A 213,446-nucleotide genomic window follows, 5' to 3' on the forward strand; every position below is an offset into this window, starting at 1 on the left:
CGTCGAGGTCGTCCTGCTCGGCTGAGCCACCCACGCGTACCCGTCCGCCGGGCGGTCCTGCCCGCTGGTGCGGGCCGTCTTGGCGGTACCGTGTCGCGCACAGCAGGCCCGACCGCCGCACCGCGACGGGCCAGGACCGGGAGCGCCACACAGCATGACTGAGCCCTTCCGGGGGGACACCCCCGGCCCCTCTGTGCCAGACCGACTGACGCACCTCGACGACGCGGGCGCCGCCCGCATGGTCGACGTGTCCGGCAAGGACGTGACCGCGCGCACCGCCCGCGCCAGCGGACGGGTCCTCGTCTCGCCCCGCGTGGTCGAGTTGCTGCGCGGCGAGGGCGTTCCGAAGGGCGACGCCCTCGCCACCGCGCGCATCGCCGGGATCATGGGGGCCAAACGCACCCCGGACCTGATCCCGCTGTGTCACCCCTTGGCCCTCTCCGGTGTGAAACTGGACCTGGCGGTCGCGGACGACGCGGTGGAGATCCTGGCCACGGTGCGGACGACGGACCGCACGGGTGTCGAGATGGAGGCGCTCACGGCGGTCTCCGTCGCGGCGCTCACCGTGATCGACATGGTCAAGGCGGTCGACAAGGGAGCGGTCATCACGGACGTACGCGTGGAGGAGAAGACGGGCGGAAAGTCGGGCGACTGGAGCCGGGCGTGAACGCCGGGCCGTCCGCCGAGGGTGCGCCGCGCGCGCCGTATCGCGCGCTGGTCGTGACCGCCTCCAACCGGGCCGCAGCGGGTGTCTACGAGGACAAGGGCGGACCGCTGCTCGCGGCGGGCCTGGCGGGCCTCGGGTTCGGCGTGGACGGGCCGCGGGTGGTGCCCGACGGGGAACCCGTGGCCGCCGCGCTGCGCGCGGGGGTCGAGGCGGGGTACGACGTCGTCGTCACCACCGGCGGCACCGGCATCTCGCCCACCGACCGCACGCCGGAGGCGACCCGCGCGGTGCTCGACTACGAGGTGCCGGGCATCGCCGAGGCCGTCAGGGCGTTCGGGCGCGAGAAGGTGCCCACCGCCGCGCTCTCCCGGGGCCTGGCCGGGGTGGCGGGCCGGACACTGATCGTCAACCTTCCCGGGTCCACCGGCGGGGTGCGGGACGGCCTCGCCGTCCTGGAACCCCTGCTGGCGCACGCCGTCGACCAGATCCGCGGCGGGGACCACCCGGCACCCAGCAGTGGGGGTGCGAGCTGAACACCCCATCCTGGCCCGTCGTGCTGGTGGACGGCGATGTCGTCCTCCGGCCCATAAGGGTGCGTGACCAGCGGGCCTGGCGCGAGGTCAACCGGCGCAACCGGGACTGGCTGCGCCCCTGGGAGGCCACCATCCCGCCGCCCACGCCCAGCGGGCCGATAGTGCACCGGCCGACCTACCGGCAGATGGTCCGGCACCTGCGGTCCGAGGCGAACGCGGGGCGCATGCTGCCGTTCGTCATCGAGTACCAGGGGCGCCTGGTCGGGCAGTTGACCGTCGCCGGGATCACCTGGGGGTCGATGTGCTCGGGGCACGTCGGCTACTGGGTGGACCAGTCGGTGGCCGGCCGCGGGGTGATGCCGACGGCCGTCGCGCTCGTGGTGGACCACTGTTTCCGCACCGTTGGTCTGCACCGCATCGAGGTCTGCATTCGCCCCGAGAACCGGCCCAGCCGCCGGGTCGTGGAGAAACTCGGATTCCGTGAGGAGGGGCTGCGGCCGCGTTATCTCCACATCGACGGCGCCTGGCGCGACCACCTCGTCTTCGCCCTCACCGCGGAGGAGGTGCCCGAGGGGTTGCTCGGCCGCTGGCAGCGGGCACGCTCCCAGGGCGCGTCCGCGAAGGCACCGGGCCCGACGGGCACGGGCACTTCTCCGCACGTGCCCCGCAATCCGCAGAACACTCCAGGGAATCCCGGCTAGTCGAACAAATTGAATGCGTGTTCGAAATTGATCGGTTCTTGACCATCTCGGGGCGTTGAATTCGCGGCTCCGACGGCCTACTGATCGCATCGGTCACAAAAAAAGCTCGAAATATCAGCCGGATCGTGCGACACACCGACGCAATTGGCAGATGGCCCCACGCAAACCCCTCTACCGTGTGAGGCGTGAGCAGCAGCGGCCTCATCTACGCAGTCATTGTCGGGGCCTGGGCCGCCTACTTGGTGCCGATGTGGCTCCGTAGGCAGGACGAGCTGAACGAGGCCCGTCCGACGGAACGCTTCAGCACCGCCATCCGGCTGCTGTCCGGACGGGCGGGGATGGAGCGTCGGTACGCCAGGGACCTGCGGGCGCGCTCCGCCTCGGAGGGGGAGCAGGACGCCGGTGAACCGGACGCCGCCACCGACTCGGTGGACGTCCGGGCCTTCGCCATGCCTCCGACCCGCCGTCAGGTCCGGGCGGAGGTGGGGCCGGAGACGGCCGGACGCCAGGAACCGGCGCGCGACCAGGCCGCCGCGCCGGCGGCCAAGTCCGGGTCCGCGCCGCCCCGCCAGGCGGGCACCGCATCCGTACCGGCCCCGGCTTCCGCCTCCACGTCCGCGCCCAAGTCGGGCTCCACGCCCGCCCGCAGGCAGATTCCGGCCCCCCGGCGCGCACCCTCCGCACAGGCGGCCGCGGAACGCGCCCGGCGCTCGAAGGCGCTCGCCCGCCGTCGGCGCACCACCGTCATGCTCTTCGTCGCCTTCACGCTGGGCGCGATCGTCGCGGCCGTCGGGGGGCTCGCGTTCCTGTGGGCGCCGGGCGTGCCCGCCGTCATGCTCAGCGCCTACATCGCCTACCTGCGCGCACAGGAACGCAGGCGCTTCGCCTACCAGATGGACCGGCGTCAGGCCGAGGCCGCCGCACAGCGGTTGCGGGAGCGCCAGCCGCGCCGGCGCGCGCCCCTCGACCCGGCGGGCGTCGGCGCGGACGAACCGGAGGAGGGACCAGAGCCCGGGACCGATCCCGGCCTGTCCGCGCTCGCCGCCGACCGGCGCGCCCTCGTCGAGCAGACCGACCACGCCGAGTGGGTCGACCAGCAGCGCGAGCGGCAGCGGCGGCCCGGACACGGCGACAGCTGGGACCCGGTGCCGGTGCCCCTGCCGACGTACGTGACCGCACCGGTCGCGCCGCGCGCCACCTCCGACGTGGACCTGGGGGCGCCGGACGCGTGGAGCTCGGCGCGGTCCAGCGCCGTCGTGCCGGAGCAGGAGACCAGGCCGGCGGCGCCCGAGGCCGAGGCGGAGGAGGCGGAGCCCGCCGCCGACGACAGGGCTGCGCCGGACGACGGCCGGACCGACGCCCTCCCCCACGCTCGACGGCGCTCGCGTGGGGGGCCCCCCATCGCGGCCTCCGCCCGCAGGGCACGCGAACGCGGCCGCACGCCCCTCTTCGACCAGTACGAGGAAGGCGACCGCCCCCGCGCGGCCAACGAATGACCTGACGGCGAGGGTGCGGGGCGCGTCGGCACCCCGCGCCTGACCAGTCAGGGAACGGATTTCCAAGCACCCCGACGGGGATGCTAGAGTTTCACTCGTTGCAAGGGCCTGTGGCGCAGTCCGGTAGCGCACCTCGTTCGCATCGAGGGGGCCAGGGGTTCAAATCCCCTCAGGTCCACTGCACAACTGTTCTCGAGTTCGCTCGGGGGCGGTTGACGAGATCCCGCCGATCTTCATGATCGGTCGGGATCTTCGTCGTTTCCGGGGCCTGTTCGAGCCCGGCCGGTCCGGGATCCGGTCGGCAACACGTCCGGCGAGGTGGTCGGGATGTGTGCCGCGGCCGTCCCCGACGGCCGGACCCTGCTCGTCACCGCCACCTCCCGAGGCGCGGTCCGGTCGTGGGATCCGGCCACCGGGGAGGCCGTCGGGCGCCTCAACCCCTACGGCAGCCCGATCCGGTCGATCACCGCCGTCCCGATCTCCGCCGCCCATACGCTGGTCGTCGCCGCGGACACCGGGGGCGGCGTGCACGTGTGGGATCCGGCCGTCGACGATCCCTGGGAGCGGGGCGCGGCCGTGCAGTTGAGCAGCTGCGCCCACGCCGGTGCCGCGCACCGGGTGGCGGCCGTGGCGGCCGTGCCCGCCCCGGGCCGTACGCTGCTGGCCACCGGAGACGACCAGGGCGTGGTCAGGCTGTGGGACCCGGCGACCGGAGACCCGGCCGGAGACGCCCTGCCCGCCGGGACAGGCACCGCCGGCCTCCCGGTCATGGCCGCCGCCACGCTGCCCGACGGGCGCCGCGTCCTGGCCACCGGCAGCGCACTCGGACGCCTACGGGTATGGGAACCGGAGACCGGCACAGTGCAGCACATCGCCCTGGACCTGGCGCCCACCTGCCTGGCCGCCGCGGGCCCGGACCTGATCGTCGGACACGACCGCGGAGCCGTCGCACTCCCGCTCACCGGGCGGTGAACGAGGGCGGTGAACGAGGGCGGTGAACGGGGACGGCCGGGGGGCGGCCGGGGGGCGGCCACCATGCGTCCCGCCCAGTCCCGCGGGGCAGCCAACAACCAGTGCGGCCAGGCCATTTCGCGTTGGCCACGGGCGAGGCCCGGTGGAAGGTCAGGACCACCGAGCTCGTGCACTCCACGCCCCTGGTGGGCGAGGGCACGGTGTACATCGACAGCCTCGACGAGCACCTCTACGCCGTGCGGGCCCATCGGCCGGGCGAAACACCCGCCGAGGACCGGCGCGCCGGCTCCACCCGCCCCGAGCGCACGAGTCCCCGCGAGGGGAGCCCACGCACGGGATCCGCTCCGGCAGGCCCCGGCCCGGTCGGCGGCACCGTGCGCTGGACGCGGCCACCGGCGAGGAGCGCCGGCGGCTGGAGACCGGCGGCGAGGTGTGCTCGACGCCGGTGGTCGCCGACGGGACCGTGTACGTGGGCAGCGAGGACGACTTCCTGTACGCGGTGCACACCTGACGCCCGTCCGTCCCTTCACCCGAGCCGCCGCGCGCGGGGGCGGCCCGGGGTGCCCCGGCCTACAGATCCCCGTGCAGGGCCTTCGCGTAGCAGCGGCTCGACTCGTGGTGGCGGTAGTAGCCGAACTTGGTGCACGGGGCGTAGCCGCTGGAGGTGTACAGGGCGATGGCCTCCGGCTGCTTGGTGCCGGTCTCCAGCACCATGCGCAGCCGGCCGGCCGCGCGGGCGTCGTCCTCCAGGGCCGTCAGGATCCGGCGGGCCAGACCCCGGCCGCGCAGCCCCTCGATGACGAACATGCGCTTGAGCTCGGCGTCGCCGTCCTCGTTGCCCTCGCCGTTCGCGTCCTGGCTGCGCCAGCCGCCGGTGGCGACCGGGCGGTCGGACTCGTCGTACGCGATCAGGTAGACCCCGTTCGGCGGTTCGAAGTCGGACGCGTCGAGGACCGTGGCGTCGCCGCCGTCGCCGTAGCGGACGTGGTACTCGGCCTGGACCTCGTCGTTCAGCTTGACGGCGTCGGGGTGGTCGAAGGCAACGCGACGTATATTCATGTGAGGCATCGTATATTCGTACGGGTGGCCGCTCGGGCGGCGCGGTGGGCGATCCGGACTCCGTCCAGTGTGCCGGTATCGTTCCCGCGTGCTGACTGTGACCTCGGTGAATGTGAACGGGCTGCGGGCCGCCGCGAAGAAGGGCTTCGTGGAGTGGCTCGCGGAGACCTCCGCGGACGTGCTCTGCCTCCAGGAGGTGCGTGCCGAGCCACAACAGCTCCCGGAGGAGGTGCGCGCGCCCGGCGGCTGGCATGTCGTGCACGCCCCCGCGGCCGCCAAGGGGCGTGCGGGCGTCTCCCTGTACACCCGGCGTGAGCCGGACCGGGTGCGCGTCGGCTTCGGCTCGGACGAGTTCGACGCGAGCGGGCGCTACGTCGAGGCCGACCTGCCCGGTGTCACCGTCGCCTCCCTCTATCTCCCCTCCGGGGAGGTGGGCACCGAGCGGCAGGACGAGAAGTACCGCTTCATGGGCGAGTTCCTCGCCCACCTGAAGGACCTGCGCGAGCGGGCCGCCGCCGACGGCCGCGAGGTCGTCGTCTGCGGCGACTGGAACATCGCCCACCAGCAGGCCGACCTGAAGAACTGGCGCGGCAACACCAAGAACTCGGGCTTCCTCCCGGAGGAACGGGAGTGGCTCGGCAGCGTCCTGGACCCGGCCGACGGCGGGTACGTCGACGTCGTGCGCGCGCTGCATCCGGGCGTGGAAGGGCCGTATACGTGGTGGTCGTATCGCGGCCGGGCGTTCGAGAACGACTCGGGTTGGAGGATCGACCTCGCCGTCGCAACCCGCGGGCTCGCCCGGCGTGCGGTCAAGGCGCATGTGGAGCGGGCTGCCCGTCACGAGGAGCGCTGGTCAGACCATGCTCCAGTGACGGTCGTTTTCGATCTGTGACGAGGAGGGGGCGGGGCGCACCGCTTCGCTGCGCCCCGTCCGTTTCAGGGCTGTCGCTGACGGGGCGGGCCTCCGATGCTGAATGTCAGCCGTGACGTGTCCGGTCCGCCGCCGGACCGTCCCTTGGCGGCCGTGACGCGAGCTCCGTGCCTGAGGAGTTGTTCCCGAGTCACCTCGCCGTCCGTGGCGAATGCCCCCCGATACCGGCTGACGGTGTAGTCGTCCAGCCAGCCGGCACGGATGGCGGCGGGAGCGGGGACGTTGTGCCGCGGGCGGAGGCGGGGCAGGCGTGGTCGCCGTACGAATACGCCTTCCACGTGGCGAAGTAGTACAGCGCGGTCGACATGTGACCACACGATGGCGTCATGGAGAGCGTCGGCCATACCCCGGGGCTGGTGGCACAGTCGCCGGGGCTTTTCGATCTCACTCTCGGACATCGAACCGAATTCCGTCCGTTCTTGACGGGAATGTGCCCCGATGGAGTGAACGATCAGGGAGTTCCTGGTCACGCTTGCGCAGCCGCCGGTCCAGCGCCAGTGACACCTCCGCCTCCACCACGCTGCGGGCCAGCGGGCGCAGGCGTTCCATGTCCTCCTCGGGGCCGTGGCGCAGGACGAGGTCGGCGAAGAGTTCGGCGAGGGCGTCGGCGTGTTCGCGGACGCTGCGGCCGGCCGCCAGGACCTCGGCGAGCGGGAAGCCCTCGCGGACCAGGGCCTCGGAGGCGTCCAGCAGGCGGCGGCTGATGTGGACGATGTCGTCGCCGTCGGTGCCGAGGTAGCCGAGGTCCATGGCGGCGGCGAGGTTCTCCGGGGTGACCTCGCCCTCGAAGCGGGCGGCGAGTTCCTCGGGGGTCAGGCGGACCGGCTCCTCCTCGGTGGGGGTGTCGACGCCGAGCAGTTCGGCGACGTCCTTGCCGTGGTCGAGGGCCTCCGCCAGCTCGGCGATGCCGTTCAGGGTGTGGCCGCGTTCCAGGAGCGCCGAGATCGTGCGCAGCCGGGCCAGGTGATGGTCGTCGTACCAGGCGATACGGCCCTCGCGGCGGGGCGGCCGGATCAGCTTGCGCTCGCGGTAGAAGCGCAGGGTGCGCACGGTGATGCCGGCCAGTGCGGCCAGTTCCTCCATGCGGTACTCGCGCCCGCCGCCCGGGGCGGAGGCCGTGGAGGTTGTTCGTCCGCCGTCGTCCGTCACGTGCGCAGCCTATGTTGTACCACCGGTAACTTTCCTCCGTCCGGGGCCTACCCATCAGTACGGAGCTGCTCTACAGTCCAACCGTGCCAGTGTTCACTGGCGTAATCGCGGGCGAGGTGTGGAGGCTTCGGGATGGCCCAGCACGAGCATGTACGGGTGGCGGTGATCGGGTCCGGGTTCGGCGGGCTGGGCGCGGCCGTGCGGTTGCGCAGGGAGGGGATCACCGACTTCGTCGTCCTGGAACGGGCCGGCAGCGTCGGCGGTACCTGGCGGGACAACAGCTATCCGGGGTGCGCCTGCGACGTGCCCTCCCACCTGTACTCCTTCTCCTTCGCACCCAACCCCGACTGGCCGCGCACCTTCTCCGGGCAGGAGCACATCCGCGCCTATCTGGAGCACGTCACCGACGTGTTCGGGCTCCGGCCCCACCTCCGCTTCGACGCCGAGGTCAAGCGGATGGCCTGGGACGCGGAGGCGCTGCGCTGGGAGATCGAGACCGCCGCCGGCGCCTTCTCCGCCGACGTCGTCGTCTCCGCCACCGGGCCGCTGTCCGACCCGAAGATCCCCGAGATCCCGGGGCTGGAGTCGTTCCCCGGCAAGGTCTTCCACTCGGCCCGCTGGGACCACGACTACGACCTGCGCGGCAAGCGGGTCGCCATGGTCGGCACCGGCGCCTCCGCGATCCAGATCGTGCCCGCCGTCCAGCCCGAGGTCGCCCACCTCACCCTCTTCCAGCGCACCCCGCCGTGGGTGATGCCCCGCGTCGACCGGGCCATCAGCGCCGCCGAGCGCCGGCTGCACCGCGCGCTGCCCTTCACCACCCAGGCCAGACGCGGCCTCCTGTGGGGCATCCGGGAACTCCAGGTCCAGGCGTTCACCAAGCACCCCGACGAACTCGGCCTGGTGGAGAGCCTCGCCAAGCGCAACATGGCCCGCGCGATCAAGGACCCGGCGCTGCGCGCCAAGCTCACCCCGGACTACCGCATCGGCTGCAAGCGGATCCTGCTCTCCAGCACCTACTATCCGGCGCTGGCCCGGCGGAACGTGGACGTGGTGGCGAGCGGGCTCAGCGAGATCCGCGGGTCGACGGTCGTCGCCGCCGACGGCAGCAGCGCCGAGGTCGACGCGATCGTCTTCGGCACCGGCTTCCACGTCACCGACATGCCCATCGCCGAACGGGTCGTCGGCGCCGACGGACGGACCCTCGCGGAGACCTGGAAGGGCGGCATGGAGGCGCTGCGCGGTGCCTCGGCCGCCGGGTTCCCCAACTGGATGACGATCATCGGGCCCAACACCGGCCTCGGGAACTCCTCCATGATCCTCATGATCGAGTCCCAGCTGAACTACATGGCCGACTACCTGCGCCAGCTCCGCGTCCTCGGCGGACGTGCGGCCCTGGACGCGCGCCCCGGTGCCGTGGCCGCGTGGAACCACAAGGTCCAGGAGCGCATGAAGCGCACCGTCTGGAACACCGGCGGCTGCACCAGCTGGTACCTGGACCCGAGCGGCCGCAACACCACCATCTGGCCCGGTACGACCACGGAGTTCCGGCGTGCGACCCAGCGGGTGGACCTCGCGGAGTACGACGTGATCCGCCCGCCCCTGCCGAGCGGCACGAGCGGCATCGGCGGCGAACGGGCCGCGGACGCGGAGGTGGGCGCGTGAGCCGGCTCACCCATGTGACCTCCGGGCCGTACGCGCCGCCCGCCCCTGCCCGCGAACTCACCGTCGTCTCCGCCGACGGCGCCCGCCTGCACGTCGAGGTGCACGGTCCCGAGGACGCGCCCCCCGTCGTCCTCGCCCACGGCTGGACCTGCTCAACCGCCTTCTGGGCGGCGCAGACGCGCGAACTGGCCGTCGACCACCGGGTCATCGCGTACGACCAGAGGGGGCACGGGCGCAGTCCCGCGAGCCCCGCGTGCACCACCGAGGCGCTGGCGGACGACCTCGAAGCGGTGCTCGCGCAGACCCTCGCCCGCGGGGAACGTGCCGTGGTCGTCGGCCATTCCATGGGCGGCATGACCGTCATGGCGGCCGCCGCGCGCCCCCGTTTCCGCGAGCACGCCGCCGCCGTCCTGCTGTGCAGCACCGGCAGTTCGCGGCTGGTCGCGGAGGCGCTCGTCCTGCCGTTGCGCGCCGGCGGCCTGCGCACCTGGCTGACGGCGCGGGTCCTGGCCTCGCGCGCCCCGCTCGGACCCGTCACGCCCCTCGCGCGGCGCATCCTCAAGTACGCGACCATGGGCCCGGGTTCCGCCCCGCACATGGTCGAGGCGTGCGCACGGATCGTGCATGCCTGCCCGCGCGCCGTGCGCCACACCTGGGCGCGTGTCCTCGCGCGGCTCGACCTCGACCACGGTGTACGGGAGTTGAGTGCGCCCACCGCGGTCGTCACCGGCACGGCCGACCGGCTCACGCCCCCGGTGCACGCCCGCGCACTGATCGCCGCGCTGCCGCACCCCCTCGGCCTCACGGAACTGCCGGGCATGGGCCACATGACTCCGGTCGAGGCACCGGAGCTGGTCAACGGAAAGATCCGGGAGCTGGTCACCGCGTACGTGACCGGTGCCCCTGAGGAAGCCGGCGCCGACGGGCCCGAGCGGATCAAGGAGAGCTCATGAGCAGGGTCGGTCTCGAAGGACAGGTCGCCGTCGTCACCGGAGCGGCGCGCGGTGTCGGGGAGTTGCTCGCCCGCAAGCTCTCCGCGCGCGGGGCGACGGTCGCGCTGGTCGGGCTGGAGGAGGAGGCCCTCAAGGAGGTCTCCGGCAGGCTGCACGGCGACAGCGCGTACTGGTACGCCGACGTCACCGACCACGAGGCGATGAGCCGGGTCGCGCGGGAGGTCAAGGAGCGGTTCGGGAAGGTCGACATCGTGGTGGCCAACGCCGGGGTGGCGAACGGCGGTCCGTTCGCCGACTCGGATCCGGTGGCCTGGCGGCGGGTGATCGAGGTCAACCTGATCGGCTCGGCGGTGACGGCGCGCGCGTTCCTGCCGGTGCTCACGGAGAGCCGCGGCTATCTGCTGCAGATCGCGTCGCTGGCCGCGATCACGCCGGCGCCGATGATGACGGCGTACTGCGCGTCCAAGGCGGGCGTGGAGGCGTACGCGCACAGCCTGCGCGCCGAGGTCGGCCACCAGGGTGTGCGGGTCGGGGTCGGGTACCTGTCCTGGACGGACACCGACATGGTGCGCGGCGCCGACCAGGACGAGGTCATGCGGGAGTTGCGGCAGCGGCTGCCGTGGCCGGCGAACAAGACCTACCCGCTGGGTCCGGCCGTGGACCGGATCGTGGCCGGCATCGAGCGGCGCTCGGCGCACGTGTACGGGCAGCGGTGGCTGCGGGGGATGCAGGGCGTGCGCGGGTACCTGCCGGCGTTGATCGGCGCGGTCGGGCAGCGGGAGATGAAGCGGTTCGCGCCCCGGTTGCAGGGCATGCGTACGGGGCTCGTCGGTGCAGGTGGGGCGGCCGACGAGGAGGCGCGTGCTACGCACCGTAACTGATCGAAGTGCGCGCGTAGTCGGCCCGTGTGAATCTGGTCGAGGCCCCACTGAGGGCCGATCCCCTCACCCTCCACGGGAGTGAACCCACATGGGTATGAAGGACAAGGCCGGCAAGACGCAGGGACAGGCCAAGCAGAAGATGCAGGAAGGCCAGCAGCAGGCGCAGCAGCGCGGCCAGCAGGCCCAGCAGCGCGGCCAGCAGGGCGCCCAGCACACCCAGCAGCGGGGCCAGCAGGCGCAGGAGCGAGGCAGGCAGGCGACTGAGCGCGGTCGTCAGAACCTGGACGACACCGAGCAGGAGATGCAGGACCGGTTCGACCAGGACTACGACGCCTAGTCGTTGCACTCGGCTTGGCCGAATTGCGTGGGGCGCCCTTCTTCGTGGAGGGTGCCCTGCGTTTTGTGCGCCCAAGGGGGAGTGGGGTGCGGTGGGGTGGCGGGTGCGGGTGCGTGGGGGCTGGTCGCGCAGTTCCCCGCGCCCCTACGGGGCGCTCGTCGGCCTTGGGGGAAGCTTCGGGCGGGCCCTGTTCGGGGCTTCGCTGTAGTCGGGGGGGACGGCTGCCGGGTGGTCGGTCAGGAGGTCGAGGGCGAGTTGGATGGCGTCGTCCATCTCGACGTGGCGGCCCTCGGCCCAGTCCAGGGGGGTGCGCAGGACCTCCAGGTCGGGGGCGACGCCGTGGTTCTCGACGGACCAGCCGTAGTCCTCGAACCAGGCCGCGTTCATCGGCACCGTGATCACCGTGCCGTCGCCCAGGCGGTGGCGGCCGGTCATGCCGACCACTCCGCCCCAGGTGCGCTGTCCGACGACCGGGCCGAGCTTCAGCAGTTTGATCGCGGCCGTGATCATGTCGCCGTCGGAGGAGGTGGCCTCGTCGGCGAGCGCGACGATCGGGCCGCGCGGGGCGTTGGAGGCGTACGACACCGGCTGGGCGTTCCTCGTCAGGTCCCAGCCGAGGATGGTCCGGGTGAGTTGCTCCACGACGAGTTCGCTGATGTGGCCGCCCGCGTTGCCGCGCACGTCGACGATGAGCGCCGGCCGGGAGACCTCCATCCGCAGGTCGCGGTTGAACTGGGCCCAGCCCGAGCCGCCCATGTCCGGGATGTGCAGGTAGCCGCACTTGCCGCCGCTCATCTCCCGCACCACCTCGCGGCGTTTGGCCACCCAGTCCTGGTAGCGCAGCGGCCGTTCGTCGATCAGCGGGAGGACGGCGACCCGGCGCGGCGGCCCCGACTCGCCCTCGCCCGGGACGAACGTCAGCTCCACCGTGGTGGCCCCCGCGCCCGCGAGCAGCGGGAACGGCCCGGTCACTGGGTCCACCGGTCTGCCGTCGATGTGGGTGAGGACCGCGCCCTCCCGGATGCCGGTGCCGGCGAGCGGGGAACGCGCCTTGGAGTCGGAGGAGTCGCCGGGCAGGATCCGCTTGACCGTCCAGCCGCCGTCCCGGCGTACGAGGTTGGCGCCGAGCAGGCCCTGGAAGCGCTGGTAGTGCGGCGGGCCCTCGTTGCGGCGGGCCGGGGTGACGTAGGCGTGCGAGGTGCCCAGCTCGCCGAGGACCTCGCGGAGGAGGTCCGCGAAGTCGTCGGGGGAGGCGACCCGTTCGAGCAGCGGGCGGTACTGGTCGAGCACCCCGTCCCAGTCGATGCCGCACATCCCGGGGTCCCAGAAGTAGTCCCGGATGAGGCGGCCGGCCTCGGCGTACGACTGGCGCCACTCGGCGGGCGGGTCGACCTCGTGGAGGATGCGGCGCAGGTCGAGCCAGACGGTGGTGTCGCCGTCGCCGGACTCTGTCGACGGCACGGCCCGCAGCTCGCCCTCGTCGACCACGACCAGCCGACTGCCGTCGCCGCTGACCGTGAACCAGTCCAGGTGGTCCACGAGTTCGGACTTTTTCGCCTTGCTGATGTTGAAGTACTCCAGGGTCGGCCGCCCGCTGGTGTCGGCCGGGTTGACGAAGGTCTCGCCCAGCGCGCCCGAGATCGGCCAGCGCAGCCAGACCAGTCCGCCGCCCGCGACCGGGTACATCGCCGAGTACTTGGAGGCGGTGACCGGGAACGGGGTCACGCGGCTCTCCAGCCCTTCCACCTCGACCGTCACCGCGCCGCCCTCACCGGGCTCCTCGTCCTCGACGGGGTCCAGGCCCCCGGCGGCCGGCCGGCCGTCCGGGTTGAGCGCGAACGGGGAGGGGGTCGCCGAGGAGAGCGGGACCAGGTAGGGGCGGCAGCCGAGCGGGAAGGACAGGTCGCCGGTGTGCACGTCGTACACCGGGTCGAAGCCGCGCCAGGACAGGAACGCGAGGTAGCGGCCGTCTCGGGTGAAGACCGGGTTCTCGTCCTCGAAGCGGCCGTTGGTGACGTCGATGACGAGCCGGTCGCTGATGCGGGCCATCTTGATCTGCCGCAGCGAACGGCCGATGCCCGGATGTGACCAGGTCAGCCATGACCCGTCCGGTGAGAAGGCCAGATCACGGACCGGTCCGTTGACCGACTGGATCAACTCGGTGACCACGTCACCGGAACCCGCACCGTCAGCAGAGTCAACGTCGGCAGGCTCTTCGCCGTCAACCTGGTCAATGTCGTCAAGAGAATCAACCGGGACGGCAGAATCAACGGAGTCGGCGGAGGTTTCGACGACCTCGACCTCCTCGGCCACGTCGATGAGCAGCAGCCGGCCGTCGTGTGCGGCCACCGCCAGCCGTTCGCCCAGCGGGTCCGAGACCAGTTCGAGCACCCGGCCCAGCTTCCCGCAGGCCAGCCGGCGCGGTGGGCGGGCGCCGGTCGCCCGGGGCAGGTGGGCGATCTCGACGGCGTCCTCGCCGCCGGCGTCGGTGACGTAGGCGATCTGCCCGGTCGAGCCGAGCATCTCCGGGAGCCGTACCCGTACCCCGGGGGTGTCGGCGATGGTGCGGGCCGGGCCGTCGCGGTGGGTGAGCCAGTGCAGGCTGCCGCGTACGACGACGGCGCTGGCCCGGCCCGTCTCGTCGACGGAGACGCCGTCGACGTGCTGGGCGGCCGGCACCTGGTAGGGGCGGCGCCCGGCCCGGGGCCCGGACAGCCGTACGTCGAGCCTGCGCGGTGCCGCGGCCGGGCCGAGGTCGTCGACGAGCCAGAGGTCGCCCGCGCACTGGTAGACCACGCGCGTGCCGTCGCTGGAGGCGTGCCGGGCGTAGAAGGCGTCGTGGTCGGTGTGCCGGCGCAGGTCGGAGCCGTCGTAGGCGCAGGAGTAGAGGTTGCCGACGCCCTCGTGGTCGGAGAGGAAGGCGATCCGGCCGCCGACGAACATGGGTGAGTGCAGATGGCCGCCGATGCCGTCGAGCAGCCGCTGCCCGTGCAGCCACAGTCGGCCCATGGCGCCGCCCCGGTAGCGCTTCCAGCCGGCCGGCTCGTGCGGCGGGGTACCGGTGAGCAGCAGGGTCCTGCGTTCGTCGGCGATGTCGGCGACCTGGATGTCGGCGACCGGCCCCCAGGGCAGCTTGCGGCCCGGGTCGCCGTCGGTGGAGACCTTGTAGGCCCAGGTGAAATAGGAGAAGGGCTGCCCGTGCGAGGCGACCGCCAGGATGTCCCCCTCCGGAGTCCAGCCGCACACCTGGGTGTCGGCGCTGCCCCAGTACGTCAGCTGCCGGCCGGGGCCGCCGTCGACGTCGACCAGGTGGATCTCGGGGACCAGGCTGCGCCAGCTCGTGTACGCGATCCGGCGGCCGTCCGGCGAGAAGCGCGGGTGGCCGGACTTGGTGCGGTCGACGGTGAGCCGCCAGGCGCGGCCCGGGGCGTCGAGCGAGGTCAGCCAGAGGTCGTCCTCGGCCACGAAGCACAACAGGTCGCCGCTGAGATGCGGCAGGCGCAGATAGCTCACCTCCCCATGCTTTTCCGGGCGCGGAGGGCCAGCAACTCGTGGGAACTCACGGATTTCTCAGTCACGTGAGACAGCACACGTACGAAACGGTTTCGTTTCTGTAGATCGCGGGGTATCTTCGAGAGGCAAGCACGAAGGTGACGAGGGAGCAGTGGAGGGTGAGTGGCATGACTGAGGTCGCAACGGCGCGTCGCAGTCGGATCACGCCTGAGCGCGAGGCCGAGCTGTACGAGGCCGTGCTCGACCTGCTCCGCGAGGTCGGTTACGACGCCCTCACCATGGACGCCGTCGCCGCCCGCACCAAGTCCAGCAAGGCCACCCTCTACCGCCAGTGGGGCGGGAAGGCCGAGCTGGTGGCCAGGGCGGTCCGGTACCAGAAGCCGGGGGGCGCACTCGGCGAGATCGACACCGGGTCGCTCCGGGGCGATCTGCACACCCTCACGATGCGTTCGGACGACTGCGAGATGGAGCAGAACTCCGCGCTGATGCGCGGGCTCGCCATGGCGGTCCACGGCAACCCGGACCTCCTGCAGGCGTTCAGGGAGCATCTGATCGAGCCCGAGATGGCCCAGTTCCGCCAGGTGCTGCAACGGGCGATCGACCGGGGCGAGGTCCGTGCGGACAACCCTGCGATCGACTTCGTGATGCACATGATGATCGGTGGATTCGCCGCCCGTTCGCTGATCGACGAGCAGCCGCCCACCCAGGCCTTCCTGCTGTCGTACATCGACGCCGTGGTGCTTCCCGCCCTCGGCGCACCCACCTGCTGACCCTTCCCCGCAGCCAGCCCACCTGACGTCTCCGCTCACGTCGTCGGGCCGATCAGCCCTGCCACCCACCGGGCCGATCACCCCTGCCCCGAAAACCCCACGACCTGACCGGGAGTACGCCTTCGTGGCCACGTTCCTCTACAAACTGGGCCGTCTCGCCTTTCGGCGACGGCACTACGTCGCCCTCCTGTGGGTGGCGCTGCTGACCCTCGCAGGCGTCGCCGCCGCCTCCGCCCCCGCGGCCGGCTCCAGCTCCTTCTCGATCCCCGGCACCGAGGCCCAGAAGGCCTTCGACCTGCTGGACCAGCGCTTCCCCGGCTCCAGCTCCGACGGCGCCACCGCGCGGGTGGTCTTCAAAGCACCGGCCGGCGAGAAGATGACGGACAAGCTCAACAAGGCCACCGTCAAGAAGACCGTGAAGGAGCTGGCCGACGGCTCGGAGGTCACCTCCGTCACCGACCCGTACAAGCAGCACGCCGTCAGCAAGGACGGCACCGTCGCCTACGCCTCGGTGCGCTACGACGTCTCCGGCACGGAGCTCAAGGACTCCTCCCGCGACGCGCTGGAGGCGGCCGGGCACGACGCCCAGAAGGCCGGGCTGACCGTCGAGGTCGGCGGGGACGCGCTCCAGTCCGGGGCCGACGCGGGAGGCGCCGGAGAGGCCATCGGTCTCGCCATCGCCGCCGTCGTCCTCGTCATCACCCTGGGCTCACTGGTCGCGGCCGGACTGCCGCTGCTGACAGCGATCATCGGCGTCGGCATCGGCGTCTCCACCATCACCGCCCTCGCCAAGGCGCTCGACCTCGGTGACACCACGTCCACACTGGCGCTGATGATCGGTCTCGCGGTCGGCATCGACTACGCGCTGTTCATCGTCTCCCGCTACCGCAGCGAGCTGGCCGAGGGCCGCGACCGCGAGGAGGCGGTCGGCCGCGCCGCCGGTACGGCGGGCTCGGCGGTGGTCTTCGCGGGCCTCACGGTCGTGATCGCGCTCGCGGGTCTCTCGGTCGTCGGCGTGCCGATGCTGACGAAGATGGGCCTCGCGGCGGCTGGCACGGTCGTGGTCTCCGTCCTCATCGCGCTGACCATGATCCCGGCGATGCTCGGCTACGCGGGCCGGCGGGTCAGGGCCGCGGGCGAGAAGCGCCGGACACGCGCCCGTGCCGTCCAGCAGGACAAGCCCGGCCTGGGCGCCCGCTGGGCGAGCTTCGTGGTCCGCCGCCCGGCAGCCGTGCTGCTGCTCGGCGTGGCCGCACTGGGCGCGATCGCCCTCCCCGCCACCCAGCTCGAACTGGGCCTGCCCGACGACGGCTCGCAGCCCACGTCCACGACCCAGCGCCGGGCCTACGACCTGCTGTCCGAGGGCTTCGGTCCCGGCTTCAACGGGCCCCTGATGATCGTGGTCGACGCCAAGGACAGTGACACCCCCAAGGCCGCGGCCACCAAGGTGGCCGACGACATCAAGGGCCTCAAGGACGTCGTGACGGTGACCCCGGCGGCGTTCAACAAGGCCGGCGACACCGCGACGATCACGGTGATCCCGGACTCCAAGCCCTCCTCGGTGCAGACCGAGGACCTGGTGCACGCCATCCGCGACCAGGGCGCCGACGTCAAGGCCGACACCGGCGCGCGGGTCCTGGTCACCGGCACCACCGCCATGAACATCGACTTCTCGCAGAAGCTCAACGACGCGCTGGTCCCGTACCTGGCGCTGGTCGTCGGCCTCGCCTTCCTCCTGCTGATCGCGGTCTTCCGCTCCATCCTGGTCCCGCTCAAGGCGGCCCTCGGCTTCCTGCTCAGCGTGCTCGCCGCGCTCGGCGCCGTCGTCGCGGTCTTCCAGTGGGGCTGGCTCGGCGGCCTGCTCGGCGTCGAGCAGACCGGCCCGATCATGTCGATGATGCCGATCTTCATGGTGGGCGTGGTCTTCGGTCTCGCCATGGACTACGAGGTGTTCCTCGTGACCCGGATGCGGGAGGCGTACGTCCACGGCGAGACGCCCGGCCAGGCCGTGGTGACCGGCTTCCGGCACAGCGCGCGGGTCGTGGCCGCCGCCGCGATCATCATGATCTCCGTCTTCAGCGGCTTCATCACCGCCGGCGAGTCCATGATCAAGATGATCGGCTTCGGCCTCGCCATCGCCGTCTTCTTCGACGCGTTCGTGGTCCGCATGGCGATCGTCCCGGCGGTGCTCGCCCTGCTCGGCAAGCGCGCCTGGTGGCTGCCGAAGTGGCTGGACCGGGTGCTGCCCAACGTCGACGTCGAGGGCGAGGGCCTGCGCGCCCTGTCCGACAAGGACGCCGGGACCGGCCAGGACGACGAGGACCGGGAGCTCGTACGCGTCTGACGTACGGCTCGTGACAGACCGCCGGTGAGGGTCCGTGGGGACGGGGCGCCCTCACCGGCTTCCTCGTGTACCCCGCACTTAACCACTCGCCGCGCCTTCCCCCGCCCCGTTAGCGTGCCCCCATGACGACAGCCGCCACTGACGCCGATGCCGGGGGCCTCGGAGCCCATCCTCGTTTCGCCGCCGCCCTGGAGGAGTTGGGGCTGGGGGAGCTGACCTCCCGGGTCCGGCGGTTCCCGGACGCCACCCGTACCGCCGCCGAGGCCGCCGCCGCGGTCGGGTGCGAGCTGAGCGAGATCTGCAAGTCGCTGATCTTCGCGGCCGACGGAGTGCCGGTGCTGGTGCTGATGGACGGCGCCTCCCGTGTCGACGTGGAACTGGTCCGCAAGGAACTCGGCGCCGCGAAGGTGACCCGGGCCAAGGCGGACGTCGTACGCGAGACGACCGGGTACGCCATCGGCGGCGTACCGCCCTTCGGGCACCGCACGCGCACGCGCGTGCTCGCCGACCGGGCGCTGCTGCGCCACGACGTGGTGTGGGCCGCCGCCGGCAACCCCCACGCCGTCTTCCCGATCGCGCCCGCCGCCCTGGTGGCACACGCCGGCGCCACCGTCGTGGACGTGCGCGAGCCCACCACGTGACCCCGGCGGTCACCGCGGCCGTCCTGTTCGCCGCGGTCACGCACGCCAGTTGGAACGCCATCGCCCACCAGATCAGCGACAAACTCGTCGGCTCCTCGCTGATCGCCGCCGGGAGCGTGCTGATCGGGTCGCTGCTGATGCCGTTCGCCGCCCTGCCGGCGGCCGGCGCATGGCCGTACCTGATCGCCTCCGCGGTCGTCCATGTCGCCTACTTCGCGCTGCTGATGCTCTCCTTCCGGCTCGGGGACTTCGGACAGGCGTACCCGATCGCGCGCGGCACCGCGCCTCTCCTCGTCACCCTGTTCGCCGCCGTGTTCGCGCACGAGGTGCCCGACGCCCCCGCGGCCGCGGGCATCGCCGTCTCCTGCGCCGGGCTCACCGGGGTCGCCCTGTGGGGACTGCGCGGCCGCCGCCCCGACTGGACGGCGATCGGCGCCGCCCTCGCCACCGGCCTGACGATCGCCGCGTACACCGTCCTGGACGGCCTCGGGGTGCGCGCCTCGGGATCCTCCGTGGGCTACATCGCCTGGTTGATCGCCCTCCAGGGTCTCGCGATCCCGGCCTACGCCCTGTACCGCAGACGCGGCGAACTGCTCACCGCGGCCCGTCCGTTCGCGGCCCTGGGGCTCTTCGGCGCCCTGCTGTCCGTCTTCGCCTACGGGCTGGTCCTGTGGGCCCAGACCCGCGCCGAACTCGCTCCGGTCGCCGCGCTGCGCGAGTCGTCGATCATCGTCGGTGCCGCCATCGGGGCGGTCTTCTTCAAGGAGCGGTTCGGGGCGCCCAGGATCGCGGCGGCCGGGCTGGTGGTCCTCGGGATCGGGCTGATGCTGCACGCGGGGTAGCCGACGGATCGAAACATGGCGAACGTACGTAAAACGCCCGCCTGTTGTTCGCGTCGGCAGGAAGTCAGGGGCGGGTCAAGCGGACTTGCCGTTGCCTTGACGAACCGTTCCACGGCCGTTCAGCCGAGCGTCTGTGCCCGGGGTGTGTGTTCTCCATAAAGTCCCTGCGGATTGCGGAAGAAGGGACGCATGGGACTCATGGACACACTCCACGCAGTCCGGGCCCGCGGGATCACCAAGTGCTTCGGCGACGTCGTCGCGCTGGACGCCGTGGACCTGGACGTGACGCAAGGTCAGATCCACGGACTGGTCGGGCCGAACGGCGCCGGCAAGACGACCCTGCTCGGCCTCCTCCTGGGGCTCGCCGCGGCCGACGGCGGCCGGCTGGAGATCCTGGGGACGCCGGTCGAGCGGGCGCTCACCGCTCCCGACGGCGTCGCCGGCTTCGTGGACGCGCCCGGTCTCTACCCCTCGCTCACCGCCCGGCAGAACCTCGCCGCGCTGGCCACGCTCCGCGGACTCGACACCGGGACCAGGGGGACGGCGGGTATCGACGACGTGCTCGCCGAGGTCGGGCTCACCGATGTCGCCGACGACAAGACCCGCGGCTTCTCCCTCGGCATGCGCCAGCGGCTCGGGCTCGCCGCCGCCCTGCTCACCCGGCCCCGGCTGCTCGTCCTCGACGAGCCGTCCAACGGCCTCGACCCGGCCGGCAAGAGGCACGTGCACGGCGTCCTCACCCGGCTCGCCGCCGACGGCACCGCGGTGGTGCTCTCCAGCCACCGGATGGACGACCTGGAGGCGCTGTGCTCCGAGGTGACCATCCTCGCCACCGGCCGCGTCGTCTTCTCCGGCCCGCTGGCCAAGCTGGCCGCCGAGAACCGTGAACTCGACTACCGGCTGCGTACCTCCGACGCCGAGGCCGCGCGCCGGCTCGCCGCTGACGTGACCGGTGTCCGGATCGTCGACGACACCGGCCCCGGCCTGCGGAAGGACCCCGACGTGCTCGTCGTACGCGCCCTGGTGCCCGCCCTCGACGAACTCGTCACCGAGGTCGTGCGGTCGGGTGTCGCGGTACGCGAACTCGCCCCCGTCGTCTCGCCCCTCGAAGCCGCGTTCCTCGCCCTCACCGAGCACCAGGAGTCCGGCCGATGACCACGACCAGCGCGACCACCGCGCCCGCCGCGACCGTCGCCGAAGCCGCCGTCGCCCGCCGGGTCCCCGTGTCCCGCGGCTACCGCTTCGAGCTGGTGAAGCTGGTCTCGCAGTGGCGGATCCGGCTGCTGGTGCTCGCCTGCTGGATCGCGCCGGGTCTGTTCGTCGCGGGGGTCGGCCAGCAGAGCACGCTGCCCGCCGACACGCTGTTCGGACGCTGGATGCACGCCACCGGCTGGGCCGGGCCGCTGGTGATGCTCGGCTTCGCGGGCACCTGGGCGCTGCCGCTGCTGACGTCGGTGGTCGCCGGTGACGTGTTCGCCGCCGAGGACCGGCTCGGCACCTGGCGCCACCTGCTGGTGGCGGTCCGCTCGCCCGCGCGGATCTTCGTGGCGAAGTCACTGGCCAGCCTCAGCGTGATCCTGCTGCTGGTGGCCGGACTGGCCGCCTCCAGCACGCTCGGCGGTCTTGCGTCGGTCGGCGACCAGCCGCTGGTCGGCCTCGACGGCCACCTGCTGTCGCCCGGCGACGCGGCCGGCCGGGTCCTGCTCGCCTGGCTCGCGGCCCTCGCCCCGACCCTCTCCCTCGCCGCGATCGGCCTGCTCGGTTCGGTCGCCCTCGGCCGCTCCCCGATGGGCCTGCTGCTGCCCCCGGTCGTCGCGCTCGCGATGTCGGTCGCCCAGATGCTGCCGCTGCCCGTCGCCGTGCGCCTCGCCCTGCCCGGCTACGCCTTCGTCTCCTGGAACGGCCTGTTCACCAGCCCCGCGCAGCTCGCCCCGCTCCTCATCGCCGTCGCGGTGAGCCTGGCGTGGGCGGTGCTCGCCACGGTCCTCGCCTATGCGCTGTTCGTACGGCGGGACTTCACCAACCCGGCCTACGACGGCTCCGGGCGCCGCGCGCTCACCCTCGGCGTGCTGCCGCTGGCCGCGCTGACCGCCTTCACCGTCGGCGCGGTCGCCGTGGCCACCCCGTCGACCGGCTCCGGGATCAAGCAGGACAAGGTGCAGAAGTCCCTCGCCACGGTCTTCGGCCACCTCTACCGGCTGCAGACCGAGCAGCTGCACCGCCCCGCCGTCACCGAGGCCCAGCTGAAGGCCGTGGCGGCATGCACCAAGAGCGACGGCCGGTCCGCCCAGGAGGGCGCGGGCAACGACTGGCGTTGCGTCGTCAGCTGGCACCTCCCCGGCGTCACGGCGGTCACAGGGACGGCGGTCTACCAGCTCGACATCACCTCGGACGGGCGGTTCGTGGCCGACGGCGACGGTCCCAAGGAAGTCAACGGCTACTTCCTGGTACGGACCTCGACCGGCGACGCCCCGAATCCGCTGTGGCAGTTCGACGGCAACGTCGACCTGCTCGACACACACTGAAGGGAACAGTTCCGTGCAGGTAACCCGCCAGCGCCGGATCAACGAGAAGAAGCAGTTCCACCTCTTCGGCAGACACGTCGGCCGCCAGACCCTGCTGGTGACGGCGGGTATCGCCGTCGCCCTCGGCGTCACGGGCACCGCGGTCGCCTCGACCTACCAGTTCGGCACCCAGCAGGTCGGCCAGACCACCGCCAACGGCCAGGTCGTCTCCGCCGACCAGTACATCAACCCCTACGGCACCCGCAGCGTCATCAACGACGGCAAGATCATGTCGTCGGTCGTCAGCCCGGACGGCACCCATCTCGCCGCCTCCGTCGCGGACGGCGACGCCTCCCTGGTCGTCGTCGACCTGGCGACCGGTCAGGTCAAGCAGAAGATCGGCACCAACGCCGCCGACGACCTGCGCATCAGCAGCGGCGCGGTGGGCCAGGAGGGCCCGACCTACTCGCCCGACGGCAAGCAGCTGTGGCTGGGCCAGGCGAACGGCTACACCAAGTTCACCGTCAACGCCGACGGCACCCTCGCCAACCCCACGGCCGTCACCATCGCGGCCGACGGCTCCAAGCAGGCGCTGGTGGGCGCGGCCGTGTTCTCCGCCGACGGCTCCACCGTGTACTCCGCGGTCAACGGCCAGAACAAGGTGGTCGCCATAGACGCGGCGACCGGAACGATCAAGCAGACCTGGGCGGTCGGCAACGCCCCGCGCGGTCTCGCCCTGGTCGGCGGCAAGCTCTACGTCAGCAACGAGGGCGGGCGCCCGGCCAAGGCCGGCGACACCACCATCAACTCCTACGGCACCAATGTCGTGGCGAACCCGAAGACCGGTGCCAGCACCACCGGCACGGTCAGCGTCATCGACACCGCGGACCCGTCCGCCGCCGTCGGCACCGTCGACGTCGGCCTGCACCCGACCGCCGTGTACGCGAGCAAGGGCGCGGTGTTCGTCACCAACACCGCCGACAACAGCGTCTCGGTCATCGACAGCGGCAAGGACAAGGTCGTCCAGACGATCTCCACCCAGCCGTGGCCCGAGGCCTCCGTCGGCTACGAGCCGAACGCGGTCACCCTCACCGACGACGGCCGCCTCCTGGTGACCCTCGGCCGCGCCAACGCCGTCGCCGTCTACCGGTACAGCTCCCCGCAGCAGCCGGCCCGCTACGTCGGCCTGCTGCCCACCGACTACTACCCGTCCGGGGTCACCGCCCTCGGCAAGAAGATCGTCGTCGCCAACACCCGCGGCATCGACGCGCTCCGTCCCGACGCCGCCGGGCACAACACGCACGACACCACGTCGAGTCTCACCCAGTTCACGATGCCGAGCGACCAGGTCGTCAGGTCCGAGACGAACAAGGTGTTCAAGCAGAACGGCTGGACGTCCAACTCGGTCAGGACCGCCAAGGCCAACAGCCACAAGAAGGCCGTCCCGGTCCCGAAGCGGATCGGCGACCCGTCGACGATCAAGCACGTCTTCCTGCTCGTCAAGGAGAACCGCACCTACGACCAGGTCTTCGGCGACCTCCCGCAGGGCAACGGAAACTCCTCGCTCACCCAGTTCGGCGAGAACGTCACGCCGAACCAGCACGCGCTGGCCGAGCAGTTCGGCCTGTACGACAACTTCTACGACATCGGCACCAACTCCGCCGAGGGCCACAACTGGCTGATGCAGTCGGACAACCCGGAGTACACCGAGTCGTCGGCCGGCGAGTACACCCGCAGCTACGACACCGAGGACGACGTCCTCGGCCACCAGAAGACCGGGTTCATCTGGACCGGCGCGCAGGCGGCCGGGCAGACCGTCAAGGACTTCGGTGAGTTCCAGTCGTACGAGAGCAAGCCGGCCGGCGCGACCTGGCAGAACCTGTACTGCGACAGCAAGAACATGGCCGCGACCGGCGCGCAGACCGCCTACCCCATCAAGACGGGCTCGGCGATCCCCTCGCTCAACGACGTGTCGGTGCAGGGCTTCCCGCTGTTCGACCTCAACGTCCCGGACATCTACAAAGAGCAGATCTGGAAGCAGGACTTCGAGAAGAACGGTCCGGCGAACCTGAACATGTTCTGGTTCTCCAACGACCACACCGGCGGCCCCGCCAACGCGGCCGCCGAGGTCGCCGACAACGACCTCGCGGTCGGCCGCATGGTCGACGAGATCACCCACAGCAAGTACTGGAAGGACTCGGCGATCTTCGTCGTCGAGGACGACTCCCAGGCCGGCCTCGACCACGTCGACGGCCACCGCGCCCCGGTCCAGGTCATCAGCCCGTACGCGCAGCACGGCAAGGTCGACGACCACTACTACTCGCAGATCACCATGGTCCGCACCATCGAGCAGATCCTCGGCGTGCACCCGATGAACCAGCTCGACAGCGCAGCCACCCCGATGTACGGGGCGTTCACGAGCAAGGCGGACGACACGCCGTTCACGGCGGTCCCGAACCGGACCTCGCTGACCCTCGGCGTGAGCCCGCAGCCGAGCTGTGGCTCGGACACCCCGGCGGCCCAGGACGCCAAGGCGGCGGCCGCGCCGACGTCGGTGTCCGTCCCGGCGGCCGAGGCCAAGGTCGCGGCGCAGTGGCAGACGTGGGCCTCGCACCAGCGGCTGACCGGCAAGAACGCGGTGCCGGACTACGCGAACCCCACCCAGATGAACCGTTACACCTGGTACCAGACCCACAACTGGACCAAGCCCTACCCCGGCGACAAGAAGATCTACTCGCCGAACGACGTGCCCGGCGCCTACCTCCCGTCGGCGGAGAACGACGGCTGAGTCCGGCCCGCTCACGCGCAGGGACCCCGGCCGCGAGGGCCGGGGTCCCCGGCGTTTTCCGGCGCGCCGCCGGGATACCTGGATGCCGCGCGCCGGCCGGCCCGCGGTACGTCAAGCTGGCTGCGCACCGTACGGAGACAGGGAGACGTCATGACCGACAAGCCGACCGTGGGCATGCTGGGCACCGGCATCATGGGCGCCGCGATGGCCCGCAACCTCCTGAAGGCCGGGCACACCGTCCGGGTGTGGAACCGCACCCGCGCCAAGGCGGAGCCCCTCGCGGCCGACGGCGCCCAGGTCACCGGCACACCGGCCGAGGCCGTCGAGGGCGCCGACGTCGTCCTGACCATGCTGTACGACGGCGCGACCGCTCTGGAGACCCTGCGGGAGGCGGCCGGGTCGCTGCGGCCCGGAGCCGTCTGGGTCCAGTCGACCACCGCGGGCCTCGACCAGATCCCCGCACTGGCCGCGTTCGCCGCCGAGCACGGCCTGGTCTTCTACGACGCCCCGGTCCTCGGCACCCGCCAGCCCGCCGAGGCCGGACAGCTCACCGTCCTGGCCGCGGGGCCGGAGCAGGACCGGGAGAAGGTCACGCCCGTCTTCGACGCGATCGGCGCCCGCACGGTGTGGACCGGCGACGACGGGTCGACGGCCGCCGCGACCCGGCTGAAGCTGGTCGCCAACAGCTGGGTCCTCGCGGCCACCGCGGCGACCGGCGAGGTGGTCGCGCTGGCCCAGGGGCTCGGCGTGGACCCGCAGCGCTTCTTCGACCTGATCGCGGGCGGCCCCCTCGACATGGGCTACCTGCGGGCCAAGGCCGGGCTGATCCTCGACGGCGGGCTGACCCCGCCGTCGTTCGCGGTGGACACGGCCGGGAAGGACGCCCGGCTGATCGTCGACGCCGGCGAGAGCCACGGCGTGCGCCTGGACGTCGCCCGGGCGGCCGCCGAACGCTTCGCCCGCGCCGCCGCCCAGGGGCACGCCGACGAGGACATGGCCGCCGCGTACTTCGCCAGCTTCGAGGACAAGTAGCCCGGGTCCTCGGCAGCAGGCCTCGGGGCCCGGGCCGACGTGACGGGCCGGGCCCCGAGGGAGCACCCTGGAAGCAGTGATTCCGGAGGTGGTCCCGTGATGAACATGATGAAAACCGCTGTGGGATGGCATGTCGAGATGGAGTTCCTGGAGGACGACACGCACACGCGCGCGGTGGCCCTGGTACGCCTGCCCGACGGCACCGAGGTACGGGCGCACGGCCACGCGAGCCGGCACGAGTCCGACAGCAACCAGCCCAGAGTCGGCGAGGAGATCGCCGGCGCCCGCGCCCTGAACGAACTGGCCATGCAGTTGCTGTCCAAGGCGCACGGCGAGATCGACGCACTGTCGGGGCGGCACTCGCACCCGATCAACGTGTGAGCGGCAGGCGGGAGCGCGGGTGCGTGCGGTGGTTACGACAGCGCCGTGCGCACCGCGCGCACCAGCGCCTGCGCCCGCGGGTCCGCCGTCACGCTCTTGCGGAAGCCGTTGGTGACGTAGCCGAAGGCGATGCCCGACTCGGGGTCCGCGAAGGCGAGCGCGCCGCCGCGGCCCGGGTGGCCGAAGGAGCCGGGGGAGAGCAGCGGGGACGCGCTGCCGTGCAGCATGTAGCCGAGCCCGAAGCGGGTGGCGACCACCAGCACCCGGTCGGGACCGGCGGACTGCTCGGCTCGGGCCAGCTCCACGGTCTCCGGCGTGAACAGCCGCCTGCCGCCGTCGACCTCGCCGATCAGGGAGGCGTAGAAGCGGGCCAGGCCGTCGGCGGTGGCGATGCCGTTGGAGGCGGGCAGGGCGGCCGCGCGGTAGGCGGGGTCGTTCTCGTCCGGGAGCGGGCTGATCGCGCCGAACGCCCGGCGGGTCAGCGAGCCGGGGTCGGCGTACGCCTCGGAGACGGCCCGCTTGGGCCGGGTCCGCAGCGCACCCGCGGTCTCCGGCGCCGGTACCGGCCCGACGCGCCCCACGCGCGCCCGTTCCGCATCGGGCAGCCCGAGCCACAGCCCGGCGCCGATCGGCCCGGCGATCTCGTCCGCGATCCACTCGCCGACGGTCCGCCCGGTCACCCGCCGCACCAGCTCGCCGGTCAGCCAGCTGTACGTCTGCGCGTGGTAGCCGTGGTCGGTGCCCGGCTCCCACACCGGCGCCTGCGCCGCCACGGCGGCCGCGCCGAGGTCGGGGTCGGCGGCCTCCGCGGGCGTGAGCGGCCGGTCCAGCACCGGCACGCCCGCGCGGTGCGCGAGCAGCTGCCGCACCAGCGTCCGCTCCTTGCCGGCCGCCTTGTACTCCGGCCAGTGGTCACCCACCGGCGCGTCCAGGTCCAGCTCCCCGCGCTGGTGCAGGAGCAGCAGGACGGCGGCGGCGACGCCCTTGGTCGCCGAGCGCACGACCTGGGCGGTGCCGTGCTCCCAGGGCGCCTTGCCGGCGTCCCCGTCGAAGTCCCGGGCACCGCCCCACAGGTCGACGATCCGGTGCCCGTCCCGGTACACGGCCACCGCCGCGCCCCGGTCCCCGAGCCGCTCGAAGTTGCCCGCGAACGCGTCCCTGACCGGCTCGAAGCCCACCGCCACAGTGCCGTGCACGTCCACGTCCGGATCCCTCCACCCACTCGCCGGTGACAGTGAGTGGAACATGGCCGCGGGGCCCCGGATTCCTCGGTACGACGTGGTCTGCGGCACGTGCCCGGGGTCAGCCGAGCACGATCGTCACCTCGATGTTCCCGCGCGTGGCGTTCGAGTACGGGCAGACCTCGTGGGCGGCGTCCACCAGCTTCGCCGCGATGTCCGCGTCCAGCACCGGGAGCGAGACGCTGAGCGCGACCGCGAGGCCGTAGCCGCGCTGCTTGTTGGGGCCGATGCCCACCTTCGCGGCGACCGTGGAGCCGGTCAGGTCGTAGCCCGCGCGGTTGCCGACGAGGATCAGCGCGTTGTGGAAGCAGGCGCTGTAGCCCGCCGCGAACAGCTGCTCCGGGTTGGTGCCGTTGCCGTCCCCGCCCAGCTCCGGCGGCATCGCGACCTTGAGGTCGATCTGGCCGTCCTGACTGCTCACATACCCGTTCCGGCCGCCGTGCGCGGTCGCCTCGGCGACATACATGATCTTCGTCGGACGAGAGTCGACGGTGGCGCCTTCGATCACGGCGGGACCTCCCCCAGGGCGGAAACGGTGGTGGGCAACACAGAAGTGTGCAAGCACATCGTGCACAAGGTACCGACCGGTAGGAAGCCCTGCGGCCACCAGGGGGGTGGAAACCGTGGGTAACACCCGACGGCTACAACGGCCGCACGGCCGCCCGGCCCGCCCGCTCCGCGAGGTCCCGCAGCTCCTCGCGCAGCCGGGCCACGTCGGCCCCGCCGAGTCCCGTCGTCGTGAGCAGGGCGCCGGGGATGCGCGCCGCGCGCTCCCGTAGTTCCTCCGCGCGCCCGGTGCACGCGACGAGCACCGAGCGCTCGTCCCGCTCCGAGCGCTCCCTGCGTACCAGCCCCGCCCCCTCCAGCCGCTTCAGCAGCGGCGACACCGTGCCGTAGTCGAGCCGGAGCGCCTCCGCCAGTTCCTTCACCGTGGTCTCGCCCCGCTCCCACAGGACGAGCAGTACGAGGTACTGCGGGTAGGTGAGCCCGAGTTCGTCGAGGAGCGGGCGGTAGGCGGCGGTCACGGCGCGCTGCGCGGCGTACAGCGCGAAGCACAGCTGGTCGTCCAGCCGCGGCGGCCCCACAGGGGTCCCGGCGTCCTCTTGATGCGTCACGCCCCCATTGTCACGGACGCGGGACGAACCCGAAGGGCAGTTCAAGGCGGTGGGCGCGCATCAGTTCCTCGTCGGCCAGGAGTTCGGCGGTGGGCCCGTCGGCGGCGATCGTGCCGTCGCTGAGCACCAGGGAGCGCGGGCACAGCTCCAGGGCGTATGGGAGGTCGTGGGTGACCATCAGGACCGTCACGTCCAAGGAGCGCAGGATGTCGGCGAGTTCGCGCCGGGAGGCCGGGTCGAGGTTGGAGGAGGGCTCGTCCAGGACGAGGATCTCCGGTTCCATGGCGAGGACGGTCGCCACCGCCACCCGGCGGCGCTGCCCGAAGGACAGGTGGTGCGGCGGGCGTTCGGCGAAGCCGGCCATGCCGACCCGGTCCAGGGCGGTACGCACGCGTGCCTCCAGCTTCGCGCCCTTCAGCCCGGCCACCGCCGGCCCGAACGCCACGTCCTCGCGGACCGTCGGCATGAACAGCTGGTCGTCCGGGTCCTGGAAGACGATGCCGACCCGGCGCCTGATCTCCGCCATGTGCCGCCTGCCGACGGGCAGTCCGGCCACCGTCACCGTGCCCGTGCCGCCGCCCAGGATGCCGTTGAGGTGCAGCACGAGGGTGGTCTTCCCGGCGCCGTTCGGCCCGAGCAGCGCGACCCGTTCGCCGCGTGCGACGGAGAAGTCCACGCCGAACAGCGCCTGGTGCCCGTCGGGGTAGGCGTAGGCGAGGCCGGAGACCTCCAGGGAGGCGGGAGCGGAGGCGGGAACAGCGGTCACAGGGCCCATCCCAACAGGCAGACGACAAGGGCGGACAGCGGCAGCGCGAGGGCGTACGACCACTCGGCCCGGGACGCGGTCACCTCGTCGACGACCGGCATCGAACCGGAGTACCCCCGGCTCACCATGGCCAGGTGGACGCGCTCCCCGCGTTCGTAGGAGCGGATGAACAGCGCGCCCGCGGACTTCGCGAGCACGCCCCAGTGGCGTACGCCCCGCGCCTCGAAGCCGCGCGACCGACGGGCGATCCGCATCCGGCGCATCTCGTCGGTGATGACGTCGCCGTAGCGGATCATGAAGGAGGCGATCTGGACGAGCAGCGGCGGCAGCTTCAGCCGCTCCAGGCCGAGGAGCAGCTCGCGCAGCTCCGTGGTGGCCGCCAGGAGGACGGAGGCGGCGACGCCCAGCGTCCCTTTCACCAGCACGTTCCAGGCGCCCCACAGACCGTTCACGCTGAGCGAGAGGCCCAGCACGCCGACCTGCCGGCCCTCCGCGACGAACGGCATCAGGACCGCGAAGGCGACGAACGGCACCTCGATCAGCAGCCGCTTCAGCAGGAAGCCGGCGGGCACGCGCGCGTGGCGCGCGACGACCGCGATCAGCACGGCGTACAGCGCGAACGCCCACATCGCCGTGCGCGGGGTCGAGACCACGACGACCACGAAGGCGAGGGCGGCGGCGAGCTTGGTGTGCGGCGGGAGGGCGTGCACGCGCGAGTGGGCGTGCCGGTAGAGCCGGTGCACGTGCCCGGCACCCACGTCAGCGCACCTCCGCAGGGGCGCCGGTACGGCGCCTGCGCACCGCCCAGAACACGGCGCTGCCCGCGACCACGGTCGTACCGACCCCGATGACGCCCGCGAGGCCGCCGGAGAGCCGGGCGTCCGAGACGTCCTCGACGCCGTAGTCGGCGAGCGGGGAGCCGGCCGAGGCGTGCTCCTTCGTCTTCGTGTCGATGCCGTGGTCGTGGGCGACCTTCTCCAGGCCGTCGGGGCTGGCGGACGCGCAGTGGCTGACGAACCCGGCGAGCACCAGGGAGGCCGCCAGACCGCTGATCCACAGCGCGCGGCGGGAGGTGCGCGCCGCAACGGGCGCGGTCGGCTCCGGCACGTCCACCAGGACGCCGTTCACGCGCAGCTTCAGCCCCTGCCGCAGCCCGCGCGCCCCGTACACCAGGTCGGGGCGTACGGCGATGACCGCGCCGACCGTGAGCGCGGTGATCGCGGCCTCGCCGACGCCGATGAGGACGTGCACGCCGATCATGGCGCCGGCCACCTTGCCGATGGCGACGTCGGTGGTGCCGCCGACCGCGTAGAGGAGCGTGAAGGCGACGGCGGCGGCGGGTACGGAGAGCAGGGCGGCGACGAAGGCGGCGCCGGTGACCGAGCGCCGGCTGCGGGGCAGGACCTTCAGCAGGCCGCGGAAGACGGCGTGGGCGACCACCGTCGTGACGATCGCCATGTCGGTGATGTTGACGCCGAGCGCGCTCAGCCCGCCGTCCGCGAACAGGATGCCCTGCATGAGGAGGACCACGGACACGCACAGGACGCCCGTGTAGGGGCCGACGAGTATCGCGGCGAGCGCCCCGCCCAGCAGATGGCCGCTTGTTCCGGCCGCGACGGGGAAGTTGAGCATCTGTACGGCAAAGATGTACGCCGCCACCAGGCCGGCCAGCGGCGCGGTGCGCTCGTCGAGCTCACGGCGGGCCCCGCGCAGGCCGACCGCGAGGGCACCGGCCGCGACCACGGCCGTGACCGCGGAGGTGGGGGCGTCGATGAATCCGTCAGGTACATGCACGGTTCGATTTTAGGGTCCTATTGCGAAGCTTTTGCAAGAGCGAGAAGGTCGTCACATCCGGAATCGCGCGCGAGGTGCGGCGACCCCGTCAAGCGCAAAACGGAAAATGTGCGACATTGGATAAGAAAGCGGATGCACAACTTTCGCGCGGATCACGGAGCGTAAAGGGCAGTCCGATGTCTGTAGTCGAGCAGTATGCGCGAGCCCACATCGTCACGGACGAGGACGCGCGGGACGAGCCGCCCGCGGTCCCCGTCGTCCTGCGCTACGACCCCGACGCCGACCCGCGGTCGGTACAGGTCGGCCTGCCCGGCACGGACGAGTGGACGTTCTCGCGCTCGCTGCTGGAACAAGGCCTCAGGGCGCCCGCGGAGAGCGGAGACGTACGCGTGTGGCCGCTCGGGCGGGTCCAGGCCGTGGTGGAGTTCCACTCCGACCACGGCACGTCGGTGGTGCAGTTCGAGTCGAAGGCGCTGCTGCGGTTCCTCCGGCGGACGTACATGGCCACTCCCGTGGCCGGATGAAGCGACCCTGCGGCGCTGGGCGCTGCGCCGGATGTGCCGCGATAGCCGTCTGCCGACTGCGCGGCCGTCGTGGCTGGTCGCACGGTTCCTCCCCCAGCCTTCGGCCGGGGGTACCCCCAGCGCCCCGAGGGGCGCTGCCGTCGGACCCGCTTAGAGCGACGCTCCGAGCTTCAGCAGTGCCGCCACGATCGGTCCGGCCGTGTCGCCGCCGTGCCCGCCCGCCTGGACCACGCCCGCCGCGGCGAAGTCCCCGCAGTACGCGGTGAACCAGCCGTTCGGCTTCTTCTGGCCGTCGACCTCGGCCGAGCCGGTCTTGGCGCCGCAGCTCGAACTCAGTCCCGACATCGCCTTGGCCGCCGTACCGTACGCCGCCGTGTACTGCATGACCTCCTTCAGCTGCGACTGCGTCTTCGACGACATCGTGCGCGAGGCCTTCGCGATCGTCCGGTTGTCGACGCTCGGGGCGACCAGGTAAGGCTGATGGAAGGAGCCGGTGTCCACCGTGGCCGACACCGACGCCATGTTCAGCGGGTTCATGCGCACCCCGCCCTGCCCGATCAGCGAGGCGCCCATCTGCGCGCCGCTCTGCACCGGGACCGAACCGTCGAAGGTCGGGACGCCGATGGCCCAGTTGTTCATGCCGAGGCCGTAGACCTGCTGGGCCTCGGTGGTCAGGTCGCTGTTGGAGAGCTTGGGCGCGAAGTCGATGAAGGCGTTGTTGCAGGAGGCGCCGAAGCTCAGCTTGAACGTGCCCTTCTTGATCTCGGAGTCGTCGTCGTTGTGGAACGTCCACCCGGCGAGCTTGTACGTCTTCGGGCAGGGGTGCGAGGCGTCCGGGGTGATGAGCCCCTTCTCGAACAGCATGGTCGACGTGACGATCTTCATCGTGGAGCCGGGCGCAAGGGAGCCCTGGAAGGCCACGTTGAAGCCGTGGCTGGAGTTGGCGACGGCGAGGACCTCGCCGGTCGACGGGCGCATCATCACGACCGAGGCGTTCTTCTGCGTCATGACCTGCTTCTCGGCGGCCGCCTGCAGGGTCGGGCTGAGCGTGGTCTTCACGGTGCCCGGCGTGCCCTTGCTGAGCTCCAGGAGCGTCTTGTCGGACAGCTTGGCCTTCTCGGACGCCGCGCCGCGCACCACGCGCAGTTCGACGCCCGCCTTGCCGCCGGCCTTCTTGCCGAACTTCTCCCGCAGCCCGTCGAGGACCGAGCCCAGCGACGGGTACTTGGCGGTGGTGATCTCCCCGCCGTCGCGGTCCAGGGCCTTGATCGGCGGGGTGCCGGACTCGCCGGTGACCAGGGTGTCGCCGTCCGCGAGGTCCGGGTGGACGACCGCGGCGTGCCAGTTCACCACCGGCTTGCCGTCGCTGGTCCGGCGGATCACCTTGAACGCGGAGTCGTACGACAGGGGCTTGCTGACGCCCTTGTACGACACGGTCGCCTTGACGGAGAACGGGACCTTGTCGCCGGTGCGGGTGCCCTCGGTGAGGGTGACGCCCGTGACGTGGGCGTCCTTGGCATAGCCGGTGAGGAGCTTGATGCAGGCCTTGCTGTCGTCCGTGACGGCGGCGGCCTGCGTGACCTTGCCCTGCTGCCAGGACGACAGGAAGGTGCGCGCCGTCGTCCGCACCTCGGTGGCGGACAGCGGGCCGGTCTTGACGGGCTTGTGGTCGGCCGTCTTCGCCGTCGACGCGTCGGCGGCCCCGCCGTCGTAGAGCGCGTAGAGGCCGAAGCCCACGCCGCCGACGACGACGGCGATCACCCCGCCGATGACGGCGGGTCTGTGCTTCCGTCGCTCGGCGACGCGCCTTCTCTTGCCCACTGGTCAGTTCCTCCGCGCATTCCCCAGGGTCCCCGCCGCCCCGTAGCCCTCACGCTCCCCAACGACGACACCAGCCTAGAGTCCCGGCCTGTGGGGGTGACGTCAGCCTCCGATCCGTAGCACGCTTGCGACAATCGGACCGGCCGCGTCGATGCCGTGGCCGCCGTCCTGGGTCATGGCCGCGGCCGCCACGTCGTTGCGGTAGCCGGCGAACCAGCTGTTCGACTTGGTCTGGCCGTCGACCTCCGCCGAACCCGTCTTGGCGCCGATGCTGCCGCTCAGCCCGCGCATCACACCGGCGGCGGTGCCGCTGGTCGCGGTGCGGTTCATCATCGCGCGCAGCTGGCCGACCGTGGCGGGCGACAGACCCTTCGCGGTGGCCAGTTCACGGCCGTCCAGCTTCTGCGAGACGAGCACCGGCTGCCGGAAGGTACCGGTCATCGCGGTCGCCGCCACCGACGCCATGTTCAGCGGGGACATCTGCACCTGGCCCTGGCCGATCAGGTTGGCCGCGGTGTCAGGGCCGCCGGAGGCGGGGACCCGGCCGTCGAAACTCGGGATGCCCACCTTCCAGTTGTTCTTCCCGAGCCCGAACCGGTCCTCGGCCTCCTTGGTCAGCGAGTCGACCTGGACGGAGTCCGCGTACTTCACGAACGCCGTGTTGCAGGAGCGCGCGAAGCTGTCCGAGAGGGTGGCCTTCTCGTCCGGCTGGAGTCCCTTGAGGTTGCTGAAGGTCTGGCTCTGCCAGGTCGCGGTCGGCGGGCAGGGCGCCGGGCCGGTCGCCGTGGTCAGGCCGGTGTCGATGAGGGTGGCCGCGCTGATGATCTTCATGGTGGAGCCGGGCGCCAGCTCGCCGAGGAAGGCCGCGTTGAAGCCGTCCTCGCGGTGGTTGGCGACCGCCAGCACCTCGCCGGTGCTGGGCTTGACGGCCACCACCGAGGACTCGGCGTACTTCGTCACCGCGGTCTCGGCGGCGGCCTGCACGCGCGCGTCGAGCGTCGTCCGCAGCTTGCCCGCCCTGCCCTCCTTGAGGGTCAGCAGGGTGGTGTCGGCGGACTCCTGGGACGCGTGCTGGATGACCAGCTCCACGCCCGGGGTGCCGCCCGCCTTGTCGCCGTACCGGCTGCGCAGCTCGTCCAGGATCGGGCCCAGGGACGGGTACTTGTCCTTCGTGAGGACCGTGCCGTTGCGGTCCACGGCCTCGATGGGCGGGCTGGCCGCCTCGCCGGTGGACAGGGTGTCGCCGCGCTTCAGCTCCGGGTGGACCACCGACGGGTCCCAGTCGACCAGGGCGCGATGCGTGGTCTCGCCGCGCACGATCGTCAGGCGGCTCTTGTAGGCGAGCGGCTTCGACTGCCCGCCGTAGGACACGGTCGCCTTCACGCTGTACGGGACGGTGGCGCCGGTCGCCTTGCCGGGCGTGATGTGCACGTCCTTGATGTGCGCCACGTCGCTGAACGAGGTGAGTACCGGTTCGGCGTCGGCGGAGTCGTTCGTGAGCGACGCCGCGGTCGCCGACTGGCCCTTCTCCCAGGCCGTGAAGAACTTCTGCGACGCGTCCTCGACCTCGTCCTTCGTCGGCGGCCCGGTCCGCACGGCCGGTGTGCCGTCACCGTGCAATGCCGACAGGACGTTGTAGGCGCCGTACCCGCCCCCGCCCAGCACGGCTGCGCAGACGCCGCCGATCAGGGCGCCCTTGACCCCCTTGCGCATGGTGCGAAAGTCCCTCCCCGTGAGCTTTTGCCGCATTTTGTGAACGCGTTCAAAAGCTGATTGTGGGTCGCACTCTAGGTCGTTGTGGGGACCCTGTGACAGGTGTTGACCGATTGTTGGCCGAACTGGTGGCCCAACAGAGATCAGGGATGTGGCTCACACCCAGGTGTCGAGCCACATACGTGAACGCCAGGAGTCGATGGGGATCGCCGTGCCCGTGTACAGCGGCCAGAAGTAGATGAAGTTCCAGGCGATCAGCAACACCAGGACGCCCGCGCTCGACGCGCCGACCAGGCGGCGGGTGTCACTGGAGCCCGGCGGGCCGATGATCGCGCCGATCATCATGGCCACCGCGAGACACAGGAACGGCACGAAGACGACGGCGTAGAAGAGGAAGATCGTGCGCTCCTGGTACATGAACCAGGGCAGGTAACCGGCCGCGATGCCGCACGCGATGGCACCGGCCCGCCAGTCGCGGCGGAACGCCCACCGCCACAGGATGTAGGCGATCGCGAAGCAGGCCGCCCACCACAGCAGCGGGGTGCCGATCGCGAGCACTTCGCGGGCGCACTTCTGGCCGGCGTCCGACGGGCAGCCGTCCACGCCCGGGGACGGCGACTCGTAGTAGTACGACACCGGGCGGCCCAGCACCAGCCAGGACCACGGGTTCGACATGTACGTGTGCGGAGACGACAGGCCGACGTGGAACAGGTACACCTCGTGCTCGTAGTGCCACAGGCTGCGCAGCCAGTCCGGCAGGAACGTCCAGCTTCCGCCCTTGCCGTCGGTGGCCGCCCAGTTGCGGAAGTAGCCGCCGGTGCCGTCGGTGGGGGAGAGGATCCAGCCGATCCAGGAGGTCAGGTAGACGGCGATCGCCACCGGGACCGTCGCCAGGAACGTGATCCCCGTGTCGTGCGCCAGGACCGCCTTGTACGGGTGCCGGGCACCGGCCACCTTGCGGGCGCCGACGTCCCACAACAGCGCCATCAGGCAGAACGCGGCCAGGATGTAGAGGCCGTTCCACTTGGTGCCGATCGCGAGGCCCAGCAGCACGCCCGCGGCCCAGCGCCAGGGCCGCCACCCGAAGCGGAAGCCGTCGGCCACGCGCGCGTCCGGGCGGACCCGGCCGTCCGCGTCCACCGGCAGCGCGGCCGCCAGCTTCGCCCGCGCCCTGTCCCGGTCGATGACCAGGCAGCCGAACGCGGCCAGCACGAAGAACATCAGCACCCCGTCGAGCAGCGAGGTGCGGCTCATCACGAAGTGCAGCCCGTCCACCGCCATCAGCCCGCCCGCCAGGCAGCCCAGGAAGGTGGACCGGAACATCCGGCGCCCGATCCGGCACAGCAGCAGCACGCTGAGCGTGCCGAGCAGCGCCGTCATGAACCGCCAGCCGAACGGGTTGAAGCCGAAGACCAGCTCCCCGAGCCCGATGACGTACTTGCCGACCGGCGGGTGCACGACGTACGCCGCGTCCACCGGGATGCCGACGTGACCGGCCTTCTGCAGGATCAGGTCGTTGGCGTTCTTGTCCCAGTTGACCTCGAAACCGCGGTGGACGAGCGCCCACGCGTCCTTCGCGTAGTACGTCTCGTCGAATATCACCGCCTTGGGACTGCCCAGGTTCCAGAACCGCAGCAGGCCCGCCATCAGCGTCACCAACAGCGGACCGCCCCAGCCCGACCAGCGCGTGATCCGCTCGGCGAGCACCGGGGGCACCCCCAGGGCGAGCCACAGCCGGGAGCCGGGCTCCGCGTACGGCGGCACCAGGCGGTCGACGACATCGGTGGGCGCGCCGGACCCGGCGGCGCCTCTGTCACCGGGGCCGTGCGCCGTGTGCGCCGGGCTCGCCGGGTAGCCGAACCGGCGCAGCCGCTGCTGCCACGTCGGCCGCTCGTCGAGCGCTGCCTGGCCCTGCCGGGTGTCCGTGGAGGACGCGGTACTGGTCACCGCGCCATCGTAGGGAACCGTTCTGTGTGAGTCCCGTGCAATGAGGCTTCGCGGTGGGTTCCTTTGCGTTCACCGCCCCGGGTGTCCGCCGGGGACGGCGCTGTCGGTGGCGGCTGCGAGGATGGAGGCGTGACTGGAACCCTTGTCCTCGCAGGCACCCCCATCGGCGACGTCGCGGACGCGCCGCCCCGGCTCGCCGCGGAGCTGGCCGGCGCCGACGTGATCGCGGCCGAGGACACGCGGCGGCTGCGGTGGCTCACCCAGGCGCTGGGCGTGACGCCCAAGGGGCGCGTGGTGTCCTACTTCGAGGGCAACGAGGCCGCCCGCACACCGGAGCTGGTCGAGGAACTCGTCGGCGGCGCGCGCGTGCTGCTCGTGACCGACGCCGGGATGCCGTCCGTCTCCGACCCCGGCTACCGGCTGGTCGCGGCCGCCGTGGAGAAGGAGATCCGGGTCACGGCCGTGCCGGGGCCGTCCGCCGTGCTCACCGCGCTCGCGCTGTCCGGGCTGCCCGTCGACCGGTTCTGCTTCGAGGGGTTCCTGCCGCGCAAGGCGGGCGAGCGCCGCTCGCGCCTCCAGGAGGTCGCCGAGGAGCGTCGCACCCTCGTGTACTTCGAGGCCCCGCACCGCCTCGACGACACCCTCGCCGCCATGGCCGAGGTCTTCGGCGCCGATCGGCGGGCCGCCGTCTGCCGTGAGCTGACCAAGACGTACGAGGAGGTGCGGCGCGGTCCGCTGGCCGAGCTGGCGGTGTGGGCCGCCGAGGGGGTGCGCGGCGAGATCACCGTCGTCGTCGAGGGCGCGCCCGAGCGGGGGCCGGAGGAACTCGACGCGGAGGAACTGGTGCGGCGCGTGCGGGTGCGGGAGGAGGCGGGGGAGCGCCGCAAGGAGGCGATCGCAGCGGTGGCGGTGGACGCGGGGATTCCCAAGCGAGTTGTTTTCGACGCCGTGGTTGCCGCGAAGCGCTCCGCTGAGTGAGAGCCGGTGTTCTCCGGGAGCGCCGTTGTGGTTGCTCCTGCGCAGCGGTCCGCGGCTCGTGGACGGCTGGTCGCACAGTTCCCCGCACTCCTTACGGGGCGCCTCGGGCCCGGGGTTTCGAAGGGGGCGCTCCTTGATCTCTGAGCGAGCCGCTTCTCGGCTGAGCGTGCGCCCCTGACCTGCGGTGATGTGTCCTCTGAGCGGGGTGCTTCTCCTCTGAGCGCGCGCCCCACGGGACGGTAAAGCAAGGGCGGGAAACGCAAAGCCCAGCCCACTGCGGCGAGGCCCCTTTGGCAAGCCGGATCCAAATCGCCTCCAACACTCGGCAGGCCTGTCGCATTCGCGCCGGTGAAGGCGTCCACTGGTCAGCAGGGACGCACCCGTCCCTCACCCCCATGGGATTCCGGGGGGAATCCCCGCGCCGGGGGTGCGTGCTTGTCCAAGCGGACAAGAGGAGCTGGCATGAGTGAGATCGCAGGGCAGACCGGCCTCCGCGGTGCGGCCACAGCCGTCGTCCACGAGTCGTATTCCTTCGCCTGCATGCGATGCGGGCACGGCTGGGAGCAGTCGTACGAGATACAGCACCACACCGACGCCGACAACCACGAGTTCATCCGGTACGTGGCGAACGGCCGGGTCGTCCCGTCACCGCTGAGCAGGCCCTCGTGCCAGAACTGCGACGGGCAGGTCCTGCGGATCATGCGCGCGGGACAGGTGTCGTCGGTGCGGAACGCGGCGCAGCGGTCGCACCAGCCGTCGGCGCAGGACCGTCCCGCCGGGCCGGCCGGTGCGGAGACCGGGCCGGCCGAGGTGACGGAGGCCTCCGCGGAGGTCAAGGAGCCGCACCACTGGCACCTGTCGGATCTCCTGCATCCCTTCCAGCGCAAGGCGAGCTGATACGGGCCCTGGGCGTGGGTCCGGCGGGCATGCCCCTTTCGTAGGATCGGGGCATGCCTTCGAACGCCCCTGGTACGGCCTCCCGTACGGCCGACAAGAACGCGGCGCCGCCGCTTCCGGAACCCCTCCGGGTGCCTGTCGCCGACTCCCACACGCACCTCGACATGCAGTCCGGCACGGTCGAGGAGGGTCTCGCGAAGGCCGCGTCGGTGGGGGTCGCGACCGTCGTCCAGGTCGGCTGCGACATCAAGGGCTCGCGGTGGGCGGCCGACACCGCCGCCGCGCACGCGAACGTCCATGCGACCGTCGCGCTGCATCCCAACGAGGCCCCGCGGATCGTCCACGGGGATCCCGACGGCTGGTCCCGCCAGGGGGCGCGGGTGCCCGGCGGCGACGCCGCGCTCGACGAGGCGCTCACCGAGATCGACCGGCTGGCCGGGCTGCCCCAGGTGAAGGGCGTCGGCGAGACCGGGCTCGACTACTTCCGCACCGGGCCCGAGGGCAAGGCGGCCCAGGAGCGCTCCTTCCGCGCCCACATCGAGATCGCCAAGCGGCACGGCAAGGCCCTCGTCATCCACGACCGGGACGCCCACGCCGACGTCCTGCGCGTCCTCAAGGAGGAGGGCGCCCCCGAGCGGACGGTGTTCCACTGCTACTCCGGGGACGCGGAGATGGCCGAGGAGTGCGCCCGCGAGGGCTACTTCATGTCCTTCGCCGGCAACGTCACCTTCAAGAACGCCCAGAACCTGCGCGACGCGGTGGCGGTGGCCCCCCTGGAACTGCTGCTCGTGGAGACCGACGCGCCCTTCCTGACCCCGGCGCCGTACCGCGGACGGCCCAACGCCCCGTATCTCATTCCGGTCACGGTGCGCGCGATGGCCGCCGTGCGCGGCATCGACGAGGACGCGCTGGCGACGGCCCTGGGCGCGAACACGGCCCGCGCCTTCGATTACTGAGAGTGCATCGATCATAACTGGCGCATAACGTTCACGAGGGCGCGCCTTCGGTCTGGTCGCGACCGTGGGTAGTCGTGCCGCTTTGGAGAGTGACGACAGCTCCGCTAGGTTCTGGGGGCCCGATCCGGACCCCTCTGGCCCTCTGGAGCGTGTCGGCGTGAGCACATCGCAGTACGAGACGTCTGGGGCGTACGAGCCCTACGGCGCGCCCGGAGTGCACGGCGCGCAGAAGATGTACGGCGTGCACGACGCCGAGACGCTTGCCTACGGCCCGGCGTACGGGGACGACACGTACCAGCCGGCCTACGAGGCCGCGGCGCAGGCGGCGCAGACGGCGCGGTCGTACGTCGGTGAGCAGGTGCCGCCGCGGCAGGACGAGCGCGGGGCGGCGGAGGAGGCGCGGGACGCGGGTGCGCGTGCCGGCGCGGGGCGCCGCGCCGCACGCCGGCGCAAGGCGCGGAACTCCCGGCGCCCCGACTCCGCCGTGCGCCGCCTGCTGCCGCAGGCCCTCGTCGTCGCGTTCCTCGCGGGCGGCACCACCGCGTTCCTCGCCAAGGACAAGGCGATCGAGTTGACCGTCGACGGCAGACCGCGCACCCTGCACACGTTCGCGGACGACGTGACCGGCCTGCTGGCCGAGGAGGGTGTACCGCTCGGGGCGCACGACGTGGTCGCGCCCGCCCCCGGTACGGCCCTGGCCAGCGGCGACGAGGTCGCGGTGCGCTACGGCCGTCCCGTACGGCTCACGCTGGACGGCGAGCGGCGCGAGGTGTGGACGACGGCGCGCACGGTGGACGGGGCGCTCAGGCAACTCGGGGTGCGTGCCGAGGGCGCATACCTGTCGGCCTCGCGCTCCCAGAGCATCGGACGCGCCGGGCTCGCGCTCGACGTACGCACCGAGCGCACGGTCACGATCCTGGCGGACGGCCGGACCCGGACCATCCGCACCAACGCCGCGACCGTCGGCGAGGCCGTCGAGGAGGCCGGGATCACCCTGCACGGCCAGGACACCACCTCCGTGTCCCAGTCCGGCTTCCCGCGCGACGGGCAGACGGTGACGGTGCTGCGCGTCACGGGCAGCAAGGAGGTGCGCGAGGAGACCATCCCGTTCCAGGTGCGGCGGACGGCGGACCCGACGCTGTTCAACGGCACCGAGGTGGTGGAGCAGGCCGGGCGGCCGGGGCTGCGCCGTGTGACCTATTACCTGCGGTCCGTCAACGGAGTCCGGCAGAAGGCGCGCCGCGAGACGTCCGAGGTGGTCCGCCGGCCGCGCACCCAGCTGATCAAGGTGGGGACCAAGCCGCACCCCGACTCCGTGACCGGCGCCGACGGCCTGAACTGGCACGGTCTCGCCGTCTGCGAGTCCGGCGGCCGCGCGCACGCGGTAGACCCCTCCGGGACGTACGGCGGGCTGTACCAGTTCGACACCCACACCTGGCACAGCCTCGGCGGCAACGGCCGCCCGCAGGACGCCTCGGCGGAGGAGCAGACGTTCCGCGCGAAGAAGCTCTACGTGAGCCGCGGCTCCACGCCCTGGCCGCACTGCGGGGCGCGGCTGCACAAGTGACCGGGGGAAGCGGCCGCACGGGTGACCGGCCGGAGGCGTCCCCCGGGGCCCGTACCCTTGTCCCGTGAGCAGCCCCACCCCCGACGCCCTCCTCGGCCCCGCCGACATCCGTGAGCTGGCGGCAGCGCTCGGTGTCCGCCCCACCAAGCAGCGCGGCCAGAACTTCGTGATCGACGCCAACACGGTCCGCCGTATCGTCCGCACCGCCGAGGTCCGCCCGGACGACGTCGTCGTGGAGGTCGGCCCGGGGCTCGGGTCCCTCACGCTCGCGCTCCTGGAGGTCGCCGACCGGGTCACCGCCGTCGAGATCGACGACGTGCTGGCCGGCGCCCTGCCCGCGACGATCACGGCGCGCATGCCGGCGCGCGCGGACCGGTTCGCGCTGGTCCACTCCGACGCGATGCACGTCACCGAGCTGCCAGGACCGCCGCCGACCGCCCTCGTCGCGAACCTTCCCTACAACGTCGCCGTCCCCGTCCTCCTCCACATGCTCGACACCTTCCCGAGCATCGAGCGGACGCTGGTGATGGTGCAGTCCGAGGTCGCCGACCGGCTCGCCGCCGGACCCGGCAACAAGGTGTACGGCGTGCCGTCCGTCAAGGCCAACTGGTACGCCGAGGTGAAGCGCGCCGGTGCCATCGGGCGCAACGTCTTCTGGCCCGCGCCCAACGTCGACAGCGGGCTCGTCTCCCTCGTCCGGCGCGCGGAGCCGCTGAAGACGACGGCCTCGAGGCGCGAGGTCTTCGCGGTCGTCGACGCGGCGTTCGCGCAGCGCCGCAAGACCCTGCGGGCGGCGCTCGCCGGGTGGGCCGGGTCCGCGGCGGCCGCCGAGGCGGCGCTGGTCGCCGCCGGGGTCTCCCCGCAGGCCCGTGGCGAGGCGCTGACCGTGGAAGAGTTCGCGAGGATCGCCGAGCACAAGGAGTCCGGTAAGTGAGCGTCACGGTACGCGTCCCCGCCAAGGTCAACGTCCAGCTCGCGGTGGGCGCCGCGCGCCCCGACGGCTTCCACGACCTGGCCAACGTCTTCCTCGCCGTCGGCCTCTATGACGAGGTCACGGTCACGCCCGCCGACGAGCTGACCGTCACCTGCGAGGGCCCGGACGCCGCCGAGGTCCCCCTCGACCGCACGAACCTCGCGGCGCGCGCCGCGCTCGCGCTCGCCGAGCGCCGGGGCATCGAAGCCGCCGTGCACATCCACATCGCCAAGGACATCCCCGTCGCCGGCGGCATGGCCGGGGGGAGCGCGGACGGGGCGGGCGCGCTGCTCGCCTGCAACGAGCTCTGGCGCGCGGGCGCCTCCCGCGCCGAGCTCCTCGCCATCTGCGCCGAACTGGGCAGCGACGTGCCGTTCAGCCTGGTCGGCGGGGCGGCTCTCGGCATCGGACGGGGCGAGCAGCTGACCGTGCTGGAGACCGGCGGCACCTTCCACTGGGTGTTCGCGATGGCGGAGCGGGGGCTGTCGACGCCGGCGGTCTTCCGCGAGTTCGACCGGCTGGCGCAGGGGCGGGACATCCCGGAGCCGGTGGCTTCGGCGGAGCTGCTCCAGGCGCTGGCGAAGGGGGACGCGGACGCGCTGGCCGCCGCCGTCTCCAACGACCTCCAGCCCGCTGCCCTGTCCCTCTTCCCGGAGCTCGCGGACACCCTCGACGCGGGACGCGGGGCCGGCGCGCTCGCCGCCCTCGTCTCGGGCTCGGGCCCCACGACGGCCTTCCTCGCGCGCGATCCGGAAGCGGCCACGAAGATCGCCGACGCCCTACGAGCCTCCCACACCTGCCGCACGATCCGCACAGCAACGGCCCCCGCACCGGGCGCCACGGTGACCCGCCCCCCCACAGCGCCGTAATAGGGCCGCGCGGTCGGCGAAGGCCCTGTCGGCTGGTCCGTCGAAGCCAGGGCTCGGCAGCGCCCCGAAGGGGCGCGGGGCCGTATCCGATATGCGGCTGCCGCCGCGCGGGCGCGACCAGCCACGACGGCGCAGCAGCCGACACACGGCATGTCGCGGCACTCCCAGCGGAGCACATAGGCTCCGCTTCCGACGTGGGCGGGCGGGGAGGGAGCGCACACATGGGCACGGGGGACGCGGTCGCGGACCGGCTCGTCGCGGCCGTACGGCGCGGGGACGCCGAGCAGGTCCGGGAACTGCTGGACGCCGGCGCCGACCCGGACACCGACGACGGGAGCACGGGTCTGCCGGTGCTGTGCCGGGCGATCTCGGCGGACGACCAGCCGGTCGCCGAGGCCCTGGTGCAGGGCGGAGCCGACCCACTGCGGCGGCTGCCCGACGGCACCACTCCGCTGCTGCGGGCGATGGAAGACGGATCGCCGGGCCTGACCCGCGCCGTCCTCCCCGAGGTGGCCCTCTACCCCGGGCCGCCGCGCGAGGAACTGCTGGGCCACGCCCGCCGTCTGGCGGGCCTCGACCCGGAGGCCGAACTGCGGCGCCGGACCGGCCTGCCGGGCCCCGTCGGGCGGACCCGGCGGCTGGACGACATCGGCTGCCGGTACGAGCGGCTCACCCTCGGCGGGCTGACGCTGGGCGATGGGCACGCGGCCTTCCTCACCGCCCTGGAGGCGAAGCTGCGGCTGCGCACGCCCTTCGCCGAACTGCTCGCGCGCGCCCTGACCCGCCCGGACCGCGACCACGCGGTGTGGACGGCATCGGTGCTGGCGCTGGGCGCGCGGCTGGACGACGAGACCTGGGCCGAGGCCACCCGGCTCGGCCGCGACCCCGATCCGCTGCTCCGGCTCTTCGCCGTGGACGTGATGCTGAGCACGATCATCGAGGACGCCCAGCGCCGCGAGCCCGCCCTTCAGGACCGGGCCCTCGCCTTCCGCCCCTGGGCCGAGCGGGAGCCGGACACGGACGTGCTCGCCGTCCTGCTCAACGGGCTGACGTGGACGAGCGGCCCGGAGACCGAAGCCATCGGCCTGGCGTACCTCACGCACCCCGACCCTCTGATCCGCGGCTGGGTGCCCAGCCTGCTGGACCGCGACGAGGGCGTGCTGCGCCCGGAGGGCCTGGCCGCGGTGCTCGCCCTGGCCCGCGACCCGGACCCCGAGGTACGCGAGGGGACCTGTTTCTGGCTGTGGCACTACCAAGGCCCCGAGCCGGAGATCGGGGACCTGCTGGTGGAGCTCACGCACGACGAGCGGCAGCCCACGCGCGCGTACGCGGTCGCGGCGCTCGCCCTCCGCGACGACCCGCGCTGCGTGGCGGCCGAGCACCGCATCGGACCCCTGGAGCCCGGCATGGCCCCCGACACCCTGCCGCTGACCGCGGTGTGGTGGTACCAGCGGCGTCATGGGGAGCAGAAGGAGGAGCCGAAGGAGGAGCAGAAAAGCGACGGCTGACCTCCGACTACCCTGGATGGGCGATCCATCCCCCGTGCGCAGGAGTGAAATGGCCGTCAACCTGGTCAATGTCGAGAACGTCAGCAAGGTCTACGGCACCCGTGCCCTGCTGGACGGCGTCTCGCTCGGCGTCTCGGAGGGCGACCGCATCGGCGTGGTGGGCCGCAACGGCGACGGCAAGACCACCCTCATCCGGATGCTCGCCAAGCTGGAGGAGGCCGACACCGGCCGCGTCACCCACTCCGGCGGGCTGCGCCTCGGCGTCCTCACCCAGCACGACTCCCTCGACCCGGCCGCCACCGTCCGGCACGAGGTCATCGGCGACATGGCCGACCACGAGTGGGCCGGCAACGCCAAGGTCCGCGATGTCCTGACCGGTCTCTTCGGCGGCCTGGACCTGCCGGGCTTCCCGAAGGGCCTGGACACCGTCATCGGGCCGCTCTCCGGTGGTGAGCGACGCCGTATCGCGCTCGCCAAGCTGCTCATCGAGGAGCAGGATCTCCTCGTCCTCGACGAGCCGACCAACCACCTCGACGTCGAGGGCATCGCCTGGCTCGCCCGGCACCTGCGCGAGCGCCGCTCGGCGCTGGTCTGCGTCACCCACGACCGCTGGTTCCTCGACCAGGTCTGCACCCGCATGTGGGACGTGCAGCGCGGTGCCGTCTACGAGTACGAGGGCGGCTACTCCGACTACGTCTTCGCCCGCGCGGAGCGCGAGCGGATCGCGGCCACCGAGGAGACCAAGCGGCAGAACCTGGTCCGCAAGGAGCTCGCCTGGCTGCGCCGCGGCGCTCCCGCCCGTACCTCCAAGCCGCGCTTCCGGGTCGAGGCGGCCAACGAGCTGATCAAGGACGTGCCGCCGCCGCGCGACACCTCCGAGCTGATGAAGTTCGCCTCGTCGCGGCTGGGCAAGACCGTCTTCGACCTGGAGGACGTGACCGTCCAGGCCGGGCCCAAGGTGCTGCTCAAGCACGTCACCTGGCAGCTCGGTCCCGGCGACCGCATCGGCCTGGTCGGCGTCAACGGCGCCGGCAAGACCTCGCTGCTGCGCGCCATGGCTGAGGCCGCCCGGACGGAGGGCGAGGCACAGCCGGCGGGCGGCCGGGTCGCCGTCGGCAAGACGGTGAAGCTGGCCTACCTCTCCCAGGAGGTCGCCGAACTGAACCCGAACACGCGGGTCCTGGAGGCGGTCCAGCAGGTACGCGAGCGCGTCGACCTCGGCAAGGGGCGCGAGATGACGGCCGGGCAGCTGTGCGAGACGTTCGGCTTCAACAAGGAGAAGCAGTGGACGCCGGTCGGCGACCTGTCCGGCGGTGAGCGCCGCCGGCTGCAGCTGCTGCGCCTGCTCATGGACGAGCCGAACGTCCTCTTCCTCGACGAGCCCACCAACGACCTCGACATCGAGACTCTCACCCAGCTGGAGGACGTCCTCGACGGCTGGCCCGGCTCGATGATCGTGATCTCCCACGACCGGTTCTTCGTCGAGCGCACCACCGACCGCGTCTTCGCCCTCCTCGGCGACGCCACGCTGCGGATGCTGCCGCGGGGCATCGACGAGTACCTGGAGCGCCGACAGCGCATGGAGGAGGCGGTCGCCGCCACCGCCGGCGCCGCGGCCGCCAAGTCCGCCACGACCGAGCGGAGCGCCGCCGACCAGCGGGCGGCCAAGAAGGAACTCCAGAAGATCGAGCGGCAGTTGGACCGTATCTCCGAGAAGGAGGCCAAGCTGCACGACCAGATCGCCGCGAACGCCACGGACTTCGCGAAGGTCGCCGAACTCGACGCGCAGCTCCGCGACCTCGCCGGGGAGCGCGAGGAACTGGAGATGCGCTGGCTGGAGTTGGCCGAGGACGCGTGACGGGTGCACCGACCGGCGTGAATCAGCCCTCTGCGGGCCCGCGCGCAACCCCCTTGCGCGGGCCCGGTGAAGGGGGCATGAAGGCGCGTAACGGTGGCATCACGGGGCGGTTCTCCCTTGGGAACAGCGGCAGATGTGCGCCCGTGGGCTGTCGGTGGCGGGTGGTAGAAAGGTCAGTCTGAGAACTGCCTGAGTGCGACCGCGGGTCCGTCACCAGCCTCGGGCATGGCTCGAAATCAGTGAACGAGGGGGAAGAACGCTGATGACCCAGCCGCCCGGCCAGCCGCCGCAGGGCGCTTTCGGAGCGCCGCAGGACCAGCCGCCGCCGGGCGGCGGATTCGGCGCCCCGCAACAGCCGCCCGTACAGGGAGCTTTCGGCGCGCCCCAGGGCACGCCCCCGCTCCCGCCCCAGCCGCCCCACCAGCCCCAGCCGGGTTACGGCTACCCGCAGCAGCCCGCCCCCGGCCCCTACGGCACACCGGGTCCGTACGGGCCGCAGCCCGGGTACGGGTACCCCCAGCAGCAGCCACAGTACCCCGGCGGACCGGGGATGCCCCCGCCTCCCGGCGGCGGAGGCGGCCGCGGGCCGTTCAGGGGGAAGCCCGCGCTGATCGTCGCGGCGGCGGTGGCCGGGCTGCTGGTCGTCGGCGGCACGGTGTACGCCCTGACCGGCAGCGGGAGCGGCGGCAGGAAGCCGGTCGCCGGGCAGTCCGACGACCCGAAGGCCTCCGGTACCCCGGTCGACCCGGGTGACGGCAGCGGCGGCGGTGCGGACCCGGAGAACCTCAACGCGGGCCGCAAGTCCGGCGAGGCCAAGGTGCTCTGGTACAAGTCGGCACCCGACGCACCCGCCTCCGGCGCCGACGCGCCCGGCATGTGGATCACCGGGAAGACGGCGGTGAAGGCGGCGTACAAGCAGGTCTTCGCCTACAAGGTGGGCAACGGCGACCCGGCCTGGGCCCCGATCACGTTCCCGCAGAAGATCTGCGCGGTCACCTCGCAGAAGTCGGCGGACGACAAGGTCGTCGTGGCCTACATGAACGGCACCAGCGACCGCGCCAAGTGCAACCAGCTGCAGGAGATCGACCTCGACACGGGCCGCAAGGGCTGGACCGCGACCGTCGCCGACGGCGGGCTGTTCGACAGCGCGCTCAGCATCGAGCTGACGATCAGCGGGAAGACGCTGATGGTGGGCCGTTCCGAGTCCGGCACGGCGTACGACCTCGGCAGCGGCGACAAGCTGTACGACAAGGAGAAGTACGGCGCGTCCTGCTTCCCGACGGCGTTCGCGGGCGGCACGGACCGGCTGGTCGAGGTGGCCTCCTGCGGTGCCGGCGGCAGCGCCGAGCACGACGAGATCTCGCAGCTCGACCCCGCCACCGGCAAGGTCGAGTGGACCCAGCCGGTCAAGAAGGGCTGGCAGGTCGAGCGCACCTACTCCGTCGACCCGCTCGTGGTCTACATGACCAACGAGGACAAGAAGGCCTGGAACATCTCGGTCCTGGACGGCAAGGGCGCGTTCCGTTCCGAGGTCAAGGTCGACGAGAAGTTCGCGCCCCAGTGCGGCTGGGCACTCCTTGCCCGTGACCTGCAGGGCTGCCAGGGCGTGGCCGCCGACGCGAACACCCTCTACCTGCCGACGGACGTGAGCGGCAGCGCCAACGAGATCGTCGCGATCAGCCTCACCGACGGCAAGGCGAAGTGGCGTGTGAAGTCCCCGACGGACGAGTCGATGTACCCGGTCAAGGCCGAGGGCGGCAAGCTCGTCGCCTACGTACGGCCGTCGTACGACGCGGGCGGCCAGGTCGTGTCGATCCCGACCACCGGCTCCGCCCACTCCACCACCCGGCTGCTGCAGAACCCGCAGCACACCGCCGACATCGAGGGCGGTTTCTACGACGGCGCGGTCGACTGGGTCGACGGCCGCTTCTACCTCTCCTCCACACGGCTGACCGGCAGCGACGAGGCGAAGGAGAAGCTGATGATGGCCTTCGGCAGCTGAGCGGGGCTCATCCCGAGCCGTCCCGCGCCGCCCCGCACTCCGCGCCGTACCCAGCCGTCTCACGCGCCGTCCCCGAGGTACTTCCGCCATGACCCAGCCGCCCCCGCCCCCGCCCAACCAGCCTCCCAACCCGTACGGCCCGCAACCCGGCTACGGCTACCCGCAACAGCCCCCGCAGCCCGGTCACGGCTACCCCCAGCAACCCCCGGCCCCGAACCCGTACGCCCAGCAGCCCGGCTACGGCTACCCGAACCAGCCGCCCCAGCCCGGCTACGGCCACCCGGGCGGCCAACCGGGCCACCCGGGCGGCCCCGGCCCCGCTCCGGGCCCCGGCCGCAACAACGCCGCGCTGCTCATCGTCGTCGCCGCGGTCGTCGCCATCGCGCTGATCGTCGGCGGCGGCATCTGGTACGCCAAGTCCTCCGGCGGAGACGCCAGGAAGGACGACACGGCGAACTCCAGCGACGGCGCCGGCGGCCAGGACGCGGACGGCGGCAAGAACGGCAAGGGGACCGAGAAGGTGCCCGCGGACACCACCTCCAAGGTCCTCTTCCAGGTCCCGCTGCCCACGGCGAAGGACACCACCGTCACCGCCGGTTCCTGGCTCACCGACAAGGTGTACGCGAAGACCGGCATCGCCCAGATCACCGGTTACGACCCCGACTCGGGCGCCAGGTTGTGGACGGTCCCGCTGCCCGGTCCGGTCTGCCGCGCCACCGGGCACGTCAGCGCCGACGGCCGGACCGCGGTCGTCTTCCAGCCGAAGATGCCGGCGAAGGGCTCCACGGCCGGCTGCACCCAGGTCGCCGCGATCGACCTGAACACCGGCAGGAAGCTGTGGACCCGGACGGTCAAGTCCGGTGATGTCCCGGTCACCTTCGACAACGTGACGGTCGCCCAGCAGACCGTAGCGGTCGGCGGCTCCAGCGGTGGCGCCGCCTTCGACCTCGCTTCCGGCAAGGTCCGCTGGCAGCCGAAGGCGGCCGACAGCTGCCACGACGCCGGCTACGGCGGCGGCGCCAAGCTGGTCGCGGTCCGCAGGTGCGGCAGCGGCGACGCCGGCCAGCTGCGCATCCAGACCCTCGACCCGGTCACCGGCAAGGTGCTCTCGGAGTACAAGATGACCTCGGGCATCGACTACGCGAGCGTCGTGTCGACCGACCCGCTGGTGGTGGCCGCCGACGTCAACGACAGCGCGGGCGACGGCAGCGGCTTCTCGGACGTCTTCTCCATCGACGACAGGACCGGCGCGCTGCGCACCCGTATCTCCACGCCGGGCAGCTCCTACGCGGCCCGCTGCGACGGCATCTACGACCTGGAGAAGTGCACGGGAGTGGTGGTCGGCAACGACAGGCTGTACCTGGCGACCGAACAGCACGACGGTGACGGGGACTACACGAAGACCAACGAGATCGTCGCCTTCGACCTGGGCACCGGCAAGCAGACCGGCCAGCGAGCCGACGCCGGGAACGACTACACGATCACGCCCCTGCGCATGGACGGCCCCGATGTGATTGCCTACAAGAACGCGCCGTACGACAAGGGCGCTCAGGTCGTCAGCATCGACGGCGGTTCGTTCAAGGAGACCAAGCTCCTGGAGAACCCGGTGACCACGGCGGTCAAGGCCGTGGAGACCACCATGTCGCCCGACTACGCCGAAGTCCGCTACTCCCAGGGGCACCTCTACCTGTCCGCCGCGTACGCCCACGCCGCCGCCTCGTCGTCGTCGGCCAAGGAGTACCTGGTGACCGCCTTCGGTGCGGGTGGCTGATACGCGCTCTTCACCCGCGAATACGAGAAAACCCAGAGATTCCTCCGATCCGGGGCACTTCTCATCAGTAGGGGCAGCGCAACGTCGAACAAGCGTGTAGCTTCCGGGGGCATGAAGGACGGGGTGCCGGGGGGCCCTCTGTCCATGCGGACCAGTGGGCATCCATAGTGGGGCATCCATTGGGGGGACTGGGGGGTTGCTCTATGGGAGTGCGGCTCATGGTGGTCGACGACCACCGGTTGCTCGCGGAGGCGCTGGCCTCGGCGCTGAAACTGCGCGGCCACCGGGTGCTCGCGGCGGCGGCACCCGCGGCGGGCGCGGCCGAGCTGGTGATCACACGGGCACCCGAGGTGTGCCTGCTCGGTACGGCGACACCGGCCGAGCCGGGGATCTTCGACCCGGTGGTGAAGATCAAGCGGGAGCGGCCGCAGGTCGCCGTCCTGGTCCTGGGCCCGGTGCCGTCCCCGCGGGGCATCGCGGCGGCCTTCGCGGCCGGCGCCTCCGGGTACGTAAGGCACGACGAGCGGATCGAGGGCGTCGAGCGGGCGATCATGAAGGCCCGGGCCGGGGAGGCCGCCGTGGCACCCGCCCTGCTCCAGGGCGCCTTCGGCGAACTCCTCAACCCGGCCGCCCAGCCCGACGACGAGGGCCAGCGCCTCCTCCAGATGCTCACCCCGAGGGAGGTGGAGGTCCTGGTCCGCGTCGCCGACGGCGAGGACACCCGCCTCATCGCCGCCGGCATGGGCATCGCCCCCAGCACGGCCCGCACCCATGTCCAGCGGGTCCTGATGAAGCTGGGGGTGGGGTCGCGCCTGGAAGCGGCCGCGCTGGCAGCACGGACCGGACTCCTGGACAGGGCTGGACCACTGAACAATTCAGCGGGGCCGGACTTTTAGCCGACGGGACCGCAATTCCCCAGGGGCGCTGGGGGTACCCCCGGCCGAAGGCTGGGGGAGGAACTGCGCGACCAGCCCCCACGCACCCGCAGCCGGAACACAACCGACATCAGTCATCGGCCTCGTCGACCGGAGGTACCGGTGGCGGAGTAGGTCGCAGCCACAGCCACACCAGGAAGAACACCCCCAGCAACAGCATCCCGATCCCGGTCCACAGGTTGATGTTGATTCCCTGTGCCTTGTCGATCTCGGCCTGCGAGTCCGTGATCCCGGTGATCGTGACGATGATCCCGTAGAGCACGAACAGCCCCCCGATGATCCGCCGCAGGTCGAAGATCCGCGCGGCGGTCGCGGACCGCCCCTCCAGCTCGGTGACCTCGCGCTGGACGTCCTGCTCGGAGTAGTGGAACCCGGAGTGCCCGGAGTCGTCGGTCATGGTCTCTCCATCCTCCCGCGACCGGGACTAGAACGAGAACGGGATGTAGCAGGCGGCGGCCAGGATCACCGCGCCCCAGCCCAGCAGCGCCGGCCGCCGGTACCAGGCCTCGTCGCCGGGTGCGGGCGCCTCGGTCATGCCGGGGGAGGTCGTGCCGTAGACGAGCCCGGCCAGCTCCGCCTCCGGCTTGGGCGCGGTGAACAGGGACACGATCACCATCACCACCGCGCCGGCGACGAACCCGGCGATCGCGGAGACGAAGTTGGCGCCCTGGTCGGAGGGGATGCCGATGATGTCCTTCTTGTAGAGGACGAAGTAGTTGACCATCGCGGTCACGGTGCCCGCGAGCAGCCCCCAGAAGCCGGATTTCGCCGAGGCCCGCTTCCAGAACATGCCGACGATGAAGACGACGAACATCGGCACGTTGAAGAAGGAGAACAGCGTCTGGAGGTAGCTCATGATGTTCGAGAACGACGACGCCAGGAACGCCGTACCGATCGACGCGCACACGCCGATCGCCGTGATGAGCCGTCCGAAGCGCACGTAGTAGCCGTCCTCCCGGCCTCTCACCACGTACTTCGCCCAGATGTCGTTGGTGAACACGGTGTTGAAGGACGACACGTTGGCCGCCATACCGGCCATGAAGGCGGCCAGCAGCCCGGTGACCGCGATGCCGAGCACGCCGTTGGGCAGCAGCTGTGACATCAGGTAGGGGATGGCGTCGTTGTACTGGAGGCCGGACTTCGCGGTCCCGATGTCCGGCACGAGCGCGGCGGCCACCAGGCCCGGGATCATCACCAGGAAGACGATGAAGATCTTCGGGTACGCGGCGATCAGCGGGGTGCGCTGGGCGGCGGAGAGGTTCTTCGCCGACAGGGCCCGCTGCACCTCGGCGAAGTTCGTCGTCCAGTAGCCGAAGGAGAGCACGAAGCCGAGGCCGAGGACGATGGTCAGCCAGTTCGCGCCGAGCGGGTTGACGGAGCCGATGCCGGTGCCGCCCCAGGCGGTGGTGAAGTTGCGGCCGTGGGTGGCGGTGAGCTTGTGGACCAGGCCGTCCCAGCCGCCGACCTTCTTCAGGCCGAGCACGGACAGCGGGATGAGGGCGGCCAGGATCACGAAGAACTGCAGCACCTCGTTGTAGATGGCCGAGGAGAGACCGCCGAGGGTGATGTACGCCAGCACGAACGCGCCGGCCACCACGATCGCCACCCACTGCGGCCAGCCCAGCAGCGCCTCCACGACGATCGCCAGGGCGTAGAGGTTCACACCGGCGATCAGAATGGCCGCGAAGGCGAACAGGATCGAACTGAGCAGGTGTGCGGCTCTGTCGAAGCGGAGCAGCAGCATCTCGGGGACCGAGCGGACCTTGCTGCCGTAGTAGAAGGGCATCATCACCAGGCCCAGGAAGACCATGGCCGGAATGGCGCCGATCCAGTACCAGTGCACGGTGTAGGCGCCGTACTGCGCGCTGTTGGCGGCCATGCCGAGGATCTCGGTGGCGGCCAGGTTCGCCGAGATGAAGGCGAGACCGGTGATCCAGGCGGGCAGCGACCGTCCGGAGAGGAAGAAGTCGAGGCTGGTCCTCACCGAGCGGCGGGCCGCGAAGCCGATGCCCAGGACGACGGCGAAGTAGATCGCCAGGATCGTGTAGTCCAGGCCGTTGGTCGGGAGCCGCAGCCCCGCCGCGAGGTCCGTGGTGAGGTCTGTCGCGAGGTATGTGGGGGATACGGGGGCATCTGTGGGGTTCTGCACCCAGTAATTCAACACTTTCGTTGTCTCACCTTGATTGATTGCGATGTTGACTGGGGTGGTGAGTTGTGTTTTGGTGTGTTCGGTTCTGTTTGATGGTTGGCTGGCTCGATCAATGGGAGTCCGCAGTGAAGAAGACCTCGACCCGGCTGGCCGACGGTCGCGAACTCATCTACTACGACCTGCGCGACGACACCGTGCGGGACGCGGTGGACCGCCGCCCGCTGGAGCGGACGCACACCACCTCCGAGGTCCGCCGGGACGCGCTGCTCGGCGACCAGGTGGCGATCGCCTCGCACCGGCAGGGCCGCACCTACCACCCGCCGGCCGACCAGTGCCCGCTGTGCCCGACCAAGGGCGACCGGCTGAGCGAGATCCCGGACTCGTCGTACGACGTCGTGGTCTTCGAGAACCGTTTCCCCTCGCTGGCCGGCGACTCCGGCCGCTGCGAGGTGGTCTGCTTCACCTCGGACCACGACGCCTCCTTCGCGAGCCTCACCGAGGAGCAGGCACGGCTTGTCCTCGACGCGTGGACCGACCGGACCTCGGAACTGTCGCATCTCCCCTCCGTCGAGCAGGTGTTCTGCTTCGAGAACCGCGGCGAGGAGATCGGCGTGACGCTCGGTCACCCGCACGGGCAGATCTACGCCTACCCCTTCACCACCCCGCGCACCGCCCTGATGCTGCGTTCCCTCGCGGCCCACAAGGAGGCCACCGGCGGGGAGAACCTCTTCGACGCCGTGCTCGCGCGTGAACTCGCCGACGAGCGGGTCGTCCTTGAGGGTGAACACTGGGTCGCCTTCGTGCCCTACTCCGCGCACTGGCCCTACGAGGTCCACCTGTACCCGAAGCGCCGCGTCCCCGACCTGCTCGGCCTTGACGAGGCGGCACGCTCAGAGTTCCCCCAGGTTTATCTGGAACTCTTGAGGCGCTTCGACCGTATCTTCGGTGAGGGTGAGCCTCCCACGCCCTACATCGCCGCCTGGCACCAGGCGCCGTTCGGGACGCTGGAGGAGTTCGACGGTGTCACGCGCGACGACTTCGCGCTGCACCTGGAGCTTTTCACCATCCGCCGAACGTCCGGCAAGCTGAAGTTCCTCGCGGGTTCCGAGTCGGGCATGAGCGTGTTCATCAACGACGTGCCGCCGGAGCGCGCGGCCGAGCGACTGCGAGAGGTAGCGAGTTGATGAAGTACCTGGTGACGGGCGGGGCGGGATACGTCGGCAGCGTGGTCGCCCAGCACCTGCTGGAGGCGGGCCACGAGGTCACCGTCCTGGACAACCTGTCCACGGGCTTCCGCGAAGGCGTCCCGGCGGGCGCCGCCTTCGTCGAGGGCGACATCCGCGACGCCGCCAAGTGGCTGGACCCCTCCTACGACGCGGTGCTGCACTTCGCCGCGTTCTCCCAGGTCGGCGAGTCGGTCGTGAAGCCCGAGAAGTACTGGGACAACAACGTCGGCGGCACCATGGCGCTGCTCTCCGCGATGCGCGAGGCCGGCGTCCGCAAGCTCGTCTTCTCCTCCACCGCGGCCACCTACGGCGAGCCCGTCCACACCCCGATCACCGAGACCGACCCGACCGCCCCCACCTCCCCCTACGGCGCCACCAAGCTCGCCGTGGACCACATGATCACCGGCGAGGCGGCCGCCCACGGCCTGGGCGCGGTCTCCCTGCGCTACTTCAACGTGGCCGGGGCGTACGGCGCGCAGGGCGAGCGGCACAACCCCGAGTCGCACCTGATCCCGCTGGTCCTCCAGGTCGCCCAGGGCAGGCGCGAGGCCATCTCGGTCTTCGGTGACGACTACCCGACGCCCGACGGTACCTGCATCCGCGACTACATCCACGTCGCCGACCTCGCCGACGCCCACCTGCTGGCCCTGACGGCCGCGCGGCCCGGCGAGCACCTGATCTGCAACCTCGGCAACGGTGAGGGCTTCTCGGTCCGCCAGGTCATCGAGACCGTCCGTCAGGTCACCGGCCACCCGATCCCCGAGGTCGTGGCCCCGCGCCGGGGCGGCGACCCGGCCGTCCTGGTCGCCTCGGCGGCCACCGCCCGCGAGAAGCTGGGCTGGAACCCGACCCGCGCGGACCTCGCGGGGATCGTCGCGGACGCCTGGGAGTTCGCGCAGCGCACCAGCACACCAAGGGAGCGGTAAGTGGGGGCAGCACAGCAGGTCAGAGACGCCTTCGAGGAGCTGTACGGCTCGGCTCCCGACGGCGTCTGGGCGGCGCCCGGCCGGGTCAACCTGATCGGCGAGCACACCGACTACAACGACGGCTTCGTGATGCCGTTCGCGCTGCCGCACGCGTCGACGGCGGCCGTCGCCCGCCGCACCGACGGCGTGCTGCGGCTGCACTCCGCGGACGTCGAGGGCGGGGTCGTCGAGCTCTCCCTGGACGCCCTGGAACCCGGCACCGACCAGGAGTGGACGGCGTACCCGGCGGGCGTGGTCTGGGCGCTGCGCGAGGCCGGTCACCCGGTCACCGGCGCCGACGTGCACCTCGCCTCCACCGTCCCGACCGGCGCGGGCCTGTCCTCCTCCGCGGCCCTGGAGGTGGTGATCGCCCTCGCGCTCAACGACCTCTACGAACTGGGCCTGCAGCGCTGGCAGCTGGCCCGCCTGTGCCAGCGCGCGGAGAACGTCTACGTCGGGGCGCCGACCGGCATCATGGACCAGACGGCGTCCGCGTGCTGCGAGCAGGGCCACGCCCTGTTCCTGGACACCCGCGACCTATCGCAGCGGCAGATCCCCTTCGACCTCGCGGCCGAGGGCATGCGCCTGCTGGTCGTCGACACCCAGGTCAAGCACGCCCACAGCGGCGGCGAGTACGGCAAGCGCCGGGCCGGCTGCGAGAAGGGCGCGGCCCTGCTGGGCGTGGACGCGCTGCGGGACATCGCCTACGACGACCTCGACGCGTCGCTCGAACGCCTCGGCGACGAGGCGGAGGTACGGCGCCTGGTCCGGCACGTCGTCACCGAGGACCACCGCGTCGAGCGCGTCGTGGCCCTCCTCGAAGCGGGCGACACCCGTGCCATCGGCCCGGTCCTCACCGAGGGCCACGCCTCGCTGCGCGACGACTTCCAGGTCTCCTGCCCCGAGCTGGACCTGGTCGTGGAGGCGGCGAACGCGGCCGGCGCGCTGGGTGCCCGGATGACCGGCGGCGGCTTCGGCGGCTCGGCGATCGTCCTCGCCGAGGCGGCGGACGTCGACACGATCGCCAAGGCGGTCGAGGAGGCCTTCGCGGCGGCCGGCTTCAAGGCCCCGCGGGTCTTCGAGGCGGTGCCGTCGGCGGGCGCCCGCCGGGAGGGCTGAGGCTCAGTCCAGCCGCTTCGTCAGCGTGTACTCCGTGATCCCCGGCGGGTAGTCGGGGATCACGCACACCACGTCGTACCCCTGCTTCCGGTAGAACTCCGGGGCCTGGAAGTCCCAGGTCTCCAGGCGTACGGCGGTGCAGCCGCGGTCCTGGCGGGCGATGCGCTCGGCCTCCGCGAGCAGCCCGCCGCCGAGGCCCGTGCCGCGGTGGCGGGCGTCCACCCAGAGGTAGGTGACGTGCAGCCAGGACGTCCAGGTGTGTCCGACCAGCCCGCCCGCAAGGCCGCCCGAGCGCTCGTCCATCGCCCAGACGTGCAGCGGCACTTGGCGTTCACCGGGAGTACCGCGCAGTGCCGCGAGGACGGGGGACGCCGCGGTGTTGGTGTCCCGCAGCCGCGCGTGGAGCAGTTCGCGTCGTTCCTTGTCGACTTCCGCCTCAATACGAAACATGCGGCACACCATAAACGCGTCGGCCGGGCAGTTCTGCAAATTGCCTTCCGCTCACGGCGACCGGTCGTACTCTGATGAGCAGTGCCGGTGGGGGCCGGCGCTGATCAGGGGGCGAGACAAGTCGGATACGACGCCCGCGGTGGGGGTAGCAGTTCAGGCACGGCGGCGGCCGTGCGGTTCAGCCCTCCCGCGGGTGTCGTGTCCGCACGGTTCGTCGTTCTCCGGACCTTGGGGTATCCCCGGCTCGTGAAGAGCACTGGGGAAGGGGGTTTCGTGGTTCGCATCCGAGTCCTGGTCGTCGACGACCACCGCATCTTCGCCGAGTCGCTGGCCGCCGCACTGGCCGCCGAGCCCGACGTCGACGTCTCCGCGGCCGGCAGCGGTCCGGCCGCGCTGCGCTGCCTGGAGCGCGCGGTCGCCGAGGGCCGCCGCTACGACGTGCTGCTCGTCGACGCCGACCTGGGCGGTCAACTGCCGGGCGGCCGGGCGGCCGTGCCGGTGCAGGAGGCCAACGCGGAGGGGCTGGTCGACGGCATATCGCTGGTCGCCGGTGTCCGCTCGGCCCATCCGGCCGTCCGGGTCGTCGTCCTCGCGGAGAAGGACGACCCGCGGCGCGCGGCCCTGGCCCTGCAGGCCGGCGCCTGCGGCTGGGTCGCCAAGGACTGCTCGCTGTCCCGGCTGCTGAACGTCATCCGGGGCGTGCTGCGCGACGAGACGCATCTGCCGCCCGCCCTGCTCACGGGCGTCCTGCGGGAGCTGACGGCGGCCCGCAAGCACCGCACCGAGAGCGAGCGCCTGGTGGAGTCCCTCACGCCGAGGGAGCGCGAAGTGCTCCGGTGCATGGTGGCGGGCCTGGGGCGCAAGGCCGTCGCCGAGCGCCTCTTCCTGTCCCCGCACACCGTCCGCACCCACATGCAGAACGTCCTCGGCAAGCTGGGCGTCCACTCCACCCTGGCCGCGGTGGCGCTCGCGCGCAGGGCCGGGGTGGGGCCGGTGGACCTAGGGCCCAGCGGACGGATCGTCCCTGAGGAGAGCAGCAGCGCCTGACCGGCGCCAAGCGGGCAGCGCCCCGAAGGGGCGCGGGGCCGTATCCGATATGCGGCTGCCGCCGCGCGGGCGCGACCAGCCACGACGACGCCGCAGGCGACAGACGGCATATTGCGGCACTGTCAGCGGAGCGCCTAGCCGGGGATGTTGTCGAACGGCGCCGTCAACTGGCGTAGCAGCCCGGCGAGTTCGGACCGCTGGGTGGGGGAGAGCTCGCCGAGGATCGCCCGCTCCTGGTCGAGGAGGCCCGCCAGGGCCTGGTCCGCGCGGTCCTGGCCCTCGGTGGTCAGCCGGACCAGCACGCCACGCCGGTCGCTCGGGTCCGGCAGCCGCTCGACCAGGCCCTTCTTGGCCAGCCGGTCGATGCGGTTGGTCATCGTCCCCGAGGTGACCAGGGTCTGGGTCAGCAGCTGCCCGGGGGAGAGCTGGTACGGCGTGCCCGCGCGCCTGAGTGCGGTCAGCACGTCGAACTCCCAGGGCTCCAGGCTGTGCTCGGCGAAGGCCAGCCGACGCGCCCGGTCCAGGTGCCGCGCCAGTCGGCTCACCCGGCTGAGCACCTCGAGCGGTTCCACGTCGAGGTCCGGGCGCTCCCGGCGCCACGCAGCGACCAGCCGATCGACCTCGTCCTCCATGGCGATCAGTGTAGTGGTTCTGTCGACATGAAGTCTCTTGATATCGAGTCTCTTGACATCGAGATATCTCCACGGGGAAGGTGGAGGACATGACGACTCCTGCCTGGGACCCCGCCCAGTACCTCCGTCACTCCGGCCACCGCGCCCGCGCCTTCACCGACCTCCTCGCCCACGTCCCCGCCCTCCCCGGCGACCCCCCGGCCATCGCCGACCTCGGCTGCGGCCCCGGCAACGTCACCGCCGTCCTCGCCGACCGCTGGCCCACCGCGCACATCACCGGGTACGACAACTCGGCCGCGATGCTCGACAGGGCCGAGGTCGACCACGCCGGACCCACCCCCGGCGGCGGCCGCCTCGACTTCGCCCACGCCGACCTGCGCACCTGGACGCCCGAACGGCCGTACGACCTCATCGTGTCCAACGCGGCGCTCCAGTGGGTCCCCGGCCACCTCGGCCGCTTCGCCGACTGGCTCGACGCGCTCGCTCCCGGCGGCACCTTCGCCTTCCAGGTGCCGAACAACATCGACGCACCCCTGCACGCCCTGATGCGCGAGCTCGCCGCCACACCCCGCTGGAAGGTCCGGCTCGCCGACGTGCTGCGCCACGAGGACTCCGTCCACCCGCCGGCCGCCTACCTCGACCGGCTCGCCCGCCTCGGCTGCGCCACCGACGTCTGGGAGACCACCTACCTCCACGTCCTGGCGGGCGAGGACCCCGTCCTGGACTGGGTCAAGGGCACCGGGCTGCGCCCCGCCCTCACCGCCCTCGGCGACGACCCCGAGGCCCGGGACGCCTTCGTCGCCGAGTACCGCGAGCTGCTGCGGGAGGCCTATCCGAGCGCCCCGTACGGCACGGTCCTGCCCTTCCGCCGCCTGTTCGCCGTCGCCCGCAAGGAGGACGCCTGATGCTCACCGCCCTCGACCACGTCCAGCTCGCCGTACCGCCGGGCTCGGAGGACCTGCTGCGCGCCTACTACGTCGATCTCCTCGGCATGACCGAGATCCCCAAGCCGCCCGTGCTCGCGGCGCGCGGCGGCTGCTGGTTCCGGGCCGGGACCGTGCACCTGCACCTGGGAGTGGAGGCGGCCTTCCGCCCCGCTCTGCAGGCCCATCCGGGGCTGCGGGTGACGGACATCGAGGCCTGTGCCGAACGGCTCGAAGCCGGCGGCGCCCCCGTCACCTGGGACGACGACCTCCCCGGACACCGCCGCTTCTACTCCCAGGACCCCGTCGGCAACCGCCTGGAGTTCCTGGAACCGGTGCGCTGAGCCACCGTTTGCCGCGGCCCGCTCCTGGTTACCCGGAGCAATGACCCCACGTACCTATCCGCTTCAGGAGGGATCGACGGTGTCAGGACATCAGAAGGCCAAGGGCAAGAAGGAACAGGTCAAGGGCAAGGTCAAGGAGGTCGGCGGGCGCGCGACGCGTGACGCGCCCATGGAGGCCGAAGGACGCCTGGAGCAGTCGAAGGGCGACGCCCGCCAGGCCAAGGAGAAGATGAAGGACATCTTCAAGCACTGAGTGAACGCTGAGGCCTGAGCACAGGGCTCAGGCCTTGCGGTGCCCTATCAGCCGTGGCTTCTGCTCCAGGCCGTCCAGGCCGTGCCAGGCCAGGTTCACCAGGTGGGCGGCGACCTCCGCCTTCTTCGGGCGGCGCACGTCCAGCCACCACTGGCCGGTCAGCGCGACCATGCCCACCAGCGCCTGCGCGTACAGCGGGGCCAGCTTGGGGTCGAAGCCGCGGCTCTTGAACTCGCGGCCCAGGATGTCCTCCACCTGGGTCGCGATGTCCGAGATGAGAGAGGCGAAGGAACCCGTCGACTGCGGGATGGGGGAGTCCCGGACCAGGATCCGGAACCCGTCCGTGTACTCCTCGATGTAGTCGAGCAGCGCGAACGCGGCCTGCTCGCACAGCTCCCGCGGATGGCCGGCCGTGAGGGACCCGGTCACCATGTCCAGCAGGCGCCGCATCTCCCGGTCGACCACCACCGCGTACAGCCCCTCCTTGCCGCCGAAGTGCTCGTACACCACCGGCTTGGAGACCCCGGCCTTCGCGGCGATCTCCTCCACCGACGTGCCCTCGAAGCCCTTCGCCGCGAAGAGGGTGCGACCGATCTCCAACAGCTGCTGGCGGCGCTCCGCACCGGTCATACGGGTACGACGCGCCCGCCGCTGCTTCTCGGGACTGGGGGTGCTGGAGTCGGTCGCCACGGCGTCAATCATGCCGCCTTCGCGGCCTCCGCCCCCTGCGGAGAGCCGCCTTCTCCGGTGTTACGGCGCGAATCGATACGTGAGCGTGACGGCCAGCGCACGTCGTAGGCCCAGCCCAGCTGCTCGCACCAGCGGATGATCCGCGCGGACGAGTCGATCTGGCCGCGCTCCACCCCGTGCCGCGCGGAGGTCGGGTCGGCGTGGTGCAGGTTGTGCCAGGACTCGCCGCAGGACAGGACCGCCAGCCACCACACGTTGCCCGACCGGTCCCGCGATTTGAACGGCCGCTTGCCCACCGCGTGGCAGATCGAGTTGATCGACCACGTCACATGGTGGAGCAGCGCCACCCGGACGAGTGATCCCCAGAAGAACGCGGTGAACGCGCCCCACCAGGACATCGTCACCAGCCCGCCGATCAGCGGCGGCAGCGCGAGGGAGACCACCGTCCAGTAGATGAACTGGCGGGAGATCGTCCGGATGGCAGGGTCCTTGACCAGATCCGGCGCGTACTTGTCCTGCGGGGTCCGCTCCTCGTCGAACATCCAGGCGATGTGCGCCCACCACAGGCCCTTGATCAGCGCCGGCACGGTCTCGCCGTACCGCCACGGCGAATGCGGGTCGCCCTCCGCGTCGGAGAACTTGTGGTGCTTGCGGTGGTCGGCCACCCAGCGCACCAGCGGCCCCTCCACCGCCATCGACCCCGCGATGGCCAGCGCGATCCTGAGCGGCCGCTTCGCCTTGAAGGAACCGTGGGTGAAGTAACGGTGGTAACCGATCGTCACGCCGTGACAGCCCAGGTAGTAGAAGAACACCATCAGGCCCAGGTCGAGCCAGCTCACGCCCCATCCCCACGCCAGCGGCACCGCCGCCAGCAGCGCGAGGAACGGCACGACGATGAACAGCAGCAGGGTGATCTGCTCCAGCGAGCCCTTCCGCTCACCGCCCAGAGTGGCGGACTGGAGCGCGGTGTCGGCCGCCTTCCGGGGGTCTTCGATCACATCGGAACTAGACGAGGTCATGCGCGTCCCCTGTGGGGTCGAGGGTTGAGAGATGCGCCGATCCGCGGCGACCGAACGGGACGAAAAGGAGCTTCCCTACGGTTCCGTAACCTACGGCGACGTAAGTATGGCAGCGGGGCGTCTCACGGCAAGAGCCCCAGAACCTGCGCGTCCTCATGGACACCTATCCTTGGAGTCGGTCGGACAGCGCGGTCCGTTCTGTTTCCTTCCCTGATGTCCGGCCGCTATGCGGACAGGCCCCGCCTGCTGCCCGGCCGCCTGACGGGTTCCCTCCAGACGAGCTTCAACACTGCAAGGAGCCGCACCTGTGAGCAGTGCCGACGACCAGACCACCACGACCAGCAGTGAGCTGCGCGCCGACATCCGCCGGCTGGGTGACCTCCTCGGCGAGACCCTCGTCCGCCAGGAGGGTCCCGAGCTGCTGGAGCTCGTCGAGAAGGTCCGCCGCCTGACCCGCGAGGACGGCGAGGCCGCCGCCGAACTGCTGCGCGGCACCGAACTGGAGACCGCCGCCAAGCTGGTCCGTGCCTTCTCCACCTACTTCCACCTGGCCAACGTCACCGAGCAGGTGCACCGCGGCCGTGAGCTGCGCGCCCGCCGTGCCGCCGAGGGCGGCCTCCTCGCCCGCACCGCCGACCGGCTCAAGGACGCCGACCCCGAGCACCTGCGCGAGACCGTGCAGAACCTCAACGTCCGCCCGGTGTTCACGGCGCACCCCACCGAGGCGGCGCGCCGTTCGGTCCTCAACAAGCTCCGGCGCATCGCCGCGCTCCTGGACACGCCCGTCATCGAGTCCGACCGCCGCCGCACCGACATCCGCCTCGCCGAGAACATCGACCTCGTCTGGCAGACCGACGAGCTGCGCGTCGTACGCCCGGAGCCCGCCGACGAGGCCCGCAACGCCATCTACTACCTGGACGAGCTGCACGCCGACGCGGTCGGCGACGTCCTGGAGGACCTGACGGCGGAGCTGGAGCGGGTCGGCGTCAAGCTCCCCGACGACACCCGTCCGCTGACCTTCGGCACCTGGATCGGCGGCGACCGCGACGGCAACCCCAACGTCACCCCCCAGGTCACCTGGGACGTCCTCATCCTCCAGCACGAGCACGGCATCAACGACGCCCTGGAGATGATCGACGAACTCCGCGGCTTCCTCTCCAACTCCATCCGCTACACGGGCGCCACCGAGGAACTCCTCGAGTCCCTGCAAGCCGACCTGGAGCTGCTGCCCGAGATCAGCCCCCGCTACAAGCGCCTCAACGCCGAGGAGCCCTACCGCCTCAAGGCGACCTGCATCCGGCAGAAGCTGACCAACACCAAGCAGCGCCTGGCCACCGGCACCCCGCACGAGCCCGGCCGCGACTACCTCGGCACCGCCGAGCTCCTCGGCGACCTCCGGCTGATCCAGACCTCCCTGCGCGAACACCGCGGCGGCCTGTTCGCCGACGGCCGCCTGGCCCGTACGATCCGCACGCTGGCCGCGTTCGGCCTCCAGCTCGCCACCATGGACGTCCGCGAGCACGCCGACGCCCACCACCATGCCCTCGGCCAGCTCTTCGACCGCCTCGGCGAGGAGTCCTGGCGCTACGCCGACATGCCCCGCGAGTACCGCGCCAAGCTCCTCGCCAAGGAGCTCCGCTCGCGTCGGCCGCTCGCCCCCACCCCGGCACCCGTCGACGCGGCCGGCGCCAAGACCCTCGGCGTCTTCGAGACCGTGAAGAAGGCCCTGGAGATCTTCGGCCCCGAGGTCGTCGAGTCGTACATCATCTCCATGTGCCAGGGCGCCGACGACGTCTTCGCAGCCGCCGTCCTCGCCCGTGAGGCCGGCCTGGTGGACCTGCACGCCGGCTGGGCCAAGGTCGGCATCGTGCCGCTGCTGGAGACCACCGACGAGCTCAAGGCCGCCGACACCATCCTGGAGGACATGCTCTCCGACCCGTCGTACCGCCGTCTGGTGGCACTGCGCGGGGACGTCCAGGAGGTCATGCTCGGCTACTCCGACTCCTCCAAGTTCGGCGGCATCACCACCTCCCAGTGGGAGATCCACCGCGCCCAGCGCCGGCTGCGCGACGTCGCCCACCGCTACGGGGTCCGGCTGCGCCTCTTCCACGGCCGCGGCGGCACCGTCGGCCGCGGCGGCGGCCCCTCCCACGACGCGATCCTCGCCCAGCCCTGGGGCACCCTGGAGGGCGAGATCAAGGTGACCGAGCAGGGCGAGGTCATCTCCGACAAGTACCTGATCCCCTCCCTCGCCCGGGAGAACCTGGAACTGACGGTCGCGGCCACCCTCCAGGCCTCCGCCCTGCACACCGCCCCCCGCCAGTCCGTGGAGGCCCTGGCGCGCTGGGACGCCGCCATGGACGTCGTCTCCGACGCCGCCCACGCGGCCTACCGCCGCCTGGTGGAGGACCCGGACCTGCCGACGTACTTCCTCGCGTCGACGCCGGTGGACCAGCTCGCCGACCTGCACCTGGGCTCCCGGCCCTCCCGCCGCCCCGGCTCCGGCGTCTCGCTCGACGGCCTGCGCGCCATCCCCTGGGTGTTCGGCTGGACCCAGTCCCGGCAGATCGTCCCCGGCTGGTTCGGCGTCGGCTCCGGCCTCAAGGCACTGCGCGAGGCGGGCCTGGACACCGTCCTGGACGAGATGCACGAACAGTGGCACTTCTTCCGCAACTTCGTCTCCAACGTCGAGATGACCCTCGCCAAGACGGACCTGCGGATCGCCCAGCACTACGTCGACACCCTCGTCCCGGACGAGCTCAAGCACGTGTTCGACACGATCCGCGAAGAGCACGCCCTGACCGTCGCGGAGGTCCTGAAGGTCACCGGTGAGGCCGAACTCCTCGACGCCACCCCGGTCCTCAAGCAGACCTTCTCCATCCGTGACGCCTACCTGGACCCGATCTCCTACCTCCAGGTCACCCTGCTCAAGCGCCAGCGCGAGGAGGCGGCAGCGGGAGAACCGGCCGACCCGCTCCTCGCCCGCGCACTGCTCCTCACCGTCAACGGCGTGGCGGCGGGCCTGCGCAACACCGGCTGACCGCTGTCAGGCATGACGGTGCCCCGGGGTCGTACACCCCGGGGCACCGGTCGTTTTCGGCACAGCTCACTGCAACGCGGCGAACGCCGCGGTCAGCAGCGCGATCCCCGAACCCCCCAGGACCCACGCCACCCGCCTCAGCCGCAGCCCCCCGGCGACCACCACCGACGCCAGCAGCAACGCACCGCCCAGCGGCACCCAGGCGTACAGGACGCCGGCCGGCCCCGACCGGACCACGTCCCCGGTGCCGGGCCTCACGATCACGTCGTACGTCTGCCCCTTGCGCACCCCGACCGACTTGTCGAGGACGACGGTGGAGCGCGCCGACGCACCCGTCGACACCGGAGTGAACGGCCCCGTGCAGGTGTCCGCACCGCACACCGTCACCTTGACCGTGCCCCGCTCCTTGCCCTTCGTCAGCATCACGTCCTGCGCGGTGCCCCAGGACCCCCACACCCCGGCGACCAGGATCAGCACGGCGACCGCACCCATCGACACGACACGCAGCGCGTCGACCGGAGCCGTACGGGAGGAGGCGGCGGAGGCAGCAGGCATGGCCGGGATCATTGGCCATGTCCCTACGGCCGGTCAACTGCCGTGGGGGACAAGTCAGGAGTTGTACGAGCTTTGCGCCCGCTCCAGCCCCTCGGTGACCAGCGCCTCCACCGCGTCGGCGGCCCGGTCCACGAAGTAGTCCAGTTCCTTGCGCTCGGTCGAGGAGAAGTCCTTCAGCACGAAGTCGGCCACCTGCATACGGCCCGGAGGACGCCCGATCCCGAACCGCACCCGGTGGTAGTCCGCGCCCATCGCCTTCGTCATCGACTTCAGCCCGTTGTGCCCGTTGTCGCCACCGCCCAGCTTGAGGCGGAGCACGCCGTAGTCGATGTCCAGCTCGTCGTGGACCGCGACGATGTTGGCGACCGGCACCTTGTAGAAGTCGCGCAGCGCGTTGACCGGGCCGCCGGAGAGGTTCATGTACGACATCGGCTTGGCCAGGACCACCCGCCGGCTGCCCGGCCCCGGCGCCCCGAGCCGCCCCTCCACGACCTGCGCCTGGGCCTTCCCGGCCCGCTTGAACTTCCCGCCGATCCGCCCGGCGAGCAGGTCCGCGACCATGAACCCGACGTTGTGCCGGTTCATCGCGTACTCGGGCCCGGGGTTCCCGAGCCCGACGATCAGCCAGGGGGCGCCTGCGGGGGTGGTCACGTCCATGTCTCCTTGATACGCGCCAGCCGCCGCTCCCGGGGGAACGGCGGCTGACCGTTGCTCAACCGCTTGCTGCTTGCCGCGTGCGCGGACCGCATGCGGCTTACCGCTGTGGGGCGGGCGCCCACCGGGTGGCTACCGCTGTGGGCAATCGTTCCGCAGGGCGGAACGGGTGGGTACAGCCACCAGCGCCGGGCGCCTGCTCAGCAGACGGCACCCGAACCGACGGCTCAGGCCTCGGCGGCTTCCTCGGCCTCGGTCTCGCCCTCAGCCGACTCCTCCGCCTGCGCGGCCAGCACCTGGAGGACGACCGCGTCCTCGTCGACGGCCAGCGTCACACCGGACGGCAGGGTGATGTCCTTGGCGAGGACGGAGGCGCCGGCCTCCAGGCCCTCGACGGAGACGGTGACGGCCTCGGGGATGTGGGTGGCCTCGGCCTCGACCGGCAGCGCGTTGAGCACGTGCTCCAGCAGGTTGCCGCCCGGGGCCAGCTCGCCCTCGGCGTGCACCGGGATCTCGACCGTGACCTTCTCGCCACGCTTGACCAGCAGCAGGTCGACGTGCTCCAGGAAGCCCTTGATCGGGTCGCGCACCACGGACTTCGGGATCGCCAGCTCGTTCGACTTGCCGTCGATGTCGAGGGAGATCAGGACGTTCGGCGTACGCAGCGCGAGCAGCAGGTCGTGGCCCGGCAGGGTCAGGTGGATCGGGTCCGAACCGTGGCCGTACAGGACACCGGGAACCTTGCTGTCACGACGGATACGGCGCGCGGCACCCTTGCCGAACTCGGTGCGCGTCTCGGCGGTGATCTTCACCTCGGACATGGTGATCACTCCTCGTAGAGGTAGATACGGACGTGGTCACCCGGCCACGAACGGCCTGCTACGAAGAGCGCGTCGATAACGGAGGCGTGGCCTCCCTCGCCGAGCAACTGGAGAAGTCTACTCGGCGCGAGAGGCCACAGAGAAATCGATCAGCGCCCACCGGGCGCAAGTGATCATGCAGAAGCGTTTTTACAGCTCACTGCTCGTCGAACAGGCTCGTCACCGAACCGTCCTCGAACACCTCACGCACCGCACTCGCGATCGTCGGCGCGATCGACAGCACCGTGATCTTGTCCAGATCCCGGCTCAGCTCACCCGGCGTGGGCAGCGTGTTCGTCAGCACGAACTCGCTCACCCGCGAGTTCTTCAGCCGGTCCGCCGCCGGACCCGACAGCACACCGTGCGTGGCCGTCACGATGACGTCCTCCGCACCGTGCGCGAACAGTGCGTCCGCCGCCGCGCAGATCGTGCCACCCGTGTCGATCATGTCGTCGACCAGGACGCACACCCGGCCCTCGACCTCACCCACGACCTCGTGGACGGTCACCTGGTTCGCCACGTCCTTGTCGCGCCGCTTGTGCACGATGGCCAGGGGCGCCCCGAGCCGGTCGCACCACCGGTCCGCCACCCGCACCCGGCCGGCGTCCGGGGACACGATCGTCAGCTTGTCCTTGTCCACCTTCGTGCCCACGTAGTCCGCGAGCAGCGGAAGCGCGAACAGGTGGTCCACCGGACCGTCGAAGAAGCCCTGGATCTGGTCCGTGTGCAGATCCACGGTCAGGATCCGGTCCGCACCCGCCGTCTTCATCAGGTCGGCGATCAGCCGCGCCGAGATCGGTTCACGGCCCCGGTGCTTCTTGTCCTGCCGCGCGTAACCGTAGAACGGCACAATCACCGTGATGGACCGCGCCGACGCACGCTTCAGCGCGTCGATCATGATCAACTGTTCCATGATCCACTGGTTGATCGGAGCCGTGTGGCTCTGGATCACGAAGCAGTCGGCACCACGCGCCGACTCCTGGTAACGCACGTAGATCTCGCCGTTCGCGAAGTCGAAGGCCTTCGTCGGGACGACCCCGACAGCCAGCTGGTGGGCGACCTCCTCGGCAAGCTCGGGGTGGGCGCGGCCGGAGAAGAACATCATCTTCTTCTCGCCGGTCGTCTTGATCCCGGTCACAGCACTGTCTCCTCAGAGGTGTCTCAGCCGTACAGCTGGATCTTCCGCGCCCCGAGTGCCTGGTGCGGAAGGGCGAAACAGCTGGTTAGGTGCGGGTGTGCACTTATCACGGTACGACGTCTTCGGCGCACCTGTTTCCGGTCAGTCCTCGCTCGCGCCCCGCCGGGAAGCCGCCTCGGCAGCCTTCGCCGCCGAGCTCCCCGGACGCTTCCGGGCCACCCAACCCTCGATATTCCGCTGCTGACCGCGGGCCACGGCCAGCGAACCGGGCGGCACATCCTTCGTGATCACGGACCCGGCAGCGGTGTACGCACCGTCCCCGATCGTGACAGGCGCCACAAACATGTTGTCCGAACCCGTCTTGCAGTGCGACCCGACGGTGGTGTGGTGCTTGCTCTCGCCGTCGTAGTTCACGAACACACTCGCCGCGCCGATGTTCGAGTACTCGCCGATCGTCGCGTCACCGACGTACGAGAGATGCGGAACCTTCGTCCCCTCCCCGATCGACGCGTTCTTCGTCTCCACGTAGGTGCCGATCTTGCCCTTCGCCCCGAGCCGGGTCCCCGGCCGCAGATAGGCATACGGTCCCACGCTCGCCTCCGCACCGATATGAGCGGAATCGGACACCGTGTTGCTCACCCGCGCTCCGGCGCCGACCCGGGTGTCCTTCAGCCGGCTGTTCGGCCCGACCTCGGCGCCCCGTGCGAGGTGCGTCGAACCGAGCAGCTGCGTCCCCGGGTGCACGACGGCGTCCTGTTCGAACGTCACGGTCACGTCCACCCACGTCGTCGCCGGGTCCACGACCGTCACGCCGTCCAGCATCGCCCGTTCCAGCAGGCGGTCGTTGAGGATCCGCCGCGCCTCCGCCAGCTGCACGCGGTTGTTGATCCCGGCGATCTCGCGGTGGTCGTCCGCCACCGAGGCCCCCACCCGGTGCCCGGCCTCCCGCAGGATCCCCAGCACATCGGTCAGGTACTCCTCACCCTGGCTGTTGTCCGTCCGCACCTTCCCCAGCGCGTCCGCCAGCAGCCGGCCGTCGAACGCGAACACCCCGGAGTTGATCTCCCGGATGGCCCGCTGCTCGTCGGAGGCGTCCTTGTGCTCCACGATGGCCGTCACGGCCCCCGAGGCGGAGTCGCGCACGATACGGCCGTAACCGGTCGCGTCCGGCACCTCCGCCGTCAGCACGGTCACCGCGTTGCCGTCGCCGTGATGCGTCCCGGCGAGCCGCTTCAGCGTCTCCCCGGTCAGCAGCGGAGTGTCCCCGCACACCACGACCACGGTCCCGTCGACCGCCCCGCCCAGCTCCTCCAGCGCCATCCGCACGGCGTGCCCGGTGCCGTTCTGCTGCTCCTGCACGGCGGTACGGACACCGGCGTCTACCTCGCCGAGGTGCGCGGCGACCTGCTCGCGCGCGTGCCCGACGACGACGACCAGGTTCTCGGGGTCCAACTCGCGGGAGGCGGCGAGCACATGACCCACCAGGGAACGGCCGCAGATGTCGTGCAGGACCTTGGGTGTGGCCGACTTCATACGGGTGCCCTCACCCGCTGCGAGAACGACGACGGCTGCCGGGCGAATGGCGCTCACGGAGTTGCCCTTCGGCTTTTTGGACGGGTGGGGGTGACATCCGCAGGATACCGGGGCGTTTCGAGGGGGACATGAGAGCGGGCCCTGACGGAGCTGTCAGGGCCCGAACCGAGCATGGCTCCCCCGCCAGGACTCGAACCCGGACAGATGGCACCAAAAGCCACAGTGCTGCCAATTACACCACGGGGGAACAATATCGACAGAACCGGACATTTAGTCAGGTCGTCGAGTGGCGCCTCCTACTATGCCGTACCGGGCGCCTTCGACGCGACGGTACAAGTCGGCTCCCTCCCGGACCCCGTGGGGCGGCCGTCGGCCCCGAGGTTCCCCGAAGTCCCGAACCCGCCGGATGGATGTGACATACCGTCCGGGCGGAATGATTGGCGCATTTCGGTGTTGTTCGGTTACGCAGTGTGGTGGGGGCGAGTAGACGAAACTCACCGGAAAAGCCCACCCCCGCGCCCGTAGGCTGGAGGCATGACCACGACGGGGGCAGACCACGCGACGGCCTTGAGAGGGCCGTGGTGGTGGTCACGGTGGCGTAGTGCGGTGCTGGACGTGGGGCTCGCGCTGGTGTCGGCGCTGGAGTGCGCCGCGGAGGGGATTCCGTTCGCGCGGGACGCGGGGATCCCGGTGTCGGCGGGGATCGTGTTCGGTTTGCTGGCCGGTTCCGTGCTGGTGCTGCGCCGGAAGTGGCCGATCGCCGTGGTGCTGGTCGCCATCGCGATCACGCCGGCCCAGATGGGCTTCCTGATGGGCATCGTCGGCCTGTACACGCTGGCCGCGGCGGAGCTGCCGCGGCGGATCATCGCGGCGCTGGCGGGGATGACGTTCCTGGGGACGCTGATCGTGACCTTCGTGCGGGTGCGGCAGAGCATGGCGCGGGGGGATCTGACGCTGGGGGACTGGTTCGTTCCGTTCGCGTCGCTGGCGACCTCGCTGGGGCTGACGGCTCCGCCGGTGCTGCTGGGGCTGTACGTGGGCGCGCGGCGGCGGTTGATGGAGAGCCTGCGGGAGCGGGCGGACAGTCTGGAGCGGGAGCTCCAGCTGCTCGCGGAGCGGGCGGAGGAGCGTGCGGAGTGGGCGCGGGGCGAGGAGCGGACGCGGATCGCGCGCGAGATGCACGACGTGGTGGCGCACCGGGTGTCGTTGATGGTGGTGCACGCGGCGGCGTTGCAGGCGGTGGCGCGGAAGGACCCGGAGAAGGCGGTGAAGAACGCGGCGCTGGTGGGGGACATGGGGCGCCAGGCGTTGACGGAGTTGCGGGAGATGCTCGGGGTGCTGCGTTCCGGGGAGGCGGCTCAGCGGCGTACGACTGCGGCCTCGGCCTCGGTGTCGGTTTCGGTGCCGTTGGCGGCGGTGGGGGTGGCGGCCGCGGCGGCGGCTTCGCGGGTGGCGGCCGAGGACGAGGGGCCGTGGCTGTCGGAGCTGGAGGTGCTGGTCGGGCAGTCGGCGGCGGCGGGGATGGTGGTGGACCTGTCCGTCGAGGGGGACGTGCGGTCGTATGCGGCGGTGATCGAGCAGACGGCGTTCCGGGTGGTGCAGGAGGCGCTGACGAACGTGCACAAGCACGCGGCGGGTGCGAAGACGCACGTGCGGCTGGCGCACCGGGTGGCGGAGATCGCGATGCAGGTCGAGAACGAGCCGCCACCGGAGCCGGCGTCGGCCGCGGCCGCGGGGCTGCCGTCGGGCGGGAACGGCCTGGTGGGGATGCGTGAGCGGGTGCTCGGGCTGGGCGGGGTGTTCGTGTCGGGACCGACGGATGCCGGGGGTTTCCGGGTGTCGGCCGTGATTCCGGCGGCCTGACGGGCAGCCCCTAGGCCTGGGTGGTGAGGCGCTGGGGTTCGACGCCTGCGATGAGGGTGGTCAGGGCCTGGTCGATGTCGGGGCCGACGTACCAGTCGCCGGTGTGGTCGAGGGTGTAGATGCGGCCTTCGGCGTCGATGGCGAGGACGGAGTGGGTGTCGGTCTCCGCGCCGAGGGGGCAGACCTCGGTGCCGAGGGCGCGGCCGAGGTCGCCGAGGGTGCGGGCGAGGTGGAGGCCGTGCAGGGGGTCGAGGTGGAGGGTGGCGGGGGCGATCTGGCGGCCGCTGCCGGTGGGGCTGATGTGCAGGCCGCCGAACTCGGCCCAGGCCTCCACCGCCGCGGGGAAGACGGCGTGCCGGTGTCCGGCGGGTGAGGCGTGGTCGCGCAGGGTGTCGGCCCAGACCTCGGCCTGTTTTATGTCCCAGCGTCCGGGTTGCCAGCCGGCGGCGCGCAGGGCTGCGTCGACGGGCACGGAGAAACGCGTGGAGGAGGTGCGGTCGGCGTGCATCTGCCCTTCGATCGTCCTGGTCGGTGTGCGGGTGCGGGTGTGCGGCGTGTGGGGGTGTGGGGGTGTGTGCGTCAGGCGTCGGCGGTGGTGGGGTCGACGACGCGGACGCCGAAGTGGGCGGTGAGGGCGGCGCAGGCCCGGCAGGGGGCGGCGAAGCTGCCGTGCAGGGGGTCGCCGTCCTCGCGTATGCGGCGGGCGGTGAGTTTGGCCTGCTTGAGGGATTTGCGGGCTTCGCCGTTGGTCATGGGTTTGCGGGCGGCGCGTTTGCTGCGGGCGCTGTCGGCTGTGCTGATGTGCCGGGAGAGGAGGATGGCCTCGGCGCAGCGGCCGGTGAAGCGGTCGCGCTGTCCGCTGGGGAGGGTGTCGAGGAACTCCTGGACCAACGGGTGCAGCGGGGGCGGCTGGTCGCCGCGGGCGGCGGTGCCGGTGAGGGTGGCGCCGCGGACGGAGAGGGCGGCGGCGACGGTGGGCAGGATGCCGTCGCGGCGGTGCTGGAGGGTGGGCACGGGAGGTATTTCGCTGCTGCTCCAGCCGATGCGGGGGTCGCCGTTGGTGGCGCCGTGGACGGCGCCGGACATGGCGGTGTGTGGTCCCGTCTGTGTGGTGTTCATGATCGTCTTCCCCTCCCGGGCATCCCCCCGAAAGTCACAGACTGCCAAATCCTGTGGCGGGTGCGGTAGCTGGGGCGGTGCGACACGCCCGGGTTTGGGCAGGCTGTCACGGCGGGGTGACGGCTGGTCACGGAACCGGAGGGCCGGTGACCGGGGTTCGTGTACCGCATAGGCTGTCGGCAACCGCGATGGGCGCGGTCGACGCGTCTGGGACGTGGGAGAGACAGCCGGATACGGGCCGTGGCGCGCCGCAGGGGTGTGATGCCGGTTCGTACAGAGTGCCGCAGGGGGCAACCGTCATGACGACAGGTCGGCTCGGGCAGCAGGCCGCGCCGCCGAACGCGGCCTATGCCGGGCAGGTCGTGCATTTCCCGGATCCGGTTCGGGCGGCACGTCACCCGAGAGGGGTACGGATCGACGAGCGCGGTTACCCCGACTTCTCGCCCTACGCGCGTGCGGCGGCGGAGATCGCCGATCCGCCGGAGGGGTTCGGTGTCGACGAGTTGCGGCTGACGGACTTCGTGTCCGCGAACGCGGTGCTGGCGGCTTCGGGCCATGAACTGTGGGACACGGTGCCCGCGGTGGCGACGCCGCACGGCTGGACGTGGCATCACGTGGCGGGGTCGCGGCGGCTGGAGCTGGTCCCGGTCGAGGTGAAGGCGTTGCTGCGGCACCACGGCGGGGTGGCGACGGCACGGGTGGACCACGACAAGCGGGGGACGCGGCCGTTGCAGGAGACGCGGCCGGCGCACTTCGGGCTGCCGAAGTCCGGTGTGGCGGTGTCGGAGTCGCAGGTGCAGGGGGTCGAGGAGGACCTCGGGTACCGCTTGCCGGGTGCGTACCGCTCGTTCCTGAAGGCGGCGGGCGGCTGCGCTCCGGTGGGCACGGCCCTCGACGCGGGCCTCGGACTGCTGGTGGACCAGCCCTTCTTCACCGTCCGCGACGAGGCGGCGGTGAACGACCTCGTGTACGTCAACAAGTGCCTGCGCGACCACCTCACCAAGGACTACCTGGGCGTCGCCTTCGTGCAGGGCGGTCTGCTGGCGGTGAAGGTCAAGGGCGACCGGCTGGGTTCGGTGTGGTTCTGCGCGTACGACGACGCGCGTGACGTGGATCCGGGGTGGCCGCCGGCGGAGCGGGTGGAGCGTCTGCTGCTGCCGTGCGGTGAGGACTTCGACGTGTTCCTGTCGCGGCTGGCGGGGTCCCCGCCGGAGTTGGAGACGGTGGCGAACCTGATGGTCGACGGTGGTTTCGCGCGTGCCGTGCCGGTGTCCTCGCCCGGCTCGGGGGAGTGAGGTCCGGCATGGTGACGTTCGCGCAGGCGCAGGAGCGCGCGGAAGAGTGGATCAACGGTGACGTCCCGGCGTACCAGCACCGTGAGGTGCGGGTGCGGGAGTTCGGTCTCGGCTTCGTGGTGTGGGGCGAGGACCGTGCGGAGGGTCCGCGGTCGGACGGGGGCGGGCAGCGGGTGGTCATCGCCCGCGACAGCGGTGAGGCCACGCTGTGGCCCGCGCTGCCGGTGGGCGAGGTGATCCGCCGGTACGAGGAGGAGTACGGCCGTGAGGCGGAGGTCGCCGACGCGGTGCCGGCGCCCGCGGCCCGGGTGGACCTGAACCAGACGTCGTTCCTGTTGAGTCCGCCGGAGTGGCTCCAGGAGGCGGCGGACAAGCTGGGTATTCCGGACCGGCGGTCGGGGAGTGACGGGGCGCCGGCCGGTGCCGGTGCCGGTGGCGCTTCTTGGCCGGCGGCAGGTGCGGGTGCGGGCGCCGGAGCCGGGGCGGGGGCGCAGGGCGCGTCGAGTGCGCCCGGTGCGCCGGGCGTGCCCAACGTGCCCGCCGGCGCGACTCCCTGGGCCGGCACCGACACCAACGCCGATGCCGGTGAGGACCGTTCCGTGCCGTTGCCCGCGACGGTGTTCGCACCGCCGCTGAGCGATGCCGACGACGGTGCCCTGGGAGAGGCCGAGACGGCGCTGATGGCGGGGGGCAGCCAACTGCCCCGCACGGCGGTGTCTCCGGCGCTCGACGAGGCGGGTGCGCCGGGCGGGCCGGGTGCGCGGGGCGGCACGCCGCCGCCGCCTCCGCAGGGCGCCCCGTCGTACGGCTACCCGCAGGGACCGGCGGCTCCCGGCACGCCCCCGCCGGGTGCGCCCGGCCGTCCGCAGGCGCCCGCGACGCCGCCCGCGCCCTCGTACGGCTACCCGCAGGCGCCGGCCGCCCCGGGCTACGGCTATCCGCAGCCGCCGGCCGGTGCTCAGGGCGCGCCCCAGCCCCCGGCGGGCCCGGCCGCTCCGGGGCGGCCCCTCGCGCCGAACGCCAGTGACATAGCGGACGCTGCGACGAGCAGGGCCGCGCCTCCTCCGCGCCGGGCGCGTGGCGGGGCCGGCGCGCCGCCTCCGCCGCCGGGAGTCCCGGGGGCGCCGGGAGCACCGGGCGCCCACCCGGCGGCCGCGCCTCAGCCGCCCGCGGGCGGGTATGCGCCGACGCAGATGGTGTCGGCGCCGGGTCCCAAGGGGCCTCAGGGGCCGGCGCAGGTGCCGGGCGCGCAGACCCCGCCGGGTGCCCCCGAGGCGCCCGGTGCTCCGGGTGCTCCGGGTGGCCCGCCGCCGGGTGATGTGCATCGTGCGGCCACGATGCTGGCCGACCCGGGTGGGACGGGCGGGGGCGCGCAGCAGCCTCCGGGCGCCCCTGGCGCACCTTTCGCCCCCGGCGTATCGCAGCCTCCGGGCGCCCCTGGCACGCCTCCGGCGCCTCCCGCGCAGGGCTCTGCCGGTGGTGCGGGCGGGGCGGCGGCGGTCCATCACGCGGAGACGGTGCTTTCCGCGCCTCCGGTGGGTGCTCCGCCCGCCCCGGGTATGCCGCCGGGCGCCCCGCAGATGCCGCCGCCGATGCCGGCCGCTGCGATGCCGTCGCCCGGTCAGCCCGTTCCCGGTCAGCCCGTGCCGGGGCAGCAGCCCCCGGCGTACGGCTACCCGCAGCAGGGGCAGCCGACGGTGGGCCCCGGCTACCAGGCGGTGCTGCGCTACCGGGCGCAGGACGGTTCGGAGCAGCAGCTGATCCGGCGTTCGGCGCCGGGCACGCCGCACCCGGAGTGGCAGATCTTCCACGAGCTGCGGGCCATGAACGTGCCGCCGGACCAGGTGCTGGAGCTGCACACGGAGCTGGAGTCGTGCGAGCTGCCGGGTGCGTACTGTGCGCGGATGATCCGGGAGCAGTGGCCGCAGGCGCGGCTGGCGAGCATCGCGCCGTACGGGACGGACCACGCGAGCCGGCAGCAGGGGATGCGCCAGTTGCTGGCGCATCAGGGCGAGTTGCACCAGGTGGCGGCGGGTCCCGCGCGGCCCGCGCCGGTGCGGGCGCCGTTGCCGCAGGTGCAGGCGGCGCCGCCGATCCCGCCGGAGGCGATCGCGCAGGAGCTGGCGGCGGCGTTCGGTCCTGGCGTGTTCCGGTTCGAGCAGGCGGCGGTGTCGCGCCAGGGCGTGCCGCCGATCGTGGCGCACACGCTGGTGGCGGCTGGGCTGCCGCTGGACATGGGGCCGTTCTTCTGGGCGCAGGCGCAGCCGGGCCGGCCGGTGCCGACGCTGGCGGAGCTGGCACAGGAGCGCGGCCTGCAGCCGGCGTCGGACGCGGCGTCGTACCTCGTCATGGGGACCGACTTCGGCAAGGCGGTCTGCGTGCAGTACGGCACCGCGAACATCGTCGCCGTGCCCGTGGAGGCGGGGCCGGGCGGGGCGTCCGTGCCGCCGCAGTTCGTGAACACGGGGCTGCCGGAGTTCGCCCGCTGCCTGGCGCTGCTGGGCCGGATGTGGCGGCTCAGGTTCGGCCTGAACCAGGAGCAGGCGGGCCGCTGGACCGTCGACTTCCAGGCCCAGCTGGCCTCCCTGGACCCGGCGGCGCTCGGCTCGCCGGAGAGCTGGTGGTCGGTGCTGCTCGAGCAGATGTGGGACGGACTGCTTTGACATGCTCCTCGTCCTGAAGGGCGAGGATTCTGATCCTCCCGACCGGTTTCTGTGCCGCTACTCAGCACAGAAACCGGTCGGGAATCCGTGGCTTCCTGTTTCTTCGCGCTGTGCCGGGATTAATCCTGGTCTTACCGGCGCTCCGCAGGCCGAAACCGCCAGTCCGGCGGCCGTCTTCACGTTGATGGCGGCGTTGGTGTCCCGGTCGTGGACGGTGCCGCAGGCGGTACAGGTCCATTCCCTGACGTTCAGGGGTTTGGGTCCGTCCTCGACGCCGCAGGTGGAGCAGGTCTGGGAGGTCGGTTCGAACCGGCCGATCTTGACCGGGGTGCGTCCGTACCGTTCTGCCTTGTACTCCAGCATGCTGATGGACGCGGACCATCCCGCGTCGTGCACCGACTTGGCCAGTTTCGTGCGGGCCAGTCCCGCCACCGACAAATCCTCCACGGCGATCCCTTGGTTCTCGGAGATCAGCTTCGTGGAGAGCTGGTGGTGGAACTCTCGGCGTGCGTCAGTAACTCTGGCGTGGGCACGGGCGACTTTGAGACGGGCCCTGGCGCGGTTCTTCGATCCCTTCTGCTTGCGGGACAGCTTCTTCTGGGCCTTCTTCAGTTTTTTCTCCGCGCGGCGCAGAAAACGCGGGGAGCTGATCTTCGTGCCGTCGGAGAGGACCGCGAAGTGGGTGAGGCCGAGATCGATTCCGATCGTGCGGTCGGTCCCGGGCATCCTCGCCTGGTCGGTGCCGGGGTCGGTGGCGATGACGAAGGAGGCGAAGTACCGTCCGGCCGCGTCCTTGACGACGGTGACGGAGGTGGGAGCGGCGGGCGGTGTGCGGGACCGTCTCACCTTTACCGCGCCGATCTTCGGCAGGTTCAGACGGCCGCTGTCGGTGACGGTCCAACGGGCGTTGGCGGTGAACCGGATCGACTGCTTGGCGTCCTTGCGGGACTTCAAGCGGGGCGGACCCGTCCCGGGGCCCTTGCGGACGCATTTGAGCGAGGCGAAGAAGTTCCCATAGGCGGCCTCGGCGTCCCGCAGGGACTGCTGGAGGACGACAGCGGACACCTCGCCCAGCCACGAGCGTGCCGCTATCCGCTTCGCTTCGGTGACCAGCTTCCGGGACAGCTCCCCGGCCGTCGGGAACCGCTGCCCGGTTCGGCGGGCGTCCTCGCGGGCGCGGACCGCGTCGTTGAAGACCCCGGGCGCATCCGAAAGCCCTGGCCGGCGCGGCGCGCTGACCGGCATTCGGGTAGAGCCTGAACGCGTAACGGAGCTGCATGGCGATCACGCTAGAAGCTCGAACACCCGCCGTCTCCGGGAACATGTGCGCGAGATGTCACCGGCGTCTGCACTCCCGGCTCCTGGAAGCGCCACCGCCTCGCTCTGGGCCGCCACCACGAGATTCGCTGCACCTGTCCGTGGAGCGCCGTCAGGTGAGCGCGTTTGTGGTGCGACAGTGCCGGCGCTACCGAAGGGCGCGCGGCTGAGCTTTCACGCCCCCTGACGCGCTTCCCTCTCCCGGTGCGGCGTGCGGTGTTTCCAGCGCAGCATGCGGAGTGTCGCGTTATGAACACTTACGTCCGATCCATCAAGATATCCGCGAAATCATCATTTCGTGCGGGTCCGGCGGAGAGGGGTTCCAGGTGAGCAGCGCATCGATGCCGCCGTACGAGTTCGTGACCGTCCGGGGGCGTGGCTACCGCCCCGACGAGGTCGACACGTTCCTGGTGGCGCTCTGCGAGGACCGGGACGCGGCGTGGGAGCGTGCCGCGCGGCTCACCGTGCTCGCCAAGGAGATGGAGGCGGAGGCCGAGCGGTTGCGTGCCGTGGTCGAGCAGCTCCCTCCGCAGACGTACGAGGCGCTCGGGGACCGCGCGCACCGGGTGTTCCGGCTCGTGGTGGAAGAGGCGAAGACCCTGCGCGAGGGTGCCCGGCGCGAGCTGACGGAGGGGGTCGTGGAGGCCGCGGCCCGCGCCGACAGCGAGTGCGATGCGGTGCGGGAGCAGGCCGACGCGCTGCGAGCGGACACCGAGGAACGCGCCCGCCAGCTGCTCCTCGCCGCGAGCGCCGAGGCGGACGACATCCGCATCGGCGCCCGCCTGGAGGTCAAGGAGCAGCGGGGCGAGGCTCTGTCGGCCCTGCGCGAGGTGCGGCAGCGCACCACCGGGATGCTCGCCGAACAGGCCAAGGAGCACGCCGAACGCTGGGCCGAGGAGGAGCGCGAGGAGGCCGCGCGCGCCGCCGCGGTCGACGCGCACAACGCCGAACGCATCGCGCGCGCCGAGGCCGCCCTGGCGGAGGCGGAGCAGGCCCTGGAAGAGGCCGGAGAGTCGGCGCGCCGCTCCGAGGTGGAGGCGGACGAGCGTGCCCGCGAGATCCTCGCGGAGGCCAAGGTCCACGAGGAGCGCATCGCGCGGGAGACCGAGCGGGTGCTGCGCGAGCACGGCGAGACCTGGGACGACGTGCAGGCGCACATGGACCACATGCGGGACAGTCTCGTGACCCTGACGGGGCGCGCGGCGGCGGAATAGCGCCCCGCACCTCCTCGGACCCGAGGCTTCACGCCGCCTCGACTCCGCGCCGCCTCGCGTCCTCCTGACTCCCTCTCCGTACCGCCCCCGCGAGGATCCACCCCTCCACCGCCTCGTACTGCCTGCGCTGTTCCGCGGCCCTGCGCCGGCCGGAGGCCACGGTCCCCAGCCAGCCCAGGAGGAACCCGGCCGGGATGGAGACGAGGCCGGTGGTGGTGAAGGGGAACCAGTTGAGGTCGGCGTGCGGGAAGGCGGCGCCCGGCGAGCCCGAGACCAGGTTCGTGCCGGGCATCAGGAGCAGCACGGTGAGGGTGCCGCCGAGCAGGGTGCAGAGCAGGCCGGTGCGGGTGTAGCGGCGCCAGAAGAGGCCGTAGACCAGGGCGGGGGCGAGGGCCGAGGCGCCCACGCAGAAGGAGAGGATGATCAGGGGCTGCAGGCTGTGGTGCTGCACCAGGACCGCCAGCAGGATCGTGGGGACCCCTATGGCGAGCGCGGAGACCCGGGCCAGGGCCATCTCGCGGCGGGCCGGCATCTCCTGGCCGCGGGTCGCGAAGACGTCGTGCGCGAGGGAGTTGGCGCAGGCGAGGATCATGCCGGCGACGGAGGCGAGCAGGGTCAGGAAGACCGCCGCGGTGACCGTGGTGAAGAGCAGGGTCTCCGCCGTCGACACGTCGGCCCCGAACGCGGCACGGGAGCCCAGCAGGTAGGCCGTGTTGCCCTGCGGGTCGGCGGCGGCCACGGCGGCGCGGCCGACCAGGGCGGTGGCGCCGAAGCCGACGACGCTGACGATCAGCACGAACAGGGCCACGCACGACACCGCCCAGGACATCGAGCGGCGGACCTGGCGGGCGCTGGAGGCGGTGTACATGCGCATGGTGATGTGCGGCAGGCAGGCGCCGCCCAGGACGACGGTCAGCTCCGAGCTGATCATGTCCAGGCGGGGGGCGGGACCGCCGGTGAACTGGAGGCCGGAGTTCAGGTACGCGGTTCCGGCGCCGCTGCCCCGGGCCGCGGCGGCGAGCAGGGCGCCCGGGTCCCAGTCGAAGCGGTGCAGGACCAGCAGGGCGACCACGGTGCCGGAGGCGAGCAGCATCACGATCTTCAGGATCTGGATGAGGGCGGTGCCCTTCATGCCGCCGATGGCCGCGTAGCTGATCATCAGGGCGCCGAGGCCGATGACGCAGCCGGTCTGCACGGTCTCGTTGGAGAAGCCGAGGACGAAGGCCATCAGCTGGCCGGCGCCGGCGAGCTGGACCAGCATCAGCGGCAGCAGGGCGGCGATGGTCACCGCGCAGGCGGCGATCCGTACACTGCGGCCGGGCATCCGGCGGGCCAGCGCGTCGCCCATGGTGAACCGGCCCGCGTTGCGCAGCGGTTCGGCCAGCAGGAACATCAGCAGCATCAGCGACAGGGCCGTGCTGAGGGCGAGGACGACGCCGTCGTAGCCGCACAGGGCGATCACGCCGGCCGTGGCGAGTACGCCGGCCCCGGAGATGTAGTCGCCCGCGATGGCGAGGCCGTTGCGGAGCGGGGAGAGGGAGCCGTAGCCGGTGTAGAACTCGTCGAGGTCGTCGCGGTCCGGGCCCGTCATCACGCACAGCAGGAGGGTGAGTGTCGCGACGACGGTGAAGGCGACCAGCGACATGGACTGCGCGGAGCCGCTGAAGCCGGTCACCGCACGGCCCCGCGCCTGGCGTCCAGTTCCGCGGTCCGGCGGATGCGGTCGGCGAGCGGGTCGACGTGGCGGCGCGCGGTGTGCTCGTAGAGGGCGATCGCCAGCCAGGTGACCGGGAGTTGCAGGAGTGCGAGGAGCAGTCCCGCGGGTACGCCGTCGGCGACCGTGCTCGTCATCACGCCCGGGGCGAACGCCGACAGCACCAGGAACAGGGTGAAGTAGCCGAGCGCGGTGAGGGTCGCGGCGCGCCGCTGGAGGCGGTAGGCGCCGCGCAGCACCCGCAGGTCGCTGTGGTGGCCGACCGGCTCCCGGTGCGGCACGTGGCGGGGACTCGGCGGCTCGGGCGGCACCGGCTGCCAGGGGTAGGTCAGCCGGGTCGGGTCGGGTGGGCAGGGGTCGTGGGACATCCCGGTGCTCCTTGCGTGGCTCGGGTCCGTGGCGGCGGACCGCAGGGAGAGGAGGGAGCGGGGGACGCACGTTACTCGCAGGTACGCGGGGTGTGCGGCCTTTTCCTTCAACTGGCCGGCCGGTATGCGCTTACTGCGCGGCAGCGCGCCTGACCTCGGGTGTTACCCGCGTTAACCCATATTTTCCTCGCGCCTGGATCCGCGGCGGCCCGGGACGTACGTCCGCCCTTCGCGGGCCGCTACAACTGTTCGGCGGCGACGGGAGTCCTGATGGGCGGGGCACGCCTTGACCCGCCGTTCGCCCGTCCGTCGCCGACGCTTCATGTGGGGGCTCATGTTCCACACCTCTTCCGGACTTCGTGTCCTCGGGCGGACCGTCGGCGCGCTCGGTGCCCTCGCCCTGGTCGCGCTGGGTGCCACGCCCGCCGCGGCCGGCGATCCGGCGGCCGGGGTGGTCCTGGGTGAGATCGCCCCGATCGACGGGGCCGAGCCGGGCGGCACCGTCCGGGTGCCCACCAGCTTCACCGACACGGGTACCAAGGCGCTCGGCAAGGTCTGGCTGACGTACACGCTCAGCCATGGACTGGCCCATCCGGAACCGGCCGGACTCCCGGCCAACTGTGCGTACTCGACGATCGCCGCAGGGGACGGGGAGCCGGACAGGACCGAGGTCATCTGCGAGTTCGGCCAGACGGTGCGGCCCGGTGTCGTCTACGCGCCCGGGAGACAGCTGACCTTCCCCGTGCGCGACAGCGCGTTGTACGAGGTGATCGAGGTGAAGGCCGAGACCGCCGGGTACCCCTACCCGGGGGACAACTTCTCGCGGGAGGTGCGCGGAGCCGCGCCCGCGGTCGAGCTGGTCGAACAGCCCGATGCCGTCGCTGCACCCGCCGGCAGCGCGAGGAACGGCCGCTGGGACGAGGCCGACGTGCCGGTGACCGCCGTGAACACGGCCGACTTCAAGGTCACCGGGGCGCGGTTGCAGGGGGACGTCGGGGACACCGTCCCCCTGACCGTGAGCTTCGCCGACGCCGGACCGGCCTGGGTGCAGCGGCGTGACCGGGCCGATGCCGCCCGGGTCGTGGTCAGGATGCCCGCCGGCACGTCGGTGGCCAGGACCGACCCCTACTGCCGCAGGACGGGATCGGGTGAGTACGTCTGCGGCATCGACTTTCCCTGGGTCGAGGAAGGCTACGAGCGGAGCTACACCTTCCGCCTGAAGATCGACAAGGCGGTGTCGGGGGCCCGGGGATCGATCGGACTGACCGGCGCGTCCCGGCCGTTCGACACCGACGCGGGGAACGACAAGGCCGGCATCCGGCTCGACGTCACCGGCGGTGACGGGGCGTCCGGCGGCGACAGGGAGAACACCGGTGCCGGTGCGGCCCTCCCGTTCGTGGGCGCCGTCGCGGCGGCCGCCGTCGTCGCCGCGGGCGCGGTCCTGGTGGCGCGCCACCGCGCGAACAGGCGCTAGCGGGGCGGGGTTTCGGGCAGCGGCGACGGCTCGTGGGAGAGGGGCCGCCCTCACCGCTCCGTCAGTACCGGAAACCGCCGGGGCGCCAGTACCAGGAGCACCGCGAACGCCAGTGCCGACGCGCACGCCGCCCCGAAGTACACCGCGTGGACCGCGTCCGCGATGGCGTGCCGGGTGGACTCGGGGGCCGTTCCGTCGTCCAGCGCGCGCGTGACGGAGTCGAGGTCGCCCGCGCCGCCCAGCCGGGCGGCCAGCACCCCGTTGGCGACCGCGCCGAACACCGACGCCCCGATCGTCTGGCCGGTCTGCCGGCAGAACAGCACCGACGCGGTCGTCGTGCCCCGCTCCGCCCAGCCCACCGTCGACTGCACGCCCACGATCAGCGGCAGTTGGAACAGGCCCAGCGCGGCGCCGAGCAGGAGCATGAGCAGCGTCGGCTGCCAGGCCGACCCCGGGTAGGGCAGGAACGGGAACGCGAACAGGATCAGCGCGGCCGCGCCGATGCCGAGCAACGCGGTGTCGCGGAAGCCGATCCGCCGGTACACGTGCTGGCTGAGGGCCGCGGAGACCGGCCAGCTCAGCGTCCACACCGACAGCACGAACCCGGCGGCCACCGGCGCGAGCCCGAGCACCGACTGCGCGTACGTCGGCAGGAACACCGTCGGCGCCACCATCAGCAGGCCGAGCGCGCCGAGCGCGAGGTTGACGGCCGCGATCGTACGGCGCCGCCACACCCACCCCGGGATGATCGGCTCGGCCGCCCGGCGCTCGATCCACACCACGAGCCCCGCCAGCGCGAGGCCGGTGGCGAACAGCGCGCACGACGGCGCGGACCACCACGCCCACGCCACTCCGCCCTGCACGAGCGCCGTCAGCAGCACGCCCCCGCACGCGAAGACCGCCAGCGCGCCCGCCCAGTCCACCCGCGGGCGCGTGCGCGGCGCGCGCTCCGGCTCGTGGAGGTGACGCACTATCAACCAGAGCGCCGCCGCGCCGATCGGGAGGTTGACCAGGAAGATCCACCGCCAGTCCGCGTAGGCGGCCAGCACCCCGCCGAGCCCCGGCCCGGCGACCGCCGAGACCGCCCACACCGTGGACAGCTTCGACTGGATCTTCGGGCGCTCCTCGAGCGGGTAGAGGTCGGCCGCGAGGGTCTGCACGGTGCCCTGCAGCGCCCCGCCGCCGAGGCCCTGCACGATCCGGAACGCGATCAGCGCGGCCATGTTCCAGGCGGTCGCGCACAGCAGCGACCCCAGCAGGAACACCGCGGCGCCCGCGACCAGCACCGGCTTGCGGCCGAAGGTGTCGGAGAGCTTGCCGTACACCGGCAGCGTCACGGTGACGGCGAGCAGGTAGCCGGAGAAGAGCCAGGAGAAGACCGAGAAGCCGCCGAGGTCGCCGACGATCTGGGGTACCGCGGTGGAGACGACGGTGGAGTCGAGCGCCGCCAGTGCCATGGCGAGCATCAGGGCGGCCACCACGGCCCCCCGCCGGCCCGTCCCGGCCTCGCGCCCCACCGCGCGTATCGCGGGTCTCGTGTTCTCCACGCCGGATCCCCTCCTCGTGCGGCCGCCATGTATCTATGTCGCGCACAACAGCTTCCCATCCGCCCCGGCGCGGTGGGAGTGTGCGTCCACCTGGTGGGAACGCGCGCGACCGCGCGCCCACTTGACCCTCACGCGACGAAAGGGTGGACGCTGTCTGGGGCGGTGGGTGGAGGCCGACCCCGGGAAGGACTCCACCCGGCGGTGGACGTCCCCTAGGGGGTTCTCCGTACTACGGCTCGGGGAGGGTTCGTACCGCCGGAGGACGAGGCGGCACCCCGTCCGTCCTTAACCTGGCTTTACGCCGCCGGGGGGCGGTTGACCGAACCGGCGGGGGTGGGGTTTTCCCCCGGGCAAGACGGGGCTTCGCACCAGCGCGGAGCAACCCCGCCGACCGCGAGACTCGTCGTCGTACCGACCACCGCACAGCAAGGCACGGCACCACGCCGTGCGTTCGCTGACCGACTTAGGAGACATACCGTGACATCGGCTGTGACCATTCCCAGGCACGGGGGTACTGGAGGGCGTACGGCCGTTGCCGCGCGAGCGCGGCAGGTCGTCAAGGCGTACGGGGCCGGAGAGACCCGGGTCGTCGCTCTCGACCACGTCGACGTGGACATCGCGCGGGGGCAGTTCACCGCGATCATGGGCCCCTCGGGGTCCGGGAAGTCCACCCTGATGCACTGCCTCGCCGGGCTCGACACCGTGACGAGCGGCCAGATCCACCTGGACGAGACCGAGATCACCGGCCTGAAGGACAAGAAGCTCACGAAGCTGCGCCGGGACCGGATCGGGTTCATCTTCCAGGCGTTCAACCTGCTGCCGACGTTGAACGCGCTGGAGAACATCACGCTCCCCATGGACATCGCCGGGCGCAAGCCCGACAAGGAGTGGCTGCGGCGCGTGGTCGACACCGTGGGGCTCGCGGACCGGCTCAAGCACCGCCCCACCCAGCTCTCGGGAGGCCAGCAGCAGCGCGTGGCCGTGGCGCGCGCCCTCGCCGCCCGTCCCGAGATCATCTTCGGCGACGAGCCGACCGGAAACCTCGACTCCCGCGCCGGCGCGGAGGTCCTCGGCTTCCTGCGCAGCTCCGTCGACGACCTGGGCCAGACCATCGTGATGGTCACGCACGACCCGGTCGCCGCCTCCTACGCGGACCGCGTGCTCTACCTCGCCGACGGCCGGATCGTCGACGAGATGTTCAAGCCGACCGCGGACACCGTCCTGGACCGCATGAAGGACTTCGACGCGCGGGGGCGTACGTCATGACCGTCCTGAAGACCTCGATGCGCAACTTCTTCGCGCACAAGGGTCGGATGGCCCTGTCGGCGGTCGCCGTCCTGCTGTCGGTGGCGTTCGTGTGCGGCACGCTGGTGTTCACCGACACCATGAACACGACGTTCGACAAGCTGTTCGCGGCGACCTCGTCCGACGTGACGGTCAGTGCCAAGGGCGCCTCCGACACCGGCCAGACCACCTCCGACAACGGCAGGCCGCCCGTCCTGCCGGCCGCGGTGGTGGCCGAGGTCCGCGCGGCGAACGGCGTCAAGGCGGCGGAGGGGACGGTCTTCTCGACGTCCGTGACCGTCGTCGACGCCAAGAAGGACAGCCTGTCGCCGTCCAGCGGCGCGCCGACCATCGTCGGCAGCTGGAACTCCAACGACGCCCGCACCATGAAGATCACCTCCGGTACGGCTCCGAAGAGCTCCGGCCAGGTCATGGTGGACGCCGACACCGCCGACAAGCACCACCTGAGACTGGGTGACGAGATCGGCGTGATCAGCGCGGTCGGCACGCACACCGCGAAGATCTCCGGCATCGCCGACTTCACCGTCACCAACCCCGGTGCCGCGATCTTCTACCTGGACACGAAGACCGCCCAGCGCACGCTCGTCGGGCAGACCGGCGTCTTCACGAACATCAACGTGACGGCCACGCCGGGCGTGACGGATGCCCAGCTGAAGAAGAACGTCGTCGGCGAACTCGGTACCGCCTACAAGGTGCAGACCGCCAAGGAGACCGCCGACGCCAACCAGAAGGACGTCGAGAGCTTCCTGGACGTCATGAAGTACGCGATGCTCGGCTTCGCCGGCATCGCCTTCCTGGTCGGCATCTTCCTGATCATCAACACCTTCTCGATGCTGGTCGCCCAGCGCACCCGCGAGATCGGCCTGATGCGGGCCATCGGCGCCGGCCGCCGCCAGGTCAACCGGTCCGTGCTCGTCGAGGCCCTGCTGCTCGGCGTGGTCGGCTCGGTCCTGGGAGTGGGCGCGGGCGTCGGCATCGCCGTCGGCCTGATGAAGCTCATGGGCTCCATGGGCATGCAGCTGTCGACCAGTGACCTGACGGTCGCCTGGACGACCCCGGTGCTCGGCCTGATCCTCGGCGTCGTCGTCACCGTCCTCGCCGCCTGCCTCCCGGCGCGCCGCGCCGGCAAGGTCTCCCCGATGGCCGCGCTGCGCGACGCGGGCGCCCCCGCCGACGCCCGGGCGGGCCGCATACGCGCCCTGGTCGGCCTCGTGCTGACCGGCGCCGGCGGCTACAGCCTCTACCTGGCCTCGGCCACCGACCAGGCCAAGCAGGGCTCGGCCTGGCTCGGCCTCGGCATCGTCCTCTCGCTCATCGGGTTCGTCGTCATCGGCCCGCTGCTCGCGGGCGGTGTCGTACGGGTCCTGGGCGCCGTCCTGCTGCGGATGTTCGGCCCGGTCGGGCGCATGGCCGAGCGCAACGCGCTGCGCAACCCGCGCCGCACCGGCGCCACCGGCGCCGCCCTGATGATCGGACTGGCGCTGGTCGCCTGCCTCTCGGTGGTCGGCTCCTCCATGGTCGCCTCCGCGTCCGACCAGCTCGACAAGACCGTCGGCACGGACTTCATCATCCAGTCCGACAGAGGCCAGCGGATCACCCCGCAGGCGGTCAAGGCCGTCAAGGACGTCCCCGGACTCGCCCGCGTCACCGAGTACCGCACCACCACCGCCGACTACACCACGCCCGACGGCAAGACCCTCAAGGACACCGACATCACGGCGGCCGACCCGACGTACGCGACCGACCTGCGCACCAAGACCGTCGCCGGTGACCTCAAGGACGCCTACCTGCCCGACTCGATGTCCGTGCACGACAAGTTCGCCAAGGCGCACGACATCCACCTCGGCTCGAAGATCGCCGTGAAGTTCAAGGACGGCCGCACGGCCCACCTGACGGTCCGGGCGATCACCAGCAGCGACGGCCTCATCGACGCCGGCTCGAAGTACACGAACATCACCACGCTCGCCAAGTACGTGCCGGCCGCCAAGATGCCGCTCGACGACCTGGTCTTCGCCACCGCCAGGGACGGGCAGCAGGACGCCGCGTACAAGTCGCTCAAGTCCGCGCTGCACGAATACCCGCAGTACACCGTGCGCGACCAGACCGACTACAAGAAGGCGCTCAAGGACCAGATCGGCCAGCTGCTGAACCTGATCTACGGCCTGCTCGCCCTCGCGATCATCGTCGCGGTCCTCGGTGTCGTGAACACCCTGGCCCTGTCGGTGGTCGAGCGGACCCGCGAGATCGGCCTCATGCGGGCCATCGGCCTCTCCCGCCGCCAGCTGCGCCGCATGATCCGCATGGAGTCCGTGGTGATCGCCCTCTTCGGCGCCCTGCTGGGCCTCGGCCTGGGCATGGGCTGGGGCGCCACGGCCCAGAAGCTGCTCGCCCTGCAGGGTCTGAAGGTCCTGGAGATCCCCTGGCCGACGATCATCGGCGTCTTCGTCGGCTCGGCCTTCGTGGGCCTGTTCGCCGCCCTGATCCCGGCGTTCCGCGCGGGCCGCATGAACGTCCTGAACGCGATCGCGACGGACTGAGTCAATTCGGAAGACCACCGCATACGGGGGTTGCGGGGGAACGCCCGGCGCCGGGGAGTCTTGGGGGACTCTCCGGCGCCGGGCACATGCACGTCCTCCGATCCCGGCGTCCCGACCGACCGAGCCGGGCGGGGCTTTTCGGCTGACCAAGACGGGCCCGGCTTCCCGGACTCCGCCTGTCGACCGACCGGGCCGAGCGGGGCTTTTCGGCCGACCGAGACGGGCCCGGCTTCCCGGACTCCGCCTGTCGACCGGCCGGGCGGAGCGGGGCTTTTCGGCTGACCGAGACGGGCCCGGCTTCCCGGACTCCGCCTGTCGACCGGCCGGGCCGAGCGTGCCTCTCAACCGGCCGAGCCGAGCCCGCTGCCCGCTCGGTCGTCCGGGTCGAGCGCGCCGCCTGATCGACCGAGTACGGCGGCGGGCCCGTCTTTGCTTTTCGAGCTGTGCCTTTCGATCGACCGAGTCGGGTGGCGGGTGGGCATAGGCTCCGGGGGTCCAGGGGGCGGAGCCCCCTGGGACGGCCACCGCGGCGCAGGGCGCCTCACAGGGCGACGGACGTTATCCACAGCCCCGGCACCCGCGCCCGCGTAGTCGTACGCTGGATACCCCCCCGGTCGCAGCCCGCGCCGGGTACTTCGTGTTGCCCACCCCCCGACGAAAGCCGCCTGAATGAGCCTGCACGGTCTGCTCGACGCCGTCGTCAAGGACCCCGCCCTCGCGGAAGCGATCAAGGCGGCCGCGGACGGCAACCGCATGCACGTCGACCTGGTCGGCCCCCCCGCGGCCCGCCCCCTCGCGGTCGCCGCCCTGGCCCGCGAGGCCGGCCGCCCCGTCCTCGCCGTCACCGCCACCGGCCGCGAGGCCGAGGACCTGGCGTCGGCGCTGCGCACCCTGCTGCCCTCCGAGGGCGTCGCGGAGTACCCCTCCTGGGAGACGCTCCCGCACGAGCGCCTCAGCCCCCGCAGCGACACCGTCGGCCGCCGCCTCGCGGTCCTGCGCCGCCTCGCCCACCCCAGCCCCGACGACCCCGAGACCGGCCCGGTCTCGGTCATCGTCGCGCCCGTACGATCCGTGCTCCAGCCGCAGGTCAAGGGCCTCGGCGACCTGGAGCCGGTGGCCCTGCGCACCGGCCAGAGCGCCGACCTGAACGAGGTCGTGGAAGCCCTCGCCGCGGCCGCCTACGCGCGCGTGGAGCTCGTCGAGAAGCGCGGCGAGTTCGCCGTACGCGGCGGCATCCTGGACGTCTTCCCGCCCACCGAGGAACACCCCCTGCGCATCGAGTTCTGGGGCGACGACGTCGAGGAGATCCGTTACTTCAAGGTCGCCGACCAGCGCTCCCTGGAGGTCGCCGAGCACGGCCTGTGGGCACCGCCCTGCCGCGAGCTGCTGCTCACCGAGGACGTCCGCGCACGCGCGCGTGCCCTCGCCGAGGAGCACCCGGAGCTCGGCGAACTGCTGAACAAGATCGCCGAGGGGATCGCGGTGGAGGGCATGGAGTCCCTCGCCCCGGTCCTGGTCGACGACATGGAACTGCTCCTCGACGTGCTGCCCAAGGGCGCGATGGCCGTCGTCTGCGACCCGGAGCGGGTGCGGACGCGCGCCGCCGACCTGGTGGCCACGAGCCAGGAGTTCCTGCAGGCCTCCTGGGCGGCCACCGCGGGCGGCGGCGAGGCGCCCATCGACGTCGGCGCGGCCTCCCTGTGGTCCATCGCGGACGTCCGCGACCGCGCCCGCGAGCTGGACATGATGTGGTGGTCGGTGTCGCCGTTCGCCGCCGACGAGGAGCTTGCGGCCGACACCCTCAAGCTGGGCATGCACGCCACGGAGACCTACCGCGGCGACACCGCGAAGGCCCTCGCCGACACCAAGGGCTGGCTGGCCGACGGTTGGCGCACGGTCTACGTCACCGAGGGCCACGGCACCGCCTCCCGCACCGTCGAGGTGCTCGGCGGCGAGGGCATCGCCGCCCGCCTCGACGTCGACCTGGGCGAGCTCAGCCCCTCGGTCGTGCACGTGTCGTGCGGCTCGATCGACTACGGCTTCGTCGACCCGGCGCTCAGACTCGCCGTCCTCACCGAGACCGACCTGTCCGGCCAGAAGGCGGCCGGCAAGGACGGCGCCCGGATGCCGGCCCGCCGCCGCAAGACCATCGACCCGCTCACCCTGGAGCCGGGCGACTACATCGTCCACGAGCAGCACGGCGTCGGCCGCTACATCGAGATGGTGCAGCGCACCGTCCAGGGCGCCACCCGCGAGTACCTGGTCGTGGAGTACGCCCCCGCCAAGCGCGGCCAGCCCGGCGACCGGCTGTACATCCCGACCGACCAGCTGGAGCAGATCACCAAGTACGTCGGCGGCGAGGCCCCCACCCTGCACCGCCTCGGCGGCGCGGACTGGACGAAGACCAAGGCGCGCGCCAAGAAGGCCGTCAAGGAGATCGCCGCCGACCTGATCAAGCTCTACAGCGCGCGCATGGCCGCCCCCGGCCACGCCTTCGGCGGGGACACGCCGTGGCAGCGTGAGCTGGAGGACGCGTTCCCGTACGCGGAGACCCCCGACCAGCTGACCACCATCGCCGAGGTCAAGGACGACATGGAGAAGTCGGTCCCGATGGACCGCCTGATCTGCGGCGACGTCGGCTACGGCAAGACCGAGATCGCCGTCCGCGCGGCCTTCAAGGCGGTCCAGGACGGCAAGCAGGTGGCCGTCCTCGTGCCCACCACGCTGCTGGTGCAGCAGCACTTCGGCACGTTCTCCGAGCGGTACTCGCAGTTCCCGGTGAGCGTGAAGGCGCTCTCCCGGTTCCAGACCGACACCGAGGCGAAGGGGACCCTGGAGGGCCTGCGCGAGGGCGCGGTCGACGTCGTCATCGGCACCCACCGGCTGTTCTCCTCGGAGACCAAGTTCAAGGACCTCGGCCTGGTCATCGTCGACGAGGAGCAGCGGTTCGGCGTCGAGCACAAGGAGCAGCTGAAGAAGCTCCGCGCCAACGTCGACGTGCTCACCATGTCGGCCACGCCCATCCCCCGCACCCTGGAGATGGCGGTCACCGGCATCCGCGAGATGTCCACGATCACCACGCCCCCGGAGGAGCGCCACCCGGTGCTCACCTTCGTCGGGCCGTACGAGGAGAAGCAGATCGGCGCCGCCATCCGCCGCGAACTGCTGCGCGAGGGCCAGGTCTTCTACATCCACAACCGGGTCGAGTCGATCGACCGCGCGGCGGCCAGACTCCGCGAGATCGTCCCCGAGGCCCGCATCGCGACCGCCCACGGCCAGATGTCGGAATCGGCCCTCGAACAGGTCGTCGTCGACTTCTGGGAGAAGAAGTTCGACGTCCTCGTCTCGACCACGATCGTCGAGTCCGGCATCGACATCTCCAACGCCAACACGCTCATCGTGGAGCGCGGCGACACCTTCGGCCTGTCCCAGCTGCACCAGCTGCGCGGCCGGGTCGGCCGGGGCCGCGAGCGCGGGTACGCGTACTTCCTGTACCCGCCGGAGAAGCCGCTGACCGAGACCGCCCACGAGCGCCTCGCGACCATCGCCCAGCACACCGAGATGGGCGCCGGCATGTACGTCGCGATGAAGGACCTGGAGATCCGCGGCGCCGGAAACCTGCTGGGCGGCGAGCAGTCCGGGCACATCGCGGGCGTCGGCTTCGACCTGTACGTCCGCATGGTCGGCGAGGCGGTCGCGGACTACCGGCGGCAGCTGGAGACCGGCGAGATCGAGGAGGAGCCGCCGCTGGAGGTCAAGATCGAGCTGCCCGTCGACGCGCACGTCCCGCACGACTACGCGCCCGGCGAGCGGCTGCGCCTCCAGGCGTACCGTTCCATCGCCTCCGCCAACTCGGAGGACGACATCCGGGCGGTCCGCGAGGAACTCACCGACCGCTACGGCAAGTTGCCCGAGCCGGTGGAGAACCTGCTGCTCGTCGCCGGGCTGCGGATGCTCGCCCGCGCGTGCGGGGTCGGCGAGATCGTCCTCCAGGGCACCAACATCCGCTTCGCGCCGGTTGAGTTGCGCGAATCGCAGGAGCTGCGCGTCAAGCGTCTCTACCCCGGAACGGTCATCAAGCCGGCCGTCCACCAGCTGCTGGTGCCCCGCCCCAAGACCGCGAAGGTGGGCGGCAAGCCGCTGGTCGGCCGGGAACTGCTGAGCTGGGTCGGGGAGTTCCTGGCGTCGATCCTGGGGTCGTAGAAGGGCCGGGTACGGCGCCACGGAAGGACCCCGGCACGAAGCGGGGCGCGGCCCTCGCCGGTCTCCCGGCACCGGCCGCGCCCCGCCCCCTTCGTCACAGGCCTGGGAGGCGTGCGCGCACGACAAGGTGTGAGGCGCGCCTTCGGGGGCATTCGTTCGCGGCGGGGAGTGAGCGCGCGCGAAGGCGTACGGTCCGGGCTTCGGCCCGGCCGCCAAACGGCCGCCGACAAATGCGAGTTGCGGTTATATGGGAGTTTTTGCTCCATCTGGGGGGAACCGTGCAGCAGTCACCGTAGGACCAGCGGAAATCAGCCCGTGCGGCGGCGGACAGAGGTAAGGAAGAGGGGGCGTACGTGGCGCGTCTGAGGGGCGGGGCGGTCATGGCGGTCGTCATGGTCTTCGCCGTGGCCGGCTGCAAGGACCTGCAGGACGACGGCGCTTCGGGTGCCCAGGGCACGGCGGGCGGGGGAGCGGCCCTGGCGGCCGCCGACTCGCTGACCGTCAAGGGACGGGCGCCGAAGACCGGTTACTCCCGGGAGAAGTTCGGCTCCGCCTGGGCGGACACCGACTCCAACTCCTGTGACACCCGGGACGACATACTCAAGCGCGACCTGAAGGACGTGAAGTACACCGACGGCGACTGCAAGGTCTCCTACGGCGTGCTGGAGCCGGACCCCTACTCCGGCAAGGAGGTCACCTACCGGCGCGGCCGCAGCCTGGTCGACATAGACCACCTCGTCGCCCTCTCGGACGCCTGGCAGAAGGGCGCCAAGTACTGGGACGCCGGCAAGCGCATAGCCCTGGCCAACGACCCGCTCAACCTCCTGGCCGTCGACGCGAGCGCCAACCGCGGCAAGGGCGACGGCGACACCGCCACCTGGCTGCCGCCCGACAAGTCCTACCGCTGCACCTACGTCGCCGCGCAGGTGGCCGTGAAGAAGAAGTACGGGCTGTGGGTCACCGCCGCCGAGAAGACCGCGATGAAGAAGGTGCTCGCCGCCTGTCCGGGCCAGAAACTCCCCTCAGGTGGCAACCCGACCAAGGCGCCGCCCCGCTTCAAGGCGCGCTGAACCGGTCCGTCCCCGCCGCGGGTGTCATGGCCCCTGGAGGCGGCCGCGCGGCGGAGGGGCCGGGCAGCCTGCCTTCTCCCAGGCCACGAAGGTGTTGGTGCGGGCGAAGACGAACGCCTTGACCGGGTTCGCGGAGTACGACCACGGCGGGCTGCCGACGTATCCGCCGACCGCCCGGAACTGTTCGACGGCCTCCGCGTACCGTTTCGTCTGGAACAGGGTGTCCGCCAGCAGGTGCCGCACCGTCGGCAGCCGGTGGTGCCCGGCCGGTGCCCGGTCCACGGCGTCCAGGGTGGCGTCCACGGCCGCCTGCACGAACGGCTGGTTGTACACGGGCGCCTTCGGCTCCCGGGACGCGTGTTCCATCAGGGCATCCAGGCGCAGCACGGGCAGCAGGCTGCCCTGCGGCGCGGCGGTCGCGGCCTGCTCGGCGAACGCGTACATCAGCTCGTGCGAACCCCGCCACTTGGCGCACCAGTACTGCAACGCTCGCGCGTGCGCTCCGAAGTGGTACGGATCGCGTGCGGTGATCTCGGCCCACAGCGCCCGGAAGTCGTCGTGCGACCAGCCGAGTCCCAGCGCGATGGAGATCTGCGCGATCCAGGGGGAGGGGTCCTCGGGCGCCATCCAGGCGGCCTCCTGGCAGGCGGGCAGCGCCTCGGCGAGCAGCCGGTGGAAGCCCTCGAACTGCTCGGCCGTGGTGTGCTTCGCCAGTTGGGCGCCGCGGACCTTGCCCGCGAGCGCGACCAGCGCGTCGGCGTGCACGAGGGCGGCGGCCGGGTCGCCGGGGTACTCGGTCCGCCACGCCTTGAGCCAGGCGTCGTCCTCGGCGGCGGCGTGGACCAGGATGCCGAGCCGGTACCAGCGCAGGTCCCAGTCGCGGCCCGCTGCGGCCAGGTAGGCGGCGGCCCGCCGCCAGTCACCGGCGAGGGCGGCCGCCGCGACCGCGTCGGCCTCGGGATCGGGGCCCGCGGAACTGCTGTCGAGCTGGGCGGCGGGCACCAGCCCGTACTTGGCGGGGTCGATGTTGACCGGCGCCTTGGCCTTCGCCTCCGCCCGGAGGGCACGCCCCTTGCGGATATTGCGCGGGAGAGTGACGACCGCGTAGACGAGAATGCCGGCACCGGCTATGTCGATCAGGACGTTCATACCGGGTCTTTCGGGTAGGAGCCGCCGAAGGGGGCGGTTGAGGAGGCCGCTGACGAGATGGTCGCGGATGTTGCCGCAGGGGCTGTCGCAGGGATGGTCGCAGGGGTGGTCGGAGCGTGGCCGCCGCCGGACAGCAGCAGAGCCCGCAGCGGAGCCGTGCCGGGCGGCTCGGCGACCACGTGGTCCAGGGCCTGCTCCAGCGCCTCGGCGAACCGCTCGGGGGCCACCACCCGCACCGCGGGCCCCGACCAGCACAGCTCCCACCGGCACAGCCCGGTGTCCAGTGCGGTGAGCAGGGCGAGTCGGCGCAGGGCCGACCGGAAGGCCGTCCTGCCGAACTCGCGTGCCACCCGCCCGCTGCTCCGGCCGGCCTGCTCCGATCTGGGCAGCCGGCCGGCCACGTCGTGCAGCAGGCCGTGGTCGACCAGGTCCAGGAGGCAGCCGAGGTACGTCATTCCGGATGCCCCGGATGCGGCGACGCCTCTCGCGCCGGCCACCTGGGCCATGGCCTCCAGCAGCGGACCCGCGTCGCGCGCCCAGCTCTCGCGCCGGGCCCGCGCGGGAAGTTCGGCCCAGGGCACCCGCCGCCAGGACAGCGCCTCCGGGGGCAGTACGGCTCGTTCCAGGGCGGCGAAGAGGCGGTCCGGCTCGCGGAGCAGCGCGAGGGCGGGAGGCCGGGGGCGCGTGGTGGCGTGTCCGTCGCCGGGGAACTCGGGGAACTCGGAGAGCTCGGGGAGCTCGCGGAGCGCCTCCAGCGCCGCGACGCGGTCGGCCGTGGGCGGGTGGCTGTCGTACGGGGAGCGTTCCTCGGGGGACACTTGCGGGAGCGGTTGGCGGGCCCACGCTTCCAGGTCCGTCCGGCGCGCGGGGTCCGCCAGCAGGAGCGCGAGCCCGCCGTGGAACTGCCCTTCCGGCGGCAGCAGGCCTGCGTCGCGGCCCAGCAGGGCGTACTCGCTCAGATAGAGGTCGTCGGCGGCTTCGAGTACGTGGATGCGGCGCAGCGCGGCGGCCGTGGTGCCCGGTCCGGCGACCCGGGCGGCCACCAGGTCGGCCGCGTACTCCTGCCGGCGGCTGACGGCCTCGGTCAGGCGCAGACACCACCGCGCGTAGGTGGAGAAGACGAGGTGCAGGTAATGGTCGGGGCCCCGCGCAGGCTCCCGCTCCAGCGGTGGCGGCTTGCCGGCCGCCCGGCGCCGGGCGGCCCGTGCGGCGGTCCTCGCCTTCTCCTCGGCCTCCTCGCGTGCGGCCCGCTGCCGCAAGGTGTGCGTGATGTGCAGCAGCCTGCCGTGCAGCGCCCAGAGCAGGCCGCCCAGCCGGGTGTCGTCGGACGCGTAGTGGCCCAGTTCGTGCCCGAGCACGGCGTGGAGTTCGTCCTGCGGCAGGCCGATCAGCAGCGCCGTGCCGAGGAAGAGCCGCCGTTCGCCCGCGACCAGCCCGAGCCACCGGGCATCCTCCCGCACCATGGCGTTGGCCCCCGGGATCACCCGGATCTCCGTGGGCGGCCGGGTGCCCACCCGATCGGCGAGCTCCCGCACGCGCCGCCACAGCTCCGGCTGCTCACGCGGCGTCAGCGGGACACCGGGCAGCTCGTCCCGCCCGTCCCCGGGGCCGCGGGTGAGCAGGACGACCCGCACCACGCACCAGGCGATCGCCAGCGAGCCGAGCCAGCCCTCGACGGCCATGACCGTGAGGCCCGGGCCCCGGGCCAGGAAGACGTCCAGGACCGCGAGCGCGACGAGGACGAGCAGGGCCAGCAGGTAGAACCCGAGGAGCAGGCCGAGAACGAGCACCGCACGCAGCGGCGCTCCGGGCACGCCGCGTTCGCGTACGGCGCGCGCTCGTCCGGCGGCTGCCCCGGCGGCCGCCCGGTCGGCGGGACGGGACCTCAGACGCATCGGCATCCTTCACGGAAACGGAACGGAAGCTGCTGCTTCAGCTACTTCTTCAGCGCCGAAAGGATCGTCGTCGTCACCTTCTTCGCGGACGCGGCACCGTTGTCGCCGCCGGCCGTGGACAGCACGGTGACCACCGAGCCGCCGGAGCGGGCCGCGATCAGCGTGGTGCCGTTCTCCCAGGAGCCGCTCGTCAGCGTCATCGTGTAGGCCTCGTCGCCGAGTCCGGCCGTGGCGCTGCCGGTGAGTTTCACCTTGGCGTGCGCGTCGGTGTCCGTGAACGTGGCGCACTCGGCGGCCACGCTCCGCAGGGCCTTCATCACGGCTGCCGCCGTGGTGCCCTGGAAGGCGTCGATCTCCTGGTCCACTTCCTCGGTCTTGCTCGCGTAGCCGTTCTGCGCGAACGACACCCCGCCCTTGTAGCCGGACACCTGGATCCAGGACGTGCTCTCCAGCCTGGTGCAGTCCGGCTTCCCCGTCTTCCGGCCGGCCGGGGAGAGGAACTGGCCGCCGCTGTCCGCGGAGCCGTCGGATTCAAGGGTGAGCCCGGCCGGGAAGGCCGAGGCGGGCGCCAGTGCCTTCGTCAGCTGGGTCCCCGTGAGCAGGCCGGAGTCGGGGTCCTTCGCTTTGGCCGGCTCGGCGCTCGTGCCGGTACCGGAGTCGGAGCCGGAACCGGTGGATCCGGCGGAGCAGGCGGTCAGGGCCAGCGGGAGGGCCGCGGCGGCTATCAGCATCACGGCGCGGGACGGGAGACGCATCGGGAGTCCTTCGGGAGTCGTTGAAGCGGTGGGTCAATAACAGCAGAGGCTGTGAACCGAGTCAACAGGAACTACGTGGAGCGGTGTGTACACGTCCGTGAAGGGGGGGATCTTGTGTGCGTCGGTATGCTCGGTGCACACATGGGACAAGGGAGCGAGGCCGCGTGCAGGACAACGCCACAGAGGTGACCGCGGCCGGCATCGCACGGCTCGCCGGGGTGGGCCGCGCCGCCGTCAGTAACTGGCGGCGCCGGCACGCCGACTTCCCCAAGCCGGTCGGCGGCACCGAGACCAGCCCGTCCTTCGCACTCGCCGAGGTCGAGTCCTGGCTGCGCAGGCAGGGCAAACTCGCCGAGGTCCCGCTGCGCGAGCGGGTCTGGCAGCAACTCGCCGGGCACCCCGACGGCGCGCTGACGGCGCTCGTGCACACCGGCTGCGCGCTGCTGCTGATCCACGAGCGCCCCACCGTCTGGCTCCAGGTGAGCGCCGGCTCGGACGAGCGCCTGGCCGCGATGCTGCCGGCCGCGCTGGACGAGGTGTTGACCGCGCGCCTCCGCGGCTCGGCGGAGCCCACGGTTCACAGCGGCCGGGCCTCGGATGTTGCCGAAGCTGTGAACAGGTCAGGCGGCGCGGCCGGTGTGAACAAGTCACGCGGCGCGGCCGGTGTGAACAGGTCCGGCGGTACGGAAGGTGTGAACACCGCACCCCCCGCTGCCGCCCTCGCCACTCCCGCCGTCCGTACCCCCACCGGCCCCCAACTCCTCCCCTCCACCCCCCTCCTCCGCGGCGCGGCCGAACTGGCCGCCGAGGCCGGGGCCCGGCAGGCCTTCGAGTTCCTGCTGGGGCGGCACCTGGACGCCAACCCACGCCAGTACACGCTCACACCGTCCGAACTCGCCGGTCTCATGGCCGACCTGGCCGGCCCCGCCCGCACCGTGCTGGACCCGGCCTGCGGAACCGGCGCCCTGCTGCGGGCCGTCGACGTCCGCCCCCACCAGCAGCTGTACGCCCAGGACAGCGCCCCCGAACTCGCCGCGCTGACCGCGCTGCGGCTCGCGCTGCACTCCCGGGCGGGGGTGCACGGCGCCGCCGGCGACACCCTGCGCGCCGACGCCTACCCGGAGCTGCGCGCGGACGCGGTGCTGTGCCACCCGCCGTTCAACGAGCGCAACTGGGGCCATGACGAACTGGCGTACGACGCCCGCTGGGAGTACGGCTTCCCCGCGCGCACCGAGTCCGAACTGGCCTGGGTGCAGCACGCCCTGGCCCGGCTCGCCGACGGCGGCACCGCGGTCCTGCTGATGCCGCCGGCCGTCGCGTCCCGCCGTTCCGGGCGCCGGATCCGCGCCGACCTGCTGCGCCGGGGCGCGCTCAGGGCACTGGTCGCGCTGCCGGCCGGGGCGGCGCCGCCGTACAGCATTCCGCTGCACCTGTGGGTGCTGCGCCGGCCCGACCGGACGCCGGCCACGCCCGAGGTGCTGCTCGTGGACACCGGGAAGTTCGCCGGGGAGGGGCGGGGCGGCCCCGACTGGGCGGCGGTACGGGACGCCGTCCTGGACGCCTGGCGTGCCTTCGAGCGCGACGGGGGACCGGTGGAACGGCCGGGGCTGGCCCGTGCGGTGCCGGTCATCGAACTCCTCGACGACGACGTGGACCTCGCCCCCGCCCGCCATCTGCCCCCGGCCGCCGCGGCCGACGGCGCGGCAGAGCTCACGGCGGTCCGCGAGCGGCTCGGCGCGACCCTGCGCCTGACCGTCGACCTCACCCCGCCGCCGGCCGACCAGGCGCCGGCCGCGCGGTGGCCGCTCACCACCGTCGGTGAACTCGCGCGCGCGGGCGCGCTGGTGTTGCGCACCGGCGGGAACGGCGGCCACGCGCGCGTGCCCGTGCTCACCGACCACGACGTCCTCGCCGCGACGGCTCCCTCGGGCACGCTCCCCGAGAGCGACGAGGAGGCCGTGCTGACCGAGCCGGGCGATGTCGTCGTACCGGTCCTCGGCGGCGGCTCGGTGGCGCGGGTGATCGACGACGCGACGGCGGGCGCGGCCCTGGGGCGCAACCTGGTGCTGCTGCGTCCCGACCGCACCGCCCTCGACCCGTGGTTCCTCGTCGGCTTCCTGCGCGGCACCGCCAACAACCGGCAGGCCAGCAGCTACGCCTCCACGGCGACCCGGCTGGACGTGCGCCGGCTGCAGCTGCCCCGGCTCCCCCTGGACGAACAGCGGCGCTACGGCGCCCGTTTCCGCGCGCTCGACGAGTTCGAGCGGGCGCTGCGCCACGCGAGCCGACTCGGGGAGCACCTCGTGCGCGGGATGTACGACGGCCTCACCGACGGGACCGTCGCGCCCGACTGATCGCCGACCGGGGTCCGCAGGCAGTCGGTCCGACAACGGTTCGGTACAACCCGAACCGGTTGTCCGCGCCTGGCCATATGCTCGATCCGACCATCGCACGACCGGTGCCGTCCGCGGGCGGACAGTGCCGGACGGGCACGTACGCCCTTTTCACGTACGCCCTTCACCAGGCACACAGGAGCGATCATGCAAGGCCAGGGCCATGCGCAGCCGGTGCAGCGGCCGCCGCACGACGCGGTACTGGTCCTGCTGCGTGTGGTGTTCGTGGCGCTCGGGGTGTTCAGTGCCGGCTTCCTGGCGTGGGCGATGCTGCTGCGGCTGGCCGTCGTGACCCGCAGACCGGTCGACATCGGCGTGATGGTGGCGGCCGTGGCGGCCGACGTCCTCAGCATCGTGCTGCTGGGCAGCGAACCCGGCGACGACGTGCACACCCCCGGCGGCTACCTGGGGATCACGCTTCTGTTCGGCACCCTCCTGGGCGCCGTCGTCTACTACCTGGTGGCCGACGTACGCCACTTCCAGCGGCAGCGCGAGGCGTACGCGGCGCAGAGGTACGCCTACGCGCCCCCCGTCTCGCCGTACACCACGGGGACGATGCCCCCGCACACCCCGGCCCCGCCCGCGCACTCCGTTCCCCCGGTGCCCGGGCCGCCGCTCGCGCAGCCACCGATACCCGCACCGCCCCAGCGCCCGGCGCCCGCCCGGATCGAGCAGGTGCGCGCCGAACTCGACGAGCTCAGTGACTACCTGCGCAAGCACGACGGGCACCGCGAGGGCGACCACGAGGGCGGACGGTGACCGTGGCGACGGGACGCGTCGTCGCCGGGCGCTACGAGCTGTCCACGCTCATCGGACAGGGCGGCATGGGCCAGGTGTGGACGGCGTACGACCAACGGCTCGACCGGCGGGTGGCGGTGAAGCTGCTGCGCCCCGACAAAGTGGCGGGCGCGGAGGCGGAGGAGCTGCGCCGCCGGTTCCTGCGGGAGTGCCGGGTCACCGCGCAGGTCGACCACCCGGGCCTGGTCACCGTGCACGACGCGGGCAGTGAGGGCGAGGAGCTCTTCCTCGTCATGCAGTACGTGGACGGCGCCGACCTCTCCGACCACCTGGCGGAGCACGACCCGTACCCGTGGCAGTGGGCGGTGGCGGTGGCCGCGCAGCTGTGCGCGGTCCTCAGCGCCGTGCACGCCGTGCCGATCGTCCACCGCGACCTCAAGCCGCGCAACGTGATGGTGAAGCAGGACGGCACGGTCACCGTCCTCGACCTGGGCGTCGCCTCCGTCATGGACACGGACACCACCCGCCTCACCCACACCGGGTCCCCGATCGGCTCGCCCGCCTACATGGCGCCCGAGCAGGCGATGGGCGGCGCCGTGGGCCCGTACACCGACCTGTACGCGCTCGGCGTGCTGCTGCACGAACTGCTCAGCGGAGAGGTCCCGTTCGCGGGTTCCACGGCGCTCGGGGTGCTGCACCGGCACCTGTACGAGCCGCCGGCTCCGGTACGCCGGACCCGCCCCGAGGTCCCGGAGGCGCTGGAGAGCCTCGTGCTGCGCCTGCTCGCCAAGGACCCGCAGCACCGCCCGGCGTCCGCGCAGGAGGTCTACGAGGACCTGGCCTCGCTTCTGCCCGCGCGCGGGACGCCGTCCGGGGCTCCCCTGGACCCCACGCGCCCCTTCCTGCGCCCCCACGCCCCCTGGCCGGACCGGGCGCGCACGCCCGCACCCCAGCCCGCCGCCCCCGCGGCCGCCGTACCGGACAGACCGGATGTCGCCGCGGCCGTCGACGAGGTCAAGCGGCTGCTCGGGGAGGGACGCATCACCCAGGCCGTCGACATCCTGGGCGCGATCCTGCCCGTCGCCGCCGACCAGCACGGCGAGCGCTCCACGGTCGTACGCACCCTCCGCAAGCAGTACGCGGCCACGCTGATGGACGACGGGCAGTACCGGCGCGCGCTGCCCGAACTGCGCCGCCTCGCCGACGAACGCGCCGTCGAGGCGGGCCAGGCCGACCCGCAGGCCCTGCGTTTCCGCTACGAGACCGCCCAGTGCCTGGAACAGCTCGGCGAACCGGCGGCGGCGCTCGCGGAGTACCGTGCGCTGCTGCCGTACTACGAGAACCAGTACGTGGCCGGCGACCCGCAGCTCGCCCACGAGGTGCGTCGCCGGATCGGCCATCTGCTGCTCGCCCTCGGCGATCGGCCGGCCGCCCACGACACGCTCACCCGGCTGCTGTTCGACGTGGAACGGCTGCACGGGCCCGGCCATCCCCTGGCGGGCGAGGTGCGGCGGACGCTGCACTGGCTGGGGCAGATGCGCGGCTAGTCCCCGTGCGGTGCATACTGCACCTACTTTTCGCACAACTTGCCGCACAGCAAAGACACAACAGGGGTGGGGTTCGGGCATGTCCAGCCATCGGCAGTCGAAGAAGCGCAGATACATCACCTGGGGCGTCGCGGGCGCCGCGGTCGTCGCGGGGGCCGGGATCGCCGCCCAGACCTCCATGGCGGCCACCACCTGGCCCGCCCAGAAGACGTTCACCGGCCGCGCGTTCGACACCTGCGCCGCCCCCTCCGCCACCGTGATGAAGGCCTGGAACACCGGCTTCTACGGTGCCGCCGCCGTCTACATCGGCGGCAAGAACCGCGGCTGCGCCCAGCCCAACCTCACCGCTTCCTGGGTCAAGTCGGTCTCCGCGACGGGCTGGAAGCTCATCCCGCTCTACGTCGGTGCCCAGCCGTCCTGCGGATCCGGCGGCTCGGTGAAGATCAGCGCCTCCACCGCCGCCTCCGTCGGCAAGTCCGAGGCGGACGACGCCGTGTCCAAGGCCGCCGCGCTCGGGATGAAGGCCGGCAGCCCGATCTACCTCGACATGGAGGCGTACGACACGACGAACACGTCGTGCAACAACGCCGTGCTGACGTACGTCCGCGCCTTCGACAAGGAACTACGGGCGAAGACGTACCGCGCCGGCTTCTACGGCTTCACCAGCTCCAGCGCCAAGGCGATCGCGAACGCCACCGACAAGACGGACCTGCCGGGCAACCTCTGGTACGCGCTGTGGGACAAGACCAACACCACGACCACGGACTGGCCGTTCGGCTCGACCCAGTACACCGGGCACAGCCGGGCCCACCAGTACATGGTGAACAGCAAGGAGACGCGCGGCGGTTACACGGTCACCGTGGACCGCGACGCGTGGGACGCCCCGGTGGCGATCACGGGCTGAGCGGGGTCCGCACGGGATCCGTACCGCAAACCCTTGCGGAGGGTGGCGCGGCGGTGCCGGACGCGCGTGTGAATCGTTGGTCGAATGGGTTGGCCAGAGCCTGCCCACTGCCTACCATCGATCACCGCAAGACTTTGTGCACCGTCGCACAATCTCCTCGGGAGGCACCCTTGCACCGCCGCCGTCGCACCGCGCTCCTCCTCACCGCCGCGATCGCCGCGGCCCCCCTCCTGACCGCCTGCGGAAGCGACGCGCACCCGGGCGCGGCGGCCGTCGTGGGCGGCCAGCGGATCACCGTCTCGCAGCTGGAGAACCGCGTGAACGAGGTGCGCCGGGCCCAGCGCGCCGCGGTGCCGGACCAGACGCAGTACCAGCAGGTCCTCGCCTCCACCGGCAGCCTCACCCGGGACACCCTGTACAACATGGTGCTCGACAAGGTGCTGCACCGGGCCGCCCGGACCGCGGGTGTCACCGTCACCCGGGCGGAGGTCGAGCAGATGCGCACCGGCCTCGAACAGCAGGCCGGCGGTTCCGTGGCGCTGCAGACGGCCTGGCTGCAGAAGTACGGCATCGCCCCCCAGCGGCTGGACGACAACCTCCGCTTCCAGGTGGAGGCCAAGAAGCTCGCCGAGGTGCTCGGCACCGACACCTCGCAGCCCGCCTTCTGGAAGGCCCTGGCGAGCGCCTCCAAGGAACTCCACGTCGACCTGAACCCGCGCTACGGCGCCTGGGACGTCCAGAAGAGCAGCCGGGTGGACGCCAAGACGCCGTGGGTACGGGAGGTCACCTCGGCCGGGACGCAGGTGTCCGCGTAGGGCAGGCCGCCGGGGTGGCCATCCCCCTTGCGGTCATACGATCACTTGATCGCCCCCACCCTGTGGACAAACTGCGAGGTGGGCGGCGGCGGTGCGTTACGTTCGGAGCGTGAACACCACCAGGCCCGAACCCACCCCGGACCCCTCCGCCACGCCTGCGGCCGCCGACCCCGGCCGGATCGTCCTGCTCACCACCAGCCACCGGGTCGCCCCCGGCCTGCTGTCCTGGCCCGCCTGGCAGGCGCTGCGCGCGGCGGACCGCGTGCTGTGCGCGGACGGCGCGCATCCGCAGCTGCCGTATCTGCGGGAGGCCGGGACCCCCGTGGACGAGGCCGCCCCCACCGCCGAGGAGCTGGTCGACGCCTGCGCCGGCGGCCGGACCGTGGTGGTCGTGGCGACGGGCGAGGGCGAGCCCGCCCTCACCGACGGCCTGGCCCGGCTGGCCGGCTCCGGCCGCGTCCGGATGCCCGAGCTGGAGCTCCTCCCCGCCTCCTACGACCTGCCCGGCGCCCGCCTTCTCGACCTCGTCCAGGTCATGGACCGGATCCGCGAGGAGTGCCCCTGGTCGTCCCGGCAGACCCACCAGGGCCTCGCGAAGTACGGCATCGAGGAGGCGTACGAACTCGTCGAGGCGATCGAGGAGGGCGACCGCGACGAACTGCGGGAGGAACTGGGCGACGTGCTCCTCCAGGTCGTCTTCCATGCGCGGATCGCGGAGGAGGACCCGGAGGCCCCCTTCTCGATCGACGACGTCGCGGGAGGCATCGTCGCCAAGCTCATCCACCGCCACCCGCACGTCTTCGGCGACGAGACCGCGTCGACGCCGGAGGAGGTCAAGGAGCACTGGCTGCGCACGAAGGCGGTGGAGAAGCGGCGCGCGTCCGTGACGGACGGGATACCCCTCGCCCAGCCGGGTCTCGCCCTGGCGGCGAAGCTGGCCTCCCGGGTGCGGACGGCCGGTCTCGAGGTGCCGCTGCCGCAGGCTCCGGGCATCGGGTACGAGCTGCTCGCCCTGGCGGCCCGTGCGGAGGCCGACGGCACCGACCCGGAGGCGGCCCTGCGGGCGGCGGCCCGGGCCTACCGGGACGCGGTGCGGGCGACGGAGGGAGTGGAGAAGTGACCCCGGTCGCCCCCGACCTCTTCACCTGGGAGTTCGCCGCGGACCCCTACCCCGCCTACGCCTGGCTGCGGGAGCACGAGCCCGTGCGGCGGACCCGGCTGCCCAGCGGGGTGGAGGCCTGGCTGGTCACGCGGTACGGGGACGCCAAGCAGGCCCTCGCCGACCCCCGTCTGTCCAAGAACCCGGCGCATCACGACGAGCCCGCGCACGCCAAGGGGAAGACCGGCATCCCCGGGGAGCGCAAGGCCGAGTTGATGACGCACCTGCTCAACATCGACCCGCCGGACCACACCCGGCTGCGGCGGCTGGTGAGCAAGGCGTTCACCCCGCGCCGGGTGGCCGAGTTCGCGCCGCGGGTCCGGGAGCTGACCGACCGGCTCATCGACGGGTTCGCGGAGCGGGGCGAGGCCGACCTCATCCACGAGTTCGCCTTCCCGCTCCCCATCTACGCCATCTGCGACCTGCTCGGCGTCCCGCCCGAGGACCAGGACGACTTCCGGGACTGGGCGGGGATGATGATCCGGCACGGGGGCGGGCCGCGGGGCGGGGTCGCGCGGTCGGTGAAGAAGATGCGCGGGTACCTGGCCGAGCTGATCCACCGGAAGCGGGAGGCGCTGCCCGCCGAGGCCGGTCCCGGAGAGGACCTCATCTCCGGGCTCATCCGGGCCTCGGACCACGGCGAGCACCTCACCGAGAACGAGGCCGCGGCCATGGCCTTCATCCTGTTGTTCGCGGGTTTCGAGACCACCGTCAACCTGATCGGCAACGGGACGTACGCGCTGCTCACCCACCCCGGGCAGCGGGCACGTCTGCAGGAGTCCCTGGCCGCCGGTGAGCGCGGGCTGCTGGAGACCGGCGTCGAGGAACTGCTGCGCTACGACGGGCCGGTGGAGCTGGCCACCTGGCGGTTCGCCACCGAGCCGGTCGACATCGGCGGGCAGCGCATCGCGCCCGGCGACCCGGTCCTGGTCGTCCTGGCCGCGGCCGACCGGGACCCGGAGCGGTTCGCCGAGCCGGACACCCTCGACCTCGCCCGGCGGGACAACCAGCACCTCGGCTACGGCCACGGCATCCACTACTGCCTCGGGGCCCCGCTCGCCCGCCTGGAGGGGCAGACCGCACTCGCCGGCCTCCTCACCCGCCTCCCCGACCTGCGACTCGCGGTGGACGAGAGCGAGTTGCGGTGGCGCGGCGGGCTCATCATGCGCGGACTGCGCACCCTGCCCGTGGAGTTCACGCCGGCCGGTCGCTGAAGCCCCCAGAAGGCCCTCGCCGAGGCTTGTACCGGCCCGTACGGGTAAAAGGTGACCGACGTTCAAGTCTGTGATCTTCACGTGATCTACGCGGCATTAACTTGTGACAAGTGATCGTCTGCCGATACGTTCACCCATCAGCGCGGCGCCCCTGCGGGAACCGTCGCGCCGGTCACCGCTGTCGCTCGAAAGGTTTCCGCATGCTCTCCGGGAACGGTCGTCACCGTCGCCCCCGCCAGGCTCCGGCACTCCTCGTCGCGGCCGGGGTGACCGGCTCCGCCATCGCCATCCCGCTCCTCGGTGCGGTGAACGCCAGCGCGGCCGACGGGTCGACCTGGGACCAGGTGGCCGAGTGCGAGAGCGGCGGCTCCTGGAGCGCCGACAACGGCACCGGCTACTACGGCGGCCTCCAGATGTCCCTGGACGACTGGAGCAAGTACGGGGGACTGGAGTACGCCGGCACGCCGGACCAGGCGAGCCGTTCGCAGCAGATCGCGGTCGCCGAGAAGATACTCGCCGACCAGGGCACCAAGCCCTGGCGGACCTGCGCCCTGCTCGCCGGCCTCTCGTCCGACGACGCCTCGGTGAACGTCGACACGGGACTCGGCGACTCGGGCGATTCGTCCGGTTCCTCCGACTCGTCGGACTCGTCCTCCGGACTGTCGGACTCGTCCTCCTCTTCCGGCTCCGACTCGTCTTCGGGCGCCACGGACTCCGGGAACGACTCGGCCGCCCCCTCTCCGAGTGAGAGTGCCGACAACGGCTCCAAGGGGGGCAGTTCCAGCAAGTCCAACAAGACGGACAAGTCGGAATCATCCGACTCCGACGCAGGCTCCGGCGCCTCGAAGGCGAGCGAGAGTCCCGTCACCTCCGGGACCGACGACTCGGACAATTCGTGGCAGACCGGCGGCTCTTGGAGCCTGGTCGACACGGGAGCCGTCAGCAGTGGCGGCAAGCACCGCGGCGGCTCGGCGGACGAAAGCGTGACAAACGGTCAGAGTGTCACCTCCTCCGGCCGCCATGCCTCCCGCGATGCCGGCACCTATATCGTCCGCGACGGCGACACCCTCGCCTCCATCGCCGACTCCCTTGACCTCGACGGCGGATGGCGCGCGCTCTACGCCGCGAACAAGGCCGACATCGGCACCGACCCGAACGCCATCACCCCCGGTCAGACCCTGAAACTCGGCAGCGAATCGGACGAAAAGTAGCGGGAGTTGACATCCCGCTTCGAGTTGAATGTCCGTTTTGGTGAAAGTGTGGGATGAGTCTCAGAAGCCCTGATCATCTTTGAAATTCACCTGATGGCCTGTTTACGGTCAAGGCCGCTCGTCACCACGAGCCCCGGCCGTCGCAACGCCGAGTCCTGCCAGCGGCCGCCCGGGAACAGTCGTCGCGTCATGCGCCGTAGGCAGGAGCGGGGGACCCAAGGTAAGCGCCGGGGCCGGTAGTTGAGGCTGCCGATCCGGCTCGGGGTGAAGCCGCGCACCGACACACGGTGTGCGGCCGGGCAACTCAACCGGCCCGAACCCGACAGCTCACCTCGCAGGCGTCGGTGAGGGGATCGATCCATGCTGTTCTCCGGCAAGGGCAAGCACCGTCGTCCGTCCAAGGCCGTCCGCGCCATCGCTGTCGCCGGTGTCACCGGCGTCGCCGTCGCCGCCCCGCTGATGGCGGCCGGCAGCGCCTCCGCCGCCACCGCCTCCGAGTGGGACGCCGTCGCCCAGTGCGAGTCCGGCGGCAACTGGGCCATCAACACCGGCAACGGCTACTACGGCGGTCTGCAGTTCTCCGCCTCCACCTGGGCCGCGTACGGCGGCACGCAGTACGCCGCGCAGGCCAACCAGGCCACCAAGGCGCAGCAGATCCAGATCGCCGAGAAGGTCCTCGCCGCCCAGGGCAAGGGCGCCTGGCCGGTCTGCGGCACGGGCCTGTCCAGCGCCACCTACACCGGCGGCAGCTCCAGCAGCTCCTCCGGCTCCAGCTCGTCGAGCAGCAGCACCCGCTCGACCGACACCCAGGCCGCCTCCCGCTCCGCCGAGCGCCCGGCCGCCAAGAAGACCGTCACCACCCCGACCGGCAAGAAGGTCAAGAAGGGCGACGGCGAGTACAAGGTCGTCAAGGGCGACACCCTCAGCTCGATCGCCGAGAAGCACAAGGTCAAGGGCGGCTGGCAGGCGCTGTTCAAGCTGAACAAGGACATCGTCGACGACGCCGACTTCATCTACCCGGGCCAGCAGCTGCACCTGAAGTAGGGCACCTGACGCAGCGCGCGGCGCGGCCGCCGAAAGTATTGAGCGGCGCCCAGCCGAACCACAGCTCCCACACAGCCGTGGTCCCCATAGTGGAGACCACGTGAGGGTCACCCCCGTCCCCCGCGGGCCCCCGCTCCGGTGCGTTTTCCCCCGTACGCACCGGGGCGGGGTTTCTCTTTGCCGCCCCTTCCCGGCGCGCTTCTTGGCCCGCTCTTCTTCCGTTCTTCATCGGGACCCCCTTTGTTCCGCGCATGAACAATGAGTACCGTCTGTGTGTCCACGGGCCGGTCGGTCGTGCCGGCCGACGGCCCTCGGACGGTTAGGCTCTAGTCGCAAGGCTGAGCAAGGGCCGACGAGGCCCACGTGCGCCCCGCACAACCAGCGTCACATCCCAAGAAGGAGATGCTCGTGCCGTCCATCGACGTCGTCGTAGCCCGGGAAATCCTGGACTCCCGAGGCAACCCCACGGTCGAGGTCGAGGTCGGCCTCGACGACGGCAGCACGGGTCGTGCCGCCGTTCCGTCCGGCGCCTCCACCGGTGCCTTCGAGGCCATCGAGCTCCGTGACGGCGACCCCAACCGCTACCAGGGCAAGGGCGTCGAGAAGGCCGTCCTCGCCGTCATCGAGCAGATCGGCCCGGAGCTCGTCGGCTACGACGCCACCGAGCAGCGCCTGATCGACCAGGCCATGTTCGACCTGGACGCCACCGACAACAAGGGCTCGCTCGGCGCCAACGCCATCCTCGGTGTCTCCCTCGCCGTCGCGCACGCCGCCTCCGAGGCGTCCGACCTGCCACTGTTCCGCTACCTCGGTGGCCCGAACGCGCACCTGCTGCCCGTCCCGATGATGAACATCCTCAACGGCGGCTCGCACGCGGACTCCAACGTCGACATCCAGGAGTTCATGATCGCCCCGATCGGCGCGGAGTCCTTCTCCGAGGCGCTGCGCTGGGGTGCCGAGGTCTACCACACCCTGAAGAAGGTCCTGAAGGGCAAGGGTCTGGCCACCGGCCTCGGCGACGAGGGCGGCTTCGCCCCGAACCTGGAGTCGAACCGCGCCGCGCTCGACCTCATCCTGGAGGCCATCAAGCAGGCCGGTTACGTCCCCGGCGAGCAGATCGCGCTCGCGCTCGACGTCGCCGCGTCCGAGTTCTACAAGGACGGCAAGTACGAGTTCGAGGGCAAGTCCCGCTCGGCCGCCGAGATGACCGAGTACTACGAGGAGCTCGTCGCCTCCTACCCGCTGGTCTCCATCGAGGACCCGCTGTTCGAGGACGACTGGGCGGGCTGGAAGGTCCTCACCGACAAGCTCGGCGACAAGGTGCAGATCGTCGGCGACGACCTGTTCGTCACCAACCCGGAGCGCCTGGCCCGCGGCATCGAGGAGGGCACCGCCAACGCCCTGCTGGTGAAGGTGAACCAGATCGGTTCGCTCACCGAGACCCTGGACGCCGTCGAGCTCGCCCAGCGCAACGGCTTCAAGTGCATGATGTCGCACCGCTCCGGCGAGACCGAGGACGTCACCATCGCCGACCTCGCCGTCGCCACCAACTGCGGCCAGATCAAGACCGGCGCCCCGGCCCGCTCCGAGCGCGTCGCCAAGTACAACCAGCTGCTGCGCATCGAGGAGATCCTCGACGACGCGGCGGTGTACGCGGGCCGCAGCGCGTTCCCCCGCTTCAAGGGCTGAGCCCGCTAGAGGGTAAGGCTTAGCCAGTCGTACGTACGTCCCCGTACCCGGTCCCGTACCGTGTCCGGGGACGTACGCATGTATCAGGGCGACCAGGGAGGCGGGGACATGGCCGTGAAGGACCGGGACCGGTTCTCCACCGCGACCAGGCTCAAGCTGCTCGGCGAGCAGACGGCTGCCCGGGTCTACCGTTCCCAGACCAGGCGCCAGGCCCGGCGCTCCCGGCTCACCGGCCGCGCCGCGCTGCTCGCGATCGTGCTGTGCACGATGGTCGTCGCGCTCGCCTATCCGATGCGGCAGTACGTCTCCCAGCGCGCCGAGATCTCCGACCTCGAACGGCAGCAGGAGCAGGCCCGGCAGCGGGTCGAGCAGCTGCGGGACCTCAAGGCGCGGTGGCAGGACGACGCGTACGCCGAGCAGCAGATCCGCGAGCGGCTGCACTACGTGATGCCGGGGGAGACCGGGTTCGTCGTGATCGACCCCGGTGCCGCCAAGCAGGCGCACGCCTACCTCGGGGCGGCCGACCGGCCCTGGTACGCGAACGTCTGGGACGGCGTCGACAAGTCCGACGCGTCCGACCAGTGAACCGACAGAAAGCCACGCAGAACACAGTCATGCAAACGCCTCCGCCCTCCACCCCGCGCACCGAGCCGACCGACGCGGACGTCGAGGCCTTCAAGCAGCAGCTCGGGCGGCCGCCGCGCGGGCTGCGGGCCATCGCGCACCGGTGCCCGTGCGGGCAGCCGGACGTCGTGGAGACCGCGCCGCGGCTGCCGGACGGGACGCCGTTCCCGACGCTGTACTACCTGACGTGCCCGAAGGCCGCGTCCGCCATCGGGACCCTCGAGGCCAACGGCGTGATGAAGGAGATGACGGCGCGGCTGGAGAGCGATCCGGAGCTGGCGGCGGCGTACCGGGCCGCCCACGAGGACTACATCCGGCGCCGGGACGAGATCGAGGAGCTGACGGGCTTTCCCAGCGCCGGGGGGATGCCGGACCGGGTGAAGTGCCTCCACGTCCTGGTGGCCCACTCGCTGGCCGCCGGGCCCGGCGTGAACCCGCTCGGCGACGAGGCGATCGCCATGCTGCCGGAGTGGTGGGCCAAGGGTGCCTGCGTGGTCACCGGCGAGTGACGTGCCGTCCAGGGGGCTCCGCCCCCTGGACCCCCGAGGCCTTCGCCCACCCACCACCCGACTCGGTCCGCCGAGAAGGTGCCGCCCCGGCTCGGCTCGGTCCGCCGAGACGTCACGAACAGAGAAGGAACCCACTGCCCATGACCCGCGTCGCCGCCATCGATTGCGGAACCAACTCCATCCGGCTGCTCGTCGCCGACGCGAACCCGGAGACGGGGGAGCTCGTCGATCTGGACCGGCGGATGGTGATCGTGCGGCTCGGGCAGGGGGTGGACCGGACCGGGCGGCTGGCGCCGGAGGCACTGCAGCGGACGTTCGCGGCCTGCCGGGAGTACGCGGCGGTCATCAAGGAGTACGGGGCGGAGCGGCTGCGGTTCGTGGCCACCTCCGCCTCCCGTGACGCCGAGAACCGGGACGAGTTCGTGCGCGGCGTGCTCGACATCCTCGGCGTCGAGCCGGAGGTCATCAGCGGCGACCAGGAGGCCGAGTTCTCCTTCACGGGCGCGACGAGGGAGCTGGCGGGGCGCGACGACCTCGCCAAGCCGTTCCTCGTCGTGGACATCGGCGGCGGGTCGACGGAGTTCGTCGTGGGCGACGCACACGTGCGGGCCGCCCGGTCCGTGGACGTCGGGTGCGTGCGGATGACCGAGCGGCACCTCGTGCACGAGGGGCACGTCAGCGACCCGCCCACCGAGGCCGAGACCGCCTCGATGCGGGCCGACATCGAGCGCGCCCTCGACCTCGCCGAGGAGACCGTACCGCTGCGCGAGGCGCGCACCCTGGTCGGTCTCGCCGGCTCGGTCACCACGCTCTCCGCGATCCACCAGGACCTGCCGGAGTACGACTCCGCCGCCATCCACCACTCCCGCATCCCCTACGCCCGGGTCCGGGAGATCACCGAGTGGCTGCTGCGCTCGACCCACGCCGAGCGGGCGGCCGTGCCCTCCATGCACCCCGGCCGTGTCGACGTCATCGGGGCCGGCGCCCTCGTCCTCCAGTCGATCATGGAACGGGTGGGTGCCGAGGAGGTCGTGGTGAGCGAGCACGACATTCTGGACGGCATCGCCTGGTCCGTCGCCTGACCCGCAGATCGGCGTGATCCATCCTCGGATGAGCATGCGAATCGACGGGTGAGCGCCCCGAACGGCCTGTGACACGCCGTGCCACGACACCCCGACGGAAAACTTCGTGAAGTTCTTCACAAGGAATTCGGTGCAGGTGGGGGGTCCGGCGGGGTCTCTTGGTCCGTTCGGGGGCTCAACAGGCCCGAGCGCGTGCTCAGGAGAGCGTTTCGAGGGTGTTCCGGGAGGTACTCGTGAGGGTGACATCGGGTGCCCTCACGGTGCCCCCGGAAGCCTGGAGAGGCAGCTCACGAGGCATTGACAACGGGTCGTATCGGAAGTGGGTTCCCGCGGTCGGCCATGACCTGTGTCACGTGGGCGGCGGAGTGTAGCACGACCTTTGTGGAAGCTTGTGAAGGGGCGCACGAGCGGCCCCCTCGGGGCGGGTGGATACTCGATGCCATGAGCACCACGGAGCGTCCCAGGATCCTCGTAGTAGGCGGTGGGTACGTAGGCCTGTACGCAGCTCGGCGCATTCTCAAGAAGATGCGCTACGGCGAGGCGACCGTCACGGTCGTCGACCCCCGGTCGTACATGACCTACCAGCCCTTCCTCCCCGAAGCCGCCGCCGGCAGCATCTCCCCTCGGCACGTCGTCGTCCCGCTGCGACGCGTGCTGCCGAAGGCGGAGGTCCTCACCGGCCGGGTCACCACCATCGACCAGGACCGCAAGGTCGCCACGATCGCGCCGCTCGTCGGCGAGGCGTACGAGCTGCCTTTCGACTACCTCGTCATCGCGCTCGGCGCGGTCTCCCGCACCTTCCCGATCCCCGGCCTCGCCGAGCAGGGCATCGGCATGAAGGGCATCGAGGAGTCCATCGGCCTGCGCAACCACGTCCTCGAGCAGCTGGACAAGGCCGACTCGACGACCGACGAGGAGATCCGCCGCAAGGCGCTCACCTTCGTCTTCATCGGCGGTGGCTTCGCGGGCGCGGAGACCATCGGCGAGGTTGAGGACATGGCCCGCGACGCCGCCAAGTACTACAAGAACGTGTCCCGTGAGGACATGCGCTTCGTCCTCGTGGACGCCGCCGACAAGATCCTTCCCGAGGTCGGCCCCAAGCTCGGCCTCTACGGCAAGGAGCACCTGGAGAGCCGTGGCGTGGAGATCTACCTCTCCACCTCGATGGACTCCTGCGTCGACGGCCACGTGGTGCTGAAGAACGGCCTCGAGGTCGACTCCAACACGATCGTGTGGACGGCCGGCGTCAAGCCGAACCCGGCGCTGGCCCGCTTCGGCCTGCCGCTCGGTCCCCGCGGTCACGTCGACACCGCGCCGACCCTCCAGGTGCAGGGCACCGACTACATCTGGGCCGCGGGCGACAACGCCCAGGTGCCGGACGTCGCCGCCCGCAAGGCCGGCGTCGAGAACGCCTGGTGCCCGCCGAACGCGCAACACGCGCTGCGGCAGGCCAAGGTCCTCGGCGACAACGTGGTCTCCGGCATGCGGGGCTTCCCGCAGAAGGAGTACAGCCACGCCAACAAGGGCGCGGTCGCCGGTCTGGGTCTGCACAAGGGCGTCGCGATGATCGTCCTGGGCAAGACCAAGATCAAGGTCAAGGGCCGTCTCGCCTGGTACATGCACCGTGGCTACCACGGTCTGGCGATGCCGACCTGGAACCGCAAGATCCGCATCTTCGCCGACTGGACGCTCGGCATGTTCCTCAAGCGCGAGGTCGTGTCCCTGGGCGCCATGGAGAACCCCCGCGAGGAGTTCTACGAGGCCGCCAAGCCCGCTCCGGTCGCCGCCCCGAAGGCCGAGGAGAAGGCCAAGGCCTCCTGACCCCGGTCACCGGTCGCTGAACCGTCCGAAGGGCCTCCCGCCATCCGTGGTGCGGGAGGCCCTTCGGCGTGCCCGGGGGCCGGCGCGATTACATGCTGGCTACATCTGTTTTGCCCAGTCGTAACTCCTTTGCGGGACTGCGCGGCTGCCCTCACGGTGTTTACGTGGTAACCGGCATCCGGGATCGATGTCTTGGAGGTGTGCGCCATGGCCGACGCCGCGTCGCGGCTGAGGAGTGTTGCCGAGCAGGTGCTGGGAGTCCCGCTCCCGGTACGGCTGCGGGCCTGGGACGGATCGGAGGCCGGGCCGCCGGGTGCGCCGACGCTCGTCGTGCGCAACCGCCGCGCCCTGCGCCGCATGTTGTTCAAGCCGGGCGAACTGGGCCTGGCCCGCGCCTGGGTCGCCGGGGACCTGGACATCGAGGGCGACCTCTACGGCGCCCTCGCGGTGATGTCCGGACTGATCTGGGAGCGCGGGGAGGACGACCGCACCCTCGCGCAGGCGCTGCGCGACCCGCGTGTGCGGGCCGCCGTCCGGGAGCTGGTGAGGCTCGCCGGGCCGCCCGTCCCGCCCGCCCCGCCCCGCGAGGAGGTGCGCAGACGGAGCCATCTGCACACCCGCCGCAGCGACAGACAGGCCATCAGCCACCACTACGACGTGGGGAACGACTTCTACGGGATCGTCCTCGGGCCGTCGATGGTGTACTCGTGCGCCTACTGGGAGGACGGCGGTACGTTGGAGACCGCCCAGCGCGACAAGCTCGAACTCGTCAGCGCCAAGCTCGGCCTGAGGCCCGGTCAGCGGCTGCTCGACGTCGGCTGCGGCTGGGGGTCGATGGCGATCCACGCGGCCCGCGAGCACGGCGTGAGCGTCGTCGGGGTCACCCTCTCCCAGGAGCAGGCCGCGTTCGCCCGTAAACGGGCCGCTGACGAGGGTCTGACGGACCGGGTGGAGATCAGGGTCCAGGACTACCGGGACGTCAGGGACGGTCCGTACGACGCGATCTCGTCGATCGGGATGGCGGAGCACGTGGGGGCCGAGCGGTACCTGGAGTACGCGCGGGAACTGCACGGGCTCCTCAAGCCCGGCGGACGGCTGCTCAACCACCAGATCGCGCGGCGCCCGCAGCGCGACGAGTCGGCGTACCACGTCGACGAGTTCATCGACGCCTACGTCTTCCCGGACGGCGAGCTCGCCCCGATCGGCACCACCGTCACCCAGCTGGAGCGGGCCGGGTTCGAGGTGCGGGACGTGGAGTCGATCCGCGAGCACTACGCCCGCACCCTGCGCCGTTGGGTGGCCAACCTGGAGGCCGACTGGCCGCGGGCCATGCGGCTGACCAGCCCCGGCCGGGCCCGTGTCTGGCGGCTCTACATGGCCGCCTCCGCCCTCGCCTTCGAACACAACCGCATCGGCGTCAACCAGGTGCTGGCCGTCCGGACCCCGGACTCCGGTGCCTCCGGGCTGCCCCTGCGCACCCGCGTCTGGCAGAACTGAGCCCACGCACGGACCGGCCCACACCCGGACCGGCCCGCGCACCGACGAAAGGGGCCCCGCGTCACCCGCGTGGGCCCCTTCGCCGTACGTCCGCTGCCTGCTACTCGGCCTTGATCGCCGCCAGCACGTTCAGCTTCGCCGCGCGGCGGGCCGGCCACAGGGCCGCCAGGACGCCGACCGTGCCGGCCAGGAGCAGGAAGACCGCCATCCTCGCCCAGGGCAGCACCAGTTCGTACGTCGGCATCCGGGAGCCGACCAGCTGACCGGCCGCCCAGCCGAAGAACACGCCGAGGCCCAGGCCCAGCACCCCGCCGAAGAGCGAGATGACCAGGGACTCCAGGCGGACCATCCGCTTGACCGCCTTGCGGTCCAGGCCGATCGCGCGGAGCATGCCGATCTCCTGGGAGCGTTCGAACACCGACATGGCCAGGGTGTTGATGACACCCAGGACCGCGACGATCACCGCCATCGCGAGGAGCCCGTAGACCATGTTCAGGATCAGCGTGAACGCCTGTGCGATGGAGTCGGACAGGTCCTGCTTGTCCTGGACCTTGATCGCCGGGTTGGAGCCGAGGGCCTTCTCCAGCCTGTCCTTGGCCGCGCTCGACGCGCCGTCCGCCGTCTTGACCATGACCTGCATGTCGGCGGGGTCGGTCTCGTGCGGGGTGAGGGTGGCGCTGTCGAGCATGATCCCGCGGATCACCTGGTTGCCCTCGTACACCCCGGCGACCGTCAGCCGCTGCGACTTCCCGTCCTCGTAGTGGACGGTGAAGACGGAACCGGCCTTCCAGCCGTGCGACGTGGCGGTGTCGTCGTCCACGGCGACGTCCGAGCCGCCGACCTTGAAGGCGCCGCTGTCCACCGTGAGGTCGGTGAGCTTTCCGATCGCCGAGCCGTCGACGCCGGTCAGGAACTCGGTCTCGCCGTCGATGCGGGAGGCGGCGTTGCTGAGCGGGCTGGAGGCGGTCACGCCGTCGGTGGCCGCGACCTTCTTCGCGACGTCGGGGGAGAGCGCGTTGCCGTTGGCCATCGAGACGATGTAGTCCGCCCGGATCGCCGAGCTCGCCATCTTGTCGATGGACTTCTGCAGGCTGCCCGCCATCACCGTCATGCCGGTGATCAGGGTCAGGCCGATCATCAGCGCGGAGGCGGTGGCGGCGGTACGGCGCGGGTTGCGCACCGAGTTCTGGCGCGCGAGCTTGCCGGCGACGCCGAACCCGCGCAGCAGCGGGGCCGCGGCCGCGATCAGCGGACGGGACAGCAGCGGGGTCAGGACGAAGACGCCGATGATGAGGAGGACCGCGCCGAAGCCCATCGGGGCCTGGCCGTCGCTGCCGCTCATCGTCGTCGCCGCCAGGATCACCGCCACGCCCGCCGCCGAGAACAGGGCGCCGATCGTGTTGCGCAGCACCAGCGACTTGGTGGTCGGGGCGGCGTGCAGGGCGCTCATCGCGGCCACCGGCGGGATCTTCGCGGCGCGGCGGCCGGGCAGCCAGGCGGCCAGCATGGTGATGACGATGCCGACTGCGAGGGCGGCGGCCACCGTGCCGGGGCTGACGACCAGCGGGCCGTCCGGGACGGTCGCGCCGAACGAGCCCAGCAGCGAGCGCAGTCCGGCGCCGATGCCGATACCGGCGACCAGACCGGTCACCCCGGCCACCGCGCCGACCACGAACGCCTCGATCAGCACCGACCGGGTGACCTGGCGGCGGGAGGCGCCCACCGCGCGCAGCAGGGCCAGCTCCTTGGTGCGCTGGGCGACCAGCATGGTGAAGGTGTTGGCGATGATGAACGTGCCGACGAACAGCGCGATGCCGGCGAAGACCAGCAGACCCGAGCGCAGGCCGCTCATGCTGCTGGAGATCTGCTCCGCCTGGTCGTCGGCGAGCTTCTGCCCCGTGGTGGTCTCCACGAGCTTCTTCGGAAGGGCCGCGTCCAGCTGGGACTTGAGGGCGGCCTGGCCGGTGCCGGACTTCGCGGTCACGTCGATCTCGTCGTACGCGCCCTTCTTGCCGAACAGCTGCTGCGCGGTCGCCGTGTCGAACAGGGCGAGGCTGCCGCCGGCCGCGACGTTGCCGTCGTCGGTGGTGAAGATGCCGGCGACGGTGGGGGTGAGGACCGGGCCGTCGACGGAGATGCGCACGGTGTCGCCGACCTTGTAGCCGGCCCGCTCGGCGGTCCTGGAGTCGATCAGGACCTCGTCCTTGCCGCTCGGCGCGTGGCCGCTGACCAGCGGGTAACGGGCGTCCTTGGTGCCCCAGTAGTTGCCGCCCTCCGACTGCCAGCCGCCGCCGATCAGCTTGCCGTCCTTGTCGGCGATCGCGGTGAAGCCGGAGACGACTCCGGTGGCGGAGGCGGCCCCGGGAACCTTCGCTGCCTTGTCGAGCACGGCCTGGGTGAGGTCGGGCGTCTTGCCGACCTTGTCGCCCTTGGAGTCCTGGTACTTGGCGGTGACGGCGACGTCGACGCCCTTGAAGCCCTTGGCCGAGCTGTTCTGGTAGGCGTCCGAGATGGTGTTGGTGAAGACCAGGGTGCCGGAGACGAACGCGACGCCGAGCATGACGGCGAGCACGGTCATGAGCAGCCGGGCCTTGTGCGCGAGGACGTTGCGCAGGGCGGTGCGGAACATCAGCTGGTGCGGCCCTTCGCGTCGAACTGCTTCATGAAGTCCAGGACCGTCTCGGCGGTCGGGCGGTACATCTCGTCGACGATCCGGCCGTCGGCCAGGAAGACCACGCGGTCGGCGTACGCGGCCGCCACCGGGTCGTGGGTGACCATGACGACGGTCTGGCCCAGCTCCCGCACCGAGTTGCGCAGGAAGCCCAGCACCTCGGCGCCGGAGCGGGAGTCGAGGTTTCCGGTCGGCTCGTCACCGAAGATGATCTCCGGCCGGGAGGCGAGGGCACGGGCCACGGCGACGCGCTGCTGCTGGCCGCCGGAGAGCTGCGAGGGACGGTGGCCGAGGCGGTCCCGGAGACCGACCATCCGGATCACGTCGTCCAGCCACTGCTTGTCCGGTTTCCGACCCGCGATGTCCATCGGGAGGGTGATGTTCTCCAGCGCGGTCAGCGTCGGCAGCAGGTTGAACGCCTGGAAGATGAACCCGATCTTGTCCCGGCGCAGCTTGGTCAGCTGCTTGTCCTTCAGGGAGCCCAGCTCGGTGTCGCCGATCCGCACGGAACCGGAGGAGAAGGTGTCGAGGCCGGCCACGCAGTGCATCAGCGTGGACTTGCCGGAGCCGGACGGCCCCATGATCGCGGTGAACTCGGCCTGCCGGAACTCGACGGTGACCCGGTCCAGGGCGACCACCTGGGTCTCGCCCTGGCCGTAGATCTTCGAGAGGTCCGTGGCACGTGCGGCCACGGAAGTGGTCCGCCGGTCGGCGATCGGTGTGGTGGACACGGAAGGGCGCTCCTGTCGGGACGACGGCGTTCATGGGGACCGCACCATCGTCTCGGCCGAACCGGCCCGTGTAGTCAGCCGCAGTTCCGGTTCCGGGGGGCGACCAAGGGGGGACCGGCGGGGCACCGCGTCATACCTGGGGATGACACCGAACCCCGAGACCCGATCCGGAACAGGGCGCTCCCGGTCGTCGAGAACAGGTGGAGCCCCCTTGTTCGGACGGTGAAATTCCGTCATTCCGTGTACGCGTGCACCCACCGCACGTAACGCTATTGGCAAGTGCGGATGGCTCGTTCCGGGTGCTGATGCTCCCTCAGACGTCAATAAAATAAGACAACATCGGGTCGCCCGTCCGCTGTTCGGGGGATGCCTCCCGATAGGGTCGGAGCCTCGTAGCGGAGCCCATGGCCTGCCCGGATGGTGGAATGCAGACACGGCGAGCTTAAACCTCGCTGCCCCTCGCGGGCGTACCGGTTCAAGTCTGGTTCCGGGCACTTCCCGCACCTCTCGTGGGTGGCGCCACTCACCTTCGGCGTCGGCTCACCCTCGGCCCCGACTCACTCCCGGCGTCGGCTCACCCCTCGTAGACGGTCAGCACGGCGCCGTCGACCTGGATGCGGCGGCCCGCGCGCATGCCGTTGCGGCGCAGGGTGCGCAGGCACTCCTCGAAGAGGGCGAGTTCGGCCGGGTCCAGGATGGCGGCGGCCAGGTCCAGCAGCTCGGTGACCGAGGCGTCGGTCAGCACCTCGGGCAGTTCGCCGGACAGCAGGACGACGGACTCGCCGTCGGGTTTGCGGACCACGGCCGTCGCCGGTCCGCCGTGCACGAACAACACATGTCCCCCTGAGAGCCCGTGGTCGTGCGGCTCTCGCGTTCCCGGGCAGTGAGGCAGAGACTAGCGGCGGATCTTGACGCTTTCGTGCGGAGTTGGATTCTTTTTCCGACTTGACGGAAGAGTGTCCGGCTGCGGTCCGGCGGCGCTCACTTCTCCCGGGGTGCGCGGTCCAGCAGCGATTCGACGAGCGCGGTGACGTGCCGGCGGTCGTCGGCCGACAGTTTCTGGACGCTGGCGATGAGCAGCGCGACCTCGGGATCGGCGGTGCCGGCGTCGGCGGCGCCGTGCGGCTCCGCGGCCGGTGAGGTGCCGTACACGTGGATCCCGCAGGCCTCGGCGGCGGCGCGGCGCACCGCCTCCAGGGGGAGCTCCAGCCCCTTGGCCAGGCCCTCCAGGGTGGTCGCCTGGGGCATGCGGACCACGCGGTCGGTGGTGGCCAGGTGGTGCACGGTGGAGCGGGGGATGCCGCCGCGCCGTGCCACGTCGCCGTAGGACCAGCCCTTGCGGTCGAGGTGCTCACGGATCAACTGCTGCAGTGCGTTGGCCACTGACCGTCACTTCCTGCTCGCCGCCTGCGGGGTCCTGCCATGTCGCGGCCGATTCTACGGGCGGGTAGGCGATCGGCCGAGAGGGTGATTTCCCGAAGGGGTTGCGCGGCGGGTTCTCGAGCCCGTAGTGTCCAATCTCGTTGGACAGCACGTCCGACCAGATTGGACAGAGTCCGGGGGGAACCTGACTCGATCCGATCGGAAATGTCTATCCCTGAGGGGGAAAAGATCATGATGGATGCCCATGAGCTCGAGGCCGAGTCCGCGGAGCTGCTGCCGGGCCGTGAGGCCCTGGGCCGGCTGAAGTTCGGCTTCGGCAAGACGGTCAACGTCACCAAGCACATCGCGAACATCGACGCGTCCAACCAGTCCGCCGCGCTGAACGACCACTCGGCGTGGTCGGTGGCCGACTCCGGCGCCGGTCAGACCATCAGCGTCCACCAGTAGTACCGCCCTGGCGCACGGCGCCGGCACCGAGTTCGACCTCAACCTCACCGCACACGAAACGAAGGGACATCCGTCATGGGCATGGACATGAACGAGCTGGAGAACGAGTCCGCCGAGCTGCTCCCGGGCCGCGAGGCCCTCGGGCGCCTGAAGTTCAGCTTCGGCAAGACGGTCAACGTCACCAAGCACATCGCCAACATCGAGGCGTCCAACCAGTCCGCCGCGCTGAACGACCACTCCGCCTGGTCGGCCGCCGAGTCGTCGGCCTCGCAGACGATCAGCGTCACCCAGTAGTCCCCAGGAGCGCCACCGCCGTCGCCCCGGCGGTGGCGCTCCCGGCAGTTCGGGGGGAACACATCGGGGATCCGGGGGGAGACCACACATGACGGTGCTCGGGGACGGGGCTGCCGCACTCTACGACACGGGCCCGGTGCCCGGACCCGGCGGCTGGCCGGTGACCTACGAGCAGGTGGCGACGGGCAACCTGCCGGTGGTCGACCCGCCGTCGCCGGTCCCGAGGCTCAGCGCGGGGCTGCAGCTGCACGGTGAGTACCAGGGGTCGGGATTCACCGAGCCCAAGTACATCGCCCGTCGGGGGGACGGGCAGGTCGTGCAGCTGTCCAGACTGCTGTACCTGGTGGCGTCGTCGGTCGACGGCGTCCGCGATGCCGAGGCCATCGCCCACCGGGTCAGCGCCCGCTTCGGACGCGAGGTCAGCGGGGAGAACATCCGCTACCTCGTCGAGAAGAAGCTGGAACCGCTGGGCGTGACGGTCCCGGAGGGCCAGGAGGGCGACGAGGTCGAGGCCCCGCGCTCCGACCTGCTGCTCGCCCTCAAGGGCCACCGGGTGATCTTCAACGAGCGGCGTACGGCGAAGATCGCGCGTTCGCTGGCGTGGCTGCACCGGCCGGCCGTGGTCGCGCTGGTGCTGGGCTCGGCCGTCGCCATGGACGTCTGGCTGTTCGGGTTCTTCGGGGCGATCGAGCCCGTCCTGGAGGTGCTCGACCAGCCGGTCCTGATCCTCGTCGTCTTCGTGCTCACCGTGGCCTCCCTCGTCTTCCACGAGTTCGGACACGCCTCCGCGTGCAGATACGGAGGAGCCCGTCCCGGCTGCATCGGGTGCGGGCTCTTCCTCATCTGGCCCTCGATGTACACCGACGTCACCGACGTCTACCGGATCGGACGGGGCGGCCGGCTCCGCACCGACCTGGGCGGCGTCTACTTCAACGTCGTCTTCATGCTGGCCATGGCCGGCGCCTACTTCGCCACCGGGGCCCAGTTCTTCCTGGCCGCGGTGTATCTCGGGCACTTCGAGATCATGGAACAGCTGATGCCGGCCGTGCGGCTGGACGGCTACTACATCCTCGGCGACCTGGCCGGGGTCCCGGACCTGTACGGCAAGATCAAGCCGATCCTGCTGGGCCTGGTGCCGGGGCCGAGGGGGGACCGGGCCCGTGAGGAGGTCGCCGGGCTGAAGAAGTCGGCGCGGGCCATCGTCGCCACCTGGGTGCTGACGATGGTCCCGCTGATCATCGGCGAACTCGGGTACGCGCTGTGGAACCTGCCGCGCATCCTCACCACGATGACCCGCTCGCTGACCGAGCAACTCCTCGGCACCGGCGGCGCGTTCGTGCACGGTCAGGTGGTCGAGGGGCTGGTCGGGACGATCGGCTGCGTGATGCTGCTGTGCCCGATGGCCGGTGTCGTCTACCTGTCCGTGAAGATCGGCGGCCGGATCTTCCGGGCCGCGCAGCGCTCCACGGCGGGCCGGCCGAAGCTCCGGCTGGCGATCTGCGCCCTCGCCCTCGCCGGGCTCACCGGGCTCAGCTACGCCTGGATGTCCGGGGTGACCCCGAAGCCGTTGCCCAAGCAGCCGCCGATCGCCCCGATCCTCCAGCCGGGGGTGCCGACCGAGGAACCGCCGCCGGCACGGCAGGCCTCGACCCCGGACCGGCCGGCGGACTCCGGTGCCCCCTCGGACACCGTGCCCGGCGGGCCGTCCGGCTCGGCCGGAGCGAGCGGCGGGCCTTCGGCAGGGGAGACGTCGCGCGGCGCGTCCGCCTCCGCGTCGCCCTCCGCCTCGGTGCCGGGCAGCCCCGGGAAGGGCGGACCCACCAGGTCGCAGGCGCCGGCCAGCGGGGGACCGGTCACCGAACCGGTGTCCTCGCCGCCGGAGAGCGTGCCGGCCTCGCCGACACCCACTCCGTCGGAGAGCGTCCCGGTCTCCCCGACCCCCAGCCCGTCCCCGCCGCCGGCCACCGACTCGGCGACCCCGGCCCCGGCCACGTCCTGACGCCAGGCCACGTCCTGACCTCGGGCCATGTCCTGGCACCGGACCGCGGCTGACACCGGGCCCCGGCCGCGCCCGGCCGCCGGGCTGCCCGGCCACGTCCTGACGAGCGGCCCCAGAACCACCTTCCGCAGCAGTACAGGAGCACAGGAGCACTCCATGAGCAGTCACCGAAAAACCCGTACCACCCCAGGTCCGCTCACCCGGCGGGCCGTCCGGATCGGCCTGTTCGCCGCCGGGGTCGCCGGGGCGGCCACCGCCGTACCCGCGCAGGCGGCCACCGCGGCCCCGCACGCCGCGGTCGTCTCCGACCACGTCTTCAGCCACGCCGACCGCGGGCACCACACCCAGATCAGGGACTCCTTCACGATCCGCCAGTTCGGCACGGTGAACGCCGCCGCCGTCCGCAACCAGGCCAACGCCGTCTCGGCCGGCTGCTCGGCGGACGACCACTGCCGCTCGGTGGCCCTCTCCTTCCAGATCGTCACGATCGGCGGGGAGCACACCCACCTGAACGCCGTGAACCTCAGCGACGCCGCCAACAAGGAGTGCACGGGCTGTCAGACCCTCGCCGGGGCCTACCAGTTCGTGGTCTCCACGCCGACCGCGCTGCGCTTCGACAGGGCCACCCAGGACAGGCTCGCCGACATCCACCGCCGGCTCGACGCGCTGACCCGCTCCACGCTGCCCGCCGACGAACTGCGCTCGAAGGCCGACGGGCTCGCCGCCGAGGTCACCGCCGTCCTGCACGACGCGGTCGCGAACGCCCCGAAGGGCGACCCGCAGAAGGACGTCACGCTCCACCGTCACCTGGACGGCTGGCCGGGTCGCTGACCCGTCCCGCAGTCCCGCACACCGGCCGCCGGGCCCGCGACCGCCTTCCGCGGGCCCGGCGGCCGGCCGCGTTCCGGGACCCGCCTCCCTCCATTGACAGGGGACACCACCGGACGGAGACTCGGGATCGGAAGGTGAAAGAAATTTCACCAGACGAACAATCTACTCTCGGAACCCCGGGCGACGACGCCCGTCCACGGAAGGGAACGACCGATGCGCACCACCGTCGGCATCATCGGAGCCGGACCCGCCGGGCTCCTCCTCGCGCGGCTGCTGCACAACGCGGGCATCGACTCGGTCGTCCTGGAGAGCCGCGACCGCTCCTACGTCGAGCACCGCCAGCGCGCCGGGATCCTGGAGCAGGGCACGGTGGACGTGCTGCGCGCGGCCGGCGCCGGGGAGCGCATGGACCGCGAGGGCCTGCGCCACGACGGCATCGAGCTGCGGTTCGCGAAGCAGCGCCACCGCGTCGACTTCCCCGGCCTCACCGGCGGCCGGTCCGTGATGGTCTACGCCCAGACCGAGGTCTGCAAGGACCTCATCGCCCTCCAGCTCAAGGAGGGCGGCCCGCTGCTCTTCGAGGCGGAGGCGCTGGCGGTGGAGGACGCCGAGAGCGAGCGGCCGCGGATCCGGTTCCGGCACGAGGGCCGCGAGGACGTCCTGGAGTGCGACTACGTCATCGGGTGCGACGGCTTCTGGGGGGTCGCCCGCACCGCGTTCCCCGAGTCCCTCTCCCGGGTCTTCGAACGGACCTACCCCTACGCCTGGCTGGGCATCCTCGCCGACGTCGCCCCCTCCCACGACGAACTGGTCTACGCCCGCCACGACCGGGGCTTCGCCCTCCTCTCCATGCGCTCCCCGTCCGTCTCCCGCCTCTACCTCCAGGTCCCGGCCGGCACCGACGCCGGGGAGTGGACCGACGAGGCGATCTGGGACGAGCTGGAGCGGCGCTTCGAGACCGACGACGACTGGCGCCTGGAGCGCGGCCCGATCACCCAGAAGTCGGTCACGCCCATGCGGTCGTACGTCCATGAGCCCATGCGGCACGGCCGGGTTCTCCTCGCCGGGGACGCCGCCCACATCGTGCCCCCGACCGGCGCCAAGGGGCTGAACCTGGCGGTGGGCGACGTCGTGACCCTCGCCCGCGCCCTGGTCCACGAGCGGGACACGGGCTCGCCCGACCTGCTCGACGCCTACTCGGCGACCTGCCTGCGCCGCGTCTGGCAGGCCGAGCGGTTCTCGTACGACATGACGAGCATGCTCCACCCCGGCCCCGGCGACACCCCCTTCGACGCCCGGCTCCAGCTGGCCCGGCTCGGCCGGATCGCCTCCTCCCGGGCGGCCGAGACCGACCTGGCGGAGGCCTACACCGGCTTCCCGCTGGACGCCTGAGGGATCTCCGGCCGATTCCGGTCGTGTTCCGGCTTCGTCATGGAATGAAGCCCTCCGTGGCCGGGAATCAGGGCTCCGCGTAGCGTGTTGCGCAGCACGGTGAGGGAAAGATCCTCCGCAGGTAGTAGGGTCAGTCTTTTGCCAATCCATTACTCTTGACGCCAAGGCCACGCAGGGTGGCCATGGAGGAGTGAAATGAGGAGCAGCAACCCGGTCTTCTCGCGACGGGGGTTCAGCCGCGACAACGGCTACGCGGGCTTCAACACCGCGCCGCAGGCCGGGTACGCACAGGGCAACCCGTACGCCCAGGGCGGCAACCCGTACGCGCAGAACCCGTACGCGAACAACCCGTACGCCCAGCAGGACCTCCAGCAGGGTGCCCCGCCGCAGGCCCCGGCTACCACCGGCCGGATGACGATGGACGACGTCGTCATGCGCTCGGGCATGACGCTCGGCACGGTCGCCGTCGGCGCGGTCCTCGCCTGGGCGCTGCTGCCGATCTCGGCCACCAGCTACGGCCTGGCCATCGGCTCCGCGATCATCGCGTTCGTCCTGGCCATGATCCAGAGCTTCAAGCGCACCCCGGTGCCCGCGCTGATCCTGGGATACGCCGCCTTCGAGGGCGTCTTCCTCGGCGTCATCAGCGAGATGTACAACAGCCAGTGGAGCGGCGCCCCGTTCCAGGCGGTGCTCGGCACCCTGGCGGTCTCGGCCGCGACACTGCTGGTCTACAAGGCCGGCTGGATCCGCGTCACCGCCCGCTACGCCCGCATCGGCATGGCCATCGCCATCGCCTTCGTGCTGGTCATGGCGGTCAACCTGCTGCTGGTCGCGTTCGGCGTCGCCGACAACGGCGGACTGCGCAGCTTCGGCCCGCTCGGCGCGATCGTCGGCATCATCGCGATCCTGCTCGGCGCGTTCTTCCTGACCCTCGACTTCAAGCAGATCGAGGACGGCATCGCCTACGGCGCCCCGAAGAACGAGGCCTGGCTGGCCGCGTTCGGCCTCACCATGACGCTGGTGTGGATCTACGTCGAGATGCTGCGCCTGGTGGCGATCTTCAGCAGTAACGACTAGCCGCGCGAGACGAGCTGAGAAGGGCCCCGGGGTCGTCACCCCGGGGCCTTTCGCCGTCTGTGTGCGTGCGCGCCTAGAGAAGTTTGCGCGCGGCCCTCCTCAGGTCGTACTCGTGGATCAACGCCTTCGCGTGGCCGTACGCGAGGTTGTGCTCGTGGCGGAGCCAGCTGACCTTTTCCTCGAAGCGGAAGAGGGCCGGGCCTTCGTCGACGGTACGCAGCCAGTCGGACACTTCACGACCGGTGCAGTGGGGGATGCGGGCGAGCATGTTGCGATGGGTCTCCTCGGAGAAGACTTGGGACATCGGCGCCTCCGGTGCGCAAAGGGGGTTGTAGCCGGTCCTTCACGTCACCGTGCCTGAGTGTCGGCGTGTTGGCAACAGTCGTGACAGGACAGCCGGGTCCTGCCGGGAGAGCCGACGGGAGGCGTTACGCTCGCGGCGTGGTTGATACGACGCCTCTTACCCGTGCAGTGGAGCATTTCGCCGACAAGCTGAGGGCGGCACCGCAGAGCCGGTTGCAGAGGGGGGCCGCCGCGGAGGCGCTGGGGCTGGCGCGGGAGTTGGCCCGGTGGGCGCAGGCCGTCGAGGAGCCGGGCGCCGAGAGTCGGGAGATGCCGGACGCCGGGATGTTCGCGGTGGCCGACCAGATCACGGTGGCCGGTAACGACTTGGCGGTGGTACTGAAGAACGAGGCCGAGGTGGGGGACGCGGTGCGGCTGGTGGAGGAGGCGCAGAAGAGGGCCGGGGTCTGAGGCCGCGCGTTGTCGGGTGCGACCAGCCCCCACGCACCCGCACCCGACGACGCGCCTCGAAAAGTCAGAGCGACGCTATGACCCGGTCCGCCAGGATGTACACGTTCTCTTCCCCGCACGCGAACGTCAGCGTGTAGGCGCCGGAGATCCCCGACCCGCCCAGCAGGTACGGCGTCTCACCGGCGCCCAGGGCGGCAGCCAACCGCTCCGCCGTCTCCCGGTGCCCCGGCGTCATGCACAGGGTCGTGCCGTCGGCGAAGACGTAGACGTCCAGCGTGCCCAGCGGGCCCGGGCGGACGTCGGAGAGCTCGACCTGGGACTCGGCCAGCTGCTCCAGCGTCGCGACCGTGCGCTCATGGTCGTTCACCACCGGCGACTGCACCGGTACGAAGTCCGGGTGGGACGGGTGACGGCGGCGGGCCGCCGCCAGTTCCGCGGACTCCCCGGTGAACTCGTCGGCCTCCGCCGTCGGCTCGGCGACCGGCTCCAGCCCCACGAAGTCCGTCTGCCGGGGCAGGAACGGCTCGCCGTCCGCCAGGCCCAGCAGCGACGGCGCGTCGGAGGCGTCACGCGCCTCCTGCGCGGCCCAGAAGGCCCGTGCCTCGGCCAGCTCCCGCTCCCGCTCCTCGGCCAGCGCCTCCGCCACGGCGGCGCGTATCTCCTCGGCGTCGGCATGGCTGCGAGCCGCCGGCATGAGGGCGCGCAGGGTCGCGGCCTGGTTCTGGGCAAGCTGGGTGTGCAGCTCGGCGACCTGACGGCGCAGCTTCAGTACGGTGCGCAGGACAGCGACGCCCACGGCGCCCGTGGCGGCCGTGGTGAGCAGCAAGGCGATCGGCATGGCGCTCACTGACGTACTCCCGGTTCAAAGTCGACCCCCCGACTTCCTACATCAGCTTGAAGGGTGGACTATCAAGCTGTCAGTGCGTAACGTCACGAAACGGACAGGACTTTGACCCTGGGGTTTGCTTCGGCAGCCACGCTGACCTGCGGTGATACCCCCTCCGAGGGAGATACGTCACATCCTGGGGGAGATTGGATCACAAATCGGCCCGGCGTTCGGGGTTTTCTCGAACACCGGGCCGCGGTGTCACGGTGGGTCCCGTGACGGTCACTCAGGGGTGACCGGGGGTCGTGCGGTGGGGCTCAGCTGAGGCGCTCGATGACCATCGCCATGCCCTGGCCGCCGCCGACGCACATCGTCTCCAGGCCGAACTGCTTGTCGTGGAACTGGAGCGAGTTGATGAGCGTGCCGGTGATGCGGGCGCCGGTCATGCCGAAGGGGTGGCCGACGGCGATGGCGCCGCCGTTCACGTTCAGCTTCTCCAGCGGGATGTTCAGGTCGCGGTAGGAGGGGATCACCTGCGCGGCGAACGCCTCGTTGATCTCGACCAGGTCGATGTCGTCGATGGTCAGGCCGGCGCGCTGCAGCGCCTGCTTGCTCGCCTCCACCGGGCCGAGGCCCATGATCTCGGGGGAGAGGCCGGTGACGCCGGTCGACACGATGCGGGCGAGCGGGGTCAGGCCCAGCTCGCGGGCCTTGGTGTCGCTCATGATGACGACCGCGGCGGCGCCGTCGTTGAGCGGGCAGCAGTTGCCGGCGGTGACCAGGCCGTCGGGGCGGAAGACCGGCTTCAGGCCCGCGACGCCCTCCAGGGTGACGCCGGCGCGCGGGCCGTCGTCCTTGCTGACGACCGTGCCGTCGGGGAGGGTGACCGGGGTGATCTCGCGCTCCCAGAAGCCGTTCTTGATGGCTTCCTCGGCGAGGTTCTGGGAGCGGACGCCGAACTCGTCCATGTCCTGGCGGGTGACGCCCTTGATGCGGGCCAGGTTCTCGGCGGTCTGGCCCATCGCGATGTACGGGTCGGGGAGCAGGTCGTCCTCGCGCGGGTCGTGCCAGGTGGAGCCGGTCGACGCGGCGGTGGCGGCGGTACGGGCCTGGGCCTCGTCGAAGATCGGGTTCGTGGTGCCCGGGAGGCCGTCGGAGCTGCCCTTGGCGTAGCGGGAGACCATCTCGACACCGGCCGAGATGAAGACGTCGCCCTCACCGGCCTTGATCGCGTGCAGCGCCATGCGGCTCGTCTGCAGCGACGAGGAACAGTAACGGGTGATCGTGGTGCCGGGCAGGTAGTCCATGCCCATCTGCACGGCGACGATCCGGCCGAGGTTGTAGCCCTGCTCGCCGCCGGGGAGGCCGCAGCCGAGCATCAGGTCGTCGATGTCCCTGGGGTCCAGCTCGGGGACCTTGGCGAGGGCGGCCTGGATGATCGTCGCGGTGAGGTCGTCGGGGCGCAGGTCCTTGAGGGAGCCCTTGACGGCGCGGCCGATCGGGGAACGGGCGGTCGAGACGATGACGGCTTCGGGCATCTCACGGCTCCATGGGCGTACGGGGGTTGACAGGGGTGCTTGGGAAGTTACCCGTACGTATGTCATCGGTCACCGGTGTCGGGGTGTGACACTGGCCGCACTTTCTAAGCGCTTGCTTTTTGGGTGCCGAGGGGAAGTGGGTCCGTGCGGGTGCGTGGGGGTTGCTCGCGCAGTTCCTCCCCCAGCCTTCGGCCGGGGGTACCCCCAGCGCCCCTTACGGGGCGCTGCCCAGCCGCTCCTTTTCAGCGGCACCTTGCAAGCGCCGCTAAGCGCCCCCCGGCCCACCGGCGCCCTGGTCGGTCGTACCCGCCCTGGACCTCGCCTCTTCGGAAGCCTGGTCGGACGGGAGTGGCTCCACCTGCTGGCGCCGGCGGCGTTTGAGCAGGGCCCACGGGCCGCGCGGCCCGGTCGGCATCGCCGCCGTGACCTCCGTGCCGGCCTCGGCCGCCGCCTCCGCCGCGGCCTGGGCGACCGGCAGGAAGCCCTCGCGGCGGGTGACGTCGGGCCGCTCCTCCTCCGACGGCCAGAGGCCGAGGGCCGCGCAGACCGTCGGCAGCACCGCCATCGCCGCCGTGGCGTAGCCCTCCGCCGAGGGGTGGAAGTTGTCGGGGCCGAACAGCTCGCGCGGGTTGGCCGCGAACTCGGGGCCGAGCAGGTCGCCCAGCGACACCGTGCGGCCGCCCTGCTCCACCGTCCCGATCGTCTGGGCCGCCGCCAGCTGCCGGGACGCCCGCCGGGCCAGCCAGCGCAGCGGCTGCCGTACCGGCTCGATCGTGCCCAGGTCGGGGCAGGTGCCGACCACGACCTCGGCCCCCGCCGTGCGCAGCCGGCGGACGGCCGCCGAGAGGTGACGTACCGAGCGGGTCGGCGGCATGCGACGGGTGACGTCGTTGGCGCCGATCATGATCACGCAGACGTCGGGGACGGGCGAGGCCGTGCCCAGCACCAGGGCGACCTGGCGGTCCAGGTCGTCGGACTGGGCCCCGGGCAGCGCCACGTTGCTGAGCTGCACCGGGCGTTCCGCGACCGCGGCGAGGCCGGACGCCAGCAGCGCGCCCGGCGTCTGGGCGGCGCGGTGCACACCCTGCCCGGCCGCCGTGGAGTCGCCCAGCATGGTCAGGCGGATGGGCGGCTCACCGCAGGCGTCGTACCCTCCCCCACCCTCGGCTTCGCTCGGGTGGGGGGACCCCCACCCGTAACGGCCGTCCGCCATCGGCACCCGGCCGCCGCTGTTGCCGTTGTGCACCGCCGTCCTGGCCATCCGCACCTCGGCCAGCACCAGGCCCACCGCGGCCGCGCCGACCAGCCCGACCCCGCCACCGCCGTACGCCGCCCCGGCTGCGATCCGCCGGGCCACCCGCGCCCTCGACATGTTCGTCATGCGTCGCCGCCACCTCCTCGTTGCCGCTCATCCACTCCTTGCCCCGTACAGCCCGTGCGTCAATCTCAACGGGGAGTGAACCTCCGGAGCGGGGCCTTAGGCTGGCCACACCACTAGGACCACACCTTTTGCAAGCAACCGGAGACAACGGTGCGATTCCACGACTCGATGATCAGCCTCGTCGGCAACACCCCGCTGGTGAGACTCAACAGCGTCACCCAGGGCATCCAGGCCACCGTGCTCGCCAAGGTCGAGTACTTCAACCCGGGCGGTTCCGTGAAGGACCGCATCGCGCTGCGGATGATCGAGGCCGCCGAGAAGAGCGGGGAGCTGCAGCCCGGCGGCACCATCGTCGAGCCGACCAGCGGGAACACCGGCGTGGGGCTGGCGATCGTGGCCCAGCAGAAGGGGTACAAGTGCATCTTCGTGTGCCCCGACAAGGTGAGCACCGACAAGATCAACGTGCTGCGGGCGTACGGCGCCGAGGTCGTCGTCTGCCCCACCGCCGTCGACCCGGAGCACCCGGACTCGTACTACAACGTCTCCGACCGGCTGGTCCGCGAGACGCCCGGCGCGTGGAAGCCGGACCAGTACTCCAACCCGAACAACCCCCTTTCGCACTATCACTCGACCGGCCCTGAGCTGTGGGAGCAGACGGAGGGGAAGATCACCCATTTCGTGGCGGGCGTGGGGACCGGCGGCACCATCTCCGGCACCGGGCGCTACCTGAAGGACGTCAGTGACGGCCGCGTGCAGGTCGTCGGCGCCGACCCGGAGGGGTCCGTGTACTCCGGCGGCTCCGGGCGGCCGTACCTCGTCGAGGGTGTCGGCGAGGACTTCTGGCCCACCGCCTACGACCGGACCGTCGCCGACGAGATCGTCGCCGTGTCGGACAAGGACTCCTTCCAGATGACCCGGCGGCTGGCCAAGGAGGAGGGCCTGCTCGTCGGCGGCTCCTGCGGCATGGCCGTCGTGGCCGCGCTCCGGGTGGCCGAGCGGCTCGGCCCGGACGACGTCGTGGTCGTGCTGCTGCCGGACAGCGGCCGCGGCTACCTGAGCAAGATCTTCAACGACGAGTGGATGGCCGACTACGGCTTCCTGGAGGACGAGGGCCCCAGCGCCCGCGTCGGCGACGTGCTCAGCGACAAGGCCGGCGGCTCCATCCCCTCCCTCGTCCACATGCACCCGGACGAAACCGTCGGGCAGGCCATCGAGGTGCTGCGCGAGTACGGCGTCTCGCAGATGCCCGTCGTCAAGCCGGGCGCGGGCCACCCGGACGTGATGGCCGCCGAGGTCGTCGGCTCGGTCGTCGAACGCGAGCTGCTCGACGCGCTGTTCAGCAAGCGCGCCTCCCTGGAGGACCCGCTGGAGAAGCACATGTGCGCCCCGCTGCCCCAGGTCGGCTCCGGCGAGCCGGTCGGGGACCTGATGACGGTGCTGGGCGCGGCCGACGCCGCGATCGTCCTCGTCGAGGGCAAGCCCACCGGTGTGATCAGCCGACAGGACCTGCTGGCCTTTCTCGCCAAGGGCGGCAAGCAGTAGCGAACGTCCGGTGAACGGCCCGTGACCCCGCGGAACTTGCTGTTTCCTGTCCAAGTGGCGGACTTCGCGGAAGTGGTACGAGCGTGTCACGTGCGCGCAGCACCCGCTTAACACGGGTCAGGCAGATTAGTGGGTGTCGGCAGGGCGGGAGCGGCTCCCCGCCTCGGCCGACACCGAACGTCCAAGGACCTCCGGAGCGGCTCCCGGACCTCCATGGACGCCCGGACGTGAGACCCGGCCCTGACCCGGTCCATGTCCCTCGCGGGGACCGCCGTCGTCCCGCCCCCCGTTCACGGGGGTGCGGCGGTCCCCGCGCATTACTTTTCCCGGCTCGCTTCCCGGCTCATGCCGTCGTCGCCCAACTGCCCAGCAGCGCCAGCCGCTCCGCCGTCTCCGAGCCCGGCTCCGGGGTGTACGCCACGATCGTCTGATCCGGGTCGGTCGGGACCGTGAGGGTCTCGTAGGGGAGGGTCAGCAGGCCCGCCACCGGGTGCTGGATGCGTTTCGTGCCGTACGCGCACTCCTTGACCTCGTGGTCCGCCCACAGCCGGCGGAAGTCCGCGCTCTTGACGGAGAGTTCGCCGACCAGCGCGGCCATGCGGGGGTCGTCGGGGTGCCTGCCGGCGTCGATGCGCAGGTTGGCGACGGTCTGGGCGGCGACGGCGGTCCAGTCCGGGTAGAAGCCCGCGGCCGCCGGATCGAGGAAGACCTGGCGCGGGATGTTCCGCTCGGCCGGGGCCAGGGCGCTGAACCCGTTCACCGCGTCGCCGAGCGCGTTCCAGGCCAGCACGTCCATCCTGCGGCCCAGCACGAACGCGGGCGTCCGTTCCATGCCGTCCAGCAGCAGCTGTACGCCGGGGCGGACCCGGGGGCGGTCCGGGCGTGCGGTGCTCTTCTTGTGCGGGCGGGCCACCGTCAGCAGATAGGCGTGCTCGGTCTCGTCCAGGCGCAGGACCCGGGCGATGGCGTCGAGCACCGCGTCGGAGACTCCCCCAGGTCCTCTGCCCTGTTCGAGACGGATGTAGTAGTCGACGCTCACCCCCGCCAGCTGCGCCACCTCCTCGCGGCGCAGGCCCGGTACGCGGCGCCGCCCGTGCGAGGGCAGCCCCACCTCCTCGGGCTGGATGCGGGCGCGGCGCGAGCGCAGGAAGTCTCCGAGTTCCCCGTCCATGGGTTCGATCGTAGGGGAGCGGCGCCCCGCCAACCTGGTTCTGCCAGACCCAGGAAAAGCTCAGCCCTGGGTAGGCCGCCCGGACCCGGCGAGTGTGGAGACACGCCACCGGGGCGGTCCCGGCGGCACTGACCAGGGAGTACCTCATGTCGTACGACAACCTGTCCGGCCGTACCGCCGTCGTCACCGGTGCCGCCAGCGGGATCGGGGCGGCCGTGGCGCTGCGGCTCGCCGAGTCGGGAGCCCGGGTGGCGCTGCTCGCCCGGCGGGCGGACCGGCTGGAGACGGTCGTGGCGAAGATCCGGGCGAACGGCGGGGAGGCCCTCGCCGTCGTCGCCGACGTCACCGACGACGCCTCCGTGCAGGCGGCGGCCGACGCCGTGCACGCGGCCTACGGGAGCGTCGACCTCGTCGTCAACAACGCCGGCGTCATGCTGCCCAACCCCGTCGACGACGGCCGTATCGACGAGTGGCAGCGGATGCTCGACACCAATGTGACCGGGGTCCTGCGGGTGCTGCGGGCCTTCACCGGGGACCTGGTGGCGGCCGCGGCCGAGGGCCGTACCGCCGATCTCGTCAACGTGTCGTCCATCGGCGCGCACGTCGTCTTCCCCACCTTCGCGGTGTACGGCGCCACCAAGGCTGCCGTCACCTTCCTCTCGCAGGCCCTGCGCGCCGAGTTCGGGCCGCGTGACGTGCGGGTCACCAACGTCGAGCCGGGGCTGACGGACACCGAACTCGGCACGCACATCGACGGCGAGGAGCTGCGCGAGCAGGTGGCGGGCATGTTCGACGGGATGGGCGCACTGGCCGCCGAGGACCTCGCCGACCTGGTCGGCTACGTCGTGAGCCGGCCCCGGAACGTCAACCTGCGGCAGGTCGTGGTCCAGCCGACCCGGCAGGTGTGAGGCGGTCCCGCCCCGGTCCTGCCCCGGGTCCTGCCCCGGTCCTGGTCCTGCCCCGGATCCTGCCTTGGATCCGGCCCCGGGTCAGTCCTCGTGGTCGCGGTCGGCCCGGTGGAACATGCCGGGGTTGAGGCGGACGGCCTGGGTCATGTTGACGCCGACGATGCCGATCCAGGTGACGATCACGCCCGTCATGCCGCCGAACGCGCCGCTGATCGCCGAGAGCGGGATCGCCAGCACCAGCGACACGATCCCGAAGCCGAAGCGTTCGCCCCAGGAGTCGGTGCCCTTCGGCCTGCGGGCACCACGGGCCGCCTGCATCTGCTGCTCGGCCAGGCCCCGGCGCAGCCGGCGCTCCACAGCGGAGTCGATCCGCTGGTCGATCTTCTCCAGGAAGGAGTCGACCAGTTCCGACTCGTACTCCGGCCCCAGGTCCCTGCGGGCGTGCAGGGTGGCGGCGAGGTCCTTCTTCAGCTCGGTGTCGTGAACGTCCGTCATGGCGTCCACGCTAGGGGCCGCGAGAGCCTGCCGCACTGGGGAAATCCCCCGCATCCGACGGGGGGACCGCCCTCAGGGCAGCAGCGACACCAGCCCGCTGCCGGCGTCGAACCGGGCCGCGACCACCGACGCCCCCGCGAACCCGGAGTCCGCCCGGATCGCGTCCCGCGCCCACACCGTCTGGGCCCGCATGGTGTGCTCGGCCCAGTCGCCGGGCAGCGCCCTGGTGCGGCGGGCGGCCGGTGCGATCTCGTCGACGAGGAGTTCCAGGTGACCGGGGACGGGCGCGCCGGTGCGCAGCCGGGCGAGGGTGGCGGCGACGGCTCCGCAGCCCTCGTGGCCGAGGACCACGACCAGCGGGACGCGCAGTTCCTGCACGCCGTACTGGAGGGAACCGAGCACCGCCTCGTCCAGGACCTGGCCGGCCGTCCTTATGGTGAGCAGGTCGCCGAGGCCCTGGTCGAAGACCAGTTCCGGGGCGGCCGCGGAGTCCACGCAGCCGAGCACCACCGCGAACGGGTGCGGTGCCGCGGCCCGGCGCCGGCGGGCGCGGCCGGTGGCGTACCGCCGGTTGCCCTGGAGCAGTTCGTCGAGGGCCGCGCTCGCCGAGTCGGGGACGACGGCCGCCGGCGAGAGGGCGACGGCCGGCGCGCCGACGGCGGTGGCCGTCGGAAGGGCCCTGGGGTTCGAGGCCATGACGCTTCCTCAGGTGCTGGCGCTGATGGTTCTCATCACTGTACGCGGCGGAAACGTTACGCTCGGTATTGGTTTAACGGCTCTTGGCCTGATCATCGCCCGCACGATACCGACCCGGTCGCGGGTGTCCGGCTGCGTCCGGCGGTCAGGCCAGCCCGTGCTGCTTCGCGTAGGCGGCCGCCACGTCCTCCGGGTCCTTCTTGTCGTTGTCCACCTGGCTGTTGAGCTGGGTGAGCTGCTCGGTGGTGAGGACGTTGCCCAGCCGGGCGAGGGCCTTGCGGACGGTGTCGTCCGCCTTGCGGTCGGCGATCAGTGGGACGATGTGCTGGCTGGGGATCAGGTTCTTCGGGTCGGCCAGCACCACCCAGCCGTTGGCGGCGATGTCGGTGTCGGTGGTGAACAGGTTGGCCACGTCCACGTCGCCCTTCTTCAGTGCGCCCTTGACGAGCGGCCCGTCCGAGTCCAGCGACTTGAACTCCTTGAACTCGACGCCGTACACCTCCTGCAGCCCGACCGCGCCCACCCGGCGCTTCTTCACCTCGGGCGCGGCCCCGATGACCAGCTTGCCGTTCTGCTTGGCGAGGTCGGCGAGGGAGGTCAGGCCGTACTTCTGGGCGGTGGCCCGGGTGACGACGAAGCAGTCGGAGTCGGCGGCCTGCCCGTACGGCAGTACCTGGAGGCCGGCGGGCAGCGCGAGGGTGAGCGCGTTCTGCATGGTGCCCGGCTCGGCGGAGGCGTCCTTGGGTGCGAGGTAGTTGAGGAGGGCGCCCTGGTACTCGGGCAGCAGGTCGATGTCGCCGGCCTTGAGCGCGGGGATCACGATCTCCCGGGTGCCGAGGTTGGGACGGACCTTCACCTTCACGCCGGCCTTCTGGAGCACGGCCGCGTAGAGGTAGCCGAGCACCTGGTTCTCGGTGAAGTTGGCGGTGCCGATGGTGATGCCGCCCTTGCTGGAGCCGCCGCCGGCGGTCGAGCCGCTGCTCTCGTTCAGGGAGGTGATGCCGCTGGAGCAGGCGGCGAGGGCGGGGACGGAGCCGGCGGCGAGCAGGCCACCGAGGAGAGTACGACGGTTCATGGGCGGGTTCCCTAGGCGGTGCGGTGGCGGAAGAGGAAGCGCTGGAGGGTGCTCAGGAGCAGGTCGAGGACGACGGCGACGAGCGCGACCAGTACCGCGCCGCCGAGCACCTGGACGAGGTCGCGCTGGGCGAGCCCGTCGAAGACGTAGCGGCCCAGGCCGCCGAAGGAGACGTACGCGGCGATGGTGGCCGTGGCGACGACCTGGATGAGCGCGAGGCGCAGGCCCGTCATGATCAGGGGAAGGGCGAGCGGCAACTCGACCTGGAAGAGGACCTGGTGGCCGCGCATGCCCTGGCCTCGGGCCGCGTCGCGGACGTCCGGGTCGACGGCGGTCATGCCGGCGTAGGTGTTGGTGACGATCGCGGGGACCGCGAGGGCGACCAGCGCGACGTACACCGGCAGCATCGACAGGCCGCCCGCGAGGAAGACCAGGACGACCAGGCCGACGGTCGGCAGGGCGCGGCCGAAGGACGCCAGGTTGATGGCGAGGAACGCGCCCTTGCCGGTGTGGCCGATCAGCAGGCCGAGGGGGAGGCCGATCGCGGCCGCGATGAGGGTCGCGAGCAGCGAGTACTGGAGGTGCTCGGCGAGGCGGTGGGCGATGCCGTCCTGCCCGGCCCACTGGGAGCCGCTGGTCAGCCAGGTGCCGAGGTTCTTGAAGAGTTCGAACATGTCAGGCTCGCCTCCGCCGCCACGGGGTCAGTACGTACTGGAGGGCCACCAGCAGGGCGTCCGCGACCACCGCGAGCAGGATCGTGAGGACCACGCCCACGATCACCGGGGTCGGGAAGTCGCGCTGGAAGCCGTCGGTGAAGAGCTGGCCGAGGCCGCCGTCGCCGATGTAGGTGGCGACGCTCACCAGCGAGATGGACATGACCGTGGCGATCCGGACGCCCGCCATGATCACGGGGAGGGCGAGCGGGAGTTCGACGGTGAGGAGGGTGCGCAGCGGGCGGGTGCCCATCGCCTTCGCCGCCTCCTTGGTCTTCGCGGGGACCGAGTCGAGGCCCTCGACCGTGTTCCGCAGCAGCACGACCAGCGTGTAGACGGTCAGGCCGATGACGGTCGTGGTCCGGGTCAGGCCGCTGACCGGGAGCAGCAGCACGAAGATCGCGATCGAGGGGATCGTGAAGAGCACGTTCGAGAGGCCGAGCAGGAAGCCGCGCAGCGGGCGGACCCGGTGGGCGACCACCGCGAGCGGCAGCGAGATCACCAGGCCGAAGAAGACGGCGGTCATGGCGGCCTGGAGGTGGGAGAGGGTGAGGCTGGTGAGGTCGTCGGTGTGGTCGCCGATCCACGACCAGTCGACGGTCATGCCGCCACCACCCGGGCCGCGCTGTGCGCCTGGCCGGCGTGCACGTGGATGTCGTCGCGGGACGAGACGCCGGTGAGGACCCCTTGGGCGTCCACCCGGGCGACGAGTCCGGTCGGGGAGGCGATCGACTCGTCGAGCGCCGCGAGCAGGGAGTCGTCGTCCGTCAGCGGCCGTACGGGGAGTTCGGCGTCCTTCGAGGCCCAGTGCAGGGGCTTGCCCGCCGGGTCGAGGACGAGGGTCCAGGCGCCGCCCTGGGGTGCCGGGCCCTGCGGGACGTCGGCGAGGGTCTGCAGGGAGAGCAGCTTCAGGCCCCGTTCCGCGCCGAGGAAGTCGGCCACGAAGTCGTCCGCGGGCCGGGCCAGCAGCTCGGCGGGCGGGGCGCACTGGACGAGGTGCCCGCCGGTGCGGAAGATCGCGATCCGGTCGCCGAGCCGGACGGCCTCGTCGACGTCGTGGGTGACGAAGACGATGGTCTTGTTCAACTCCTTCTGGAGCCGGAGCAGTTCGTCCTGGAGCTGGGTGCGCACCACCGGGTCGACCGCGCCGAACGGCTCGTCCATCAGCAGGACCGGCGGGTCGGCGGCGAGGGCACGGGCCACGCCGACGCGCTGCTGCTGGCCGCCGGAGAGCTGGTGCGGGTAGCGCTTGCCGGCGTCTGCGGCGAGGCCGACGGTCTCCAGGAGTTCGGCGGCGCGGGCGCGGGCCTTCTTCCGGTTCCAGCCGAGCAGCAACGGGACGGTGGCGACGTTGTCCAGCACCGTGCGGTGCGGGAAAAGGCCGGCCTGCTGGATGACGTACCCGATGGACCGGCGCAGTTCGGCGGCGTCCTGCTCGGTGACGTCCTTGCCGTTCACCTTGATCGTGCCGGAGGTCGGCTCGACCATCCGGTTGATCATCCGCAGGGTGGTGGTCTTGCCGCAACCGGAGGAGCCGACCAGGACGGTGACCCCGCCCTCCGGCATCTCCAGGGAGAGATCGTGGACTGCTGTCGTGCCGTTGGGGAAGCGCTTGTGGACCGCATCGAACTGGATCATGAGATGTCCCTTGCCCGGCTGTATAACGTCATGCAGAGTTCTCGGTAGGTGAATAGGTTGTCAACGGTCTCGCGTTAATCCGAGGTAACGGATGACCGGTGGACAAGATCGGGTGTCCGGATTAAGGGAGGTTTGGGCGTGATGTCGTCTCGTATCTTGGACACTCCTGGAATAGCGCATTCCGGCCTGGTGGTCCTCGACGGCATCGGCATGGGCGTCGAGGACGTCGTACGCCTCGCCGACGGCACCGCCCGCCCGGTCCCGGGCACCGAGGCGATGCGCCGCGCGGAGGAGTCCTGGAACGCCGCCCGGCAGATCGCCGCGACCGGCCGCGTCTACGGCCGTTCCACCGGCGTCGGCGCCAACCGGAACGAGGACGTGCCCACCGAGGCCGCCGCCGGGCACGGACTGCGGCTGCTGCGCAGCCACGCCGGGGCGATCGGCGACGAACTGCCCGCCCGCCAGGTCCGCGCGATGCTCGCGGTGCGCGCCAACCAGCTGCTCGCCGGCGGTGCCGGACTGCGGCCGAGCGTGGTCACCGCCCTGTGCGAGGCGCTGGAGGCCGGCGCCCACCCGGTCGTCAACGAGTTCGGCTCGGTCGGCACCGGGGACATCGCGGCGCTGGCCCAGATGGGCCTCGCGCTGGCGGGGGAGCACCCCTGGCGGGGCACCGGGGCGCCGGCGGCCCAGCCGCTGGACAACAACGACGCCCTCGCCCTGATCAGCAGCAACGCCCTCACGCTCGGCCAGTCGGCGCTCGCCCTGCACGAGCTGCGCGGGCTGATCGAGGCCACCCAGGTGGTGGCGGCCCTGTCGCTGCTGGCCGTCGACGGCTCCCACGAGGCGTTCGCGGCGCCCGTCCACGCGGCCCGCCCGCACCGGGGCAGTGTCGAGGTCGCCCGCCGGATGCGGGAGCTGATCGGCGCCGCCGACCGGCCGACCCCGCCGCTCGGCCGGATCCAGGACCCCTACGGCTTCCGCTGCCTGCCCCAGATCCACGGCCCGGCCCACGACGCCGCCGACGCCCTGGAGCAGGTCCTCGCCGTCGAGATCAACGCGGCCGCCGAGAACCCCCTGATCTCCGCCGAGGACCTGGCCGCCTACCACCACGGCGGCTTCTACCAGGCCCAGCTCGCCCTCGCCCTGGACCACTTCCGGCTCGCCCTCACCCAGGTCGCGCGCCTGTCCACCTCCCGCCTCTCCTCCCTCAACGAGCCCGCCTTCACCCGCCTGCGCCCCTTCCTCGCCGACCAGGAGCCCGCCTCCTCCGGCGTGATGATCCTGGAGTACGCCGCCGGCGCCGCCCTCGGCGACCTGCGCGCCTTCTCCGCGCCCGCCTCCCTCGGGCACGCTGTACTCTCCCGAGGCGTCGAGGAGCAGGCCAGTTTCGCCTCGCTCGCCGCCCGTCAAACGCTGCGCGCCTGCCGTGCGTACCGTCTGGTGGTCGGCTGCGAACTCGTCGCCGCCGTACGGGCGCTGCGCCAGCGCGAGCTGCGTCCCGACCCCGGGCTCGGGGCCGGGCAGGCGCTGGAGCTCGCCGAGGCGGCGCTGGAGGCGGACCCGGCCGACCGGCCGCTCACGGACGACGTCACCGCGGCGGCCGGGCTGCTCGACCGGTTCACGGACATCTGGAGGGGGAGCACGTCATGAACGTGACCGACAGCCCTGCGACTCGCTTGCAGGCGCTCTTCGAAGGGCACCGGCTCACGCCGACCCAGCGGCGCATCGCGCACAGCATGGTGCGGCGCGCCGCCGACGTGCCCTTCCTGTCCAGCGTGGAGCTGGCCGAACTGGCCGGGGTCAGCCAGCCCTCCGTCACCAGGTTCGCGGTCGCCCTCGGCTTCGACGGCTACCCGGCGCTGCGCAAGCACCTGCGCGAGGTGGTCCCCGCCGAACAGGCGGCCGGCAACGGGTCGTACAACGAGTACCAGCAGGCCGTCGAGGCCGAGATCGAGAACCTGAGGCACCTCGCCGAGGTGCTCGCCGACCCGCGCCCGGTGCAGCAGGCCGGCCGGCTGCTCGCCGCCTCCCGGCCGCTGCCGGTGCTCGGACTGCGCGCCGCCGCCTCGCAGGCGTACGGCTTCGCCTACTTCGCCGCCAAGGTGCATCCGGACGTACGGCTGCTCAACGAGGGCGGCACGATGATCCACGACCGCATCGACGCGGCCGTCCTCGCCGGGGCCTCGGCGCTGCTGTGCTTCGCGCTGCCCCGGCATCCGCGCGAGGTCGTCGACACCCTCGGGTACGCGAAGGAGGCCGGGCTGACCGTCGTGACCGTCGCCGACTCCGCCTTCGCGCCCGTCGCCAAGGTCTCCGACCTGCTGCTGCCGGCCGCCGTCGGCACCGGGCTCGCCTTCGACACCGCGTGCGCGCCGATGCTGCTCGGCCGGGTGCTCCTGGAGGCGATGTGCGACGACCTGCCGGACGCGCAGGCCCGCCTGGAGGAGTTCGACACGCGGGCGGCGGCGCGGGGGCTGTTCGTCGAGTGAACCCGCACCGAGAGGTTCTTTAAGACTCGTCTCACGTTCGCTGGTTAGCGTCCCGCCATACGGACTGGACCGACACCGGCGAGGAGGCTGCGGACATGGCGCGTGCGGGACGAGAGGGGCGCGGCGGACAGGGCCTGGCCCGGGTGGCCGTGGTCGTACGGGCCGGGGCCGCGCCGCTGTGGTGGTCCGGGGTGTTCGCCGCGGGCGTCGGGGCGCTGCCGCCGGGGTTCACCGGCCGCCGCATCGGCGTCATGGCCGGGGCCGCGCTGTTCATCATCGGCGCCGCGGTCGTGGCGCTCACCCGCCGCAAGCGGTACACCGCCCTCGCCCACGGGGCCGCCCGGGCCGGCAGGCACGACGTGCTCCAGGACCGGGCGGTGACCGTGCGGAACTGGCGCCGGGGGCACCGCTGGTGGCTGCTGCTGGCCTTCGCCGTCGCCCTCGGCTCGGCCTTCGTGGTGCCCGCGGCGGGCGGCATGCTGCTCGCCGGGACCGGCACCGGGCTGCGCCTGAAGGCGGCCTGGCTGGGCCGCCGGGAGAAGACCGGCGAACAGCTGCTCTGGCTGCGCGTCGACTGGCTCGACAAGCGCGGCGGCCGCCCGGCCGGCAAGGGCGTCAGGGCCTACCGCGGTACCGGCATCGCGGCGGGCGACGCGGCCCCGGGCGGGGCCCGCCGCCGCACCGCGGCACTGGTCTGAAGGTCGCCTAGACCTCCAGGTCCTCTTCGATCCGCTTCAGCTGGTGGCGGGCCATCGCCAGGTTGGCGCGGGACTGGTCGAGCACCAGGTAGAGGAAGAGGCCGTTGCCGCCCCGGCCCTTGAGCAGCCGGATCAGGTGGTACTGGTTGGAGAGCGTGATCAGGATGTCCTCGATCTCGCCCTTGAGGCCGAGGTGCTCCATCGTGCGCATCTTGGCCCGGATCACGTCGGTGTTGCCGGCCGCGGCCACGTTCAGGTCGAAGGACTTGCTGCCGCCCATCGTGCCCAGCGCCATCCCGCTGGTGTAGTCGACGAGCGCCACGCCGGTGGCGCCCTCGATGGAGGTGAGGCACTCTTTCAGCGCGGTTTCGGTGTTGGCCATGACTTTCTGGTTCCTTTCAACTGTCGGTTGCAGTGCGCGCGTCGGTGGTGGTGCTGGTGCGTGGCGTGCGCGTGGTTCTGGTCCGTGTGGCTGTGCTGCGGGCCGGGCGCAGGGCCTTGGCGGCGGCCTCGGCGGCGTCGACCGTCTCGCCGATCCGGGCGGCTGCCCGGCGGCCCTCCAGGTGAAGCCGGCCGACGTTCACCCGGTCCTCGGCGAGCAGGGTGAGCACGGCGCTGCGGCCGGCGGCGTAGGTGGCGACATAGCCGTCCTCGCCGCGTACCAGCAGCTCCCTGAGCTCGCCCTTGCCGGTGGCGTCGGAGACCCGGACGGCGACACCGAGCTCGGCCGCGGTGAGCGCGGCGAGACCCTCCGGATCGACGCCCGGGCAGTCGTGGGCGACGACCAGGCCGTCGACACCGGCCGCGAGGGCGCCGGTGAGCTGGGGCATCCGGGTGCGTAACCGGCGCAGTTCGTCGAGGACGGCCTCTCTGTCGGAGCTGCCGGGTTCTGCCGCCATCAGCTGTCTCCTCTCGGCGGGGCGGTGCCGTTCAAAGGGCCTCCAGCGCATCCCTGAGCCTCTTCAGCAGCGCGATGTCGGGGTCGGTGACCGGGGGAAGCGGGGGCGGGACGGGCGCGGTGTTCCTCGGGGCGAGGAGTCCGGCCGCCGCCAGCCGCCGTACGTCCACCAGCGTGTGGAAGGCCGGTCTGCCCAGCTCCCGGGCGATCTGCGGGGCCGTGCGGACGCCGTCCACCCGGTCCAGGACCGCCCGCTGCCGGGGGGTGACCGGCGGTGGTGCGACCGGGTCGGCGCGGATCAGCGGGGCGCCGTCCGCCGACGGGTCGGGCCAGATGCGGTGCAGCAGCTCGCGGCGGCGCAGCGTCTCGCGCTCCAGGCCGGTGACGGGCACGGCACGCAACGGGCCGGCGACGGCGGTGCCGTACCGGAACCGGCCCGGGGTGCTGCTGGGCGCCAGCGCGAAGTACCCGGCGTCGTACAGGGCGCTGAGCCGGGACAGCTCCAGGGCGCCCCTCGGGAGCAGGCCGGCGGTGAGCAGCCGGTGGGTCGCGGCGGGTATGTCGTCGGTCCAGGGCCAGGCCGCCGCGTCGAGCGTGCCGTGGGCCGTGAGGAGCACGTCGAGGCCGGGGGCGAGCGGGCTCTCGGCGTGCACCACGCGGCCCTCGGCCAGGTGCAGGGTGCCGTGCTCGCGGACCAGGACTCCGGTGGCCCGCTCCTCGGCGAGGCGTATCAGCATCGGGGAGAGCGCGCCGGGCACTCTCTCGTGCAGGGCCGTGCGGTCCCGGACCGGCAGCGGCGGCGGTGTCTCGACCACGGTCATCCCAGCACCAGCCGCTCGGCCATCTCGCCGAGCCGGATCCGGGCGAGGGCGAGATTGCCGTCCTCGCGGGTCAGCCACAGGTGCAGGAACACGGTGGCGTCGAAGGACGTGACCACGAACCGCAGCAGGTGGTAGCTGTCCCGGTTGCTGACGATCAGGTCCTCCACCGGAGGGCTCACCTCGGTGTCGTCCTCCGTGCTGAACGCCCCGTGCTCGGCGGCCAGCCGGGCCAGCTCGGCGGCCTCCGCGGCGGTCGTCTCGTGGTCACCGCCGGGCGCCTCCCCGACCGTGCCCAGGGCCAGCCCGCTGGTCCAGTCGACCAGCGCGGCGCCCCGGGCACCGGGCAGTCGCATGGCTTCCAGTAAGCACTCGTCGATTCCGGGCACCGTGGCTCCCCTCCCGCCGCGTGGCTCTCCGGTTGAGTGACGCAGACACTACGCAACGTGTGCGGGAGGGGTGAGTCGTTTGGCATTTTCCAGTGGAACATGCACCCGGCAGGCTAGTGTTGGTCAACTGGGCTGCTTTTCACACCAGTTGATCGCCGCTGTCCGAGGTGTCTCAACGGCTCTCGGTTGCGCGCAGGGTGGTGAGCGCGTCGGCGTGCGCCCCTCCGGATTCGGCCACCACCTCGGCGACCGTCTGCGGCTCCCGTACGACGGCGAACGCCACGCCCCCGTCGCCGTCCGGTACGAAGCCGTAAACCCCGGGCCGGGCAAGGGAGTTGTAGGAGTAGTGGCTGCCGAAGTAGTACGCCCCGGTGTCCAGCGCCGCCGCGAGGTCCCCTTGCTCCAGCGGCGGCAGCACGCGCCCCTCGGCGAGCAGGTCGCCCGCGAAACAGGCCGGCCCCGCCACGTCCTGCACCACCGGCGCCCCCTCCTTGGGCCGCCCCTTCGCGTCGTACGCGGCGATCCTGAGCGGCCACGCCCCCGGCACGTACACCGTCCGCGGCGCCACCTGCACCCCCGCGTGGGTCACCGCGATCCGCCGCCCGCCGGAGCTCTTCGCGTACTCCACCCGGGCCAGCACCGTGCCGTGCCGGGCCAGCAGCGACCGCCCGAACTCCGTCACCAGCCCGTACCGCCCGTCGAACAGCCCAGGCACCGCCTCCGCCAGCAGCCGCGCGTACTGCGCGTGCGTCGGCTCCGTCGCCTCGGAGGCGAAGTTGACCGAAAGCCCGCCCCCGATGTCGAGGGTGTCGACCTGGTGCCGCCCGACGCGCGCGTTGATCTCCTCGGCCAGCGCGTACGTCTCCGCCACGCCCCGCGCCAGCAGCGACAGCGAGATCCCCTGCGACCCGGTGTGCGCGTGCAGCCGGGTCAGCCACGGCCGCTCCGTGAACGCCCGGACGACCCACTCCCGGGCCCCTTCGTCCCGCAGTCCCACCCCGAACTTCGAGGTCGCGGTCGCGGTGGAGGTGGCCCCGATGGTCCCGGCCCCGATCTGCGGGTTCACCCGGATCCCGAGCGGCGAACGGGTGGGGCCGGCGTGCCGGAACGCGTCGATCCTGGTGAGCTCCTGCGGGTTGTCCGCGTTCACGGCGACGCCCAGCGCCAGCGCCTCGCGCAGCTCCGCCGCCGTCTTCGCGGGCGCGTCGAACACGATCCGCTCCGCCGGCACCCCGGCCGCCCGTGCCAGCGCCAGCTCGCCCGCGCTCGCCACCTCGGCGCCCAGGCCGGCCCCGGCCAGCAGCCGCACCACCGGGACCAGCGGGTTCGCCTTCACCGCGAAGGCGTGCAGGATCGCGGTGCCGGGCGCCGCGACCGCATCGAAAGCCCGGCGCAGCTCCGCGGCCGACGCGCGGATGCCCGCCACGTCCAGCAGGCCTACGATCGGCGCGTCCGGCCCCAGCAGTCCCTGCTCCACCGCCGCCCGCACGGCGTCGTCCCGCCGCCCGACCCGCTCTCCGTCGTCCCCGTGTCCGTCCACGGCATCCCCCGACATGTCGTCGTGCACACCCTTAAGACCCATAAGTCCAGCCAAACATCCGGAACGTGGCAGCGCTGCCGGACCAATGTATTGACTAGTTCTATTCAGCGAGTCAGGATGTGAATAACCGCAGGAACACTTCGCTGGCCGTTGATCCCTGATCCGCTAGGAGGCAGACCATGTCAGGACCCCGCCCCGTACGAGCACCGCGCGGTACGGAACTGAGCGCCCTGGGATGGCAGCAGGAAGCCGCCCTGCGGATGCTGCAGAACAACCTGGACCCCGAGGTCGCCGAGCACCCCGACAAGCTCGTCGTCTACGGCGGCACCGGCAAGGCCGCCCGCGACTGGCGCTCCTTCGACGCGATGGTCCGCACGCTGAGGACCCTCAAGCAGGACGAGACCATGCTGGTCCAGTCCGGTCGCCCGGTCGGCGTCATGCAGACCCACGAATGGGCCCCGCGCGTCCTCATCGCCAACTCCAACCTCGTCGGCGACTGGGCCAACTGGGAGGAGTTCCGCCGCCTGGAGGCCCTCGGCCTGACCATGTACGGCCAGATGACCGCCGGCTCCTGGATCTACATCGGCACCCAGGGCATCCTCCAGGGCACCTACGAGACCTTCGCCGCCGTCGCCGCCAAGAAGTTCAACGGCACTCTCGCCGGGACCATCACCCTCACCGCCGGCCTCGGCGGCATGGGCGGCGCCCAGCCCCTCGCGGTCACCATGAACGACGGCGTCGCGATCTGCATCGACTGCGACCCGCGCGCCATCGAGCGCCGCATCGAGCACCGCTACCTCGACGTGAAGGCCGACAGCCTGGAGCACGCCCTCCAGCTGGCCACCGAGGCCCGCGACGCCCGCCGCCCGCTCTCCATCGGCCTGCTGGGCAACGCGGCCGAGCTGCTGCCGCGGATGCTCGCCGAGGGCGCCCCGATCGACATCGTCACCGACCAGACCTCCGCGCACGACCCGCTGTCCTACCTGCCGGTCGGCGTCGCCTTCGAGGACATGGCCGACGCCGCCGCCAAGGACCCGGCCGGCTTCACCACCCGCGCCCGTGAGTCCATGGCCCGCCACGTCGAGGCCATGGTCGGCTTCATGGACGCCGGCGCCGAGGTCTTCGACTACGGCAACTCCATCCGCGGCGAGGCGCAACTGGCCGGATACGACCGGGCGTTCGCCTTCCCCGGCTTCGTCCCCGCCTACATCCGACCGCTCTTCTGCGAGGGCAAGGGCCCCTTCCGGTGGGCGGCCCTGTCCGGCGACCCCGCCGACATCGCCAAGACCGACCGGGCGATTCTCGACCTCTTCCCGGAGAACGAGTCCCTCGCCCGCTGGATCAGGATGGCCGGCGAGCGGGTCCAGTTCCAGGGGCTGCCCGCGCGGATCTGCTGGCTCGGGTACGGCGAGCGGGACAAGGCCGGCGACCGGTTCAACGACATGGTGGCGAGCGGGGAGCTGGCAGCACCGCTGGCCATCGGGCGTGACCACCTCGACGCCGGATCGGTCGCCTCGCCGTACCGCGAGACCGAGGCCATGCTCGACGGCTCCGACGCGATCGCCGACTGGCCGCTGCTGAACGCGATGGTCAACGTGGCGTCGGGTGCGTCCTGGGTCTCCATCCACCACGGCGGCGGGGTCGGCATGGGCCGGTCCATCCACGCGGGCCAGGTGACGGTCGCCGACGGCACGAAGCTGGGCGGCGAGAAGACCCGCCGGGTCCTGACCAACGACCCCGGCATGGGTGTCATCCGGCACGTGGACGCGGGGTACGACATCGCGGAGTCGGTTGCCGAGGAGCGCGGGGTTCGGGTGCCGATGCGCGAGGGTGACGACGCGTGACGAAGGGCGGGGACTCCTCGATGGGGGCTGAGGTCTCGTCGCCGGCTGCGGGTGCGGCTGTGCCCACCCGTTCCGCCCCGCGGAACGACTGCCCACAGCCTGTACGGCCTGTGCGGGGCGAGGGCGCGCAGCCTGAGCAGCCTGTGCGGGGCGAGGGCGTGCAGCCCGGTGCCACACCGGTCGGCGGTGCGGCCTCCTTCCACGCCATGTGGCGGGAGCTGCTGCCCGTCGGCCGGCACCCCGACTCCCGCGGTTACCGGCGTTTCGCGTGGACCGGGGCCGATGCCGACTGCAGGGCCTGGTTCCGGGAGCAGGCCGAGGGGCGTGGGCTGGCGTACGAGGTCGACCGGAACGGGAACCAGTGGGCCTGGCTCGGGGACCCGGCGGCCGGGGATGCCGTCGTCACCGGGTCGCATCTGGACTCCGTCCCGGACGGCGGGGCCTTCGACGGCCCCCTCGGTGTCGTGTCCTCCTTCGCCGCGCTCGACGAACTCCGGGGGCGAGGGGTGGCGTTCACCCGGCCCCTCGCCATCGTCAACTTCGGTGACGAGGAGGGCGCCCGGTTCGGGCTCGCCTGTGTCGGGTCCCGGCTGACCGCGGGGCACCTGACCGTCGAGCAGGCCCACCGGCTCACCGACGGCGACGGCATCACGCTGCCGCAGGCCATGGAAGCCGCCGGCTACGATCCCGACGCCATCGGGCCCGACCCCGAGCGGCTCGCGCGCATCGGTGCCTTCGTCGAACTGCACGTCGAACAGGGCCGGGCGCTGGACCTGTCCGGCGACCGGGTCGGCATCGCCAGCGCCATCTGGCCGCACGGCCGCTGGCGGTTCGACTTCCGCGGCGAGGCCAACCACGCGGGCACGACGCGGCTGGTGGACCGGCGCGACCCCATGCTGTCGTACGCCGAGACCGTGCTCGCCGCCCGCCGTGAGGCCGAACTCGCCGGTGCCGTCGCCACCTTCGGCAAGATCGCCGTCGAGCCGAACGGCGTCAACGCCATCCCCTCCCTGGTACGCGGCTGGCTCGACTCCCGCGCCGCCGACCAGGCCACCCTCGACACCGTCGTCGGCGGCATCGAGAAGGCCGCCCGGGAGTACGCGGAGGCGCACGGCATCGACCTGGACGTGGTCCGCGAGTCGTTCACGCCGGTCGTCGAGTTCGACCACGCCCTGCGGGACGAGCTGGGGCGCCTTCTCGGCCGGGACACCGGTCTCACCGTGCCCGTCCTGGGTACCGGTGCCGGACACGACGCCGGGATCCTCTCCGGGAGCATCCCGACCGCCATGCTGTTCGTGCGCAACCCCACCGGCGTCTCGCACTCCCCGGCCGAGTTCGCGGCCGAGGACGACTGCGTGGCCGGGGTGAGCGCGCTCGCCGACGTACTGGAAGGGCTGGCCTGCGGGTGACGACACGGACGACGTACTGGTTGGAGCATGCCTGGCTGGACACGCACGTCGAGCCGGGTGTCGCCGTGGAGGTGGCCGACGGCCGGATCACGGCGGTCCGCACCGAGGTGCCCGTGCCGCCGCCGGGTGCCGAGGTGCTGCGCGGCCTCACCCTCCCCGGCCTGGCGAACGCCCACTCGCACGCCTTCCACCGTGCCCTGCGCGGCACCGTCCAGGTCGGCTCCGGGACCTTCTGGACCTGGCGCGAGCTGATGTACGCCTTCGCCGACCAGCTGACCCCGGAGACCTACCACGCGCTCGCCCGCGCGGTGTACGCCGAGATGGTGCTGGCGGGCGTCTCCTGCGTCGGCGAGTTCCACTACGTCCACCACGCCCCCGGCGGCACCCCGTACGCCGACCCCAACGCCATGGGCGAGGCGCTGATCGCGGCGGCCGCCGACGCCGGGATCCGCATCACCCTCCTCGACACCGCCTACTTGTCCTCGGGCTTCGGCGAGCCGCCCAACACCCACCAGCTGCGCTTCTCCGACGGCAGCGCGGAGGCCTGGGCCGAACGCTGTTCAGTTCTCAAGGAACGGGATCACGCACGGATCGGGGCGGCGGTCCACTCCGTACGGGCCGTGCCCGCCGGGCAGTTGGCGACCGTGGCCGGCTGGGCCGAGGAGCGGCGGGCCCCGCTCCATGTGCACCTGTCCGAGCAGACGGCGGAGAACGACGCCTGCCAGGCCGCCCACGGCTGCACACCCACTCGGCTGCTCGCCGACCACGGCGTCCTCGGCCCGCGCACCACGGGCGTCCACAACACCCACCTGACCGACGAGGACATCGCGCTGCTCGGCGGCTCCGGCACCGGCACCTGCATGTGCCCGACCACCGAGCGCGACCTGGCCGACGGCATCGGACCGGCCGTCGCCCTGCAGCGCGCGGGCTCGTCGCTCTCCCTCGGCTCCGACAGCCACGCCGTCATCGACCTGCTCGAAGAGGCCCGCGCGATGGAGCTGAACGAGCGGCTGCGCACCCGCACCCGGGGCCACTGGACGGCCGCGGCCCTGCTGCGCGCCGCCTCTGCCGACGGGCACGCCGCCCTCGGCTGGGACGACGCGGGCGCCATCGAGACCGGCATGCTCGCCGATCTCACCACCATCGCCCTGGACTCGGTCAGAACGGCAGGACCGCTGCCGCGGCTCGGCGCCGAGACGGCCGTATTCGCGGCGACCGCGGCGGACGTACGGCACACGGTCGTCGGAGGCCGTCACGTCGTACGGGACGGCGTGCACACCCTCGTACCCGATGTGCCACAGGCCCTCGCGCGGGCCGTCGAAGCCCTTCGCGCCTGACGACCAGCCCACCCAAGGACTCCGACGAGGACGCCATGAGCAGCAGCACCGCCATCACCAACATCGCCACGCTGGTCACCAACGACCCCTCCCTCGGTGACAACTCCCCTCTCGGTCTGATCCAGGACGCGGCCGTCGTCGTCGAGGACGACCGCGTCGTGTGGACCGGTGAGTCAAGCAAAGCACCCGCCACTGACAACCGGGTCGACGCGGGCGGCCGGGCGGTGCTGCCGGGCTTCGTGGACTCCCACTCCCACCTGGTCTTCGCGGGTGACCGCACCCAGGAGTTCAACGCCCGCATGTCCGGCCGCTCCTACACGGCGGGCGGCATCCGGACGACCGTCGCGGCCACCCGCGCCGCCACCGACGAGGAGCTGGAGCGGAACCTCACGCACTACCTCGCCGAGGCCCTCCGCCAGGGCACCACCACCTTCGAGACGAAGTCCGGCTACGGCCTGACGGTCGCCGACGAGTCCCGCGCCCTGCGCATCGCGGCGCGGCACACCGACGAAGTGACGTACCTGGGCGCCCACATCGTCTCGCCCGACCACGCCGACGACCCGGCCGCCTACGTCGACCTCGTCACCGGCGAGATGCTCGACGCCTGCGCCCCCTACGCCCGCTGGATCGACGTCTTCTGCGAGAAGGGCGCCTTCGACGGCGACCAGGCCCGGACGATCCTCACCGCGGGCAAGGCCAAGGGCCTGACCCCGCGCATCCATGCGAACCAGCTCTCCTACGGCCCCGGCGTCCAGCTCGCCGTGGAACTCGACGCGGCCAGCGCCGACCACTGCACCCACCTCACGGCAGCGGACGTGGACGCCCTCGCCAACAGCCGGACCGTCGCCACCCTCCTGCCCGGTGCCGAGTTCTCCACCCGCGCCGAATGGCCCGACGCCCGCCTCCTCCTCGACGCCGGCGCGACGGTCGCCCTCTCCACCGACTGCAACCCCGGCTCGTCCTTCACCTCCTCCGTCCCCTTCTGCATCGCCCTGGCCGTGCGGGACATGCACATGACCCCCGACGAGGCGGTCTGGTCGGCGACGGCGGGCGGCGCGGCGGCCCTGCGCAGGGACGACATCGGCCGCCTGAGCCCCGGCGCCTACGCCGACCTGCTCCTCCTGGACGCCCCGAGCCATGTCCATCTGGCGTACCGGCCGGGGGTGCCGCTGGTCAGCGGGGTGTGGCGGAAGGGCGTACGGGTCGCCGGCTGAGTCAGCCCGCCCCCGCCCGCCAGCGCTGGCCCGTGCCGTCGTTCACCGGGTCCAGGGAGAGCTGGTCGTCGCCGGACGGGGTGAGCGCCGTCTCGAGGGCTGTTTCCGGGCGGATCTCGCCGTCGGGGGTCACGGTGAAGCGGAGGTTGTCGCCGTGGTCGCCGTCCACCGAGTCGCAGCTCCAGATGCCGACGCCCTTGTCGACCGAACCCCGGCTGTCCAGGCAGAAGTCGGGGTCCGCGGCCGACTGCAGGACGCCCCGGTCCAGGTCGACCCGCCAGCGCTGGGCGGCGGAGCCGGAGCAGGGGGCCGTGATGACGTCGGTGCCGTTGTCGAAGTCGCCGTCGCGGACGTCCAGGCAGCGGGCGGTGGCGAGGTTCACGACCTGGGCGTAGGACGTTCCCGGCGGTTTGGGTTTGGGGCTGGGGGAGGGGGTGGGGCTTGCGGACGGGGTCGGGGTATGTGACATAGCACTGGCACTGGGCGTGGCGGAGACACCGGACGGCGTCGGCGAGACGGTCGCCGTGGCCGTCACCGTCACCTGGGGGCTCGGTGGCGGCGGGGTCGCGGCGGCGGGGTCGGGGGCGTGGCTGTCCCGGTGGGCCAGCAGGACCAGCAGCAGCGGTACCAGGGCCACGCCCAGCGCCGTGGAGGTCAGGAGCAGGCGCCGCGACGGCTGGCGGCGCTGCCGGGGCGAGGCGGGGTCGGCGAGTGGTGCCGGCGGGGCTTCGTGACGTGCGTACGCCGTTCCGGCCCAGGGCAGCAGGCCCTCCGCCAGGGTCTCGCGCGGGGCGTCCCGGAGCGCGGTGAGGTCCTCGAACGCGGCCGTGCAGTGCGGGCAGTGGGCCATGTGCGCGTGCAGGTCCGGGCTGTGGCGGGGGTTCTCCGGGCGGACCGACTCCTCGATCAGGCGGCGGAAGTCCGCGCAGCGCGGGTCGTCGGAGGCGGCCAGGCGGCTGCGGAGGCAGGCCTGGGCCAGGGACTGCAGGGCGGGCGGGGTGTCGTACCGGAGGTCCTCGGGGGTCAGGCCGAGACAGGCGGCGGTCCGCTCGGCGGGCTCCTGGTCCAGCACGCCGTACCAGATCAGGCCCTGGGTGCGGGACGGCAGGGACTGGAACGCCGGGAGCAGCGGCGGGGTCGGGCCGCCGGGGGCACCGGAGGAGTTCAGGACCAGCAGGAGGGTGGGGTCCAGGGCCGCGGAGTGATCGTCGCCGGACCAGCCTGCGGCCAGCCGGGCGGTGAGCAGGAGCAGGTGGTGGCGGAGGGGTACGACCGGCTCGGCGCCGCGCGCGATGTCGCGGGCGGCGGTGGTGAAGGTCTGCGCGGTGAGCCTGCGGGCCGCCGCGTCGCCGGCCGTGCAGAGGCGGGCGTAGGCGAGGACGGCCGGGTGGTGGCGGGCGCGGAGTTCCTGGAGGGCGGGGTAGGCGGTGGGGGTGGGGGTGCGCAGGAGCTCGGTCAGGCGGGTGTCCGAGGGTGGACCGCCCTGGATGTCCTCGACCATCGTGCACCCCTTCTCGCGGGCCGTCCTTCCTGACGTACCGGCCAGTTTGGGGTGTGACTCGCGGTAGCGGGGGAGCTTTGGCCAAAGACGCGGCGGGCCGGGGCGGGAGCCGGGGGTGGGGGATCCCCGTCGCCCCGGCGGCGCAACGGTCCGGCCGGGGTCATTCGTCCAGCGTCAGCGCCCTGCGCAGTTGTACGAGCGTGCGGGACAGCAGCCGGGAGACATGCATCTGGGAGATCCCGAGTTCGTCGCCGATCTCCGACTGGGTCATGCCCGCGACGAAGCGGAGGGAGAGGATGGTGCGGTCCCTGGCCGGGAGCTCGGCGATGAGGGGCTTCAGGGACTCGATGTACTCGATGCCCTCCAGGCCGTGGTCCTCGTAGCCGATGCGGTCCGCCAGGGAGCCCTCGGACTCGTCCTCCTCGGGCTGTGCGTCCAGGGAGGAGGCCGTGTAGGCGTTGGACGCGGCCATGCCCTCGACGACCTCCTCGTTGGAGAGGCCGAGGCGTTCCGCGAGTTCCGCGACGGTGGGGGCGCGGTCCAGTTTCTGGGCCAGTTCGTCGCCCGCCTTGGCGAGGTCGAGGCGGAGTTCCTGGAGGCGGCGCGGGACGCGTACCGACCACGACGTGTCGCGGAAGAAGCGCTTGATCTCGCCGATGATGGTCGGCATCGCGAAGGTGGGGAACTCGACTCCGCGGGAGAGCTCGAAGCGGTCGATCGCCTTGATCAGGCCGATGGTGCCGACCTGGATGATGTCCTCCATCGGCTCGCTGCGGGAGCGGAAGCGGGAGGCGGCGAACTTGACCAGCGCGAGGTTCAGCTCGACGAGGGTGTTGCGGACGTACGAATATTCGTGCGTGCCTTCCTCCAGCGACTCCAGCCGCTCGAAGAGGGTCTTGGACAGGGCTCGCGCGTCGACCGCGTCGACCTCGTCGTACGGGGGGATCTCCGGGAGTCCGAGTTCCGCGAAGAATCCCTCGATGGCATCCAGTGGTTCCGGTGGGGGTGTCGACGTCGCCGTCAGGGTGTGCGAGGCGTCGAGCCGGGGTGACATGGTGTCCTCCATCGTTCTCGGCAATAAGGCTGCCGGAGCCGTGCGTGCACTGCGGTGTGCGGCGCCTCCAAAGCCGGCCGTGTCGGTTACGTGTCCCTACTAGCCCTACCCGCTCCGCCGAGCCACTCGCAAGTCCGTTCTATTAGTGTTTGTCCTGTTCTGCGAGGTTGTTCGGGTGTCGGGTTGCGTGCAGAAGGCGTAATGTTCGAGGGCGCCGACACGGCGTTCGGCGGACATCGGTGGGCATCGTCAGACATCGGTCAGACGGTGGCAAAAGCGGTCACGACCTCGGGAGAGAGACGGCAATGGACCACGGGACGGTCGGCAGCGCACAGTCGGGCCGGCTGCTGGTGGAGGTGCGGGAAGAAGGCTCCAGCGCCGTCGTGATTCCGGCGGGTGAGCTCGATCACCACACCGCCGACCTGTTGCGCGAGCCGCTCGACGATCTCCTCGACAAGGGGTTCTCACGCCTTGTCGTCGACTGCTCGCGCCTTGAGTTCTGCGACTCCACCGGGCTGAACGTGCTGCTCGGCGCCCGGCTGCGGGCCGAGGCCGGCGGGGGTGGGGTGCACCTCGCCGGGATGCTGCCCGTCGTCGCCCGGGTCTTCGAGATCACCGGCGCCGAGGCGGTCTTCACCGTCCACGACTCCGTCGAGGCGGCACTGGCCGACGAGGACGGCAGGGGCGGCGGGACCGGCACGACCGGCGGCGAGGGCTGAGCCCCGGCCGGCCCGGCGTCCGGAACCGGGGGGTGTTCCCGTGGATCGCTCGGGCAGGAGAGATCCTGGATCTGCTGTCGCCCGGCCCGGCCCTGTTCGAGTCGGTCGCGCCGGCAGGCCCGTACGAACTGCAGCAACCCGAAATTTTTCATGTGAACCGGTGAATCGGTGAGGTGAAGCGCTGATGAGCACCACCCGGCCTTACCCGCCGGGCGACCGCGGCCCGGAGCCCAGCGGCGCTTCGGGGATGTCCGAGGGGGCGGCGTCCGACGAGCTGCCGGCCTCGACGGGGGGTCGTCAGGTCCGCAGGCTGCGCCTCCACGGCGAGAGCGGGGTCGTACCGCTCGCCCGCGATTTCACCCGCCAGGCGCTGCACGCGTGGGGGTGGTTGCCGGCCGCGACGGCCGACCGCAGGGCCGCCGCCGAGGACGTGCTGCTCGTCGTCTCCGAGCTCGTCACCAACGCGTGCCTGCATGCGGAGGGGCCGGACGAGCTGTTCCTGGCCTGCGACAAGAAGGTGATCCGGGTGGAGGTGTCCGACCGGGGGGCCGGGCAGCCGGCGCCGCGGACGCCGCACCGGGCGGGGCGGCCGGGGGGGCACGGGATGTTCATCGTGCAACGGCTCTGTCTGGACTGGGGGGTTGTGCGGACGGCCGGGGCGGCCGGGAAGACCGTGTGGGCGGAGTTGGGGGCACCGGCGTAAGAAGGCGCCGCTCCCGGGGTCGTTTTTCGGCTGACGGCCGGTGGGGGCTTGTCGCGCAGTTCCTCGCGCCCCTGTGGGGCGCCGCAGGCGCTTCGGTATCCCCACACTTCCGCCACGCCCTTTCTCTTCCCTCCTTATGAGCCCCGGCGTACCTTGACGGCCGAATCTGATACCTCGTCAGTAACGAATGGGGTGGACCGACCGTGTCGTCGTACCCGAAACGTACCGCCGTGCTCGCGTCCGCCGCCGCCCTGGCCGGATCGGCGGTGCTGCTCGCCGCCCCCGCGGCGCACGCCACCGTCGTCAACGTCAACTACAAGTGCACGACACCGATCGGTCCGAAGAGCGCTGTCTCTCCGATCGACATCAAGGGCGTCAAGAGCGGCAGCGGCTACAAGATCACGATGTCCTGGCAGAAGGGCGTCTCCTCCAGCCCCGTCGAACTCGGCAAGGGTGCCGTGAACCCGAGCGCCGTCATCAAGATCGGCGGCGCCGACAGCGGCACCCTGAACGTCACCGGCGCCGCCAACCAGGCCGCGATCCCCGCCAACACCCCCATCAAGATCAACGACCTGAGCGGCACGTACACCCCGGAGAAGTCCGGCAAGGTGACGTTCACGGCGGGCACGCTGACCATCAAGGCGCTCGGTACGACGACCACCTGCACCCCCACCAACAACCCCGGCCCGTCCCTGACCCTGGACGTGACCGCGGCCGGGGGCGGTTCGAGCAGTTCCGGCAGTTCCGGCAGTTCCGGCTCGTCGTCCGGCGGCACCGGCACCGACTCCGGAGGCACCCTCCCGAAGACCGGTCCCGAGGACTCGTTCGTCGCCCTCGGCACCCTCGGCGGCACCGTGCTGCTCGCGGGCGCGGCGGGCACGCTCTGGCTGACCCGGCGGAATCAGACCGTACGCCGCTGACCTCCGGGTCCGACCGCTGGAGCCGCCCATGCCGTCCGCCCAGTCCGTCGCCCAGCTGCTGGGGCTGTCCCTGCTGACCCTGTTCGCCGCCGCTCCCCGAGCGATGGCGGCCGAGGGCTGGTCCCTCGCGCCCGCGGGCGGCGGCCGCCCGTCCTTCTACGCCGAGGGCACCCCCGGGACGGTCCTCCAGGACACCGTGTCGGTGACCAACTCCGGCGGCCACCCCGTCACGGTACGGCTGACCGGCACCGGCACCGCCGTCCCCGTCACCTTCGCCGAGCAGAGCGTGCGCGTCCCCGCCCGTACCCGCGCCGACGTCCCCTTCACCGTGACCGTCCCGGCGGGCGCGGCCCCCGGCGACCGCACCGGCACGCTCGTGGCGAGGGACACCCACGGCCGCACCGCAACCGCCCGCATCCGTCTGCGCGTCGGCGGACCCGCCCTCTCCGCGCTGACCGTCGAACACCTCGCCGTCCACGGCGACCGCATCACGTACGAGCTGGTCAACAGGGGCACGACCGTGCTCGTACCCAGGCTCGCGGTGCACGCCGACGGAGTCTTCGGCCGGGTCCTCCTGGACCGGTCACCGCGTACCCTCCCCGTCCGTCTCGCCCCGGGCAGCCGTACCCGGCTCAGCGAGCCGTGGCCCGGCCATCCCGCCCTGGACGTGGCCGAGGTCCGCCTGACGGCGGCGGCGGGGGGCGCACAGGACACGGCGAGCGCGCAGGCCCGGTTCGTGCCCTGGGGCGCGGTGGCGGTGGCCGCGGGCGCGCTGACGGCGGGGGCCGCCGTGACGGCCGTACGACTACGCAGGCGGCGTGCCCACCGGGCGGCCGAACCCACCTCCACGGAGGTCGAGTTGACAGGAGCGGCGAGGTGAGGGTGCGGGTGTTCCTGATGCTGACGGCGGTGTTCTCGCTGTTCCTGGCGGCACCCATGGCGGCAGCCGCCGACGGGCCGGCCGTCAAGGTCTCCAAGTCCCAGGCCGGCACCGGTGGTTCGGTCACCGTCAGCGGCACCGGCTGGCGGCCGCACACCCTGCTGATGATGCTGGTCTGCGGTCAGTCCAGCCCGTCCCGGGGCGTGATCGGCGGCACCAACTCCTGTGCCAACGCCGACGGACGGGCCGTCACCACCGACGCGAACGGCTCCTTCGGCAAGCAGCTCCCGGTCGCCGAACCGCCGGTTCCCTGCCCCTGCGTGGTGCACGTGGCCACCGTGACCGGCGCCAGTGCCGACGCGGACGTCTCCTTCCAGGTCGCCGGCCACCCCGTCAAGGCGCTGCCCGCCGAGCCCACCGGCGGCCGCCTGTCGATGCTCACCGACACCCGCCTCGACGGCTCCTCGGGCCTGCTGACCTGGTTCGGCGCACCCCCCTCCCGCACCCTCGTCTTCACCATCGGCAACGCGGGATCGAGCACCCTCAAGGACCCGGTCTTCCAAGTCGGCACCGCGCACGGCGTGTTCGCCCCCGAGTGGGACGAGCAGCAGTGGCACGGCACCCTCGCGCCCGGCAAGAAGGCGCAGGTCAAACTGCCCGTCGAACTCTCCGCCGGGGCACACGGCGACTACACCGTCTCCCTCAGGTACGACGGCAAGGTCCTCGCCGAGGAGCCCTGGGGCGTCGGCCGCCCCTGGGGCGTGACCCTCTTCTGGCTCCTGCTCTGCGTGGTCGTACCGGCGGCGGTCTTCCGCATCGGCATGGCGGTGGTGGACCGGGTACGGCCGCCCCGCGCCGGCGGCATCCGGCACCGGGGAGTGCCCCGCCCGGTCTTCCGCGTGCCGCGCCTGCGCGCCGCGGAGCCCGCGCCCTCGGCGGCCCCCACCACCTCGACCCTGCCGTGGTTCACCCCGGACTCCGGTCCGGGCGCGACGGCCGACCGGCTCTCCGCACCGCACGACGACAGTTCCACGAGTCCCACGACTCCGACGACGAAAGGACCGACGTGATCATGCGAAGGAGAGTGACACCGGTACCGGCCAGAGCGGGCGCGGCGGCGGCCGCCCTGGTCCTCGCCGGGGCGGGCGCCCTGCTCGGCGCGGCCGCGGGGACCGCCCAGGCGGCCGAGGTGTCGTACGCCACCCACTGCGTACCGCCCGCCGGGGTCGCCGACCCGATCGACGGGACCACCAAGGTCGAGATCACCGCGCCCGCCACGGCGAAGGTCGGCGACACCGTCGACATCACCTGGAAGTTCGTGCAGGCCGCGTCCAAGAACCCGGACATCATCGACCTGCCTGCGAACACGGTCCAGCCGTCCGGCACGGTCAAGGCGGCCGGCGCCCAGACCGCCGACATCGCCCTGCAGGGACCGCGCGAGAACCCGGCGATCCCCAAGGGCGGCGACATGGTGCTGTCCGACATGACGGGCTCGCTGAAACTGACCTCGCCCGGCGAGGTGACGCTCACGCCGGACGCGTACACGGTCAACGCGTACGGGACGAACACCGTGTGCACCCCGACGGGCACGGTGGAGAAGGCCGCCACGATCGAGGTGACCGGAAGCGGTTCGAGCGGCTCGGCGAGCCCGTCGGACACCACCTCGGCGTCGACGTCGCCCTCCGGCTCGGCATCCCCCTCCGACTCGGCGTCGGCCTCCGCGTCCGCATCGGCCTCCGACGGCACGGGGAGCGGCCAGACCGACTTCACGGGCAAGGAGGTCGACATCCCCTACGCCTGCAAGACACCCATCGGCGACAAGAGCGCGACCTCGCCGGTGCAGATCAACGCCAAGAAGGACGGCGGCAGCTTCGCCCTCACCGTGCAGTTCAACGGGTCGGTGATGGACAGCCCCGCCGACATCCCGGCGGACTCGGTGAAGCCGTCGATGGAGGTGGTCCTGGGCGGCGCCGACAAGGGCACGGTCCATGTGGAGGGCCCCACCAACTCCTCCGCGATCAAGTCCGGCGACCCGATCGAGATCCCGGACCTCACGGGCACGTACAAGCCGGGGGCGAGCGGCGAGTCGACGCTGTCACCGGGCGTCCTGACGGTCGAGGCCCTCGGCACGACGACCACCTGCACCCCGACGAAGACCGAGGTCTCACTGACCCTGGACACGACGCAGCAGGCGAGCGGGGCATCGGGCAGCACATCTACGTCGGGCGGCTCGTCGAGCAGCGGCAGTAGCGGCGGCCTCGCAGAGACCGGTGACAACAGCAACGGCGCGCTGAAGGCGCTGGGCCTCGTGGCGGGAACGGCCATCCTGCTGGGCGGCGCTGTGTTCACCTTCATGCCTCGAAAGAGGACGCGCTGATTCCCTAGGGGCGCTGGGGGTACCCCCGGCCGAAGGCTGGGGGAGGAACTGCGCGACCAGCCACACACAACGGACAGCCGAAAACGCACGAGGGCCACCGGAATCCAAAATCCCGGTGGCCCTCTGTCGAAGACGTCAGTGAACGTCGCCCATGAGCTCCCGGACCTTCTTCCGGTACAGCCACACAGCCAGACCGGCGACCACGGCGAGGACCGCCTGGAACGCCACGATCCCCGTCTTGTTCAGGTCGACACCCGCGATGGACAGCAGACCCGTCGTCGCGTCACCCGCGGTGACCGCGAGGAACCACACACCCATCATCTGGGACGCGTACTTCGCGGGCGCCATCTTGGTCGTCACGGACAGCCCCACCGGGGACAGCATCAGCTCACCCACGGTCTGCACGAAGTAGATCCCGACCAGCCACATCGCCGCGGCCTTGTGCCCGCCGTCCGCGATCGACAGCGGCGCGAGGAACAGGAAGAACGACGCACCGATCAGCACCAGACCACCGGCGAACTTCACGGCCGTGCTCGGCTCCTTGCCGCGCCGCGCCATCGCCAGCCACGCCCAGGCGAAGACCGGCGCGAACGCCATGATCATGACCGGGTTGACGGACTGGTACCAGGAGACCGGGAAGTTCCAGCCGAAGATCGTGTTCTTGGCGGACGCGTCGGCGAACAGGGACACGGTCGAGCCGCCCTGGTCGTAGATCATCCAGAAGACGGCGGCGGCCACGAAGAACCAGATGTACGCGCTCATCTTGGACTGCTCGGCGCGGTCCAGGTCCTTGTCCCGCTTGATGCGCGCGATGACGACGACCGGGATCAGCAGACCGGCGATCGTGATCGGCACCAGCAGCCAGTTCAGCGTGTAGACGCCGGAGACACCCACGACGACGTAGAAGACCGCGGCGACGGCGGCCCAGAAGCCGGCCTTCGTCAGCGTCGCCTTCTTCTCCGCGGCGGACAGCGGCGTCGGGACGATGTCCGAACGCGAGCTCAGGTGGCGGGTGCCGAGCAGGAACTGGGCGAGACCCAGCGCCATGCCGACTGCGGCCAGCGCGAAGCCCAGGTGCCAGTTGTAGTTCTCGCCGACCGTGCCGATGACCAGCGGCGCGGCGAACGCGCCCAGGTTGATGCCGATGTAGAAGAGCGTGAAGCCACCGTCACGGCGCGGGTCGTCCGGACCCTCGTACAGGTGGCCGACCATCGTGGAGATGTTGGCCTTCAGCAGACCGGAACCTATGGCGACCAGGCCGAGGCCCGCGAAGAAGGTGCCGGCGCTGGGCAGCGCCAGCGTCAGGTGGCCGAGCATGATGATCGTGCCCGCGACGGCGACCGTCTTGCGGGGGCCGAGGACACGGTCGGCGAACCAGCCGCCCGGCAGGGCGAGCAGGTACACGAGCGACAGGTACACGGAGTAGATCGCCGTCGCCGTCGCCGCGTTCATGTGCAGGCCGCCGGGAGCGACCAGGTACAGCGGGAGCAGGGCCTTCATGCCGTAGTAGGAGAAGCGCTCCCACATCTCGGTCATGAAGAGGGTGGCCAGTCCGCGGGGGTGGCCGAAGAAGGTCTTCTCGGAACCGGGGGTGCCCGGTCGGACCGAGTCCTTCGTCAGGCTGGACGCCATGGTCGTTCCTTGCTGGTCGGAGCGCGCGGTGGGGCTCTGCGCGCCCGTGGGGGGAGCGGCCGGCACCGGCAGGGTCCGCCCGTCCACCCCACGCCCACAGGGATTCCGCCCCGGGTCGCGGGGCGGCGGACGGCGACCACCGGGATCCACGCTCCGTGACGCTGTGTCGCGTCCGGAGCCCGGCCAGAGGTCATTCCTTTCGAGGCTGGCAGGCCAGCCCGCACACAAAAGAGACCTTCAGTGTCAAGATGCCCACCAAAGGTCCCCGGGTGTACTACAGGCGTTCACGTCACTGTACGTCAGGACACTGCCGGATATGGAAGGACTTGAGACAGGGATCACAGGTGTCGGCGGAACCTCGCACCCGGTTTCGAAGGTCCCTCCTACGATCGCACCTCGCGCCCACAGGTTCGTACCACTGTGCCCCAAGGTAAGAATCCCTGGTGCCGATCACACTCCAGTACTGCGCGTAATCGGACTACCATCACCCCATGACCCGTGTACTGCTCGCCGAGGACGACGCGTCCATCTCGGAGCCGCTGGCCCGCGCACTGCGCCGGGAAGGTTACGAGGTCGAGGTGCGCGAGGACGGACCCACCGCGCTCGACGCCGGAATGCAGGGCGGCGTCGACCTGGTCGTGCTGGACCTCGGGCTGCCCGGCATGGACGGCCTGGAGGTGGCGCGCAGGCTGCGTGCCGAGGGCCACGCCGTGCCGATCCTCATCCTGACCGCGCGGGCCGACGAGGTGGACACCGTCGTCGGCCTCGACGCCGGTGCCGACGACTACGTCACCAAGCCGTTCCGCCTCGCCGAACTGCTGGCCCGGGTGCGGGCGCTGCTGCGGCGCGGTGCCGCGGAGCCGACGCAGCCGCCGGCCACGCACGGTGTGCGGATCGACGTCGAGTCGCACCGGGCGTGGATGGGCGACGAGGAACTCCAGCTCACGGCGAAGGAGTTCGACCTGCTGCGGGTGCTGGTGCGGGATGCGGGGCGGGTCGTCACGCGGGACCAGCTGATGCGGGAGGTCTGGGACACCACGTGGTGGTCGTCGACCAAGACGCTCGACATGCACATCTCGTGGCTGCGCAAGAAGCTCGGCGACGATGCGGCGAACCCGCGGTACATCGCTACCGTGCGTGGTGTCGGGTTCCGTTTCGAAAAGAGCTAGGTCGGCTACGCGCGTTGCGCCGTGGGTGGCTGATGAGGTGTGCGCGACTGGCCGTCGCCGTGGGCTGGTCGCGCCCCGCGGCGGTAGCCGCATATCGATAGCGCCCCGCGCCCCTGAAGGGGCGCTGAAGTGGCCGTTTCCCGGAGAGTGCCGTGCGTCGTCGTCTGATTCAGTCCACCCTCGCCGTCGTACTCGTCGTCATCGCCGTGTTCGGCGTCTCCCTGGTGATCGTCGAGAGTCGGACCATCAGCAACAGTGCCCAGGAACGCGTCGACTCCGAGGCGCTCCGCCTCGCCAGCATCGTCGACAGCCGGATCCTCGAGGACGAGGACGTCACCGCCGAGATACTGCGGAGCCAGGTCGGCAAGGAGCAGTACGCCGTCATCCGGATCCCGGGCAAGCCTCCGATCGAACTGGGTGTGAAGCCCGAGGGCGATGTCATCCACTACACGGCCGACGGTGAGGAAGGCGAGACGGTCACCGTCCAGGAGCCGCGGTCGACGGTGACCCGGGAGGTCGGCCGTACGCTGCTGATCATCGGGGCCGTCGCGCTGCTCGCCGTGATCGCCGCCGTGCTGCTCGCGATCCGGCAGGCCAACCGGCTGGCCTCCCCGCTCACCGACCTCGCGGAGACCGCCGAGCGGCTGGGGTCCGGCGATCCGCGCCCGCGGCACAAGCGGTACGGCGTACCCGAGCTGGACCGGGTCGCCGACGTGCTGGACTCCTCCGCCGAGCGGATCGGACGGATGCTCACCGCCGAGCGGCGCCTCGCCGCCGACGCCTCCCACCAGCTGCGCACGCCCCTGACCGCGCTGTCCATGCGGCTCGAGGAGATCACCCTCACCGACGACCCGGACATCGTGAAGGAGGAGGCGAACGTGGCGCTCACGCAGGTGGAGCGGTTGACGGACGTGGTGGAGCGGCTGCTGACGAACTCCCGCGACCCGCGCACCGGCTCCGCCGTCTCCTTCGACCTGGACGAGGTCATCCAGCAGCAGCTCGCCGAGTGGCGGCCCGCCTACCGCGGCGTGGGCCGGGCGATCGTCAGCTCCGGCAAACGGCACCTGCGCGCGGTCGGCACGCCGGGCGCGGTGGCGCAGGTGCTGGCCGCGCTGATCGAGAACTCCCTGATGCACGGGGGCGGCACCGTCGCCCTGCGGACCAGGGTGACCGGCAACCAGGCGGTGGTCGAGGTGACCGACGAGGGCGCCGGCGTCCCCGCCGACCTGGGCAACCGCATCTTCGAGCGGACCATCAGCGGCCGCAACTCCACCGGGATCGGGCTGGCCGTCGCCCGTGACCTCGCGGAGGCCGACGGCGGCCGCCTGGAGCTGCTCCAGGCCCAGCCGCCGGTGTTCGGCCTGTTCCTGTCCCGGACCCCGCCGCCGCACAAGCGGGACGACGACCTGCCGATGGTCCGCTAGGACCGACGGTCCGCCAGGACCTGCCCGCGGTGCCCTACCGGACCCGCTGCGCGGGCTGCTCGGCGTCGGCGGCCCGCTCCAGGATGGCCTCCGCGTCGGCGACCGTCTCACGCGCCGGCAGCGCCTTGAACACCCACGTGCGGTACGACCAGAAACGGAACAGCGTCGCCACGCCGATGCCGACGAACTTGAAGACGTTGCTCTGCAGCGGGCTGTCCCAGCCGAAGCCGTAGGTGGCCAGGTACAGCAGACCGTTCTCGATGACCAGGCCGACCGCGCTGAACAGCAGGAACAGGGTGAGTTCCTTGGTGCGGCCGCTCTTCTCGCGGTCCCGGTACGTCCAGTAGCGGAAGCCGAGGTAGTTGAAGATGATCGCGACGACCGTCGCTATGACGCTCGCCCGCACCACGGGCAGGTCGGTGACGTGCCGGACCAGGTTGAAGACGCCGAGATTGACGAGAATGCCGGCCCCGCCGACCGCGCCGAATTTGGCGACCTCGCGTACGAGCCGTTGCAGCCCCGAGGAACCACGTTCCATGGTTGTGCGGGCTCCCGTCCGTAGGTATTGCGACTCAGCCACTCTAACGACCCAGTATCTCCGATGCCTGTGGATGGCGACACAGGTCGGGAAAGGCTTGGGAAGAGCTCCGGAAAGGCACGGGAAAAGCGGGGCAAGAGGCGGCGAAGCGGCGGGTAAGAGCCCTGGTCGCGGGCGCGGAAACCGGCCACCCCGGCGTGGCCGATACCCTAGGGGCGTGACGTTCCCGGTAGTCGGCATGGTCGGCGGGGGTCAGCTCGCGCGTATGACGCACGAGGCAGGCATCCCGCTGGGCATCAGGTTCAAGCTCCTCAGTGACACCCCTCAGGATTCCGCGGCCCAGGTGGTGAGCGATGTCGTCGTCGGCGACTACCGCGACCTGGAGACGCTGCGTGCGTTCGCGCGCGGCTGCGACGTGATCACCTTCGACCACGAGCACGTGCCGACCGAGCACCTGCGGGCCCTGGAGGCGGACGGCATCCCCGTGCGCCCCGGCCCGGACGCGCTGGTGCACGCCCAGGACAAGGGTGTGATGCGGGCGAAGCTCACGGAGATCGGCGTGCCGTGCCCGCGGCACCGGATCGTGGCCGACCAGGAGGACGTGGTCCGGTTCGCGGCCGAGGGCGACGGTTTCCCCGTCGTCCTGAAGACCGTGCGCGGCGGCTACGACGGCAAGGGCGTGTGGGTCGTCGAGACCGCGGAGGAGGCCACCGACCCCTTCCGGGCCGGCGTGCCGGTCCTCGCCGAGGAGAAGGTCGACTACGTCCGCGAGCTCGCCGCCAACGTCGTACGCTCCCCGCACGGCCAGGCCGTCGCCTACCCGGTGGTGGAGTCGCAGCAGGTCAACGGCGTCTGCGACACCGTGATCGCGCCCGCTCCCGACCTGGACGAGACCCTCGCCCTGCAGGCCGAGGAGATGGCCCTGCGGATCGCCAAGGAACTGGGCGTGGTCGGCCACCTGGCCGTCGAGCTGTTCCAGACCCGCGACGGCCGCATCCTCGTCAACGAACTGGCGATGCGCCCGCACAACTCCGGTCACTGGAGCCAGGACGGCGCGATCACCAGCCAGTTCGCCAACCATGTGCGGGCCGTTCTGGACCTGCCCCTGGGCGACCCGCGGCCCCGCGCCAGGTGGACGGTCATGGTCAACGTCCTCGGCGGCGACTACCCGGACATGTACTCCGCGTACCTGCACTGCATGGCCCGCGACCCGAAACTGAAGATCCACATGTACGGCAAGGACGTGAAGCCCGGCCGCAAGGTCGGTCACGTCAACACCTACGGCGACGACCTGGACGACGTTCTCGAGCGCGCACGTCACGCTGCCGGCTACCTGAGAGGCACGATCACCGAATGAGCCCCGTTGTTGGCATCGTCATGGGTTCGGACTCCGACTGGCCCGTGATGGAGGCCGCCGCCAAGGCCCTGGACGAGTTCGAGATCGAGTACGAGGTCGATGTCGTCTCCGCGCACCGGATGCCGCGCGAGATGATCACGTACGGCGAGCAGGCCGCCGAGCGCGGCCTGAAGGTGATCATCGCGGGTGCGGGCGGCGCCGCCCACCTCCCGGGCATGCTCGCCTCCGTCACGCCGCTCCCGGTCATCGGCGTCCCGGTCCCGCTGAAGTACCTGGACGGCATGGACAGCCTGCTCTCCATCGTGCAGATGCCGGCCGGCGTCCCGGTCGCCACCGTCTCCGTCGCCGGCGCCCGCAACGCGGGTCTGCTGGCCGCCCGCATCCTCGCCGCGCACGACGAGGACCTCCTGCACAAGATGCGCGACTTCCAGCAGGACCTCAACGACCAGGCCACCGAGAAGGGCAAGCGGCTGCGTGCCAAGGTCGAGGGGCCGAGCGGCTTCGGCTTCGGCAAGTAGGACTCCGGGAAGCAATACGCAATGACGTCCCTCGATGAAGCCCGGTCCCTGCTGCGCGAGTTCCCGGTCGTCGACGGCCACAACGACCTGCCGTACGCACTGCGCGAGCAGGTCCGCTACGACCTCGACGCCCGTGACATCGCCGCCCACCAGAACGCGCACCTGCACACCGACATCCCGCGCCTGCGCGAGGGCGGGGTGGGCGCGCAGTACTGGTCGGTGTACGTCCGCTCGGACCTGCCGGGCGCGGTCCCGGCGACCCTCGAACAGATCGACTGCGTACGCCAGCTGATCGCCCGTTACCCGGCCGACCTGCGGGCCGCGCTGACCGCCGCCGACATGGAGGCGGCACGCGCCGAGGGCCGTATCGCCTCCCTGATGGGCGCGGAGGGCGGCCACTCCATCGACAACTCGCTGGGCACCCTGCGCGGCCTGTACGAGCTGGGCGTGCGCTACATGACGCTCACCCACAACGACAACAACGACTGGGCGGACTCGGCGACCGACGAGCCGAACGTGGGCGGTCTGTCGGCCTTCGGCCGCGAGGTCGTGCGCGAGATGAACCGCCTGGGCATGCTGGTCGACCTCTCCCACGTGGCGGCCACCACCATGCGCGCCGCCCTGGACACCACCGCCGCCCCGGTGATCTTCTCCCACTCCTCCTCCCGGGCCGTCTGCGACCACCCCCGCAACATCCCGGACGACGTCCTCGAGCGCCTCCCCGGCAACGGCGGCATGGCGATGGTGACGTTCGTACCGAAGTTCGTGCTCCAGGCGGCGGTCGACTGGACGGCGGCGGCCGACGAGAACATGCGCGCCCACGGCTTCCACCACCTCGACACCACCGAGGAGGCGATGAAGGTCCACCGGGCCTTCGAGGAGACCAACCCGCGCCCGATCGCCACCACCGCCACGGTCGCCGACCACCTCGACCACATGCGTGAGGTCGCCGGCATCGACCACCTCGGCATCGGCGGCGACTACGACGGCACGGCCTTCACCCCCGACGGCCTGAACGACGTCTCCGGCTACCCCAACCTCGTCGCCGAGCTGCTGGACCGCGGCTGGTCCAGGCCCGACCTGGCGAAGCTGACCTGGCAGAACGCGGTCCGTGTGCTGGGCGCGGCGGAGGACGTGGCCCGCGGCCTCCAGGAGACGCGGGGGCCGTCCCACGCGACCATCGCCGAGCTGGACGGCTGAGGCCGTCCGCAAGGGCCGGGCGTTCGGGGCGTACCCCCGAACGCCCCGTCCACCAGGAACCCTCCCGGGCAGGCGTGCGACGGTGAGCTACAGCCCCTTCACGACGTAGCTCACGACGACGTACGGAGCCCTTCATGGCCGACCTCCAGCACGACATCCACACCACGACCGAGGTCGGCAGGGAGGACGGCCTCCCGGACGACCCGTTCCGGTTCCCGCTGGAGTCCGGTGCCTCGGTCCTGGAACGGGCCCACGCGCTGCTGGAAGCGCATCCGGTCGCGGACGGCTACTGCGCGCTGCCCCGGGCGCTCGGGCCGTTGCCGTGGTACGACCTGGAGCTGGGCGAGACGGCTGTGGACACGGACGTGCCCCGGCTGCGCGAGGGGCACGTGGGCGCGCTGTTCTGGTCGCTGGACCTGCCGGCGGGGGAACGGGGCGACCGGGCCGTGGGTGCCACCCTGGAGCAGCTGGACCTGGTGCGCCGGGTGGTCGAGACCCACCCGGAGGGGCTCCGGCTGGTGCGCACCGCCGGGCAGGTCATCGACGCCCGCAACTGCGGCCGGGTCGCCGTGGTGCTCGGCCCCGCCTCCGCCGCCGCCCTCGACGACTCCCTCGGCATCCTGCGGGTCCTGCAGTCCCTGGGCCTGCGGGTGCTCTCCCTGGCCGGTGCCGCCTGGGCGGGGGAGGAGGGGCTGACCCGGTTCGGCGAGGAGGTGGTCCGGGAGATGAACCGGCTCGGGGTGCTCGCCGACCTGTCCGGAGCCCCGGAGATCACCCTGGCCCGGGTGCTCGCGCTCTCCAAGACACCGGTCCTGTGCACCCGCTCCGCCGCGGCGGCCGTACGCCCGCACCCCGCCAACCTCTCCGACGAGCTGCTCGGGCAGCTGGGGGAGCACAAGGGCGTGTGCATGGTGCCGCTGGCCGCCGAGCAGACCGGGCCGACCGTCCCGGACGTCGCCGACCACCTCGACCACGTCCGCGTGGTCGCGGGCCCCGAGTGCGTCGCGCTGTCCGGCACCTACGACTCCGGCGCCGCCCACCCCCGCGACCTCGACGACACCTCCCGCTACCCCCACCTGATCGCCGAGCTGCTCCGACGCGGCTGGTCGGAGACCGAGCTGTCCCTGCTGACCTGGGGAAACGTCCAGCGGGCCCTGCGCAGCGCCGACTTCACCGCCCGCGCGACCCAACGCCGCAGGGAACCGAACCCGCCCCGCCCGGCGGACACCGAGGCCTGACCAGCCGTTCCGGCCAGTCGTTTCGGTCAGTCGATCCGGTCAGTCGTTCCGGTCAGTCGATCCGGCACAGACAGAACGGATGCCCGGCCGGGTCGGCGAACACCCGGAAGTCCTCCGCCACGGGGTCCTCCTCGCGCCGCAGCAGCCGCGCCCCCAGCGCCAGCACCTTCTTCTCCGCCGCGTCGACGTCCTCCCACGTCGGGCCCGCGTCGAAGTCGAGATGGAACTGCTGCGAGTCGTGGTCGGCCCGCGGCCACTGCGGCGGGACGTACCCCTCCGCCAGCTGGAAGCCCAGCCGCAGTCCGTCCGGCAGCCGCAGCACGACCCAGTCGTCCTCCTCGGCCACCAGAGTGCCCCCGACGACGGCCGTATAGAAGGCGGCCAGGGCGTGTGGGTCCGGACAGTCGATCACCACGTTGCGCAAGCGCGCGACGGACGCCATGAGCGCTCCTTCTCTCAGCCGGCGCAGAGACAGAACGGGTGCCCGGCCGGGTCGGCGTACACCCGGAAGGTGCGCTCCCGATCCGATGCGTCCAGCGGCTTCGCGCCCAGATCCAGCACCCCCTTCTCGGCCGCGTCCAGGTCGTCCACCACCAGGTCCAGGTGGAACTGCTGCGAGTCGTCGGGCGCGGGCCACTGCGGCGCCACGAATCCGGGCGCCTTCTGGAACGCCAGCGCCTGCCCGCCGGGCACCGTCAGGTCCACCCAGTCCCCGTCCCCCTCGACACTGCCGCCCAGCACCCCGGCGTAGAAACCGGCGAGCGCGGACGGGTCGGGGCAGTCCAGGACGACGACACCGAGCTTGGCGAGAGCCATGACTTCCTCCTCGAAGTCGGAGTTACCTCTAGAGCCGTTCAACCAGTAACTTCGGTTACCGCATGCTCCCGCAGTGGGAGTAACGTCGCAAGCGGATTTCGGAGGTAACTTGCAGGGATGAGTGAGAGATCGCCCGCGCCGGGCGGCCTGGCCCTGGTCGAGGCCCTGGTGAACACCCTGGACCTCGAGTCCGGCGCCGACGCGCTCGGCACGGCGGACGGCAGGGCACGCCTCGGCATCACGGAGGCGGACCTCCCACCGGTGCGCGCCCTGCGCGAATCCCTGCGCGCCACCCTTCTCGCGCACGCCGGGTACCCCCCGCACCAGGAGGTCACCCCACTGGGCGAACTGCTCGCGCAGGCCCCCCTGCACGTCGCCGTCGACCCCGCCGACGGCTCGGCGACCCTCGCCCCCGCCGACCCCGCCCCCCTGCTCTCCCGCATAGCCGCGGCCGTCGCCACGGCCGCGATCGAGGGCACCTGGACCCGCCTCAAGGCCTGCGAGGCCGACACCTGCCACTGGGCGTACTACGACCGCAGCCCGGCCGGCCGCGGCCGCTGGTGTTCGATGCAGGTGTGCGGGGCGCGCGCCAAAATGCGCCGGTACCGGGCCAAGGACCGGTAAGCCACAGCCGGTTCACCGGAAAACCGTGTGCCGGGTGGTGCAGAATGCAACAAGACACCGGTTCGGCCGACTGAGCCTCGGCCGAACCGGTGTCGCCTTTTTTCTCCTTTTTCTCCTTGGCGGACGCCCTGTGATGAAGCGCCCCGCACTGCAGCGCCCCGAAAGGGGCGCTGGGGGCACCCCCGGCCGAAGGCCGGGGGAGGAACTGCGCGACCAGCCCCCACGCACCCGCAGCCTCACGCGGTGGGACGCCCCATGGCGCGATACGTCCACCCGGCCCGCCGCCAGCTCTCAGGATCCAGCGCGTTACGCCCGTCGAGCAGCACGCGAGCCGCGGCCACCTCTCCCAGCACCGCCGGATCCAGCTCCCTGAACTCCCGCCACTCGGTGAGGTGCAGCACCACATCGGCCCCCCGCACACACTCCTCGGCGCTACCGGCGTAGCCAAGCGTCGGGAACAGCTTCCGGGCGTTGTCCATCCCCTTCGGGTCGTACACCGTCACCTGGCCGCCCTGCAGATGGATCTGCCCGGCGACGTTCAGCGCCGGCGAGTCCCGGACGTCGTCCGAGTCCGGCTTGAACGTCGCGCCGAGCACCGCGACCCGCTTCCCGAGGAAGGACCCGCCGCCGAGCGCGTCCCGGGCCATCTCGACCATCTGCCCCCGGCGCCGCATGTTGATGGAGTCGATCTCGCGCAGGAAGGTCAGCGCCTGGTCGGCGCCCAGCTCACCCGCCCGGGCCATGAAGGCGCGGATGTCCTTCGGCAGGCAGCCGCCGCCGAACCCGATCCCGGCGCGCAGGAACTTCTTCCCGATCCGGTCGTCGTGCCCGATCGCCTCCGCCAGCTTGGCCACGTCCCCGCCCGCGGCCTCGCACACCTCCGCCATCGCGTTGATGAAGGAGATCTTCGTGGCCAGGAAGGAGTTCGCCGAGGTCTTCACCAGCTCGGCCGTCGGGAAGTCGGTCACCACGAACGGCGTACCCTCGCCGACCGGCGTCGCGTACACCTCGCGCAGCAGCTTCTCGGCGCGTTCGCTGCGCACGCCGACCACGATCCGGTCTGGGTGCAGCGTGTCGTTCACGGCGAAGCCCTCACGCAGGAACTCCGGGTTCCAGGCCAGCTCGGCATCGGCCCCGGCCGGCGCGTTCTCGGCGAGGTAGGCGGCCAGCCGCTCCGCCGAGCCGACCGGCACCGTCGACTTGCCGACGACGAGGGCGGGCGCGGTCAGATGCGGGGCCAGTGACGCGATCGCGGAGTCGACGTACGACATGTCGCAGGCGTACTCGCCGTGCTTCTGCGGGGTGTTCACGCAGACGAAGTGGACGTCGCCGAAGGCGCCCACCTCGGCCCAGTCGGTGGTGAAGCGCAGCCGCCCGGAGGAGCCCTCGAAGCCCGCCACGTGCCGGCGCAGCAGCTCGTCGAGCCCCGGCTCGTACATCGGGGTCTCGCCGCGCTCCAGCATCGCGATCTTCTCGGGTACGACGTCGAGCCCGAGCACCTCGAAGCCGAGCTCCGCCATGGCCGCGGCATGCGTGGCGCCGAGATAGCCGGTGCCGATCACAGTGATCTTGAGGCTCATGGAATGCTCCAGCTCGGGGACGTTGGTGCTGCTGCGGGGCCGAGCATAACCGGGCGCCCTTGCGGGCAACTTTCCCGCTGTCGCGTACCTCACGTCACCGTTCCGTGGGCTGCGTTCTAAACTTTGAGTTACTTAACAGTAATTAGCGTCGGCACCATCTCGTCTGGAGTGAGAGACCTTGGCCGGATCGGCTGACTTCGACCTGTACCGCCCGTCCGAGGAGCACGACATGCTCCGGGACGTCGTCCGCGCGCTGGTCGAGGCGAAGATCGCCCCGTACGCCGCCGCGGTCGACGAGGAGGCCCGCTTCCCGCAGGAGGCTCTCGACGCCCTGGTCGCCAACGAGCTGCAGGCCGTGCACGTCCCCGAGGAGTACGGCGGGGCCGGTGCCGACGCGCTCGCCACGGTCATCGTGATCGAGGAGGTCGCCCGTGCCTGCGTCTCCTCGTCCCTCATCCCGGCCGTGAACAAGCTCGGCTCGCTCCCGGTGATCCTCTCCGGCTCCGAGGATCTGAAGAAGAAGTACCTCACGCCGCTGGCCAAGGGCGACGCGATGTTCTCGTACTGCCTCTCCGAGCCGGAGGCCGGTTCCGACGCGGCCGGCATGAAGACGAAGGCGGTCCGTGACGGCGACCACTACGTCCTCAACGGCGTGAAGCGCTGGATCACCAACGCGGGCGTCAGCGAGTACTACACGGTGATGGCCGTCACCGACCCCGAGAAGCGCTCCAAGGGCATCTCCGCCTTCGTGGTCGAGAAGTCCGACGAGGGCGTCTCCTTCGGCGCCCCGGAGAAGAAGCTCGGCATCAAGGGCTCGCCCACCCGCGAGGTCTACTTCGACAACGTCCGCATCCCCGCGGACCGCATGATCGGGGCCGAGGGCACCGGCTTCGCCACCGCGATGAAGACCCTGGACCACACCCGCATCACCATCGCCGCCCAGGCCCTCGGCGTCGCCCAGGGCGCCCTCGACTACGCCAAGGGCTACGTCCAGGAGCGCAAGCAGTTCGGCAAGCCGATCGCCGACTTCCAGGGCATCCAGTTCATGCTCGCCGACATGGCCATGAAGATCGCCGCCGCCCGCGCCCTCACCTACCAGGCCGCGGCCGCCTCCGAGCGCGGCGACGCCGACCTCACCTTCCAGGGCGCGGCGGCCAAGTGCTTCGCCTCCGACGTCGCCATGGAGGTCACCACGGACGCCGTCCAGCTCCTCGGCGGCTACGGCTACACCCGTGACTACCCCGTCGAGCGCATGATGCGCGACGCGAAAATCACCCAGATCTATGAGGGCACGAACCAAGTTCAGCGGATCGTCATGGCCCGCAACCTGCCATAGCCACCACGGCATCCGGCGAGAAGGCGCCCCTCGGGGCGCCTTTCTCGTGCGTGTCCTCGAATGGCACTACTGGACGGTCGGGATTAGGACGGGAACCACACGGGGACCGCTCCGGACCCCGCCCCCACCTGGAGGAGCCATGACCCAGACCGGACCCATGACGGCCATGTCCAAGCAGATGCAGGAGTGCGTCAACATGTGCATGGCCACCCACACGATGTGCGAGGAGACCCTGAGCTCCTGCATGTCGATGGAGGGCGGCCAGGCCCACATGCGCATCATGCGCGCGCTCATGGACTGCTCCGAGGCGACCCGCATGTGCGCCGACATGATGATGCGGCGTTCGCCGCTCTCGCCCGAGATGTGTGCGATGTGCGCCAAAGCCTGTGACATGTGTGCCGAGGCGTGTATGTCCATGCCCGACGACCCGCAGCTGAAGCGCTGCGCGGAGGCGTGTCGCCGCTGCGCCGAGATGTGTCGCTCGATGGCGACGATGCCCATGTGACGTCCCGGCCCCCACACGCCGGTCGAGGGCACCCACCGGGTGCCCTCGACCGGGACCGTGGCCGGCCGCCGCCGCTGCGGCGTACGGCCTAGTTGCCGCTGACGGTGACCTTCTCGTCGTTCTTCAGTTCGTCCACCAGGGTCTTGACCTTGGCCTTGTCCCAGACGAGGTTGCCGCCCGTGGAGCCGGAGATCGGCATGTTCATCGAGATGCCGTCGCCGCCGTTGACGTCCTTCATCGCGAAGAACATCGAGCCGAGGTCCCACAGGCTCATGTCCTTGTCGACGGTGAGGGAGTCGAGGCCCGCGCCGAGGGTGGGGTAGAGCTTGAAGGGGTTGAGGATCGTCCCCGGGGTGGCCACCTGGTGGGCCAGGGCGGCCAGGAACTTCTGCTGGTTCTTGGTGCGCTGGAGGTCGGACGTGGCGAAGGCGTGCCGGGTACGGACGAAGGCCAGGGCCTCCTCGCCGTTCAGGGTCTGCTTGCCGGCCTTGAAGTCCGCGCCCGAGTACTTGTCCTTGAAGCCCTTGTCGATGTCGATCGTGACACCGCCGACCGCGTCCACGATGTTCGCGAAGCCGGCGAACCCGATCTCCACGTAGTGGTCGATGTGCAGGCCGGTGTTGTACTCGACCGTGCGGACCAGCAGCGTCGGGCCGTCCTCGGCGTAGGCCGCGTTCAGCTTCGTGTGGCGGCCGGTGCCCTTGTAGACCTTGCCGGACGTCGACCCCTGGTACGACGGGATCTCCACGTCCGAGTCACGGGGCAGCGAGATCAGTGTGTCGCCGTTGTCGCCGACGTGCAGGATCATCATCGAGTCCGTGCGCTTGCCCTCGGCCGAACCCGTGTGCAGTTCCTTCTTCTGCGCGTCGGACAGACCCTGGCGGCTGTCGGAGCCGACGATCAGGTAGTTGGTGCCCTTGCCCGCCGCGGGACGGTCGATGACCTTCGAGAGGTCGACGTCCCGGTGCAGCTTGGAGTCGGCCCAGAAGTAGGTCGCGACGGACGTGACGATCAGCACACTGAGGACGACGATCGCCGTCCACTTGATCCGCTTGCGCCAGTTCGGTGCGCGACGCGGGACGGGCTCGTACACACCGCCGCCCTCGCCACCCCCGGGACCGCCGCCGTAGACCTGGCCCGTGTTGTACCCGCTGTCGTAGCCGTCGTACCCGCCACCGTCGTCGTACCCGCTGTTGTACGACGGCTGCTGCGGGACCCCGGCGTAACCGCCGCCGCCCTGCTGCGGGGCGCCGTACGGCGGAGCCGACGGCTCTCCGCGCCGTACCTGGCGCATCACGCGGGCGCCCTCAGGCTGCGCGCCTGCACTACCGCGTCCGTATCGGTTGCCGCGGTTGCCGTCCGACCATCCCTCGGGCCATTCGCTCATGGGCCCCAGTGTGCAGGCAGCGACTGTGCCTCTTACAAGGGTCGTAGGAAAATCAGGGCACCGCTGTTGCGAAGCCGACACAAATTCCGCGATTGTCGCTTCCGCATAAGGTAGGCGCCATGACAGACCAGGCCCCCGAGGCGGAATCCGATATACCCGGCAAGCCGACGTCCGCGTCCCGGACCACGCTGAGCCACATCATGACCCACGGCGACACCAACCTCCTCGGGACGGTGCACGGCGGTGTGATCATGAAGCTCGTGGACGACGCGGCGGGCGCGGTCGCCGGGCGCCACTCGGGCGGTCCTGCCGTCACCGCGTCCATGGACGAGATGGTGTTCCTGGAGCCGGTCCGCGTCGGCGACCTCGTCCACGTCAAGGCCCAGGTCAACTGGACCGGCCGGACGTCGATGGAGGTGGGGGTGCGGGTCCTCGCCGAGCGCTGGAACGAGTCGACTCCCGCCACCCAGGTCGGTTCGGCCTACCTCGTCTTCGCGGCGGTCGACGCGGACGGCAAGCCGCGCCGGGTACCGCCGGTGCTACCGGAGACGGACCGGGACCGCCGGCGCTACCAGGAGGCCCAGATCAGGCGGACCCATCGCCTGGCCCGCCGCCGGGAGATCAGGGAACTGCGCGAGCGCAGGGTGGCGGAAGGGTACGTGGACTAGGGCGGTGGGTCGTCGGCCGCGGCTCCGTCGTGGCTGGTCGCGCAGTTCCCCGCGCCCCTGAAAGCACGGGGTTGCACGGCGCCCTGCTTTCAGGGGCGCGGGGAACTGCGCGAGCAACCCCCACGCACCCGCACCCGACCGACGGCCCTCAGCACACCTTCTCGTCCCCCCGGATGACAGAAGCCTGCCCCTGCGGCGCCGGCGTATCCACCCGCACCTTCCGCACCGCCCCCTTGAAGTCCGCCCCCACCGTCACCCGCAGCACCGGCCCCAGCCCCGGCACGGCCCTCAGCTCGCTGCCCGGCAGTGCCGCCGCCAGGGACCGGGCCGAGCGGTCCCACCGCGGGTCGAAGGAGACCACCGTCCGCTTCACGTCGCGGTGCGCGGCGGTCACCGGCCGGTGGTTCGTCGCGAAGCCGGTCGCCGCCAGCGCCGCGTCCATCCGCCGCGCCACCCCCGCCGTGGCCGTGCCGTTCTCCACCTGGACCCGGATCGTCGCCGGCGCCACCTCCACCGTCGCCGGCGGCGGCCCCTGCGGCTTCGGCGCGGCCGCGGGCGGATGCGCGGGCGCGGGCGGTGCGAGCGGCTTGTCGTCGCGCAGGGACCGGAACAGCCGGTCCGACCCGGCCCGGTCCCACTTCAGCGTCGAGCCGATGCCCTTCACGGGGTACGCCAGCTGCCCGATGGGGACGGTCGTGAACTCGGACGAGGACGGGGAGAAGTTACGCATCGCCCGGCCGAGGTCCAGCAGTTCGTCCGTGCCGAAGCCCGTGTCGGCCCGTACCGACCCCAGCACCGCCCGCGTCACGTCCCGGAACCGGATCGGGTTGAGCAGGACCCCGCTCGACGTGGCCCGCTCGATCAGCGAGGCCAGGAACCGCTGCTGGCGCTTCATCCGGCCCAGGTCGCTCGCCGCGTCGACGTGCCGGGCGCGGACGTACTGCAGGGCCTGTCCGCCGCCCAGGGTGTGGGTGCCGGGGGAGAGGTTCAGGCCGGTGTAGGAGTCCTTCATCGGCAGGGCGGTGCAGACCTGGACCCCGCCGAGCACGTCGACGGTCCGCATGAACGTGATGAAGTCGACCTCCAGGTAGTGGTCGATCTTCAGATGGGTCATGTCCTCGACCGTGCGGACGGTCAGCTGCGGGCCGCCCTCCGCGTAGGCCGCGTTCAGCTTGATGGGGTGGGCCGGGTACGGGCGGTGCGTCGTCTCGTCCACGTGCGCCGGGACCTCGGCGTACGAGTCGCGCGGCAGGCTGACCACCGTCGCCCGCTCCCGGTCCGCCGAGATGTGCACGATCATGATCGTGTCGGTGCAGTGGCAGGGCGCCCCGCCCAGCCGGTACTTGCGCCGCTCCCGCTCGGTGATCTTGTCGCGGCCGTCGGTGCCGACCAGCAGCACGTTCATGCCGTGGCCGGCGGCGGGACGGTTCTTCATGTCCTTGAAGGGGTCGACCCGGGCGATGTCCGCGTCCAGGCCGGCCATCACCGAGTGCCCGATCCCGGCCGACGCCAGCACCACCACCGAGAGTGTGGTCACCGCCCGCATGGCCCAGCGCGGCCGCCGGGGCCTGCTGGGTCGTACCGGCGGCCGCGGGGCCTGACGGGTGGGCTGCGGTCGGCGCTGCGGCCGGACGGGCCGGGCGGGGGACCGGGGCGGGCTGGCGGACAAAGGACACCTCCGGACGAGGCCGTACGTGGGATCCGTGAGCACGGTAGGCCGATACGACCTTCAGCCCGCGGCACCGTCGATGCGGCGCGCACCGGTGTCCCCCGTTCGCGGTAACGTGAGCGTCCTATGAACGCCAAGCCCGACGTGCGGCACCCCGCAGTTTCTGTGATCATGCCCGTCCTCGACGAGGAGCGGCACCTGCGCGGGGCCGTCCAAGCGATCCTCGCGCAGGAGTACGCCGGCGAGCTGGAGGTCGTCATCGCCCTCGGTCCGTCCAAGGACCGCACGGACGAGATCGCCGCCGAGCTCGTGGCCGAAGACCCCCGCGTGCACACCGTCCCGAACCCGACCGGGCGCACCCCGGCCGCGCTGAACGCCGCGATCAAGGCCTCCCGGCACCCGATCGTGGTCCGCGTCGACGGCCACGGCATGCTCTCCCCGAACTACATTGCGACCGCCGTCCGCCTCCTGGAGGAGACCGGCGCGCAGAACGTCGGCGGCATCATGCACGCCGAGGGCGAGAACGCCTGGGAGCAGGCGGTCGCGGCGGCCATGACCTCGAAGATCGGCGTCGGGAACGCCGCCTTCCACACCGGCGGTGAGGCCGGGCCCGCCGAGACGGTCTACCTCGGTGTCTTCCGGCGCGAGGCGCTGGAGCAACAGGGCGGCTACAACGAGGAGTTCATCCGCGCCCAGGACTGGGAGCTGAACTTCCGGATCCGCGAGGCCGGCGGCCTGATCTGGTTCTCGCCGGAGCTGAAGGTGTCGTACCGGCCGCGGCCGAGCGTGAAGGCGCTCGCCAAGCAGTACAAGGACTACGGCCGTTGGCGGCACGTCGTCGCCCGCTACCACGAGGGCTCCATCAACCTGCGCTACCTCGCCCCGCCGACGGCGCTGTGCGCGATAGCCGCGGGGGTCGTCGTCGGGGCGCTGGTCACCCCGTTCGCCTTCGTGGTCCCGGGCGGCTACCTCGCGGCGATCGTCGCCGGGTCGCTCCCGGCCGGCAAGGGGCTGCCGCTGAAGGCGCGTCTGCAGGTCCCCGTCGCCCTCGCCACCATGCACATGTCGTGGGGGTACGGCTTCCTGACCAGCCCCAGGTCGCTGGCGAAGCGGGTCATCGCGTCCCGTCGCCCCGCGGTGCTCAGCCCGTCCTCGAACTGAGCACCGGCCCCTCGGGCGTCACCAGGTGTAGTCCGGGTCGACGTGCATGCACGCCTTGGTGTCCGAGGCGTTGAGGGCGTTCGCCGACGCCGGGGTGGTGTCGTCGTCGGCGGTGTACTCGGTGCCCGAGCGCCAGTCGGCACCGACGACCAGGGTGACGCCGTCGACGTCGGCGGACTTCTTCACCTGGTCGGTGGGGATGCCCAGGACCTTCGCGACCCGCTGGGCGTCGCCCGCCAGGTCCGCGCTCGGATAGCGCACCAGCGTCTCGTCCTCGCTCAGCAGCGCCGAGGTGTCGGCGGCCGCCTTGGCGAAGCCCTTGCCGACGAGCAGTGCGGTGACGGCGGCGGCCCGGCCGGTGACGGCGGACTCGGTGCTGCTCTTCGTGCCGTTCTGCACCTGTACGGCGATCCTGTCGTCGGCCGCGGCCTTGTCGGTGACCTTCGTCGTGGCCGTCGTCGTCTTCTTATCGTCCTTGCCGTCCAGCGCGACGTCCTCGCGGACCAGCCGCCACAGCTTGGCCGCGTCGGTGGGCCTGGGCAGGACGCGGTTGCCGTCGGAGGAGTACACGAACGGCATCGTCGTCATGGTGATGCGGTTCGTGGGGACCTTCTTCAGCTCCTTGCTCAGGTCGTAGAGCTTGGTGACCGAGCCGAGGCCGGTGTCGACCGTGAGCGCCTTCGTGGCCGTCTCGGCGAGCCCCAGCAGCTTGTCGGGGTTGCTGAGGGTGGCGTTGGAGCGCAGCTGGCGGACCATCGAGTTCATGTACATGTGCTGGGCCTTGGTCCGGGCTATGTCGCTGCCGTCCTCGAAGCCGTAGCGGGTGCGCAGCCACTGCAGGGCCTGCTTGCCCTTGACGGAGGTGGTGCCCTTCTTCAGCTTCAGGCCGGAGCCGTGGCCGGTGGAGGTGTGCGAGTAGATGTTGGCGTCCACGCACACCGGCACCCCGCCGATCGCGTCCGCCATGGACACCACGCCCGAGAAGTCGACCATCATGAAGTGGTCGATGTGGATGTCGGTGAGCTTCTCCCAGGTGGCCACCGTGCAGCCGGGGCCGCCGCGTTCCAGCGAGGCGTTGGTCATCGTGTCGGCGGTGGCCGCGTACACCTTGCCGGTCTTGGCGTCGGTGCACGTGGGGATGGACACCAGTGTGTCGCGGGGCATGGACACCACCGACATGTTGGTGCGGTCGGCCGACACGTGCAGCAGCATCTGGACGTCGGCGCGGGCGGCGGTGCCGATGTCCCTGGCGCCGCCCAGCTTCACGTTCTCGGCGGTGTCCCGGGCGTCGGAGCCGATCAGCAGGATGTTCAGCGGGGTCTGGCCGGCCGCGTTCGCCTTGGTCTTCGTGGCGCGGTCCTTGGAGTCCCCGATGTTCAGGGACTCCTTCTTGATGTTGCCGTTGAGGTGCTCGTAGTACAGGTACCCGGCGGTGGCGGTGCCGGCCATGGCCAGCGCCAGGACCGAGGCGGACCAGCGTACGATCCGGCGTCTGCGGCGTCTGCGGTCACCGTCCGCGCCGCGTCTGTTCTGCCGGCCGCCACCGTCCTGGGGCGTGAGAGACATGGTGTCCTCGACCGAGACCACGTCGGACACCTCCCCCCGCACACTGCTGCGCACCACGTTGCCCGCCCTCCCGCTCGCACCTGCCACCGCGCCCGGAACTCCCGGGCACCTGGGCACGGCGGCAGTGTCATGCAGCGGTTTAGGAGTCAGCTGTGGCTACCTGTGCGGACCTGTGTGCTCCCGCTACCAGCGATAGGGCGCGTACACGTCCATGCACTGCTTGGTGTCCGAACCGTTGATCGCGTCGGCGTTCTCCGGCAGGTCACCGGCCTTCGGCGCGGACTGCTTCGGGTATGCCGTCCCGTCCCGCCAGTCGGAGCCGACGACGAGCGTGACCCCTGACACATCGGTGGTCTGCTGGACCTGGCTCGTCGGGATGCCCATGGCCTTGGCGACCGCCTGGGCGTCGCCCTCCAGGTCCGCGCTCGGGTACTGCACGACCGTCTTCTCCACCGACGCCGCGGCCCCCGAGGTGTCCGCCGCCGCTCTGGTGTAGCCCTTGGCGGCAAGCTCCTGGGCGAGCGTCCGAGCCCGGCCGCCGACCGCGGCCTCGGTGGCGGTACCGGTGGCGTTGCGCACCAGCACGCCGAGGCTGCCCGCGGAGACGGACGGCTCCTTGGCCGGCTCGGCACTCGCCGTGGTCTTCTTCTTGCTCTCCTTGGCGCTGCCGTTCTTGTCGAACGCCACGTCGTCGCGGAGCATCTGCCACATCTTGGCGGCGTTGGTGCCGTCCGGCACGAGGTGGTCCTTGTTCTGCGGGTCCTGGACGTTCGGCATCGTGAGCGAGGTGATGCGGTCCGTCGGCACCGACTTGAGCTGCATGCCCAGGTCGTAGAGCTTCTTCGGGGTGCCGATCTCCTCGGAGACCGTCAGCGACTTGGTCGCCGCCTCGGCGAGGTCCATCAGCCTGCCGGTGTCGGTGAAGACGTTCTGCCCCTTCAACGTGCGGATCATCGAGTTGAGGTACATGTGCTGGGCCTTGGCCCGCAGTGGGTCACTGCCCCAGGCGTGCCGGGTGCGCAGCCACTGCAGGGCCTTCTCACCCTTCACCTTGTGCGTGCCGGCCGTCATCTTCAGCCCGGAGCCGCCGGGCACCGCGGCCGTCGGCCGGTCCCACACGTTCTGCTTCACGCAGACGTCGACCCCGCCGATGGCGTCCGCCATGTTCACCACGCCCGAGAAGTCGATGGTGATCCAGTGGTCGATGTAGACCCCGGTGAGGTTCTCCCAGGTGGCCAGCGTGCAGCCGGCGCCGCCGCGGGCCAGCGACTCGTTGATGATGGTGTTGGTCGCCGGGTACACCTTGCCGGTCTTCGGGTCCGTGCACTTGGGTATGTCGACGCGGGTGTCCCGGGGGATGCTCACCATCGCCGCGCTCTTCCGGTCCGCCGACAGGTGGATCAGCATCTGCACGTCGCCGAGCGGCGGGCTGCCCCGGTCGTACTTGGCGCCGCCGAGCTTCACGTTCTCGTCGGAGTTACGGCTGTCGGAGCCGATCAGCAGGATGTTCAGCGGCGTCTGGCCGGCCGCGTTGGCCGCGGTCTTGCGCGCCTTGGCGTCGCCGATGTCGCGCCGGCCCTTCTGGATGTTGCCGTTCAGGTGCTGGTAGTAGAGGTAACCGGCTCCGGCCGTACCGAGGATCACCACCGACAGCACGGTCGCCGACCAGCGCAGCACCCGCCGGCCGCGCTTCCCCCGGCCGCCGTGCGAGCTGCCCGTGCGACGCCCGCCGCCGGTGCCGCCGGGCGCGCCGGGCGCCGTCGGTGCCTTGCGTGCCTTCGGTGCGAGGGACATCGTGTCCTCGACCGCAGGCACCTCCCCCCGCACATCGCTCTGCGTCAACTCCCTGCCCTCCCCACCCTGCGCCCTGCGCGCACAGGCCCGCCGCCACGCCCCCCGTCGGACGCCACACGGACCACACGGGTCCGCCCCGCGCCCGGTTAGACGCGCGACGGACCCATAGGGTTACCTGCTTATTCGCTGTTACTTGGCGGTGGTGTGACGTAACTCTTCGTCGCGAAGCCCTACTTGGCGCAGGTCACCTTGTCCGCCGTCGTCTTGCTGTCCACGTCCGGCGCCTTTGTCGGAGTGGTGAGGGAGACTCCCGCCCCCTGGAAGTCCTTGCCCAGCGTCAGGGTGATCGCGGGCAGGCCCTGGGAGTTGATCACGCTCTTGCCGGGCTTCATCGCGGAGCCGGACAGCCCCATGAGACTGGCCAGTTCACGCGCCTGAGCGGCCTGGTCGGGCGCGTACTCCAGGGTGGTCTTGCTGAGTTCGGCGTCCGCGTTGCCGGCGTTCTCGGACTTGAGGACGCCCTCCTGGTTCTGCAGCCAGCTGAGGGTCTCCTGGGCGCTGCCGGCCGGGGCCCCGCCGTTGAGGATCCGCACCCGCACCTCGGCGGCCGCGGACTTGCTGCCCTCCAGCCGGGCGGCGGCCGCGTCCTTGCTGGCCTGTGCCTGCTTCTTCTTGACGGCCGTGAAGGAGACGTCGTCCTTGATCGCCTGGAAGACGGCGGGGGCCTTTGTCTCGTTGAGCACGACGGTCGCCTTCACCTTCTCCGCCGGGTTGTCCAGCACCGGGATGGTGGTGAAGGTCAGGTTCTTCGGGTTGAGCTTGCCGAGCTCCAGACCGAGGTCCTTCAGCTTGCCGATGCTGTCCAGCTGGGAGTCGACGGTGAGCGCCTTGGTGCCGACCTCGGCCAGCTTCAGCAGCTTGGTCGGGCTGGTGAGCGTCGAGTTGGAGCTGAGCTTGCGCATCAGGGCGCTCAGGAACTGCTGCTGGAGCTGGATCCGGCTCAGGTCGCCGCCGAAGCCGACCGAGTGCCGGGTGCGCACGAACGCCAGCGCGGTCTCGCCGGAGATCTTGTGGGTGCCCTTGGACAGCTTCAGGTGCGACTGCTTGTCGTCGATGTCCTTGCCCAGGCAGACCTCGACGCCGCCGACCGCGTCGGTCAGCGTCTTGACCGCGTTGAAGTCGGCCACCATGAAGTTGTCGGCCTGGATCCCGGTCAGCTCGGTCACCGTGCGCACGGTGCAGCTGGCGGTACGGCCGTCCTGGCCGAGGCTGGTGTTGAACCGGACGCTCTCGGTGCCCGCGATGACCTTCTCGCTCCCGTCCGACTGCTCCGTCTGGCAGTCGGGCACGTCGACGATGAGGTCACGCGGGATGCTCAGCGCGGTGGCGTTCGAGCGGTCCTTGGAGATGTGCAGCAGGATCGTGGTGTCGGCGTGCCCGACGCTGCCGGCGTCGCCGTAGCCCTCGTTGCCCGAGCCCGTCCGCTTGTCGGTGCCGATGATCAGCAGGTTGATGGCCTTGTCCTTGCTGAAGCCACCGGTGCTCGCGCCGTCGTCGGAGACGGACGTGATGTTGTCGTTGAGGTGCTTGATGTAGAGGTAGCCGGCGGCCGAGGCGGCGACCAGCACGAAGGCCATCGTGCCGCCGGTCCACAACAGGACCTTCTTGGCCTTCGACTTCTTCTTCACCGGCTGCCGCCGCGAACGGCGCCCGGTCGGCGGCTCGGGCTCGGCGCGCCGTCTGCGCTGCCCCGGAATCTCCGGGGTCGCGGTCTCCCGGGTAGCGCCCGCGCCGGTGCCCGGCGAGGCCGGTCTGCGCGGTCCGGGTACCGGCGACTGCGGTGCGGAAGGCGTCAGTCGCAGTTCGTATTCACCGGTGTTCGGATTGAGCACCCACTGGTCTGCGGGATCGATGTTGTCCGCCCGCCCACGGCCTTGCGCGTCCACGGTTGTCCGAATCCTCCGTCGGGGCCACGCGGCGCCTTCCCCCCACCAAGGCGCTCGGTCACGTTTCGCGGTGCGCGACCCCAGGACGGACCTCGCGGCCGGGTGCACCGGAGCGCTCACACTATCCGCCCAGTTCAGCGTCGAGTGACGCCAGTGACAAATTCGTCCTCCCTACAACCGGGCAATCCTCTCATTTAACTGACAACGAACGGCACGGAAGTTCGCCGCCTTGGCGCGTGCTTTACTCGCAACTGTCCTCGGCGGCGGTGTTACCGCGAAACGCGGACGCCGAGGAGTCCCCGGCGGAGGAAGAGCTCTTCTTGGCGACCTTCACCGGCCGGTCGGCCCGCAACAGCGCGAACAGCGCGTCCGCCCTGCCCGCCACCAGCTGGTCCCGGTTGGAGTCGTACACATACGGCTCCCGCGGCACGGTGAGGAACTGCACCTGGTCGGTGGGGATGTCCCGCAGCCCGCGGACCAGCTGGTACAGACCCCGCAGACTGGCGAGCTCCGGATCGGTGGTGAGCGCGGAGGTCGCCGCGTCCAGCAGCGGGTAGAGCTTCGCCGGGTTCAGCAGTACGTCACTGCTCTGCACCTTGTTGACGAGCGCCGCCAGAAACTGCTGCTGGCGGTCCATCCGGCCGGTGTCACTGCCGTCCCCGAGCGACTTGCGCACCCGTACGTACCCCAGCGCCTGCTCCCCGTCGAGGGTGACCCGCCCGGCGGGCAGCCGCAGCTTCGCCGCCTTGTCGTCGATCGGCCTCTTCAGGCACACCTGCACCCCGTCGATCGCGTCGACCATGTCCTTGAACCCGCTGAAGTCGACGACGACGTGATGGTCGATCCGGATGTCCGTGAGCTTCTCGACGGTACGGATGGTGCAGGCCGAACCCCCCACCTCGAAGGCCGAGTTGAACAGCGTGAACGAGGGGTCGCTGCGCCGCCCGTCGTCGCGCAGGCACTCGGGCACGTGCACCATCAGGTCCCGGGGCAGCGAGACGGCGGTGGCGCTGCGTCGGTCGCGGGCGAGATGGAGCAGGATGGTGGTGTCGGAGCGTTCGGTGCCCGAGTCCTTGCCGTAGCGGCGGTTGCCGTTCCCGGCGCGGGTGTCCGACCCGATGAGGAGGATGTTCTGCGCGCCCCGCACCAGCGCGGTGGGCCGCTCCCGCTCGTACCGGGCGAGCTCGGCCTCGGCCGCCTCGTCGGCGGTGATGTTGTGACTGAGCTTGGCGTACAGGGCCCAGCCGCCGCCGACGGCCCCGACGAGCACCACCCCGACCCCGAGCGCCGCCCCCCGTACCCAACGCCGACGCCGCCGCCGGGCAAGCCCGTACCCGGTGGCGGATGCCCCTACGACGTCGGTCACTCCTCAACAGTGCCTCGGCACGAGACGCGAGGGCGGGGTAACTGGTCCACGCGGGTGAGCGGTCCCGCCTGGGGGCGCCGTCTGCTGACGCGGGCGCCTGGTCTTGTCGGGGGGCGGTCGGCTGGTGACGCGGGTGCCTGGTCCCACCTTCTTGGGGGCGCGGGGAACTGCGCGACCAGCCCCCACCCAGCCGCACCCGGAAACGACCTCAGCGAGCGGAAGCCGTAACCCGCTCACTCTCGATCCGCTTCGCGATCCCTTCCTCACCCAGCTCATCCAGGTGCCGGCACAACACCACCGACCCCCCGACCGCGAGCGGCGCGTACAACCCCGCGCTCAGCCCCTCCCACGTGTCGTACCCCAGTCCCGACAGCAACCGCGACCCCGGCCCGGTCAGGTCCAGCCCCGCCGCATCCCCGAGCGCCCGCTCCACGACCTCGGCGCCACTCATCTCCGCCCCCGCGACGATCAGCGCGGGCTCCTCCGGATCCACGGGCGAGAACGGCACGAACCGGTCCCCCTGGCTCGGCACCTCCACGGCATAGTCGACGAACCCCTCCGGCGCCTGTGGGAACCGCCCACCCAGCGGCCGCAGCGCGAGAGCGACCCGCTCCCCCCGGCACGCCCGCGCCGCCTCCAGCGAGTCCGGCCCGCTGACGACCACGTCGGCCGCCGCCGGCTCCCCGGCCACGTCGGCGACCGCGCCCACCGACGAACAGGCCAGCAACCACACCGCCGTCTGCCAGTGCGCCGGCAGCAGCAGAGCGACCCGGTCGCCGGGCCCCGCCGCGAGATCGGTCTGCAACAGATTCGCCGTCTTCGCCACCCAATTGGCGAAGGTGGCCACGGACAATTCGACGCGCTCGCCCGTCGCGTCGTCGTAGAAGGTCACCAGGGGGCGTCCGGGATCCGCGGCGAGCGCGGAACGCAGCAGGTCGGCAGGGGTGCGATCGGTGGCGTTCACCCGCGCAAGAGTACGCCGCGTCCGGCGCCCGCACCGGCCGGCGGGGCCACCGGTTCGGCGTAGCGGGCCCCGACGGACCGTCAATTCCCCAATGGGCAAGTTTGTCTGACTATGTTCAAGATCGGGGGCATGCGTGGATTCCCGACTTGCTCGACCGGCGTCACCTGCGCGGCGGCCCTCACCCTCCTGCCGGCCGTGCTGAACATGCCGTCCGCGGCCGCCGCACCCGCGGACCGGGCCACGACGGCCCTCTCCGGCAGCACCCAGTCGCTGCCCCTCACCCCCCGCACCCGCGAGCGCGTCCTCGGCCAGGCCGCCGAACAGGGCGCGTTCAGCACCGACGTACGGCACTTCTCACTCGTCGGTGTCATCTGGGACAAGCCCGGAACCGAACTGCTCGGCCAGGTCCGGGTGCGCACCCGGTCCGCCGCCACCGGCCGCTGGTCGGGCTGGCAGGACATCGACACGCACAACGCCGACCACGGCGCCGACCCGGGCACGGCGGAGGCCGCCTCCGGCCGGGTGCGCGGCGCCACCGCGCCCCTGTGGGTGGGCGATTCGGACGGAGTCGACGTACGCGTGCGCACCAAAGCCGGCCCCGGCCCCGGCGTCGGACGCGACCTGCTCCCGGCCGGCCTGCGCCTCGAACTCGTCGACCCCGGCGACGAGGCTCCGTCCGAGGGCCCGCCCGGTGACAGCCCGCGCACCGACACCGAGGCCGACGCGGCGGCCTCGGTCAACGCCGACCTGGTGTCCTTCGCCGCCACCGAGATCCCCGCGCTGAGCCGGGAGGACACCGAACGCGAACTCCGGGAGCTGGGCGGCGCCGGCGCTTCGCTCGCGAAGCCGTACATCGGGCCGCGCCCGAGGATCGTCACCCGCCGCGGCTGGGGCGCCGACGAGTCGCTGCGCGAGAAGGGGTTCGTCTACACGGGGAAAATCAAGGCGGCCTTCGTCCATCACACCGACTCCGGCAACAACTACCGCTGCTCCGAGGCCCCGTCCGTCATCCGCGGTATCTACCGCTACCACGTCGTGAGCATGGGCTGGCGGGACATCGGTTACAACTTCCTCGTCGACAAGTGCGGAACCATCTACGAGGGCCGCGCCGGGGGAGCGGCGAAGGCCGTCAGGGGCGCCCACACCCTCGGGTTCAACAACAACAGCATGGGCATCGCGGTGATCGGCAGATACGGCTCGCACAAGCCGCCCGCGGCCGCCGTGACCGCCCTCGCCAAGCTCACCGCGTGGAAACTCGGGCTCTTCGGGGCCAATCCGAAGGGAAAGACATATCTGAAGTCCGGGGGTGGCAATCTCTACCCAAAGGGGAAGAACGTACGACTGAACGTGATCTCCGGCCACAGGGACGGGTACGCCACCGAATGCCCAGGCGCCAAGCTCTACGCCAAGCTCGGCTCGGCCCGGACCAGCTCCGCGCACCTTCAGGGGCGCTGAGTACGGGGCCGGCGTTCAACGCCGTCGGGGGCAGTCGGGGGAAACCGCACACCCATGCCGCGTGGCACCGCGCGGCCGTCGAGGGCGCCGTCGCACGGTCTGCATACACTGGCCGGCCGACAGAGAGTTCGGCCGGTCCCGGCAGGAAGCAGAGACGACAGGTGACAGAAGCGATCCTCCTGGTCGGCGGCAAAGGCACCCGGCTGCGCCCGCTCACGGTCCACACGCCCAAGCCGATGGTCCCGGCGGCCGGCGTGCCGTTCCTGACGCACCAGCTGGCCAGAGCCAGAGCGGCGGGTGTGGAGCACATCGTCCTCGCGACGAGCTACCTGGCGGAGGTCTTCGAACCGTACTTCGGCGACGGCGCGGCACTCGGCCTGCACATCGAGTACGTCACCGAGGAGGAGCCCCTCGGCACCGGCGGCGCGATCCGCAACGTGGCCGCCCGCCTCCACTCCGGCCCCGACGACCCGGTCCTGATCTTCAACGGCGACATCCTGACCGGCCTGGACATCCGCGCCCTGGTGGCCACGCACGAGTCGACGTCCGCGGACGTCTCCCTCCACCTCACGAAGGTGACGGACCCGCGCGCGTACGGCCTCGTCCCCACCGACGGGACGGGCAGGGTCCTCGCCTTCCTGGAGAAGCCGCAGACGCCGGAGGAGATCGTCACCGACCAGATCAACGCGGGGGCGTACGTCTTCCGCCGCTCGGTCATCGACACGATCCCGGCGGGCCGCCCGGTGTCGGTGGAGCGGGAGACCTTCCCGGAGCTCCTGGCGGCCGGTGCCCACCTCCAGGGCATGGTCGACTCCACGTACTGGCTCGACCTCGGCACGCCCGCGGCCTTCGTGCGCGGCTCGGCGGACCTCGTCCTCGGCCGGGCTCCGTCCCCGGCGGTCCCCGGCCGCTGCGGCGACCGCCTGATCCTCCCCACGGCCCGGGTCGCGGCGGACGCGAAGCTGACGGGCGGCACGGTGGTGGGCGAGGGCGCGTCCGTGGCGGAGGGCGTGAGGGTCTTCGGCTCGACGATCCTCCCGGGCGCCGTGATCGAACCCGGCGCCGTCATCACCGACTCCCTCATCGGCAACCGCGCCCGCGTCGGCGAACGCTCGATCCTCACCGGCACGGTGATCGGCGACGGCGCGGTCATCGGTGCCGACAACGAACTGCGGGACGGCGCGAGGGTGTGGTGCGACGCGACGATCCCGGCGGGCGCGGTGCGGTTCTCTTCCGACCGGTAGGGGTGGTGCGGGCGACTTTTTGACCGCGGGTGCGTGGGGGCTGATCGCGCAGTGCCTCCCCCAGCCTTCGGCCGGGGGAGGCACCCTGCAAGCGCCGGTGAGCGCCCCACCCCGCCCCCACAGACCCGCACCTCACAACCGGCCGATGTCGCCCCGCGTCATCCGCGGCGCTCTCCTCGCCGGCGTATGCCCACTCAGCAGAATCAACCGGGCCGCCCGATGCCGCTGCCCCGCATAGGGCTCCAGCAGCCGCAGCATCACCTCGTCGTCGGCATGCCGGTCCCCGGCCAGCGCGAACCCGACGATCCCCGGCAGGTGCAGGTCCCCGACCGTCACCGCATCCGCCGCCCCATGACTGCGCTGCACGGTCTCCGCCGACGTCCACGGCCCCACCCCCGGCACCACCTCCAGCCGCGCCTGCGCCGCCTCCGCCGCCATCCCCACGGCCTGCTCCAGCCGCGCGGCGACCCGCACCGCCCGCAGGATCGTCGAGGCCCGCTTGTCGTCGACCCCGGCCTTGTGCCACTCCCAGGAAGGAATCAGCGCCCACGTACGTGGCGCCGGCATCACCCACATCGGCCGTTCGCCCGCCCCCGCCGGACCCGGCGCACGCTCCCCGAACCTGCGCACCAGCAACCGCCAGGCCCGGTACGCCTCGTCGGTGGTGACCTTCTGCTCCAGGACCGACGGAATCAACGACTCCAGCACCAGCCCGGTCCGCGTCAGCCGCAGCCCCGGACGCCGATGCCGGGCCGCCGCCACGACCCGGTGCCGGGGCACGAACAGGGACGGGTCATCGGCGGAACCGAGCATCTCCGGCAACTGCGCCAGCAGCCACTCGGCCCCCGGCCCCCAGGCCTCCCCGCGCACCTCACCGCCGTACACGGCGACCCGCAGCGTCCCGGGGCCGGCAGGGGTGAGGCTGGCCCGCCACACGGACCCGTCACGGGTGGCCCTGAAGGTCGGATCCCCGGGCCCCCGCCGCAGCGGCCCCAGCACGAGCCCCAGATCAAGGACTCCGTCGGGCTTCCAGACCCGCACCCGCCCCGGCGCGACAGCCTGCTTCGGGAAACCGCGGGCAGGCACGACGACCTGCCCACCCCGCACAGTCGTACGCGTGGGCTTGGGAGCAAACCGACCAGCCATCCAAAGAATCCTAGGCCTCAAGCGCCCCTGAAAGGGGCGCTGGGGGTACCCCCGGCCGAAGGCTGGGGGAGGAACTGCGCGATCGACCCCCACAACCCGCACTCGCCGATGCGCCGGTGCACCCCGGACCGCAGGCGCAAAGCAGCTCACCGCACCTCGATAAAGTCGCCGGCCTCCCTCGGCGCCCTCTCCCGCGGAGCCTCCGCGGCCTTCCCCACCGCAACCGCCCCCATCGGATCCCACCCCGCCGGCAGCGAGAGCGCATCCCGCACCACGTCCCGGCAGAACATCGTCGACGACACCCACGCCGAACCCAGCTGCTCCCCGGCCAGCGCGACCAGCAGGTTCTGCACCGCGGCCCCCGCCGCGACCACGAACATCTCCCGCTCGGCCGCGTCCCGCCGCGCATCCCCGTACGTGTGCGACCCGTCCATCACCAGACAGGGCACGACCAGGTACGGCGCGTTCCGCAGCACGTCTCCCCGCCGTACCCGCTTCGCGATGGACTCCTCCGACTTGCCGTCCTTGCGCAGGTCGGCGATCCACGCGTCGCGCATCGCGTCCAGCAGCCGGACGCGCGCCTCGGCCGACTCCAGCAGCACGAACCGCCACGGCGTCGTGTGATGCGGCGCCGGCGCGGTCACGGCCGCGGCGATCGCCCGCCGTACCGCCCCGGGGTCGACGGGCTCGTCGGTGAACGCCCGCACCGTCCGCCGCAGCGTCACCGCCTCCCGGACCGCCTCGGACGTCCCGAGCCGGAACATGTCGCTGCCCGCGTCCCGGACCAGCGCCCGCGCGCCGTCCCCGTCGTCGTCGGCGTCGGCCACGACATGGGCGAGGCCCCGCACCACGGCGACCGGCATCCCCGTCGCCTTGCCCTTCACCAGGTCGCCGGCGGCGGCCAGTTCGTCGGCGGTGGCGACGACCGTCGCGACCAGCGGATTGCCGTACGCGTCCACGCCCCCGCGCAGATCGTCCAGCACCTCCACGCCGGCGGCGCCGATGGTGACGTCCGTGAGCCCCGCGCGCCACGGTCGCCCGAAGGTGTCCGTGACGACGACGCCGACGTTGACGCCCAGCGCGTCGCGCAGGCCCGCGCGCACGGCACGGGCCGAGGCGTCGGGATCCTCGGGCAGCAACAGCACCGTCCCGGCGGGGGTGTTGGACGCGTCGACCCCGGCCGCCGCCATGACCAGGCCCTGCCGGTTCTCCACGATCCGCAGGGTCCCGCGCCGGGCCACCACCCGCACCGTCTCGGCGTCGATCGCCGCCTCTCGGTCGGCGGCCTCGACGATCCGTCCCTCGGCCTTGGAGACGATCTTGGAGGTGACGATCACCACGTCCCCGTCGGCCAGCCCCGGCCCGGCCGCGGCGATCAGCTTCGCCAGGTCGTCGCCCTGCTGGACCTCGGGGATCCCGGGCAGCGCCCACACCCGGTACGCGGGCACCGCGTCGGCCGTGTCGACGTCGGTCGTGCCGTCGGTCGCGTCGGTCATGCCCCGCGCACCTCCTCGGCCAGCGCCAGCGCCTCCCGGGCCATCTGCGCGGCCGCGTCCAGGTCGGTCATCATCAGCGGTACGGCCCGGCAGCGGATGCCGGCCGCCTCCACGCGCGCGACGCTGCCCGCGTCCACGGAGTCGACGAGCCAGCCGTCCAGCAGCCCGGAGCCGTAGTGCTCGGCGACCGCCGCCGCCGTCGACTCCACGCCCACCGCCGCGAGCACCTTGTCGGCCATCCCGCGCACCGGCGCGTCCCCGACGATGGGGGAGAGCCCCACCACCGGCACCCCGGCGTCCGCGATCGCCTCCCGGATGCCGGGCACCGCGAGGATCGTGCCGACGGAGACCACCGGGTTGGACGGCGGGAAGAGGATCACGTCCGCCCCGGCGATCGCCTCCAGGACACCGGGCGCCGGCTTGGACTGCTCGGCGCCGACCGGGACGACCGCCTCGGCGGGGACGCCCGCCCGCAGCCGTACCCAGTACTCCTGGAAGTGCACGGCCTTGCGCTCGCCGTCGACCTCGACGGCCACATGGGTCTCGACCCGGTCGTCGGTCATCGGGATGAGCTTCACGCCCGGCTTCCACCGGTCGCACAACGCCTCGGTGACCGCGCTCAGCGGATATCCGGCGCCCAGCATCTGGGTGCGCACGATGTGCGTCGCGAAGTCCCGGTCGCCGAGCCCGAACCAGTCCGGCCCCACCCCGTAGGCGGCGAGTTCCTCCTTGAGGTGGAAGGTCTCCTCGGCGCGCCCCCAGCCCTGCTCCTCGTTGATACCGCCGCCGAGTGTGTACATCACCGTGTCGAGGTCCGGGCAGACCTTCAGCCCGAAGAGGTGGATGTCGTCCCCGGTGTTGCCGATGACGGTCACGTCGGCGTCCGGCACGGCCTGCTTCAGACCGCGCAGGAACCGGGCACCGCCGATGCCGCCTGCCAGAACCACAATGCGCATGCGCCAAGTCTTGCAGGCGGGTCCGACAACGCGTCACGCAGTCACGGGACGGGCCTCGCAGGCGGCGGCCGCCGCCGTGTGCATCGGCATCTCGGTCAGCCCCGGGTAGTAGACGTGCAGGCTCACCGCGGGCTCCAGCGAGTCGTTCACCACCTCGTGCGCGTACCCCGGCGCGAACACCCGTTGTGCCCCGGCGCCCAGCGCGCGCGTGCCGCGCCCGGTGCGTTCGGTGAGCGCGCCCTCCAGGACGGTCAGCACGCCGGAGGAGCGGCCGTGGTCGTGCAGTCCACTGCCCTGGCCGGGCACCCAGGACAGCAGCCACACCTCGTAGCCCGGGCCGGTGCGCAGCCGGTGGTACCAGCGGCTCGTCGCGTCGTACTGGACGAGGTGCTCCCACTGGGAGCGGTCGGCGGCGATCGCGCGGGCCAGGCCGACGAACTCGGCCACGGTGACCGGGTGCTCGCGCGGAGGCTGCAGCAGGTGCGTGACTTCGAGGATGTCGCCGGCGATCTGGAGGTCGTTGTCGCTGTTCATGGGGGTGCGGTGGTTCCTCAGTGAAGAAGGTCAGCGGGGAACGAAAAGCGAAGACCGAGTCCGGGGGGACTCGGTCTGCAGCCGGAGCGGGAGCGGTCGGGGACGGCTACGGCTCAACAGCTGGAACAGCAACAGCTACAGCGAGCGCGGGCAGCACCGTGGGACCCGGCGGTGCGGGTCGAGGTGAGTGCCAAGTTCGCGAGCATGCCCACAAGGACATCGGTTCACACCTCCCGTGTCAACTCGACGCCCGGTATGTGGGACACGGTTCACCTCATCCGGTTCACCTCGATGCCGAAAGGTTTGTTCAGTGGGCACCCGGGACACATGGCGCACAACCAGGCGCGCGAGCCACTTCGGAACGCGATCGAACATCTGGGCGTCCTTCTCCGTACAAGCTCTGTATGGGGTCGGAGGCCCTGAGCGGGGCCTCGTCTGCATGTCAAGGTTTATGCCGATTTGAACACTTTCCGCACGGCCTTGGTTCCGCAGAGTGAATAACGGGCCCAATAGCAGATCTCGGCTTGACTCGCCCGGAGCAGCACACTTGTAATTTCACTCGTGTCGTTCAGCCGAAATCGGTAACGGCCAGGCACGGGGACGTGGAAGACAGACGAGGGGCGCACATGACCGAGCTGGTGCAGCAACTGCTGGTCGACGACGCGGACGAGGAACTCGGCTGGCAGGAGCGCGCGCTGTGCGCCCAGACCGACCCCGAGTCCTTCTTCCCCGAGAAGGGCGGCTCCACCAGAGAGGCCAAGAAGGTCTGCCTCGCCTGCGAGGTGCGCTCCGAGTGCCTCGAGTACGCCCTCGCCAACGACGAGCGGTTCGGTATCTGGGGCGGACTCTCCGAGCGGGAGCGCCGCCGCCTCAAGAAGGCCGCCGTCTGACCCGGCGGGGCTGCCGTCCGAAGCGGACGTCCACACAACGCACACATCCGAGCTGCGCGAACGGCCCGTCGCCCGTGGGTTATCCACAGGCGGCGGGCCGTCGACATGGTCAGCCGATAGTGTGGGCGCTCGTCCGAGACGCCTCGCCGCCACCAGCGGGCGCAGGAGTCCACCGCAGTCCAGCGAACCGGGGCCCGTACCTCGATGTCCGTGCACAGCCACACGGCAGCCCAAGACACGGCTGCCACAGCGGGGTTTGACCCGACCCGCCCGCCCGAGTTCCCGCGTCATGTGGTGACCGCGGTGCTCGTCTCCCACGACGGCGCCCGCTGGCTGCCCGACGCGCTCGCCGGGCTGCTCGGCCAGGAGCGCCCCGTCCAGTACGCGGTGGCGGCCGACACCGGCAGCGCGGACGACTCCGCCCAGCAGCTCACCGCCTCCCTCGGCGACGCCAACGTCCTGCACCTCGCCCGCCGCACCGGCTTCGGCCAGGCCGTCGAGGAGGCGAGCCGCACCGCGCCCGTCCTCACCCCGGACGACCTGCCGTACCTGAAGCGGCCCAGCGGCTGGGACCCGGTCACCCGCCAGTGGCGCGACGACGCCTACGACATGCCCGAGCTGCCGTACGGCGAGCCGGTCCAGTGGCTGTGGCTGCTCCACGACGACTGCGCCCCGGAACCCGACGCCCTGGCCCAGCTGCTGCGGGTCGTCGACAACGAGCTGGAGCTGGGCCGCGACGACGTGGCGGTCGTCGGCCCCAAGCTGCGCGGCTGGTACGACCGCCGGCAGCTCCTGGAGGTCGGCGTCACCATCGCCAACTCCGGCCGCCGCTGGACCGGCCTGGACCGCCGTGAGCAGGACCAGGGCCAGCACGACCACGTACGGCCCGTGCTCTCCGTCTCCACCGCCGGCATGCTGATCCGCCGCGACGTCTTCGAGGAACTCGGCGGCTTCGACCGCCGGCTGCCCCTGATGCGCGACGACGTCGACCTGTGCTGGCGCGCGCACAACGCGGGACACCGCGTCCTGGTCGCCCCCGAGGCCGTCGTACGGCACGCCGAGGCCGCCTCCCGCGAGCGCCGCACCGTCGACTGCGCAGGGCGCACCGCCACCTCCCCGCACAAGGTCGACAAAGCCGGCGCCATCTACACTCTGCTGGTCAACGCCCGTACGGCCGCACTGCCCTGGATCCTGCTCCGCCTGGTCCTCGGCACCCTGCTGCGCACCGTCGCCTACCTCGTCGGCAAGGTACCCGGACAGGCCCTCGACGAGATCCGCGGCCTCCTCGGCACCCTACTGCGGCCCGAGCGGATCATCGCCGGGCGGCGCAGGCGCGGCCGCTCCCAGCTCGACAAGGGCGAGCTTCGCCCCCTGTTCCCGCCGCCCGGCGCCACCGTCCGGGCCACCGTCGAGCAGGTCGCGGGCAACCTTTTCGGCGCCGACGACGAGATCTCCGCGGCCGGCCGGCACGGCGGCGCGGTCGAGTCCGGGCCCGGCGGCGACGACGCCGACTTCCTGGAGATCGAGCAGTTCGCCCGCCTCAAGCGCATCGCCCGCAAACCGGGCCCGGTGCTCTTCCTGGTGCTGCTGCTGTTCTCGCTGGTCGCCTGCCGCGCCCTGCTCGGCTCCGGCGCCCTCGCGGGCGGCGCCCTGCTGCCCGCCCCGGGCACCGCGAGCGAGCTGTGGTCGCGCTACCTGGACGCCTGGCACGCGGTCGGCGCCGGCGGCACCCCCGCCGCTCCGCCGTACCTCGCGATCATCGCCTCCCTGGCCTCCCTGCTGTTCGGCTCCACCGGGCTCGCGGTCACCGTGCTCCTGGTCGCCTCGGTGCCGCTGGCCGGGTTCACCGCCTACTTCGCCTCCCGCCCGCTGGTCACCTCGCGCCTGCTGCGCGCCTGGGCGGCCATCGCGTACGCCTTCCTGCCCGCCGCCACCGGCGCCCTCGCGGGCGGCCGCATCGGCACCGCCGTCCTCGCGATCCTGCTGCCGCTGATCGCCCGCGCGGGCATCGCGGCCAGCGGCCTCACGCACTCCTCCGGAGCACGCGGCAGCTGGCGCGCCACCTGGGCGTACGCGCTGCTGCTGACCATCACCACCGCGTTCACGCCGATCATCTGGCCGATCGCCCTGGTCCTCGGCCTCGCCGTGCTCGCCGTGCGCCGCTCCGACCTGGTCGCCTCCGGCCTGCGGCTGCTGGCCCAGCTCGGCACCCCGCTGCTGGTCCTCGCCCCCTGGTCGCTGACCCTGCTGCCGTTCGGCTTCTTCAAGGAGGCCGGGCTGGAGTACGGCTCCTCGGCCGCCTCCGCCCTCGACCTGCTCGGCGCCAGCCCGGGCGGCCCCGGCACCGTCGACGGCCTGCTGCTCATCGGCGTCGTCCTGGCCGCGCTCGCCGCCCTGCTGCGCTCCGAGCGCCAGTCGGCGGTCCGCACCGCCTGGGCGGTCGCCCTGGTCGGCCTGGTCTTCGCGGTCCTGTCCAACAAGTCCACCTGGGCCGGCCCCGCGACCCTCGTCTACGGCATCGCGATCCTGGCCGCCGCCGCGCTCGGCGCCGACGGAGCACGCTCGCGGGTCGCCGAACAGAGCTTCGGCTGGCGCCAGCCGGTGGCCGCCCTGATCGCCTTCGCCGCCGCCGCGGGCCCGCTGCTGCTCGCCGCCGGCTGGATGATCGCGGGCGCCGACGGCCCGGTCGAGCGCCGCGACCCCACCCAGGTGCCCGCCTTCGTCGCCGAGGACAGCTCCACCACCGACCAGGTCCGCACCCTCGTCCTCGACAGCGACAGCACCGCGCGCGTGACCTACATGCTGGTACGCGGCTCCGGTGCCCGCATGGGCGACGCCGAGGTGGCCGCCGCCGACGGCGAGAACGCCAAGCTCGACAAGGTCGTCGCCAACCTGGTCGCCGGCTCCGGCGCCGACCAGGCCGACCAGCTCGGCGGGTTCGCGGTGCGCTACGTCCTGGTCCACAAGGGCGCGCCGCGCGACATCACGCGCGTGCTCGACGCCACCCCCGGCCTGTCCCGGCTCAGCCAGCAGGACGGCAGCGCCCTGTGGCGCGTCGACCAGCAGGTCTCCCGCGCGACCATCGTCTCCGCGAACGGCTCGGGCACCCCCGTCTCCGTCGCCGCGGGACCCGTCGACATCCACGCCACCGTCCCGGCCGGCGCCGACGGCCGGGTCCTGCGCCTGGCCGACTCGGCCGCCCCCGGCTGGACGGCCACCCTGGACGGCAAGCCGCTGACCCGCACCACCGTCGACGGCTGGGCCCAGGGCTTCGCACTCCCCTCCTCCGGCGGGAAGCTGGACGTCACCTACGACACCCCGTTCACCCACACTGCCTGGCTGTGGGCGCAGGGCGCGCTCGCCGTCGTCCTGGTCGTCCTCGCCCTGCCCGGCCGCCGCCGTGACGTCGACGACGACCTCCCCGAGGAGCAGCCGGTCCCCGCCCAGGCGACCGAGGGCGAGGGCCGCCGCGCCCGCCGCCTGCGCGCCCAGGCGGAGGCCGAGGAGGAGTTCCCGGAGTCCCAGGAGTACCAGGATTCCTCCGAGGCCCAGGAAGGCGCCGACTTCCCGCCGGCGGCTCCGCAGGAGGAGACCCCGGCCGCGGCCGTCCCGCACCAGCAGTCGTACGACGAGTGGGACCCGGCGTCCTACCCGCAGGCCGACGGCTACGCCACGGGCTACACCGACCCGTACCAGGGCGCCGAGGCCGGCACCGGCCAGTACCGGACCGGCGGCTACGACCAGCAGAGCTACGACCCCTACCAGACCGGCCAGTACGACCCGTACGCCTTCGGCGGTCAGCAGGGGCAGGCGGCGTACGACCCGACGTACCAGCAGGGCTACGACCCGGCCTACGACCCCGCCTATGACCCGGCCGCCCAGCAGCAGCGCGGCACCGGCGGCGAGCACCACGACGGGAGCCAGCAGTGAACCGCACCACCCTGTCCCTGCTCGCCGGTACCGCGGCCCTCGCGGCGGTCACCGGGTTCGCCGAGCTCAACGCACCGGCCACCGCCCCCGCGCACGCCGCCGAGGCGGCCGCCCAGCTGCCCGTGGAGCGCTCCACGCTGCTGTGCCCGGCGCCCAGCCTGTCCGACATCGCGGACACCTCGTACACGTCGTTCACGCCCGTCACGGAGGGCACCCCGAGCGACGGCAAGGCCGGGCTCCAGGCCGCCACCGAGCAGTCGGCGGACGGGACGGGGAACAGCGGCGGCAAGAAGAAGGCCGCCAAGCCCGTCCTGACCCCCAAGACGCCCGGCACGCCGGCCACCGGGGACACCTCCGGCGCCGACGGACCCGCCTACGTCGGCACCGCCGAGGGCAAGTACGCCTCCGGCTGGACGGTCCAGGAGACCACCGAGGTCGCCGCGGGCACCGGACGCGGCCTCCAGGGGGTCAACTGCACCGCGGCCGACACCGAGTTCTGGTTCCCCGGCGCCAGCACCGCCGCGAGCCGTACGGACTACGTCCACCTCACCAACCCCGACGACGGCGCCGCCGTGGTCGACATCGAGCTGTACGGCAAGGACGGCCAGCTCAAGTCCACGGTGGGGGAGGGCATCACGGTCCAGCCGCACGCCAGTGAGCCGGTCCTGCTCTCCACGCTCACCGACGAGCGCCAGACCGACCTGACCGTGCACGTGAGCGTGCGCAGCGGCCGGGTCGGCGCGAGCGTGCAGGCCCTGGACGCCAAGACCGGCGGCGACTGGCTGGCCGCCTCCGCCGACCCGGCGGGCAGCCTGGTGCTGCCGGGCATCCCCAAGGACGCCACCGACGTCCGGCTGATCGCCTTCACCACCGGCGACAACGACGCGGACCTGAAGGTGCGCCTCGCCTCCCCGGACGGCACGATCACCCCCGCCGGCAACGAGACGCTGCACGTGAAGTCCGGCATGACCACCGCGACCGACCTCGGCGACGTCACGCGCGGCGAGGCGGGCTCGCTGATCCTCACGCCCTCCGACCAGTCCGTGCCGGTGGTGGCCGCCCTGCGCGTCACCCGCGGCAAGGGCAGCAACCAGGAGACCGCGTACATCCCCGCGACCGCACCGGTCGGCACGCGCGCGACGTCCGCCGACAACAGCGGAAAGGGCACCACCCTCTCCCTGACCGCGCCCACCGCGACCGCCCAGGTCAAGGTCACGGCGTCGGCGGGCAGCGGCGGCGGCACGGCGGTGTCCAAGACGTTCACGATCAAGTCCGGCACCACCCAGAACATCGACGCCCCCGTCCCGTCCGGGCTGAAGGGCACCTACGCCCTGACCGTGGAGACGGTCTCCGGCGGTCCGGTCTACGGCGCCCGCACCCTGGCGGCGACCGAGGACGGTGTCCCGGGCTTCACGATCCAGACCCTTCCGGACGACCGCGGCACGGTGGCCGTACCGGAGGCGGACCAGGACGTGTCCGTGCTGCAGAAGTAGCCGGGCGGCGCGAGGCAGCCGGAGGGGGAGGGGGCTCAGTCCTCGCCGTAACGGGGATCGACCGTCTCCGGGGTGAGGCCGAGCAGCTCGGCGACCTGCTCCACGACGACCTCGTGCACCAGCGCGGCCCGCTCGTCGCGCCCCTTGGTGCGGATCTCGACCGGCCGGCGGTAGACGACCACCCGCGCCCGGCGTCCGTCGCGCGCGGGAATGACGCCGCCCAGCGGCACCGCCTCGTCGTCCCAGCTCTCGGTGTGCCGGTCCTGCAGCCGGGGCACTTCGAGCACCAGGAAGTCGATGTCGGCGAGCTGCGGCCAGCGCCGCTCCAGGCGCTCCACGGAGTCCTGCACCAGGTCCGCGAACACGTCGGCGCGGCTCGCGGCCAGCGGCACCTGGGGTGGTGCGATCGGTCCGCGCATGCCCCGACCGTGGCGATCGCGTCGACGGGGCCCGGGGGCGGCGGCACGGGGCGGTACACGGTTGTCCATCACTGGTGAAGCGTAGTCCTCGCGGGCTCCGGCCGCGCCGCTCCACGCACCGGCACCGGCCGGGACGGCATGTCGCAGGATGACCGTTCCGGCCAAGGTTGGGCTCGTTTCCGTATCTCCACGAGACCGGCGAACTCAAGGCAATTGACGGTGTTTGTACCGAGTCGTGACCGGATGCGGTGTCGGCCGTGACGCCGGGCGATCCCTTCCGCGCAGGTCGGAAGGGCGTGTCGGGAGGGGGTGTGGGGCGTTTCACAGTACGACACGGTGGAGTGACCTGGGGGAGAGTCGTCGCGGCCCGCTCAAGAGTGCGGTACCGTCCAACGTCGTGAGCCCTGTACGTCGCTGTTCGCGAACCGCCTGCGGCCGACCCGCCGTCGCGACGCTGACGTACGTCTACGCCGACTCGACCGCGGTCCTCGGCCCGCTCGCCACCTACGCCGAACCCCACTGCTACGACCTGTGCGCCGAGCACTCCGAGCGCCTCACCGCCCCGCGCGGCTGGGAGGTCGTCCGTCTCCTCGACGGCTCCGCTCCCGCGCGTCCGAGCGGGGACGACCTGGAAGCGCTGGCGAACGCGGTGCGCGAGGCGGCCCGCCCCCAGGAGCGGGCGGCCGAGGCGGGGGGCGGTCGCGGGGCGGACCCGATGGAGGTCGCCCGGCGCGGCCATCTGCGGGTGCTGCGGTCACCGGACAACTGACGGTGTGACGGGCGGCGGCCGACGTCTCGTAGGGGCCGTCGACGTCTCGCAGGGCCGTGTGGGGGGCCTCGCGGGGTTTCTCGTAGGGAGATGAATCGTTCCTTCATGCCCGCCCCTTGACGCACTCTTGTCGCGGACACGACCATTCCGGATAACCGTCGGCGGGAAAACGCTTTCCGCATGCCGGAATCCGGGGAGGCGCCCGTGTACGTCCAGGAACTGGAACCCGTCGCCGACTCGCTCGGCCTGTCCGCCCTCGTCGCCGCCCTGCCGCTGCTGATCGTCCTGGTCCTGCTCGGCGGGGTCCGCATGAAAGCTCATCTGGCAGGCCTGAGCGGCCTTCTCGCCGCCGTACTCGTCGCGAGGCTCGCCTACCGCATGCCGCTCGACCAGACCGTCTCCAGCGCCGTCCAGGGCGCCGCGTTCGGCCTGTTCCCCATCCTGTGGATCGTCGTCAACGCCCTGTGGGTGTACCGCATGACGGTCCGAACCCGCCACTTCGACGTCCTGCGCCGCTCGTTCGGGCGACTCTCCGACGACCCGCGCATCCAGGCCCTCGTGGTCGCCTTCTGCTTCGGCGCCCTCCTGGAGGCGCTGGCCGGCTTCGGCGCCCCGGTCGCGATCTGCTCGGTGATGCTCGTCGCCCTCGGCTTCGACCCGGTCCGCGCGGCCGTCGTCTCCCTGGTGGCCAACACCGCGCCGGTGGCCTTCGGCGCGATGGGCACCCCGGTGGTGACGCTCGCTCAGGTCACCGGTCTGCCCCTGGACTCGGTCGCCTCCGTCGTCGGCCGCCAGACCCCGCTCCTCGCCCTGGTGGTGCCCCTGGTGCTGGTCGGTCTGGTCGACGGCGCACGCGGGCTCCGCGAGACCTGGGTGCCGGCCCTGGTGTGCGGAGTCGCCTTCGCCGTCGCCCAGTTCGCCGCCTCCAACTACGTCTCCGCCCAACTCGCCGACGTCTGCGCCGCCCTGGCCGGTGCGGCCGCCCTGCTCGCCGTACCGCACGCGCGCGTGCCGGCGGCCGAGGAGGTCCGCGCGGCCGTTCTCACGGGCGCCCGCAGCGCGGACCTGGACGAGCACGACGAACGGCCCCGAGTCCTGCGCGCCTACGCCCCGTACGCCCTGATCATCGCGGTCTTCTCGATCGCCCAGATCCCGCCGGTCAAGGACTGGCTGGCCAAGGCGGACAGGGTCTACGACTGGCCCTTCCTGGACGTCGTCAACCCGAAGGGCGAACCGGTCGGAGGAAATCTCTTCACCTGGCCGGTCGTCTCCACGGGCGGCACGCTGGTCCTGTTCGCAGGCATCGCCACGGCGGCCGTCCTGCGCGTGCACGCGCGCGTGGCGGTCGCGGAATGGGCGGCGACCGTACGCGAGTTGCGGTTCGCGATCCTCACCGTGACGTCCGTCCTCGCCCTCGCCTACGTCATGAACCTCTCCGGACAGGCGGCGACGATCGGCCACTTCGTGGCGGCGGCAGGCGCGGGTCTGGCCTTCCTCTCTCCGGTCCTCGGCTGGTTCGGCGTCGCCGTCTCCGGCTCCGACACCTCGGCCAACGCGCTCTTCGGAGCCCTCCAGGTGAGCGCCGCCCACGAGTCGGGCCTCTCGCCGGAGCTCCTGGCGGCCGCCAACAGTTCCGGCGGCGTGCTCGGCAAGATGGTCTCCCCGCAGAACCTCACGATCGCCTGCGCGGCGGTGGGCCTGGCGGGCCGGGAGGGGGACCTGCTGCGCAGGGTGCTGCCGTGGAGCCTCGGACTGCTGCTGGTGATGTGCCTGATCGTGATGGCGCAGAGCGGACCGGTGCTGGGCTGGATGCTGCCGTGAGCCGAGCCGAGCCGAGCCGAGCCGGGGCGGGGCGAGCCGAGCCGGGCCGAGTCGGGGCGTGCCGAGTCGGGGCGTGCCGACTCCTACCGACCGACTCCTACCGACCTCTGACCCCTGCGATCGATCGTGATCGCCCGAGTGGGATCACCGCAGATCACAGCCAGGAGTCCGCGGCGCATGCGCCGGGGGATCCGGCGTCGGACCCTCACCCGGGCCAGGTAGTTTGGGGCGACCGAAAGTATTCCAGGAGGGTTGGCCTGTGGCCGCTGTAGCTGATCTGTCGCAGCTCGTGAAGGCGTACGACGTGCGCGGAGTGGTCCCGGACCAGTGGGACGAGGCGCTCGCCGAGTTGTTCGGCGCCGCGTTCGTCCAGGTGACCGGTGCTGCCGCGATCGTCGTCGGCCACGACATGCGGCCCTCCTCGCCCGGTCTGTCCCGCGCCTTCGCGCGTGGTGCGGCGGCCCGGGGCGTCGACGTCACCGAGATCGGCCTGTGCTCGACCGACCAGCTGTACTACGCCTCGGGTGCCCTCGGCCTGCCCGGCGCGATGTTCACGGCCTCGCACAACCCCGCGCAGTACAACGGCATCAAGATGTGCCGCGCGGGAGCAGCGCCGGTGGGCCAGGACACGGGCCTGGCGGAGATCCGGGAGCTGGCCGAGCGCTGGTTGCAGGAGGGCGCCCCCGAGCCGGCCGAGACCCCGGGAACCGTCACCACGCGCGAGACGTTGTCGGACTACGCGGCCCACCTGCGCTCACTCGTGGACCTGACCTCCATCCGCCCCCTGAAGGTCGTGGTCGACGCGGGCAACGGCATGGGCGGCCACACGGTCCCGACGGTCTTCGAGGGCCTGCCGCTGACCCTGGTCCCGATGTACTTCGAGCTGGACGGCACCTTCCCGAACCACGAGGCCAACCCGCTCGACCCCGCCAACATCGTGGACCTCCAGCAGCGCGTGCGCGCCGAGTCGGCGGACCTCGGTCTGGCCTTCGACGGCGACGCGGACCGCTGCTTCGTCGTGGACGAGCGCGGCGAGCCGGTCTCCCCCTCTGCGATCACGGCTCTCGTCGCCGCACGCGAGCTGGCCCGGAACGGCGGCAAGGGCACGGTCATCCACAACCTGATCACGTCCTGGACCGTCCCCGAGGTGGTCCGGGAGAACGGCGGCACCCCCGTCCGCACGCGTGTCGGCCACTCCTTCATCAAGGCCGAGATGGCGAGGTCCGGCGCGATCTTCGGCGGCGAGCACTCGGCCCACTACTACTTCAAGGACTTCTGGAACGCCGACACGGGCATGCTGGCGGCCCTGCACGTCCTCGCCGCCCTGGGCGGCCAGAACGGCCCCCTCTCCGCCCTCGTCGCCCAGTACGACCGCTACACCGGCTCCGGCGAGATCAACTCCACGGTCGCCGACCAGCAGGCCAGCCTCGCCGCGATCCGCGCGGCCTACGGCGACCGCGACGACGTCACCCTCGACGACCTCGACGGCCTCACCGTCACCGCCGCCGACTGGTGGTTCAACGTCCGCCCCTCCAACACGGAACCGCTGCTGCGCCTGAACGCGGAGGCCAGGGACGAGGCGACGGTGACGAAGATCCGTGACGAGGTACTGGCGATCATCAGGGCCTGACCCCACCCACTCGGTTCCACGCCGTCCGCCGACTCACCTCGGCGGACGGCCAGCCGTCACCCGTGGCCAGCCCAACCCACCCCACCGGCGGTAACCTGACCGCACGCGAACATTCGTCCCGAAGGGAACCCCCATGCCGCTCGAAGCCGGCCTCCTGGAGATCCTCGCCTGCCCGGCCTGCCACGCCACCCTCAAGGAGCAGGACCCCGAGCTGATCTGCACCGGCCAGGACTGCGGCCTGGCGTACCCCGTCCGCGACGGCATCCCGGTCCTCCTCGTCGACGAGGCCCGCCGCCCGGCGTAGGCACCGCAACCGCAGCGGCAGCGCCCCAAGAACAAGATCAGATCCAGGACCAGGACCCCGGCAACCGGAGGCCGCTCCATGCTCGACGAAACGCTGCTCGACACCCCGGAGGGCCTCGCCGAGGCCGACCGCCGAGGTCTGCTGCGCGGCGCAGCCGAGTCCGGCGCCCGCGTCCGGACGGCCGCCCGGCACGCCGCCGAGGCCGGTGTCCAGGAGCTGAAGCCGGACGGCCGCCCCCGCGCCGTCCTGATCGCGGGCCCCGGCGTCGCCGCCACCCACGCCGCCGACCTCCTCGGTACGCTGGCCGGCCCCGGCAGCCCCGTCACCCGTCTGGCCCCCACCGGCGTCGCCCCGGCCGCCGGCGCCCTGCGCTGGGAGCTCCCCGGCTGGGCCGGCTCCGTCGACCTGCTGCTGATCGCCACCCCGGACGGCACCGAACCCAGCCTCTCCCTCCTCGCCGACCAGGCCTACCGACGTGGCTGCTCGGTCGCCGCCGTCGCCCCCGCCGGCACCCCGCTCGCCGAGGCGGTGGCCGGTGCCCACGGCATGTTCATGCCGATGGCGACGGCGCCGTACGACCAGGGTGAGCCGCTCGCCGGCTCCTCACCGGGCGTTCTCTGGGCGCTGCTCACCCCGCTGCTCGCGCTCCTCGACCGCATCGGCCTGCTCACCGCCCCGCCGGACGCGCTGGAGAAGGTCGCCGACCGCCTCGACCACATCGCCGAGCGCTGCGGCCCGGCCATCGTGACCTACAGCAACCCGGCCAAGACCCTCGCCGCGGAACTCGCCGACGCGCTCCCGGTGGTCTGGACGGAGGGCGACTCGGCGGGCCCGGCCGGCCGCCGCTTCGCCGCCGCCCTCGCCGAACTGGCCGGCCGTCCCGCCCTGGTCGCCGAACTCCCCGAGGCGTTGGCCGCCCACACCGCCCTGCTCGCCGGGCGACTCGCCGCCAGCGCCGACCCCGACGACTTCTTCCGTGACCGCGTGGACGAGCCGCCCGCGCTGCACGCGCACGTGGTGCTGCTCCGCGACCGTCCCATCGGCGGTCTCACCGCCGCACCCGCCGCCCGCGACCTCGCCCTCAGCCACGACACCCCCATCAGCGAGCTGGAGCCCGAGGCGGGCGACGAGCTGGAGACCCTGGCGGAACTGATCGCCGTCACGGATTTCGCCGCCGTTTACCTGGCGCTCGCTTCGAGGGCCTGAGGTGGACACCGGCACCGGACCCGCCGTACGAAGGACGACCTGAGGGCCGTACCGAAGGCGAACCGGTGAGGGAACACACGGTGAACACAGCCGTCGTGCACCGTCGTGCGCCGTCGTACGACCCATAGGGCGCACCCTGTGTTCCATGCCCCCCCGCGCAACCCTGTCCGCCCCCGCCCGCAGAGAGAACCGGCAGAGAGACGTCATGGACTTCCTCGACAACACCATCCGCCCCTACGCCTGGGGTTCCCCGACCGCCATCCCGACGCTGCTCGGGGTCGAGCCGAGCGGTGAGCCGCAGGCGGAGATGTGGATGGGTGCGCACCCGGGCGCCCCCTCGCGCACCGCGCGCGGCACGCTCGTCGAGGTCATCGACGCGGACCCGAAGGCCGAACTGGGCGAGGAGGCCGTGGCCAAGTTCGGCCCGCGGCTGCCCTTCCTGCTCAAGATCCTCGCCGCCGGCGCCCCGCTCTCCCTCCAGGTGCACCCCAACCTCGAGCAGGCCAGGGAGGGGTACGAGGACGAGGAGCGGCGCGCCATCCCGGTCGACGCCCCGCACCGCAACTACAAGGACGCCAACCACAAGCCCGAACTGATCTGCGCGCTCACGGAGTTCGACGGCCTGTGCGGCTTCCGCGCCCCGGAGCAGGCGGCCGAACTCCTCGACGGCCTTGGCGTGGACTCCCTCAAGCCGTACGTCGACCTGCTGCGTGCCCGCCCCGAGGGCGCGGCCCTGCGCGAGGTGCTCACCGCGATCCTCAGCGCCGACCGCGAGGAGATGGCCCACACGGTCGCCGAGGCGACGGCCGCGTGCACCCGCCTCGGCGGCGACTACCTGCCCTACGCCGACATCGCCCACCACTACCCGGGTGACCCCGGTGTGATCGCCGCCATGCTCCTCAACCACGTCCGCCTGCAGCCCGGCGAGGCCCTCTTCCTCGGCGCCGGCATCCCGCACGCCTACCTCAACGGCCTCGGCGTCGAGATCATGGCCAACTCCGACAACGTCCTGCGCTGCGGCCTGACCCCCAAGCACGTCGACGTCCCCGAACTCCTGCGCATCGTCCGCTTCGAGGCGGGTGACGCCGGGGTGCTGCGTCCCGAGGCGGCCCCGGACGGCGAGGAGGTCTACGAGACGCCGATCGACGAGTTCCGGCTCTCCCGGTACGTCCTGCCGGAGGGCACCGCGGCCCATGACCTGACCCTGCCCACCCCGCAGATCCTGCTCTGCACGGCCGGTGCGGTACACGTCGGCGAGTACGACCTGGCCCCCGGCCGTTCGGTGTTCGTCCCGGCGGGTGAGAAGGCGGAGGTGTCGGGCGCGGGCACGGTGTTCCGCGCCACGGTGATCGTCTGAGAGGTCCCCGCCTCTCGCGGGGTCTGATTGTCCTACCGAGGGTGTGGATACCTGATGAGCCGCTCCCGGACAGGGCTGCAAGAATGACCCACCGGCAAAGCACGGGCAAAGACGAGCACCGGCAAGGGCGGGCACCCGCCCGGACGGCGTAGACGGACGACGGCGAGAACGAGAAGGGACACCGCGGACACATGAGCGCGTCAGGCGGCACCAGGGCGATCGTGGCGGCACTCGGCGCCAACCTCGCGATCGCGGCATCGAAGTTCGTGGCGTTCGCGTTCAGCGGCTCCTCGTCGATGCTCGCCGAGGGCGTCCACTCGCTCGCCGACTCCGGCAACCAGTTCCTGCTGCTCGTCGGCGGCAAGAAGGCCCAGCGCGAGGCGACCCCGCAACACCCCTTCGGCTACGGCCGCGAGCGGTACATCTACGCCTTCCTCGTCTCCATCGTGCTCTTCTCCGTCGGTGGCATGTTCGCCATCTACGAGGGCTACGAGAAGATCAGCCACCCGCACGAGGTCGAGCACTGGTACTGGCCGGTGGGCGTCCTCGTCTTCGCGGTCATCGCCGAGGGCTTCTCCTTCAAGACGGCCATCAAGGAGTCCAACGAACTGCGCGGCAAGCTGTCCTGGTCGCAGTTCATCCGCCGCGCCAAGGCCCCCGAGCTGCCCGTCGTCCTCCTCGAGGACTTCGGCGCGCTCATCGGCCTGGTCCTCGCCCTCGGCGGCGTCGGCCTCGCCGTGCTCACCGGCGACGGCGTCTGGGACGGCATCGGCACCGTCTGCATCGGTGTCCTGCTCGTCATGATCGCCCTCGTCCTGGCCGCCGAGACCAAGTCCCTCCTGCTGGGCGAGGCCGCCGGCGCCGAGGAGGTCAAGAAGATCGAGGCCGCGATCGTCGACGGCGACACCGTCACCGGCATCATCCACATGCGCACGCTCCACCTCGGCCCCGAGGAACTCCTCGTCGCCGCCAAGATCGCCGTCCAGCACGACGACACGGCCACCGAGGTCGCCAAGGCCATCAACGCCGCCGAGGCCCGCATCCGCACCGCGGTCCCCATCGCCCGCGTGATCTACCTGGAACCCGACATCTACAGCGAGGCAGAGGCCGCCAAGGGCCCCGACCCGGAAGCCACCCCCGGCGGCCCGACCCCCCACCCCGCCGACCACTGACCCCCTCGAACGGCGTGATCTGTTCGGAGGCGGACTGGGGACGACCCGCTCCTCCGGTGTAGCTTGGGACGGAGCCAGACGTCGCTGCTGATGGCGGTCGGGCGGTCCCAGACGGGCCGTCCGAGGGAGAGAGGGCCTCCGACGGACTGCGCTGCGCGCACGCGGGCATGCCTGTGTCCTCTTCTCGGGCACCCCTGTGTCCGCCGCCGCGCAGACCAGCCGTACCCACCCTCGACCCAACCCGAGGAGCAGCTCGCAATGACGACTGTCGACAACCGACAGGACTTCAAGGTCGCCGACCTCTCCCTGGCCGACTTCGGCCGCAAGGAGATCACCCTCGCCGAGCACGAGATGCCCGGCCTGATGGCGATCCGCAAGGAGTACGCCGAGACCCAGCCGCTGGCCGGCGCCCGCGTCACCGGCTCCCTGCACATGACCGTGCAGACCGCCGTCCTGATCGAGACCCTGGTCGCCCTGGGCGCGCAGGTCCGCTGGGCGTCCTGCAACATCTTCTCCACCCAGGACCACGCGGCCGCCGCCATCGCCGTCGGCCCGAACGGCACGCCCGACAACCCGCAGGGCATCCCGGTCTTCGCCTGGAAGGGCGAGACCCTGGAGGAGTACTGGTGGTGCACCGAGCAGGCGCTGACCTGGCCGGACAGTCCCACCGGCGGCCCCAACATGATCCTCGACGACGGCGGTGACGCCACCCTCCTCGTCCACAAGGGCGTCGAGTACGAGAAGGACGGCAAGGTCCCCTCGGTCGACACCGCCGAGTCCGACGAGCACCGCGTCATCCTCGAACTCCTGCACCGCACCATCACGGACGGCTCGCAGAAGTGGACCCAGCTGGCGTCCGAGATCCGCGGCGTGACCGAGGAGACCACGACCGGCGTCCACCGCCTGTACGAGATGCAGCGCGACGGCGTCCTCCTGTTCCCGGCGATCAACGTCAACGACGCCGTCACCAAGTCGAAGTTCGACAACAAGTACGGCTGCCGCCACTCCCTGATCGACGGCATCAACCGCGCCACCGACGTCCTGATCGGCGGCAAGACCGCGGTCGTCTGCGGCTACGGCGACGTGGGCAAGGGCTGCGCGGAGTCCCTGCGCGGACAGGGCGCCCGCGTGATCGTCACCGAGATCGACCCGATCTGCGCCCTCCAGGCCGCGATGGACGGCTACCAGGTCACGACCCTCGACGAGGTCATCGACAAGGCCGACATCTTCGTCACCACGACCGGCAACAAGGACATCATCATGGCCTCGGACATGGCCAAGATGAAGCACCAGGCCATCGTCGGCAACATCGGCCACTTCGACAACGAGATCGACATGGCCGGCCTCGCCAAGATCCCCGGCATCGTCAAGGACGAGGTCAAGCCGCAGGTCCACACCTGGAAGTTCCCCGACGGCAAGGTGATCATCGTCCTCTCCGAGGGCCGCCTGCTGAACCTGGGCAACGCCACCGGCCACCCCTCGTTCGTGATGTCCAACTCCTTCGCGGACCAGACCCTGGCCCAGATCGAGCTGTTCACCAAGCCCGACGAGTACCCGGTCGGCGTCTACACGCTGCCCAAGCACCTCGACGAGAAGGTCGCCCGCCTGCACCTGGACTCGCTCGGCGTGAAGCTGACGACGCTGCGCCCCGAGCAGGCCGCGTACATCGGCGTGAAGGTCGAGGGTCCGTACAAGTCGGACCACTACCGCTACTGAGTCCGAGCCCCGCCCACCGGGAAGCGCACCCGTGCTCCGACGCGCTCTCCCGGCGGCAGGTCCTCCGGTCCGCCGAGGCAGGCCCCCGCACCCCCGTGCCGGGGGCCTGCCCCTTTGGCCCGTCGACCGCCCGCGCGGCCGTACCGCAGGTCCGAGCGCCGGACCCACGACCCGTCAAGCCCCAGGACCCCCATGCCCCGCGGCCGCTATTCGCTCCACGATCCGCACGATCACACCCCCCTCGGCGAAGAACACTTCCAGTGCGCCCCCGGCCCCTCCGGCTGGCGTTATGTCTCCCAAGTGACCACCCCCTCCGGCGACCACAGCGGCTCGGTCGATCTCGCCCTCGACGACCTCGGCCGCCCCATCCGCCTGGAACTGCACGCCGGGGGCTGGCAGGTCCGTGGCGCCGCCCTCGACGGCGTCACCTGGGTCCGTACGGACCCCACCGGCACCCATGCCACCGAAGGCAATGTGCGCGCCCACGCCTTCACCGGCACGTCCCCCGCGTTCCTCGTCGCCACCGCGCGTCTCCTGCGTCTCACCCCTTCCGCCGCCGCGACCCGCGTACGCCTCGTGGCCTTCACGGACCCGGTCCTCGCCCCGCGCACCGTGGACCAGTCCTGGGCCCTGCTGAAAAGAGAAACACACGCCACTGACAACGGCCCTCTGACCGTGGACGAGTACCAGGTCACAGCCCTGGACACAGGAGAACAGCACCCTGTGCACCTCGCCGGCGACGTGGTCCTGGCAGCCCCCGGAATCGAGTTGGAGGACCTGCGGTCACCGCCGTCGTCCTTCATCGACCCCGAGGAGCGAGAGTGAGACCGAGCAGCAGGCCCCACGGGCCGGAGCGCGCCTAGGCCGGCGGCACGAACCCGGTGGCCGGCCGCTCGGCCGCCGCACGGGGAGGAGTCACGGGCGCAGCCGGCGGCCGAGTGACAGGTGCGGTGGGCATGGGTGCGGGTGCGGGGGCGGGCGGCGCACCGGGTACCGGAGGCGCGTACGCGCGGGGGACACCGGCGGACGGAGAAGCATGGTCGGCGAAGGCCCGCCGGGCCTCGCGGGCCTGCCGCTCCTGCACCACCGCCGCCAGATAGGCGGCCGGCGGAATGCCCGTGGGCGCCGGAGTGCCCGTCCGCGTCGCGAGATCCCCCGCGAGCTGCGCGGCCATCGCCCACGAGACCTGCGGATCGAGCTGCTGCATCCGCGTCAGGTACTGCCGGACGGCGAGCCACAGCGCGTCCGGAACGGCCGACAGGTCCAGCTCGGCGAAACGTCCCGCCAGCCAGGGCGGAGGCGGCGGAACGAAACGGGTCTGCCCGACGGGCACCCGCTCCCGCACGACCAGGGTCCCCGCGAACACGTCCCCGAGCCGCCGCCCACGTGCCGAGACCAGCGAAGCGATACACGCGACGACCCCGAACGTCATCAGAATCTCGACCACACCGAGCGCGCCCCGCACCAGAGCATGCCGGAACCGGATGGGTCCGCCGTCGTCCCGCACGACCCGCAGTCCGCACGCCATCTTCCCGAGCGAGCGCCCATGGCTCAGCGTCTCCACCGCGATCGGCGCACCGACCAGCACCAGCAGGAAGGCCGCGATCGTCAGGGCGATCTGGGCGGCGTCGTCTAGGGAGGCCGTGGCCGCCGCCAGGCCGATCGAGACACCGATGTACACGGTGAAGGTCACGATCAGGTCGAGCAGCACGGCAAGCGCCCTGCTGGGCAGCCTCGCGGGACGCAGTTCGAGCGCCACCGCCTCGCCCGTCACCAGCTCACTCACGCCCGCCGCCTTCCCCTGGTCTGCCCTGTACAGCGCAAGTCTGCCAAGCTGAGGGCGCATCGCGCCGCAGTACGACAAGCTGACAGCTGCGACATTGCTACGACAGGCAGTCGACGACCAGCCGAGGAGCAGGCAGACCCGATGGACCTCGACGTCTTCGTCTCCGCACACCGAGCCGAGTGGGACCGCCTCGACGCGCTCCTGCGCCGTCAGCGGCGCCTCAACGGAGCCGAGACGGACGAACTCGTCGCGCTCTACCAGCGCACCGCCACCCACCTCTCCCTGATCCAGTCCAGCGCTCCCGATCCGCAGCTCACCGGCCGCCTCAGTCAACTCGTGGCACGCGCGCGCAGCGCCGTGACGGGCACCCGCCGGGCCTCCTGGCGCGACGTCGCCCGCTTCCTCGGACAGGGATTCCCGGCCGCCGTCTACCGCTCCCGCCACTGGTGGGTGCCCACCGCGCTCATATCCACGGCCATCGCGATCGTCCTGGGCTGGTGGATCGGCACACACCCGGACGTGCAGTCGACCATCGCGGCCCCCAGCCAGCTCCGCGAGCTGACCCGCCCCGGCGGCGAGTACGAGACCTACTACTCCAGCCATCCCGCGGCTTCCTTCGCCGCGCAGGTGTGGACCAACAACGCAAGGGCCGCCGCGATGTGCCTGGTCCTGGGTGTCTTCCTCGGTCTCCCGGTCCTCTGGATCCTCTTCGAGAACATGCTGAACCTGGGCGTCGGCTTCGGCCTGATGTCCTCGGCCGGCCGCCTCGACACCTTCCTGGGCCTGGTCCTCCCACACGGGCTGCTGGAACTGACCGCGGTCTACGTGGCCGCCGGAACCGGACTCCGCCTCGGCTGGACCCTCATAGACCCGGGCCCACGCAGCCGCCGTACAGCCCTGGCCGAAGAGGGCCGCGCCGCCGTGGGCATGGCGATCGGCCTGGCTCTCGTCCTGTTCGTCTCCGGCGCCATCGAAGGCTTCGTCACCCCGTCCGGCCTGCCGACCTGGGCGCGCATAGGCATCGGAATAGCCGCTGAGCTGGCCTTCCTGGCCTACGTCTTCGTCATCGGCGGCCGTGCCGCTCGCGCCGGTGAGACAGGTGACCTCGAGGAGACCGAACGCAGCGCGCTCGTGCCGACGGCCGCCTGATGTGCGGAGACCTCCTGTGAGCTGCTACTCTCCTCTTCGCCCCGGAAGACCCGTTGACACGGGTGGGATGGGGAGGTAGATTCAAACAGTTGCCTAGAACTGGACAGGTTCGGGGCCGATCGTTAGAATCGATCTGCTTCACAACGGAGAGTTCTCTCCGAGACATTGAAGCCACTCCGATTTACTCAGAAATGAGTGGCCGGTCAGACCGGCCAAGAACTTCTGATAAAGTCGGACTCGCCGAAAGAGAGCCGGAAGGCAATCGATAAGGCAAAGGCCCTCCAGCGGCCACCGGAAATGAATTCCGACCGGAAACGGAACGGAAAACAGATCTGGTAAGGTTGGAAACACCGAAGGGAAGCCCGGAGGAAAGCCCGAGAGGGTGAGTACAAAGGAAGCGACCGTTCCTTGAGAACTCAACAGCGTGCCAAAAGTCAA

The 213,446-nt window shown here is 71.7% G+C and carries 185 protein-coding genes, 2 tRNA genes, 2 pseudogenes and 1 riboswitch (1 of these 190 only partly in view); of the genes and pseudogenes, 115 read left to right on the forward strand and 74 right to left on the reverse strand.

Annotated features, from left to right (window positions below; translation table 11 throughout):
- From glp to ACFY6U_RS41660, 9 genes and pseudogenes are all read left to right on the forward strand, one after another.
- Positions 1 to 25, forward strand: partial view of a gephyrin-like molybdotransferase Glp gene (glp, locus tag ACFY6U_RS41620; RefSeq protein ID WP_390046860.1) — the end only. It extends 1,298 nt beyond the left edge of the window; only the last 25 of its 1,323 coding nucleotides appear in the window; its start codon lies off the left edge, out of view; the stop codon is at positions 23 to 25.
- Positions 26 to 154: 129 nt separating this feature from the next.
- Positions 155 to 667 (forward strand): cyclic pyranopterin monophosphate synthase MoaC, encoded by a 513-nt coding sequence (gene moaC, locus ACFY6U_RS41625; RefSeq protein WP_366356731.1) that lies wholly within the window; start codon positions 155 to 157, stop codon positions 665 to 667.
- Entirely contained in the window at positions 664 to 1,200 is a 537-nt protein-coding gene (locus ACFY6U_RS41630) for a molybdenum cofactor biosynthesis protein B (protein ID WP_390046863.1), read from the forward strand. Before moaC ends, ACFY6U_RS41630 begins: the two co-directional genes overlap by 4 nt.
- A 20-nt stretch (positions 1,201 to 1,220) precedes the next feature.
- On the forward strand, positions 1,221 to 1,901 hold the full coding sequence (locus ACFY6U_RS41635) for a GNAT family N-acetyltransferase (protein WP_390046864.1): 681 nt from the start codon (positions 1,221 to 1,223) through the stop codon (positions 1,899 to 1,901).
- A 185-nt stretch (positions 1,902 to 2,086) separates the two neighbouring features.
- A complete protein-coding gene (gene glpR, locus ACFY6U_RS41640; RefSeq protein ID WP_390046866.1) occupies positions 2,087 to 3,397 on the forward strand; it encodes a gephyrin-like molybdotransferase receptor GlpR in 1,311 nt (436 codons plus the stop codon).
- Between the two features lie 104 nt (positions 3,398 to 3,501).
- A tRNA-Ala gene (locus ACFY6U_RS41645) sits at positions 3,502 to 3,575 on the forward strand.
- 149 nt (positions 3,576 to 3,724) lie between these two features.
- Entirely contained in the window at positions 3,725 to 4,369 is a 645-nt protein-coding gene (locus ACFY6U_RS41650; RefSeq protein ID WP_390046867.1) for a WD40 repeat domain-containing protein, read from the forward strand.
- 101 nt (positions 4,370 to 4,470) lie between these two features.
- A pseudogene (locus tag ACFY6U_RS41655) lies at positions 4,471 to 4,602 on the forward strand (PQQ-binding-like beta-propeller repeat protein); the annotation flags it as partial.
- A gap of 146 nt (positions 4,603 to 4,748) precedes the next feature.
- Positions 4,749 to 4,880, forward strand: a complete 132-nt coding sequence (locus ACFY6U_RS41660; protein ID WP_390047134.1) for a PQQ-binding-like beta-propeller repeat protein — start codon at positions 4,749 to 4,751, stop codon at positions 4,878 to 4,880.
- Positions 4,881 to 4,939: 59 nt separating this feature from the next.
- On the opposite strand, the gene ACFY6U_RS41665 is transcribed toward ACFY6U_RS41660, so the two are convergent.
- Positions 4,940 to 5,428 (reverse strand): GNAT family N-acetyltransferase, encoded by a 489-nt coding sequence (locus ACFY6U_RS41665; protein WP_390046869.1) that lies wholly within the window; start codon positions 5,426 to 5,428, stop codon positions 4,940 to 4,942.
- Between the two features lie 88 nt (positions 5,429 to 5,516).
- Between ACFY6U_RS41665 and ACFY6U_RS41670 the strand changes: the two genes are divergently transcribed.
- On the forward strand, positions 5,517 to 6,320 hold the full coding sequence (locus ACFY6U_RS41670) for an exodeoxyribonuclease III (protein WP_390046871.1): 804 nt from the start codon (positions 5,517 to 5,519) through the stop codon (positions 6,318 to 6,320).
- Between the two features lie 423 nt (positions 6,321 to 6,743).
- Here ACFY6U_RS41670 and ACFY6U_RS41675 read toward each other — a convergent pair whose 3' ends face one another.
- Entirely contained in the window at positions 6,744 to 7,442 is a 699-nt protein-coding gene (locus ACFY6U_RS41675; protein WP_390047136.1) for a MerR family transcriptional regulator, read from the reverse strand.
- A gap of 198 nt (positions 7,443 to 7,640) precedes the next feature.
- Here ACFY6U_RS41675 and ACFY6U_RS41680 point away from each other — a divergent pair, with 198 nt between their 5' ends.
- The 4 genes from ACFY6U_RS41680 (at position 7,641) to ACFY6U_RS41695 (ending at position 11,344) form a co-directional block, all read left to right on the forward strand.
- Positions 7,641 to 9,173, forward strand: a complete 1,533-nt coding sequence (locus tag ACFY6U_RS41680; protein ID WP_390046873.1) for a flavin-containing monooxygenase — start codon at positions 7,641 to 7,643, stop codon at positions 9,171 to 9,173.
- Positions 9,170 to 10,126, forward strand: coding sequence for an alpha/beta fold hydrolase (locus ACFY6U_RS41685; RefSeq protein WP_390046875.1), 957 nt, complete (start codon positions 9,170 to 9,172; stop codon positions 10,124 to 10,126). The genes ACFY6U_RS41680 and ACFY6U_RS41685 overlap by 4 nt, the downstream gene beginning before the upstream one ends.
- Positions 10,123 to 11,007: an SDR family oxidoreductase gene (locus tag ACFY6U_RS41690; RefSeq protein WP_390046877.1), complete on the forward strand. Its 885-nt coding sequence runs from the start codon at positions 10,123 to 10,125 to the stop codon at positions 11,005 to 11,007. The genes ACFY6U_RS41685 and ACFY6U_RS41690 overlap by 4 nt, the downstream gene beginning before the upstream one ends.
- An 88-nt stretch (positions 11,008 to 11,095) precedes the next feature.
- Positions 11,096 to 11,344, forward strand: a complete 249-nt coding sequence (locus ACFY6U_RS41695) for a hypothetical protein (protein ID WP_390046879.1) — start codon at positions 11,096 to 11,098, stop codon at positions 11,342 to 11,344.
- A 144-nt stretch (positions 11,345 to 11,488) separates the two neighbouring features.
- On the opposite strand, the gene ACFY6U_RS41700 is transcribed toward ACFY6U_RS41695, so the two are convergent.
- A complete protein-coding gene (locus tag ACFY6U_RS41700) occupies positions 11,489 to 14,857 on the reverse strand; it encodes a S41 family peptidase (RefSeq protein ID WP_390046881.1) in 3,369 nt (1,122 codons plus the stop codon).
- A 167-nt stretch (positions 14,858 to 15,024) separates the two neighbouring features.
- Between ACFY6U_RS41700 and ACFY6U_RS41705 the strand changes: the two genes are divergently transcribed.
- The 9 genes from ACFY6U_RS41705 (at position 15,025) to ACFY6U_RS41745 (ending at position 26,159) form a co-directional block, all read left to right on the forward strand.
- Positions 15,025 to 15,627, forward strand: a complete 603-nt coding sequence (locus ACFY6U_RS41705; RefSeq protein ID WP_390046883.1) for a TetR/AcrR family transcriptional regulator — start codon at positions 15,025 to 15,027, stop codon at positions 15,625 to 15,627.
- Positions 15,628 to 15,751: 124 nt separating this feature from the next.
- Positions 15,752 to 17,971 carry an MMPL family transporter gene (locus ACFY6U_RS41710; protein WP_390046884.1) on the forward strand — a complete coding sequence of 740 codons (2,220 nt, stop codon included), beginning with the start codon at positions 15,752 to 15,754 and terminating at the stop codon, positions 17,969 to 17,971.
- A 122-nt stretch (positions 17,972 to 18,093) separates the two neighbouring features.
- Complete coding sequence (locus ACFY6U_RS41715; RefSeq protein WP_390046886.1) at positions 18,094 to 18,612, forward strand: YbaK/EbsC family protein; 519 nt, start codon at positions 18,094 to 18,096, stop codon at positions 18,610 to 18,612.
- Positions 18,609 to 19,454 (forward strand): EamA family transporter, encoded by an 846-nt coding sequence (locus tag ACFY6U_RS41720; protein WP_390046888.1) that lies wholly within the window; start codon positions 18,609 to 18,611, stop codon positions 19,452 to 19,454. The genes ACFY6U_RS41715 and ACFY6U_RS41720 overlap by 4 nt, the downstream gene beginning before the upstream one ends.
- Before the next feature lie 198 nt (positions 19,455 to 19,652).
- Positions 19,653 to 20,609 (forward strand): ABC transporter ATP-binding protein, encoded by a 957-nt coding sequence (locus ACFY6U_RS41725; RefSeq protein WP_390046890.1) that lies wholly within the window; start codon positions 19,653 to 19,655, stop codon positions 20,607 to 20,609.
- Positions 20,606 to 21,979 (forward strand): ABC transporter permease, encoded by a 1,374-nt coding sequence (locus ACFY6U_RS41730; protein ID WP_390046891.1) that lies wholly within the window; start codon positions 20,606 to 20,608, stop codon positions 21,977 to 21,979. Before ACFY6U_RS41725 ends, ACFY6U_RS41730 begins: the two co-directional genes overlap by 4 nt.
- A gap of 13 nt (positions 21,980 to 21,992) precedes the next feature.
- A complete protein-coding gene (locus ACFY6U_RS41735) occupies positions 21,993 to 24,746 on the forward strand; it encodes an alkaline phosphatase family protein (RefSeq protein ID WP_390046892.1) in 2,754 nt (917 codons plus the stop codon).
- Positions 24,747 to 24,896: 150 nt separating this feature from the next.
- Positions 24,897 to 25,778, forward strand: coding sequence for an NAD(P)-dependent oxidoreductase (locus ACFY6U_RS41740; RefSeq protein WP_390046893.1), 882 nt, complete (start codon positions 24,897 to 24,899; stop codon positions 25,776 to 25,778).
- 105 nt (positions 25,779 to 25,883) lie between these two features.
- Positions 25,884 to 26,159, forward strand: a complete 276-nt coding sequence (locus ACFY6U_RS41745; RefSeq protein WP_089102439.1) for a DUF1876 domain-containing protein — start codon at positions 25,884 to 25,886, stop codon at positions 26,157 to 26,159.
- A gap of 32 nt (positions 26,160 to 26,191) precedes the next feature.
- Here the strand turns inward: ACFY6U_RS41745 and ACFY6U_RS41750 are convergent, their stop codons facing one another.
- The 6 genes from ACFY6U_RS41750 to ACFY6U_RS41775 all read right to left on the reverse strand — a co-directional run bounded on the left by ACFY6U_RS41750 (position 26,192) and on the right by ACFY6U_RS41775 (position 31,075).
- Positions 26,192 to 27,361: a serine hydrolase domain-containing protein gene (locus ACFY6U_RS41750; protein ID WP_390046894.1), complete on the reverse strand. Its 1,170-nt coding sequence runs from the start codon at positions 27,359 to 27,361 to the stop codon at positions 26,192 to 26,194.
- A 100-nt stretch (positions 27,362 to 27,461) separates the two neighbouring features.
- Complete coding sequence (locus tag ACFY6U_RS41755) at positions 27,462 to 27,866, reverse strand: organic hydroperoxide resistance protein (RefSeq protein ID WP_293997707.1); 405 nt, start codon at positions 27,864 to 27,866, stop codon at positions 27,462 to 27,464.
- A gap of 175 nt (positions 27,867 to 28,041) precedes the next feature.
- Positions 28,042 to 28,515 (reverse strand): MarR family winged helix-turn-helix transcriptional regulator, encoded by a 474-nt coding sequence (locus tag ACFY6U_RS41760; protein WP_390046896.1) that lies wholly within the window; start codon positions 28,513 to 28,515, stop codon positions 28,042 to 28,044.
- Positions 28,516 to 28,525: 10 nt separating this feature from the next.
- Positions 28,526 to 29,290: an energy-coupling factor ABC transporter ATP-binding protein gene (locus ACFY6U_RS41765; RefSeq protein ID WP_390046898.1), complete on the reverse strand. Its 765-nt coding sequence runs from the start codon at positions 29,288 to 29,290 to the stop codon at positions 28,526 to 28,528.
- Positions 29,278 to 30,039 (reverse strand): cobalt ECF transporter T component CbiQ, encoded by a 762-nt coding sequence (cbiQ, locus tag ACFY6U_RS41770; RefSeq protein ID WP_390046900.1) that lies wholly within the window; start codon positions 30,037 to 30,039, stop codon positions 29,278 to 29,280. The genes ACFY6U_RS41765 and cbiQ overlap by 13 nt, the downstream gene beginning before the upstream one ends.
- Position 30,040: 1 nt before the next feature.
- Positions 30,041 to 31,075, reverse strand: a complete 1,035-nt coding sequence (locus ACFY6U_RS41775) for an energy-coupling factor ABC transporter permease (RefSeq protein WP_390046902.1) — start codon at positions 31,073 to 31,075, stop codon at positions 30,041 to 30,043.
- 176 nt (positions 31,076 to 31,251) lie between these two features.
- Between ACFY6U_RS41775 and ACFY6U_RS41780 the strand changes: the two genes are divergently transcribed.
- Positions 31,252 to 31,599, forward strand: a complete 348-nt coding sequence (locus ACFY6U_RS41780) for an SsgA family sporulation/cell division regulator (protein ID WP_293997421.1) — start codon at positions 31,252 to 31,254, stop codon at positions 31,597 to 31,599.
- 150 nt (positions 31,600 to 31,749) lie between these two features.
- On the opposite strand, the gene ACFY6U_RS41785 is transcribed toward ACFY6U_RS41780, so the two are convergent.
- The 3 genes from ACFY6U_RS41785 to ACFY6U_RS41795 all read right to left on the reverse strand — a co-directional run bounded on the left by ACFY6U_RS41785 (position 31,750) and on the right by ACFY6U_RS41795 (position 37,080).
- Positions 31,750 to 33,420: a penicillin-binding transpeptidase domain-containing protein gene (locus tag ACFY6U_RS41785; protein WP_390046904.1), complete on the reverse strand. Its 1,671-nt coding sequence runs from the start codon at positions 33,418 to 33,420 to the stop codon at positions 31,750 to 31,752.
- 102 nt (positions 33,421 to 33,522) lie between these two features.
- Positions 33,523 to 35,133 carry a penicillin-binding transpeptidase domain-containing protein gene (locus ACFY6U_RS41790; protein ID WP_390046906.1) on the reverse strand — a complete coding sequence of 537 codons (1,611 nt, stop codon included), beginning with the start codon at positions 35,131 to 35,133 and terminating at the stop codon, positions 33,523 to 33,525.
- 156 nt (positions 35,134 to 35,289) lie between these two features.
- On the reverse strand, positions 35,290 to 37,080 hold the full coding sequence (locus ACFY6U_RS41795; RefSeq protein WP_390046908.1) for a dolichyl-phosphate-mannose--protein mannosyltransferase: 1,791 nt from the start codon (positions 37,078 to 37,080) through the stop codon (positions 35,290 to 35,292).
- 129 nt (positions 37,081 to 37,209) lie between these two features.
- Between ACFY6U_RS41795 and rsmI the strand changes: the two genes are divergently transcribed.
- The 11 genes from rsmI to ACFY6U_RS41850 all read left to right on the forward strand — a co-directional run bounded on the left by rsmI (position 37,210) and on the right by ACFY6U_RS41850 (position 51,355).
- Positions 37,210 to 38,058, forward strand: a complete 849-nt coding sequence (gene rsmI / locus ACFY6U_RS41800) for a 16S rRNA (cytidine(1402)-2'-O)-methyltransferase (RefSeq protein WP_390046910.1) — start codon at positions 37,210 to 37,212, stop codon at positions 38,056 to 38,058.
- Positions 38,059 to 38,520: 462 nt separating this feature from the next.
- Positions 38,521 to 38,955: a hypothetical protein gene (locus ACFY6U_RS41805; protein ID WP_351488164.1), complete on the forward strand. Its 435-nt coding sequence runs from the start codon at positions 38,521 to 38,523 to the stop codon at positions 38,953 to 38,955.
- 53 nt (positions 38,956 to 39,008) lie between these two features.
- Complete coding sequence (locus tag ACFY6U_RS41810; protein WP_390046912.1) at positions 39,009 to 39,911, forward strand: TatD family hydrolase; 903 nt, start codon at positions 39,009 to 39,011, stop codon at positions 39,909 to 39,911.
- Positions 39,912 to 40,068: 157 nt separating this feature from the next.
- Positions 40,069 to 41,478 (forward strand): ubiquitin-like domain-containing protein, encoded by a 1,410-nt coding sequence (locus tag ACFY6U_RS41815; RefSeq protein WP_390046914.1) that lies wholly within the window; start codon positions 40,069 to 40,071, stop codon positions 41,476 to 41,478.
- A gap of 64 nt (positions 41,479 to 41,542) precedes the next feature.
- Positions 41,543 to 42,412 carry a 16S rRNA (adenine(1518)-N(6)/adenine(1519)-N(6))-dimethyltransferase RsmA gene (rsmA, locus tag ACFY6U_RS41820; protein ID WP_390046916.1) on the forward strand — a complete coding sequence of 290 codons (870 nt, stop codon included), beginning with the start codon at positions 41,543 to 41,545 and terminating at the stop codon, positions 42,410 to 42,412.
- Entirely contained in the window at positions 42,409 to 43,320 is a 912-nt protein-coding gene (locus ACFY6U_RS41825) for a 4-(cytidine 5'-diphospho)-2-C-methyl-D-erythritol kinase (RefSeq protein WP_390046918.1), read from the forward strand. The genes rsmA and ACFY6U_RS41825 overlap by 4 nt, the downstream gene beginning before the upstream one ends.
- A gap of 221 nt (positions 43,321 to 43,541) precedes the next feature.
- Positions 43,542 to 44,828, forward strand: a complete 1,287-nt coding sequence (locus ACFY6U_RS41830; protein WP_390046920.1) for a hypothetical protein — start codon at positions 43,542 to 43,544, stop codon at positions 44,826 to 44,828.
- A 49-nt stretch (positions 44,829 to 44,877) separates the two neighbouring features.
- On the forward strand, positions 44,878 to 46,686 hold the full coding sequence (locus ACFY6U_RS41835; protein WP_390046922.1) for an ABC-F family ATP-binding cassette domain-containing protein: 1,809 nt from the start codon (positions 44,878 to 44,880) through the stop codon (positions 46,684 to 46,686).
- Between the two features lie 262 nt (positions 46,687 to 46,948).
- Positions 46,949 to 48,688 carry a PQQ-binding-like beta-propeller repeat protein gene (locus ACFY6U_RS41840; RefSeq protein WP_390046923.1) on the forward strand — a complete coding sequence of 580 codons (1,740 nt, stop codon included), beginning with the start codon at positions 46,949 to 46,951 and terminating at the stop codon, positions 48,686 to 48,688.
- An 88-nt stretch (positions 48,689 to 48,776) separates the two neighbouring features.
- On the forward strand, positions 48,777 to 50,459 hold the full coding sequence (locus ACFY6U_RS41845; RefSeq protein ID WP_390046925.1) for a PQQ-binding-like beta-propeller repeat protein: 1,683 nt from the start codon (positions 48,777 to 48,779) through the stop codon (positions 50,457 to 50,459).
- Positions 50,460 to 50,662: 203 nt separating this feature from the next.
- Positions 50,663 to 51,355, forward strand: coding sequence for a LuxR C-terminal-related transcriptional regulator (locus tag ACFY6U_RS41850; protein WP_390046926.1), 693 nt, complete (start codon positions 50,663 to 50,665; stop codon positions 51,353 to 51,355).
- A 109-nt stretch (positions 51,356 to 51,464) separates the two neighbouring features.
- Here the strand turns inward: ACFY6U_RS41850 and ACFY6U_RS41855 are convergent, their stop codons facing one another.
- Both ACFY6U_RS41855 and ACFY6U_RS41860 read right to left on the reverse strand, forming a co-directional pair.
- The gene (locus ACFY6U_RS41855; RefSeq protein ID WP_390046928.1) at positions 51,465 to 51,791 is read right to left on the reverse strand and encodes a hypothetical protein; all 327 of its coding nucleotides are present in this window, start codon (positions 51,789 to 51,791) and stop codon (positions 51,465 to 51,467) included.
- Between the two features lie 27 nt (positions 51,792 to 51,818).
- Positions 51,819 to 53,543: a sodium:solute symporter family protein gene (locus ACFY6U_RS41860; RefSeq protein WP_390046929.1), complete on the reverse strand. Its 1,725-nt coding sequence runs from the start codon at positions 53,541 to 53,543 to the stop codon at positions 51,819 to 51,821.
- A gap of 125 nt (positions 53,544 to 53,668) precedes the next feature.
- Between ACFY6U_RS41860 and galT the strand changes: the two genes are divergently transcribed.
- The 3 genes from galT to galK are packed head-to-tail and all read left to right on the forward strand — an operon-like array spanning position 53,669 to position 56,853.
- Complete coding sequence (galT, locus tag ACFY6U_RS41865; protein ID WP_390046931.1) at positions 53,669 to 54,727, forward strand: galactose-1-phosphate uridylyltransferase; 1,059 nt, start codon at positions 53,669 to 53,671, stop codon at positions 54,725 to 54,727.
- A complete protein-coding gene (galE, locus tag ACFY6U_RS41870; RefSeq protein WP_390046933.1) occupies positions 54,727 to 55,695 on the forward strand; it encodes a UDP-glucose 4-epimerase GalE in 969 nt (322 codons plus the stop codon). The genes galT and galE overlap by 1 nt, the downstream gene beginning before the upstream one ends.
- The gene (galK, locus tag ACFY6U_RS41875) at positions 55,696 to 56,853 is read left to right on the forward strand and encodes a galactokinase (RefSeq protein WP_390046935.1); all 1,158 of its coding nucleotides are present in this window, start codon (positions 55,696 to 55,698) and stop codon (positions 56,851 to 56,853) included.
- A 3-nt stretch (positions 56,854 to 56,856) separates the two neighbouring features.
- Here galK and ACFY6U_RS41880 read toward each other — a convergent pair whose 3' ends face one another.
- The gene (locus ACFY6U_RS41880) at positions 56,857 to 57,315 is read right to left on the reverse strand and encodes a GNAT family N-acetyltransferase (protein ID WP_390046937.1); all 459 of its coding nucleotides are present in this window, start codon (positions 57,313 to 57,315) and stop codon (positions 56,857 to 56,859) included.
- A 261-nt stretch (positions 57,316 to 57,576) separates the two neighbouring features.
- Here ACFY6U_RS41880 and ACFY6U_RS41885 point away from each other — a divergent pair, with 261 nt between their 5' ends.
- On the forward strand, positions 57,577 to 58,350 hold the full coding sequence (locus tag ACFY6U_RS41885) for a LuxR C-terminal-related transcriptional regulator (RefSeq protein ID WP_388922806.1): 774 nt from the start codon (positions 57,577 to 57,579) through the stop codon (positions 58,348 to 58,350).
- 134 nt (positions 58,351 to 58,484) lie between these two features.
- Here ACFY6U_RS41885 and ACFY6U_RS41890 read toward each other — a convergent pair whose 3' ends face one another.
- The gene (locus ACFY6U_RS41890; protein WP_351957293.1) at positions 58,485 to 58,982 is read right to left on the reverse strand and encodes a MarR family transcriptional regulator; all 498 of its coding nucleotides are present in this window, start codon (positions 58,980 to 58,982) and stop codon (positions 58,485 to 58,487) included.
- Positions 58,983 to 59,071: 89 nt separating this feature from the next.
- Between ACFY6U_RS41890 and ACFY6U_RS41895 the strand changes: the two genes are divergently transcribed.
- From ACFY6U_RS41895 to ACFY6U_RS41905, 3 genes are all read left to right on the forward strand, one after another.
- Positions 59,072 to 59,887 (forward strand): trans-aconitate 2-methyltransferase, encoded by an 816-nt coding sequence (locus ACFY6U_RS41895; RefSeq protein ID WP_390046939.1) that lies wholly within the window; start codon positions 59,072 to 59,074, stop codon positions 59,885 to 59,887.
- Positions 59,887 to 60,249, forward strand: a complete 363-nt coding sequence (locus tag ACFY6U_RS41900; RefSeq protein WP_351488121.1) for a VOC family protein — start codon at positions 59,887 to 59,889, stop codon at positions 60,247 to 60,249. The genes ACFY6U_RS41895 and ACFY6U_RS41900 overlap by 1 nt, the downstream gene beginning before the upstream one ends.
- 79 nt (positions 60,250 to 60,328) lie before the next feature.
- Positions 60,329 to 60,502 carry a CsbD family protein gene (locus tag ACFY6U_RS41905; protein ID WP_390046941.1) on the forward strand — a complete coding sequence of 58 codons (174 nt, stop codon included), beginning with the start codon at positions 60,329 to 60,331 and terminating at the stop codon, positions 60,500 to 60,502.
- 27 nt (positions 60,503 to 60,529) lie between these two features.
- On the opposite strand, the gene ACFY6U_RS41910 is transcribed toward ACFY6U_RS41905, so the two are convergent.
- Positions 60,530 to 61,204 carry a TetR/AcrR family transcriptional regulator gene (locus ACFY6U_RS41910; protein WP_351488117.1) on the reverse strand — a complete coding sequence of 225 codons (675 nt, stop codon included), beginning with the start codon at positions 61,202 to 61,204 and terminating at the stop codon, positions 60,530 to 60,532.
- Positions 61,201 to 62,211, reverse strand: a complete 1,011-nt coding sequence (locus ACFY6U_RS41915; protein WP_390046943.1) for an acyl-CoA desaturase — start codon at positions 62,209 to 62,211, stop codon at positions 61,201 to 61,203. The genes ACFY6U_RS41910 and ACFY6U_RS41915 overlap by 4 nt, the downstream gene beginning before the upstream one ends.
- Positions 62,212 to 62,518: 307 nt before the next feature.
- On the opposite strand from ACFY6U_RS41915, the gene ppc reads away from it, so the two are divergent.
- Positions 62,519 to 65,251 carry a phosphoenolpyruvate carboxylase gene (gene ppc / locus ACFY6U_RS41920; RefSeq protein ID WP_390046945.1) on the forward strand — a complete coding sequence of 911 codons (2,733 nt, stop codon included), beginning with the start codon at positions 62,519 to 62,521 and terminating at the stop codon, positions 65,249 to 65,251.
- Positions 65,252 to 65,317: 66 nt separating this feature from the next.
- Here ppc and ACFY6U_RS41925 read toward each other — a convergent pair whose 3' ends face one another.
- The 6 genes from ACFY6U_RS41925 to ACFY6U_RS41950 form a co-directional block, all read right to left on the reverse strand.
- A complete protein-coding gene (locus ACFY6U_RS41925; RefSeq protein WP_390046947.1) occupies positions 65,318 to 65,818 on the reverse strand; it encodes a hypothetical protein in 501 nt (166 codons plus the stop codon).
- Positions 65,819 to 65,860: 42 nt separating this feature from the next.
- Positions 65,861 to 66,463, reverse strand: a complete 603-nt coding sequence (gene pth / locus ACFY6U_RS41930) for an aminoacyl-tRNA hydrolase (RefSeq protein WP_390046949.1) — start codon at positions 66,461 to 66,463, stop codon at positions 65,861 to 65,863.
- A 224-nt stretch (positions 66,464 to 66,687) separates the two neighbouring features.
- Positions 66,688 to 67,281, reverse strand: coding sequence for a 50S ribosomal protein L25/general stress protein Ctc (locus ACFY6U_RS41935; RefSeq protein ID WP_390046951.1), 594 nt, complete (start codon positions 67,279 to 67,281; stop codon positions 66,688 to 66,690).
- Positions 67,282 to 67,477: 196 nt separating this feature from the next.
- Entirely contained in the window at positions 67,478 to 68,458 is a 981-nt protein-coding gene (locus ACFY6U_RS41940) for a ribose-phosphate diphosphokinase (RefSeq protein WP_390046953.1), read from the reverse strand.
- Positions 68,459 to 68,599: 141 nt separating this feature from the next.
- Positions 68,600 to 70,048, reverse strand: a complete 1,449-nt coding sequence (glmU, locus tag ACFY6U_RS41945) for a bifunctional UDP-N-acetylglucosamine diphosphorylase/glucosamine-1-phosphate N-acetyltransferase GlmU (RefSeq protein ID WP_390046955.1) — start codon at positions 70,046 to 70,048, stop codon at positions 68,600 to 68,602.
- 115 nt (positions 70,049 to 70,163) lie between these two features.
- Positions 70,164 to 70,238: transfer RNA gene (locus ACFY6U_RS41950), tRNA-Gln, on the reverse strand.
- A 287-nt stretch (positions 70,239 to 70,525) separates the two neighbouring features.
- On the opposite strand from ACFY6U_RS41950, the gene ACFY6U_RS41955 reads away from it, so the two are divergent.
- On the forward strand, positions 70,526 to 71,854 hold the full coding sequence (locus ACFY6U_RS41955) for a sensor histidine kinase (RefSeq protein ID WP_390046957.1): 1,329 nt from the start codon (positions 70,526 to 70,528) through the stop codon (positions 71,852 to 71,854).
- 10 nt (positions 71,855 to 71,864) lie between these two features.
- Here the strand turns inward: ACFY6U_RS41955 and ACFY6U_RS41960 are convergent, their stop codons facing one another.
- Both ACFY6U_RS41960 and ACFY6U_RS41965 read right to left on the reverse strand, forming a co-directional pair.
- On the reverse strand, positions 71,865 to 72,362 hold the full coding sequence (locus ACFY6U_RS41960; protein ID WP_390046959.1) for an SUKH-3 domain-containing protein: 498 nt from the start codon (positions 72,360 to 72,362) through the stop codon (positions 71,865 to 71,867).
- A 71-nt stretch (positions 72,363 to 72,433) separates the two neighbouring features.
- A complete protein-coding gene (locus tag ACFY6U_RS41965) occupies positions 72,434 to 72,973 on the reverse strand; it encodes a YwqJ-related putative deaminase (RefSeq protein WP_390046961.1) in 540 nt (179 codons plus the stop codon).
- Positions 72,974 to 73,272: 299 nt separating this feature from the next.
- Here ACFY6U_RS41965 and ACFY6U_RS41970 point away from each other — a divergent pair, with 299 nt between their 5' ends.
- A complete protein-coding gene (locus ACFY6U_RS41970) occupies positions 73,273 to 74,268 on the forward strand; it encodes an SMI1/KNR4 family protein (protein WP_390046964.1) in 996 nt (331 codons plus the stop codon).
- An 8-nt stretch (positions 74,269 to 74,276) separates the two neighbouring features.
- The gene (locus tag ACFY6U_RS41975; protein WP_390046966.1) at positions 74,277 to 76,931 is read left to right on the forward strand and encodes an SUKH-4 family immunity protein; all 2,655 of its coding nucleotides are present in this window, start codon (positions 74,277 to 74,279) and stop codon (positions 76,929 to 76,931) included.
- 57 nt (positions 76,932 to 76,988) lie between these two features.
- Here ACFY6U_RS41975 and ACFY6U_RS41980 read toward each other — a convergent pair.
- Positions 76,989 to 78,210: pseudogene (locus ACFY6U_RS41980) on the reverse strand (RNA-guided endonuclease InsQ/TnpB family protein).
- A gap of 364 nt (positions 78,211 to 78,574) precedes the next feature.
- On the opposite strand from ACFY6U_RS41980, the gene ACFY6U_RS41985 reads away from it, so the two are divergent.
- A complete protein-coding gene (locus ACFY6U_RS41985) occupies positions 78,575 to 79,462 on the forward strand; it encodes a cellulose-binding protein (protein ID WP_390046968.1) in 888 nt (295 codons plus the stop codon).
- 28 nt (positions 79,463 to 79,490) lie between these two features.
- Here ACFY6U_RS41985 and ACFY6U_RS41990 read toward each other — a convergent pair whose 3' ends face one another.
- Complete coding sequence (locus ACFY6U_RS41990) at positions 79,491 to 81,137, reverse strand: cation acetate symporter (RefSeq protein ID WP_390046970.1); 1,647 nt, start codon at positions 81,135 to 81,137, stop codon at positions 79,491 to 79,493.
- Positions 81,134 to 81,544, reverse strand: coding sequence for a DUF485 domain-containing protein (locus ACFY6U_RS41995; protein ID WP_390046972.1), 411 nt, complete (start codon positions 81,542 to 81,544; stop codon positions 81,134 to 81,136). Before ACFY6U_RS41995 ends, ACFY6U_RS41990 begins: the two co-directional genes overlap by 4 nt.
- 334 nt (positions 81,545 to 81,878) lie before the next feature.
- Here ACFY6U_RS41995 and ACFY6U_RS42000 point away from each other — a divergent pair, with 334 nt between their 5' ends.
- A complete protein-coding gene (locus ACFY6U_RS42000; protein WP_390046974.1) occupies positions 81,879 to 83,018 on the forward strand; it encodes a hypothetical protein in 1,140 nt (379 codons plus the stop codon).
- Positions 83,019 to 83,068: 50 nt separating this feature from the next.
- On the opposite strand, the gene ACFY6U_RS42005 is transcribed toward ACFY6U_RS42000, so the two are convergent.
- A complete protein-coding gene (locus ACFY6U_RS42005) occupies positions 83,069 to 84,565 on the reverse strand; it encodes an MFS transporter (RefSeq protein WP_390046976.1) in 1,497 nt (498 codons plus the stop codon).
- Between the two features lie 477 nt (positions 84,566 to 85,042).
- Between ACFY6U_RS42005 and ACFY6U_RS42010 the strand changes: the two genes are divergently transcribed.
- The 4 genes from ACFY6U_RS42010 to ACFY6U_RS42025 all read left to right on the forward strand — a co-directional run bounded on the left by ACFY6U_RS42010 (position 85,043) and on the right by ACFY6U_RS42025 (position 93,680).
- Positions 85,043 to 85,831, forward strand: a complete 789-nt coding sequence (locus tag ACFY6U_RS42010) for an ABC transporter ATP-binding protein (RefSeq protein ID WP_351489181.1) — start codon at positions 85,043 to 85,045, stop codon at positions 85,829 to 85,831.
- Positions 85,828 to 88,407 carry an ABC transporter permease gene (locus tag ACFY6U_RS42015; protein ID WP_390046978.1) on the forward strand — a complete coding sequence of 860 codons (2,580 nt, stop codon included), beginning with the start codon at positions 85,828 to 85,830 and terminating at the stop codon, positions 88,405 to 88,407. Before ACFY6U_RS42010 ends, ACFY6U_RS42015 begins: the two co-directional genes overlap by 4 nt.
- A gap of 669 nt (positions 88,408 to 89,076) precedes the next feature.
- A complete protein-coding gene (mfd, locus tag ACFY6U_RS42020; protein WP_390046980.1) occupies positions 89,077 to 92,610 on the forward strand; it encodes a transcription-repair coupling factor in 3,534 nt (1,177 codons plus the stop codon).
- 380 nt (positions 92,611 to 92,990) lie between these two features.
- Positions 92,991 to 93,680 carry an HNH endonuclease family protein gene (locus tag ACFY6U_RS42025; protein WP_390047137.1) on the forward strand — a complete coding sequence of 230 codons (690 nt, stop codon included), beginning with the start codon at positions 92,991 to 92,993 and terminating at the stop codon, positions 93,678 to 93,680.
- Between the two features lie 24 nt (positions 93,681 to 93,704).
- Here ACFY6U_RS42025 and ACFY6U_RS42030 read toward each other — a convergent pair whose 3' ends face one another.
- The 3 genes from ACFY6U_RS42030 to ACFY6U_RS42040 are packed head-to-tail and all read right to left on the reverse strand — an operon-like array spanning position 93,705 to position 97,479.
- Positions 93,705 to 94,829: a hypothetical protein gene (locus tag ACFY6U_RS42030; RefSeq protein WP_390046982.1), complete on the reverse strand. Its 1,125-nt coding sequence runs from the start codon at positions 94,827 to 94,829 to the stop codon at positions 93,705 to 93,707.
- Positions 94,826 to 96,724, reverse strand: coding sequence for a M48 family metalloprotease (locus ACFY6U_RS42035; RefSeq protein WP_390046984.1), 1,899 nt, complete (start codon positions 96,722 to 96,724; stop codon positions 94,826 to 94,828). Before ACFY6U_RS42035 ends, ACFY6U_RS42030 begins: the two co-directional genes overlap by 4 nt.
- A 41-nt stretch (positions 96,725 to 96,765) precedes the next feature.
- Positions 96,766 to 97,479 carry a hypothetical protein gene (locus ACFY6U_RS42040; protein WP_390046986.1) on the reverse strand — a complete coding sequence of 238 codons (714 nt, stop codon included), beginning with the start codon at positions 97,477 to 97,479 and terminating at the stop codon, positions 96,766 to 96,768.
- Between the two features lie 164 nt (positions 97,480 to 97,643).
- Here ACFY6U_RS42040 and ACFY6U_RS42045 point away from each other — a divergent pair, with 164 nt between their 5' ends.
- From ACFY6U_RS42045 to ACFY6U_RS42115, 15 genes are all read left to right on the forward strand, one after another.
- Positions 97,644 to 99,833: an N-6 DNA methylase gene (locus tag ACFY6U_RS42045; RefSeq protein ID WP_390046988.1), complete on the forward strand. Its 2,190-nt coding sequence runs from the start codon at positions 97,644 to 97,646 to the stop codon at positions 99,831 to 99,833.
- A 186-nt stretch (positions 99,834 to 100,019) separates the two neighbouring features.
- Complete coding sequence (locus ACFY6U_RS42050) at positions 100,020 to 100,631, forward strand: hypothetical protein (RefSeq protein ID WP_390046990.1); 612 nt, start codon at positions 100,020 to 100,022, stop codon at positions 100,629 to 100,631.
- Positions 100,632 to 100,669: 38 nt separating this feature from the next.
- Positions 100,670 to 102,157, forward strand: a complete 1,488-nt coding sequence (locus tag ACFY6U_RS42055; RefSeq protein WP_390047139.1) for a protein kinase — start codon at positions 100,670 to 100,672, stop codon at positions 102,155 to 102,157.
- 79 nt (positions 102,158 to 102,236) lie between these two features.
- Positions 102,237 to 103,061 carry a glycoside hydrolase domain-containing protein gene (locus tag ACFY6U_RS42060; RefSeq protein ID WP_390046991.1) on the forward strand — a complete coding sequence of 275 codons (825 nt, stop codon included), beginning with the start codon at positions 102,237 to 102,239 and terminating at the stop codon, positions 103,059 to 103,061.
- 170 nt (positions 103,062 to 103,231) lie between these two features.
- The gene (locus ACFY6U_RS42065) at positions 103,232 to 103,876 is read left to right on the forward strand and encodes a SurA N-terminal domain-containing protein (RefSeq protein WP_390046993.1); all 645 of its coding nucleotides are present in this window, start codon (positions 103,232 to 103,234) and stop codon (positions 103,874 to 103,876) included.
- Between the two features lie 109 nt (positions 103,877 to 103,985).
- Positions 103,986 to 104,996 (forward strand): nucleoside triphosphate pyrophosphohydrolase, encoded by a 1,011-nt coding sequence (locus ACFY6U_RS42070; RefSeq protein ID WP_390046994.1) that lies wholly within the window; start codon positions 103,986 to 103,988, stop codon positions 104,994 to 104,996.
- A complete protein-coding gene (locus ACFY6U_RS42075; protein ID WP_390046996.1) occupies positions 104,993 to 106,249 on the forward strand; it encodes a cytochrome P450 in 1,257 nt (418 codons plus the stop codon). Before ACFY6U_RS42070 ends, ACFY6U_RS42075 begins: the two co-directional genes overlap by 4 nt.
- Before the next feature lie 200 nt (positions 106,250 to 106,449).
- Positions 106,450 to 107,460: a transglycosylase family protein gene (locus ACFY6U_RS42080; protein WP_390046998.1), complete on the forward strand. Its 1,011-nt coding sequence runs from the start codon at positions 106,450 to 106,452 to the stop codon at positions 107,458 to 107,460.
- Positions 107,461 to 107,642: 182 nt separating this feature from the next.
- A riboswitch (cyclic di-AMP (ydaO/yuaA leader) is annotated at positions 107,643 to 107,816 on the forward strand.
- A gap of 4 nt (positions 107,817 to 107,820) precedes the next feature.
- Positions 107,821 to 108,504, forward strand: coding sequence for a transglycosylase family protein (locus ACFY6U_RS42085; protein ID WP_390047000.1), 684 nt, complete (start codon positions 107,821 to 107,823; stop codon positions 108,502 to 108,504).
- Between the two features lie 402 nt (positions 108,505 to 108,906).
- Positions 108,907 to 110,193 (forward strand): phosphopyruvate hydratase, encoded by a 1,287-nt coding sequence (gene eno / locus ACFY6U_RS42090; protein WP_351957329.1) that lies wholly within the window; start codon positions 108,907 to 108,909, stop codon positions 110,191 to 110,193.
- A 108-nt stretch (positions 110,194 to 110,301) separates the two neighbouring features.
- On the forward strand, positions 110,302 to 110,778 hold the full coding sequence (locus ACFY6U_RS42095) for a septum formation initiator family protein (protein ID WP_351489216.1): 477 nt from the start codon (positions 110,302 to 110,304) through the stop codon (positions 110,776 to 110,778).
- A 29-nt stretch (positions 110,779 to 110,807) separates the two neighbouring features.
- Positions 110,808 to 111,326: a DUF501 domain-containing protein gene (locus ACFY6U_RS42100; RefSeq protein ID WP_384489793.1), complete on the forward strand. Its 519-nt coding sequence runs from the start codon at positions 110,808 to 110,810 to the stop codon at positions 111,324 to 111,326.
- Positions 111,327 to 111,466: 140 nt separating this feature from the next.
- On the forward strand, positions 111,467 to 112,408 hold the full coding sequence (locus ACFY6U_RS42105) for an exopolyphosphatase (protein WP_390047002.1): 942 nt from the start codon (positions 111,467 to 111,469) through the stop codon (positions 112,406 to 112,408).
- Between the two features lie 441 nt (positions 112,409 to 112,849).
- The gene (locus tag ACFY6U_RS42110; protein ID WP_093502015.1) at positions 112,850 to 114,229 is read left to right on the forward strand and encodes an NAD(P)/FAD-dependent oxidoreductase; all 1,380 of its coding nucleotides are present in this window, start codon (positions 112,850 to 112,852) and stop codon (positions 114,227 to 114,229) included.
- 207 nt (positions 114,230 to 114,436) lie between these two features.
- Positions 114,437 to 115,726, forward strand: a complete 1,290-nt coding sequence (locus tag ACFY6U_RS42115) for a class I SAM-dependent methyltransferase (protein WP_390047004.1) — start codon at positions 114,437 to 114,439, stop codon at positions 115,724 to 115,726.
- Between the two features lie 100 nt (positions 115,727 to 115,826).
- On the opposite strand, the gene ACFY6U_RS42120 is transcribed toward ACFY6U_RS42115, so the two are convergent.
- From ACFY6U_RS42120 to ACFY6U_RS42135, 4 genes are all read right to left on the reverse strand, one after another.
- Positions 115,827 to 118,355, reverse strand: a complete 2,529-nt coding sequence (locus ACFY6U_RS42120; protein WP_390047006.1) for an ABC transporter permease — start codon at positions 118,353 to 118,355, stop codon at positions 115,827 to 115,829.
- Entirely contained in the window at positions 118,355 to 119,128 is a 774-nt protein-coding gene (locus ACFY6U_RS42125) for an ABC transporter ATP-binding protein (RefSeq protein WP_351489225.1), read from the reverse strand. The genes ACFY6U_RS42120 and ACFY6U_RS42125 overlap by 1 nt, the downstream gene beginning before the upstream one ends.
- Positions 119,129 to 119,702: 574 nt before the next feature.
- The gene (locus tag ACFY6U_RS42130) at positions 119,703 to 119,963 is read right to left on the reverse strand and encodes a hypothetical protein (protein WP_390047008.1); all 261 of its coding nucleotides are present in this window, start codon (positions 119,961 to 119,963) and stop codon (positions 119,703 to 119,705) included.
- Between the two features lie 146 nt (positions 119,964 to 120,109).
- The gene (locus ACFY6U_RS42135) at positions 120,110 to 120,511 is read right to left on the reverse strand and encodes a helix-turn-helix domain-containing protein (RefSeq protein ID WP_390047010.1); all 402 of its coding nucleotides are present in this window, start codon (positions 120,509 to 120,511) and stop codon (positions 120,110 to 120,112) included.
- Between the two features lie 231 nt (positions 120,512 to 120,742).
- Here ACFY6U_RS42135 and ACFY6U_RS42140 point away from each other — a divergent pair, with 231 nt between their 5' ends.
- The 6 genes from ACFY6U_RS42140 (at position 120,743) to ACFY6U_RS42165 (ending at position 126,551) form a co-directional block, all read left to right on the forward strand.
- Positions 120,743 to 120,958, forward strand: coding sequence for a hypothetical protein (locus ACFY6U_RS42140; RefSeq protein ID WP_351489231.1), 216 nt, complete (start codon positions 120,743 to 120,745; stop codon positions 120,956 to 120,958).
- Between the two features lie 75 nt (positions 120,959 to 121,033).
- A complete protein-coding gene (locus ACFY6U_RS42145) occupies positions 121,034 to 121,252 on the forward strand; it encodes a hypothetical protein (RefSeq protein WP_390047012.1) in 219 nt (72 codons plus the stop codon).
- Between the two features lie 88 nt (positions 121,253 to 121,340).
- A complete protein-coding gene (locus ACFY6U_RS42150) occupies positions 121,341 to 123,251 on the forward strand; it encodes a hypothetical protein (RefSeq protein WP_390047014.1) in 1,911 nt (636 codons plus the stop codon).
- 156 nt (positions 123,252 to 123,407) lie between these two features.
- The gene (locus ACFY6U_RS42155) at positions 123,408 to 124,082 is read left to right on the forward strand and encodes a hypothetical protein (RefSeq protein ID WP_351489237.1); all 675 of its coding nucleotides are present in this window, start codon (positions 123,408 to 123,410) and stop codon (positions 124,080 to 124,082) included.
- A gap of 213 nt (positions 124,083 to 124,295) precedes the next feature.
- Entirely contained in the window at positions 124,296 to 125,474 is a 1,179-nt protein-coding gene (locus tag ACFY6U_RS42160) for a 4-hydroxybenzoate 3-monooxygenase (RefSeq protein WP_390047016.1), read from the forward strand.
- 195 nt (positions 125,475 to 125,669) lie between these two features.
- The gene (locus tag ACFY6U_RS42165; RefSeq protein ID WP_390047018.1) at positions 125,670 to 126,551 is read left to right on the forward strand and encodes a Bax inhibitor-1/YccA family protein; all 882 of its coding nucleotides are present in this window, start codon (positions 125,670 to 125,672) and stop codon (positions 126,549 to 126,551) included.
- 73 nt (positions 126,552 to 126,624) lie between these two features.
- On the opposite strand, the gene ACFY6U_RS42170 is transcribed toward ACFY6U_RS42165, so the two are convergent.
- Entirely contained in the window at positions 126,625 to 126,855 is a 231-nt protein-coding gene (locus ACFY6U_RS42170; protein ID WP_093502087.1) for a DUF4287 domain-containing protein, read from the reverse strand.
- A 137-nt stretch (positions 126,856 to 126,992) separates the two neighbouring features.
- On the opposite strand from ACFY6U_RS42170, the gene ACFY6U_RS42175 reads away from it, so the two are divergent.
- Positions 126,993 to 127,304 (forward strand): hypothetical protein, encoded by a 312-nt coding sequence (locus ACFY6U_RS42175; RefSeq protein WP_293994137.1) that lies wholly within the window; start codon positions 126,993 to 126,995, stop codon positions 127,302 to 127,304.
- 64 nt (positions 127,305 to 127,368) lie between these two features.
- Here ACFY6U_RS42175 and ACFY6U_RS42180 read toward each other — a convergent pair whose 3' ends face one another.
- From ACFY6U_RS42180 to ACFY6U_RS42190, 3 genes are all read right to left on the reverse strand, one after another.
- Positions 127,369 to 128,151: a hypothetical protein gene (locus tag ACFY6U_RS42180; RefSeq protein ID WP_390047020.1), complete on the reverse strand. Its 783-nt coding sequence runs from the start codon at positions 128,149 to 128,151 to the stop codon at positions 127,369 to 127,371.
- A gap of 296 nt (positions 128,152 to 128,447) precedes the next feature.
- Positions 128,448 to 129,668, reverse strand: coding sequence for an acetyl-CoA C-acetyltransferase (locus ACFY6U_RS42185; RefSeq protein WP_390047022.1), 1,221 nt, complete (start codon positions 129,666 to 129,668; stop codon positions 128,448 to 128,450).
- A gap of 265 nt (positions 129,669 to 129,933) precedes the next feature.
- Positions 129,934 to 131,049, reverse strand: a complete 1,116-nt coding sequence (locus ACFY6U_RS42190; protein WP_390047024.1) for an SGNH/GDSL hydrolase family protein — start codon at positions 131,047 to 131,049, stop codon at positions 129,934 to 129,936.
- Positions 131,050 to 131,199: 150 nt separating this feature from the next.
- On the opposite strand from ACFY6U_RS42190, the gene ACFY6U_RS42195 reads away from it, so the two are divergent.
- Positions 131,200 to 132,591, forward strand: a complete 1,392-nt coding sequence (locus tag ACFY6U_RS42195; RefSeq protein WP_351489255.1) for a cystathionine beta-synthase — start codon at positions 131,200 to 131,202, stop codon at positions 132,589 to 132,591.
- 343 nt (positions 132,592 to 132,934) lie between these two features.
- Here ACFY6U_RS42195 and ACFY6U_RS42200 read toward each other — a convergent pair whose 3' ends face one another.
- Positions 132,935 to 133,762: a helix-turn-helix transcriptional regulator gene (locus tag ACFY6U_RS42200; protein WP_390047026.1), complete on the reverse strand. Its 828-nt coding sequence runs from the start codon at positions 133,760 to 133,762 to the stop codon at positions 132,935 to 132,937.
- 146 nt (positions 133,763 to 133,908) lie between these two features.
- Here ACFY6U_RS42200 and ACFY6U_RS42205 point away from each other — a divergent pair, with 146 nt between their 5' ends.
- Entirely contained in the window at positions 133,909 to 134,670 is a 762-nt protein-coding gene (locus ACFY6U_RS42205; RefSeq protein WP_351489259.1) for an SDR family oxidoreductase, read from the forward strand.
- An 81-nt stretch (positions 134,671 to 134,751) separates the two neighbouring features.
- Here ACFY6U_RS42205 and ACFY6U_RS42210 read toward each other — a convergent pair whose 3' ends face one another.
- The 6 genes from ACFY6U_RS42210 to ACFY6U_RS42235 form a co-directional block, all read right to left on the reverse strand.
- Entirely contained in the window at positions 134,752 to 135,165 is a 414-nt protein-coding gene (locus tag ACFY6U_RS42210) for a hypothetical protein (RefSeq protein WP_351489262.1), read from the reverse strand.
- A gap of 72 nt (positions 135,166 to 135,237) precedes the next feature.
- Positions 135,238 to 135,861, reverse strand: a complete 624-nt coding sequence (locus ACFY6U_RS42215; protein ID WP_390047029.1) for a carbonic anhydrase — start codon at positions 135,859 to 135,861, stop codon at positions 135,238 to 135,240.
- A 145-nt stretch (positions 135,862 to 136,006) separates the two neighbouring features.
- Entirely contained in the window at positions 136,007 to 136,936 is a 930-nt protein-coding gene (locus ACFY6U_RS42220) for an ABC transporter substrate-binding protein (protein WP_388922637.1), read from the reverse strand.
- Positions 136,937 to 136,947: 11 nt separating this feature from the next.
- Positions 136,948 to 137,610, reverse strand: a complete 663-nt coding sequence (locus ACFY6U_RS42225) for an ABC transporter permease (RefSeq protein ID WP_390047031.1) — start codon at positions 137,608 to 137,610, stop codon at positions 136,948 to 136,950.
- Between the two features lies 1 nt (position 137,611).
- Complete coding sequence (locus ACFY6U_RS42230) at positions 137,612 to 138,253, reverse strand: ABC transporter permease (protein ID WP_351716871.1); 642 nt, start codon at positions 138,251 to 138,253, stop codon at positions 137,612 to 137,614.
- Complete coding sequence (locus ACFY6U_RS42235; protein ID WP_390047033.1) at positions 138,250 to 139,287, reverse strand: ABC transporter ATP-binding protein; 1,038 nt, start codon at positions 139,285 to 139,287, stop codon at positions 138,250 to 138,252. Before ACFY6U_RS42235 ends, ACFY6U_RS42230 begins: the two co-directional genes overlap by 4 nt.
- Before the next feature lie 141 nt (positions 139,288 to 139,428).
- Here ACFY6U_RS42235 and ACFY6U_RS42240 point away from each other — a divergent pair, with 141 nt between their 5' ends.
- From ACFY6U_RS42240 to ACFY6U_RS42250, 3 genes are all read left to right on the forward strand, one after another.
- A complete protein-coding gene (locus tag ACFY6U_RS42240; RefSeq protein WP_390047034.1) occupies positions 139,429 to 140,937 on the forward strand; it encodes an aromatic amino acid ammonia-lyase in 1,509 nt (502 codons plus the stop codon).
- Positions 140,934 to 141,776, forward strand: a complete 843-nt coding sequence (locus ACFY6U_RS42245; RefSeq protein WP_388922623.1) for a MurR/RpiR family transcriptional regulator — start codon at positions 140,934 to 140,936, stop codon at positions 141,774 to 141,776. Before ACFY6U_RS42240 ends, ACFY6U_RS42245 begins: the two co-directional genes overlap by 4 nt.
- 95 nt (positions 141,777 to 141,871) lie before the next feature.
- On the forward strand, positions 141,872 to 142,474 hold the full coding sequence (locus ACFY6U_RS42250) for a hypothetical protein (protein ID WP_390047036.1): 603 nt from the start codon (positions 141,872 to 141,874) through the stop codon (positions 142,472 to 142,474).
- Positions 142,475 to 142,481: 7 nt separating this feature from the next.
- Here the strand turns inward: ACFY6U_RS42250 and ACFY6U_RS42255 are convergent, their stop codons facing one another.
- The 5 genes from ACFY6U_RS42255 to ACFY6U_RS42275 all read right to left on the reverse strand — a co-directional run bounded on the left by ACFY6U_RS42255 (position 142,482) and on the right by ACFY6U_RS42275 (position 146,134).
- The gene (locus ACFY6U_RS42255; protein ID WP_181802458.1) at positions 142,482 to 142,856 is read right to left on the reverse strand and encodes a hypothetical protein; all 375 of its coding nucleotides are present in this window, start codon (positions 142,854 to 142,856) and stop codon (positions 142,482 to 142,484) included.
- A gap of 16 nt (positions 142,857 to 142,872) precedes the next feature.
- Positions 142,873 to 143,373, reverse strand: coding sequence for a roadblock/LC7 domain-containing protein (locus ACFY6U_RS42260; protein ID WP_351489283.1), 501 nt, complete (start codon positions 143,371 to 143,373; stop codon positions 142,873 to 142,875).
- 31 nt (positions 143,374 to 143,404) lie between these two features.
- Positions 143,405 to 144,193 carry a transcriptional regulator gene (locus ACFY6U_RS42265; RefSeq protein ID WP_390047039.1) on the reverse strand — a complete coding sequence of 263 codons (789 nt, stop codon included), beginning with the start codon at positions 144,191 to 144,193 and terminating at the stop codon, positions 143,405 to 143,407.
- On the reverse strand, positions 144,190 to 144,579 hold the full coding sequence (locus ACFY6U_RS42270; protein ID WP_046731666.1) for a hypothetical protein: 390 nt from the start codon (positions 144,577 to 144,579) through the stop codon (positions 144,190 to 144,192). Before ACFY6U_RS42270 ends, ACFY6U_RS42265 begins: the two co-directional genes overlap by 4 nt.
- A gap of 172 nt (positions 144,580 to 144,751) precedes the next feature.
- The gene (locus ACFY6U_RS42275; RefSeq protein ID WP_390047041.1) at positions 144,752 to 146,134 is read right to left on the reverse strand and encodes a diaminopimelate decarboxylase; all 1,383 of its coding nucleotides are present in this window, start codon (positions 146,132 to 146,134) and stop codon (positions 144,752 to 144,754) included.
- Between the two features lie 164 nt (positions 146,135 to 146,298).
- Here ACFY6U_RS42275 and hutU point away from each other — a divergent pair, with 164 nt between their 5' ends.
- The 4 genes from hutU (at position 146,299) to hutI (ending at position 151,923) form a co-directional block, all read left to right on the forward strand.
- Positions 146,299 to 147,963, forward strand: a complete 1,665-nt coding sequence (gene hutU, locus ACFY6U_RS42280) for a urocanate hydratase (protein WP_390047043.1) — start codon at positions 146,299 to 146,301, stop codon at positions 147,961 to 147,963.
- Between the two features lie 206 nt (positions 147,964 to 148,169).
- The gene (locus tag ACFY6U_RS42285; RefSeq protein ID WP_390047141.1) at positions 148,170 to 149,372 is read left to right on the forward strand and encodes an allantoate amidohydrolase; all 1,203 of its coding nucleotides are present in this window, start codon (positions 148,170 to 148,172) and stop codon (positions 149,370 to 149,372) included.
- Entirely contained in the window at positions 149,363 to 150,709 is a 1,347-nt protein-coding gene (locus tag ACFY6U_RS42290) for a formimidoylglutamate deiminase (RefSeq protein WP_390047143.1), read from the forward strand. The genes ACFY6U_RS42285 and ACFY6U_RS42290 overlap by 10 nt, the downstream gene beginning before the upstream one ends.
- Positions 150,710 to 150,744: 35 nt before the next feature.
- Positions 150,745 to 151,923: an imidazolonepropionase gene (hutI, locus tag ACFY6U_RS42295; RefSeq protein WP_390047045.1), complete on the forward strand. Its 1,179-nt coding sequence runs from the start codon at positions 150,745 to 150,747 to the stop codon at positions 151,921 to 151,923.
- 1 nt (position 151,924) lies between these two features.
- Here hutI and ACFY6U_RS42300 read toward each other — a convergent pair whose 3' ends face one another.
- Entirely contained in the window at positions 151,925 to 153,424 is a 1,500-nt protein-coding gene (locus tag ACFY6U_RS42300; protein ID WP_390047047.1) for an RICIN domain-containing protein, read from the reverse strand.
- Between the two features lie 160 nt (positions 153,425 to 153,584).
- Complete coding sequence (locus ACFY6U_RS42305; protein ID WP_390047049.1) at positions 153,585 to 154,478, reverse strand: RNA polymerase sigma factor SigF; 894 nt, start codon at positions 154,476 to 154,478, stop codon at positions 153,585 to 153,587.
- A 305-nt stretch (positions 154,479 to 154,783) separates the two neighbouring features.
- On the opposite strand from ACFY6U_RS42305, the gene ACFY6U_RS42310 reads away from it, so the two are divergent.
- The 6 genes from ACFY6U_RS42310 (at position 154,784) to ACFY6U_RS42335 (ending at position 160,077) form a co-directional block, all read left to right on the forward strand.
- Positions 154,784 to 155,197, forward strand: a complete 414-nt coding sequence (locus ACFY6U_RS42310) for an STAS domain-containing protein (protein ID WP_390047050.1) — start codon at positions 154,784 to 154,786, stop codon at positions 155,195 to 155,197.
- A 184-nt stretch (positions 155,198 to 155,381) separates the two neighbouring features.
- Positions 155,382 to 155,900 carry an ATP-binding protein gene (locus ACFY6U_RS42315; protein ID WP_390047052.1) on the forward strand — a complete coding sequence of 173 codons (519 nt, stop codon included), beginning with the start codon at positions 155,382 to 155,384 and terminating at the stop codon, positions 155,898 to 155,900.
- Between the two features lie 203 nt (positions 155,901 to 156,103).
- Positions 156,104 to 156,820, forward strand: coding sequence for an LPXTG cell wall anchor domain-containing protein (locus ACFY6U_RS42320; RefSeq protein ID WP_390047054.1), 717 nt, complete (start codon positions 156,104 to 156,106; stop codon positions 156,818 to 156,820).
- 28 nt (positions 156,821 to 156,848) lie between these two features.
- Positions 156,849 to 157,700, forward strand: a complete 852-nt coding sequence (locus tag ACFY6U_RS42325) for a hypothetical protein (RefSeq protein WP_390047056.1) — start codon at positions 156,849 to 156,851, stop codon at positions 157,698 to 157,700.
- A gap of 17 nt (positions 157,701 to 157,717) precedes the next feature.
- Positions 157,718 to 158,770 (forward strand): hypothetical protein, encoded by a 1,053-nt coding sequence (locus ACFY6U_RS42330; protein WP_390047145.1) that lies wholly within the window; start codon positions 157,718 to 157,720, stop codon positions 158,768 to 158,770.
- A 2-nt stretch (positions 158,771 to 158,772) separates the two neighbouring features.
- Entirely contained in the window at positions 158,773 to 160,077 is a 1,305-nt protein-coding gene (locus tag ACFY6U_RS42335) for a hypothetical protein (protein ID WP_390047057.1), read from the forward strand.
- 135 nt (positions 160,078 to 160,212) lie between these two features.
- Here ACFY6U_RS42335 and ACFY6U_RS42340 read toward each other — a convergent pair whose 3' ends face one another.
- Positions 160,213 to 161,709, reverse strand: a complete 1,497-nt coding sequence (locus ACFY6U_RS42340; protein WP_390047059.1) for an oligopeptide:H+ symporter — start codon at positions 161,707 to 161,709, stop codon at positions 160,213 to 160,215.
- 491 nt (positions 161,710 to 162,200) lie between these two features.
- Between ACFY6U_RS42340 and ACFY6U_RS42345 the strand changes: the two genes are divergently transcribed.
- Together ACFY6U_RS42345 and ACFY6U_RS42350 are read left to right on the forward strand one after the other, a co-directional pair.
- Positions 162,201 to 162,878, forward strand: coding sequence for a response regulator transcription factor (locus ACFY6U_RS42345; RefSeq protein WP_390047061.1), 678 nt, complete (start codon positions 162,201 to 162,203; stop codon positions 162,876 to 162,878).
- Between the two features lie 152 nt (positions 162,879 to 163,030).
- Positions 163,031 to 164,302 (forward strand): ATP-binding protein, encoded by a 1,272-nt coding sequence (locus ACFY6U_RS42350; protein WP_390047063.1) that lies wholly within the window; start codon positions 163,031 to 163,033, stop codon positions 164,300 to 164,302.
- Between the two features lie 34 nt (positions 164,303 to 164,336).
- On the opposite strand, the gene ACFY6U_RS42355 is transcribed toward ACFY6U_RS42350, so the two are convergent.
- Complete coding sequence (locus ACFY6U_RS42355; RefSeq protein ID WP_390047065.1) at positions 164,337 to 164,840, reverse strand: GtrA family protein; 504 nt, start codon at positions 164,838 to 164,840, stop codon at positions 164,337 to 164,339.
- A gap of 217 nt (positions 164,841 to 165,057) precedes the next feature.
- On the opposite strand from ACFY6U_RS42355, the gene ACFY6U_RS42360 reads away from it, so the two are divergent.
- The 4 genes from ACFY6U_RS42360 (at position 165,058) to ACFY6U_RS42375 (ending at position 169,153) form a co-directional block, all read left to right on the forward strand.
- Positions 165,058 to 166,197: a 5-(carboxyamino)imidazole ribonucleotide synthase gene (locus ACFY6U_RS42360; RefSeq protein WP_390047067.1), complete on the forward strand. Its 1,140-nt coding sequence runs from the start codon at positions 165,058 to 165,060 to the stop codon at positions 166,195 to 166,197.
- Positions 166,194 to 166,715: a 5-(carboxyamino)imidazole ribonucleotide mutase gene (gene purE, locus ACFY6U_RS42365; protein WP_390047069.1), complete on the forward strand. Its 522-nt coding sequence runs from the start codon at positions 166,194 to 166,196 to the stop codon at positions 166,713 to 166,715. The genes ACFY6U_RS42360 and purE overlap by 4 nt, the downstream gene beginning before the upstream one ends.
- A gap of 21 nt (positions 166,716 to 166,736) precedes the next feature.
- Entirely contained in the window at positions 166,737 to 167,915 is a 1,179-nt protein-coding gene (locus ACFY6U_RS42370; RefSeq protein WP_390047071.1) for a dipeptidase, read from the forward strand.
- A 134-nt stretch (positions 167,916 to 168,049) separates the two neighbouring features.
- Positions 168,050 to 169,153, forward strand: a complete 1,104-nt coding sequence (locus tag ACFY6U_RS42375; protein ID WP_390047072.1) for a dipeptidase — start codon at positions 168,050 to 168,052, stop codon at positions 169,151 to 169,153.
- A gap of 52 nt (positions 169,154 to 169,205) precedes the next feature.
- Here the strand turns inward: ACFY6U_RS42375 and ACFY6U_RS42380 are convergent, their stop codons facing one another.
- Positions 169,206 to 169,595 carry a VOC family protein gene (locus ACFY6U_RS42380; RefSeq protein WP_351489330.1) on the reverse strand — a complete coding sequence of 130 codons (390 nt, stop codon included), beginning with the start codon at positions 169,593 to 169,595 and terminating at the stop codon, positions 169,206 to 169,208.
- Between the two features lie 14 nt (positions 169,596 to 169,609).
- Entirely contained in the window at positions 169,610 to 169,969 is a 360-nt protein-coding gene (locus ACFY6U_RS42385) for a VOC family protein (RefSeq protein ID WP_351489333.1), read from the reverse strand.
- Positions 169,970 to 170,086: 117 nt separating this feature from the next.
- Between ACFY6U_RS42385 and ACFY6U_RS42390 the strand changes: the two genes are divergently transcribed.
- On the forward strand, positions 170,087 to 170,593 hold the full coding sequence (locus tag ACFY6U_RS42390) for a CGNR zinc finger domain-containing protein (RefSeq protein WP_351489335.1): 507 nt from the start codon (positions 170,087 to 170,089) through the stop codon (positions 170,591 to 170,593).
- A 236-nt stretch (positions 170,594 to 170,829) separates the two neighbouring features.
- Here the strand turns inward: ACFY6U_RS42390 and ACFY6U_RS42395 are convergent, their stop codons facing one another.
- Complete coding sequence (locus tag ACFY6U_RS42395) at positions 170,830 to 172,173, reverse strand: UDP-glucose dehydrogenase family protein (protein WP_390047075.1); 1,344 nt, start codon at positions 172,171 to 172,173, stop codon at positions 170,830 to 170,832.
- A gap of 178 nt (positions 172,174 to 172,351) precedes the next feature.
- Here ACFY6U_RS42395 and ACFY6U_RS42400 point away from each other — a divergent pair, with 178 nt between their 5' ends.
- A complete protein-coding gene (locus tag ACFY6U_RS42400) occupies positions 172,352 to 173,509 on the forward strand; it encodes an acyl-CoA dehydrogenase (protein ID WP_093502170.1) in 1,158 nt (385 codons plus the stop codon).
- Between the two features lie 139 nt (positions 173,510 to 173,648).
- The gene (locus ACFY6U_RS42405) at positions 173,649 to 174,014 is read left to right on the forward strand and encodes a four-helix bundle copper-binding protein (RefSeq protein ID WP_390047077.1); all 366 of its coding nucleotides are present in this window, start codon (positions 173,649 to 173,651) and stop codon (positions 174,012 to 174,014) included.
- A gap of 88 nt (positions 174,015 to 174,102) precedes the next feature.
- Here the strand turns inward: ACFY6U_RS42405 and ACFY6U_RS42410 are convergent, their stop codons facing one another.
- Positions 174,103 to 175,401: an LCP family protein gene (locus ACFY6U_RS42410; protein WP_390047079.1), complete on the reverse strand. Its 1,299-nt coding sequence runs from the start codon at positions 175,399 to 175,401 to the stop codon at positions 174,103 to 174,105.
- A 119-nt stretch (positions 175,402 to 175,520) separates the two neighbouring features.
- Here ACFY6U_RS42410 and ACFY6U_RS42415 point away from each other — a divergent pair, with 119 nt between their 5' ends.
- Positions 175,521 to 176,069: an acyl-CoA thioesterase gene (locus ACFY6U_RS42415; protein ID WP_390047081.1), complete on the forward strand. Its 549-nt coding sequence runs from the start codon at positions 175,521 to 175,523 to the stop codon at positions 176,067 to 176,069.
- A 148-nt stretch (positions 176,070 to 176,217) separates the two neighbouring features.
- Here ACFY6U_RS42415 and ACFY6U_RS42420 read toward each other — a convergent pair whose 3' ends face one another.
- Complete coding sequence (locus ACFY6U_RS42420; RefSeq protein ID WP_390047083.1) at positions 176,218 to 177,615, reverse strand: LCP family protein; 1,398 nt, start codon at positions 177,613 to 177,615, stop codon at positions 176,218 to 176,220.
- Positions 177,616 to 177,864: 249 nt separating this feature from the next.
- Here ACFY6U_RS42420 and ACFY6U_RS42425 point away from each other — a divergent pair, with 249 nt between their 5' ends.
- A complete protein-coding gene (locus tag ACFY6U_RS42425; RefSeq protein WP_390047085.1) occupies positions 177,865 to 178,899 on the forward strand; it encodes a glycosyltransferase family 2 protein in 1,035 nt (344 codons plus the stop codon).
- Between the two features lie 18 nt (positions 178,900 to 178,917).
- Here ACFY6U_RS42425 and ACFY6U_RS42430 read toward each other — a convergent pair whose 3' ends face one another.
- From ACFY6U_RS42430 to ACFY6U_RS42450, 5 genes are all read right to left on the reverse strand, one after another.
- Positions 178,918 to 180,465: an LCP family protein gene (locus ACFY6U_RS42430; protein ID WP_390047147.1), complete on the reverse strand. Its 1,548-nt coding sequence runs from the start codon at positions 180,463 to 180,465 to the stop codon at positions 178,918 to 178,920.
- A 183-nt stretch (positions 180,466 to 180,648) separates the two neighbouring features.
- Positions 180,649 to 182,259, reverse strand: a complete 1,611-nt coding sequence (locus tag ACFY6U_RS42435) for an LCP family protein (RefSeq protein ID WP_390047087.1) — start codon at positions 182,257 to 182,259, stop codon at positions 180,649 to 180,651.
- Between the two features lie 230 nt (positions 182,260 to 182,489).
- Positions 182,490 to 184,205, reverse strand: coding sequence for an LCP family protein (locus tag ACFY6U_RS42440; protein WP_390047089.1), 1,716 nt, complete (start codon positions 184,203 to 184,205; stop codon positions 182,490 to 182,492).
- A 241-nt stretch (positions 184,206 to 184,446) separates the two neighbouring features.
- Positions 184,447 to 185,571 (reverse strand): LCP family protein, encoded by a 1,125-nt coding sequence (locus tag ACFY6U_RS42445; protein ID WP_390047091.1) that lies wholly within the window; start codon positions 185,569 to 185,571, stop codon positions 184,447 to 184,449.
- A 208-nt stretch (positions 185,572 to 185,779) separates the two neighbouring features.
- Positions 185,780 to 186,535: a TIGR03089 family protein gene (locus tag ACFY6U_RS42450; protein WP_351497652.1), complete on the reverse strand. Its 756-nt coding sequence runs from the start codon at positions 186,533 to 186,535 to the stop codon at positions 185,780 to 185,782.
- Positions 186,536 to 186,646: 111 nt separating this feature from the next.
- Here ACFY6U_RS42450 and ACFY6U_RS42455 point away from each other — a divergent pair, with 111 nt between their 5' ends.
- Positions 186,647 to 187,990 carry a peptidoglycan recognition protein gene (locus tag ACFY6U_RS42455; protein WP_390047093.1) on the forward strand — a complete coding sequence of 448 codons (1,344 nt, stop codon included), beginning with the start codon at positions 186,647 to 186,649 and terminating at the stop codon, positions 187,988 to 187,990.
- 161 nt (positions 187,991 to 188,151) lie between these two features.
- Positions 188,152 to 189,234: a sugar phosphate nucleotidyltransferase gene (locus ACFY6U_RS42460; RefSeq protein WP_390047095.1), complete on the forward strand. Its 1,083-nt coding sequence runs from the start codon at positions 188,152 to 188,154 to the stop codon at positions 189,232 to 189,234.
- 132 nt (positions 189,235 to 189,366) lie between these two features.
- Here the strand turns inward: ACFY6U_RS42460 and ACFY6U_RS42465 are convergent, their stop codons facing one another.
- From ACFY6U_RS42465 to ACFY6U_RS42480, 4 genes are all read right to left on the reverse strand, one after another.
- The gene (locus ACFY6U_RS42465) at positions 189,367 to 190,380 is read right to left on the reverse strand and encodes a DNA-3-methyladenine glycosylase family protein (RefSeq protein WP_390047097.1); all 1,014 of its coding nucleotides are present in this window, start codon (positions 190,378 to 190,380) and stop codon (positions 189,367 to 189,369) included.
- Positions 190,381 to 190,526: 146 nt separating this feature from the next.
- Complete coding sequence (locus ACFY6U_RS42470) at positions 190,527 to 191,876, reverse strand: coenzyme F420-0:L-glutamate ligase (protein ID WP_390047099.1); 1,350 nt, start codon at positions 191,874 to 191,876, stop codon at positions 190,527 to 190,529.
- Positions 191,873 to 192,832 (reverse strand): 2-phospho-L-lactate transferase, encoded by a 960-nt coding sequence (cofD, locus tag ACFY6U_RS42475; protein ID WP_390047101.1) that lies wholly within the window; start codon positions 192,830 to 192,832, stop codon positions 191,873 to 191,875. Before cofD ends, ACFY6U_RS42470 begins: the two co-directional genes overlap by 4 nt.
- Before the next feature lie 33 nt (positions 192,833 to 192,865).
- Positions 192,866 to 193,366 carry a cysteine dioxygenase family protein gene (locus ACFY6U_RS42480; RefSeq protein ID WP_351497641.1) on the reverse strand — a complete coding sequence of 167 codons (501 nt, stop codon included), beginning with the start codon at positions 193,364 to 193,366 and terminating at the stop codon, positions 192,866 to 192,868.
- Positions 193,367 to 193,992: 626 nt separating this feature from the next.
- Here ACFY6U_RS42480 and ACFY6U_RS42485 point away from each other — a divergent pair.
- The 3 genes from ACFY6U_RS42485 to ACFY6U_RS42495 all read left to right on the forward strand — a co-directional run bounded on the left by ACFY6U_RS42485 (position 193,993) and on the right by ACFY6U_RS42495 (position 199,679).
- Entirely contained in the window at positions 193,993 to 194,256 is a 264-nt protein-coding gene (locus tag ACFY6U_RS42485) for a WhiB family transcriptional regulator (RefSeq protein WP_003975777.1), read from the forward strand.
- A 204-nt stretch (positions 194,257 to 194,460) separates the two neighbouring features.
- The gene (locus ACFY6U_RS42490; protein ID WP_390047103.1) at positions 194,461 to 198,186 is read left to right on the forward strand and encodes a glycosyltransferase; all 3,726 of its coding nucleotides are present in this window, start codon (positions 194,461 to 194,463) and stop codon (positions 198,184 to 198,186) included.
- Complete coding sequence (locus ACFY6U_RS42495) at positions 198,183 to 199,679, forward strand: DUF5719 family protein (protein WP_390047104.1); 1,497 nt, start codon at positions 198,183 to 198,185, stop codon at positions 199,677 to 199,679. Before ACFY6U_RS42490 ends, ACFY6U_RS42495 begins: the two co-directional genes overlap by 4 nt.
- A 35-nt stretch (positions 199,680 to 199,714) precedes the next feature.
- Here ACFY6U_RS42495 and ACFY6U_RS42500 read toward each other — a convergent pair whose 3' ends face one another.
- Positions 199,715 to 200,167, reverse strand: coding sequence for a metallopeptidase family protein (locus ACFY6U_RS42500; RefSeq protein WP_390047149.1), 453 nt, complete (start codon positions 200,165 to 200,167; stop codon positions 199,715 to 199,717).
- A 277-nt stretch (positions 200,168 to 200,444) separates the two neighbouring features.
- On the opposite strand from ACFY6U_RS42500, the gene ACFY6U_RS42505 reads away from it, so the two are divergent.
- The 9 genes from ACFY6U_RS42505 to ACFY6U_RS42545 all read left to right on the forward strand — a co-directional run bounded on the left by ACFY6U_RS42505 (position 200,445) and on the right by ACFY6U_RS42545 (position 210,898).
- Entirely contained in the window at positions 200,445 to 200,867 is a 423-nt protein-coding gene (locus ACFY6U_RS42505; RefSeq protein ID WP_293994172.1) for a DUF3499 domain-containing protein, read from the forward strand.
- Positions 200,868 to 201,071: 204 nt separating this feature from the next.
- Entirely contained in the window at positions 201,072 to 202,688 is a 1,617-nt protein-coding gene (locus ACFY6U_RS42510; protein ID WP_390047151.1) for an L-lactate permease, read from the forward strand.
- 259 nt (positions 202,689 to 202,947) lie between these two features.
- Positions 202,948 to 204,318, forward strand: a complete 1,371-nt coding sequence (locus ACFY6U_RS42515) for a phosphomannomutase/phosphoglucomutase (protein WP_390047106.1) — start codon at positions 202,948 to 202,950, stop codon at positions 204,316 to 204,318.
- Positions 204,319 to 204,451: 133 nt separating this feature from the next.
- Positions 204,452 to 204,622: a Trm112 family protein gene (locus ACFY6U_RS42520; protein WP_390047108.1), complete on the forward strand. Its 171-nt coding sequence runs from the start codon at positions 204,452 to 204,454 to the stop codon at positions 204,620 to 204,622.
- A 78-nt stretch (positions 204,623 to 204,700) separates the two neighbouring features.
- Complete coding sequence (locus tag ACFY6U_RS42525; protein WP_390047110.1) at positions 204,701 to 205,828, forward strand: SIS domain-containing protein; 1,128 nt, start codon at positions 204,701 to 204,703, stop codon at positions 205,826 to 205,828.
- A gap of 205 nt (positions 205,829 to 206,033) precedes the next feature.
- Positions 206,034 to 207,185, forward strand: a complete 1,152-nt coding sequence (manA, locus tag ACFY6U_RS42530; protein WP_390047153.1) for a mannose-6-phosphate isomerase, class I — start codon at positions 206,034 to 206,036, stop codon at positions 207,183 to 207,185.
- 191 nt (positions 207,186 to 207,376) lie between these two features.
- Positions 207,377 to 208,357 carry a cation diffusion facilitator family transporter gene (locus ACFY6U_RS42535; RefSeq protein ID WP_390047112.1) on the forward strand — a complete coding sequence of 327 codons (981 nt, stop codon included), beginning with the start codon at positions 207,377 to 207,379 and terminating at the stop codon, positions 208,355 to 208,357.
- Between the two features lie 258 nt (positions 208,358 to 208,615).
- On the forward strand, positions 208,616 to 210,073 hold the full coding sequence (gene ahcY / locus ACFY6U_RS42540) for an adenosylhomocysteinase (protein ID WP_390047114.1): 1,458 nt from the start codon (positions 208,616 to 208,618) through the stop codon (positions 210,071 to 210,073).
- Positions 210,074 to 210,265: 192 nt separating this feature from the next.
- Positions 210,266 to 210,898, forward strand: coding sequence for a hypothetical protein (locus ACFY6U_RS42545; RefSeq protein WP_390047116.1), 633 nt, complete (start codon positions 210,266 to 210,268; stop codon positions 210,896 to 210,898).
- 34 nt (positions 210,899 to 210,932) lie between these two features.
- On the opposite strand, the gene ACFY6U_RS42550 is transcribed toward ACFY6U_RS42545, so the two are convergent.
- A complete protein-coding gene (locus tag ACFY6U_RS42550) occupies positions 210,933 to 211,859 on the reverse strand; it encodes an RDD family protein (RefSeq protein ID WP_390047118.1) in 927 nt (308 codons plus the stop codon).
- Positions 211,860 to 212,000: 141 nt separating this feature from the next.
- Here ACFY6U_RS42550 and ACFY6U_RS42555 point away from each other — a divergent pair, with 141 nt between their 5' ends.
- Positions 212,001 to 213,008, forward strand: a complete 1,008-nt coding sequence (locus ACFY6U_RS42555) for a stage II sporulation protein M (RefSeq protein WP_390047120.1) — start codon at positions 212,001 to 212,003, stop codon at positions 213,006 to 213,008.
- 138 nt (positions 213,009 to 213,146) lie between these two features.
- On the opposite strand, the gene ACFY6U_RS42560 is transcribed toward ACFY6U_RS42555, so the two are convergent.
- Positions 213,147 to 213,446 (reverse strand): hypothetical protein (locus tag ACFY6U_RS42560; protein ID WP_390047122.1); only part of this gene is annotated, 300 nt, incomplete at its 5' end.

The sequence above is a fragment of the Streptomyces sp. NPDC013157 genome (genome assembly GCF_042899865.1).
Taxonomy (GTDB): domain Bacteria; phylum Actinomycetota; class Actinomycetes; order Streptomycetales; family Streptomycetaceae; genus Streptomyces.

What these genes read in the sequence shown, in the direction of transcription:
- moaC (WP_366356731.1), top strand. Translation starts at nt 155, where the DNA reads ATGACTGAGCCCTTCCGGGGGGACACCCCCGGCCCCTCTGTGCCAGAC.
- ACFY6U_RS41650 (WP_390046867.1), top strand. Translation starts at nt 3,725, where the DNA reads ATGTGTGCCGCGGCCGTCCCCGACGGCCGGACCCTGCTCGTCACCGCC.
- ACFY6U_RS41665 (WP_390046869.1), bottom strand. Translation starts at nt 5,428, where the DNA reads ATGAATATACGTCGCGTTGCCTTCGACCACCCCGACGCCGTCAAGCTG.
- ACFY6U_RS41675 (WP_390047136.1), bottom strand. Translation starts at nt 7,442, where the DNA reads ATGGAGGAACTGGCCGCACTGGCCGGCATCACCGTGCGCACCCTGCGC.
- ACFY6U_RS41680 (WP_390046873.1), top strand. Translation starts at nt 7,641, where the DNA reads ATGGCCCAGCACGAGCATGTACGGGTGGCGGTGATCGGGTCCGGGTTC.
- ACFY6U_RS41690 (WP_390046877.1), top strand. Translation starts at nt 10,123, where the DNA reads ATGAGCAGGGTCGGTCTCGAAGGACAGGTCGCCGTCGTCACCGGAGCG.
- ACFY6U_RS41695 (WP_390046879.1), top strand. Translation starts at nt 11,096, where the DNA reads ATGGGTATGAAGGACAAGGCCGGCAAGACGCAGGGACAGGCCAAGCAG.
- ACFY6U_RS41705 (WP_390046883.1), top strand. Translation starts at nt 15,025, where the DNA reads ATGACTGAGGTCGCAACGGCGCGTCGCAGTCGGATCACGCCTGAGCGC.
- ACFY6U_RS41715 (WP_390046886.1), top strand. Translation starts at nt 18,094, where the DNA reads ATGACGACAGCCGCCACTGACGCCGATGCCGGGGGCCTCGGAGCCCAT.
- ACFY6U_RS41725 (WP_390046890.1), top strand. Translation starts at nt 19,653, where the DNA reads ATGGACACACTCCACGCAGTCCGGGCCCGCGGGATCACCAAGTGCTTC.
- ACFY6U_RS41730 (WP_390046891.1), top strand. Translation starts at nt 20,606, where the DNA reads ATGACCACGACCAGCGCGACCACCGCGCCCGCCGCGACCGTCGCCGAA.
- ACFY6U_RS41740 (WP_390046893.1), top strand. Translation starts at nt 24,897, where the DNA reads ATGACCGACAAGCCGACCGTGGGCATGCTGGGCACCGGCATCATGGGC.
- ACFY6U_RS41745 (WP_089102439.1), top strand. Translation starts at nt 25,884, where the DNA reads ATGATGAAAACCGCTGTGGGATGGCATGTCGAGATGGAGTTCCTGGAG.
- ACFY6U_RS41755 (WP_293997707.1), bottom strand. Translation starts at nt 27,866, where the DNA reads ATGTATGTCGCCGAGGCGACCGCGCACGGCGGCCGGAACGGGTATGTG.
- ACFY6U_RS41765 (WP_390046898.1), bottom strand. Translation starts at nt 29,290, where the DNA reads ATGGGCCCTGTGACCGCTGTTCCCGCCTCCGCTCCCGCCTCCCTGGAG.
- ACFY6U_RS41780 (WP_293997421.1), top strand. Translation starts at nt 31,252, where the DNA reads ATGTCTGTAGTCGAGCAGTATGCGCGAGCCCACATCGTCACGGACGAG.
- ACFY6U_RS41790 (WP_390046906.1), bottom strand. Translation starts at nt 35,133, where the DNA reads ATGCGCAAGGGGGTCAAGGGCGCCCTGATCGGCGGCGTCTGCGCAGCC.
- ACFY6U_RS41805 (WP_351488164.1), top strand. Translation starts at nt 38,521, where the DNA reads ATGAGTGAGATCGCAGGGCAGACCGGCCTCCGCGGTGCGGCCACAGCC.
- ACFY6U_RS41810 (WP_390046912.1), top strand. Translation starts at nt 39,009, where the DNA reads ATGCCTTCGAACGCCCCTGGTACGGCCTCCCGTACGGCCGACAAGAAC.
- ACFY6U_RS41830 (WP_390046920.1), top strand. Translation starts at nt 43,542, where the DNA reads ATGGGCACGGGGGACGCGGTCGCGGACCGGCTCGTCGCGGCCGTACGG.
- ACFY6U_RS41835 (WP_390046922.1), top strand. Translation starts at nt 44,878, where the DNA reads ATGGCCGTCAACCTGGTCAATGTCGAGAACGTCAGCAAGGTCTACGGC.
- ACFY6U_RS41840 (WP_390046923.1), top strand. Translation starts at nt 46,949, where the DNA reads ATGACCCAGCCGCCCGGCCAGCCGCCGCAGGGCGCTTTCGGAGCGCCG.
- ACFY6U_RS41845 (WP_390046925.1), top strand. Translation starts at nt 48,777, where the DNA reads ATGACCCAGCCGCCCCCGCCCCCGCCCAACCAGCCTCCCAACCCGTAC.
- ACFY6U_RS41850 (WP_390046926.1), top strand. Translation starts at nt 50,663, where the DNA reads ATGGGAGTGCGGCTCATGGTGGTCGACGACCACCGGTTGCTCGCGGAG.
- ACFY6U_RS41855 (WP_390046928.1), bottom strand. Translation starts at nt 51,791, where the DNA reads ATGACCGACGACTCCGGGCACTCCGGGTTCCACTACTCCGAGCAGGAC.
- galE (WP_390046933.1), top strand. Translation starts at nt 54,727, where the DNA reads ATGAAGTACCTGGTGACGGGCGGGGCGGGATACGTCGGCAGCGTGGTC.
- ACFY6U_RS41880 (WP_390046937.1), bottom strand. Translation starts at nt 57,315, where the DNA reads ATGGTGTGCCGCATGTTTCGTATTGAGGCGGAAGTCGACAAGGAACGA.
- ACFY6U_RS41890 (WP_351957293.1), bottom strand. Translation starts at nt 58,982, where the DNA reads ATGGAGGACGAGGTCGATCGGCTGGTCGCTGCGTGGCGCCGGGAGCGC.
- ACFY6U_RS41895 (WP_390046939.1), top strand. Translation starts at nt 59,072, where the DNA reads ATGACGACTCCTGCCTGGGACCCCGCCCAGTACCTCCGTCACTCCGGC.
- ACFY6U_RS41900 (WP_351488121.1), top strand. Translation starts at nt 59,887, where the DNA reads ATGCTCACCGCCCTCGACCACGTCCAGCTCGCCGTACCGCCGGGCTCG.
- ACFY6U_RS41910 (WP_351488117.1), bottom strand. Translation starts at nt 61,204, where the DNA reads ATGATTGACGCCGTGGCGACCGACTCCAGCACCCCCAGTCCCGAGAAG.
- ACFY6U_RS41915 (WP_390046943.1), bottom strand. Translation starts at nt 62,211, where the DNA reads ATGACCTCGTCTAGTTCCGATGTGATCGAAGACCCCCGGAAGGCGGCC.
- ACFY6U_RS41925 (WP_390046947.1), bottom strand. Translation starts at nt 65,818, where the DNA reads ATGATCCCGGCCATGCCTGCTGCCTCCGCCGCCTCCTCCCGTACGGCT.
- pth (WP_390046949.1), bottom strand. Translation starts at nt 66,463, where the DNA reads ATGGACGTGACCACCCCCGCAGGCGCCCCCTGGCTGATCGTCGGGCTC.
- ACFY6U_RS41935 (WP_390046951.1), bottom strand. Translation starts at nt 67,281, where the DNA reads ATGTCCGAGGTGAAGATCACCGCCGAGACGCGCACCGAGTTCGGCAAG.
- ACFY6U_RS41955 (WP_390046957.1), top strand. Translation starts at nt 70,526, where the DNA reads ATGACCACGACGGGGGCAGACCACGCGACGGCCTTGAGAGGGCCGTGG.
- ACFY6U_RS41960 (WP_390046959.1), bottom strand. Translation starts at nt 72,362, where the DNA reads ATGCACGCCGACCGCACCTCCTCCACGCGTTTCTCCGTGCCCGTCGAC.
- ACFY6U_RS41965 (WP_390046961.1), bottom strand. Translation starts at nt 72,973, where the DNA reads ATGAACACCACACAGACGGGACCACACACCGCCATGTCCGGCGCCGTC.
- ACFY6U_RS41970 (WP_390046964.1), top strand. Translation starts at nt 73,273, where the DNA reads ATGACGACAGGTCGGCTCGGGCAGCAGGCCGCGCCGCCGAACGCGGCC.
- ACFY6U_RS41975 (WP_390046966.1), top strand. Translation starts at nt 74,277, where the DNA reads ATGGTGACGTTCGCGCAGGCGCAGGAGCGCGCGGAAGAGTGGATCAAC.
- ACFY6U_RS41995 (WP_390046972.1), bottom strand. Translation starts at nt 81,544, where the DNA reads ATGTCCCACGACCCCTGCCCACCCGACCCGACCCGGCTGACCTACCCC.
- ACFY6U_RS42000 (WP_390046974.1), top strand. Translation starts at nt 81,879, where the DNA reads ATGTTCCACACCTCTTCCGGACTTCGTGTCCTCGGGCGGACCGTCGGC.
- ACFY6U_RS42015 (WP_390046978.1), top strand. Translation starts at nt 85,828, where the DNA reads ATGACCGTCCTGAAGACCTCGATGCGCAACTTCTTCGCGCACAAGGGT.
- mfd (WP_390046980.1), top strand. Translation starts at nt 89,077, where the DNA reads ATGAGCCTGCACGGTCTGCTCGACGCCGTCGTCAAGGACCCCGCCCTC.
- ACFY6U_RS42025 (WP_390047137.1), top strand. Translation starts at nt 92,991, where the DNA reads ATGGCGGTCGTCATGGTCTTCGCCGTGGCCGGCTGCAAGGACCTGCAG.
- ACFY6U_RS42030 (WP_390046982.1), bottom strand. Translation starts at nt 94,829, where the DNA reads ATGAACGTCCTGATCGACATAGCCGGTGCCGGCATTCTCGTCTACGCG.
- ACFY6U_RS42035 (WP_390046984.1), bottom strand. Translation starts at nt 96,724, where the DNA reads ATGCGTCTGAGGTCCCGTCCCGCCGACCGGGCGGCCGCCGGGGCAGCC.
- ACFY6U_RS42040 (WP_390046986.1), bottom strand. Translation starts at nt 97,479, where the DNA reads ATGCGTCTCCCGTCCCGCGCCGTGATGCTGATAGCCGCCGCGGCCCTC.
- ACFY6U_RS42050 (WP_390046990.1), top strand. Translation starts at nt 100,020, where the DNA reads ATGCAAGGCCAGGGCCATGCGCAGCCGGTGCAGCGGCCGCCGCACGAC.
- ACFY6U_RS42060 (WP_390046991.1), top strand. Translation starts at nt 102,237, where the DNA reads ATGTCCAGCCATCGGCAGTCGAAGAAGCGCAGATACATCACCTGGGGC.
- ACFY6U_RS42080 (WP_390046998.1), top strand. Translation starts at nt 106,450, where the DNA reads ATGCTCTCCGGGAACGGTCGTCACCGTCGCCCCCGCCAGGCTCCGGCA.
- ACFY6U_RS42085 (WP_390047000.1), top strand. Translation starts at nt 107,821, where the DNA reads ATGCTGTTCTCCGGCAAGGGCAAGCACCGTCGTCCGTCCAAGGCCGTC.
- eno (WP_351957329.1), top strand. Translation starts at nt 108,907, where the DNA reads ATGCTCGTGCCGTCCATCGACGTCGTCGTAGCCCGGGAAATCCTGGAC.
- ACFY6U_RS42095 (WP_351489216.1), top strand. Translation starts at nt 110,302, where the DNA reads ATGGCCGTGAAGGACCGGGACCGGTTCTCCACCGCGACCAGGCTCAAG.
- ACFY6U_RS42100 (WP_384489793.1), top strand. Translation starts at nt 110,808, where the DNA reads ATGCAAACGCCTCCGCCCTCCACCCCGCGCACCGAGCCGACCGACGCG.
- ACFY6U_RS42105 (WP_390047002.1), top strand. Translation starts at nt 111,467, where the DNA reads ATGACCCGCGTCGCCGCCATCGATTGCGGAACCAACTCCATCCGGCTG.
- ACFY6U_RS42110 (WP_093502015.1), top strand. Translation starts at nt 112,850, where the DNA reads ATGAGCACCACGGAGCGTCCCAGGATCCTCGTAGTAGGCGGTGGGTAC.
- ACFY6U_RS42115 (WP_390047004.1), top strand. Translation starts at nt 114,437, where the DNA reads ATGGCCGACGCCGCGTCGCGGCTGAGGAGTGTTGCCGAGCAGGTGCTG.
- ACFY6U_RS42120 (WP_390047006.1), bottom strand. Translation starts at nt 118,355, where the DNA reads ATGTTCCGCACCGCCCTGCGCAACGTCCTCGCGCACAAGGCCCGGCTG.
- ACFY6U_RS42140 (WP_351489231.1), top strand. Translation starts at nt 120,743, where the DNA reads ATGATGGATGCCCATGAGCTCGAGGCCGAGTCCGCGGAGCTGCTGCCG.
- ACFY6U_RS42145 (WP_390047012.1), top strand. Translation starts at nt 121,034, where the DNA reads ATGGGCATGGACATGAACGAGCTGGAGAACGAGTCCGCCGAGCTGCTC.
- ACFY6U_RS42150 (WP_390047014.1), top strand. Translation starts at nt 121,341, where the DNA reads ATGACGGTGCTCGGGGACGGGGCTGCCGCACTCTACGACACGGGCCCG.
- ACFY6U_RS42155 (WP_351489237.1), top strand. Translation starts at nt 123,408, where the DNA reads ATGAGCAGTCACCGAAAAACCCGTACCACCCCAGGTCCGCTCACCCGG.
- ACFY6U_RS42160 (WP_390047016.1), top strand. Translation starts at nt 124,296, where the DNA reads ATGCGCACCACCGTCGGCATCATCGGAGCCGGACCCGCCGGGCTCCTC.
- ACFY6U_RS42165 (WP_390047018.1), top strand. Translation starts at nt 125,670, where the DNA reads ATGAGGAGCAGCAACCCGGTCTTCTCGCGACGGGGGTTCAGCCGCGAC.
- ACFY6U_RS42170 (WP_093502087.1), bottom strand. Translation starts at nt 126,855, where the DNA reads ATGTCCCAAGTCTTCTCCGAGGAGACCCATCGCAACATGCTCGCCCGC.
- ACFY6U_RS42185 (WP_390047022.1), bottom strand. Translation starts at nt 129,668, where the DNA reads ATGCCCGAAGCCGTCATCGTCTCGACCGCCCGTTCCCCGATCGGCCGC.
- ACFY6U_RS42190 (WP_390047024.1), bottom strand. Translation starts at nt 131,049, where the DNA reads ATGACGAACATGTCGAGGGCGCGGGTGGCCCGGCGGATCGCAGCCGGG.
- ACFY6U_RS42200 (WP_390047026.1), bottom strand. Translation starts at nt 133,762, where the DNA reads ATGGACGGGGAACTCGGAGACTTCCTGCGCTCGCGCCGCGCCCGCATC.
- ACFY6U_RS42205 (WP_351489259.1), top strand. Translation starts at nt 133,909, where the DNA reads ATGTCGTACGACAACCTGTCCGGCCGTACCGCCGTCGTCACCGGTGCC.
- ACFY6U_RS42210 (WP_351489262.1), bottom strand. Translation starts at nt 135,165, where the DNA reads ATGACGGACGTTCACGACACCGAGCTGAAGAAGGACCTCGCCGCCACC.
- ACFY6U_RS42215 (WP_390047029.1), bottom strand. Translation starts at nt 135,861, where the DNA reads ATGGCCTCGAACCCCAGGGCCCTTCCGACGGCCACCGCCGTCGGCGCG.
- ACFY6U_RS42220 (WP_388922637.1), bottom strand. Translation starts at nt 136,936, where the DNA reads ATGAACCGTCGTACTCTCCTCGGTGGCCTGCTCGCCGCCGGCTCCGTC.
- ACFY6U_RS42225 (WP_390047031.1), bottom strand. Translation starts at nt 137,610, where the DNA reads ATGTTCGAACTCTTCAAGAACCTCGGCACCTGGCTGACCAGCGGCTCC.
- ACFY6U_RS42230 (WP_351716871.1), bottom strand. Translation starts at nt 138,253, where the DNA reads ATGACCGTCGACTGGTCGTGGATCGGCGACCACACCGACGACCTCACC.
- ACFY6U_RS42235 (WP_390047033.1), bottom strand. Translation starts at nt 139,287, where the DNA reads ATGATCCAGTTCGATGCGGTCCACAAGCGCTTCCCCAACGGCACGACA.
- ACFY6U_RS42240 (WP_390047034.1), top strand. Translation starts at nt 139,429, where the DNA reads ATGTCGTCTCGTATCTTGGACACTCCTGGAATAGCGCATTCCGGCCTG.
- ACFY6U_RS42245 (WP_388922623.1), top strand. Translation starts at nt 140,934, where the DNA reads ATGAACGTGACCGACAGCCCTGCGACTCGCTTGCAGGCGCTCTTCGAA.
- ACFY6U_RS42250 (WP_390047036.1), top strand. Translation starts at nt 141,872, where the DNA reads ATGGCGCGTGCGGGACGAGAGGGGCGCGGCGGACAGGGCCTGGCCCGG.
- ACFY6U_RS42255 (WP_181802458.1), bottom strand. Translation starts at nt 142,856, where the DNA reads ATGGCCAACACCGAAACCGCGCTGAAAGAGTGCCTCACCTCCATCGAG.
- ACFY6U_RS42260 (WP_351489283.1), bottom strand. Translation starts at nt 143,373, where the DNA reads ATGGCGGCAGAACCCGGCAGCTCCGACAGAGAGGCCGTCCTCGACGAA.
- ACFY6U_RS42265 (WP_390047039.1), bottom strand. Translation starts at nt 144,193, where the DNA reads ATGACCGTGGTCGAGACACCGCCGCCGCTGCCGGTCCGGGACCGCACG.
- ACFY6U_RS42275 (WP_390047041.1), bottom strand. Translation starts at nt 146,134, where the DNA reads ATGTCGGGGGATGCCGTGGACGGACACGGGGACGACGGAGAGCGGGTC.
- hutU (WP_390047043.1), top strand. Translation starts at nt 146,299, where the DNA reads ATGTCAGGACCCCGCCCCGTACGAGCACCGCGCGGTACGGAACTGAGC.
- ACFY6U_RS42285 (WP_390047141.1), top strand. Translation starts at nt 148,170, where the DNA reads ATGTGGCGGGAGCTGCTGCCCGTCGGCCGGCACCCCGACTCCCGCGGT.
- hutI (WP_390047045.1), top strand. Translation starts at nt 150,745, where the DNA reads ATGAGCAGCAGCACCGCCATCACCAACATCGCCACGCTGGTCACCAAC.
- ACFY6U_RS42300 (WP_390047047.1), bottom strand. Translation starts at nt 153,424, where the DNA reads ATGGTCGAGGACATCCAGGGCGGTCCACCCTCGGACACCCGCCTGACC.
- ACFY6U_RS42305 (WP_390047049.1), bottom strand. Translation starts at nt 154,478, where the DNA reads ATGTCACCCCGGCTCGACGCCTCGCACACCCTGACGGCGACGTCGACA.
- ACFY6U_RS42310 (WP_390047050.1), top strand. Translation starts at nt 154,784, where the DNA reads ATGGACCACGGGACGGTCGGCAGCGCACAGTCGGGCCGGCTGCTGGTG.
- ACFY6U_RS42315 (WP_390047052.1), top strand. Translation starts at nt 155,382, where the DNA reads ATGAGCACCACCCGGCCTTACCCGCCGGGCGACCGCGGCCCGGAGCCC.
- ACFY6U_RS42325 (WP_390047056.1), top strand. Translation starts at nt 156,849, where the DNA reads ATGCCGTCCGCCCAGTCCGTCGCCCAGCTGCTGGGGCTGTCCCTGCTG.
- ACFY6U_RS42330 (WP_390047145.1), top strand. Translation starts at nt 157,718, where the DNA reads ATGCTGACGGCGGTGTTCTCGCTGTTCCTGGCGGCACCCATGGCGGCA.
- ACFY6U_RS42335 (WP_390047057.1), top strand. Translation starts at nt 158,773, where the DNA reads ATGCGAAGGAGAGTGACACCGGTACCGGCCAGAGCGGGCGCGGCGGCG.
- ACFY6U_RS42340 (WP_390047059.1), bottom strand. Translation starts at nt 161,709, where the DNA reads ATGGCGTCCAGCCTGACGAAGGACTCGGTCCGACCGGGCACCCCCGGT.
- ACFY6U_RS42345 (WP_390047061.1), top strand. Translation starts at nt 162,201, where the DNA reads ATGACCCGTGTACTGCTCGCCGAGGACGACGCGTCCATCTCGGAGCCG.
- ACFY6U_RS42355 (WP_390047065.1), bottom strand. Translation starts at nt 164,840, where the DNA reads ATGGAACGTGGTTCCTCGGGGCTGCAACGGCTCGTACGCGAGGTCGCC.
- purE (WP_390047069.1), top strand. Translation starts at nt 166,194, where the DNA reads ATGAGCCCCGTTGTTGGCATCGTCATGGGTTCGGACTCCGACTGGCCC.
- ACFY6U_RS42370 (WP_390047071.1), top strand. Translation starts at nt 166,737, where the DNA reads ATGACGTCCCTCGATGAAGCCCGGTCCCTGCTGCGCGAGTTCCCGGTC.
- ACFY6U_RS42375 (WP_390047072.1), top strand. Translation starts at nt 168,050, where the DNA reads ATGGCCGACCTCCAGCACGACATCCACACCACGACCGAGGTCGGCAGG.
- ACFY6U_RS42380 (WP_351489330.1), bottom strand. Translation starts at nt 169,595, where the DNA reads ATGGCGTCCGTCGCGCGCTTGCGCAACGTGGTGATCGACTGTCCGGAC.
- ACFY6U_RS42385 (WP_351489333.1), bottom strand. Translation starts at nt 169,969, where the DNA reads ATGGCTCTCGCCAAGCTCGGTGTCGTCGTCCTGGACTGCCCCGACCCG.
- ACFY6U_RS42390 (WP_351489335.1), top strand. Translation starts at nt 170,087, where the DNA reads ATGAGTGAGAGATCGCCCGCGCCGGGCGGCCTGGCCCTGGTCGAGGCC.
- ACFY6U_RS42395 (WP_390047075.1), bottom strand. Translation starts at nt 172,173, where the DNA reads ATGAGCCTCAAGATCACTGTGATCGGCACCGGCTATCTCGGCGCCACG.
- ACFY6U_RS42405 (WP_390047077.1), top strand. Translation starts at nt 173,649, where the DNA reads ATGACCCAGACCGGACCCATGACGGCCATGTCCAAGCAGATGCAGGAG.
- ACFY6U_RS42410 (WP_390047079.1), bottom strand. Translation starts at nt 175,401, where the DNA reads ATGAGCGAATGGCCCGAGGGATGGTCGGACGGCAACCGCGGCAACCGA.
- ACFY6U_RS42415 (WP_390047081.1), top strand. Translation starts at nt 175,521, where the DNA reads ATGACAGACCAGGCCCCCGAGGCGGAATCCGATATACCCGGCAAGCCG.
- ACFY6U_RS42420 (WP_390047083.1), bottom strand. Translation starts at nt 177,615, where the DNA reads ATGCGGGCGGTGACCACACTCTCGGTGGTGGTGCTGGCGTCGGCCGGG.
- ACFY6U_RS42425 (WP_390047085.1), top strand. Translation starts at nt 177,865, where the DNA reads ATGAACGCCAAGCCCGACGTGCGGCACCCCGCAGTTTCTGTGATCATG.
- ACFY6U_RS42430 (WP_390047147.1), bottom strand. Translation starts at nt 180,465, where the DNA reads ATGTCTCTCACGCCCCAGGACGGTGGCGGCCGGCAGAACAGACGCGGC.
- ACFY6U_RS42435 (WP_390047087.1), bottom strand. Translation starts at nt 182,259, where the DNA reads ATGTCCCTCGCACCGAAGGCACGCAAGGCACCGACGGCGCCCGGCGCG.
- ACFY6U_RS42455 (WP_390047093.1), top strand. Translation starts at nt 186,647, where the DNA reads ATGTTCAAGATCGGGGGCATGCGTGGATTCCCGACTTGCTCGACCGGC.
- ACFY6U_RS42465 (WP_390047097.1), bottom strand. Translation starts at nt 190,380, where the DNA reads ATGGCTGGTCGGTTTGCTCCCAAGCCCACGCGTACGACTGTGCGGGGT.
- ACFY6U_RS42470 (WP_390047099.1), bottom strand. Translation starts at nt 191,876, where the DNA reads ATGACCGACGCGACCGACGGCACGACCGACGTCGACACGGCCGACGCG.
- cofD (WP_390047101.1), bottom strand. Translation starts at nt 192,832, where the DNA reads ATGCGCATTGTGGTTCTGGCAGGCGGCATCGGCGGTGCCCGGTTCCTG.
- ACFY6U_RS42480 (WP_351497641.1), bottom strand. Translation starts at nt 193,366, where the DNA reads ATGAACAGCGACAACGACCTCCAGATCGCCGGCGACATCCTCGAAGTC.
- ACFY6U_RS42485 (WP_003975777.1), top strand. Translation starts at nt 193,993, where the DNA reads ATGACCGAGCTGGTGCAGCAACTGCTGGTCGACGACGCGGACGAGGAA.
- ACFY6U_RS42490 (WP_390047103.1), top strand. Translation starts at nt 194,461, where the DNA reads ATGTCCGTGCACAGCCACACGGCAGCCCAAGACACGGCTGCCACAGCG.
- ACFY6U_RS42500 (WP_390047149.1), bottom strand. Translation starts at nt 200,167, where the DNA reads ATGGACAACCGTGTACCGCCCCGTGCCGCCGCCCCCGGGCCCCGTCGA.
- ACFY6U_RS42520 (WP_390047108.1), top strand. Translation starts at nt 204,452, where the DNA reads ATGCCGCTCGAAGCCGGCCTCCTGGAGATCCTCGCCTGCCCGGCCTGC.
- ACFY6U_RS42525 (WP_390047110.1), top strand. Translation starts at nt 204,701, where the DNA reads ATGCTCGACGAAACGCTGCTCGACACCCCGGAGGGCCTCGCCGAGGCC.
- manA (WP_390047153.1), top strand. Translation starts at nt 206,034, where the DNA reads ATGGACTTCCTCGACAACACCATCCGCCCCTACGCCTGGGGTTCCCCG.
- ACFY6U_RS42535 (WP_390047112.1), top strand. Translation starts at nt 207,377, where the DNA reads ATGAGCGCGTCAGGCGGCACCAGGGCGATCGTGGCGGCACTCGGCGCC.
- ahcY (WP_390047114.1), top strand. Translation starts at nt 208,616, where the DNA reads ATGACGACTGTCGACAACCGACAGGACTTCAAGGTCGCCGACCTCTCC.
- ACFY6U_RS42545 (WP_390047116.1), top strand. Translation starts at nt 210,266, where the DNA reads ATGCCCCGCGGCCGCTATTCGCTCCACGATCCGCACGATCACACCCCC.
- ACFY6U_RS42555 (WP_390047120.1), top strand. Translation starts at nt 212,001, where the DNA reads ATGGACCTCGACGTCTTCGTCTCCGCACACCGAGCCGAGTGGGACCGC.